We start from the raw sequence: 226309 nt of genomic DNA, 5'->3' as shown, positions 1-226309 counted from the left end.
GCCGCGGCCCTGCTGCGACTGCCCGACTTCCGCCGACTGCTGCGCACCCGGCTGCTCTCCCAGCTCACCGACGGCGTCTTCCAGGTGTCGTTGGCGTCCTATGTCGTCTTCTCCCCGGAACGCCAGCCCACCCCGGGCGCCATCGCCTCCGCCTTCGCGGTGATGCTGCTGCCGTTCTGCGTCGTCGGCCCCTTCGCCGGGCCGCTGCTGGACCGCTGGCGGCGGCGTCAGATCCTGCTCTACGGAAACCTGGTCCGGCTGCTGCTCTGCCTGGGCACCGCCCTGCTGGTGCTGCTGCGGGTCCCCACCCCGGTCTTCTTCGCCGCCGCCCTGCTGGTCACCGGTGCCAACCGGTTCGTCCTGGCCGGCCTCTCGGCCGCACTGCCCCAGGTCGTCCCGGCCGCGCTGCTCATCGGGGCCAATGCGATCGCACCCACCCTGGGCACCGTGGCCACCACCATCGGCGGCGGATCCGGATTCCTGGTGCGGCTGGTCCTGCCCGGCGGCCCCGAGGCCAACGCCGCCCTGCTGGTACTGGCGGCACTGGGCTACGGCAGCGCCGCCCTGGCCGCCGCCACCATGGCACCGGACCTGCTCGGCCCGCAGCAGCCGGACCCGGACCGGGCCCGGGAGCCGCTGGCGACGGTGGTGGCCGCCACCGGGCGCGGACTGCTCGCCGGGCTGCGCCACCTGGTGCGCGACTGCCGCCCGGCCGCCTGGGCCCTGGCCGCCGTCACGGTCTGCCGCTTCTGCTACGGACTGCTGCTGGTCCTGCTGCTGATGCTCTGCCGCAACACCTTCGCCTCCCCCGACGACCAGGCGGCCGGCATCCGCTGGCTGGGCCTGGCCCTGGCCGCCTCCGCCGTCGGGTTCTTCGCCGCCGCGGTGCTGACGCCCTGGGCGACCCGGCGGATCGGGGTGTCCCAGTGGCTGGTCGGCTGCGCGGCAGCGGCCGCGGTGCTCACCCCGGTGCTGGGGCTGTCCTTCGCCCCGGCCCCGATCATGACCGCCGCCTTCCTGCTGGGGCTGGTCTCCCAGGGCATCAAGATCAGTACCGACACCGTGGTGCAGACCGTGGTGGAGGACGACTACCGCGGCCGGGTCTTCGCCGTGTACGACGTGCTGTTCAACGCCTCGCTAGTGGCCGCCGCCACCGCGGCCGCCCTGGTGATGCCATCGAGCGGCCGCTCGGTGGCGGTGGTGCTGGGCTCCGCCGCGCTCTACGCCGCCACCGCCGTGGGGTACGGACTGACGCTGCGCCACAAACCGCCCGTTTCGCCATGTCTGGGGACACCGGTGGCTTCTGACAGATGACCAGGGACCCGACGGCGCTGTGGATTCGCACGCTCGTGTCCCATGGACCGCGCCGGACGGATAGCGTGCCAACGTTCCCTCCCGTACCTGTCAGCCCCCTCCTCAGAGGATCCCTATGTCCACCCCGCCTCCGCCCATGCCGGGCAACCCCTACGCGAAGCCGGGCAGCCCCTACGCCCCGCAGCCGCCACAGGCGCCCCAGCAGCCCAACCCCTACGGCGGCGGCCCCGGCGTCGTCCCCCCGCAGCAGGGCTACGCACCGCCGCCCCAGGGCTACGCACCGCCGCAGGGGTACGCACCGCCCCAGGGTTATGCGCCGCCTCAGGGCCAGGGCTACGCGCCGCCCCAGGGCTACGCGCCACCCGCGCAGGGCTACGCCGCACCACCCCAGCAACCGCAGCAGGGCTACCCGGCCGCGCCGCCGCAGGGCTATGCGCCGCCGCAGGGCTACGCACCGCCCCAGCAGTCCCCCTACGGCGGTCCGGGTCCGGGCCCGGGTCAGGTCCCGCAGCAGTACGACCCCAACGCGCCGACCTGCCGCTTCTGCGGCGGCTTCCCCGCCGCCGCGGTCACCTTCCACGGCCACCGGGGCATGATCATCTACATGCAGTTCCTGAAGAGCCGGGGTCCGTTCTGCCGCACCTGCGGCACCGCGGTGATGCGGGACATGTCCGCCAGGACCCTCGTCCGCGGCTGGTGGGGCTACAGCTCCTGGCTCTTCAGCTGCATCGTGCTGATCCGCAACGCCATCGGCTTCAACAAGATCAAGGCGCTGCCGGAGGCGGCCCCCGCGCCCGGCGCCCAGCAACTGGACCCGGGGCTGCCGCTGTTGAAGCGCCCGCAGGCGCTGGGCCTGCTGGTGCCGGCCGCCCTGGTGCTGCTGATCCTGGTGGTCCTGATCGGGAGCGCCGCCGGCGGCTGACGGCCGGCCGCGGACCGGGTCACGGCTGGTCCCCGTCGCCGGGATCCGCCGGTTCCACCCCGTGCACCAGGTGGAACCGGCGCGGCAGCGGTGCCGAGCCGTCCTCGTCCACGATCATCAGCTCCAACTGCTCCAGTCGGCAACGGACCTCACCCAGTGTCACCTCCTGCGTCCCGGCCTGCTCCAGCAGCGCGTTCAGCAGCGGCACCACGGTGCTGCCGATCACCGCCCGCAGCGCCGTCGAGGCGACCTCGACCGGGTCGGGATCAACGCCGCCCGGCTGCGGCCGCAGCGGGTTGTCGACCGGGAGGAAGCGCGCCCCGGCCTCCAGGTCCAGCAGCCGCGAGCGCACCTGCCGGGCGATGTCGCTCTCCCTGAGCAGCATCGCGGCGCAGAGCACCGTGCGCCGGTTGAACAGCGCCAGCTGCCGGGCCCTGGACTGGATTCCGCTGGCATTCTTGAACGCGGTCAGCCGGGGTCCGGTCAGCACCTGATATCCGTACGCCACCAATTCCTCGCGATGGTCCAGGACCAGCGAGTGGACGGCCCTGATCGGCACCGCGAAATAGTCGGCGACGGCCTCGGTGAGCAGGTGCAGGCCATTGGGCAGGGTGAGCCCGCTCAGCGGTTTGACCCGCTCCAGGGCTTCGATCCGTCCGGCGAGCGCGGCGCGCATGGTCCGTGATTCCAACAGGACGTCATCGCCCGTCATCGCATTCCCTCCGTTTCCGGGAGGTTCCGCGCCTCCCCGAAACGGAGTAACGAGAATGAGGCATGACAGTTACATCGCCCATGAATCCTGGATTATCGGCGACGCATTTGTTGTTGGTATCAATTCTGTTTTCCGGCGGGAAAGAAAACCGCTACTTCTCCCGGTCCGCCCACCAGGCGCGCAGCGCCGCCTCCGCCGCCTCCGGCCCCATCGGGCCGTTCTCCAGCCGCAGTTCCAGCAGGAAGTCGTAGGCCGCGCCGACGTCCCGGCCCTGCACGCCCAGGATCGCCATGATCTCGTGGCCGTTGAGGTCCGGTCGGATCGCGCCCAGCTCCTCCTTCTCCTGGAGCTCGGCGATGCGCTGCTCCAGTCCGTCGTAGGAGCGCGAGAGCGCCGCCGCCTTCTTCCTGTTGCGGGTGGTGCAGTCGGAGCGGGTCAGCTTGTGCAGCCGGGAGAGCAGCGGCCCGGCGTCCCGGACGTAGCGGCGCACCGCCGAGTCGGTCCACTCGCCGCTGCCGTAGCCGTGGAACCGCAGGTGCAGCTCCACCAGCCGGGAGACGTCGGCGATCAGCTCGTTGGAGTACTTGAGCTCGCGCAGCCGCTTCTTGGTCATCTTCGCGCCGACCAGCTCGTGGTGGTGGAAGGAGACCCCGCCGCCGTCCTCGAAGCGCCGGGTCCGCGGCTTGCCGATGTCGTGCAGCAGCGCGGCCAGACGCAGCGTCAGGTCCGGCCCCTCGTCCTCCAGCGCGATGGCCTGCTCCAGCACCGTCAGCGAGTGGTCGTAGACGTCCTTGTGGCGGTGGTGCTCGTCGCGCTCCAGCCGCAGCGCCGGCAGTTCCGGCAGCACCCGCTCGGCCAGCCCGGTGTCGACCAGCAGCAGCAGGCCCTTGCGCGGGTGCGCGGACAGCAGCAGCTTGTTGAGCTCGGCCTGGACCCGCTCCGCGGAGACGATGTCGATCCGCTCGGCCATCTCCGTCATCGCCGTGACCACCTCGGGGGCGACCTCGAAGTCCAGCTGCGCGGCGAAGCGGGCGGCCCGCAGCATCCGCAGCGGGTCGTCGGAGAAGGACGCCTCGGGGGTGCCCGGGGTGCGCAGCAGCTTCGCCGCCAGGTCGTCCAGGCCGTGGTGCGGATCGATGAAGGCGAGCTCCGGCAGCGCCACCGCCATGGCGTTCACCGTGAAGTCCCGGCGGACCAGGTCCTCCTCGATGGTGTCGCCGTAGGAGACCTCGGGCTTGCGCGAGTCCCGGTCGTAAGCCTCGGAGCGGTAGGTGGTGATCTCGATCTGGAAGTCGAACAGCTCCCCGTGCTCCGGGTCGGCGGTCGGCCGGGCCTTCTTGCGGGCGCCCACGGTGCCGAAGGCGATGCCGACGTCCCAGATCGCGTCCGCCCACGGCTTCAGCAGCGCCAGGATCTGCTCCGGGCGCGCGTCGGTGGTGAAGTCCAGATCGTTGCCGAGCCGGCCCAGCAGCGCGTCCCGCACCGATCCGCCGACCAGTGCCAGCCGGAAGCCGGCCCGCTGGAAACGGCGCCCCAGCTCCTCGGCCACCGGGTAGGCGCCCAGGACCTCGCTGACGGCGGAGAGCTGGACGGCGCTGAGCTGAACGGCGCTGAGCTCCGCGGCGGGAGCGCTCTGGGCAACACCGCCCTGAAGCTCGGCATCCGGGGGAGAATCGCTGGGATCATTGTCGTACGGCACGACAGACAAGGGTACGTGCCGTGACGCACCGGCCGCGCCTCGTTATAGCTCGTAGGACTCGTAGCAGGCGTCGGCCGTCCGGGCGCGCCCGGACGATCCTGCTGCACCCGTTGCCAGGCAACGTCGTTACGATGCCGGGGGCTGGATGGCGTCCCCGGAGCGGGCACCGGCGGCAGCGGCCGAGACACCGTAAGCGACGAGAACGGCGAGGGCGCGTGGACGTGGCGGCACGGCAGGCGGAGCGCGGCTACGGTCGGCGCAGGGGCACTGGCCACGGCGGGGCACGTCTGCGTCGGGCACGCCGGGCGGCCGCGGTGGCACTGGCCTCGGGGCTGGTGCTCGGCACCGGCACCACCCTGGCACCCGCCGCCGCCTTCGCGGTGCAGACCGGGTACACCGTCAGCGACGTCCACACCGTCGGGTCCGGAGCGGTCCGTACCGCAGCCACCAGCAGCGCCCCCGAGGCGACCGGAGGCAGCGCGGCCCAGGTCACGCTCGACTCGATCAACCCCCAGGTGCCCCAGGCCAACGGCTCGGTCACGCTGACCGGCACGGTCACCAACCGGGGCAGCACCACGATCAGCTCCCTGCACGTGGGGGTGTGGGCGGACACCCAGGCGTTGCTGAACCGCTCGGCGATCGCCGCGGTGGCCGCGCTCACCGGCCCCAGCGACCAGGACCCGGCGGAGCTGGACCAGAGCGGTCTGCAGCCCAAGCTGGGCACGCTGGCGCCGGGCGCCACCAGCGCCCCGTTCACCCTGACCGTGAAGATCAGCGACCTCGGGATCAGCCCCGGAGCCGTGTACGAGCTGGCGGTGGACGCCCAGGGCAGCACCTCGGGCTCCTCGGTGCACCCGCTCGGCGTCGCCCGTACCTACCTGCCGCTCTACGACTCGACCACCGCCGCCCAGCCCACGAAGATCGCCACGCTGTGGCCGATCGTGGCGACGCCCCGGGTGCAGCCGCAGACCTACAGCGACTCCAAGGCATCGGACCAGGCGGTGCTCAGCGACGACACCCTGGCCGACGACCTGGGCGCGGACGGGCGGCTGGGCCAGCTCCAGTCCCGCGGTGCCAGCATCTCCGCCCTCAAGCCGACCTGGGTGATCGACCCGGACCTGATCACCAGCGTGCTGGACATGGAGTCGGACTACCAGGTCGCCGGCTCGGACGGCGACGCCAAGGGCGCCACCGCGTCCTGCCACTGCACCACGGCCGGTACCGGCCAGGCCGCCGCCAAGAGCTGGCTCACCGCCCTGCAGGGGGACCTGTCCGGTCTCAGCAGCCAGCAGGTGCTCTCGCTACCCGCCGCCGACCCCGACCTGGCCTCCATCGCGCACAACGGCGGCAACTCCCAGTCGCTGAAGGACACCCTGAAGGTCGCCACCAGCGACCTCGGCCAGGTCGGTCTGAACCCGCTCCAGGTGAGCGCCTCCCACACGGTGGCCTGGCCCTACCAGGGCTACATCGACACCTCGGTGGTCTCGCTGGCCCGCAGCATCGGCAGCACCCAGATCATCGCGGACAGCAGCAGCCTGCCCGACTCCCGGAGCCTGACCTACACCCCCAACGCCGCGCGCTCGCTGGGCAACGGCACCACGGCCGTGGTCGCCGACTCCACCATCGACAGCATCTTCGCCGGCGACCTGTCCACGCAGAGCGCCCAGGCGCTCGCCGAACAGCGCTTCCTGGCCGAGACCCTGGCGATCACCCTGGAACAGCCGAACAACCAGCGCAGCATCCTGGTCATGCCGCCGCGCGACATGACGGCGAGCACCGCGCAGACCCTGGCGAACTCGCTGTCCGCGGCAGTGAGCGCCAAGTGGGCCAAGGCGGCCAGCTACGGCGAGGTCGCCTCGGCGACGCCGACCCCGCACGCGGGCAGCACCGTGCGTCCGGTCTCCGACTACCCGTCCGCCGCCAGGAAGAACGAGCTCAGCAATGACGAGCTGAACGCGGTGACGAACACTCAGGACCGGCTGACCGACCTCGGCAAGATCATGTCGAACCCGGCGCCGATCCGCACCGCCTTCAGCTCCGCGGTGCTGCGGTCGGTCTCCACCCAGTGGCGCGACCAGGCGGACAAGGGCACGGCCTACCGGCAGAACGCGACCGACTACCTCAACAACCTGTACGGCGCGGTCTCGATCCTGCCGAAGCCCAACAACTCGATCACCCTGTCCGGCAGCGGCTCGGCCACCATCCCCATCACGGTCCAGAACGACCTGCCACAACCGGTCCTCAATCTGGAGGTCGAGCTCACCTCCTCCAGTCCGACCCGGCTGAGCCTGGACAAGACGACGCCCGGCTTCAAGCTGATGGCCGTGCGCGCCAACGGCGACACCGTGGAGACCCTCAGGTTCTCGGTGAAGGCCACCGCCAACGGACCGGTCGAGATGACCGCCCAGCTCTTCACCACGGCCGACCAGAAGGCGTACGGCAGCCCGGTCGCGTTCACCGTCAACATCAAACAGCTCCGCAACGGCGTCATCGCCGTCGTGGCGGGCGGGGTGCTGCTGGTGCTGCTGGCGGGGGTCCGGCTGTACTCCAAGCGTAAGCACGCCCAGGTCGGGGCAGACACCGACGAGGACAGCGGTGCCGCGGACGAGGAGGCCGGCGCCGACCGGGACGGCGACGGCGCGCCCGAGAAAGGCGCACGTCAGGATCAGAAAAACACAACCTGAAACACTGGCTGTGAGCCACCGGATGAGAGGGTGGACCCCGTGGACGGCCGAGTGACCCCCGGCCGCCGTGTCCAAGGATCCGGAGAGGTGGCATGAGCGCGCCGCGTGACGGCAGAACCCAGCAGGGACGCGGTGGACGCGGCCCCAACCGAGGTACGCCCCCCGCCGCCCCCGGCCAGGACCCCCGGAGCCAGGGGGCCGCCGACGCGTACCTGGACGAGACCTACGCACGCGACCCCTACGCCCAGGATCCTTACGCCCAGGACCCCTACGGGCAGGATCCGTACGCCCAGGACCCGTACGGGCAGGACCCCTACCCGCAGAACCAGCAGGCCTATCCGCAGCAGCAGGCGTACCAGCAGGCCCCGCAGGGCCAGCAGCCCCAGCAGGCCGGGTACGACCAGCAGCAGTACGCCCAGCCCCCGTATCCGCAGCAGCCCTACCCCGAGCAGCCCCAGCAGGGACAGGGCTACCCGGTCCAGGCCCCGCCCGGCTACCAGCAGCAGGGATACGGCGCGCCGCAGTACGAGCAGCCGTACCAGCAGGAACAGCAGCCCCACCCGCAGCAGCAGCCGTACGGCGGCCCCGCCGCCCCCGACGGGGTGACCGTCCCGGGCTTCGGGCCGCCCCAGGGCTTCTCCCAGGCCTACGGCCAGTCCGTGCCTCAGCCCGCCCAGCCGCCCTCGGCCGAGGTCGGCGTCGACGAGCTGCTCACCCACGCCACCCGCAGCAAGCAGGACAGCAGCAATCAAGACGCCGACCCCTACGCCTATCTCTTCCGCGAGAGCGACCAGGCCTCCTACGCCCCCGGCTGGTACGGCGAGGCCGGCGGCGGCGACGCCGAGGCGACCGGCACCATCCCGCTGCTGCGCTTCAACCCCATGGCCCCGCCGCCGCCCAGCGCCGTCGCCGGCATGCCCGAAACCCCGCCCGACGGGAAGCAGGGCAAGAGCGGCGGCATCCTCGGCTCCAGCGCCATCATGGCTGCCGGCACCCTGGTCTCCCGCGGCACCGGCTTCGTCCGCACCATGATCATCACCTTCGCCATCGGCGTCGGTGCCATGGGCGACTCCTACAACGTCGCCAACACCCTCCCCACCCTGCTGTACATCCTGGTCGGCGGCGGCGCGCTGAACGCCGTGTTCGTCCCGCAGCTGGTCCGCAGCATGAAGAACGACGAGGACGGCGGCGAGGCCTACGCCAACCGGCTGCTCACCCTGATCGTGGTCGGACTCGGCGGGGTGGTCTTCGTCACCGTGCTGGCCGCACCGCTGCTGGTGCGGCTGGTCTCCGCGTCGATCATGAGGGATCCGCAGAGCGCCGAGGTGACGGTCGCCCTCGCCCGCTACTGCCTGCCCACCATCTTCTTCATGGGCGTCCATGTGGTGATGGGTCAGATCCTGAACGCCCGGGGCCGGTTCGGCGCGATGATGTGGACCCCGGTCCTCAACAACGTCGTGGTCATCTTCACCTTCGGCATGTACGCCTGGGTGTACGGCTCGTTCAACAAGACCGGCGTCACCCCGCACAGCATCTCACCCGAGGGCGTACGGCTGCTGGGCATCGGCACCCTGCTCGGCCTCGTGGTCCAGTCCCTGTCGATGATCCCCTACCTGCGGGCCGCGGGCTTCAAGTTCCGGCCCCGCTTCGACTGGCGCGGCCACGGACTGGGCCACGCCGCGAAGCTGGCCAAGTGGACCTTCCTGTTCGTGCTGGCCAACCAGGCGGGCTACCTGGTGGTCACCCAGCTGGCGACCGCGGCCGGCAACGCCTCGGGCCGCAACGGTGCGGGTCTGTCCGCCTACTCCAACGCCCTGCTGATCTGGCAGCTGCCGCAGGCCGTGATCACGGTCTCGGTGATGAGCGCGGTGCTGCCCAGGATCTCCCGGGCCGCCGCCGACGGCCAGGCAGCCTCCGTCCGTGACGACCTCTCCTACGGGCTGCGCACCTCGGCGGTGGCCATCGTGCCGGCCGCCTTCCTGTTCCTCGCCCTGGGCCCGGTCATCGGTTCGGTGCTCTACGGCTTCGGCAACTCCTCCCAGGGCACCTCCGTCGGCTGGATGCTCTCCGCCTTCGCACTCGGGCTGATCCCCTACTCGGCCCAGTACGTCCTGCTGCGCGGCTTCTACGCCTACGAGGACACCAGGACGCCCTTCTACAACACCGTCTGGGTCGCCGCGAGCAACGCCCTGCTCTCCGGCTTCTGCTACCTGGTGCTGCCCTCGGACTGGGCGGTGACCGGCATGGCCTTCGCCTACGGCTTCTCCTACCTGGTCGGGCTGCTGGTCGCACTGCCCCGGCTGAAGCGCCGCATCGGCGACCTGGACGGCCCCCGGTGCAAGCGCACCTACGGACGGCTGATCGGCGCCAGCATCATCCCGGCCGCGATCGGCTTCACCGTCTCCACGCTGATCGTCGACTCGCTCGGCGGGGGCCTGCTGCCGGACATCGCCGCCCTGGTGGTCGGCGCAGGCCTGCAGATCGGACTGTTCGTCGTGATCGCCCAGCGGATGCGCATCGAGGAACTGACCGCCCTCGTCGGCATGGTGCGCTCGAAACTGGGCCGCTGACACCGACTCGCCTTCTTTTGGCGAAGAGGGCACCTCCCCGGGGCAACCTCCGAGGGGGATCGTGGGTCGTAGTCGGGTAGCGGGCATTGGCACAATTGACCGCGGCCCGGGATGATCGAGGCCACAGCACAGGGGAGGCAGGACGACGGTGGCGGATCGCAGCAAGGCTCCGGTCGAGACGATCGCGGAGAGCAGCGCGGGCGCCTGTCCCGCAGAGCCCGCCGCGGAACTGACGGCCGAACTCACCGCGGAGGAGATCGCCGGCGAACTCCGCGCTGACGAGGAGTCACCCGCGCGGGAGCAGCAGGAGGCTGTCCCCGACACCCCGGTCGACGACGCCACCGTCGCGATCGCCCCGAAAGCCCCGCAGAGCCCGGAACGGCCGGCAGTCCCGGAGGACGGCGACAGCCCCACCGAGCCGGTCGAAACCACAGAATCCGCCAAACCTGCCGATGCCGTTGAACCGGTCGAGCCGGACGAACCCGCCGAGCCGGTCGAGCCCGCGGCGGCCCCGCTGCTGCCGGCCCCGGTCCGCCACAGCGGCGACCGCATCGCCGACCGCTACCGGCTGGAGGAATGCCTCACCCAGGCCGGGGTCTTCACCAGTTGGCGCGCCGTCGACGAGAAGCTGCGCCGCGCCGTGGGCATCCATCTGCTCGCCTCGGGCCACCAGCGCTCCAAGGACGCCGTCGCCGCCGCCCGGCAGGCCGCCCTGCTCGGCGACCCGCGATTCGTCCAGGTCCTCGACGCGGTCGAGGAGGGCGAACTGGTCTACATCATCCGCGAATGGCTCCCGGACGCCACCGACCTCGGCACCCTGCTCGCCGACGGCCCGCTGGAGGCCTACGAGGCCTACCAGATGGTCCGTCAGGTCACCGACGCGCTCGCAGCCGCGCACCGCAAGGGCCTGTCGCACCTCCGGCTCACCCCGTCCTGCGTGCTGCGCAGCGACAGCGGCCAGTACCGGATCAACGGTCTGGCCATGGACGCCGCACTGCACGGGCTCGCGTCCGAGGACCGTGCGGCGGCCGAACTCGACGACACCCGGGCCATCGGCGCACTGCTCTTCGCCTCACTCACGCACCGCTGGCCCTACCCGGAGGACCGCCACGGTCTGCAGGGCATTCCCAAGGCCGTCGGCGTCGTCCCGCCGGAACAGGTCAAGGCCGGCGTCCACCGGGGCCTCTCCGACCTGTGCTCCCGGATCCTGTGCGAGACCCCGGTCCGTCACCTGGAGCCGCTGACCTCGCCTCAGGAGCTCGCCAGGGCGATCGGCCAGCTCCCCAGGATCAAGCAGCCCGAGCCGGAACCGCTGGTGCTGCCCGAGTACCCCACCACCACCTATCCGCGTCGGGACCAGGGCACCACCGTGCCCCTGCCGCCGAGGCGTGCCCCGGCACCGCTGCCGCCCACCCCGCCGTCGGCGCTGCCCGGACGCACCGGGAAGGCGCTGAAGTGGGGCATCTCCCTGGTCCTGCTGGCCGCCGTCGGCCTCGGCAGCTGGGGGACGGCCCAGGCCCTGATGGACAAGCCCGACTCCGGCAGCAGCCAGCTCCCGGTCACCGCCGGGGTCGGCGGGGCCACCTCCGCCTCGCCGCAGACGTCTGCCTCGGCACAGCACCTGCTGAAGATCAGCGGTGCGTCCGAGTTCTCCCCGCTCGGCCCGCCGATACAGGCCGACCAGGTGCCACTGGCCATAGACGGCAAGACCAGCACGGCCTGGATCACCTCGGAGTACCAGAACTACGCGAACTTCGGGAACCTCAGCAGCCGCGCCGACGGCAGTGGCATCGTCGTGGACCTCGGCAGCGTCCAGAGCGTCTCCGGCGTCAAGCTCACCCTGCCCGTGGCGGGGCAGAACCTGGAGGTCCTGGCCGCGCCCGCGGACGCCACCAGTGCGCCCACCTCCGCCGGCGCCTTCAGCCAGCGGATCGCCAACCCGAAGGTCGTCGGCACCACCTTCGACAGCCCCCTGCTCGCCACCCCGGTCCGCACCCGCTATGTCCTCATCCACATCACCAGCCTCCCGGCCGAGACCAACAACCCCTCCGCCTACCGTGGCGGGATCTCGGAGATCCAGATCGTCGGATGACAGGACTCGGGCTGACACGATCGGTCCAGGCTGACACTCTGGTGCCCGGTGTCCGAGGGGAGAAGCACACACGTGGCCGGAACGCCGGAGCAGGACAGCGATGCCGAACTGCTGGCACGCCATGTCGAAGGTGATCGCGACGCCTTCGGCGAGTTGGTGCAGCGCCATCGCGACCGGCTCTGGGCGGTCGCGCTGCGCACGCTGGGCGACCGGGAGGAGGCCGCTGACGCCCTCCAGGACGCCCTGGTCTCCGCGTTCCGGTCGGCCCACACCTTCCAAGGGCGGTCGGCGGTCACCACCTGGCTGCACCGGATCGTGGTCAACGCCTGCCTGGACCGGGTGCGCCGCAACGCCAGCCGCCCCACCCGCCCGCTCGACGAGCAGTCCACCCTCGACGACCTGCTGAACCACGGCGAGGGCGCCGACATCGCGGCCGAGCGCAGCGAGCTCCGCCGCGAACTGGGCAGCGCCCTCGCCTCACTCCCGGCCGAGCAGCGTGCGGCCCTGATCCTGGTCGACGTCCAGGGCTACCCGGTCGCCGAGGCCGCCGCGATCCTCGACGTCCCCGTCGGTACGGTGAAGAGCCGCTGCGCCCGGGGCCGGGCCCGTCTCCTCCCACAGATCGCCCACCTCCGTAGCGGCAATCCGCCCGATGTTTCACGTGAAACAGAGGTCTCCAAGGAGACCGGCGGCACAGTGCTCCGGTACGCCCCTGACGACGGGGGTACCGCGCCACCGCCCCGGGAAGGGAACCCGAACCAGGGACCGGGCGTCCCACTACTGGCCGACCGACGACCCGACGCAGGAGGGGAGCAGCCGACATGAGCCAGACCACACCACCCTTCGGCCTCGACTCCTCCGGTCATCCTCCGGTGGAGGCCATCTCCGACTACCTGGAGGACCTGCTCCCCGCAGAGGCGGCAGCCGAGCTGGGGGAGCACCTCGCGGGCTGCCCCGAGTGCCTGGACACCCACGCGGCCATCGAGGAGATCCGGTCGCTGCTCGGACAGGCCGAACCGGTCCAGCTCCCCGCGGACATCGCCGTCCGCATCGACGCGGCCCTCGCCGCCGAGGCCCTGCTCAGCTCGACCGAGCCGGGCACCGCGGCCGCCGAGACGGCTGCAGCGCCCGTGGCGGCCCCGGCAGGTCCCCTCGGCAACCTCGGCAAGGAGGGCCGCTCCAACGGCTCCCACGGCCCGTCCGGGCCCTCCGGCAGCCGGGGTCCCGGCCGACGGCGGCGACGCGTCCTGACTCCGACCCTGCGCCGGGCGGCGCTGGGTCTGGCGGCGCTCGCCGTCGTCGGCGGTGTCACCGCCTCACTGCTGCAGCTGCACCCCCAGAGCACCTCCAAGGGCTCCGCCTCCTCCGCCGCGGTCCCCGGGGCTGAAGGGGGGAACGCCGTAGCGGGCGCCTCGGGCCCGGTGGCCTTCTCCGACACGGCCTTGACCGAGCAGGTGCAGCAGTTGCTGCTCGACTTCGGAACTACCGAAGCCGGCAACGGATCAGAGCCCACCAACGGATCAAATGCCAAGACACCGAATAGCTCTACCAGCCGCTACGTGCCGGCCTGCGTCGCCCAGGCAGCTCACCGCAGTGGGGAGCAGCCTCTGGTCGTCACCCAGGGCAGTTACCGGAACACTCCTGTCTTCGCCCTCGTCTACGCCGACGCTCAGGACCCCCAGCAGACCGTGGACGTCTACCTGATCGCATCGTCCTGCACCGCTACCGTCCCGCAGAGTTCTGCTCAGACCGGCCAGGTCCTGCTGCAGCGCACCGTGCCGCGCACCTGAACCCTCGGGAATGCGAGACACTGGGGAACCGTTGAGCGAGGTGGACAGCGACCCGTCCACTCGTCAGCCCAAGGCTTGCGAAGCGATTCAGGAGATGTGCAGTGAGCGACGTCCGCAACGTGATCATCATCGGCTCCGGCCCGGCCGGCTACACAGCCGCGCTCTACACGGCACGTGCCTCGCTGAAGCCTCTGGTGTTCGAGGGTGCGGTGTCCGCGGGCGGCGCACTGATGAACACCACCGAGGTGGAGAACTTCCCCGGTTTCCAGGACGGCATCATGGGCCCGGAGCTGATGGACAACATGCGCGGCCAGGCCGAGCGCTTCGGCGCCGAGCTGATCCCGGACGACATCATCGCGGTCAACCTCAGCGGTGAGATCAAGACCGTCACCGACTCCGAGGGCACGGTGCACCGGGCCAAGGCCGTCATCGTCACCACCGGGTCCCAGCACCGCAAGCTGGGCCTGCCCCGCGAGGACCAGCTGTCCGGTCGCGGCGTCTCCTGGTGCGCCACCTGTGACGGCTTCTTCTTCCGGGACCAGGACATCGTCGTGGTCGGCGGCGGGGACACCGCCATGGAGGAGGCGACCTTCCTGTCGCGCTTCGCCAAGTCGGTCACTGTGGTGCACCGTCGCAGCGAGCTGCGCGCCAGCAAGACCATGCAGGAGCGCGCCTTCGCGGACCCGAAGATCAGCTTCGCCTGGAACAGCGAGGTCGCCGAGATCCACGGCGACGCCAAGCTGAGCGGACTCACCCTGCGGGACACCGTCACCGGCGAACTGCGCGAGCTGCCCGTCACCGGACTGTTCATCGCCGTCGGCCACGACCCGCGCACCGAGCTCTTCAAGGGCCAGCTGGACCTGGACGACGAGGGCTACCTGCGGGTCCAGGCCCCTTCCACCCGCACCAACCTGGAGGGTGTCTTCGGCGCCGGTGACGTCGTCGACCACACCTACCGTCAGGCCATCACCGCGGCCGGTACCGGCTGTGCCGCCGCCCTGGACGCAGAGCGCTACCTGGCCGCCCTCGCCCACGCCGAGAGCAACGCCGCCGTCGCGGTCTGAGCCACCCGCAGGCCAGTCAGCCAGGCCAGTCAGCCAAGCCAATCAGTCATCCCCAGCACACCCAAGGAGCACCCGTGGCCGGCGCCACCATCACCGTGACCGACGAGACCTTCGAGACTGAGGTCCTCAAGAGCGACAAGCCCGTGCTCGTCGACTTCTGGGCCACCTGGTGCGGCCCGTGCCGCCAGGTCGCCCCCGCGCTCGAGGAGATCGCGGCCGAGTACGCGGACAAGATCACCATCGCCAAGCTGGACATCGACGCCAACCCCAATGTCCCCGCGACCTACGGCGTCCTCTCCATCCCGACCATGAACGTGTACCAGGGCGGCGAGGTCGTGAAGACCATCGTCGGCGCCAAGCCCAAGAGCGCCCTGGTTCGCGACCTCGCCGAGTTCCTCGCCTAGGCAGGGCTCCCGCAGATCTGGCAGCAGGTCCGCGAGCATCCGACGCCGGGACCGCCACCACCCCGTGGCAGTCCCGGCGTTCGCATGTTTCACGTGAAACAGTGCGGGTTTTGCAAGGGCCCGAAGGGACTCCCCCGGTAGGCGTGGAAGTACCCCGGACGGCGCGTACGATCATGGGAGCCGATGGGGAGGGGACCCTCACGTCATGACCCAGCAGCAACCAGCGCACACCTTCCAGTGGCGGCTCGGCGACACCGGGCCGGCAGTGGCGGAGATCCGGTTCAAGCTCGGCCTCTTGGGCCTGCTGCCGGCGGTGGACAGCACCGTGGGCGCCCAGCTCGCCTCCGCGGGCTCGCTGTTCGACCCCCTGGTCGACGCAGCCGTGCGCTACTTCCAGCAGCAGCGCGGACTCACCGCGGACGGCATCGTCGGACCTGAGACCTACCGGCACCTCAATGAGGCGCGCTGGCAGCTCGGTGACCGCGTCCTCAGCCATGTCGTCGGCAATTTGCAGGTCGGTGACGACGTCGCCCAGCTCCAGCAGCGACTGCTGGACATGGGCTTCACCCCGGGGCAGGTCGACGGCATCTTCGGCCCCACCACCGCACAGGCCCTCAGTGAGTTCCAGCGCAATATGGGTCTCTATGCCGACGGCACGCTGGGCCCGGCCACCTTCACCGTGCTGGCCCGGCTGGCCCGGACCGTGGTCGGCGGCGCCCCCCATGTGATGCGGGAGACCGAGATGCTGCTGCGGTCCGGCGCCTCCCTGCCGGGCAAGGTCATCGTCATCGACCCCGGCCACGGCGGCGAGGACCCCGGGGTCCTCGCGCACGGCCACAGCGAAGCCGCCATCGTCTGGGACATCGCCACCCGGCTGGAGGGCAGGCTCACCGCGCTGGGGGTCCGCACCTATCTCACCCGCAATGCCGAGCACGGCGGCGACGAGGTGCAGCGCGCCCAGTTCGCCAATGCCACCGACGCCAACCTGATGCTCTCGCTCCACCTGGACGGCCACCACAACCCTCAGGCCTCCGGTGCCTCCAGCTACTACTACGGGGACGAGAGCCGCGGCCGCTGGTCCCACACCGGCAAGCAGTTCGCCGGTCTGCTCCAACGCGAGCTGGTCGCCCGCTGCGGTGTCGGCGACAACCGCAGCCACGCCCGCACCTGGACCCTGCTGCGATCCACCCGGATGGCTGCGGTACGCCTGGAGCTCGGCTATCTGACCAACCCCGAGGACGCCATGCGCCTGCTCTCCCCGCAGATGCGCGCACAGGCCGTGGAGGCCATCGCGGTGGCCGTCCAGCGCCTGTACCTCCCCCCGGAGGAGGACGCCCCCACCGGCGTCCTGCACCTGCCGGCCGACATCCGCAGCAGCTGAGCCCCAGCGCCCGTTTCACGTGAAACAACGACGGGGGACCCGGATCGCAGTCCCCCGTCGCAGGGGTCAGAGCGGGCGCAGTGAGGGTTCCTTCTGGACCGCCCCCAGCAGCCGCTCCAGCGCCACCTCCATCTCCCCCTTCCAGGAGATGGCCGAGCGCAGCTCCAGCCGCAGCCGGGGATACCGCGGATGCGGACGCACCGTCTTGAAGCCGACCGCCAGCAGATGATCCGCCGGCAGGACGCAGCCCGGGCCGCTCCACCGGGCGTCACCGAACGCCTCTATCGCCTTGAAGCCACGCCGCACCAGATCCTTGGCGACGGCCTGGACCAGGGTCCGTCCGATCCCCTGGCCCTGGTAGTCCGGCAGGATCCGAGCCGTCATCAACTGCACCGCATCGGCCGCCACCGGACTGGTCGGAAAGGCCAGCGAGCGCGGGACATAGGCCGCCGGAGCGTAGAGCACAAAGCCCACCGGAGCGTCATCCACATAGGCGATCCGGCCGCAGGAGCCCCACTCCAGCAGCACCGCCGAGATCCAGGACTCCTTCTCCAGCTCCGCCTGGCCCGCCTTGATCGCGGCCTCCCCGTTCACCGGGTCCAATTCCCAGAAGACGCAGGACCGACAGCTGAGCGGGAGTTCAGCGAGAGAGTCGAGAGTCAGCGGTACCAGCCTGCGTCCCATGCACCACACCTTCGGGCTCGGCGGCTGTCAGCCGCGCCGCATCCTGCTTCCACGATAGGTCCGCCGCGCGCCCCGCAGCACCCCGTCGGGAACGGTCCAGGATCATCCCGGAGACAAAGCCGCAGAGTGCACCGACCACCAGTTCCACCGTCAGGAACGTCGCTCGTCTGTGCTCACGCATGACCCCTCCACGGGCGCGACAGCGGTGCCGAGAGCCTTCGTCGCCATCGTAGTCACCGGTCCGGGCAACAAGAAGGGCCCTTGTTTCACGTGAAACAAGGGCCCTTCCGAACTCCGAACTCCGAACCGCGCTGCCCCGATCAGCCCTCGGACCCGGCTGCCGCCTCGCCGTCCATCCCCTGCTTCAGCAGCTGCCCCTCCCCAGGGGCGAAGGAACCGAGGATCCGGTCGAGGTCCTCCACCGAGGCGAACTCGACCACGATCTTCCCGCGCTTCTGGCCCAGCTCGACCTTCACCCGGGTGTCGAAGCGGTCGGAGAGCCGGCTCGCCAGACTGGCCAGTGCGGGGGAGACCAACTTCCCGGCCCGAGGACCCCGCGACCGCCGCTCGGGGTGCTGCTCCTCCGACATCAGCTTGACGATCTGCTCCACCGCACGCACCGAGAGCTCCTCGGCGTTGATGCGATGCGCCAGCTTCTCCTGCTCGGCAGGATCGTCCAGAGCCAGCAGGGCCCGGGCATGCCCGGCGGACAGCACCCCCGCAGCGACCCTGCGCTGGACCTTGGGCGAGAGCTTCAGCAGCCGCAGGGTGTTGGACACCTGCGGACGGGAGCGCCCGATCCGATCGGCCAACTCCTCATGGCTGCAGGAGAAGTCACGCAGCAGCTGATCGTAGGCCGCCGCCTCTTCCAGCGGATTGAGCTGGGAGCGGTGCAGGTTCTCCAACAGGGCGTCAAGAAGGAGCTTCTCGTCCTCGGTGGCCCTGACGATCGCCGGAATGGCCTCCAGCCCGGCCTTTCGGGATGCCCGCCAACGGCGCTCACCCATGATCAGCTCATAGCGGTCCGGAGAGGTCTGCCGGACCACCACCGGCTGCAGCAGGCCCACCTCCTGGATCGAGTGGACCAGTTCGTCGAGGGCTTCCTCGTCGAAGACGTCACGCGGCTGACGCGGGTTGGGGGTGATCGCATCCAGCGGGATCTCGGCGAAGTACGCCCCGTCCACCGCCTGCAGTTCAGGCCCGGCCACCGCTGTTTCACGTGAAACGACACTCTCGGCGGTGCGCTCCAGAGTGCCGACCCCGCCACCACCCGATGCCGACTCCGTTCCGCCGTTCAGCGAGGGGACCTCGCCCGGCGACCGGGTACCCCCGATCGCGGCCGGGGCCGGCCTGCTCTCCGGACCGGTGGCCGCCGGGATCAGTGCCCCGAGGCCACGCCCCAGACCTCTACGACGCTCACTCACCGCTGCCCCTCCATCGTGCCGTGCTCTACTGCGGCGTGCTGTCCTGTGCTGTCCTGCTCCGCCATCCGACGGGGCTGCTGCTGATAGACGCCCGGGTTCCCGGGCGATGCAGCGAAGCGCTCGTCCGCGGCCCGCTGGTCCTTCTCCGCCCCGCGCAGCGCGATCTCCTTCGCGGCCTCCAGATAGGAGAGCGCCCCCGTCGATCCGGGGTCGTAGGTGAGGACTGTCTGACCGTAGCTGGGCGCCTCGGACACGCGCACCGAGCGGGGGATGCTGGTCCGCAGCACCTCGTCCTGGAAGTGACTGCGGACCTCGTCCGCGACCTGTGATGCCAGTCGGGTACGGGCGTCGTACATGGTCAGCAGGATCGTCGACACATGCAGATGGGGATTGAGGTGCGCGCGCACCAGGTCCACATTCCGCAGCAGCTGTCCCAGCCCCTCCAGCGCGTAGTACTCGCACTGGATCGGGATCAGCACCTCGCGTCCGGCCACCATCGCATTGACCGTCAGCAGGCCCAGCGAAGGCGGGCAGTCGATCAGTACGTAGTCCAGGGGCTGCTCATACGCCTCGATGGCGCGCTGCAGCCGGCTCTCCCTGGCCACCAGCGAGACCAACTCGATCTCTGCTCCGGCCAGGTCGATGGTGGCCGGGCAGCAGAAGAGCCCCTCCACATCCACCACCGGCTGGACCACATCGGCGAGCGGCTTGCCCTCGACCAGGACGTCGTAGATCGAAGGGACCTCGGCATGATGGTCGATACCCAGGGCGGTGGAGGCGTTCCCCTGGGGATCCAGGTCGATCACCAGCACCCGGGCCCCGTGCAGCGCCAGTGAGGCCGCGAGATTGACCGTCGTCGTGGTCTTGCCCACCCCGCCCTTCTGGTTGGCGACCACCATGACCCGGGTGGCCGCGGGGCGCGGTAGCGCCTCCCCGACCCGCCCCATCGCGTCGACAGCGGCCTGGGCTGCCCGTCCGATGGGTGTGTCGTCAATCAGCGGAACGGCTTCCGACTCCTGCATGGGATGCATGGGCGCCAGTGTTTCATGCGTCGCTGTTTCACGTGAAACAGCGGTCCCCATTCGTCCACTTCGGACCCGCGGCCCCGGCAGTGGCCCCTCTACGGTGTGAGTCTCGCTGGGCAAGGGATCGCCCCCCTCTCCGTCACGGCTGTCGATGAAATCATCGCGCAGGCCGGTGACACCCGGGGACGGTTGTGGTCCTTCTGGACCCGTTGATGGCCGATCTTCACCCAAACGACGACTGAACTGAGCGGCTCCACGACTGCGGCTCAGGATCCCGGGAAGCAGCGAGCGACGTTTCACGTGAAACACGATGCCCGTTATGGGGGATATATGACGGAACGACACTCCGGAGACCGGAAGGGCCCCTGTTTCACGTTTCACGTGAAACAGGGGCCCTTCCGGTCTGTCGAATGACGACCAACGACGACCAACGACGGCTAGCGACGCCGCCTGGAGCTGCCACGGCTGGCACCGCCGGCCGACTGCCCAGGAGCGCGGCCGCCCTTGCGGGCCGCCCGGGCCCGACGGGTCGCCGCCCGGACGCCACCCGGACTCTCCCCCACCTTGACCCGCACCACATGCGTCGGGGTCTCCACCACACCTTCGCCGGCCACCGCCACCGACCACTCGGTGGCGCCCAGTTTCACCAGCGCGCCCTTGTGGTCCACCAGCTCCTGGGCGGCCGAGTCGCCCTTGAGTGCCAGCATCTCCCCGAAGGGGCGCAGCAGCGGCAATCCCCATCCGGCGAGCCGGTCCAACGGAGCGACCGCCCGCGCGGTCACCACATCGACCGCCAGCTTGCCGACCATCTCCTCGGCCCGCCCCCGGAGCACCGTCACATTCTCCAGCCCCAGCTCCTTCACCACCTCCTCCAGGAAGGTGGTGCGTCGCAGCAGCGGCTCCAGCAGGGTGATCCGCACATCGGGGCGGGCCAGCGCCACCGGGATACCCGGCAGCCCGGCCCCCGAGCCCACATCGCACAGCGAGGCGTCCGGCGGCAGCAGCTCGCCCAGCACCGCGCAGTTCAGCACATGCCGCTCCCACAACCGCGGCACCTCGCGCGGACCGATGAGTCCGCGCCGCACCCCCGCGTCGGCCAGCAACTCGGCGTAGCGCACCGCCAGCCCGAAGCGGTCCCCGAACACCGCCCGTGCCGCCGCAGGGGCCTCCGGGAGCTCCTTCGAGAACTCCTCGGCCACCAACCGACCGTCCGCCTCCGACATGTGCCGAACCTTTCCCTCACCGCGGCAGTACGGCCCCGTCTGCACATCGCAGACGGGGCCGTCCATCGTTCACATCACCCTGTCCCAGTGTGGAACAGTCCGCCTAAGCCGGCAGCACCACGACGCGCCGCTGCGGCTCCTCGCCCTCCGACTCGCTCCGCAGCCCGGCCGCAGCGACGGCGTCATGGACCACCTTGCGCTCGAACGGCGTCATCGCCTTGAGCTTCACCGGCTCACCGCTCTCCTTGGCCTCCTTGGCCGCCTGGGCGCCCAGCTCGGCCAACTCGGCACGCTTGCGCGCCCGGAACCCGGCGATGTCCAGCATCAGCCTGCTGCGCTCCCCGGTCTCCCGGTGCACGGCGAGCCGGGTCAGCTCCTGCAGGGCCTCCAGCACCTCACCGTCCTGGCCGACCAGGCGCAGCAGACTCCGATCCGCCCCGGGCCCCTCGCCGATGATCGACACGGAGGCGCGGTCGCCCTCCACATCCATGTCGATGTCGCCGTCGAGGTCCGCGATGTCGAGAAGGGCCTCCAGGTAGTCCGCGGCGATCTCACCCTCCTGCTCGAGGTGGCCGAGCACGTCGGTGCCCGTCGCGGCACTCTTCGACTCGTCGCTGGGGACGGGTGCCACGGTTCCTTCCGTCACGGGTGGACTCCTTTGGATTCTGTGATGCTGACAGGGGAAATCGGTGCGGAAGTCGTCGCCAGGACGTGCCCGGGACTAGGACTTCTTCTTCGGCCGACCGGCCGGCTGCGGGTTGCGCTTGCCGGGCTGGTTGGTGCGCTTCTGGCCGCCGCTCTGTGCGGACCCGGCACCGCTGCCGGTGCCACCGCCCGCGGCGCTGCCACCGCCACCGGTCTTGGCCCGCCCGCGGGTCTGGTTCGGCGTCTGCTTGGGCGCAGCGGCCTTGCCGGCGGCCGTGCCCGCACCCTTCGGGGTGCCGTTCCGCGGCGTGCTGCTGCTCTTCGCCGTACCGCTCTTCGCCGTGTTCTCGGCCGCCTCGACCACGGCGTCCGCCGGAGCCGTCCCGGCGGAGCCCGCCGCACCGGCCGAGCCGCCGCTCTGGCGCTGGGCCTTGGTCTGCCGCTTGGGCTGCTGGCGGCGCACCGGCCCGGTGTCCTCCGGAGCTGCCTCCTCGGGGGCGCTGCCGCCCTTCACCAGCGAGGCCAGACCGGCCTTGACCGGGGTGCCGTCGGCGTTCAGCTTGCCCGCGGCCTTCAGCCGGTCCTGGCGCTGCTTGAAGGCCACCGAGCCGGGGGTCGGGTTCTGCCGGATGATCACCAGCTGCTGGCCCAGGGTCCACAGGTTGGAGGTGACCATGTAGATCAGCACACCGACCGGCATGTTGATGCCGAAGAAGATGTAGATGACCGGGAAGACGTACATCATCATCTTCTGCTGCTGCATGTACGGCGTCTTGACCGTGAGGTCGACGTTCTTCGTCATGAGCTGGCGCGTGGTCAGGAACTGCGTGAAGCACATCGTCAGGATCATGACCGCGGTGACGATCTTGACGCTGGTGAGCGTGGAGTGCACGAACGAGGCCGACAGCGGAGCGCCGAAGATGTGCGCCTTGGTGGCGCTGTTCAGCAGCGTCTGGTTGATCACACCGACGGTCTTGCCGTGGGCGACGTTGCTCAGCACGCCGTACAGCGACATGAAGAACGGCGACTGGATCAGCAGCGGAAGGCAGCTGGAGGCCGGGTTGGCGCCCGCCTCCTTGTACAGCTTCATCTGCTCTTCGGCGAGCTTCTGCCGGTCGCCCTTGTAGCGGTCCTGGATGACCTTCAGCCGGGGCTGCAGCGCCTGCATCGCCCGCATCGACTTGGTCTGCTTGATCGTCAGCGGGATCATGCAGGCGCGGACCAGGATCACCAGCGAGACGATCGCCAGACCCCAGGCCCAGCCGCCGTCAGGGTTGAAGACCTGGCTGTACAGCGAATGGAACTGGACGATGATCCACGAGACGGCTGTGTACAGCGGGCCGAGGATCGGGTCGAGAAACCCCACGGTCATGCTCCTTGGGCGTTGGTCGAGGGAGCCGGCACATCGGCCCGGCTAGAGGTGTGGGGTCCCAAGTCGTCGGTCTTAGGGGAGACGGGGAGGTCTCGGGACAGAACGTTGAGCATCCGCCGATGCCAGACAGGGTGCTTGCGCGCTGGAACATGGTCGACGCCGCCGGCACTCCACGGATTGCACCGCAGGATGCGCCAGGCGGTCAGGGCCGTGCCCTTGACGGCGCCGTGGACCCTGATCGCCTCGAACCCGTAGCGCGAGCACGAGGGGTGGTAGCGGCAGACCGGCCCCAGCAGCGGGCTGATCGTCCACTGATAGAGCCTGATCAGGGCCAGCAGGAGGTACCGGCCGAACAGCAGCCCGGCCAGGCAGACAACCGCCACCAGCAGGTACGTCACTGCCCTGCTCCCATCGGCGAGGATGCATCAGGAGGTGCGGTACCGGTCCCACGGGGCCGCCCGCCCCGGGGGGCCGACAGTTTCCGCAGTGCGGAATCCAGATCACGTTCCAGGTCCGCGAATTCCGCCGTCCCGGCAGGGGGCAGCGCGCGTACCACTATCAGGCTACCTGCGGGCAGCCCGGTGATACGCGCGGCCATCAGGTGACGCAGGCGACGCTTCACGCGGTTGCGGACCACAGCCGGTCCCACGGCCTTGCTGACGACAAAACCCGCACGCGCCGGAGAGGGTCTCTCCCCGGCGCTGTGCGGGTCCGTTGACGACAAGTCCGTGGTGGCCACGGGATCGCCCTCGCCGTACGGCGCTCCGGTCGTGACATCCCTGCTCTCGCTGAGATGCACGACCAGGAGCGGTCGTCCGGCGCGACGGCCCCGCCGCACCGCGGTCGCGAAGTCCTGGCGCCGCCTCAACCGATGTTCGGAAGGCAGCACGACATGACCTGGTGGATCAGGCGGACAGGCGAGCGCGGCCCTTTTCGCGGCGAGCCGCGAGGATCGCACGGCCGGCACGGGTGCGCATCCGCAGGCGGAAGCCATGGGTCTTCGCACGACGACGGTTGTTCGGCTGGAAAGTGCGCTTGCTCACGGGGGGACTCCAGGATGAATCGAAGGGTGGCGGGGCGTCGGTAGCCGTCACCGTGCGTCCGCGCGATCCCCATAACCGTTATGTACGGTGATCCACGACGCCCGTAGCTGCGCGCCGTGGTGTGCGGATATTCCGCGGGCATGCGGCAGCGGCCATCGACAACTCGACCTCGTTACGGTACGCGGAAGCCGGTCCACGGGTCAAACCAGCCCGTTCCGGAGACGGCGTCGCACGTGCCCACCCGCCACCCGCCACCACCCTGATGACGAAGCCCGTCGGGCGCCCGGACATTCGGCTGCCCGCCCCCGGTCTGCGACACTGCTGTACACAGCCTGTGGACAAGAACTTGAATGCGGGCCCCACGCTGACTACCGTTGGCAAACTCCGTCTGCCCGTCCTCCCCACCCCGGCCCCCACCACCTGCCCCGGTGGAACGAGAAAGCGTGCACCAGTGGCTGATAACAGCAGCGACCTTGCGACCGTGTGGGCGCGGGTCGTCGAGCGACTGGGCAACGACCAGGACGTCAAAACGATGGACGCCCAGTGGCTGCGGAGCACCCAGCCGATGGGCCTGATGCAGGACACCGCGCTGCTGGCCACCCCCAATGACTACGCCAAGGGGGTGCTTGAGGGCAGGCTGCTGCCGGCCATCACCGAGCAGCTGAGCCGCGAGTACGGGCGCCCGATGCGGATCGCCGTGATCGTGGACGCCAACGCCGCCCCGCTGGCCCCTGCGCCGCAGGCCCCGCCGCCGCGCGAGCCCGAGCAGCAGAACCCGCAGCCCGACGAGTACTCCTCCTACCCGCAGCAGCGCGACTTCGGCGCCGACTACGGCTACGACCGCCGCGGCGACCGGCCCGCCCCTCCCTACCAGGAGCGCGGCGGCTACTACGGCGTCCCGGCCGGCGGTCCCGGCGGCGGCTACCCGGGCGCCTTCCCCGGCCGGGCACCGCACGACCCCGAGGACGAGTGGCCGCCGGCCGCCCTCCAGCCGCCGCAGCAGCGCCCCTGGGAGCAGCACCGCGCCGCCGAGGAGCCCTTCCGCCCGCTGCCCGGCCACCAGGGCGAGGCCCAGGGCGGACGGGACGGACGCGACAGCCGGGACGAGCGCGACGGACGCGACCCCCGGCACGGCTCGCCCCGCCACGCCGACCCGCACCAGCTGGACCCCCGACAGGGCGACCACCGCCAGGGCGAGCAGGGCCGCGAGGACGGCGGCGGCGACCACCTGCCCTCGCTGCGCCCCGAGCCGACCCCGCCGGAGCACCCCAGGAACCGTCCCGGCGGCGGCTCCAGCGGCGCCCCAGCGCTCCCGCGCAAGGACGAGCCGGCGGCACGGCTCAACCCCAAGTACCTCTTCGAGACCTTCGTCATCGGTTCCAGCAACCGCTTCGCCCACGCGGCCGCGGTCGCCGTGGCCGAGGCCCCCGCGAAGGCCTACAACCCGCTGTTCATCTACGGGGAGTCGGGCCTGGGCAAGACCCATCTGCTGCACGCCATCGGGCACTACGCCCGGAGCCTCTACCCGGGTACCCGGGTGCGCTACGTGAGCTCGGAGGAGTTCACCAACGAGTTCATCAACTCGATCCGGGACGACAAGGGCGACGGGTTCCGGCAGCGCTACCGCGACATGGACATCCTGCTGGTCGACGACATCCAGTTCCTGCAGAGCAAGGAGTCGACCCAGGAGGAGTTCTTCCACACCTTCAACACCCTGCACAACGCCAACAAGCAGATCGTGATCTCCTCGGACCGGCCGCCCAAGCAGCTGGTCACCCTGGAGGACCGGCTCCGCAACCGCTTCGAGTGGGGGCTCACCACCGACGTCCAGCCGCCCGAGCTGGAGACCCGGATCGCGATCCTCCGCAAGAAGGCGATCCAGGAGCAACTCAACGCCCCGCCGGAGGTCCTGGAGTTCATCGCCTCCCGGATCTCGCGCAACATCCGGGAGTTGGAGGGCGCGCTGATCCGGGTGACGGCCTTCGCCAGCCTCAACCGGGCGCCGGTGGACCTGCAGTTGGCCGAGATCGTGCTCAAGGACCTGGTCCCCGGCGGCGAGGAGGCCGGCCCGGAGATCACCGCGCAGGTCATCATGCAGCAGACCGCCGCCTACTTCGGCCTGAGCGTGGACGACCTCTGCGGTTCCTCCCGGAGCCGGGTCCTGGTCACCGCCCGGCAGATCGCCATGTACCTGTGCCGGGAGCTCACCGACCTGTCCCTGCCCAAGATCGGGGCGCAGTTCGGCGGCCGGGACCACACCACGGTGATGCACGCCGACCGGAAGATCCGCACGATGATGGCCGAGCGGCGCTCCATCTACAACCAGGTCACCGAGCTGACCAACCGCATCAAGAGCTGACACCGCGTCGACAGACCCCCAGCACGTCGCAGAAGGGCCCCGGAGCACGCCTCCGGGGCCCTTCTGCCGTCCCCGGTGCCTCCAGTGCCTCCGGCGGGGCCCGCACGGACGTGCTGCTGGTTCGAACAGGAACAGTCGGGGCGGCGCGGGTCCACAGGACGGAGGGGTTTTCCCCGTCCACACCCTGGGGAGAGCGGAGTTATCCAGAATCCCTCCACAGGCTGGGCCATCATGGAGCTGTCCGTGCAGCTCACCTGCCTGTGGACTTGTGGGAAGAGACCGTCCACAGGGTGTGGACAACTGAAGGGCCGTCAACACGGCGCCAGGGTTATCCACCCGCCGTCCCCAGGACTAGGCCGGTTGTCCCCAGTTTTCGCCGGGTTCTCCACAGCAATGTCCACAGTTCGGCAACATCAATCCACATTTCACTTCTCCGAGTGAAAGACGACACACGATGTTGTCAGTGGGGCTGGGGAGAACCAGGCACAATCCTGGGGACGCAGCTGGGGAAAACCTGGGGACAACTCAACTGCCCTGTGGGGGAAGGGTGCTACGTCCACAGCCCGGGTAGTTTTTCCACCGGTTCCCCACAGGTCCAATGTGGACAGAAAAGCGGGTCTGAGCTGGGTGGAACAGGGTTATCCACGGTTTCCACAAGGCCTACTACTACTACCCCACGTATAGAGCTCGGGGATGATCGAAAAGCAGGTGGGCGCTTGATCTGTGGATGACGGCGACCCGACACGGGTTCGAGCCGTCTTCCCCCCATCTGCCTCCGCTGTCGGTGGAGTGCGTCAGACTGTCTCCAGCAACAGGGAGCGGCCGGGGCCACTCGCACCGGACTCCGCACCCACAGGGATGGTCCCCACCCTGGGGACGGGCTCAAACCGAGAGCCACCCGCAACACATGACGAAGAAGCGATGAACAGCAGCACACAGGAGGCGGTTACCGGTGAAGTTCCGGGTCGAGCGTGACGTCCTCGCGGAGGCCGTGGCCTGGGCCGCGCGCAGCCTCCCGGCACGGCCTCCGGTGCCTGTGCTCGCCGGGCTGCTGCTGGCGGCCGACGAGGGCAAGCTGAGCCTGTCCGGCTTCGACTACGAGGTCTCGGCGCGGGTCGAGACCGAGGCCGACGTCGAGGAGCCGGGCACGGTCCTGGTGTCCGGCCGGCTGCTGGCCGACATCTCGCGCTCACTTCCCAACAGGCCTGTGGAGATCTCCACCGACGGCGTGCGGGTGATCGTGGTCTGCGGCAGCTCGCGATTCACACTCCCCACCCTGCCTGTGGACGAGTACCCCGCGCTGCCGCAGATGCCCACCGTCTCCGGCACCGTGCCCGGCGACGCCTTCGCCGCCGCGGTCGCCCAGGTGGCCACCGCGGCCGGCCGCGACGACACCCTGCCGGTGCTGACCGGTGTCCGGGTGGAGATCGAGGGCGACCGGGTCACCCTGGCCGCCACCGACCGCTACCGCTTCGCCGTCCGCGACCTGATGTGGAAGCCGGAGCAGGAGGGCCTCTCCGCGGTCGCCCTGGTGCCCGCCAAGACGCTGCTGGACACCGCCAAGTCGCTGAGCGCCGGTGACGTCGTCAGCATCGCCCTGGCGAGCAGCGGCAAGGGCGAGGGGCTGATCGGCTTCGAGGGGGCCGGCCGGCGCACCACCACCCGGCTGCTGGAGGGCGAGTTCCCCAAGTTCCGGGCGCTGTTCCCGACCGAGTTCAACTCGGTGGCCACCGTGCCCACCCCGGCGTTCGTGGAGGCGGTCAAGCGCGTCTCGCTGGTCGCCGAGCGGAACACCCCGGTGCGCCTCAGCTTCGAGCAGGGCGTGCTCACCCTGGAGGCCGGCTCCGGCGACGACGCCCAGGCCACCGAGCGGGTCGAGGCGGACCTGGAGGGCGACGACATCTCGATCGCCTTCAACCCGGCCTACCTGCTGGACGGCCTGGCGGCCATCGACGCCGCCGTGGCCCAGCTGAGCTTCACCACCTCGACCAAGCCGGCCCTGCTCAGCGGGAAGCACGCGCCGGACGCCGAGGCGGACGAGGCGTACAAGTACCTCATCATGCCGGTGCGGTTGTCCGGCTGAGAGAGCTGGAGTATGCCGGTGCGGTTGTCGGGCTGAGGTCAGAGCCGGCTCACGCGTATGGGTCCCTGCGCCCGGGCGGCCCGACCCAGGACACCGTGGACGAACTGGGCGAGCTGCTGGAGCCCGGCGACATCGTCGTGGACGGCGGCAACTCCCGCTGGACCGACGACGAGAAGCACGGCGCCGAACTGCCAGCCTGTTCGCCCGCTTCGCCTCGCGCCAGGACGACTCCCCGCAGATGAAGATGATCGCCGCACTGCGCAACCAGTTCGGCGGCCACGCGGTCGAGAACAAGTAACACCCTTCACTGCCGGCAGAGTTGACGAGAAGAAGGCTGACGAGTCCAGAGCATGCACGTCGCGCATCTGTCGTTGGCCGACTTCCGTTCCTACGCCCGGGTCGAGGTTCCCCTCGATCCGGGCGTCACCGCGTTCACCGGGCCCAACGGCCAGGGGAAGACCAATCTGGTGGAGGCGGTCGGCTATGTCGCCACCCTGGCCAGCCACCGGGTCGCCGGTGACGCCCCGCTGGTGCGGCTGGGCGCCGAACGGGCGGTGATCCGGGCCAGCGTGGTCCGCGAGCAGCGGCCGACCCTGGTCGAGCTGGAGCTGAACCCGGGCCGGGCCAACCGGGCCAGGATCAACCGCTCCGACAACGTCCGCCCCCGGGACGTCCTCGGCCTGCTGCGGACCGTGCTGTTCGCCCCCGAGGACCTGAGCCTGGTGAAGGGCGACCCGGGGGAGCGCAGGCGCTTCCTGGACGAGTTGCTGGTCGCCCGCGCGCCCCGGCTCGCGGGCGTGCGCCAGGACTACGAGCGGGTGCTGAAGCAGCGCAACGCGCTGCTGAAGAGCGCCGCGATGGCGCGCCGGGCGGGCGCCAAGGCGCAGCTGTCCACCCTGGACGTCTGGGACGAGCACCTGGCCAGGGCCGGCGCCGAGCTGCTGGCGCAGCGGCTGGACCTGGTCATCGCGCTGCAGCCGCTGGTCCGCGGCGCCTACGAGGAGCTGGCGCCGGGCGGCGGTCCGACCCGGCTGGAGTACCGCAGCTCGATGGGGGAGGGCGTGCCGCTGGGCGGCGGCCGGGACCCCCTGTACGCGGCGATGCTGGGGGCACTGGGAGTGGCCCGCAAGCAGGAGCTGGAGCGCGGGGTGACCCTGGTCGGCCCGCACCGCGACGAGCTGGGGCTGCAGCTGGGCGAACTGCCCGCGAAGGGCTACGCCAGCCACGGTGAGTCCTGGTCGTACGCGCTGGCGCTGCGGCTGGCCTCGTACGAGCTGCTCCGGGCCGACGGCGGCGAACCCGTATTGATCCTGGACGACGTCTTCGCCGAGTTGGACACCCGGCGCCGGGAGCGGTTGGCGGAGCTGGTGGCCGGCGGTGAGCAGGTGCTGGTCACCGCGGCGGTGCCGGAGGACGTGCCGCAGGCGTTGGCGGGGAGCCGCTACTCGGTGGCGAGCGGTGAGGTCAACCGGATCCCCTGATGTCTGCTGATGTCCGTGGGGCCTCGTAGGCTTGCTTCCCCAAGCTGGGGAGAGTGAGTCCGCTGTGAGCGATTCGACCGGAGAAGGCAGTGGGGCGGGCGAGCCGCAGCTGTCCGGCGTGGATCTGGCCCGGGTGGCGCTGCGCAACGCCAAGGAGCAGGCGCGGCTGCGCGGCGACCATGTGCGGCAGAAGAAGGAGGCCCGGCGCACCGGCCTGCGCTCCGGCGCGCGTGCGGACGGCCGCGACCCGCAGCCGCTGGGCGCCGCGATCAGCCGGCTGGTGGCCGAGCGCGGCTGGGAGGCCCCGGCGGCGGTGGGCGGGGTGATGGGCCGCTGGCCGCAGATCGTCGGACGGGACCTGGCGGCGCACTGCGAGCCGGAGCACTACTCCGAGGACGACCGGGTGCTGTCGGTGCGCTGCAGCTCCACCGCCTGGGCCACCCAGATCCGGTTGCTGGCACCCCAGTTGGTGCGCAAGCTGAACGAGGAGCTGGGCCACGGCACGGTGAAGCTGATCAAAGTCCAGGGGCCCGCGGGACCCACGCGTTCCTACGGTCGGCTGAGGGCCCCGGGGAGCAAGGGTCCGGGTGACACCTGGGGGTGACCGGCGGGTGACCGGCCGGACCGGCTGAGTGCCCATGTGAGCGCATCTCGCCCCCCGGGCGTGTGGTGGAGACAATCCGCCCGGATTTCGTGCGGCACGGGGGAAGCCAGGGGCCGCCAAAGGCCCATGAGTGTCGGTCGCACCGGTACACTGGAGGAAGAATTCGCCGCTTGCGGTGACGTAGCAGTGACTGAGTCGAGTGCCGAGGCCGCTCCGGTCCCACCCACGGGGTACGGAGACGGCCCGAGCTGTGCCAGAAAGGGCGCTTCGTGGCCGATTCCGGCGACCCCAGCCAGACCCCCGAAAACCTGTCCGCCGAGGCCGCCGCTGCCGCAGCGCCCGTGACCGAAGAGGTCGCGGAGGTGTTGGAAGCCCTCGCACCATCCTCCGGCTCGCTCTCGGAGAACAACTCGTCCTACGACGCCAGCGCGATCACCGTGCTGGAGGGTCTGGACGCGGTCCGCAAGCGCCCCGGCATGTACATCGGCTCCACCGGCGAGCGCGGCCTGCACCACCTGGTCTACGAGGTCGTGGACAACGCGGTGGACGAGGCCCTCGCCGGGCACGCCGACACCATCGGGGTGACCATCCTCTCCGACGGTGCGGTCCGGGTCACCGACAACGGCCGCGGCATCCCGGTGGGCATCGTCCCCGGCCAGGGGAAGCCGGCCGTCGAGGTGGTGCTGACCGTGCTGCACGCGGGCGGCAAGTTCGGCGGCGGCGGCTACTCCGTCTCCGGCGGTCTGCACGGCGTCGGCGTGTCCGTGGTGAACGCGCTGTCGCAGCGCCTCGCGGTGGAGATCCGGACCGACGGCTACCGCTGGACCCAGGACTACAAGCTGGGTGCCCCCACGGCCGAGCTGGAGCGCCACGAGGAGACCGACGAGACCGGCACCACGGTCACCTTCTGGGCCGACGGCGACATCTTCGAGACCACCGAGTACTCCTTCGACACCCTGTCGCGGCGCTTCCAGGAGATGGCCTTCCTCAACAAGGGCCTCACCATCTCGCTGACCGACGAGCGTCCGGACCACGTCGACGACGACGGCAAGCCGTTCACCGTGACGTACCACTACGAGGGCGGCATCTCCGACTTCGTCACCTACCTCAACTCCCGCAAGGGAGACGTGATCCACCCCACCGTCATCGCCTTCGAGGCGGAGGACAAGGGCCGCACCATCTCGGCCGAGATCGCGATGCAGTGGAACACGGCGTACAGCGAGGGCGTGTACTCCTTCGCCAACACCATCCACACCCATGAGGGCGGTACCCACGAGGAGGGCTTCCGGGCCGCGCTGACCGGTCTGATCAACCGCTACGCGCGCGACAAGAAGCTGCTCCGGGAGAAGGACGAGAACCTCACCGGCGAGGACATCCGCGAGGGCCTGACCGCGATCATCAGCGTCAAGCTGGGCGAGCCGCAGTTCGAGGGCCAGACCAAGACCAAGCTGGGCAACACCGAGGCCAAGACCTTCGTGCAGAAGGTGGTCCACGAGCACCTCAACGACTGGCTGGACCGCAACCCGGTGGAGGCCGCGGACATCATCCGCAAGTCCATCACCGCGGCCACGGCCCGCGTCGCCGCCCGCAAGGTGCGCGACCTGACCCGTCGCAAGGGTCTGCTGGAGACCGCCTCGCTGCCCGGCAAGCTCTCGGACTGCCAGTCCAAGGACCCCTCCGAGTGCGAGATCTTCATCGTCGAGGGCGACTCGGCCGGCGGCTCCGCCAAGCAGGGCCGCGACCCGCGGGTGCAGGCGATCCTGCCGATCCGCGGCAAGATCCTCAACGTGGAGAAGGCCAGGATCGACAAGGTCCTGCAGAACACCGAGGTGCAGGCGCTGATCTCGGCCTTCGGCACCGGCGTCCACGACGACTTCGACGTCTCCAAGCTGCGCTATCACAAGATCGTGCTGATGGCCGACGCCGACGTCGACGGCCACCACATCAACACCCTGCTGCTCACCCTGCTGTTCCGGTTCATGCGGCCGCTGATCGAGGGCGGCTACGTCTTCCTGGCCCGGCCGCCGCTGTACAAGATCAAGTGGGGCAAGGACGACGTCCAGTACGTCTACTCGGACCCCGAGCGCGACGCGGTGATCGCCGCCGGCCGCGCGGCCGGCCGCAAGCTGCCCAAGGACGACGCGATCCAGCGCTTCAAGGGCCTCGGCGAGATGAACGCCGAGGAGCTCCGGGTCACCACCATGGACCGGGACCACCGGCTGCTCGGCCAGGTCACCCTGGAGGACGCGGCCCGCGCGGACGACCTGTTCTCCATCCTGATGGGCGAGGACGTCGAGGCCCGCCGCTCCTTCATCCAGCGCAACGCCAAGGACGTCCGCTTCCTGGACGTGTGACGGCCGCTCGGCAGTACGAGCACGTCAGACGGTCCCTGGCAGCACGCACGAGAGGAAACTGACCAGCAGTGGTCGACGACGACAACCCCACCACGCCCGAGGGCCCCGAGGGCGACGCAGCCGAGGGGCAGACCGCCCCGGTCGAGGGCAACCTGCGGATCGAGCAGGTCGAGCTCGAGAGCGAGATGCAGCGCTCCTACCTCGACTACGCCATGAGCGTCATCGTGAGCCGCGCCCTGCCCGAGGTCCGGGACGGCCTCAAGCCGGTCCACCGCCGGGTGCTCTACGCGATGTACGACGGCGGCTACCGCCCGGAGAAGGGCTACTACAAGTGCGCCCGCGTCGTCGGCGACGTCATGGGCAACTACCACCCGCACGGCGACACGTCGATCTACGACACCGTGGTGCGCCTGGCGCAGCCCTGGTCGCTGCGGATGCCGCTGGTGGACGGCAACGGCAACTTCGGTTCTCCGGGCAACGACCCGGCGGCGGCCATGCGCTACACCGAGTGCAAGATGATGCCGCTGGCCATGGAGATGATGCGGGACATCGACGAGGAGACCGTCGACTTCTCCGCCAACTACGACGGCCGCTCGCAGGAGCCGGACGTCCTGCCGGCCCGGTTCCCCAACCTGCTGGTCAACGGCGCCACCGGGATCGCGGTCGGCATGGCCACCAACATCCCGCCGCACAACCTGCGCGAGGTCGCCTCCGGCGCGCTGTGGTACCTGAACAACCCGACCGCCTCCAGCGAGGAACTGCTGGAGGCGCTGATCGAGCGGATCAAGGGCCCGGACTTCCCCACCGGCGCGCTGATCGTCGGCCGCCGCGGCATCGAGGACGCCTACCGCACCGGTCGCGGCTCGATCACCATGCGCGCGGTGGTCGAGGTCGAGGAGATCCAGGGCCGCCAGTGCCTGGTGATCACCGAGCTGCCCTACCAGGTCAACCCGGACAACCTGGCGCTGAAGATCGCCGACCTGGTGAAGGACGGCCGGGTCGGCGGCATCGCCGACGTCCGCGACGAGTCCTCGTCCCGGACCGGGCAGCGCCTGGTGATCGTGCTCAAGCGCGACGCGGTCGCCAAGGTGGTGCTGAACAACCTCTACAAGCACACCGACCTGCAGACCAACTTCGGCGCCAACATGCTGGCCCTGGTCGACGGGGTGCCGCGGACGCTGGCGATCGACGCCTTCATCCGGCACTGGGTCAACCACCAGGTCGAGGTCATCGTCCGGCGCACCACCTTCCGGCTGCGCAAGGCCGAGGAGCGGGCCCACATCCTGCGCGGGCTGCTCAAGGCGCTGGACGCGATCGACGAGGTCATCGCCACCATCCGGCGCTCGCAGACGGTCGAGGAGTCCCGCCGGGGCCTGATGGCGCTGCTGTCGATCGACGAGATCCAGGCCAACGCGATCCTGGAGATGCAGCTGCGCCGGCTGGCCGCGCTGGAGCACCAGAAGATCACGGCCGAGTACGACGAGCTGATGGCCAAGATCAACGAGTACAACGCGATCCTGGCCTCCCCGGACCGGCAGCGCGCGATCATCGCCGAGGAGCTGGCGGTCATCGTGGAGAAGTACGGGGACGACCGCCGCTCCACGCTGATCCCCTACGAGGGGGACATGTCGGTCGAGGACCTCATCGCCGAAGAGGACATCGTCGTCACCATCACCCGCGGCGGGTACGTCAAGCGCACCCGCAGCGACCTCTACCGCTCGCAGAAGCGCGGCGGCAAGGGCGTGCGCGGCGCCCAGCTGAAGCAGGACGACATCGTCGACCACTTCTTCGTGACCACCACGCACAACTGGATCCTGTTCTTCACCAACAAGGGCCGGGTCTACCGGGCCAAGGGCTACGAGCTGCCGGACGCCGGCCGCGACGCCCGCGGCCAGCACGTGGCCAACCTGCTGGCGTTCCAGCCGGGCGAGCACATCGCCCAGGTGATGGCGGTGCGCACCTACGAGGCCGCCCCGTACCTGATCCTGGCCACCCGCGAGGGCCTGGTGAAGAAGACTCCGCTGAAGGACTACGACTCGCCGCGCTCCGGCGGTCTGATCGCGATCAACCTGCGCACCGACGAGGAGGGCCGCGACGACGAGCTGATCGGCGCGGTGCTGGTGTCCGCCGAGGACGACCTGCTGCTGGTCAGCAAGAAGGCCCAGGCGATCCGGTTCACCCCGACCGACGAGGCGCTGCGGCCGATGAGCCGGGCCACCTCGGGTGTGAAGGGTATGAGTTTCCGTGAGGGCGACGAACTGCTCTCGCTGAACGTCATCCGTCCCGGTACCTATGTGTTCACCGCGACCGACGGCGGTTACGCCAAACGGACCAAGGTGGACGAGTACCGTGTTCAGGGACGTGGTGGGCTGGGGATCAAGGCAGCCAAGATCGTCGAGGACCGGGGCACCCTGGTCGGAGCGCTGGTTGTGGAGGAAACGGACGAAATCCTGGCAATCACCCTGGGCGGCGGAGTGATTCGCACCCGGGTTGCCGAAGTTCGTGAAACCAGTCGTGACACCATGGGCGTCCAACTGATCAACCTGGGTAAGCGGGACGCCGTCGTCGGCATCGCCCGCAACGCCGAGGGAGCCGGTGAGGACGACCTGGACGAGAACGGCGAGGACGGCACCGAGGACACCGCGGCAGCGGAGTCCGATGGTGCCGGCGCAGGGTCCGGGGCAGTCGACAACGGGGACGGCGAAGAGGCGGACGCTTCGTCCGACTAGTCGCCGCACCGGCTGCGAGTCGACTGACACAAGGACACGGACCAGCACCGACCGGTGCCGGCGGGGAATTGCGGGAGGACCAGGGTGAGTGGAGCCAACGGCGCGGCAGGTGGTGCCGGCGGCGCCGCCGCGGGGCGGCAGGGACCGGGTGCGCCCCCGGGCGGTGCGGCAGGCAATCCTGCCGACCGCACTCCGGGATTTGGACAGGCCGGCCCGAACGCTGCCGGGACGACGTCGATGATGCCGACGGTCACGGGGGGCACGCCGCCGCGCGCGCCCGCCGTGGGCGGCGGCAGCGGAGGTGGCGGTGGCGGCGGCAACCCGCGCCGCCGCCAGGGCGGGGCGCAGGGCCAGCAGGCCACCGCGACCCCGGCCGTGGCTCCGGCGGCCCCGGAGCGGTCCGGCTACTCGACGCCGACGACGTACCAGAAGGGCCAGGCGACGCCCGCGGCCGGTACCCGGGTGCCGCCGGCCGTGGCGTCCCCCGCCGCCGCTGCCGCGCCCGCGGCCACCAGGCGTTCCGGAGGGCCCGCCGCCGGGCCCGCGGCGCCGCCGTCCGGCCGGACCCGCAGGGCGCGGCTGCGGGTCTCCCGCACCGACCCCTGGTCGGTGATGAAGGTCAGCTTCCTGCTGTCCATCGCGATGGGCATCGTCACGGTGGTGGGCGTCTCGCTGCTGTGGATGGTGCTGGACACCGCCGGCGTGTTCAGCTCGATCGGCGGCACCCTGAAGCAGGCCACCGGGTCCGACACCACCGGCGGGTTCGACCTCCAGTCGTACCTGTCCTTCGGCAATGTGCTCACCTTCACCGCCCTGGTCGCGGTGATCGACGTGGTGCTGATGACGGCCCTGGCGACGCTGGGCTCCTTCATCTACAACACCGCCGCCGGCATCACCGGCGGTGTCGAGCTGACCCTCGCGGAGGAGGAGTAGCCCCTCCGCGGACCGTTCGCAGCCCGCCGCTACGGGGGCTGCGAACGGATTTGGGCAGATCGGCATAGGTGCGCTAATCTTTCAACGCAACGCAGCGCGGACCTATAGCTCAGACGGTTAGAGCGCTTCCCTGATAAGGAAGAGGCCGGAGGTTCAAGTCCTCCTAGGTCCACCGCACTCGGAGGCGGACATCGGAAACGGTGTCCGCCTCCGCTGCTTTCACCCGTCAGCTCACTGTCGGAGGATGCGATGCCCGCCCTGTTCGCGATGACGATCCCCGGTCTGGTCTGCCTGCTGGCGCTGCTCGCGCTGGTCGACCAGTTGGCGCTGCGGGCCGGGCGGGCCCGGTGGATCCCCTGGCGCGGGACGGGGCGGGAGGGGCAGATCTCCGCCACCGGCTTCGAGCAGCTGCACGCCACCTTCGCGGCCGGCAAGCAGCGCGAGCTGGACGAGCGGAAGAGCTCGCTGATGCTGCGGGACGACCAGGGCGACGGCGCCCCGCCGCGCACCCGGGTGGACCTGGACGGCGGCAGGGCGGTCGTCCGGCTGCCGGAGGACCGCCCGGCCCCGCGGAACAGCTGATACCACGTCAACCCGGTGCGGTGGGGCCCCGAGTGCAGCCCGTCCTGCCCCGCCTACCAGGTGTGTATCATCGGCCGGAAGGACGGCAGCCCCTCCCGGCTGCCGCCGTTCCAGTACCGGCACAGAAGGACGAGGTCGCGCGGTGAAGAAGCTTCTCCTGGTAGTCCTGGCTGCTCTTGGTGGGTACTTCGTGTACCGCCAGGTCCAGGCGGACCGCGCCGAGCAGGACCTGTGGACCGAGGCGACGGACGCGGTCCCGGTCGGCGCCCGCTGACGGTCCGGTCCGCTGACGGCCCGGCCGGTTCCGGGCCGGGGCCGGACCCGGAACAATCGAGGTCAGGATTGTCTCCGGGAACCGGTACCCTAGTGCGCGGCGGTTCCGACAGGTCCCGCTGAGGGGCCTTAGCTCAGTTGGTAGAGCGCCGTCTTTGCATGGCGGATGTCAGGGGTTCGACTCCCCTAGGCTCCACAACAGGAGACCCTCTCTGACCTGCGGAAACGTGGGGAGGTGGGGGTCTCCTTTCGTTCTTAGTGGTTACCGAGTGGTTACGGATGGGGCAACGGGTGTGGCGCGGGCCCATCCGTGCGGCAGGACTACGCCCGTCACGGTGCGGAAGAAGGCCACCCGCCCCTCATGCGGTTCGGCGTGTCGGCGAGCTGCGGAGGATACGGGTGCTCGGTTGCTCCCTACGGCTTCGGCTGTGTTGCCCGCCTCAGTCGAACTGTGATCGGTTCATCTCGCTACGTATATGAGAACCACCTGACCTGCGGTTGTAGCGACCGGCGAGGGCTCTTCTCGCTGAGGGTGGGTATCGGTGATCGCTTACGGTCGCCGGTATGGCATTCATCGAGCCCCGGTCCCGCAAGGGCGGAGAAGTCAGCTACGTCGTGCGGTGGTATGCCGGCGGTTCCCGCGACGGGGAGCGGCAGTGGGAGTTCTTCGACGCCGAGGACGCGGCGATCCGGTTCAAGGATCTGGTCAAGGGGTACGGCGAGCAGTGGCCTCCCGGGTGGATCAAGGGCCAGGGGTTCGTTGCGGACGTTCGCCCGCAGGACGAGATGTTCGAGGCGTTCGCCTTCAAGGTCATCGACAAGCGCGCGGCCGCCCAGGACGACACCAAGGCGAAGTACAAGAAGCTGGTCACCGACAACATGTCGCCCTGGTTCAAGCACCTCACCGTCCGCGAAGGCGAAGGCTCCATCACCAGCGGCATGGTGCAGGACTGGGTTAACGACCTCTCGTCCGGAGCTCTCGCGCCCCACGACCCGAAGGACCGGAAGCCGCGGACGAAGTTCAAGTCCAAGACCGTCCGCAACCAGCACGGCCTGTTGCACTCGATCCTGCAAGCAGCAGTCGATGCAGAGCCCTCGCTGCGGGAGACGAACCCTTGCGCGAACTCCAGCCTTCCGCGTCCGGACGCAGACCAGACCGAGGACGATACGACCTTCCTCGAACGGGAGGAGTTCGGCTGGATCTTCGAGTGCATAGCCGAGGACGCCAAGGATCTTGCGGAGGGCTTCGCCGAGACCGGAGCGCGTTGGGGCGAGCTCACTGCCCTGTGGCCCAAGGACCTGATCCGGCGCAACGGCCGGCCCGCCATCCGGATCTCCCGTGCTTGGAAGCACGACGGGGACGGTAAGCCGATCCTGGGCGCCCCCAAGACACGGCGGAGCCGGCGCACCATCGTCATCACAGAGCGGTACTGGCAGAAGCTGAAGCTGCGGGCGCGCGGTAAGAAGCAGAACGAGTTGCTCTTCACGGGCCCAGAGGGCGGCAGGTGGGACCCTGGGACCTTCCGCCGCCTCCGCTGGGTGCCTGCCATCGAGAAGGCTGCCGAGCTCTACGGCCTTTTCAAGCAGCCGCGCATTCACGACATCCGCCATTCCCACGCCTCTTGGCTCATCGCCGCGAAGGTGCCGCTGCCCGCCATCCAGGCCCGCCTTGGGCATGAGTCGATCACCACGACCGTCGATCGCTACGGCCATCTGCTCGACGCCCTGGACGGCGAGGTCATCGCCGCGATCGAGTGGGCCATGAACCCGAGCGCACCTCTGCCGGGCTTCCTCAGAGAAACCGGCCTGGCCGAGCTCGGAAACGACTTGCGCGGCCAGTACCAGGCCCTTATGGACGAAGGTTGGACAGACTCCAGCCCGGCTCTCCCCGCAGCCGAGGCGTCCGGACGCAACGTCTACGCACTCACGCTGCGCGGGCGTACCCACCTGTTCGCCGATCGCAACGTGGCCCAACAGGTGGCCTGGCAGTGGGATGACGATCACGCTGCGGAGATCGCAATGCTGCGTGCCGAAGGACGGTCCGACGAGGCGATCCGTGCCCGGGGTGCGGTCGGCCCGGTGGAGTGCCCCCGGCCTGCGGGAACTGGCACCGTCTGGACCCGCCTGCCCGACCGCCAGTTTGTCTACAGCGCCACGGCCGCCTACCACCCTGACGGCAGCCTCGCTTACGAGCCGCTGGCGATGGCCGGCCGTTGGGTGTGGGAGTTCGAGGCGGAACGTTTCACTATCCGGGGAGCGCAGTATCGACGCGAGGTGCGACCGCACGGTGGTACCGAGATTCAGGTGCGCGGAGTGATCAGGGCCGCCGTCGAGCACACCTTTGAACAGGTGTGCTTCGAGGGTGCAATGTCCTCCTGATCAGGGGAAGTGAAGCAGTCAGCGTCGGTGGGCCGCTCAGGCACCTGACGCTGACTGTTTTGCTACAGGGTGATGTACTCGCGGATCTTGCCCCGAGTCATCGGCCGTGCGTCCCCCAGGATGCACGAGCTGCTGGACCTGGACGCGGAGTGGGACCCGCGACCGAGCGCGTGGTGATCGGGCGCAAAGCGGGCGGTCCAGTCAGCGGCCTGACCCCGCCAGGAGGTATCGCGCGTGGTCTGCGTAGGGTGGGCCGCTCAAACCCACGGTCAGGGAGGCGACCATGACTGACTCTGTACCGCGTGCCGACGATGCCGATGCCATGACGAACGACGACCTGCGCACCCTGGTGTTCTACGGGCTGCCGGTCGCGGCCATCGCCGCCCGGTTCGACCTCTCGGAGCAACAGGTCCGCGACCGTGCTACGAGCATTGGCATCCTTCCGTCGCTCCTGTCCACGCTCACCGGCTCAAGGTAGGGACCTGCGGCGCGAGGCGTCACTTGGCTCGGTTATTCGTCGCGCGGACAGCCTTGAATGGCGCGCATTGCCGCCAGGTGATCGGCGGCGCTCTTATCGGGTGACGCTCGGTACGATCGTGCGTCGGACGGTGCTCGGGGAGACTACTGTGGCTCGGCGTGACGAGCTTTCTGTGGCACCGCTCCTGGCCGGCTCCCGAGGTTCTGCCGGTGCGTCAGGTGTACGCGTGGATCGTGGACGAGGACGCCCGGGTTCTGCTGCTGGAGATGCCCGGCGGCTGGAACCTGCCGGGCGGCACTCCGGAAGACGTCGACGTCGACTGGCAGGCGACGCTGGAGCGCGAGGTGCTGGAGGAGGCCGACGTGACGCTGTGCGATGTCGTTCCGCTCGGCTACCAGGAAGTGCGCCCCGACACTGGTGAGCCGTTCGCGCAGCTGCGGGTCGCGGCCCGGGTGGACCAGTGGCTCCCGGCGACCCCTGACCCGGACAACGGCCAGGTGTACCCGCGGGTGTGGGTGCCGCTGGGCGAGGCTGCTGACCTGCTGGGCTGGGCTGATCCGGGCCGCGCCCAGGCGGCTGCCGCCGCCCAGGTCGCGCTGACGCTCTACGGCTGCGCCGCCGCGGCCCCGGTCGCCCAGGGCGACAGGGCGGCCAGTACCCCGGTGATGCAACTCGTGTAGTTGCGCCCGGCGACCAGCTGTTCTCCGGCCTGGCGCAGTCGCGCGACCTCGGCCGCGGGCGCGGTCAGGGCGCGGCCGACGGCCCGAGCGAGGGAGTGCGGGTCGCCCGGGGCGGCGCTGTAGCCGGTGATGCCGTCGATGACGGTCTCGGCCAGGCCGCCGGCGGTGGTGGCCACGACCGGTCCGGCGCCGGCGGCGAAGGCTTCGAGCGGGATACGGCCCAGTGGTTCGCTGCGCGAGGGGACGACGACCGCCCGCAGCGCCGGGTGGTGGAGTAGTCCGGGCAGACCGGGGTCGAAGCGGGTCCACAGCGTCGCCGATAGTCCGAGCGTGCTCCCGCGTCGGCGAAGGTGCTGCTGGTAGGTAGTGGTGGGGCCGTCGGTGACCGCAGCCAGCATCAGGTGCGGCAGGCGCACGCCGGTGTCGGCGAGGTGGCCGAGGGCGTCCAGGAGGTCTTCGAAGCCCTTGTAGGGCTGGGCGCGGCCCATGCTGAGCAGGAATCCGCCCTCGGCTTGGTCGGGCAGGGGCGGGGCGGCGGTCAGCGGGATGTGGTCGGCGGCGGTCAGGCCGCCGGGAACGTCGATGATCTGCTCGGCCGGGACGCCTTTGCCGGTCAGCAGGGTGCGCATGTGGGTGCTGATCGCGCCGAACGCGGCCCCCAGAGCGGACCAGCTGTCGAGTCCGTGTTGTTCCCAGGCAGCGCGCTTAGGGTCGGCATGGTGGTCGGCGCTGGAGCGCGGCAGGTACAGCAGCCGCCATCCGGGCGGAGCGGCGAGCAGAGGGCCGAGTCCGGCGAAGGGCTGGTCGATGGCGATCAGCAGCCCTTGCGGGTGACGGCGCATCAGCGGGTTGATCACCTCGGCGGCGTGGTGGTCCAGGTGCTCGAAGGCGGTCAGGTCGCCGAAGCGCTGCTGTCCGGCGGTGCCGTTGTCCAGAGTGGTGACCTGGTGGGGGACGTCGGCGAGGCGGTTGAGGATGTCCCGGTGGGCGGTGGGCGCGTACTCGGGGCTGGTGGGGTGCAGGCCGACGGGCAGCAGGACCAGGTGGACGCCGGGGGTCAGGGCGTGGGCGACGGCGGTGATCAGGGCCTGGTTGCTGCGGCCGGCTCCGGTCGCAGCACTGAAGTAGCCGTCGTGCAGGGCAATGGCCACAACCGGGGCGTTCACCGTGCGCCCACCGCATCGACCGCGCTGGCCAGCTGGGCTGTCGACGCGATGGCGTCCACCCGCTGCCGCGGGATGGCGGCGACCAACTCGGTCAGCCCCGGATGCGCCGTGGCCAGGTGGGTGGGGGGATCGAGGTAGAAGGTGCGCAGCCGTTCCAGGACCGCGGGATCGGACCACGGGTGCCCAGGGTGGAGGCGCTGGGCCCGGCGCTGGAGGCTGATGTGCGGCGGCAAGTCCAGGATGATCCACCGGTGCGGTGGTATCAGCCGTCCGGTGGTGAGGTGGCGGTAGGCCCAGTCGGCACGCTCGGTCAGGCCGCTGGTGCTCGCCGCCCAGGCCAGGGCGGTGAGCCAGTCCCGGTCCACCCACACCGGCCCCGAGCGGCCGCGCAGGTGGTCGGCCTTGCGCAGCCAGTTCGCCAGATGGCTGTCCTCGTCGTCGTGACGGGGGTGCCGGTCGTGGTCAAGGAGGTCTCCTGCCGGGGTGGTGTACTCGGGCAGGACGGTGCGGCCGGCCCGGGCCAGGGCGGAGAGCACGGTGGTCTTGCCCGCCCCCGGCATCCCCTCGACCACGGTGACCAGTGCGGACGGGTCAGAAGAGCGCATCCTGTTCCTCCTGGTGGCTGGGCTGTGCGAGGGCGGCGAGGGCGGCGGTCGGCGCGGTGCCGGGTTCGGCCCGGGCCAGAGCCCATCCGGCCAGCAGCCGGGTATCCAAATGGACGACCCCCGGGGCGGTGTCCAGGTACAGATCGGTGCCGATCCGGCAGGCGATCCGCCCGCTGATCACCGCCCCGGGGGTGAGCGGCAGCATGACGGCATCCGGCTGCAGCCCGCCGCCGGGCAGGTTGTAGGCCGCTGCGTGGTCCACCACCTGCGGTGTGCACCGGTCCTGGCCCTGCGGCCATGTCAGTTGGGCGGCGCGTTCGGCGGTGGCGAGCAGCTCGGCGGCACGTTGGTCGGCGGTCCCGGGGCGGGTGCGGGCCTGCCACTTGCGTACCGCGCTCATCCTGTCGGGCAGGCCGAGGGCCGTGCTGAGGAGGTTCTCGGCCCGGCGGGCGGCGGTGAGTGTCCCGGTGGAGAGGATGGCGGAGGCCAGCGCTCCCTGCTCCAGCAGGCGGGCGTCGCCGCGCTCGCACGCGGTGATGCCGACCTTGACGGCACTGCCGTGGTGGGCCAGGTAGACCGCGAAGGGCCGCGGGTCGTGCAGGCGGGTGTCGGCCGCGATGGAGTCGGCGCGGTCCGCGGCCTGGCAGAGCGGACACAGCACGTAGCGCACGGCCGGGTCCAGTGCGGCCGACACCGGGCAGGGGCGGCGGCGTCCCGCGCGCCACACCCCGATGCAGCGCCGGTCGGTCCCCACGGCGAAGGCCAGGTCAGACCCGGTGTTCAGCGGGCTCGTCCTGGGGCTGCCCCCGCTGGGGGCCGACCACTCCAGCAGCGCCGCACCCTGGTCCCAGATGAGCCCGGTAGCCCGCCAGGCGGGCGGCGACCCCTCGCTGATCACTGCTTTCCCATCGTCGGTAGACCTCTTCCAGTACGTGCCAGCCCGCCAGTTGCGCGATGTCGGCCAGGGCCTCGGCCGGGTTGTCGGGCATGTGCAGGTGGTTGACCAGCGCTCCGGCCCCCAGGTCCGCGCGCACCATCCGTTTGAGGACCGCACCGGCCTGGACCGCGTCCGGTCCGCCGGCCAGTACCACGACCTGCACGCTACCGCTGGTGAGGTAGTCGGTGCGCTCGGCGACGAAGGAGGCGCCGTAGGCGTCGGGGTAGAGCCGGTCGCAGTCGGCGGCCGTGAGCTGCCGTGTCGTCACGTGGACCTCGCGCAGCACGGACCGCAGCCTTGAGCGGATCGCCCGCACCGGTGCCCCAGGCTTGAGCATCGCCAGCGTCAGCCGCTGCCGGGGGGCCGGGAGCCCGGTGTCGGTCAGGGGGGCGCGCATCGCCTGGGCCCAGACCTGGTGGCAGTCGCAGTCCCGCTCGCCGTGGCCCGGGTGTTCCGGCACTGCGGCCGCTGCGGCGGTAGCGGCCCGCTGGGCGCACTGCGGGCACGCTCCGGCGGTTCCTGCGGCGGGCCGGGCCAGGCCGCTGGAGCGCACCGCGGTCCACCACGCGTCCCAGGGGTGGTCCAGCACGGTCGGCGCGGCGGACGGCCCAGCGCTGAGGATGCCGTCCAGGGCCAGGCCGAGAACGGCGGCCAGGTGCCCGCGGCCGATGCCGGGGACGGCGGCGGTCACCGCAGCACCGCCTCGGCGGTGGCTGAGCACTCGGCCGACTCCGTCAACGTCAGTTCCAGCCGCTCGACGGCGGGGCAGGCGGCGCACAGTCGACGGGCGAGCTCGGCGACGAGGTAGCAGGCCAGGGCCTCGGTGCTGGTGCCCGCGATCGGCAGCAGGGCCGTCCAGGAGCGCGGGAGGCTGAAGCTGGCCCCGCCGCCGGTCACCCGCAGCTGGTCGCCGCCGGTCTCTTCGACCAGGACGTCGGGGGTGTTCACCGCGATCAGGGTGCGGCGCTTGAGCGGCGCGATGACTTCGCGCAGCTGCTGCTTGAGGACCCGGAAGTCGGCGACCATGCCCGAGGCGTCCGGCAGCCCCCACGCGGCAATCACGACCTGGTAGGTGTGCCCGTGCAGCGGCTCGAACACCCCTTCGTGCAGGCCGGTATGGGCGGCGTTGAAGTCCCACCCGGCACCGCCGACCCGAGCCTGCACCAGCGGTCGGGCACTGGTCTGGACCGCAGTCACGGCGCGCTCACCGCGAGCGACATGAATTCCGCGCGGGCGGCGGGGTCGTCCAGCAGCACGCCGCGCAGGGAGGAGGTGGTGGTGCGCGAGCCGGTCGCCCCGACTCCGCGCAGGGTCATGCAGGTGTGCTCGGCGCTCAGCAGCACCGCCACTCCGGCCGGGTCCAGGTGTTCGACCATCCAGTCCGCGATCTGGCCGGTCAGCCGTTCCTGGACTTGCAGGCGCCGCGCGCAGTGGTGCACCACCCGGGCGACCTTGCTCAGCCCCAGGATGCGCTTGCGGGGCACGTAGCCGATGTGGGCGATGCCGGTGAACGGCAGGACGTGGTGCTCGCACATGGACACGAAGCGGATGTCGCGCACCAGGACCAGCTGGCCGGGTTCGGCGGTGGTCTCGAAGTCGGTGGCGGTGAAGGTGGGCGGAGTGGTCATCTCCTTCAGCGCCCGCACCATCCGGCCAGGCGTCGCGGCCAGCTCCGAGCTGGTCAGGTCGAAGCCCAGGGCGGCCAGCAGGCGGGCAGCGAGGTCCGCAGCCTCGTCCAAGGGGGCGGGGGCGGGTGCGGCGGGGAGGGAGGTCATGGTCGACACGCTCACGTGGACTCCTGACGGGTACGGCCCCGCGAGCGGGGCCACCGGGATGCGCGGACGGAAGCCGTCCTTGCCGCGGGTCGCCCGGAGCAGGGGGGAGCTGTTGCCCCGGGCGGCCTCGGTTCCAGTGCACTGCCGACCGGGCCCGCGCGGGGGCGGACCGACCGGACGTTTCACCGGACGTTTCCGGTGACGGGGTGGGCGGTCGGTGGCATGGTGGGCTGACCGCACGTCACTTCACCGGGGAGCCGCCGTGGCACGGAGTAACCTGGCGCGTTTACGCAGGGCCGTCGGGCACACCCAGGAGTCGTTCCTGACCGACTTCGCCCAGTGGGCGCACCGGATCGGGGCGAACGCCGGTGCCAGCGTGCGCCAGCTGCGGCGTTGGGAGGGCGAGGACCCGCCGCCGCTGCCCCACCCCGGCCAGCAGGCCGTTCTGGAGGCGATCTTCGGCATCCCGCTGGCAGAGATGGGCTTCACCGTGCCCGAGCACCGGCGCCACCCCGTCGCCCGGCTGCGGCACGATGGATCGGTGCGCAGACGGGAGTTCATCGCGGATGTCGGCGGCCTGGCTGCCGCTGCGGCGCTGCCCACCTCCGGGTCCCGGGTCGGCATGGACCAGGTGCGCGGCCTGCGCGGCCGGGTCGACGGGCTGTACCGGCTCGACCACGCCAGCGGCGGCCTGACCGCCCGCCAGCAGGCACACGAGCTGCTGGAGCAGATCGGCGGCCGACTGACTGGAGGGCCGTGCACGGAGCGGGTCGCGGTACAACTGCACGCCATGCTCGGAGAGATCCACTGCCACCTCGGCTGGCTCTGCCACGACGCCGGCCGCGTCGCGGAGGCCCGCTCCTCGGCACTGGAGGCGATGGCGGCGGCGCGGATGACTGGCGACGCCCAGTTGGAGATGCGCGCGCTGTCCACCCTGTCGCTGCTGGCCGTCGACCGGCACCAGCCCTGGGAGGCAACCTCGGCCGTCGGCGCCGCCCAGGATCTGGCCAGCCGCCACGCCGGGCCCGGGGTAAAGCTGGTGCTGTCGCTGCGCGAGGCACGAGCGGCCCTGGCCGCAGGCGACCTCACCGGGTCGCGGCGCGCGCTGAGCGGGTCCATCGCCCTGCACGACCGCGCCGCCGAAGAGACCGACGCCCCGCGCTGGGTCCGCTTCGCTGGCCCCGTCGAGATCGACTACGCCACCGGCACCCACTACCTGCAAGCCGGAGTACCGAAAGCCGCGGTCCCGTTCCTGCGCGCCGCCGTCGAGGGCCTGGCCGCCGGGTACGCCCGCAACACCGCCCTCTACCGCGCACGGCTCGCCTCCGTGCTGCTACAGGCCGGGGAGGTCGAGGAGGCATGCGCCCAGATGGCCACCGTCGTCGCCGGCGCCGACGCGCTCACCTCCGCCCGCCTGGCCTCCCGCCTGGTGGACTTCCGTCAAGCAGCCGCCGGAATCGACACCGCGACCGCCCGCGATACGGTCGCCCTGCTGGAGTCGACCGCGGAGGCGGGATGAGGATCGAACGCTACGACGGTGAGGAAGCCACCTGGGTCGAGGACGAGCTGCGGACGGTTTACCGCGAGGCGTTCGCCGAACCCCCCTACGACAAGACCGAGAAGGACGTCGAGGCGAACTTCCGGCGCTTCCGCTCCCAGGTGAAGAAGGCCGGCTTCCGCGCGGTGCTGGTCCGCACCGACGACGGCGAGCCCGCAGCCATGGCCTACGGCTACCTGCTGCCCGCCTCCACCGGCTGGTGGGACACCCTGACCGCGCCCGTCCCGGCCGAGGTCAGCCGCGAGGACGGACGCCGCACCTTCGGCCTGTTCGAGCTCGCAGTCCGCCCCGCCTGGCGCCGCCAGCGCCTCGCCGCCGCGGTGCATCACGCGCTCTTGGACGGCCTCGGCCAAGAGCGCGTCCTGCTCAACACCCGCCCCGAAGCCGAAGCAGCCAGCCGCGCCTACCGCTCATGGGGATACGAGAAGGTCGGCGAGAACCACCCCTGGACCGGAGCCGCACTGCACGACGTCCTGGTCCTGGACTTGCCCGGGTGGGACCAGACTGCAGCGATGTGAACGGCAGCGGCTGGTAGCAGCGGTCGGCTGATTGGCCATACCAGCTGATAGGCGGGTGGGGAGCAGAATCACCGGGATCATCCGTACGGGGGCAGCCGAAGTGCTGAATAGGACAGGTCACCCGTGGGCGACCCCACGGCCGCTCTGGCGGCGCCCCTCCCCGAGGGCGCCGCCAGGGCTTCCCGTTCTGCGGGACAGCGCTCCGTTGTAAATCGAGCAGGCTCGCCCGCTTTTGGTACGGAGAGTTACCCAGGCGGCCCGATCGACCCGCGCTTGAAAGTTGTACGGTCTGCGGACCGTCAGCCGATCATCCATCATGCTTGCCCAGCTCACAGCTGCCACGATGGGTGCAACGGACAGAGCTTTGGGCTGGGAAGGGCAGGAGCACCTTGAGCAATGCCAGAATCTCGGGCCGGTTCTACTACTGGTCCGACCGCGCAGTCCAGTCGCTCGCAGAGGACAACGGCGTAGAGCTGGGGGGACACCTACGGCGGCAAGCAACTGTCGGCGCGACGGTGGCTCATTTCCCGATTTCAGCCCAGGTCCAAGGCGCATTTTCGAGTGGCGAGCAGAAGACCCGCAACCGGCTGGAGGAAGCCAAGCGGATCACAGAGGCCATGGGCTCGAAAGCGACCGAAGCCCTGGCCCGGCCACCGAAGGCCCAGTGGGTCTGGACCGTGGGCCGGGTGACCCTCTCGAAGATGATCCATTACGCGAAGAACGATGGGTTGCTCTTCCACCTCCAAACCACCAATCGTGCCGGCCAGCGGATCGACCTGTGCCTCTTCGGCAGCCTGGACAACCTCCACGGCAGCGGGCCGATCGACAGTTTCACCGGAGGCTGGTACTCCTCGGCGTACCACGCTGTCCAGGAACTCCTGGAGACGCAGGGCCAGGTCAACACATCCCAGTGGGATGACCCCGAGTCCCTGTCCGTCGAAGTGCTGAGGATCGCCCTTGAAGACGGCTGGTTGCCCAACTCGCAGCCAGCGCGACCGGAGACCCGAGGTCGTACCATCCTGCGCGCGGAAGCGTGCGAGCTGATGGCCGAGGTCTACTCGGACGTAGTGCTCACCGAGGCACGTTGGAGCCTCACCGGCGATCTGAAGGGCGCCCAGCGCATCATCGTGGGTCGCCCGCTCTGGGTCCGCACCACAACCGATGACGCCGTGGTCCGGTACGCCGAACTGCGCAATGGACCACGGTGGGCCCGCTGGTGGTGGCTGTTCCAGGCCCAACGGTATCTCCGCCGCCAGCTCAACCGACTTCCGCTCGTCCATCGCAGGCAACCGAGCCTCCCGATGCCCGCGGTGGAAGAACTCGACCCTCGGCCGGATCGGACTACCGCGCCGTCCAGCGGTGACGCATAGCCTGGTAAACGTGCAGCGTGCGGCTTAGCCAGGGAGTCGCCGCAGATGACGAAGTACGTCGACGCGATGGAGCTCGTTCACCTCGCAATGCTCATCAACGCTCGGTGCCGATGAGCACAGCTGAAGGCACTCCTGCCGCCCACAAGATCATCGCTCTGTGCCCAACGCATTCCGCGCGGCGACTTGAAAGGCTCGGTCATACGGGCGCTTGGCCTCGGCGGCGGTCTTGAATCGGACATCGAAGGCCGGGAGATGGCCCGTGCCTTGGCGGGCAGCTGCCTGCGTCCAAGTCGTGAGGATCATTGACCACTCGTACATGGAGTGACGGAACTGGTCAGTCGCATCGGCAACGGCGCGAGGGCCGGCGATATTCGCTCCTGCTGCCGCCGCACTGAACTGCGTCCAAGAGCCGTGCACTTCGATGAAGGACGCTTGCCAGTCGGCAGCGCTGGTGGCTGGTTCATTCAGTTGGTCAGCCGCTGCCCATAGGTGGTTCGACAGTTGCTTGGCAGCAACGAGCAGGTCCTTGTAAGCAACTCGCCGCATCTCCTGCTGCCACTGCTGACGCTCGGCAACGTGTTGCTGCCGCAACTGGCGAGACTGGCCGAAGGCTGAGAGGAAGCCGCCTCCCAAGCCGCCGATCGCACCAACTCCCGCACCAACCACCGCTGCAAGGCTTGCGTCCACCGGGGTATTGAATCCCGTCAGCGCTCAGTCCACCAGAGCGCCTAAGTCGATTCCGGAGGCGAGGTCGAGCTTGTTGGCGAGCTACCGGGGAGCATTGGGGGCGGCGCTCACGTCCTGGTCTCCGTCCCGAAGCTGAACAGGGTGCTGGCCGCGCGGTGGAGTAGCGCCGACCCCTCCTGGAGCGCCTCGCTGGCCGCACCGAGCTGCCGGACTACGGAGGCTGCTGCCTCTTCGGGGTCAGTGCCGTCGTCCATACGGATCAGGCCCGCAGCCTGGTGGCGCCGGACTGCGACGGCCAACTGCTCCAGCGTCTGTGGGAGGCGGTCCAACATGTTCACCAACGGCTGCACGATCTCGCTGATCATCGGGGGGAACGGCAGTGAGCGTTGGTCGAACGTCTCGTGGTTGATCTCGCGTATTGCCGAGGCAGCGGACTGGGCCTGCTTGGCGCTGGGGTTCGAGGTGCTCATGTTCTGCGTCCTATCGAGGCATGTTGGTGCCGCCCGTTCAGCCGTGTGACGTCGGCAGCTGGGGCTGCGAGGAAGAGGGGCGCTCTACCAGAGGCCCAGTGGCTGGCCGGCGTTGGCAGCCAGGTGGATGCGGCGGATGATCTCCGGCTCCGTCTCACCGTTGGCGAGGCCAGCCCGGATGGCTGTGCCGATGGCGCGGGAGCGTCCTGCCGGCCCACGAAGGTCAGCCAACGGGCTGCCGGGGGTGCGGCGCCGAGCAGCCCACTCGGCCCGGTTCTCCGCAGGGTTTCCCAACCGAAGGTGTGCGGGCTGCTGGCAGGAGTGGTTGTCGCAGGTGTGGCAGACAGTGGGGCTGTCGGAGCTCCACCCCAGCCGCGGTATCACGCCGTAGGCCGCCTGGTAGCCGAACAGGTGTGCAGGGACCGTCCCCCGCCGGGACCGGCCCGGCAGTGAGGCTGCTCGGAAACTTCCGTGGCCGGTGCTGCTGATCCCTGCGATCCAGAACCAGCAGCCGTGTTTCAGCGAAGTCCGATAGACCTTGGACCGATAGCGCTCTGCCGTCCGCGGATCGCTCAGCCAGGCTGCCCACTGCGTCGCCGGGATGCGCACCGGCGACGGCTCCCCAAGAAGCGCCAACTGCTCCGGTGCTTCGGGCCGTCCGGCTCCGGCAGGCCCGCCGACCGCGGTCAGGGGGAACAGGCCCTCCGAATGAAACTCATGCGACATCAGGACCGGCGGGCGGCGCGTCTGCGGTAGGCCCAACGGAAGGCTCCGTCGAGGACGGTTCCGCTGCGGCAGTCCGGCGAGTCAGGCGCGGACGTGCTGCCTTCGCTCGTAGTCCGTCGATCACCTCTTTCGCGCGAGCGGCAGAAATGATGCGAGCCTCTCGCTCCAGGTCATCAGCGGGCACATCCAGTAGTTCCGACAGCAGCTGCGCGTCGTTCTCGAACAGGCGTAGGGCAGCGGCCACCGCCTCCCGAGCAGCCACGGCCGCTGCTTCCGCCGCCCGTGTTGCTTCTGCAGCTGCCTCCCGGGCGCTGAGTGCCTCCGTGGCGGCGAGCTCCCTGGTCTTCGTCTGCAACGCCTGGCCGGCGCGCACCCGTCTGCGGATCTCGGCCGCAGTCACCCGGACGTCCGGAGTCGTGGTCATCGTCCCCTCCACCTCGATGTCATCGCAGCCCAGGCACAAGCCGTCCACTGGAACGGACCTTGCGCTGAGGGCCTCAGCACGCACGTTAAGCGCACCTGGATGGACATCTCGAACTGGCGGCAAGAGAGGTGAGACTGCTACCGACGGAGCGAGCTGAACAGCTTTATGGGGGAATAATCTCCCTAAAATACGGATATGGTCCGCATTTGATGCTGGGGAGAAAATGAGAACGCTCACCCTAGGTCGATCCGGGTGAATAGGATCAGCGCGAGGATGCCTGCCAGGCGGCACGTCTCCCACTCGTTTATCGGACCCGAGCGCACAACCGTGCGGTCGGTGCCTTTGTGGCGCCGATTTCCCATCCCGATACTCCGAGAAGGGGTGATGCCATGCCCAAGGGCAGGCACCGGGCCGAGAGGACCCGGTTAGCACTCGCGAAGGAGGTCTTGGCCGTGGTCGCGGCCAAGTTCGCCATTGACATGATCGTTGATTATGTCGCTCGCTACGTGTAACCGGTCCCCTCGGAAAGTCGCGGCCTAGAGCCGCTTACCGCGCTTGCGCGGCGTGGGTGGGTCGGCCGTGTCCCGGCCGGCCTCCCGCGGATCTAGCCGAACTCAACAGTTAAGCTACACGGGAATTGAAACTGCGGTACACCCTTCTATTAATTTACACAATCGGGGGATGCCAGGCCACGGCCCCGTGGGTGTTGGCCTTCATCCTGCTCTTCGCCGGCTTCGAGACCACGGCGAACCTCAGCGGCAACGGCATCTATGCCTCCGGCGGGTCCTCCCTCGGAGGGGCAGGGGGCGGTGCCTCGGCTCTCCCGCCGTTGTGGTTGGGGTAGAGGGGCGGGGGCTCCCTCCTCGATCGGCCGACCCAGCAGAGCGCACCGCGCCACAGGGGCAGAAGGTCGTACGTCCGGGTCCACGAAGTCCTACGTTCCTCCGGACTTCGCGGCTTCCGGGCGCTCCACCTTCCACCCCTGCACCACGGCACGCCAGGCAGAGCCGTCCGACCGAGGAGGGAACCCCCGCCGGGGTCCGCTGTGGCCGGGGGCCGCCGGTATCTGACCCTCCGTCATGCGAAAAAGGCCAGCTCAGGAGTTGCGCCGAGTCTAGAAACCTGGTTTAATTAGAGATGTCGGAAGGGGAGGGCAACCCCCGGAAGGCACCACCTCTCACCAACGGAAGGCACCACGTGAACGGCAATGAGAATCCCAAGCTGGCCACCATCCGAGCGCTTCTCGCCCGCGCAGAGCACCCGACCACCCCGGAGGCCGAGGCAGAGCAGTGCAGGCAGAAGGCGTTCGCGCTGATGGCCAAGTACGGGATCGAGCAGGCCATGGTGGAGGCCGAAGCGAAGACCAAGGATGAGCCGACCGACCGTCAGATCGTCATCGACGCGCCGTGGGCCATGGAGCGGGTCCAGCTGATCAACCGCATTTCCCTGGCGCTGGGGTGCAAGCTGATCCACCTTGGCCCGGCGGGGAACGGCCCCGCCCGCCGAGTCCACATCTTCGGCCACCGGTCCGACCTTGAGCGCGTGGAACTTCTTTACACCTCCCTCCTACTCCAGATGACTGGCAGCCTCGCGGCTCAGCACGTCCCCTACGGCCAGAGCCCCCGCGCGTGGCGTCGTAGCTGGCTGCTGGGGTTCGTCAGCCGCGTTGGTGGCCGGATGGACGAGGCGGAGAAGGGAGCCCAGGAGGAGGCCAAGAACGAGACCACGACCACCGGCCGCAGCTCCGCCCTGGTGCTCGCCGACCGCAGGACCGCTGTGGAGAACCGGTACACCGCCGCCTATCCGAACGCCCGTAAGGGTCGGAGGACGACCATGCGCGGCACCGGCTACGGCGACGGTTGGGCCGCTGGGGGCCGCGCCGACATCGGAGGCCGCCGCATCGGCCGCAGCAGTGCCGGAGCCATCGGCTCCTGATTCACCGCCAGCAGTACCGGGGGCGGCGGTCCGCCGCCCCCGGCCATCCCAGGAGGACACAAGCCATGATCCAGAACCCCGCCGCCCGTATGCTCGCCGCCGCCGCCGACCACATCCAGCGCGTTGGCCTTTACCAGGGGGAAGGGCACCTGTGGAGGCCGGAGCAGATGGGCGACGTCGCCCCCTGCACTCCGCTGCACGCGTTCGAGATCGGCGTGCGCACCGTGCGCCCCAACCGCTTCCGTCCGGAGCCTGACGAGTGGGACGCCTTCCAAGTCGCCATTGTCCGAGCTCTGACGACCGTCTCCGACCATGTCAACGGCGTCCCCATCAGGCCGGAGCGGTGGGAGCAGCTCCAAATGACCGAGTACGGACTCCGCCGCAGCGTGCTGTGGATCTGGGGGGACGAGCCCGGCAGGACCGCCGAGGACGCCGCCGCAGCGTTCCGACAGGCCGCTGAACTGGCTAAATGTGGCGTGGATCACGTCGAAGCGACTGTTCTGCGCACTGAAAACCTGGTTTAATTAAGCATGTCGGAAGGGGGAGGGCAACCCTCCGACCGACACTCCACCGCCGCCGGGTCAATCGGCCCGGCGGCCCCTCTCACCAGTAAGGAAGAGACCATGACCACCACCGTTGAGGCTGACGCCACCCAGGCCGGCTCGGAGGCCGTGCCCGCCGCGTGGCCGACCATCGCCGTGGACGACCTGCTGGCACACCCCGGCAACGACCGCACCACTGTGCCCTCTGCCGGGCTGCTGGCGGGGGTCGAGGCCGAGGGCGTCACCGAGCCGCTCTACATCGTCCGCAGCAGCGACGATGCCCCGCAGATCATCGACGGATTCCAGCGGCTGGCCGCCGCTGTGCTGCTGGGGCTGGAGTCGGTCCCCTTCACCCCGCGCCCGGTGATCCGGATCGAGGCGCTCACCCCCCACCCGAAGAACGTCCGCGAAGACCTTGACGTGGACGATCTTGTCCCGTCGCTCCAGGAGTTCGGGTGCCGCGACCTGATCAAGATTCAGCGGGTTGAGGGCGGCGGTATCCAGGTCAACGACGGCAACCGCCGTCTATTCGCCGCGCCGCTGGCCGGGCTCACCCACCTGCCCTACGAGTGGGATGAGGACCAGGACGAGGCCGGGCAGATCCTTGGCATGATCACCAGTGCCCAGCACCGGAAGGGGCTCACCCAGACCGAGACCATGGCCGCCATGTTCAGCGCAGCCGAGGCAGGGGCGACCGTGGGGAAGATCGCCACGGCCGCAGGCGTCCGACACAAGGACGTCAAGGCTGTCGTGAAGTCCCGTACGGACGAGTCCGTGAAGAAGACGCTGGAGTCCAGCATCTACGCATGGACGTTCGACCAGCTGGCCGCTCTGGGCGAGTTCGCCGACGACCCCGAGGCCCTTGAAGCGATCACCTCGGCCGCCGAAGGCTGGAACGCCGACGACGAGGACGTTGAATGGGCGATCACTGTTCAGCGAACCCGCCGCGACAAGCGTATGCAGGGCGAGGCGCACCGCGCTGAACTGGAGAGGTCCGGCCAGCAGATCCGAGTGATGGCCGAACTGTCCGACCGGGCAACCCCGGTATGGCGACTCAGGACGCCCGAGGGTGGCCGGATCACCGCCGAGGAGCACGCCGACTGCAAGGGTCAGGTCTGGGTTCTGGAGAGCCAGGACGACAAGGAGCTGAAGCCCTACTGCACCTCCCCCACGCTGTACGGCCACGCCGAGCCGGGAGCATCCAACGGTAAGGCCGCCAGCAGCGCCGACCAGGAAGCGGAGAAGGAGGCCCGCGCTGGCGTGAAGCTGGGAAACCTGCACTGGGACGCCGCCGAGACCCGCCGCAGGCAGTGGATCAGCGACATGGTCAAGCGGCGCACGCTGTCCAAGGAGACCGCCGCAGCGCTGGCCGCGCACGTCACCACAGCCCTTGTCGATGGGACGTGGGACGTCGGGGGCAGCCTGAACGCCCACAACACCGGTGAGATCCTCGCGGGACTGCTGGGGCTGACCAAGGCCCAAGCGGCGAGCCGGAGCGGCTACACGCAGCACCTGAGCAAGGACCCCAAGCGCGCTACGCAGCTCCAGTTCGCCGCTATCGCGGCCGTGCGCGAACGCGGCGCAGGCCGGTACGCGTGGCGCACCGACGGGATGCGCTGCAACGACATCCGCACGCCAACCGGCCGATGGATCGCAGTACTTGAGGGTCTGGGGTACACGCCCACCGCCATTGAACGGGCCGTCAAGGAGAACACGGACTACGACCCGAGCGCCCGCCCGGCCCTCTCCGCAGGCCAGCAGGCCGAGGACGCCGAGGGCGACCAGGGCGAAGACGACCAGGACGACCAGGGCGACGACGCCGAAGCCGCCGAGTAGCAATCACAGCCCGCGCCGGGGGCGGGAGCCCCGCCCGCCCCCGGCCACCCTCCGAGGAGCCCCAGTGCCCCGCAGTGCCCCGACCGAGACCGCAGAGCAGGTGTGCGGCTGCTTCCGAGCCGAAGCCCAGCCCGCCCCCGCCGTTGCCGCCGACACCATGCAGGCCCGCGCCATCGCGTCGGGACTGGCGGAGTTCGGCGTCACCCCCGCCCACTGGTCCACCGCCTACGACGCCGAAGCCGCCGCCGTGCTGCTGCGGGTGGACACCCCGCGCGGACTGTTCGCGCTGGCCATCCCTGCCCCCGGCCAGCCGTTCCCGGTCTACCACCGCCGCCAGCGCGTCGGGGCCCTCGACTGCCGCCGCACCTACGGCACCACCGACAGCTACGCCGCCGCCCTGTTCGCCGCCTTCCTGCGGGACCGCGCGGCACTGGAAATCCCCGGCAGGGATGTTTGCCTCTCCGCTAGAAACCTGGTTTAATTAGTGATGCCGGAAGGGGGAGGGCAACCCCCCGACCGACATCCCCACTGCCGGGCCGACCGGCCCGGCAGTCCCTCTCACCAGGAAAGACCCGCACCCATGAGCAGTGCCAACCTCTCGTTCACCGTCCCCGCCAGTGCAGCCGGCCGAGTCCGGCAACTGGTCGAGGCCACCAACACCCGCGCAGCCCTGCACGGGTTGGAGGCGTACGCGATGGAGGTCACCGCGCCCTTCCTCGCGGACTACCACGAGCCCCGCGACGGAAGGCTGATCGGGCAGCGCCCCACCATCACCGTGACCCTTCGGGGGACCATCCCCCGTCACCAGGGCTGGACCGTGCTGGCCCGGCTGGACCATGACGCCGAGGGGGAGACGATCACCAGCCTGTTCCCCGGACTGTCTGACCGGGACGCCGCCGCCGTCCACGAGTACCCGGCGGTTGAGAACCTCTGCCATGGGTGTCGGGTGGGCCGCCACCGCACCGCGACCTACCTTGCTCGGCACGACGGCGGGGAGTTCCGCCAGTTGGGCACCACGTGCGTGGAGCCGTACACCGGACTCCCGATCAAGGGGCTCACTGCGCTGTGGCGGCTCAGCGCGCTGAAGGACTCCGATTGGGACGAGAAGGACAGCGACGGCTTTCCGGCCGATCTCCGGGTCCCGGTTGACGAGGTGCTCAGGGTGACCGCCGCTGTTGTCGCGGCCGAGGGCCGCTACTGCAGCCGTAGCGAGGAGTGGAGGCGTGTCCTCCCCACGGCCACCGCCGTTGACCACTACTTCTTCGGCCGGAATGTCTCCGCTGAGTGGCGGGCGTCGATAGACGCCGACGCTGAGGCCCGCTCGACCGCCGCCGCCGTCAGGCAGTGGGCCGACCAGGGGTACGGCACCGCAAACGACTACCGACACAAGATCGGGCAGTTGGCCAAGGGGCAGACCGTCGATCCCCGCCACCTCCCGACGCTCGTGTCCGCCATCGCGGGATGGCACCGCGACCAGGAGAAGGCCAAGGCCGACCACGCCGCCCGCAACTCCACCGCCCAGGGCACCAAGGGAGAGCGCGTCACTGTCGCGGCCACGGTGACCGGTGTGGTGGAACTGGAGGAGCGCCACTACGGGTACCACGCCCAGCGCCGCCGACTGATCAAGTTCCAGGACGAGGCGGGCAACGTCTATGTCTGGTTCAGCAGCGCTGCTGCTGCCCCGGAGAAGGGCGAGACCATCGAACTGACCGGCACCGTGAAGGATCACAGCACCTACGGCGACGTCACGCAGACCGTGCTGACCCGTTGCCGACTCACCGAGCGCCAGTCCGCCACGGTCGGAACCAAGGAGTTGCACGCCGCTTAGAAACCTGGTTTAATTAGTGATGTCGGAAGGGGAGGGCAACGCCCCTTCCAATGCGGCGGGGCCACTCGGCCCCGCCCGCCTCTCACCAGAAGGAGACTGCAATGGCCCGCACGATGACCCCCGAGGAGCGCGCCGCCTACGGTGCCCAGATGCGCGCCGAGCTGGAGTCGATCATGGACCGCGCCTACGCCGCCATGACCACCGACCCGCAGTTCTGGACCGCCGTCATGCGCACCGCCGCCGCCCTGCCCGACCGCAGTACGGGCAACGCCATCGCCATCGCCGCCCAGTGCCCGCAGGCCACCTGCGTCAAGGCGGTGGCCGACTGGCGCAAGGTCGGCCGGGGGCCCGCCAAGGGTTCGCGCTCCATTCGGATCTGGACCCCCATCAAGCGCCGTACCGACGCCAGCACCGCCGAGGGCGGCACCACCGAGGCCCAGCCGGCCCCGGCCGACGCCCCTGCCGGGTCCGCTCCGCAGCGGGTGTCCGGCTTCAAGGCCGGACCCGTTTTCGACCTCTCCCAGACCGACGGCGACCCCTGGGCCCCGCCCGCCCGCGACCACTTCCCGGCCGAGGTGCTGCGCGATGTGCTGGTCACCCAGTACCGCCGGAAGTACGCGGAGGACCCCGAGACGTCCGGCGGCTTCAACTTCGCACAGGAGACGCCGGAGAATGCTGTTCTGATCATGCTCTACGGCCACGCGTGGAGGCGCATCCCCGCCGCCGAGTGCATCGCCCCCGGCCAGCACGAAGCCGAAGTGGCGTCCGCCGCCCATGTGGCAGCTCTCATGCTCGGCATCGCTCCCGGCCCCGCCGCCATGCCGCCGCTGGCGGGCATCATCACGGACGGCAAGAAGCCCCCGATCTACGACGCCGCCGTTCGCGCCGTCGAGGCCGGGCGGATCATCGAAGCCGCCGTGACGGCCGAGGCCCGCGAACTGATCGGGGCTCTTGCTTCATAGCGAGAAACCTGGTTTAATTATGTATGTCGGCGGAGGGAGGGCAACCCCTCCGCCGACACCTCCCGAAGGCCGCAGCGGGATCTCGCCGGCCCCGGAAGCGGACGCGCCCCGCGGGGGCGCGGCTGCCTATGCCGCCGCGCTGGCGCGCGTCGGCGCGCGGGCCACTCGTCCCTCGCGTCCCGCGCTGGGTGGCTGCCCGCCGTTGGCAAGCGGACCTCCGACCTACGGCCGGAAGAACAACACTCTCACCACGAAAGACACCACCAATGACCATCGAGATCATCCACACCCGCAGTGACGGGACCCTGATCCACGGCACGAGCAAGGGCGACGGCGCCGCAGAGGTACTCAAGACCCGCGACTACTCCAGTGGCTACACCCAGCCCGCGCGCCACTCCCGCACTCTCGGCTGCTGGTACCTCCCGAACAGCCGGGACAAGCGCGCCTTGAAGACCATGCTGGAGGCACTGGCCGAGCGGTTGCGCGCCGCAGGCTTCACCGTCACCGTGACTATTCGGGAGGCCGACCGCCGAACCTTCGCGGACGCCGAGCAGGAACGGGTGGAACGGGCCGAGGACCGAGCCGAGCGCTTCGCCGGATACGCGGACAACGCTTCCACTCGATCGGATGCTGCCTGGGCGCGGGTCGGGCGGATCGCGGAGGGCATCCCGTTCGGGCAGCCCATCCTGGTGGGCCACCACTCCGAGCGCCGCGCACGCCGCGACCAGGAGCGCATGGACACCGCTGCTCGGACCAGCTTCGCCGAGTCCAAGCGCGCCGGTTACTGGTCCGGCCGGCAGCAGGCAGCGGAAGCCTACGAGCGGCACCGCACCAACCCCGGCCGCACCCTCCGCCGTCTCGACAAGCTGCGGGCCGACCTGCGCGCCGTCGAGAAGTGGCAGCACGGGCAGTCCGCCAAGGGGTACCGCCTCGACCCCACCAACCCCGAGGTCTCCGCCGAGCTGACCATCCGGCACGACGAGCTGACCGAGGAAATCACCTACTGGGAGGAGGTCATCGCCCAGGCCGAGGCGAACGGCTTCAAGGTATGGGCGCCGCAGGACTTCAAGCGCGGTGAGTACGCCCGCTACGGGGGCACCTGGTACGAGGTGCTGCGGGTCAACCCGAAGTCGGTGACCATCCCTCACATCCACAACGGGGTCGGTCGAAAGGTCGTCCGTGCCACGGACGCCGCGAACGGCTGGACGTGGACCCTGCCGTACCACGAGGTCTCCGGCCGAATGACCGCCGACGAGCTGGCGCAGAAGTTCACCGCCGCCCCCTGACCAATCACCCCAGCGCCGGGGGCGGCGGTCGCACACCTTCGCCCCCGGCATCCCGGAACGGACACCGATCCACATGCACGACGACATCCAGCAGAACGCCCGCGCGGTGCTCGCCATCGTCCGCGAGGTCAACGCCTGGCGTGACGAGTACGACCCCGGCACCGCAGAATGGCTCACCCTGTGCGGACTGGCCGAGTCCGCCGAACAGCTCGCCCTGTGGGTGGCGGACCAGCCGCTGCGGCCTGAGCCCGCCATCCAGCACAAGTCGCCGAAGGACGGCACTCGCAGCCTCGACTCGCTGTTCACCGCCTTCAGTACCCGGAATCTGCGCATGGGCCGGATAACCTGCGCCAGTTGCGAGACCGGGACCTACCGCGCTCGGTCGAGGAACACCTTCACCTGCGGGACCTGCGGAAACACCCTCGACGCGCAGGAGCTGGACCTAGACAGCGACGAGACATGGGCCGTGGACACCGACGGGACCTTGGGCAAGGTCGCCAACCCGTTGCTGGCGCACCACACCATGACCGCCGCCCTCAGCACCTGGCTCATGAGCACGGAGCGGTACGTCGAGCGCCAAGCCCTGCTGGAATTCCACCGCTCGGCCCTCGACCTCCGCACTGCGCTCAGCGTCGGCATCCCCTTCCCCGCTCGCGGCTGAGGGGGAACCGCCATGCCCATCCGCTACAGCCCGGACAGCATCGTCGTCCCCAGCGACCCGGCCGAGATCCTCGAATGGGCCGCCTGCCACATCGAGCACGTCGGCATTCACCAGGGAAACCACCTCTTCAACGGCCCAGGCCGCACCGTCACCCTGGCGTGCTGGCCTCGCGGAGCCATCCGCGTTGCCGCCGGCGACGGCCGCTTCACCAGCCAGCGCCGCTACGACCACGCCGCCATCCGGCGCGGTGAAGCCGAGGCCCTCCGGCTGTTCGCCGAGCACCTGACCGGCCACCCGATCAACGCCGACGAAGACCCGTACGCGTACAGGCGAGCCATCGACACGTGGAGCGCTGCCCCCGGCCGCACGGCCCAGGAGACCGCCGAGCAGATGCGCGCCGCTGTCCGCCAGGCGCAGGCCGCAACAGCCCGCGCCGAGCGCCTGTTCTAACCCAGTTGCTGGGGGTGGCGGTCGCCGCCCTCAGCCCGTTCACGACCCCCAGGCAGTCAGACATGCAGATCACCGTCAACCGCACGCCCACCCGTCGTGGAGCCGCCCAGCCCAGCACCGACGGCACCGCTCGAATCACCATCCCTCTGCAACTGCGGCTCAGCGCCTCCGAACTCACCCGCGCGCTTCTCGCCGCACCGGCGACTCCCGACCTAGCGACGCTGACCCCCGTCCAGACCCGGGCCGCGCTCGCCGCGGTGCTCGCCCAGCACGGCTACGCCGTGCTGACGGGGACCACCTTTGACGGTTGCGAGGAACGCCACCAGGACGCCCGCCGCGCGATCCGCGACGCCTACGGCGCGCGATTCCAGGACCACCAGGACGAGCAGCAGTTCCTGGCCGAACCCCTCCTGCTGTCCATGAGGGACGAAAGCCTGTGCGGGCAACCGTGAGCGAAGACCCACAGCCGCAGGGCGCCCGCGCCCGCCACACCCACTACGAGCGCGCACGCAACGGCGTGCTGTCCCCGTTTGGGGACACCACCGGCACCGGGCTCTGGCACATCCGAGCAGGGCACCCCGGAGGCGCGTACTCCGATCTGGGACACGAGCTCGACCTACCGGCAGAGCACACCCCCACCGTTCTCACGCGCTACGACCGCAGCGGCCGTGACGACTCGTCCCTAGGTGCCTGCTTGCGGTGCACCTGGGAGGGGAGCCGGCGCAGCGGACCCGGTGCTCTGAACAGAGCCGTCGAAGACGCACACGACCACGCCTTTCCCGGCTGGAGGACGCTGCCAACGCTGCCACCGGCGGCGGACGGTCACGGCCGTCGCCGGGACTGGCATGCCGTCGCCGGTTGCTACCCCGCCGGATGGCTCGACCGAGGAGCCCCTGTTCTGCGACCGGCGGTCGGGCGAGGCGACCAGCACCGGCCACCACACGCGGCCCGTCCCCGCTACGAACTGCGCATCGTCCGGCCAGCCGGACCGAACACCGACACCCCCGACGGGCAGGAGCCACTGTTCTGACCACACCACCCGCCACCTGAGCAGGTGGTCTAATGCAAGACCGGTCAGCCGAACCTCGGTGGGCCGGGAAAATAGGTGATGGCCAGCGCACATGGGCAACGGCGCTGGCCATCGGGCGTCCTCTCACCAAGAGAAAGACAAGACCATGGTATTTCAAGCGCCGCACGGAAATCCTGAGCCAGGCGACTACGTCAAGCTGCGGCCAGGTAACAGCGTCGGTGCCACAGAGCATGAGACCTTCGTCGTCGTGGACGACATCGCACCCGTGGCCGGACACATCGTGCTCAACCTCCCGCCCGCGCACCCCGACCAGGTGGACTGGGCCGCGGCCGTCAGTCCGGACGACATCGCGCTCTGCTTCCGGATCACCGAAGAAGGCCAGTGCAGCTGGACCCCGAACCCCGGCCCCGCAGCTGACGAGTAACCCAGCAGACCCCCGCCGACACCGAGGACGAACAGGAGCACCCAGTGCACCGCGACAACGGCCGCACGCTCTACTCGCGCGCCGACCTGCACAAGACCCACGGCATCAGCGTGCCCACCTTGCAGAACCTGTGGACCGACCGAGAGAACAACGGCCACCCTCCGGCCGAGACGGTCAACGGCGTCATGCACTGGGACGGAGCCGTCTGGGTTCCGTGGCACCGGGAGTACCTCCGGACCCGCGCCGCCGCAGCCACCACCAACACGCCGGACCTGTCCGGTGACCCGGAAGACCTACTGGGGCCGGCCGAGGCCGCCAAGGTCTGTGGCTTCGCGAACTCCGACACCATCTCCGGCTACATCAAGAATCCACCGGAAGGCTGGCCGGCCCCGGACGACTGGGATCGCCTCCCCACTCGGGACCGCCCGAAGTGGAAACGCTGGAAGCTGTGGGCGTACGTCGCCGACCGCCCCGGCCGCGGCCACGCCGGGGGCCGGCCCAGAGGCCGGAAGGCAGTCGCCTTCCCCTACCAGGGAGACCCGCGCCTCGAACTCGCCCGCACGGCCATCGCGGACAACCCCGGCGCCAAGAACGCCGAGCTGATCCCCGCCCTGCTCCCGCTGACGGAACGCGCCTACTCCCGCGCTGTCTGGAACCTGATCCTCAACTCCGCCCGCGAGAACTCGGAGGGCTGACCATGACCGACGCGCGCTGCCCGCGCTGCACCGGCCCCCTTGGCGAGAACGCCGCCAGCTCCCGCGTCACGACGGACCGGAGCATCCGGATCTGCACCTTCTGCGGCACCGACGAGGCGGACCGCGACGTCCGGGGCAAGGCCCCGATCCCGCCTCGCGACTGGCCGTTGCCTCGCTGATCTGCTCGAACCTGAACGGCCCCTGCCTACTGGCAGGGGCCGTTCAGGTTTTCCCAGAGGTAATCGCCACCGGACCGAAACGGCCTGTGGCGCCCCGAGACGGACTGCCGCTTACGGCAGTCCGAGGTAACAGCGTCTTCGGCGAGCCGCAGCAGTCCCCGCTGCTCCGAGCCCACAGCCTCCGCAGCCAACGGATGCCTTTCCGGCCCCTGTTAGCTGATCTTGATTTGAAAGGACCAAGGTATCGTCACTCCGTGACGATACTCTGACCACAACAGACCGAATCTGATCGAAGGGAGGGCGGGCCGATGGCGTGGGTAACGATGATCGGCCCGTCCGACGAGCAGGTGGAGTACCGCCTCACCGGCGGCCATGGCTGCGGCACCAGCACGACCGTGGATGCCGCCGTCCTGGTCGCGGCCGTCGAAGCAGCAGCCGCCGAGGCCGGGACCAGCATCGGCAAGCTGCTCGGTGACGCTGAGGCGAAGAGGATCTTCTACAAGGCGCGCTCAGCCCTCCGGAACGGCAAGCCCCTCAAGATCAACAGCTTTGACGCCGTGGAAGTGGCCACTGCTGCCGGTCTCAATGCCAGCGAGCTGTACGGCGAAGACCTCATGCCCGCCGCAGCAGACGGCCAGCTCGACTACCACCTCGACGCCGCCGAACGTCCCCTCGTCTGGATTGGCGAGGGACTGCACGAGTTCGGCATAGCCCCCGGCAGCACCCTCGGACCGGCGGACTTCCCCGCCGCCCGCCGTCTGATGCGCGGCGAAGACCCCCGCACCGGCAAGACACTGGTCGAACCCAAGCTCGCCATCGCCCCCGCCGCCAAGCTGCCCGCCGCACCGCTGGTCCGGGCCATCCGCAGGGCCGCCGCCGAGCAGGGCCGCAAGCCGGAATCGCTGCTCGACTCCAAGCGCAAGACCACCATGTTCGGCACGATGCAGCGGCAGGTGAACCGCTTCGGCGAGGCCCACAAGGTGCCGGTGTCCCACCTGCTCAAGCTGGCCGCCGCCGTCGGCATCGAGCCCACCGACCTCTACACCGCCAAGGCACTGGAAGCAGCCATCACCGCCGAGGCCGGCGGTCGGTTGGATGCCCGCCCCCTGCTGCGCGCCGTCGATGCCAAAGCCCGCGAACGCGGCGCACAGGCCCCCGATCTGTTCACCGCCGCCTCTGTGCGGCACCGCTACCTCCAGATTCGCGGTGAAGCACAGAAGCACCTGCGCGACCTCCCCATAGCCGTCAACGAGGCCATATCCATGGCCAAGTCAGCCGGACTGGACCCGGAATCCGTATGGGACACCGAGGAGATCAAGGTGGCCCGGCGCGAGGGCCGGGTGGAGGTCGGCAATCGCGGCGCCGACATGACCTTGGACCTGTCGAAGTCCAAGTCGGTGCTACTGGCCTACGCCGACGACGACGTGGCCGCAGACGTGGAGGCGATCTACGTTGCGGCCGGGCGCGAGGGGATCAGCGCGCTGGAAGGGTGGACCGCCTACGCGATGCGCGGCCACCACGGCGACGGCGAAGAGGCCGGAACTGTCGCCACCAGTGGCTTCTCCGGCTGGGTGATGATCCACCGCGCGGCCAGGCCAGTGAACGACGCTCCCTACGGAGACCCTCACTTCCACCTGCACGTCACCCTGGCCAACATGGTCCGGGGCGAGGACGGGAAGTGGTCCACCGTCGCCGCCGGAGGCCGCGACCTGCACCGCCACGCCCGCGCGACCCAGTCCCTGGTGAACGCACGCATCCGCCGCGAGCTCACCGACCGCTACGGCATCTCCTTCCGCCAGGACGAGCGCACCGCAGCCTGGGAGATCGCCGCGATCCCCGCCGCCACCGTCCGCCTGTTCAGCAAGCGCGACAGCCAGGTGCGCCAACTGCTCGACAAGCTCGGACTCACCTACGAAACCGCCACCCTGCGCGAACGCACCGCCGCCTCTGCCGTCTCCAAGGCACCCAAGAACGGGGAGACCGGCGTCGCGGACGACGTCCTGCGTGCCTACTGGCAGGCCGAGGGCCGCGCCGCCGGAGACGACCCCGCCGCCATCGCGGCCGAGGTCCTCCAGCAAGCGGACTCGTCCGCGAACCCCGACCTGAACGAGCTGTGCGCCATCGTCTTCGACCCGAAGAACGGACTGACCAGCCACAGCAAGGAGTTCACCCACGCCGCTGCCATCGCCGCCGTCCTGGACGCCCTCCCGTACGGCATCGGCAGCGCGGACGAGGCTGAACAGCTGACCGCAGCCGTCCTCAAGCACGCTGGCCACGCCGTCAAGCTCATCCCCCGCGGCGCCCAACACTTCTCCCACCCCGACCGGTACACCACCGCCGATGTCATTGCCGCAGAGGCCCAGATCATCACCGAGGCGACCGGCCGCCTCAACGAGAACGCCGCCGTCGTCCGCCCGCTGACGGTGGAGATGACCCTCTCCACCGTCGAGGCCCAGCACGGTCCAGGGTTCTCGTTCTCGGCCCAGCAGCGCGAGGTACTGCACCGCCTGCTGACCGCCGGGCACGGCGTGGACGCTGTAGTCGGTGTCGCAGGCTCCGGCAAGACCACCCTCATGGACGCCGCCCGCCAGGCATGGGAGGCAGAGGGACTCGTCGTCGCCGGCACCAGCACCGCAGCGGTCGCTGCCGCCAACCTGAAGGCCGAAGCCGGTATCACTTCCCGCACCATGGCGTCCTGGCTGCTCGGCCTCAGCACCGGCACTGTCAGCCTCGCGGGTGTTGACGTCCTGGTCGTGGACGAGGCCGCCATGTGCGATGACCGCGGCGTTGCCCTGCTTCTGGCCTTCGCCCAGCAGACCGCCACAAAGGTCGTCGGCATCGGGGACCCCAAGCAACTCCACTCCCCGGGCATCGGCGGGTCCTTCGCCGCGGTCCACCATGTGGTCGGCGGCCTCGAACTGGACGAGAACTTCCGGCAGAAGGACACCATCGAGCGCCGCGCGCTGGAGCTGTGGCGCGACGACAACCGGGTGGACGCACTACGCACCTTCGTCAGCACCGGCCGAGTCCACGCCCTCACCGATAAGGACAGCACCCTTGCCGCGATGCTCACCCTCTGGGCCGACAAGCGCGGCACCTACACCGACGACCACACCGCCGTGCAGCAGCTCCTCATGCTCGCCGCGACCAACGAGACCGTCGAAGAACTCAACCTCGGTGCCCGCGCCATCCGCAAAGAGCAGGGCCACCTCCCCGGCCCGGAGCACACCTATGCCCTGGCCGGCGGCCGGGAACTCGCAATCTCGGTCGGCGACCAGGTGCTGCTGCGGACCAACGACTACCGCTCACGCCTGACCCGCGGCGAGCACGACGACGTCCTCAACGGCTTCCGGGGAATCATCCGCGCCGTGGATGCCGAACGCCGAGTGCTGGTCGAATGGCGGGAAAAGACCAAGGACGGCGAGCGCGACGTCACCGAATGGGTGGACGCCGACTACATCTCGGGCGGTGGCCTCAGCCTCGGCTACGCCATCACCGGTCACAAGAGCCAGGGACTCAGCGTCCAAGACACCCTCGTCTACGGCCCCGGCGCCCAGGCGAATGCGCTGTACACCATGATGTCGCGGGACAAGCAGGAGACGCACCTCTTCCTCCCCCTTGCCGCCTACGAGACCGACGCCGACCGCGCCCGCGCCGGAGCCCCCGCCTCTGACCAGGAGCGGGTGGACCGCGCCGTCGCCGGACTCATCCGCGAGGTCGAGACCGGCACCGAGGAGAAGATGATCCTCACCGAGCTTCCGAAGAAGGATGTCCCCGCCCACCTCCGGGACATCGTGGCGGCGCTGCCGACTCCCCGCGCTCCCGGCACCGGCCAGGACGAGCCCGAAGACCAGGAGCCTGCCGAGCTCAACGAACGCAGCCCGTACACGTCGAACAGCGGACCGGTCTACGTTCCAGCCGAGCCCTTCACTGGCCCGCCCGCGAGCCCCTACACCCGCTTGGACGCCGACGGCCTCCGCGCGGCGCTCCGCCGAGCAACTGCTGCCGTGCAGGCGACCCGGGTCGCAGCACAGGAAGCCGAGTTGCGCGCCGACCAGGCAGGGCAGCAGGCAGCCGCCAATCGCGGACCCCACGTTCAGTCCCTGATGCGCCGCCGAGACGACATCACCGAACGGGCCGGGGCCATCAGGGAGATTCAGGCCGTGACGGAAGCTCTCATCGAGAGCACCGCAGCTGAACAGGCCATCCGTCAGCAGATCGGCCGCCTGCGCGAGGACCTGGCCGCAGTCAGTCGATTCGGGCGACCTGTACTCCGGGGTGACCAGCGTGAGCACGCCGGGGCGCGCCAGGCGGAACTGCTCCAGGAACTCGGCGAGGTGGTACAGGGCGTTCAACAGCTTCAGAAGCGCGCTGATGGACTCGCGGCTTCGGCAGGTTCTGCTGCGCAGTACGGCGAGGTGCTGGCTGAAGAGTCAGTGCTCAGCGAAGGCTTCGGCCCCTTGCTCCACCGCGCTCAGCAGCAGGACGTCGAGGCAGCGGCTGCGCTGAGGCGAGGGGTTGCCGCTGCACGCGGCACAGCGGCCGGCGCCGAACACCGTGCAGTCGGCCTTCGTGCTGAACTCGCTCGGCGGACAACCGCACAGGGGCCGGTCCAGGCTGAGCAGGGCCGTGCGGCCGTCAACCGATATGCACCGGCCCATGATCCCTCGACACTCGGAGAGATCGAACTCCCGTCCGGTCCCACAATGTAGTGGGAGGGCTGGTCAGCAGCGGGAGGCGGAGACGACCTTGGCGGTCATGTCCACCAATTGCCGGGCAGTGGTGGTGATGTTGTACCGGCGGGAGTTGCTCTCACCGGCGCGGATCAGGGCGTTGCGCCAGCGCACGTCGCGGGCCAGTTCATCCAGAGCGGATGCCAGGCTCGCTGGGTTGCCAGCCGTGAACGCGTTACCAGCTTGGCCCAGGGTGTCTGCCATTCCAGCGACGTTCGAGAAGGCGACGGGGAGCCCATGGGCCTGCGCCTCGACGGCCACCAGGCCGAACGCCTCCGAGCCGGCGGTGGTGAACACGAAGGCGTCGAATTCCGGTAGTCGTTCCCACAGCTGCTGGCGGGGCATGAACGGCGTGAACACCACCCGGTCCTGGAGGCCGAGAGACCGGGCGCGCTCACGGAGTGATTCTTCCTCCGGGCCGTCGCCGATGATGGTCAGCCGGTGCGGCTGATCGGCCATCGAGAGTGCCTCGATGGCCGTGATCGTGGACTTGTTGGCGTCCAGGCGCCCGGCGTGCACCAACGACAGCGGTCCGGTACCGACCGACGGTTGATCGCGTCCCCGGACGCTGCCCAGGGGGATACCCCACGGGATGACGGTGAGTCGTTCGGTGAATCGGCGGCCGGTGAGACGGTCGATGCGGGCAGCCAAGGCGGGGGTCGGCGCGACGATGCTGGCGCTTGCTGCGGCTACTTGGTTCAGGCTCTGGCGCTCTGATGCGTTGCGCTCAGCGGTCATGACGTCGGGACCGTGGGCGATGGCGATGATCGGGATGTCGCCAGCGGTCCGGGTGAAGGCCAGGCTCAGAGCGAGCCCGGGGTACTGGGCGTGGATGACATCCGGGCGGATCTTCTCGATGAGTGCACCGACCTCACGGGTCAGCTCGTCAACATAGGCGCCGTAGCCGGGGCCCTGGGGGTGCTTCGACGTGGAGAGGAGCACCAGCTGATCGAACGCATCGCCCCAACCCTGATCGACTGGTGTTCTGCCCAGGAAGGTCGTGTGGGCCTCTGGCATCGCGCGGTAGAGGTCGTTGACGAGGATCATGCCGCCGGACGAGGGTGCGGCCGGGCGGTTGATGCCGGTCAGGACATTCAGCAGCTTGGTGGTCATGCGGAGGCTCCGTTTATTAATGAAAGGTGGCTGGACATAGAAGATCGGGATTCCAGTGCCGATTTCTCTCGGGGGTTGTTGGTGGTGTTCTGTATCTCGCGCAAGCGGGGAGGTGCCCACCACGACGCCAGGTGTGGTGCGAAATCGGCCGCGATCTCATCGGCGGGATGCAGATATCCCTTGTCGTCCAGTTCTGCCGTCCATGCCCTGACCGTCGATCGGGGGTAGACGGGATTGATCCCGATTTCCCCCTTCGGGAGAATTCCATTGAAGGGTGTTGGTATTCCCTCGCTGTTCCAGTAGTCCCATGCCTCCAGCGCTTTTGCCTTCTCGAAGCAGTGGTACAGCTGGGGGTAGCGGTCCATGTACCGGATCTCGCGGAAGGTGACCTGTCCGATGAGACCGGGCGCGGCGTTCTGGAGCGTGCTGAGTTCGACGTCCTGGAAGGTGACTGCTGCCGCGTCCTGGGAGGGGTCCAGTGCGGTCCGGGCGAATAGGTGGGACAGCCGTCCCCGGACGTACTCGGCCGCCCCCGAGGCGAGGGATGGTTCGATGCGCTCGATGAGCTGGACAAGCCGGTGATGGCGCGGGCTGAAGCGGGCCAGGTCGAACAGGGCGTCCATGGTGTCCACTGCAGCGAAGGCAAGTCGCTTGTAGAGCCAGTTGTTCAGCTCCCCCGCCTGGGCACAGGCCCTGGTCTCCGGAGATGTGGAGTGCAGCATCAGGTACTCCGACAGGACCTCGAAGTACAGGTAGCCGAGGAACGGCACATGAGCCACGGCGTCAGCCAGCTGGTCGATGAAGTCGCCTGCCGCAGTGGCGCGTCCGACGGCGTTGAGCAGGGCGAGGTCGAGGAAGGGCGCGGCGGCGCGCACCCGGGCCGGCACAGCGCGGGCGAGCTGGCGGTTCTCGGCAGGGGTAAGGAAGCTCTGGTAGCGCTGGTAGGTGCGCAGGTGGATGGTGCCGAGGTGCAGGTAGTCGATGCCCTTGGGCTGGACCGGGGCGTCCGGGGTGACCTCGAAGATCATGGGAGTGAAGGACGGCTTCGTCCGCAGCAGGTAGGCGCCGAGGTTGTGGGGGCGCAGTCGCCCGCGCTGGCTGGTCAGGGGCGAGCAGTACAGGGCTCCGACCAGGCACCCGGTGGAGACGTGCAACTGTCGGCTGGCTCGGATGGCGTCGATGCTCCTGGTGGTGTGCAGGAGGTGCATCGGCTTTCCGCTGACGAGCATTTCCGTCATGGCGTTGGACCGGATCAGCCAGCCGTTGGGGGTGGAGCATTCCAAGTAGTCGCGCCATTCGCCTTCGCTTTCGGCCAGCGAAGCAGGAATCCGGCGCTGCGCAGGCACGGTGTAGTCCGTGTGGGCGTGCTCCCATTCGTTGCGCAAGGCGACTCCCGGAGTTGGATAGAGGGCAGTAATTCGGGGGGGCCTAGGATTTAAAGGGTTTCCACGTTCGGTCCGGACAGGCGGTTTCGGCAGTCGAGGACGTAGGGTGCGTTCTTCTCGATCATCGGGAGGTCGAATCGTGCATGGTCCATGAGGAGCACGACGGCGTCTGCGGCGGCGATCTCCAATGGAGTCGCGTCCACCAGGGGCACGTTCACCCTCGTGGCATCGCCAGGCTGGACGTTGGGGTCGGCGCCGCGGACGTCGGCGCCGAGGCGTATCAGAAGCTCGGCGACACGTGCCGAGGGCGACTCGCGCAGGTCAGTGGCGTTGATCTTGTACGTCATGCCGAGCAGCAGGATTCGGGCGCCCTCGACAGGCAGGTGGCGCTGGTCGAGTGCTTCCGTGAGGCGCTGCACGACGTAGTCGGGCATGTGGCGGTTCACGTCGTCGGCGAGTTCCACGAACCGGAAGGGGACGCCGAGCTCCTGCTTGACCTTCCAGGCCAGGAACAGCGGGTCGATGGGCAGGCAGTGCCCGCCGACGCCCGGTCCCGGGGTGAACCTGGTGAAGCCGAAGGGCTTGGTCGCGGCGGCGTCGATCGCCTCCCAGATGTCCACGCCGAGCGGTTTGGCCAGCATTGCCAGCTCGTTGACCAGGGAGATGTTGACGAATCGGAAGACGTTCTCGATCAGCTTGGCCATCTCGGCGACCTTCGGTCCGGAGACCGGAACCGTGGTCTGGAAGATGGTGTCGTAGAACGCCTTGATCGTGTTGAGGGACTTGTCGTCGATTCCGGACACCAGTTTGGGCGTCCCCTCGAAAGACCAGCGCTTGTTGCCCGGGGCGATGCGTTCGGGGCTGAAGCCGGCACCGAAGTCCACCCCGCGTTTCAGGTCCGAAGCCTGCTCCAGGAGTGGCAGGAGGATCTCCTCGGTGGTGCCGGGGTAGGTCGTGGACTCCAGCACCACCGTCGCGCCGGGGCGGAGGCGGCTGCCCAGCGTCCGGGCGCACGACTCGACGTAGGACAGGTCGGGCACGCCGTCCCTGAGCGGCGTGGGAACGGTGATCGCCGCGAGGTCGAAGCCGTCCAGGTCGGCAGGGTCGGCGGTGGCGGTGTAGGCCCCGGACTCCAGTACTGCGCGGAGCCGCTCCGAGGCCACGTCCTGCACGTACGACTCGCCGGCGCTGAGCTGCTTGATACGGTTCAGGTCCACGTCGTAGCCGACGACGCGGTGGCCGACCTCGGCGGCGCGCACGGCGAGCGGCAGGCCCACATAGCCCTGACCGGCGACAACAACGTCCATGACGACTCCTATCCGGGTGAGGAGCACCGCTGTGCCCCTGGTTTCTGTGGTGATGCCGGTACACAATTCGGCCGCCACCCTCGGTGCGTCGGTGCGCTCCGTGCTGGCGCAGACCCATGCCGACGTGGAACTGCTGGTCACCGACGACGCGTCCACCGACGGCTCCTGGGACCTGTTGCAGGAGCTGGCCCGCCAGGACGAGCGCGTGCGGCCGCAGGCGGCACCCGAGCAGGGCGGCGCGGCCAAGGCCCGCAACCTCGCTATGGCGAGGGCGCAGGGGGAGTACGTGGCCTTCCTCGACAGCGACGACATGTGGCTTGCGCAGAAGCTGGAGCGGCAGCTCGCGTTCGCTGCCGAGGGCGATGCCCCACTGACGTTCACCTCCTACTACAAGGTCGCTGGCGACTACGAGGGCGAGGCGTGCGACTTCACGTCGAACGGACGGCTGATCGAGGCACGCGAGTTCGTGACGTACCGGGACATGCTGGTGCAGGACCACATCGGCGCGCTGACTGCCATGTACGACCGGAAGCTGCTGGGCACCAGGCTGATGCCGGACATGCCGAAGAGGCAGGACTACGCGCTGTGGCTGTCGATCATGCGGGACGGACACCCCGCCCGAGGTCTGCGGGAACCGCTGGCGGTCTACCGGTCCGGCCGGGCCGGGTCGCTCTCCTCCAACAAGCTCGCGCTGGTGGAGCACAACTGGCGGCTGTACCGGGAGCACGAACACCTGTCCGCGCTCCGATCGACGCGGGCGCTGGCCGGAGCGGCGTGGCACTCGGTGCGGAAGTCGCGCATCTAGGCGTTCACGATGCGAGGGACGCCGGTGTGCGCAGGAGCAACTGGAGGAGCAACCGCCGGTCGGCCACCGGGACGGCCTCCTGACCGCTGTGGAGCGCCTCCCGGCCGTGCAGGAAGCGGCGCTGGTTCACGATGAGGTAGTCCCCGCGCTGGAGCATGAACGTGACCTGCCCGCGGACGAGCTCCTCGGCAAGCTGCCTGGCGGCGTCGGCGTGCGCCGGGCTCAGCTCGGACCGCACCAGCATCTTGGCGGTGAACCGGACGAACCCGTCGTCCGGGGCGGAATCGTCCAGGATCGGGAACGGCTTGTACTCCTCGCCCACGCCGTGAAGGTCGAAGAACGTCCCGTAGTGGTAGGCCGGCTCAGCCAGCAGGACGCGGCTCTCCTCCGACAGGCGGCCCACCGCGGCGTGAGCGTCGGAGAGGATGCTCGGCCCGCTGCCGAGCGGGTCAGGGCGGATGCACAGGAGCGTGGTGAAGTCCGGGGGCACCGTGGCGTTCACCAGGTCCATGTGGTGGGCATTGTACCCGACCCCGCTGGATTTGCCGGGGTCCTTCTCGACCTTTACCCCGATGTCCTTCCACAGCGGCCACCGCGGGAACGGTGAGAAGGGGACGGCCACCTCCGCCGCGAGGGCCACCGCCAGCCGCCGGAACCGGTCGCCGGTGCCCAGTGCCTCGGCGAGGTTGCCCAGACGCAGCACGGCGTATCCGCCGCCCTCGCCGGACAGCGCGTGGCGCAGGGACTCAGCGGTTTCCTTGAGCAGCGGCACGGCCCCCATCTGCTCCTGGCACTGCGCGAGCGTGCTCTCCGTGGGAAAGCCCGCGACCATGTCCCAGTCGGGGAGCGTGGCGCTGATCTCGACCAGGGCCTCTTCGAGCTCCCTCGGCAGGTCGATGAGGGTGGGGGCGGTGGTGCCGGTCTGGGTCATGCTGGACTCCTTCAGTGCCAAGATGGGTGCCGCCTGACTGCGGCGTCCTGCGGAGAGATCAGGGGAGGAGGCGCCCGACGAGAGAACGAAGCGGTTCTTCAAGCTCCGGAAACATGTCTTCGGATACGCGTTCGAGCCAAATCGCGCATGCGGCGAGAAGTGCGAAACGGCCCTCCGGGGACTCGAAGAGCGTCTGGAACGCGGCCCACACCCGCCTGGCCACCTCCGGGTTGTCCAGCGCCGAGGTGTAGAGGACGGCCGCATCGAAGCCGACCGGAGCCAACCCCCAGTACTCCCAGTCGAAGAAGTACAGCCTGGGGCCTCCGATGTTGGACCACACCAGGTCGCCGTGCGCTGCCGCCCATCGGGTCTGAGTGCTGATACTCGTCCCCAGGTGCAGCGGCATGATGAAACGCAGGTAGTCGGGCCTGATGCGGTAGCGGTCGGTGCGAACCCGGGAGATGGCGTTCAGCGACGACCGCAGGCTGGTCCACCAATAGGTCGGCAGCTCCAGCCCGTCCGGCGGCCGTCGGCTCGTGGACAGGGAGCCATTGGCAGCCCGCTGGTAGACCTCGGCCCGGTAGTAGTAGCCGTCCTGCGTCCACTCTTCGGAGTCGAGCAGACGGGGGCGCGGAACACCTGCCGGCATTGCTGCGTCGGCGGTGGCAGGTCCGTCCCAAGTGGCTTGGAATCGGGCGTTCTTGCCACCGATGACACTACTCATCCGAAGCCATAGTCCTTCGCCAACAGGTAAGTTGGCGTTGCGGCACTGCCAGCCCCAGATCAACGAGTCCGGCTGCCAGGTCACCTCGAAGTGATCGCAGGCCCTGCCAACGGCCTCGCGCATTCGCTCGCGGTCCGCGCCAGCTGACCACCCTCCGGAGAAGGAGCTGCTGAGGAACTCTGGACCGGAGGGCAGGCCGCTGAACTGCTCTGCTGGGCTGAATGTGCTCGTGGAAACGCTCATGACCTGGCTTTCTGGTCGGGACTGCTTCCACGGTGTCCGCGAGCTGTTCGCCCCGGCGGGTGAACAACTGCACCAGTGCTTGGTGTCCGGCAGTGCCGTGGAAGGCAGAGAGAAGGAGCGATCGGGAGGTTCTGCTGCGTGAGGCGGAAGCGCCGATCGGTGGGGGCGGCGAGATCCATGGGAGCGGGAGGGCTCGCCGCCCCCTCATCCGCTGGCGACCCCTTGTGCAGGGTCCGCCGGCGGGGGCGTCCTTCCCGGCATCGGATGGAACCGGCAGGAAGGAGGACTGGGTTGGCTGTGGCGTGGCACTAGCTGGCCGACGCGGTCCGACGGGGGAGGTTCGACGTGTATCCCCGGAGCATCCCGCACGTCGAACCTCCCGTGGGCAGCTGAAACTTTCCCCTCATCAGCTGCACCGTCACCGCCCTGGTGATGGAGTTGGGCACCGAGGGCGGAGTCTGGAAGCGTCCCCGCCCCGTGGCCAGCTGGCTGGGGGAGCTGAGGGCGGGGACGCGGGCAGGACACCTGGAAGGGGTTGCCTGCCACCCGCCGCGGGATGCGGCGGGAGCCCGTGGCGAGCTGCAGAGGCGGCTCGGCGGCAGCGAGCGGGATGTGCCCCGCCTGGCAGGCGTTCACGGGGTGCCTACCAGGCGGGAGACCGAGGGGCCAACGCAGGACGGTTGGACTGAGAAGATCGGCAGGGCCTGAATCGGGGCGATGTCCCAGCGGAGGGCTCTGGCGGGGAAGTCGAGGCGGTAGTCGACGGGGAAGCCGTTGGTGAGGGTCCTCCTGGTCTCCCGCTGCTTCCGGAAGAGCCAGTCATCCATCCGGTCCTCTTCGGATTCCGGGAGCAAGGACCAGAGAATGCGCAGGTCACGGTTCATCCAGCGCATGGCCTGGTCGGCGGTGTCCTGCACGGCGAGAGACTGCTCCACAACGCGTGGGACTTCGTCAGTCGTCATCGCGGTCTTGATGCACCAGTAGCGGCGCTCAACGACTAGCTGTGTCGTCGGTATCAGGCGGTCGAGCACAGCACCCCCTGGTGAACCAGGTCGGCCAGCCAGATGGGCTGGCCGATCGTGGTGGGGCGGACGCTGAAAAGCTGGTCGATTCCGCCGGCCGAGAGCTCCAGCACGTAGGGGCACCCCTGCGCGAGGGCGTAGGCAATCTGGAAGAAGCCACCGAGGCTTCGGATTTCATGCCAAATGCTGCATAACGCCTCATCGCCGAGCTGCACGCCGGAGTCGAGCAGACGGGCGAGAACCCAGTAAGCGGCAGATACGGGATCGCGGGTCTCGAACCGGGAGAGGAGGTGCGACTGCCTGCCACCGCCCGTCACGGACGCTGTCTGCACGCAGGAGAGGATGACCGGTGCTTCAGGCATCGCGAACTCCCGCCTTCTGCAAGGCGAGGTAGGCCGTGACGACCTTCCCGTTTTCGAGCATCTCGATGTCGAGTCCCGCGGTATAGCTGGAGACGATCCCCAGCCCGCGACCCTCCTCTACTTGCGCCGCCTCGGACGGCTCGCGGCTGGAGAGGAAGCGCGGGTGCCTCAAGTCGTAGTCCCTGACGTGGAGGTGGAGCCCGAGGCTTCCGCCCAGGATCGTCACCCGGCACCTCTTGACGTTGGCGTGCCGAAGGACGTTGGTGATCAGCTCGGTCAGCACCACGACTGAGTCACCTGTCAGCTCCTCCATGTCCCATGCGATCAGGAGGGCCGTAAGGAGTCTGCGCAGCCTTCGAGGAGTCTGCTGGGTGACTATGTCGATGTCCTCGACATAGCGCCGCACAGGACCTGTCGCCCTTCCGGACGATTCGGTCGCATCAGTCACAGCTGCCTCCCCTCGGCATACGAGCGCGCAAAGGATCATGTAGCGCCCTGGACTTGCCGGGGCACTCTCGGTGACGCCCTTGAATCGTCCATCTTTTGCTGAGGCAGCGTCAAGTCAGATGCCTTGGCAATTGCCAAACTTCCTGCTTCGGCATATGCCAAGGCATCTGACGGTCAGGGGGACCTGCGGTACCCTCGGCTCACGACGACAGGAGGCCGGGGCAAATGGCCAGCACCAACACGCAGTTGATGGCGAGCGTTGCCCTCAGCCGCACCCTGCGCCGCCTGCGCGAGGCCCGCGAGCTGAAGATTGTCCAGGTCGCCGAGGCCCTGAACGTGGACGATTCCACGCTCAGCCGCATCGAGAATGCGAAGCGCGCCTGTACGAAGGAGATGTTCGACCAGCTCATGGAGCTGTACGGCATCGCCGGCGACGAGTTGGCTGAGCTGACGGATCTGCATGCTTCGACGCGCGAGCGTCAGCCCACGTGGTGGTCGAAGTATGACGACGTCATCTCTGCCAACTACTCACGGTTCCTCGGATTCGAGGCATCGGCCGCGGTGACCTACGAGTACCAAGTCGCGCTGGTCCCCGGACTTCTCCAGACGGAGCGGTACGCGAGGGCCGTGACCGGAGTCGGCTTCGCCTCGCTCGGACCCGACCAGGTGGACGGTCTCACCGAGGTTCGCGGCCACCGGCAGCGGCTGCGAATCCTGGAGACGAGCCAGCCCTTGGAGTGCCATTTCGTCCTCAGTGAGGCGGTCCTGCACTTCGAGGTGGGTGGTAAGGATGTGCACCAGGAGCAGTTGCAGCAGCTCCACGACCTCTCCCAGCGGGACTTCATCGACCTGCGCGTGATCCCTTGGGACCGCGGTGCCGAGGGTACGCAGACTGGTGCCTTCGTCGTCTTCGGATTCGCCAACACCGATGTGCCGGACGTGGGCTTCAGCGAGTCGGTGACGGGCATGACACTACTGGACGACCCGCGTGACCTGCGTCGTCTTCACCGGCTATTCCGAAACCTCTCCGACAGCGCGCTCTCTGCCGAAAAAACCCGCGACCTAATCGCGCGGGTCAGGGGAGACTGATTGCTGCACCGGCGGGGGCTGCCGCGTGCGACGGACGTCGGCGTTGCGGAAGCCCACGATTGTACGCTTTCCGCCACGTAGCAGGCATGTGACTTGTCCCCCTACTTCCTCGCGGCAGAAGATAGCCTTGAGGTGGCCATACGCAACGAGAAAGCACTGGTCTGATCATGAACACAGTAGGCGAGATCTACGCAGCGGACCTCTCCGGCGCGGAGTGGAAGACGAGTTCTTACACCGGCAACAACGGCAACTGTGTCGAGATTGCCCAGATTCCGGGCAGCACCGCCGTGGCTGTCCGTGACACCAAGAACCGTCAGATCGCTGCGGTGCGTGCCTCTGGAGCCGCGTTCCAGCTCTTCACGTGTGCCGCTGCCGATGGACTGTTGCAGGCGGCGTAGTGGAAGGCGATGCCGTCGAGAAGGCAGAGCTGTATGAGGGTGGTGTCGATACAGCCGCGCTCGTGTGGTTGAGCGCTCCCGGTAGCGACCCCGAGGACCGCATCGAGGTCGCTTTCCTGGAGGATGGTCATGTTGCTCTGCGCAACCCTGCCGACCCGAATGGAACGGTGCTGTACTACACGCCCGCCGAGTGGGAGGCGTTCACCCTCGGAGCGAAAGACGGCGAGTTCGACCATTAGCGACAGCGCCAGCAGCTCAGGCCCCCTGCCCGATGAGGGGGCCTGAGCTGTTCTCGGATTCATGGTCGAGAGCCAGTGCTTACAGCGGAATCGTGTGCCCCCCGGGGTCCACGTCGGGCTGCTGCGAGGCGGTGCCGTACCTCTGCGCGTAGGAGAGACCGCCTCCCCGGAGTTGGGCGGTTGGCTCCTCCGGCTCCGGGCTGCTGCTGGGCTGTCCGCGGACTTCGATCAGTTGCTGAAAGACCCGCTCAGCGTCCGAGCGAGGGGCTCCGCTGCTGGGTTCGAGGGCAGTTGGTATGCCCTGACCCTGTAGCTCTGCCACCGCGATCATCACCGTTGCCGCGAGGCTGGTGTCTGTTGGCGCCACAAGCAGTTGACGTTCCTGGTCCCAGCGCCATTCAAGGTCCTCCAGAACGACGCGAGCCTGATGTTGCTCGTGGGCGAGTCGGGCAATCAAGAGGGCCTGCTCGTCCAGGCTGATGAGCACACTCTCCTGCTGGCTGATGGTCATGGGGTCTCCATAGTGACTACCGGGGTGATGGGTTCGACGTTCTGCGAGGGCCAAGCCGCCAGCGCGTATCTGGCCGGCCTCTGTTCGTGCTTGCCCGCGCGGCACTGCTCGGCGGATGGGCCGAGGGCCTTGTTCATTCGGGTGATGAAGCGGTCGTACTGCTCGTGCCAGACGATCGTTGAACCGGCGTCCGCGTAGGCATCGAATCGGGCGAATGCGAAGGCGGCGATCCCGTATGGGATCTCGTCGTGCAAATCCCAGCACGGGGGGATCACCTGCTGGGGCTGCCAGGCATAGGTGGTGTTGAGCCAGCGGGCCACCTGGTCAAGCCATGGGTGCAACGGCGTGCGCATCTTCGAGGGGAGGGCACCGATGTCCCAGGGAGCAGGCCGCACCAGTGCCGCGTCTGCGCTGCGTTCGGCGTGGTAGTCGAGAAGGACTGCCGGAGGCGGTGGGAACGGAGCAAGGTGCCTGAAGGGGTCCGGGTTCATGCAGCTGCACCTGTCTGCCTCATGTCCGCCCAGGTGCGGGCATGGGCGTCAACGCGGGTTCGCCTCTCAGTAGATTGCCGAGCCCGTTCGACCTCGTTCAGCCGCCTGAACTCCGCTACCTGCTGCTGGATCTCCGGCCAGCTGTCCCATGTCCACATTCCATCCATACGGGAGATCACCGGCGGCAGGTTGTCCGCCAGCACCAGGGCGAAGCCCTCGCCGAGCGCCTTGATCTCGTCCGGGCGAAGGACTGCTTCGAGGACGGCTTGGGAGGCGACCGACTCACTACCGCTGGTGCCGCTGCTGGTGGTCCGGGTCTTGCGGATGCGTTCCACCTGGCCGCAGAGGTCGGACATGTCGCGGAGGAACTGAGGGTCCTTCGCGCCGCCGAAGACCACCACGTTGTTCGTGTAGCTGGCCAGCTCGGCAGCGACATCCGGGCCGAAGCGGCTTACGGCGGAGGCCCATCCTTGGACGCCGTAGATCACGGTGATACCCCGGCCGCGCCCGTCTGCGACTCGTTGTCGCAAGGACGGGATGGGGGCGATGTTGGGAGCCTCGTCCAGGGCGGCCAGTAGCGCCGGGTCCAACCGGCCAGCGGGAGAGGCGAGGGCGTGAACCTCGGCGAGGTCGAGAAGGTCTTCCACGAGCGCCGTGGTCAGCGGGGTGACCGAGTTGGCCTCGCTGTCCTTACCGAGGACGTACAGCGTGCCGCCCGCGTCGAGGAAGGCGCGGAAGTCGGTGAGCTCGCCCTGCCCGAGAAGCGAGTCCACCACCGCTTCGTGCATGAACGGCTCCAGTGCCGCTGCCAGCGTCACCGCCGTGTTGCCGACGGTTCGGCTGTCGCCGGAGACAGAGGTCTGGAGCATCTCCGCCCAGCCGGGGCCTGCTCCGGGATGGGCACGGAGGATACCCAACGGAGCCGGGTCGGTGATCTGCCCGGCCCAGCGCAGGAGGTGACGGAGGCCGGCCCCGTCGAGGGCAGCCGCGTGGAGTTGGGCGCCAAGAACCTTGGCAGCCTGGCCGCGGTAGAAGGAGGCACCCTCGGAGGACTGCGAGACGGAGCCCGGTGTCCGCGAGCCTGCGATGAGGGCTTTCGCCCTGATCATGGCAGTCTCGGTGTCCTCGGCCCCTGCGATGGGCGACCAACGGATGCGCGGCAGGGACGGAGCGAGGCCCTGGGGGTCGAAGGCGAGGACCGGCCGCCCCTCGCTTCGGCGGGCATCCACCGTGAGTTCCACCAAGTCCGGCTTGGTCGAGGTAGCCAGCACCGGCCCGCGCCACTGTCGGATTGTGGGGGCGAAGAAGCGCAGGGTCTTGCCGGCACCCATCGGGCCGATGACCCGGGTTGCCCGGTCGGCACGGGACCACAGAGGTACACCCTTGGGCCGCTGGGAGTTGCCCAGCCGGTAGCCGAAGTCCTGCGGGTCGAACTTGTTCTTGTGCATGTGCTGGTCCAAGGGGTTGCTCAGGAAGTACGTGTGGACTTCGCCAGGTTCACGGTGGAGGCCGAGGAGTCGCGGGACACGGCGGTGAGGGACGGTCGGATGTCCGTGGCTTGCAGCACGGCCTTGGCCGACAGCTGACGACGCAAGACGCTTTTGGGGGCGAAGCCGCTGTCACGCCGGGAACGGCTGCTGCTGATCAGCAGCCACAGCAGGGCAACCCCGAAGATGGCAGCGACTACCAGCAGCAGCGGTTGGTTGCCGCCGACCGGGATCATCGGGAGGCCCGTCGAGCAGAGCGGTTAACGAGGTAGCGCATCCGGCGCCCGCAGAGGCGGCTCAGGGGGGCATCCGGCCCGGCGCACCGGGGCGGAGCCGCGTGGAAGGCCGAGTGCAGTTCCTCGGCAGCCCTCCACACCGTGCCGACCGCCGCTCGTACGCGGCCGCCTGCCTTCGCGTAGTGGCCGTGGTCGAGTAGGACTGCTAGGCGGGCGGTGCGTTCCGCGAGCGCCAGATAGTCGGCATGCAACTGGTCTATGTCGTTGCGCAGGTCGCGCCCGTAGGTCGGGAGCGCCGGGTCGAGGGTCAGGACAGTCACGGGATCGACTCCTTCGTGGTCGTGGTGAGGGAGTCGGTCAGAGGCTGGGGGCGCTGGCCGTCGAGTCCGTCATGGAGCCGCTGGAGAAGCAGAGGTGCTGCTCGGCCTCGGTCAGGAGGTGCTGGACGCCGGGGTAGATGATGTCCCCTACTTTCCAGAGGGCGATGCCGCGGCGGAGACGGCTGATGTGCTCGGCTGTCCAGGCAGGCAGCCCCAGTCGCTTCACTGTGGCCGCGGCCTCAGCCACCTTCATCGAGTAGATGACGATCGTGTCGGCCATTTTCAGTGCCGCAGCGGTCTCGGCGGAGTCGTCCAGGTCGCTCAGGTGGTGGACGATGAACACGCAGGACAGTCCGTATCCGCGGGCGAACTTCAGGAACTTCTCCAGCAAGGCGGCCAGCTGAGGCGTCCCGAGGATGTGCCATGCCTCCTCGCAGACCATGATCCGCTTCCGCTGGGCGTACCGCGGGCAGCCGGATTCCTCGGATGCCCCCAGCTGCCACGCGCCGGAGCGGGTGTCTACGGTCAGCCGCTCGTGCTTGGCCGGCGGGGCGCCGCACTCGCAGACGGGCCGCAGCCATACCTCTTCGAGGAAGACGGCGATGACGGCCACGAGGATCGTCATCGCCACGCCGCCGGAGGGCACGCGGGTGAGGTCGAACACCACCATGTCGGCGTCCAGGTCGATGCCGAGGCTGGTCGGGCCGTCGAGCATGCCGACCAGGTCGCCGGAGGCATCCGCGTCAGTTCCGCAGAGCCGGTCGAGAACGTAGGAGGCTTCGAGTCCGTCGTTCAGCAGTTCCTCGCGGCTGCGCTTCTTGGCTGCTGCGTCCGTCTCCTGCGGCGAGCGCAGTGCGGTGGCTACGTCCGTGAGGACCGGGACTCGGTCAGCATCTGCGGCCCGCCGATTGGCCTGGCGGATCGCCAGCCGAAGTGCCGAGCCGGCGAACTCGTCCAGCTGCTTGCCGAGTCCGAGTTCCACGACCGTGCGGACCAGCTCGATCTGCCGCTTGCCCGAGATCGCCGGGTCCATCGGATTGATGCGGGTAGGAGTCTGGCCACCTCCGGGGATGAACCTCACCGGGGCCTTCCCGGTGATGGCCCGGCCGAGTGCCGCCCACTCCCCCTCTTCCCGCTCCGTCTGCTCCTTGGTGTCGAGCACGACGACCTGTCGGCCGAGCCGGATCTGTCGGCCGACGTAGGTCTTGGTGAGCGCGCTCTTGCCTCGGCCGGTGTCGCCCATGATCAACATATTTCCGCCGGGAAGGCCGTCGCCGAACGCCGAGAACGGGCAGTAGATGAATGCCTTCCCGGAGTACAGCTCGCGGCCGATGATCGCTCCAGCGGTGCCCAGGGTGGGCGGGGCAATGGGCAGGTAGAGAGCCTGACTGGTGGTGGTTTCGGTGTAGAGAGGGCGCCGCGCCGTCTGGTGCGTCGGCATCAGCTGATCGAGCAGGGGAGTCACTTGATGCCTCCAGCGAAGGGAAGGGTGTTGCCGAAGGCGCGGGCGTGTTCGAGGTCGAGCCACTCGATCCGCAGGTGAGCGCCCCGTGCGCGGCTGAAGGTGGTGCGCTTCGTCCGTGCCAGCTCCTCCGGGGAACGGGCCGAGATGGTGATGTAGCCGACGACGGCTGATCCAGCGGCACCGGACTGTGCGAGCGCCATGCCGCGGGCACCGGTGGCGTCTGCCGCGATCACGTCGCGCGGGTCCACGTTCCGCCCGCGCTGCTGGTTGCGGAGCATCTCGGCCCGGTTGTTGGTGTCCTCGGCGAGCATCCGTTCGACGGCTTTGTCGGTCGGCTCCAGGTTCTGCGTGATGGCCATCGTGCGGATCACGTCAGGCATCCCGATGAGCAAAGGAGCCAAGAAGTCCGGTCCGACCGGGGCCGTCGGCCAGGAGGTGACTGCGGCCGTGGCGTGGTACCAGCTGGTGGTAGAGCCTGCGGCGCGTGCTGCCAGGTACTCGCCGTTGCGCACATCGACGTTGCGCGGGAAGGCGTGGGCGCGCGGCAGCTCGGCATCCCACAAGGGGTGGTCGGGGTCGTAGCTGTTACGGATCAGTGCGGTCAGCCGGGCCTCGTCCAAGGGAGCGATCACCGGCATGTCCGCGTCCTCGCACCGAGCCCACAGCTCATCGAGGTAGCCGGCCATCACCGCGGCCAAGCCTTCGTCGCCGCTGCCGCGGGCATCGCTGTCGGCCGCCAGGTCGCGCGTGAACTTCGCGTGCATGGTGACGTAGTAGCGGTGCTCCTCCGCCGAGGTGGACACCGCATCGGCCAGCGCCGAGTACGAGTCCCGCAGCCACTGGGGAGCTCCGGCGGTTGCCGCGGATTCGTCGCGCTGCGCGAGGTACCGGCGGTGTGCCTGCGGGTCGGACTTGATCTGCCTGGCTAGGACTTGGATGCGCTTGACCGGGTGCTCCTCGCTGTTACCGAAGGCGTCCAGCAGCTCTCGCCAGCGCTCCAGTGCGATCACCTGTTGACTCGGTTCCTTGCCGCCGAGGCCCGGCGAGGCCACCTCCAGCGTTGCCGTCACGCACCCGGCGGCGGGTTGCAGCACCACCGCCGCCTTATGCCCGCGGACGGTCACCGGCACCCAGGTCATCCCGGGCAGCCCCTCGGGGGTGGTCAGCGCGCTGTCCGGCTGAGTGCCGTCAGCCCGGGTCCCAGCCTCGACGGCAGGAGACACCCACACGCCGCCGGACCTGGCCAGCGCCCTGCGGTGGTACCGCTTGATGCGCCACCACCGGTAGACGGTGCGCCGCTGCGAGGTGCCCTTGGGCCGGTACGGAACGAACACCACCGCGAGGGAGAACAGGATCGGCAGTGCCAGCCCCGCACCGGCGAGAACGGGCATCCCGCTGAACGCGAAGCCGAGCATGACCCCAGTCGCCGCGCCGAGCCCGACGACAACCTGCTCGCCCAGGTCGCGGCGGCCGACCAGGCCGGTCGGCCGAGTCTTGCCGAACTGGTAGGTACGAGTAGCCATCAGGTGTCTTCCTTGCTGGGATTCTGCTGGGGCCGAGCGCCAGTGACTGGCGGCTGTGGTGAGGGAGGCAGCACGGCCGGTCCGGAACCGGAGGCCGTGCCGGTGGAGACAGAGGGCGTGCCGGTGGAGACAGACGGCCACTGCGGTGCGCTCAGGGGGTGGGGCTGCTGCTGGGACGGCTGACCGCCAGCGATCACAGAGCCCTGTCCCGAGGTCGACTGACCTTGCCCTTGGGCGGAAGCCGGAGGCTGGTCAGAGGTGCTCTCGGCACCCACAGGACCGCTGTTGCTCGGACTGTCCATCCCCAAGGGGCTACCGCTCTGCGGGGCAGGCCCGCCGCCGGAACTGATGACCGAGGGTGAGGCCGGGCTGCTGGGCTGGGCAGTGCTGGGCACGCTGGCTGGGCTTCCGGACTGCTCAGAGCCGCTTCCGTCGCCTGTTCCCTGGGCACCCGGTGAGCTGGTTGCCTTGTTCTTCACAGCCTTGGCACCGGCTTTGGCCACCATCGCGGCAAAGCCGACCGGGCCGCCTGCGGCAGCCGTCCCTGCACCAGTAACCCCACCAGCAGCCGACTTGGAGGCGGCTCCAGCAGCTGCCTTGGCAGCGCCGGCCGTCTGGCCTCCGCCACCTCCGCCCACGATGGCGTCCTGCATGTACGACCCCATCGCCCGGTTGGCGTGCTGAGCCGGTCCGTCGACCGCCGCGGCCGGGCCGGCGTTCTGCAGCGCCTTTCGGTCGTGGTGCAACTGGCTCATCTCGTCACCGAACACGGGCAGCCATCGGTACAGGGTGGCGGAGCTGAACACCGCCAGCAGCAGGATCAGCGCACCGACCAGCGTCGTGGACACGGTGTCCGACGTGCTGCCCGAGTTGTTGGAGAGGATGGCCCCGCCGAGCCCGAGAAGGGCGAAGAGGACCGGTTTGGTGAGCGCCAACGCGAACAGGGCGCCGAACCACTTCTTGGACCTACCCCAGAGGTCACGGTCCACCAGGCCCGCGTTGATGATCGGGCCGAGCGCCACTGCTGTGTAGATCGCTGCTGCTCGGATCAGCAGCTCCACCCACATCAGCAGCGCGCCCAGCAGCATGATCAGCTGGACCACCATCAGCTGCCCGACTCCCTGATCTGGGGACGACGAAGCCAAGACCGTGAGCATGTTCGCCAGGAAGGGCTTGAAGTTGTCCACCGCGCCGGGGGCGAATACCGAGGTCATGTCGTCCACCGCTGCGAGCAGAAGCGCAATGGCACCAGGTGTCAGTGCGTTGACGACGAACTGGACCAGGAGGAAGCCCGCTGCCTCGCTGATGGCAGTCCCCAGGCCCACGCCGCGGATAGCCCGCTTTGCCACGGCGATGAACCAGAGAGCCACCGTGATCAACGAGCTGGCCGCAAAGATCATCCCGTACTGCTGGAGGAAGTTGGCCGAGGTCAGGTTGATGGTGGTGGTGGCCTGGATCAGGTCCAACATCTTCTGGAGGAACCAGATGTTCGCGTTGGTCAGCTGCTGGAGCAGAAAGCCCATGGGATCCGACACGAAGTCGATCGCGGCCTTCGCAGAGCAGACCAGCGGGATGTAGCAGAAACTGAACGCCGAGGCCGCCGGGACGAAGATGAAGCCGATGACGATGTTGACGGCGGCCAGGATTCCGAGTCGCCGGACCCACCTCGGAGCAGGTCCGGTCCTCTCGACTCGCAGGAGGCCGGGGGCGTCGTCACGCAGTCGCAGGCGCATTTGCCGCACCCCCGATCTGGCTGAAGTCCTGCCCGGAGGAGGCGGCGGAATTGGTCGGGGAGGGCACCAGCGGATCGCCAGGGGAAACCGCCAACACCTTCCAGGTTCCGCCGGACCAGCTGAGATCGACCGTCATGAGCAGGTAGGCGATCTGCGGACGCTCGCTGTTGTCCGACCCGGCGATGCCGCCGATGGAAGCCGTCCAGAGCTGGAGGCTCGCAGACTGGTTCGAGTACGCGACGACCCGGGAGGCCAGGACCGCTGTGCCGGTCACCAGAACGCCCCCGCCCGGGGTTGTGCCGTCTGCGGCGATGCCTTGCCCTTTCTGCACCTGCTGCGCGGTGGTGTTGCCGTCCGCCCGGAGAGCGCTGGCGGCCAACGGCGCGGCCACGGCCGCCAGCATCTGGTTCCGCCAGGCATCGTCGGCGAAGTACCGCGGATCTCCCCACAGCATCGCGGCGCTGGTGGCCGCCTCCTGGGCCCCCTCCTTGGAGCGCGCGTAGGGCGACGGGTAGCCGGTCGTGTCGAGCGCGCCGCTGACGAAGGCGTCCTGGGCCTGTCCTGCGGTGAAGCCGGTGAAGTCGCCGGTGTTACTGGTCCCCTGCTGGTACTCGGTCGGCGCGACCAGTCCACTGGCAGTCGAACTCGACTCCACCTTCCAGTCGTCGGCCTCCCACACCAAGCTGACCGTCACCGACTCGAAGGCGGAGCTGGGGGCGTGGCCTCCGCTGGCACTCCCTCGGACAGCGACTGTCCACAGGCGGACCATTGCCCTGTGGATATCGAACCCCAAGACGTGGACCGAGAGCACGCCGGTGCGCGCGACGGCGTCGGTGGGAACGATCTGAGCTGAGTCACCCTTCAACTCATCGGCCGCCGAGCGGACCTCACTATCGGCTTCTTCCGTCAGAGTCGAGATGGAAGAACCGCTGGCCGCCAGCGTTGCCACTGCTGTGTGCCGAGCCGACGAATCGGTGAGGAAGGCCGTGGTGCCGCTGACGATCACGAAGTTCTGAGCGGCGGCCTTCGCGCCGGCCTCCGTCCGCAGGTAGGCCACGGGGACGCCTCCCCGGAACTGCACGTGCGCCTGCGTGCTCACCGTCGCAGCAGCCGAGGTGTTGGCACGAGCGGCAGCCGGAGAGGAAGCAGGGGTAGACGAGACCGAAAGGGCCAGCCCGGTTGCGGTGACTGCGGCGACGACCGCCACCCCGACACCCCAAACGGCGGCTGGCGAGCGCTTGCGGCGCTGTTGGGGGGCGGCGCTCTCGCGCCGCGCTATGCGCTTCGGCATGGGTCAGACCCCCATGCCGTAGACGATCGTGACCAGGGTGCCGAAGCTGGCAATCAGGAAGATGCCGACCAAGCCGCCGACCATCATCCCCTTGCCGCGGGAGCTTTCCATGGTGGAGTGGCCGCCCTCGCCAAGCCAGCCCTTCGACTTGCCGAGGCCGACGAGGAAGACCCCGGCGAGCGTGACCAGCACGGCGGCGGCGATCACGCCGAGGATGATGGTCGCGGTGGAGCCGAGCTTGCTGAACGGTCCCCAGTTGGGCGTCACTCCCGAGATGGTGCTGATTCCCGCAGCGAGGTTGGTGTGCAGGTTGGGGGAGGAAGCCAGAAGCGTGTGCATGGGTAGTACCTCTTGCGTAGATAGTTCTAGTTAGATGGCATTTCAGGCGATATGACGCATGGAAACGATCAACGAGGTCCAGTCGCTGAGCGGAGTGATCCGGACCTGAGCCCCGGTGTGCGGCGCCTCAATCACCTCGGAGCCGCCGACGTACATCCCGACATGACCTGGCTGGGCGGCAGTGCCGTCTGATCCCGCCTCGAACAGCAGGTCGCCGGGCCGGAGTTGGGAGACGGAAGTGACGGCAGTCCCGGAGTTCACCTGGTCGTAGGTGGTCCGCGGCAAGTTCACCCCGGCTGTGGCCCACGCCATCTTCATCAGGGATGAGCAGTCGCATCCGTTCTGGCCGGTGTAGGGCGCGATGCAGTCGCCGCCCCACTGGTACCAGGTCCCCAGTGCGGTCTTCGCCGCTGCGATGGCCTTGGCCGCGCCGCCGCTCGCCGTGGTGGAGGCTGAGGCTGCCCACTTCGCGGCCAGGTCGCGGATCGAGGTCACGTAGTTGCGGGTCTCCGAGTACGGCGGGATGCCGTTGTACTTGATGACCGCCCCGCTACCCGCGTTGTAGGCCGCCAGCATGTTCTCGGTGGCGTCGCCTGGTACCCCCTTGACCTCTTCGGCAAGGGTGCAGTCGTAGCCGGCCTGGGCGGCGATGGCGTCGGCCGCGTCGAAGACGTCCTTCTTGCCGTCGCCGTCGCCGTCCTTGCCGAAAACGGACCAGGTGGCCGGCATGAACTGGGCGATGCCCTCGGCGCCGACAGGGCTCACGGCCTTGGTGTTGAACCCCGACTCCGTGTAGAGCTGAGCTGCGAGCAGGCTCGCGGTGACCTGAGGGCACTGCCCGGCGTACTTCGCCACCAGCGTTCGGACCCAGGTGGGCACGGGGGCGTCGGTGGTGATGCTGCCCCCTGGCCCCGTCTCCTTGGCGGAAGCGCTGTCCGCGCCGCCGAAGGTGAGCAGGAGAGCGACGAGGGACATGATGAAGGCCGGGCTCAACACGACCGCGGCTATGGCGAGTTTCTTCATCGTCTACGCCCAGGGCAGCGCATCGACGCGCCAGCCGTCAGCGGTGAGCACCAGGTGCAGAGCGATCTGCCCCTCGCTTTGGCGCTGGTTACCCGCGTTCGGCGCGGTGGTGAGCACGAAGGTGACCCGCACCACGGCCGCCGAGGGGGTGGGTGCCGGAGCACCGTCCGGCACGCTGACGGACGTGATCGCCGTCGTCTGCCGGTCCTGCTCGGCCCGGAGCGTCTCCCAGGCAGGTTCCTGCCCCGGTCGAATCTGGGTGAGGGACTGCGTCAGGTTGCCGGTGGCGTAGGCCGCTGCTCGGACGCCCGCTTCCGCGTAGGAAGTGTCTCCGCCGTTCACGGCGTTGTGCGAGGAGTAGGCGATGGTGAACTCCCGCGCCACTGTTGAGACCGCCAGAGGGACCGAAGCCTTGGTCGGAACCGACGTAGCCACAGCCGGAGAGGGGGTTCCAGTCTCGTTGTGCTGCGGGGGTACGGCCGTTGAAGCCGCGGGTTGCGCAGGACTGGCAGTCGCCGCAGCCGGGCGGGAGCAGCCAGCGGCGGCCACGATTACGCCCCCCGCGAGGAAGATTGCGGCGGTTCTATGGACAAATCTGCTGGAAAAAGGCATAGGGAACCACAGCCTTGACATCTGGAGAGGAGATACGGAGGCCGGTGAAGCGGCGTCCGTACGGCCCAGCATCTCTACGAGCGATGGCCGTGGAGAGAGCATCACAGCAGGTCAATGGACAATGCGAACTGATGCCGGAGAGTTGGAACTTGGTACTCGGAGAGGCCAGCCTGCTACGTCGTGAGCAACCTCGTACCCGAGGAGGACCCCGCATTGGCGCCGGAATCTTCAGTGCGGTTCGGCGGAGTACGATCTCCCTTTTCAAGTAAGGGAGTTGCTACGGTGAGTGATGCCGCCCTGCTAAGTAACTGGACGCTCCGGTTCATTTCCTATCCCGTCGCGCTGGAGCGCATCGTCCACGACCCCGACACGGTGAAGTCAGCCCGGCTCCCGCATGTGGCGGGCCTTCGGCTCATGTACGACCCCCTGGACGCTGGCAACCCCCAGGAGCCGGTCAACCAGCTCGGGGGCCTCGTAGCCGAGGCACTGGGTCATCCGCACAAGGAAGAATGGCGCGGACAGCTGGGCTTCTACGTGGCGGACGCCGCAGGAGGGCCTGCTGCGATGCCTGACTCCGTGTCCAAGCGGATCGAACACGAGACCGCCGAAGCGCGCAGGAGGCTCGGCCGGAAGTAAACACGTCAGCCCTGCCTCCGGCTTGGGGGCAGGGCTGCGTTGCCTCGGCCGGCGCGGCCGATTTGATCACCCGACCGTGCGCCGTCAGCCGCAGTTCACGCAAGAAGGGCTGTGCCTCCAAAGGAGGAGCTGCACCCACGTCATTCCGCTCAGCTCAGGAGACGGCGGATGGTGTCTGCGAGGAGGTCTGCCCATGGGCCTACCAGCAGCAGAGGCGGGCAAGAGCTGTAGCTCAGGACGACCTCCCCCGCTGTCGCTCCGTTTGTGATCCCCGTGAGGAGTGAGTGGTCGAACGGGAGCCACAGCGCCGTCCCGGACGGGCACAGCCTGAGCCCCACTGAGGTCAGGAGGACGCGCGCCGTGTCGTGGTCGCGCCACTGAAGCTGAGCTGCTGCCTCGGCTTCCCGATGCCGCCGGGCGTTGAGCCGCCGGTTGGGCATCCAGCGGCGGCCGAAGGCGGGGTGGACCTCGTAGTAGCCGGCCTCCGGCGGGACCACCGTGTGCGTGGCGTAGTAGCGGGCTGTGCCGCACATCACATCGGCGTGTGCTACCTCGTTCGGTGCCAAGTCCAGGCCCGGCACGCTGAGTGTGGGCAGGGCCGTTCCGTGCGTGATGGCCTGGTTCAGGTGCTCGGCCTGGTCCTCGATGGCCATGGTTCTTCTCCACAGGTTGGGTACAGCCCGGTGGACGGTACCGCAGTACCGTCCACCGGGCTGTAGGTGATCATCTCCGAGTTCAGGGGACGACTGCGTTCGCTGTCGCCTCCCTTGCCTCTTCCTCTTCACGCAGCACGGTCACCAGCTCGCCCAGCCTGTCGTTGCTGAGGGCGACGTGCGCCCGGACGTCTGCGCTGATCGCGTCCCGGGTGATTCGGCCTGCCTTGCGTGCCGCCTCACGGGCGATCGGCAGTAGATCCACCAGCCAGTCGTCTGCCGCCTCGCGTCCGTCCATCTCCTCGTCCTGGACGAGCGGATGGTCGGCTCCGGCAGGAGCAAGGGGTTCACGGGCATGGGAATCGTCGGGGTCGGTCGTCCCACGTGCTTCCACCGGAAGAGGCGGCTGCTCTGCTGCCTGCTCTGAGGACGGGCCGGGGAGCACTACCGCCTGCTCCCTGCCGGTCGGCGGCTCAACGAGCAGTGGGGCCATGGAGTCAGCCGCCTGATCCGCAGGCTCATCGACCTGTCCGGGGCGGCCTCCGGTGTCGTCCGGGACGGATTCCGCCGTCCGGGCCATGATGATGAAGAGGTGGACGGAGCCCGCCAGGGCCAGCGGAGCCAGCATCGACAGGACCCCTACAGCCCAGTCCCCGAGATGCAGGCCCCCTGCGGTGGCTCGGACCTCATTGTTCAGGGTCACGGCATGGAGGACGTTGGCCCACAGGCTGGCGCCGGTAGCGGCCAGGAACAGGAACCAGGTGTAGACCCGGGCTCCGCGGTTGCTGTGCCGCAGGAGCATCAGCGCCCGGATGCCGTAGGCAATGAAGCCGTCGATGAAGATCGGGAAAGCCCAGGAGAGGGCCTCGCGGGTGTGGATCGCCAGGGCCATCTGACGCAGGGCGTCGTAGGAGCTGGCAAAGCCGGTCGCTCCGAGGCCCACGATCGCCAAGCGATCCCACCAGGCCATCCGGAGCTGGGTCGGAGCAACCGGGATAGGTGCTGTCCGAGCGGCCGACGTACGAGGAGCTGACATCACGCTGCACCCTGCCCGCGCCGAAGGTCCCCGCCGATAACGGGCACCAACTCGGTCACCATCTCCGCTAGGCGGCTCGCAACCCGGGCACCCACGAAGTCCGTCAGGTCCGGTCCGTTGTCATTACGGGCCGGAAGGTTGCTGGTGATCACTGTCGGCAGGCAGTGGTTATAGCGGTAGTTGAACAACCGGTACGTGATCTCCTCTGTCCACTCCGAGACCTTGGAAGTTCCCAGGTCATCGAGCAGCAGAAATTGCACAGTGCTCAGCCGGCGCAGCTCTGCCTCCGCTGAGCCCATGGTCTGCGACGGACGCAGCCGCCCGTACATGTCCGCGGAGTTGATGGTGATCAGCTCGAACCGGCGGCGGGGGCCGCCCTGCGCGACGTGCCGCAGTGCCCCGAAAGCTTGGTACGTCTTCCCCGTGCCCGTGGGGCCGGTAAGGAGCATGGTGCCTGCCGCCGTCGGATCGGCAAGCGCAGCCTCTGCCCAGGCGACGGCGCGGGGGAGCGTCACCTCGGCCATGCGATACCGGGGCGGAGTTGCCGCCTTCCAGCGGCGGACCGCATCCGATACCCGCGCTCCATGGTGCCAGGTTGGATCTCCAGGACCTGGTGCCTCAGTGTGGCGCTGGTCATCGTTGGCGGGAGCGGCTCCGGCGAGGTCGAGCCCCTTGGCAGCGATGATCCGGCTGATCGTGCGCATGGCCCCGGTGTGGGCGGCGAGGTTCGGTGCGGACATGCTCAGAAGCCGTTCTGGTAGGCGTGGGCGGAAGAATCGCGGTAGGTGTTCCAGGACCGGGACGGACCGAGCGGAACGACGTTGCTGGGGACGGTGGCTGCGGGGAGCTCCGAAGGAAGGTCGTCCCAGATGCGCAGGAGGTAGCGGGCCGACTGCGGGGGACGCTTCGGGTCCCAGCGCCTGGAGACGACCTCAATCAGGCGAGATGCGCCCCAACGGGCCGACAAGGCTGTTACCCGCTGCCACTCCGGCGGGGTGAGTCGCCATCCGACGACGATTCCGGCCCTTTCGAGTTCCGAGACCAGCTGCTGGGCTCCGGCCGGGACGCTGATGGTGGAGCCAGCTGGAGGCGGGACGGTTGAGCTAGCAAGCTGGTTGTTGTTGGTAGTACTCCCGAAGGGAGTACTACCAACACCCGTAGGATTAGAAGCAGGTTCCGTCTTTGGCTGCACTGAGTTCCAACTTTCCTGCTCCGATGCTGGGTTGTTGGCACTCGGTTCCACCGACTTGGTTCCAGGAACTGAGTTCCGTGAACGTTTCCGCAGCGCCGCCCCTTCTTCATCGGTGGAGGAGCCTAGGACGATCGTGTATTTATTGGGATTTCGACTGCCGCCGCCGGTGGTGCGGGTCAGCTCCCCCAGCGATTGAAGTTCGGAAATGCACTTCGAGATGCCTCGGACGGTCAGCCGTGTCATCTGTGATATTTCCTCCAGGGACAGGCTGACCTGACCTTGGTCATCCGCCCTGCGGGCCATCGCCAGTAGGACTAGGCGAGATCCTCGGCACGATTTTGAAAGCTTCCAGACGGCATCAGTTGCTAGGTCGCTCATTGTTTCGCCTTGGCAGGATTGGGTGGGGATTAATGCCGGTGGTGCGTGGAGAGGAATACCGACCAGCGCTACGCGGCGGCGACCTCAGGAGAGCGTGTGGGACGCTGAATCCCCTTGGCTCGCTGCTGCTGCCGGTGGCGGTAGGTCAGCTTGGCCAGATACTCCCGAGTGACGCTCAGCCCCTGGGCTACGACCTCAGCGCGGTAAGCGCTGGATGCCGCATACCGGGCTATGACCTCGGCTCGCTCCTGGTCAGAGAGCCGTACGGCAACCCCGCGCAAGGCGGACTCGACCGCATCCTTCGTGTGGCGACGCCGCCAGCTGCTACGCAGTTGCAAGCGCTCGCAGGCCAGGAGGCCGCCACAGATGCCGTACTCGTCGTCGTGCTGGAGCGCCTCGACCAAACACCGAGCCGCAACGGCCAACGGGCAGTCTGCGCATGTGTTCAAGGCGAGATTCAGCTCTCGCCCGTGCACCTTTCGGACGTGGCCGGGATCTTTGAGAGGACCGTCTGCGTCGAGAATGAATAGCTCGGTGTCCATTTCAGAACACCGTGCATCCTCGGCCCAATGTTTTCCCGGGGCATTCCGTGCCGCATCAAGCAAAGGGGAAAAGTCGCCGTTTGCGGCAGACTTAATAATACCACGCATATTTCTTTTCATGCCGCCCTTAATTTCTGTGCGGAGGGGGGTTAAGAGCGGCGGCGAGCGCGCTGCGAAGGGCGAATGTCCATAGTAGAATCCTGGATGGAATTCGCGGTAGAAGGATGCACAAAGTGCATGTCGGATATCTTCCTGAGATCGTCCTCGGTAAACTGAACAAACTTGCCCATCTTGCGATGGGGGAGCGTGGCGATTCGCTCTCTCAGCCACTTCTCCGGAACATTCAGTCGCCTGGCAGCTTCCTCGTAGCCCAGGTGCAGGCAGCCGTCGTCCGCCCCCTGTGCTGGCCGGGGGAGGGAGGTCAGCTCGCCTATGCGGGAGAACAGCTGGGCTACTGCCGCAAGACTCTGGAGGTCGGCCCCGTCCCAGGGCGCATTGGCCGGAGAGGGGGTCAGCACTTTTCCTGCCCTGCAAGAAGTGCGGCGGCCTCCAGGTCGAAGACCTGGCCATGCATGGTGGGCAGGTGTCGAGCGAAAGCCGCGGCCGGCCTGCGCTCGGTGAGGGTGGCGAAGCTCTGCTTGCCACCTGTGGGTGTAGACATGCGACACTCCTGTGTGGTGGTCGCTCCCTCGAAGCCGTGCTAGGACCGGGGGCGACCGGCTGAGGATCACCGGACTGGCACAATGGAGGGGCGAGGCCCGTTCAACAGGTGCGATACAGAAACGTACGTTAATTGTGCGGATGTATCAAGCCTGGGATGCGGACGTCTCAAACCCAATCCCGACCAGCCCGATCGTCACGTCGCAGGAGTTCAAGTGCCCCCACGCCAGTTCGACGGCAGCCGCGTACGTGCCGTACGGCGGGGGCAGGAACTCGGCCAGAAGGAACTGGGCGAGGTGGTGGGCGTCAGCGCCCCCACTGTGGCGCGATGGGAGAGCGGGGAAGACTTCCCCAAGGGCGAGAAGTTGCCCGCGATTGCAGCAGCTCTCGGGAAGCCGCTCGATGTACTTTTCCCCCATGACGGGCCGCCGGACCTGCAGCTTCTGCGTTGTGACGCTGGCCTGAGCGTGGCACAAGCGGCGGCGATCATCGGTACGAGTCGCGTCCCAGTGAGTAACGCTGAATCCGGTCGGCGGAAGCTGGCCGACGCTTACGTGACTCCCCTGGCAGAGGCGTACGGGGTGACCGAGGCTGATCTGCTGACCGCCCAAGACTGCTCGTTCGGACTTCGCCCCAGGGCCTCGCGTGACGAGCAGGCGTCCGCACCTCGCACGGTCGGCGAAAAGGTCGCCTACATCCTGCGGCATGGGTACGCGGGCCAGAAGGCACCCTCTGATGAGGACATCGCGCGGGTCGTCAATGATCACGCAGGCGGGGCTGCTGTCACCGCTGGCGATATCGTCGCGCTTCGCACGGGTGCCGTCACCGAGGTATCCGACGTGGTGCGCGCCGGCCTGGCCGAGGCACTCCAGGTTGACGCCGCGCTCTTTGAGGACGATGCCGAGGTCAACCCCGTGGCCAGGGAGTTCCTGGAGGCCCTCCGCTTCCTTGGCTCCATCCACAGCGGTCAGGTACTCGGGCTGGCTGCCCGCGGTAACCACAGGGGCCTGTCGGCAGAGATGATGGCCAACATCAACGAACTCGTAGGCGAACTGAAGATCAAGTTGCCAGAGGTGTCGGACGGGGAGTGACGCTGTGGGCAAGCCACCTCGTGAGCTTGGGCGTCCGATACGTTGCGAACCAGTGCAAGGTGGGTCAATGCCGGACTGAGGCCGGCAACGCTAAGGGACTGCGGCGTCGCCCCAAGTTGGGGCGACGCCGCAGTCCCTTAGTGGTCTTGTCCTGGGCGCCCCGACGTCGAAGACGTACGACCGCACCTCGGACTAAGCCTTGGTGAGGTCCACGCCGAGGAGCTCGGAGAGAGCGGCTACCGTCTCCCTCGGGTCCTTGTTGTGCACGCCTGCGATACCCAGCTCCTCGGCTGCCTGAACGTACGCGGCGGTGTCGTCAACGAAGATGCACTGCTCAGCCGGCAGATCCATGAGCTTGAGCGTGATCTCGAAGAGTTCGGCGTCCGGCTTGCGCATCAGGTGCTGCTCAGAGATCACCACGACGTCGTACAACTTCTCAAGCTCATAGCCCTCGTACAGGTCCCACGGAGCCAGGCCCACCGAGTTGGACAGGATACCCACCTTGATCCCGGCTCGCCTCGCGGCGGCAGCGGCGTCGATCAGCAGGGGCTCAGGCCGAAGGTCGCCAAAGATTCGGCCCATCAATCCGTCGGGGGAGACGCCCAGCATCGCGCCGCCGAACTCGTTCCACTCGGTCTGGGACACCACTCCGCGCTCCAGGTCGCTGGTGATCCGGACGCCCTCCGAGTCCTTGTACAGGGCCGTGAGGCAGGCACCCTGCGGAAGGCCCTCGCGCTGCTCGAAGGCAAGGACGGCGGGCAGTAGCGGGGTCGTGAGCACGCCTCCGAAATCGAGGATGAGGCCGGTGCGGCGATTGGACATACGGGAACTCCATTGCTGAGATTAGACGCCCATCCAGATCGGACAGCGTCGCGGACCCGGCTGCATATCGCGAGGAAAGTCACTGTCCTTCGCCGGCCTGGGTGCACTACGGGGGCGGAGCAACACTCACTAGTCCGCTCTACCCACGGTACCAGACCAGTTCATGCACTAGATGGTGCTAAATCTCACCTGCTGGTTCGAATTCAACACTGCTGGAGTGCAGGAGAAGCTCTTGAACCTGGTCTGTGGTGATCTGTGAGTAGGCCGCGCTGACCCTCGCTAGCCACGCTGCTTCACCGTCGGTGTCAACAAACGGTTTCTCTCTCAGGGGAGCCGTGGCACTCAAACGAGCCGGTTCGGTGTCGGCAGCCTGTAGCGCGGCTTTAATCCAAGCCGCTTCAGCAGCAGGCTCAGGATCGAGGTGCGAGGCAGTGATGTCCTCTGCCGTGAACATCAAATTTAGCGGAGCGTAGTAGCGCAGCTTCTCGCAAGCGTCAGCAATGTCCTGAGTCCACCGGTCCAGGCGGACATCTATAGGGACACGCATTTGCATGAATTCTACGAGGCGTCGCCTAGGTGGATACAGGCTTGTTCCAGGGAAAGCTTCTACCAGATCAAACCAGAGTGGATAAATCCCGTAGAGGGTGCGCCACGTCTTCCATCTGGCTGCCGCTGCGCGGGTAGAGGGAATGCTTGCGCCGACAGCCACGATCAGGAAGAGCAGATCCATCCATATGGACGTGAAATCCACGAGGTCTTGCACTGTGGTGGGACTCATAGGGAAGGCCACCGCAGCCCAAAGAATGGTGATGCGGGCCGCTGTATGAACCAGCCCCATCCACATCGAAATCCCCATCAAGATCAGACCGACGCGCATGCTTTTACTCTCAGCGCGCCGCGCTGCTCGCGTCCACTGGTAGCCGCAGACCGCGGTTGTGACAAGTGGGAAGAAGTAGAAAGTGGTCATGTAGACCGCTACTCCCCATTGTCCGGCATGGTCGATGAGAAAGTTCTGACTCGGCTTGTCGCGCTTAACCACGGTGAAGAATAGGATCGTGAGCAGTACAACACCGATCGCCCCCGCCTTATAGGACGCGCGGGCGATCCAGCGGGAGACTGCCACGTGCCGGGGTACAGCTGCTTCCGTGGTCTTGCCGTAGCTGGTGGCCACGTAGGTCAGCGCTGCCATGATCGCTGCTGTACTGGCAAAGTGCCGGAGAAGGGCGCTCAGATCCACGATGGGAATGTGGTCTGCTGCATTCATGGCCGCTGGCGTGTAGAGCCAAAGGGCTACTGCGAAGCCCGCATAGCCACCCCAGAGCGCTCGGCGGTGAGCATCGGCGTACCGCACTGCGGGGAATCGCCATACGGCGATGACTGTCATCACTATCGCAGTCAGATATGTAAAGTAGGACACTTAACCAGTGGATATCTGTGTCGACCGCGCGTTTGCCAGCCTAGGAGGCCGGCGGCGGGCAGCCATATTTGCCAGTAGGGGGAATTGTGCGGCAGGGATATCGCGGGGTTGGTAAGAACCCTGGCGACTGATGCCAAATTTCCTCTAGAGGCGGCGCCGTGGGTGAGCGAGTGAAGACTCTAGGAGGCTGACCATGTCATCTCCGATGACTGGCTGACGGCGTGCCAATCGCTTTATCAGCGAAGCCGAAAGCTCGGCCTGCTTTTCCTCAAGGCTGTCGAAATCTACGCGCCCTTGGACCAGAGTTGACGGGAAGCGCCGGAAAACTTCCTCTCGAATGCGTTCAGGGACGTATCGCTTGATCTCCGCAGCCGTCAAGCAGGTCCCGTGATTCAGCCATTCATGCGCCAGCTCGTGAAGGATGATGTGCTCGGTCTGATTGCGGCTTGAACGGCGGCGATAGAGAATGAGTGTGAACTCCGGCGTTTTTACTCGCAGGCCACATGCCGTTCCCAGGCCGCCGTCGGGATCATCCATCGGCACTAGCCGAATCTGGCGCCCCAACGCCATCTCGATATTTCGTACCAGCGCCTCTACGCTGAAAGGCGTGGGTATGGGGAGGCCAATCAGAAGCCTCTCGCATTCCCTCACAAGGGCGCGCTGCGAACGGCCTCTGCGCCAGGGCATAGCCGCCACAAGGGCGCGCGGTGAACAACCCCGGCGCCAACGCATAGTCGCTCCCTTGAAATTCCATCGAGATGATCCGTGCCGAGCACATCCCGAAACTCGTACGCGATGCGCGAGTGGCCAGGGGCTCGTGCTTGAGGTGCGCTGCCGTCGGCAGCCGCGCCCGGTATGCCCCAATCGTACAAGGGGGTGTGCACGATCAGGACGTACGGGAATGTTGCGAAAGTCACGCGATCTGGTTCGTTCACGCTCTTGGCAGCAGATGTACTTGAGGGAGCGCGCCGACGCACTCGACCCGGCTGAGGCAGGAGACCTCAGTGGTGCGAAGGCTGAGCCTGAGGGAAGGGCCACTGACGCTGCGCGCGTCGTCCGGTCGGCCCACCCCTGGCCCCGCTGTCCACGCCCGGTCGCGGTTCCCCGCCGGTTCCCTCGCAGCTTCCCAGCCTCCGTGGCACCGTGTTCATCATGTGTGGTCGATATGTCTCTACTCGTAGCCCCCTGGACCTGGCCACGACCTACCGGGCGTCGCTGCTCGATCCGGGCCAGGAACTGGGTCCGTCGTGGAATATCGCGCCCACGGACCTGGTCTGGGGCGTGCTGGAGCGCGCCTTCGACGGCGATGGCGGCGTGCAACGGAACCTGCGCCCGCTGCGGTGGGGGCTGGTGCCGTCGTGGGCGAAGACCATGGAGGGGAGTGCGCGGATGATCAACGCGCGGATGGAGACCGTTCACGAGAAGCCCGCGTATAGGGCCGCCTTCACCCGTCGCCGGTGCCTGCTGCCCGCCGACGGCTACTTCGAGTGGGAGCCGGTTCCGGCGCGGGGCGGCGCGAAGGCTTACAAGCAGCCGTACCTGCTCTCGCCCGAAGACGGGAGCGGGATGTCGATGGCGGGCCTGTATGAGCTGTGGCGCGACCCGGCCCACCGCGATGACCCGGATGGATGGGTGGCGAGCTGCACGATCATCACTACCGAGGCGACCGACGCGGCCGGGCGGGTCCATCCGCGGATGCCGCTGACGGTCTCGGCGGAGCACTGGGACGACTGGCTGGACCCGCAGCACCAGGACGTGGCAGACCTTCGCGCCTTGCTGGAGAAGCCCGCCGCCGGGCACCTGTCTGTGCAGCCGGTGTCCACGGCGGTGAACTCGGTGCGGAACAACGGTCCGGAACTGGTCACGCCGGTCACCGCGCCGTAGCGGTCGACGGGGCGGGCGGCCAGCGGGCCGAACTACGGCCGGTCGGCCTCCCGCAGCCGCGCGGCGGCGGTGAGCATGAAGTGCGGAGAGGTCGGCATCGCCTCGGTGGTGACGAAGGCCGCGGCCGCGCTCACCTCGTCAGCAGCGACGCTCAGCTCGCCGGAATGGTCCGACAGCGTCACCCAGTCGCCGGCCTCAGCGGCGCGGGCACACAAGTCGACCAGGTCTTGTAGGCGCCCGTAGCGTTGGGCCAGGCGCTGGCCGCCCGGCGTCAGAACGTCCTCGGGCGGAGTAGTCGGTTGAGCGTTACTCATGGGGCCATCGTGATGGGTGCGCACCAGCGCTGCACCCTCCCGCGCCCTATTCTGGGAGTCCGATGAAACTCGGACGGTAGCCCCGGAGGGGCCTCCCGACGCCCCTCGGGAGGCGTGACCACCAGTGGTTACGCCAACCAGCGTCCCGACGCCCTCGGGAGGCGTGACCACCAGTGGTTACGCCAGCCGGATCGAGGCGGATCGAGCAGGGTTCAGGAGGATGGAAACAGGGGTGTTTGTCCCGGTTTTCCGGCAAAGCTGCAGGTCAGGGCTGTGCTCGGTATGGGTTCAATTCCCCTAGGCTCCACCCCATAAATGCCCTCTGACCTGCGGAAACGTGGAGTCGGAGGGCATTTCTCGTAACCACTGGTGGGCACGGCCGTGCCCACTGGGAGCTCGGGGAGGCAAGCTTGGATGCGGTCTGCTCTTGTTGACCTTACGGATTGCCTGGGATCACTATGCGCTTGACCTGCGGAAATGCGGGTCCGTGTGTCGCTATGGCGCACCCAGGTACGTACGAGACTTCCAGGGGACAGCGGGGAGCATCTCCCCTAGGACTGGAGAGCGGGCCGGGGTGCGGAGCGAGGGTGGTGCGGTCTGTCGGTGTGAAGTCCGGGGGAGGTGTCGGCCCGTACGATGGCGGTGTCCGTTGGCTGCTTGGGAGGCGCGCGATGAGCTCGATGTACCCGGAGTACGCGCAGTGGCTGCGGCAGGTGCGGCGGTCGATGCAGTTGCCGAAGGCGGTCAAGCTGCTGTTCGACCAGGGGCGTCTGTACATGTCGCCGGTGACGGAGGCTCACAGTGAGGCGGACGACTCGATCCGGCTGCAGCTGGCGGAGCAGCTCGCCGGTGAGGCGGGGCTGCACGTGACGCGGGACAAGGGGGTGCTGCCGGAGCTGGACGGCTACACGCCTGAGCCGGACGTGTTGGTGGTGGACGCGGGGGTGCTGGGTCCGGGGGACGCTTTCGTCGGTCAGGAGCATGTGCACTTCGTTGCCGAGAGCGTGTCGCGTTCCACGGTCGGTCAGGACTACGGGCGCAAGCTCAACCAGTACGCGGCGCGCGGTATCGCGGTGTACCTCATCGTGGACGTGCTGACCGGGGAGTGTGTTCTGTACCGGGAGCCGAAGGGGGACGAGTACACCTCGGCGGTGCCCTACCGCTTCGGCGAGGAGGTCGGCTTCACCCTCGCCGGGGTCGCCGTGACGGTGCGTACCGACTTCAAGAGGATCCGTTGAGTCCCGTCTATCTGGGAGCCGCTCTGACATATTGATCATGATCCAGTGCTGGGCTGTCGGCGTGTGGTTGGGATGGCCGTGGGGTCATGAACGGTGGAGTGCAGGGACGGACCCGATCGCGTGACTTCTGGTTGAGGAGCGGCCGTTGCGGGTGTCCTGGCGAACCCGGTGGTCCGGAACGGGATAAATTGGAGGTGCCGGGTCCTATTCGGCCGTATCCCTGACAGGTGCGGTCTGGGTGGGCCCGGTTCGATTGCTGGGGCAGTGCATTGCGGCGGCATCTGCCGACATGCGCCGATTCGCTGTGGGTTTGATGATGGGTGGGAGCGCGCGATCGGCGATATGGATCGCGCCCGTTCCGCTGACCCGTGGAGTGGTCGTGTTTCAGATCATCTGGATCGTTGTTGTCGGACTTGTCCTTGGCGTCCTCGCCAAACTGATCCTGCCGGGGAAGCAGTCCATTCCGTTGTGGTTGACCGTGCTGCTGGGGATCGGTGGGGCGTTGCTGGGCAATGCGGTGGCCAGCTGGATCGGGGTGGCGCACACCTCCGGAATCGACTGGATCCGCCATGCGCTGCAGGTCGGCTTTGCCGTTGCTCTGGTCGCTGTTGGCGCTCCGCTGTGGGAGCGCGTGGTGCGTGCCCGAGGAGACTCTTCGCCCGGGCAGGACACCCGCGTCTAGGAGCGCGGTCACCCGCCCGGGCGTACTTTCGCGATCGCGCGACTTGAGGAGAACAACGTGCACGAGATGCGTCCGGAACTCGCAGTGGATGCGGGCGACGTGGGGACCAGGGCCCTTGTGTGGCACATCGCGGCGGCGAAGGACTCGCGGATGCTGTGCGGGCTGGACGTCGCGGCCGCCCCCGATGTGCTGCCGCAGGAGGAGTTCGAGGTGTTCACCGAGCGTCAATGCGCGCCCTGCCTGCGCGCGTACCGACTGGTGCTGGCCGAAGTGCGCTGAGCTGCGGCCCCGCAGTCCCCCTTCCACCGCGTCCCGCAGACGCGCCGCTCACTCAGGAGTCGTCAATGGCCAAGCCGTCCACGCGCGGCCGCCGCGGTTCGCGCCCGCGCTCTTCCCCGCGGTCCGCCGGGCCCGAGGGGGTTGACCCGGCTCCCGGAACCGGATCCGCGCAGCCGCGGTCCTGCGCTTCAGTGCCGCCAGTGGATGTCGGTGTGCCGCCCATTGCGCAGGTCCCGGTCGATGGTCCCGTGCCCGTGGCGGCGGCGGTGCCCGGTGGCGCGGGGGCGCCATGGTCGCGTGGGTTGGGTCTGCCCGTGACGGCGTTGCTGGTCGCGTGCCTGGCCACCGCGCTGGCTGGGCTGCACTTGTCGCGGGCGCACGGCGCGGTGGTGGGTGCGCATGTCCTGGCCGGTGTGGTCGGGTTGGTGCTGCCGCTGGTCGCGACGTGGTGGGTGGTGCGGCCCGGGGCGCGGGTCGCGCGCCGTGGGGCGGCGAGCGCGGGATGCGTCCTGGCGTGCGTGGGCATCGCGGGAGTGGACCTGGCGATGCTGCTGTGGCTCGCCTTCGCCCACGGTGTCGCCGCGGCCTCCTAGGGCGCGTATCTCCCCTTCGGGGTTCATCGGCGGCGGCACATCGCCGACGTACGGGCCGCGTGGAGTTGGCCTGCGGTGATCCGGCCGCTTCGGGCGCTGGGGCCCGGGTCGGTGTCAGTCGCCGCGATCGGGCCGACCGGCTTACGCCGGCGGATCGTGGCGGGTCAGGGTGCAGCACCGGCTCCCCTTTCCGGGAGTGACGGCCAGGCCGGACCCTGACGGGATGGGTGGCGATGTTCGAGGTCTTGGACGCGGCGGCGGCCCGTGTGGCATTGGCTCGCCGGGCGCTGAGCTGCCCGGACTGCGTTGGTGCGCTGCGGCCGTGGGGCCGGGCAAGGCCCCGGACCGTGCGCGACGTCGGCGAGGGTATCCTGACGGTCCGTCCGGACCGTGCACGGTGCACCGCCTGCAAGGCCACGCACGTCGTGTTTGCGGCCTTGCTGCTGCCCCACCGGGTCTACACGGTCCGCTTCGTTGGCCACCACGCCCTGGTAGCAGCGGCGCGCGGGCAGGGCCGCCGGCAGATCGCGGCCGAGTTCGGAGCGCCGCCGGAAACCGTGCGCGGCTGGGTCCGCCTGGCCCGGTGCCGCGCCCAGGAGCTGCGCGCCCTCAGCATCCACGTCGTTGCCTCGGCCACGGAGGCGCTGCCCGCCCGGGTACTGGGTTGACGAGCTGGCCCACGCCGTCGAGGCCCTGGTCGCCGTCGTCGCCGCGATGCGGTTCCACGTCCGCGGCGCGGACCTGTGGTCGCAGATCGCCGTCCTGACCCGCGGCTGGCTGCTGGCAGCCAACCCCGCCTGTTGATTCACGACCGCCGTTCCGGGCTCCCGCCCGCCCAAACGCCGGAATCAGAGTCGGCACGGGCCTGCCTCGGCCCGCCAGCGCGCTGAGGGTACCCATCAGTGCGGCACGTTGCCGACGTAGACCGACACCTTGCCGACGATGCTGTCCGATCCACCGGCATCACCGTCGGCGCCGTGAGCTCCCACTTCGTCGGCATTTTCGGCGCTGCGCAACATCCAGATAGGCGATGACGACGGCGGTCCAGCTGGCCGCGTGGTGGACGCCGAGCAGTTCTGGGGCGGGCGCCCGGCAGCAGCGTCCACTCAATATCTTTATGACGTTCAGTCAAATAGGGCTTTGGTCCTTCGGTCTGCGACCTTCGTCCCCAATTTATGGCGGTACGTCCTGGCAGAGTGGAGGTCTGGTGCACCGTCACCGCAGATCAAGGCCATCCCTCCGACCCGCAGGAGTCCACGTGCAGAGCACGGCGGCGGCCCTTTCCGCCGAGGTCGCACCGAGAGTCGTCCAGATCCTTGTGCCGGCGCACAACGAGCAGGACCAGATAGGCCGGTGCCTGAAGGCGCTTCGTGAACAAACTGCATGTGCGCTTCCCGGCCTCCGCTTGACCGTCACGGTGGTGGCCGACAACTGCACGGACGCCACCGCCGCCATCGCCGCCGCCCACGGTGCCCAGGTGTTCGAGACCGAGGGGAACCGCCGCAAGAAGGCCGGTGCGCTGAACCAGGCCATCGCCCCACTGCTGCCCCGTCTCGGCGACGACGACGTCCTCCTGGTCACCGACGCCGACTGCGCACTGGACCCCGGATTCGTCGCCACCGCGCTGGAGCACGTCGACCGCGGCTACGGCGGGGTCGGCGGCATCTTCCGCGGCGACGCCGGCGGCGGCTTCGTCGGGCACCTGCAGCGCAACGAGTACGCCCGCTACGCCCGCGACGTCGAACGCCTGGGCGGGAAGTGCCTGGTGCTCACCGGCACGGCGGCGATGTTCCCGGCCGCAACCCTGCGCGAGGTCACCGCTGCCAGACACGACGGGCGGCTGCCCGCCGGGGACGGCGCGGGCGGGATCTACGACACCACGGTCCTGACCGAGGACAACGAGCTGACGTTCGCGATCCTGCACCTCGGCCACAAGGTGATCTCGCCGCCCGAGTGCACCCTCGCCACCGAGGTCATGCCGACCTGGCGGGCACTGTGGAACCAGCGCCTGCGCTGGAAGCGCGGCGCGGTGGAGAACTGCTTCCAGTACGGGATGACCCGCATCACCTGGCGCTACTGGGGCCGTCAACTCCTGACCTTCGTCGGTGTGCTGGTCACCGCCGTGTACCTGGGCACGATCGTCTGGGCCGTGGGCTTCGGCGGCGGTCTGAACCTCCACCCGTTCTGGCTCGGCGTCACCGCCGTCTTCGTCGTCGAACGGGTGGTCACCGTCAGAAAGCGCGGCTGGCGCTACATGGTTCCGGCCGCTCTGATGTACGAGCTCAGCATCGACTTCTTCCTGCAGGCCTGCCATGGAAAGGCCTACTGCGACGCCCTCGCGCGCCGCAAGAAGAACTGGTGACAACCCCGATAGGAGCAAAGGAACGTGTACAACAAAGTCGCATCCGGCGTAGGCGCGAGCTCCGCGGGCGGAGCCACGCTCGCGACAACCGGAACCAATCTGATGTGGCTGTTCCTCGCGGCGTTCGCGCTGCTCGCGGTCGGTACCGCGGTGCTGCGCATCGTGCCCCGCCGCCGCAGGCGGCGCTGAGCCGCATACCCCACCTCCCACCACGACGGCACGCCGATCCCCCGGCGGGCCGTCGCCCTTCGTCCCACGCCGATCCAGACCAGTTCTCCACCGGCGGCGTGTCCATGATGATCACACCGGGCGGCCTGCATTCCCCCGGTGGCCCTGGCCGGGCGGGGCTGACGTGGCGGGTCCGGGGGGGTGCATTGTGGGGGTGGGTGCCCGGGGGTCCGGCGCCTACGGCCCCGGCCCCGGGTAGGGGCGACGGGCCGGGGCCGAAGGGGCGTTGATGTCCGATTCCGAGACGGCGCTGCTGATCGAGGTCCTGGTGGCCGGCAGCCTGGGCGGGTTGCCGCCGTGGTGGGCGAGGCGGTGCGCGGACGCGCTGGGCGTGGACGGGCTGGGCGTGGACGGGCTCGCGGTGTCGCTGGGCCCGGACGCCGGGGCCGCGGAACTGATGTTGTTCAGTGACTAGCGCACGGCGGGGCTGGAGGACCTGCGGTTCACCGTCGGGGAGGGAACCGGGCGGGACAGTGCCCGGGGAGGGGTCGTGTGCCTGAAGCCGGACCTGCTGGCCGCGCAGCGTCGCTGGCCGGTGTTCGCCCCCGGCAGCGCTGCAGATTGGGGCGCGGGCGCTGTTCGCGTTCCCACTGGTCGGGATCGGAGTCGGCACGCTGGACTACCACCGGCACACATGCGGGGAACCGGGTGCGGGTGCGCACCGCGACGCGCTGGCGCTGGCGGATGCGTTGGCGCAGCACATCCGCACGGCCCGCCTGGACAGTGGCCGGCCCCCGGGGCAGGGCCGGGCGGGTGGACCTGCACCGCGCCCATGTGCACCATGCCGCCGGATGGTGGTGGAACAACTGACCGTGCCGCTCGGCGAGGCCCTGGTCCGCTTGCGGGCCCACGCGTTCGCCGCCGACCTGCCGTGGGCCAGGTCGCCCGCGACATCCTGGACCGCGCACTGCGCCTCGCGGCCGACCCCCGGCCCCGCTGAACCGGGGACATGGGCGGGTCCGGGGGGCCGGCCCTGGCCTCCGGCAGCGATTGGTCGGCGGTTGTGCCCACGACCCGCCGGCCGGGTCGGTCCCGGCGGATGGCTGCCACGGGAGCCGGTGCGCCGGGGTGGTCCGGACAGGGCCGGCCCTCGGCCCTCGGCCGCGATCAGGGGCACCGGCACGGGGAGTCGCGCCGGGTGTGCGGGTCGTGCCGGTCAGCTGACGCGGACCGCGAGGATCGCGACATCGTCCTCGGTCTCGACGGCGTTGCCAACGCAGCCGTCCAGAAGGTGCGCGCACAGTTCGCCGAGGTCGCCCGGTGCGGTGAGCGCGCACTGGCGCAGGCGTTCCAGGCCGGTGTCCAGGTCCTCGCCGCGGCGCTCGACCAGGCCGTCGGTGTACAGGATCAGCAGCGATCCCGGTTCCAGTCGGATGGTGCCGTTGTCGGCGTGCCAGGCGTCCTGGACGCCGAGCGGCGGGCCCTGGCCGGATTCCAGGTAGCGGGCACCGTTGTGGTCCAGCAGCAGCGGCGGGCAGTGCCCGGCGGAGGCGAGGTGGAGCTGGTGGCGCAGCGGGTCCAGGACCAGGTAGGCGGCGGTGGCCAGGTCGCTGAGTTCCATGTCGCCGATCAGGGCGTTGAGGTCTCCCAGGACGGCGGCGGGGTTCTCGCCGTCGATCAGCGCGTAGCTGTGCAGGGCGGTGCGCAGCTGGCCCATGGCGGTGGCTGCGGGCAGGCCTTTGCCCATGACGTCGCCGATCGCCAGTCCGGCCCGTCCGCGGCCCAGGGCGAGGACGTCGTACCAGTCTCCGCCGGCTTCCATGCCCCGGGCGCCGGGGACGCTGTGGGCGGTGATCTCCAGTCCGGGCACGTGCGGGAGGTGTTGGGGCAGCATGCTCTGCTGGAGGGTGGTCGCGATGGTGTGCTCGCGTTCGTACAGGCGCTGGTTCTCGATGATCTGCTCGGCGAACCGGCAGTAGGTCTCGGCCAGTCCTCGCTGGCGACCGGTGGGCCGACCGGGAACGGACCGGGCCCAGACACAGGTGCCGACCCGGTTACCGTCGCGGTCATTCAGCGCGATGGCGTAGACGCTCCGAAAGCCGACGGCCTCGCCCAGTTCGCGCAGGTAGGGCCCGGCGACCGGGTCCAGCCGGACGTCCTCGATCACCAGGGAATGGGTGGTGCGCAGTTGGGCGTCAGTGGCGTAGTCCTTCTGCGAGACGTCCTCGATCAGACGGATCTCTTCCTCGGTGACGCCGAAGAACGCCCGGTTCGCCATGGTCTGCTCGTCGTCCAGGACCCGGGCGATGCCCATCTGGGCGTCCAGCAGGTGCGCGCCCGAGCGCAGCACCTCGAAGAGGGTCTCGTCCACGCTCGCGCCGGACGCCAGCCGGTCGGTGAGCGCCCGAAGTCGCGTCATGTCCTCTAGCTGCACGCCCAGAGTGCGGTTGGCCTCGTCGAGGTCTGCCTCGACCTGGCGGCGGTGGGTCATGTCGTGCAGGTAGGCGACGGCGAGGGGCCCGTGCTCGTCGGTCCACTGCGGCTCCTCCAGCGGGAGGGCCATGATGTCGAACCACAGCGGCTGCCCGGCGGCGGGGCGGTACTGGACTTCGCTGTGGGCGGGTATCCGGTCGTAGAGGGCGATGCCCAGCGGGGAGCGGCGGAAGTCCAATGATTCCCCGTTGCGGTCGAACAGGTCACGCGTGGATTCCGTCATGGACGCTGCCTCCGGCCCGTTGCGGTCGCTGAACATCCCCACGACGCGCGTGTTGAGGTAGACGATCGACCCGCCGTCGTCCGGCGATGCGACGATCACGCCGAACGGCGCGTGCTCCATCAGGTGCCGCGCGGGAACGTTGCCGCCGTTGGCCGCAACCGCAGCCTGGGCCGAAGACAGGGGGACAGGCATCACAGGCTCCTCGCTTCTGGGGGCTTCACCTTCCATTTTACGGACATATATGGACATTTCAAAAGTGTCGAAGGTCCCCACTCGGGCCTGCCTGCGATCCGATAGGGTGATCGTTTGGATAGAGATCGCAAGAGCGCGGGCGAACGATAGGGAAGGCCAGTGACGCTTCCTCAAGGTCCGACGGCGCCTGTAGCGGCCGTCGGACCTTCGTAGGAGTGTCTCCGTCTTCGAACGTGCTGTTCAGAGGAGACGAGGTGCGGGCGACACCCGCGCTGACCGAGGCCGCCACCCGCATCCAGGACGGCGCCCTGGCGCGCCCGGCTCAGCCAGCAGGGCGACACCCTGTTCCTGGTCGACATCGTCTCCGGCTCCGTCGCCCAGTCACCCCCGTCGCCGGGGGGCTGGACCGTGCGCGAGGGCGGCCCCCGGCGCATGTGGGGGAAGATCGAGACCGTCCTGGACGCCTACGACCACGCCGAATGCCCACCGCCGGAGACCTTCCGTGTGGAGGTCGACCCGGTCGGGCAGTACCTGCGGCACCCCCGGATGCCCGAACTCCACCTGGCCCGCGGCTGACCTCACCACACGGCCCCGGCAAACGCCCTTCCCCTGAGGGCGACGTCGGGGCTGAATACCGCCCCTGACCTGCCGCCCCAGGGCCCGTCCCGCTGCAGGCAGCGGCGGGGCGGGTATTGGGCCGACGCTCGCCCCGCCCGGGTCCCCGATCCTCCGTGGACTCTCAATCCGCCAACTGAGTGAACTTCGGTGGCCCTATGGGCTGTCCGGGTGAACTGGGAAGATTAGCGTTCGAGCCTCGACCCATGCTGCCTTTCGTAATGATCGATATGTTCTTCCGCGTGGCGATTTAAGGTCTCGTCACCTGCATCCCGGGTTGTGGCACGGAGGGTTTGTCTATGCGTGGCCTGAGTGAATACCAACCGTGCTCAACTGGTGGCGATGTACGCACCATCGGGTCCGCAGCCGTTGGCGCTGTTTCGACCGATCCGTTGGCCGGCACCCTGTCCTCGGATAAGGTCTCGGCTGTCCGAGCCCCTGATGGGCAGCGGCTTCCGCCCTTCTTTCGCGCGTTGCGGGACTACAGCTTTCGCGACGCGGACTCCTGGCACACACCGGCGCACTCCGGCGGCCTCGGCTTTTCGAAGTCGCCCGTCGGTACTGCCTTCGCTGACTTCTACGGCAGGAACCTGCTGGGTACCGACGTGTCCGTCTCCCTGCCCGAGTTCGGCTCGCTGCTGGAGCACACCGGTCTTATCGGCGAGGCCGAGCGCCGGGCCGCCGAGGTCTACGGTGCCGAACTGACCTACTTCGTCCTCAACGGGACGTCGACGGCGGACCGAATCGTCGGTCACTTCGCCCTGGCTCCGGGGCAGAGCGCACTGGTGGACCGCAACTGTCACAAGGCCGTGCTGCACGCGCTGGTGCTGAGCGGAGCACGGCCCACCTACCTCATCCCGACCCGCAACGGATTCGGCCTGATCGGCCCGGTCGCCCCGGCCGAGCTGGACCACAATCCGATGCCGATCGGCCCCCATGAAGCCGGACCGTCACTCGCGGTGATTACCAACTCGACCTATGACGGTCTGTGCTACGACGCTGTCCGCGCCGCACAGCTCCTGTCACGCAGTGTGCCGCGCGTCCACTTCGACGAGGCGTGGTTCGGATATGCCCGCTTCCATCCCCTCTATGCCCGCAGATACGGTATGTCCGTCACGCCCGAGGCCATGCCGGGCCCGGACCGCCCCACCGTATTTAGTACCCAGTCCACGCACAAGATGCTCACCGCGTTCTCCCAGGCGGCGATGCTGCATGTCCGTGCTGCGGCCCGGGCACCCGTTGATGTCGAACTCCTCGCCGAGACCTACATGATGCACGCGAGCACCTCTCCCTTCTACCCCATGATCGCCTCACTGGAAGTGTCCACCGCCATGATGGACGGGGCCCAGGGGGAACTGCTGATCGACACCGCCGTCAGGCAGGCCATCGCCTTCCGGCAGGCCATGGCTGCCACCGCCCGCCGCTTCCGCTCCCAGCAGGGCGGCGGGCAGCACAGGTGGTTCTTCGGTGTCTGGCAGCCGCCGCAGGTCACCGACCCGACCACTGGCAGGACCATCGCCTTCGAGACGGCCCCGGTCGAACTTCTCAGCGGTGACCACCGCTGCTGGGAGCTGGCCCCCGAGGCCGACTGGCACGGATTCACCGGACTGGAACACGGCTTCTGCCTGCTGGACCCGCTCAAAGTGACCATCACCTGTCCCGGCATCACCGTCAGCGGAACCATGGAGCCCTGGGGAATCCCGGCACGCATCCTCGCGGCGTACCTGGAGAGCCGGGGCATCCACATGGAGAAGACCAGCGACTACACCACGCTCGCACTCTTCTCCATGGGCAGCAGCCCCACGAAGTCCGCCCAACTGCACGCCTCCCTTGTCGACTTCAAGGAGCACTACGACCATGACCGCAGCCTTCAGGACGTTCTGCCCGCTCTGGTCGCCGACCATCCGGGCAGCTACCGTGGGCTGACGCTGCGGGAACTGTGCGACGAAATGCACGACCACCTGTGCTCCAGCGGGCACACCCGGCTGCTGGACCTCGCCTACACGGACCTCCCGCTCGCCGACACCACACCCCAGGACGCCTACTACCGCGCCATGCGGCAGGGTACCCAGCGCAAGGCGCTCAAGGAGTCCGCACACCGGACCGCCGCCGCGATGATCGCGGTCACCCCACCCGGCATCCCTGTCCTCATGCCGGGCGAGAACTGCGGCCCGGCCGACGGGCCCCTGCTCCACTACCTCACCGCCCTGCAGGAGTACGACCGCGCCTTCCCCGGATTCCCCAGCGAGATCCACGGCGTCCACCGCGACAGCAGCGGCGACTACTACCTCAACGTCCTGCCCGAGCCAGGATGACACCACAGAGCCGGCCGCCCTCCATCGTACGGAACCACAGCTGAACCGGCCAGTGGATTGAGTTCGCCCGGCGTCGGGTCGGGCGAGTGGGGGTCGGGCCGGCCGCGCCGCGGAGGCAGCGCCACCACACCACTGCGGGCGGAGACGTTGGCGTGACGCTGGAAGCGGCCGGACAGCGCTGTTCCCGCGCGGGTCCACGTGCAGCTGCGGCAGTGGTGCGGGTGGTGGCGTGAACTGCAGGGCCGTCGTGCCGGCCCCGGGGGCCCGGCTGTTCGGTCGGCTCGGGTCAGCCGGTGGCGGGGGGTGGGGCTGGGCGGCGTTCGTGCCAGAGGCCCTGGGCGGCGGTGAGGGGCAGGGTCAGTGCCACGAGCAGTTCCGCCCAGAAGAACGCCAGGTAGTCCATCAGCGCGCCGGTCGGGGGCTGCCGGGGGCCGCGTTGCGCATTCCCACCAGGGCGAAGAGTGTGGCCGCCATCCATCCCAGTGCGGGCCACACGAGCCCGTGGCGCTGGCTGACCACGATCCACCCGGCGCCCAGGACCGACAGCGCCAGCGCCCACATCGCCGCCATCATGAACCAGGCGAGGATGCGGCTGGCGCGCGAACGGGTGATCCGTTCCTGCAGCGCGACGCCCTCCTCGCTCTCGTCGCCCGAGCGGGCGGTGAGGGTGAAGAAGGGGTCCACGTCGACCAGGGTGAGTGTCAGCGGCACGGAACGGTCCGCGGCCACGGCGGCGAAGCCCACGTCGGCGCTGTAGTGGTCGAAGGGGTAGTCCGAGACGGTGCCCCCGTAGAGGCTGACCGTCATGTCCCGGGCCGCGACGGGCTCGCCCGCCGCGAGGGTCATGGTCGGGGTGGTCGGTGACAGGGTCCGCACGACGAGCTCTTTCGAGGGCAGATCGCTGTCGCCCTGCGCGTAGGCGCCGCGCGGGAGCAGGACGACGCGCAGCACGGCCTGCTGGTCCACGGCGTCGACCTTCTGCACGGTCACCTCCACGTCCACCCGGTCGGTCACTGACCGGTCCCCGACGGTGGAGCCCGTCCGGCGGCCGTCGCGTTCGTTCAGGTACAACAGCAGACCCGCCGTGCACAGTGCGGGTACCAGCAGTACGCACAGCAGCCGCCGAAGCGCGGACCTGCGCCGGAGCCCCCCGCCGCTGCCTCGACTGTTCACGATGCGGCTCCTCGCCTCTGCTCCTGATGGACCCGCCGGACTGAACCAGATGCGCACGGAATGCGAGCGGATGCCGGGCGGAGATCCGGTCGCGGTGCGCTTCGCCGGAGGGCGTCTACTGATGTGTGCCGCGCCGGCTGCGCCGCAGCCGCACGAGCACAGCTCCCGCGGCGACCAGGAGGAGCCCGGCCGTGCCGATGACCGTGGCCCGGGTGGCGGAGGAGCCGGTGCTGGCCAGGCGGGGCCGCTCATTGCGGCTGGGTGACGCGGCCGCCGTGGACGCTGTCCGCGAGGGCCGGACCGTCGCGGGGGCGGTAGCTGTCGGCGTGGCGCTGTGCGAGGGGGACGGCGACGGCGGGGCTGTCGGGGTCACCGGCGTGGTGCCGCTCACCTGGGCCGAGACGGTGTAGGGAGGGTTGGGGTCCTCGTCGGCGGTCAGCGACACCGTGCCCGTGTACGGGCCCTCGGCGGTCGGAGTCCAGGTCAGCTCGATCGTGCAGGAATCGCCTGCCACCAGGGCTGCCTCCAGGTCGCACGTACCACCGGTACGCGTCACGCCGGGAGGAAGCGTCAACGGGATCCCGTCGAAGCCGGCGGAACCGGAGGCGGAGTGGTTGGCGAGGATCAGCACGACGGTCCCGCTCTGGCCGACCGCCACCTCCCCGAAGCTCCCCCCGGTGAGCGTCACGTCGCCCACCGCCCGCAGCCGCACCGCACCGGGACCGGGATATGGCGAACTGTCGGCATGCGCGGGCGGCGCGACGGCCAAAGCCGCGACACACAAGACGAGAGCCGACACGGCATGGCGCACCTGGCGTCGCTGAGATGACATGGGGACTCCCCGGGGAAGACATCGACGGAAGCCCCAGTCTCATATGGTCCTTACGCTGAAGGTCGCTTTGGGCTAAATGTGGGCGTGGATCACACGTGGACAGGGTGTGCCACCGACTCGGCCCCCCAGGGAGCCCGGAATCGGTTGTTGGCACTCGCGCCGACGCCGGGGTTCGCCGAAGTACGCGCCTGGGCGGCCGGCGCGGCTCTTCGCGGGCCGATGGACCAGCGGTCCGGCCCGCCGCCGTCTGCGAGACCGCGCCGGACCGCCCAGGCGCGACACCTGAACCGAGGGCCCCGACATTTCCGGTATCCTCTTCGGGCCGTACGGGGCACGGAGTTGTGGGGTTCGCGGTCAGTCGATGTGCTTCACCACGTCTCCGGGGTAGTCCTCCACGAACCCGTAACCGAGATCGACCGGCAGGTGGAACCTCTCCTTGCCCCGTTCGACCCATACCTCGCTCTTGAACTCGGCGGACTTCTCAGGGACGCATGGGACTGTGCTCTGGGTGCAGTACCACGGGTAGCTCGCCGTGTTGTGGTCCCGCTTGCTGCTCATGACGTAGTCGTAGTCGATCATGACGACGGCCGGGTGTCCCTGCGAGATCGTGAACTGCTCCGAGGGAGGCAGCGTGCACAGGGCCGAGATGCCCGCGGTCCAGACGTCTTTCGGTTGGTCGATCCTGCAGTCCGCTTTGCGCTCCACGCCGTCCTGGACGGATTTGAAGACCACCTCGTCGTGGATTCCCTGAAGGCCGTAGAGGTTGATGTTCGTGACGGTGTAGGGCTTGGGGACCTTGCCCGCCGCTGCGGCCTTCGACCAGTTGGAGTCCATCAGCAGTTTGGCGTGCGCCCAGCGAACGGGTTCGCCGTGGTCGTTTCCAGGCGTGAACTGGCTCAGCAGCACGGCGAAGTTCCTGCTCTCCCCCTGGCGACCGTTCACGAGTCCGGTCCGCGCGTCCCAGGCCAGGTCGGCACCCTCCTTGAAGAGGTCCTCGGGGTTGCCCGGCGGGTCGAGCCGCCAGTCGCGGGTCCTGCCGCACAGCCAGCCCCAGATCTTCTTCGCGACCGTGTAGACCAGCGCGGCCACGGCGATCACCACCCCGGCCGGCGGACAGACCGTGGCGACCATGGTGCCCGCCAGCGAGACCACGGCGACGATGCCCGATTCGAGGTCGCCACTGCTGACCGCGGAGGCCAGCGAGAACGCATCCCCCAGCCCTGGCAGTGCGCCGACCACTGTCTTGGCCACGTCCTCGGCGGTCTTGTCGGTCAGGCCGTCGTGGACGGTGTTCGCGGTGGCGACCTTCTCCGCGAAGCCGCCGATGGCATCGGCGTACTTCGTCGCCCCCAGGGCGTGCACCGCCGCGTTCTTGCTCCTCTCCGCGATCTTGGTGGTGACCTGGGACCACACCGTGGCGACGCCGCGCGTCTGCGGCGCCGGCTTGGTCGGATGCAGCGCGGCGACCAGGCTCGGGTCATCCCTGATTTCCTGGTCCAGGGCAGCGGTCAGATTCTTGATGTCGGGCAGTACCGCGTCGACCTGGCTCTTGCTCATCTCGCAGTGGCGGGTGCCGTGTTCGACGCAGTCCTCTTCGAGCGCCTGCTCCCACTCGGCGGGTGGAAGGTTCTCCCACAGCGACATCTGCTCCGCGCCGAGGTTCCCCCCGGTCGTGGCACGCGCCTGGGTGCGGGTGGAGTCGGCCAGCGACGGCGTGCCCTGGACCACCAGGGCGAGAGCCAGCATCGAACCGACCACCGCAATGATCGTCTTCTTCATGAGGGCAACCGTAATGACACCTTATGGGCTCATTCATGGAGAAACGCCGCCGCCCCTCTCAGGACCGCGTCGGCGGTGCCTCTTAGATCGCTCCTAATGGGAGGGGGTTCCGCTGCCATTCCGAGCGCCGCAAGGCCGCCCTGGGGCGGTTGCGGGGCTGGTCGATGGCCACGATCGCAGCCCGGCCCCTTCGGCGCAGGACGGTGACCGCGCCCGGCCTGCTGGAAGTCGCCGAAGAGTTGGTCGTTGTGTAGGCATGCCTGGTGAACGCGGTCGTGGCTGGTGAGCCAGTCCACCTGCGGTACCGCGCGCAGCAGTGCGCCCAGCGGAATGGCGGCCCCGGGCTGGTCGCCCCGCCGGGCGTGGATCAGGGCGCGTGCCAGGGCGGGCAATCCGCCGTGGGCGACCTGGGCCAACAGCATGCTCCGCGCCCGATGCCCCGCCTCGGGGCCTGGGTGGTCGGCGCCGGTGCTCTCATGGCGCGACTCCCTTGACCCGTGGGGCGCACGGCCCGCGCGCTGTGTGCCCTTATGCTCCCCCAACTCTACCTCTCGGCAACAATTGCCTTATGCAATACTTTCGTCATGGCAATCACTGCAGGTCAAGACCCGGGGCCCAGCGAAGAGGAGATACAGGCGTTCCAGCGTGCGACGCGGGACCTGATCGGCGTCGCCCTGCACAGCCTGGACGCGGCCGGTCAGGGCGTGTCGCTGGCGCAGATGCGGGTTCTGCTTGCTCTGCGCGACCTGGGCCGCTGCCCGTCCTCGAAGGTCGCCGGCGCCCTTGGCCTGGGCCCCTCCTCTGTCACGCGCCTGGCGGAGCGACTGGTGGTCTCGGGCCATGTGGTGCGCGGCGCCGACGCGCACCATCGCAGCGTGGTCACCCTGGAACTCAGCGATCGGGGCGCCGCCCTGGTGGAGGGGGTGTTGGCCTGGCGGCACGAGGAGTTCAAACGGATCCTGTCGCGAATCGACCCGGTGCTTCGCGTACACGCCACGCAGGCGCTCGGGGAGTTCCACGCGGTGGTCGGTGAGGCGTACGCCTCCGAGTTGCCCGGGCCGATGCCGCTGTGAGCGGGAAGGCGGCGCACAGCGTCGCGCACCTGGGGGACTTCACCGTCAGCCCTCGGATGCTGAAGATCACCGCGTGGGCGCTGCCGGTCGGCGCGGCCGGCGCGCTCGCGGCCCTGGGGCTGCTGCGGCTGATCGGGCTGGTCACCAACCTGGTCTTCTACCAGCGCTGGGACGCGTCCCTGGTCGCGCCGGGGCTGGTGCACCACCCGTGGTGGCTGGTGCTGTCCGCGCCGGTCCTGGGCGGTCTGGTGATCGGATTGATGGCCCGCTACGGGTCGGAGAAGATCCGCGGCCACGGCATGCCCGAGGCCATCGAGGCGATCCTGACCGGCGGCAGCAAGGTCGCCCCCAAGGTCGCCGTCCTGAAACCGATATCCGCGGCGATCAGCATCGGCACCGGTGGACCGTTCGGCGCCGAGGGGCCGATCATTATGACCGGCGGCGCGATCGGTTCCATGCTCGCCCAACTCCTGCACCTGACCGCGGATGAACGCAAGACCCTGCTGGTGGCCGGCGCCTCCGCCGGCATGGCCGCCACCTTCAATTCGCCCCTGGCCGCCGTGCTGCTCGCGGTCGAGCTGCTGCTGTTCGAGTGGCGCCCGCGCAGCTTCGTGCCCGTCGCCGCCTCCGTCGCGGTGGCCACCGTGTGCCGCGGTTTCCTGCTCGGCACCGCTCCCGTGTTCCCCGTGCTCACGACCGGCCTTCATCTGACCGCCCCGGTCGAGGTCCTGGCCGCGGTGGTCGGGCTGACCGGCGGGGCACTGGCGGTCGGTGCGACCTGGCTGGTCTACCGGGCCGAGGACGCCTTCGCCAAGCTGCCCTTCCACTGGATGTGGTGGCCCGCCATCGGCGGCGCGATCATCGGCGCCGGCGGCCTGGTCGAACCCCGCGCACTGGGGGTTGGCTACGACGTCATCGACCAGCTCCTGACCGGCCGCGCAACCCTCTCGCTGATCATCGGGATCCTCGTGGTGAAGACCCTGATCTGGTCCCTGTCCCTGGGCTCGGGCACCTCCGGCGGCGTCCTCGCCCCCGTGTTCATGATCGGCGGCGCGCTCGGCGCCTGGGAGGGCATGCTTTTCCCCACCGTGGTCCCCGGGTTCTGGGCCATGTGCGGGCTGGCCGCGGTCGTCGGCGGCGTCATGCGCTCACCGCTGACCGGGGTGGTCTTCACCCTGGAACTCACCCACGCCTGGCCGGCGATGCTGCCCCTGCTGATCGCCTCCACCGCCGCGTACGCCCTGTCCGCGCTGGTCCTCAAACGCTCCGTGCTGACCGAGAAGATTGCCCGCCGCGGCCTGCACCTGACCCGCGAGTACTCCACCGACCCCCTGGAGACCTTCTTCGCCCACGAGGTCATGCAACCCGCCCCGTTCACCCTGCGAGTCGACCAGGTCGTCGATGCCGAACTCCTCGAACTGCTCACCGAGGACCCGGCCGCTCGCCGACAGGCCCACATTCCGGTCCTTGGCCCCGACGGCCCGGTCGGGGTGACCACGCTGCGCCGCCTGCACCGGCACGCCGACAGCGCCCTGGTGGCGGTGGCCGGGCACACCGCTCGCCCGCTGCAGGCCACCGTCCGTCCCCACGACACCCTGCGCCAGGTCGCCTACCTGTTCGCCGAACACCACCTCAGCAGCGCCCCCGTCGTCGACACAGAGGGGCAGGTCGTTGGTCTGATCACCCTGACCGACCTGCTCCACGCCCGCCGGCACGACCTTACCGAGGAACACCACCGCCAGCGCCTCCTGCCCAACCCCACCGCCTCCCCCGAATCCGCCCCCACCACAACCAACGCGTCCGGCACCACCCGCGTGGCATAACCCGCCGGGGGCCGGTTCATCCCAGACCGGCCCCCACCTCTGCACCCGGGCCCGGCTCCTTGCCGGCCCGCCCCTTCTGACCTGTCCCAGGAGTCCGCCCATGCTCCCGCGTCCCGTCCCTGCCATTGCCGCCGAGCTGCGCGAGGCCCTGCACACCGCCGACATACGCCAACTGCGGGCCCTGTTCCACCCCCAGGTCCACTGGGCCTCCACCGGACCGGGCGACCCCGCCCGCTACGGCCGCGCCGCCGCCCTGACCTGGTACCAAGTCCGCTACGACCTCGGCGTGCGCACCCAAACCCAGGAGACCCTCAGCCTGCCCGCCGCCATCATCCTGGCCCTGCACATCACCGACCCCACCACCCCAGACACCACACCAACCCTGTACTACCGCGTCTTCCACCTGCGCGGCGGACAGATCACCCACATTCGTGACCACACCGACCGTGCCCACGCCCTCGAAGCCGCCACCCGGACCCTGCCCACCGCCATCCCCCGCTCCACCAACCCCCAGGCGACCACCGCCCAACTCCCGGACCCGGACCCCACCCGGTGAGCTCCTACGCCGGGCCGCCCGCCTTCACGCTGCACCGGGCGCTCACCGGCTGGCACATCGCACCCGCGGTCCTGGTCCTGGCCACGGCCGGCGCCGCCGCCTACCTGATCGCCCTGATCCGGCTGCACCGACACGGCACACCCTGGGCGCCCTCGCGCACTGCGGCGTTCGCGCTGGGCACTGCTGTGTGGGTGTTCACCTGCTGCGGCGGTCCCGGGGTCTACGAGCGCGTCCTGTTCACCGACCGCGCCGTCCAGTGCGTGGTCCTGCTCATGGTCGTGCCCCTGCTCCTGGCACTCGGCGCACCGGTCACTCTGGCCGCCCAAACCCTGCCGACCCGCGCGGCACAACGACTGCGCGCGGCACTGGCTGGGCGCTGCTCGCGGGCACTGATGTTCCCACTGGTGTCCACGGTGCTGCTGATCATGCCGCCCTGGCTGCTGTACTACACCTCCTGGTACCAGAACAGCCTCACCCACCCCGGCTGGAACGCCCTGTTCCACACCGGGTTCGTCGCGTTCGGCCTGGCCTACTACTGGCCCCGCCTGCAGATCGACCCCGTCGCCCACCACTACCACCCGCTGATCGGCATCGTCATCACCATCGCCGAAGTCATCTTCGACGCCGCCCTCGGATTCACCCTCGTCTACGGCCACCACCAGTTCGCCACCACCTACTGGCAGCACCTTCACCGCCCCTGGGGCATGGACCCCCACACCGACCAGCAATGGGGCGGTGCCGTCCTGTGGGGACTGGGCGACATCGCCGGCATCCCGTTCCTGGTCGCCCTCATCGCCCGCTTCATCAAGGACGAACACCAGCGCACCCGCGACACCGACACCGCCCTGGACCGCCTCGACACCCAGCACCCCACCCCCGCCAACCCGGGGACCGAGTCGGGCCCCAGGCCCGAAAACGGCGAACGCCCCTGGTGGCTGACCGACCCCCAACTCGCCCACCGCTACCGCGACCCCTCGCCCTGACCCCGGCTTCCCGCCAGGTCATAACGGCAGCTTATGCCCCCATCGACGAGCGGGGGGTACAGCAGTACAAGCCGAACGGCCACAGTCAGCAGCATGGACAACGACGTTCACGCCCCCCAGCGCGCCCACCCGGTCAAGGAACGCGCCAGCCCCCCACAGACCCCGCCCCGCAACCATCGCTTGTCGCGCCCGAGCCCGGCACTTCCCGGGCTCGCCCTCACGCTGCTGGTGGGCGCGGCCGCCACCGGGCTGGGGAACACTCTGCCGCTGGTCGGCGCACCGGTGTGCGGCATCGCGCTCGGCGCGCTCCTGGCAGTCCTGCACCGCCCCGGCCCCAGACTCTCCCCAGGGATTACCTTCGCCAGCCGCAGAGTCCTGCAGGCCGCCATCGTCGTCCTGGGCTGCCAACTGTCCCTGGCCCAGGTCCTGCACGTCGGCACCGCCTCACTTCCCGTCATGCTCGGCACCCTGGGCACCTGCCTCCTGGCCGCCTGCTGGCTAGGCCGTGCCCTTCGCATCACCGGCGACCTGCGCACCCTGATCGGGGTCGGCACCGGTGTCTGCGGAGCCTCCGCCATCGCCGCGATCACCCCGGTCATCACCGCCGCGAGCAGCGACGTCGCCTACGCCGTATCTACCATCTTCCTGTTCAACATCGCCGCCGTCCTGACCTTCCCCCTCCTGGGCCACCTGCTCGCGATGGGCCCGCACGCCTTCGGGCTGTTCGCCGGGACCGCGGTCAACGACATGTCCTCGGTCGTGGCCACCGCCACCGCGTACGGCCCCGCCGCCACCGGGTATGCCGTCGTCGTCAAACTCACCCGCACCCTGCTGATCATCCCCATCTGCCTGGCACTCGCCGCCCGCGCACGCCGCCACCGGCATCCAGTCACCCACCGCGCACCGGTCGCGGACCCGGCCCGGCTGCGCGTGTCCCGGCTGGTTCCCTGGTTCCTGACCGGATTCCTGCTCACCGCCACAGCCAACACCGCCCACGTGATCCCGGCCCCATGCCAACCCGTCCTGAACCAGGTCGCTCACTTCCTGATCACGATCGCCCTGTCCGCGGTGGGCCTGTCCACCGACCTCACCTCCCTGCGACGAGCCGGCCCCCCGCCCACTCATCCTCGGCGCCAGCCTGTGGATCATCGCCACCACCACCAGCATCACCCTGCAATCGCTGACCTGACCAGAATCGGCGGGCACTGCTGAGTGCCAGTTTCTGATCAGTTTTGGTGACCCGAAGCGTGCGAGTTGCCTCATCGGCGCGCTTGCGGTCACCAAGGTCGAGAGCGCTGCCTGGGATCACTTTCAGCAAATGATTGCTCTAAGTGAGGAGCTGGGATGCCGCACTACAGTCCGCTGCTGGTCAAGCCGATGAGGGAGGAACTGACCTCGATCGGGTTTAGGGAGTTGCTCACCTCCCAGGAGGTGGACGCCGCGATGGAGGACGTCAAGACAGACCTGACTCTGGTGGCCGTCAACGCCGTCACCGCAGCCGCGGCCGGCATGGCCCGCCCCGGGGTCCGCCTCGCCCTGGCGAACAGCTCCGGAGCCAAGGTCCCCGACAGGCTGCTGACCGTACTTCCCGGCGACGACGTGGAAGCGGTCCAGACGTTCTTCCGTCACCTCCCGGACTTCCCGCCGTCTGATCCGTCGTTCTTCCTGTTCAAGGACGGTGAAGTCGTCTACTACATGCCTCAGTACCGGATTGAGGGACGCGACCACATGGCGGTGGCCGCTGACCTCAGCGCCGCGTTCGCCGAATTCGATGAGTAGTCACGCCTGGCCATGGCCACCGGATGCGGTCCGCACAGTCTGGAATGACGCGGATGAGCCGACGAGCTCACTCGCTCCGTAGTTGAGGGCCCGGTCGCAACCGGGCCCTCAACTACGGCAATGAAGATGTCCTCGGTCCGCCGGCGGGGCCCGGTGTATGCGGGCCGTACGTCAATGGACGACCCGCTGGCGGAGGGTGACTTCTTCGAGCGCGACCTGCGATCCGCTGTGATCAGCCAGACACCGTCAACCGGCAGGCTACGGCCGGCGCTGCGCCGACCAGTTTGAGAGTGTCACCGAGTGTCTGGGTGAGGCGCCGGGGCCGACTGCTGTCCGTTCGGCTGCTACAGGCCGCCCCACTTGCAGTCGAAGACCGTGATGCGGGCGGCGATGATGTCCGGTTTTCCAAGGTCGATCAGCTCGACTGGGGCTTCGAGCCGGTAGGTCTCGCCCTTGGGCGGGAACAGGGTGAGCTGCGCGATGAGGACCATCGGTTCCTTGGTGCTCAGGATGGTCGGCTCTCCCCCTGCGTCCATTTCGAAGACGGCGGTGAACGTGAGGACGTCGCGCTGCTCGTACTTGGCTGCTGCCCGCAGCCATCGCCGCGCTGCTCGCCCTCGCTGCGCCCACCGCGCCAACCAGACTGAGCCGACCAGCCCCGACCGGTCCCCCCGATGCCGCGCTGCCTCCCGATCCCACTCGACACCGCGGTCACACGGGACTAGGCGGCGTCTTCCCCTGCTGCTCCAGAGCCTCCAGCACCTGGGGCAGGTCCAGTTCCGCGCGGGCACTGTCCGGTCCGTGTGCCGTCGCGAAACGGAACCCGCCGTCGTGCCAGAACCGCACCGCCAGGACCCGGTCCAGCAAGGTGAACTGCATGTCACCGCCGGACTCCACGTCGACCGCCCACCCGTGGAAGCGGGCCGTGGCTGACAGGTAGTGCGCGTCATTGCTCAACGGGGGTTCGGGACCGGTCATGCCTCCATGCTTGCCCCGCGACCGGCCTCGTGCCATCCGAAGCAGCTGCCAGGTACGCGTGTGCAGCAAGGGTGAACGGCGCGGCGCGGCAGCGAACAGCGCCTCGCGGTGGCCAGGACGGCACCTTGACCGTCGAGAGGCATCGCAGGACCGCCTCGGACTCCGCACTGCCCCAACGCCGGCCTGCCACCGGTCACCTTGGGACGGTGATCCACCCTGTCTGGTCGCGGCGGCGGATCGCGGTGATCAGGAGCCGACCGCCGCTGCGCCGTTCCATCTCGTCCGCGCTTGCCCTGGCCGCCACGTCGCACGAGGGATGCTCGCCGATCCGTTGCACAGCGACGAGTCCGTTCGGGTCGAAGAACTCGTACGTGCCCAGCACGTCATGATCGGGTGGCTGGCTGTTCTTGCCGAACGCGCCTGGCATGTCGTCTCCCGGACCGATGCGATGGAACCTGCCGCACCCAACCCCAACCCTGCGCGATGGAACCCCTCAAGCACGAGAGGCCATCGGTTCCCGGTAGTGCTCTGACCGGGATGGTTCACCGGTTGCCGACACGCCCGGCTGGTGGGTCGATGGGCGGAAGGTCTTGAGGTCCTCACCGGGTGGGGCAGGGGCCTCGATCGAGGTCCTCAGTGGTGGAAGAGTCTGAGTCCGGTGTGGGTGAGGGCGATCTGATGCTGGCGGCAGGCGTCCTCGACTTCGGTGGAGCGGATGGATCCGCCCGGTTCGGCGATGTAGGCGACGCCGTGCCGGTGGGCGTGGTCGACGTTGTCGCGGAACGGCAAGGCGCCGTCCGAGACGAATGCCACCTCTGCCAGGCCTGCGAGCCACTGCGTGCGCTGCTCGTCCGTCAGCTCGGGTGCAGGTGCGGACAGGGCTGTCGACAGGCGGGTGCTCTCGTCCGGGGTGAGGTCGCCCTCGATGAAGCGGATCTGCCAGTTGATCCGGTCCTGGCGCCGGGTGTCCGGCTGGAAGGCGAGTGCACGGACAGCCGGGTGGCGGCGCAGCCACCAGATATCTGTCTTCGCGCCGGCCAGGCGGGTGCAGTCAACGCGGGACTGTTGGCCGGCACCGATCCCCAGGGTCGCCCCGCCGCGCAGGTAGCACACGGAGTTAGACTGCGTGTAGCGCAGGACCGCCAGGCCCAGGAGGAGATCCTCGGCTGCCCTGGTCGGCAGCGTGCCGCATACGACGTTGTCCAGCAGAGCGGTGGACAGCGTCATCTCGTCGCGCTGCTGGGAGAGCCTCAGGCCGAACACCTCCCGTGCCTCGTGCCGCGGGGGTGTGAACGCCTGGTCCGCTTCCATGACCAGGAAGCGGCCGTTCTTCTTCTTGCTGAGCGTCGCGACTGTGCCGGGAGCGTAACCGGGGGCGATGACGCCGTCGCAGACCACGCGGGACAGCAGTTCGGCGAGCTCGGCGTCGACCGGGTGCGACACGGCGGCGAAGTCGCCGTAGGAGGACTTCGGATCGGCGTCGCGGGCACGCAGGTATGCGCTGGTGAGCGCGCCGACACTGTCGCGGTCGATGCCGTAGAGCTCGGCGGTGACGTCATCGACGGGGCCGGCCACGGCCGCACCGGCGGGCGAGACGTGCTTGAAGGAGGCAGCGGCTGGCCGGTTCAGGACCCGGCTCGCCTCCAGCACCAGTTGCCAGCTGTTGAGCGCGTCCAGCATGTTGATGTAGGACGGGCTGCCTTGCAGAACCCGGACCGGCCATCGGCCGAGCTGCACCGGCGCGATAGTCGCCGCCTCCTGCTGCGGGTTGATCCCATAGCGCAGATCCACGTCATAGCCTCCTGTGTCAGCGGGACATCACTGACGCAGGCGCCCAGGCGGTCGACGCTCACGCGGGAGAACGGCCGCTCCCCGGTGGTTCCCCACCTTCGCCAGTTGCGACCGGACACGATGCTACCCGCAGGAGCGCGCACATAGTTTCTCCGATCATGCCGCCAGCGCCAGCGGGCGTCCGCCCCACCGGATGCCCATCCGGGGGCCAGGCCACGTTCTTCCGTGATCCGGGCGCCATCAGCGGCCCTCGAAGCGGCGCAGCCCGACCCGCCGGGACAGCCAGACCAGCAGTTCGAAGAGTGCCAGTACTCCCGGCAGTGCCCACGCGGCGATGTCGACCCCGCTGTTGTCCGTGTCGGTCAGTTCCGGCGCCGTCCAGCCGTGCGGGTCGACCAGCACGTTCTCGGTCTGCCCGACTTGCGTCGGCCCGTCACAGGAGTCGTTGCCCAGTTCGGCGTGCTTGAGCGGCTTGCCGTCCACCCGCTCCAGCAGGCAGGTGTACTGCGGCCCGTGATTGCCCTGGTACGTCTTGACCGAGGGGACCCGCACCTCCACCCGCTGACCTTGGTGCGCCATCACCTCCGCCTGCAGCATCGGCCCCGGCACGGACAGTACGGCGATCCCCAGGATCACCCCGCCGACGATCAACCACCCGTTCGGCGCGGCGATGACCATCAACGTGAGGGTCGCGCCCAGCGCGACGGTCCCGAGTACCAGCCCGGGCCCACTCCAGTCGGGATTGGCGGACAGCAATGACAGCCCGAGGATCATCGGCGGACCGAAGAACGCGATCGTGGTGAGGCGACGGACCTGCCGGGACGAGGTGGCGGTGACTATTCGAGGCACGGCGTCAGTGTGACGAACGGGGGGCGCAAGGCGTAAGAGCTGGGTCTGAAACATTGGCAGATCGTCGATCTCAATGAGCACGAAGCCCGATTCCATCGTCGGCGCCGCCTCTATCGCGGATGCCATTCGCGCCACCCACGGCGGATCGGCCGCCGTAGGGAGCCGTTTGGCACGGTAGGTCAGGAAGCGCCCATCGATCCCAGGCCCTGCTGATCCAGCAGGACGGAGGTGATCATCTACGGTCGACGCTCACAGCCCTGTTCCGCCGGAGGTCGCCGACTCGTCGGCCAGGTACCTGCTGAGCAGCCCTTCTCGGTGCCAGAAAACGTCGCCGCTGACTCGGGTGCCCGGCTCGGCGGCACGAATGCGGTCGCGCGCCAGGGCCGCGACCGCAGTCGCGATCCGGTCCCGGTCGGCGAACGCAGCCACCGCGCACAGCACCAGCATGTCGTCCGCCGGCACGGCGGCCATCGATCCGAATGGCGCGGACCAGCCTTCGAGGTCCGCCTGCAGTAGCAGCCGCGCGGCGCTGCCGCGGCCGCCCGTCACGACCGTCGCCACGACCGGACAGCCAGCGGAGTCCAAGACGCCGGTCGGCTCCGCGAGCCGCTCCACGACGCCGGGCTCCAGTTGGAGGTTCGCCAGCGCGGCCGCCACGAGCGCCTGGGGTGACGCCTCCCAGGCTAGGGCGGCCGCGTTGTGGACCGGGGTGTCCAGGTCCGGCTCGCCGTCGTGTGCCGCCGGGACGGCGGGCACCACCAGCCCGGCCCACAGGCCGTCTGCCACGGGCAGACGGAACAGCTCCTGCGGGTCGTCGGGGCCCGTGCCCTGATACCGCAGGCGGCCGTCGAGCAGCCGGATCCGCAGACTCGCCCGGACCCGGTCCAGCGGGACCTGCTCCAACCACTCCTCCTGCGCATCAGTTGAACTCCACGCGCAGACCTGGTCGAAGCAGAGATCCCCCCACTGCTCCTGCGGGGCTTCCCGGCACGCGCGGGCGAGCCTGTCGAGGCGGAAGGTTCGGAGCTCCAGGTACGCGCCGGCGGCCAGCACCACACGGCCGCCGTCGAACTCCTGACCGTCGGCGCCGAAAGACGCGCATGCCTCGTCGAACTCCTCGCAGAACGCTTCGAACTCCCCTGCGTCGAAGAACCCGCACCAATGCGGAACCTCGCCGCCGCCTACGCCGACATCCGTGTCCGTCATGCCCGAGACGCTAGCGAACCGGCCCCGATCCTGTCCGCAAAGATTCCATGGCCGGGTGCGGACGCATTCCAAGCCCCATCACCGCGGAGCCGGTTTCGGCCCTCCTACCGATCCAAGGGCCCGCCGGACGGGTGAAGATCGGCCGGACGGGGTGCGCGGCGGAAGGCGGCTGCCGGATGATCGGCCCGTTCGGTGCGCGGTCCGCGCGCACCTGGAGGAAGGCACCGCCATGACCGACGTCGCATTCGTCTACGAGGCACCGGACATCTCCGAGGAGGGAGATGTCGTCACCTGGCGCTGGAGCGTGGTCAACAACACCGGCGCTCCCGTCAACCAGGTCGTGCTGACCCACAATCTGAGCCCGTGGCTGCCGGTCACCAGTGTGACCGGGCCCTCCGAGGTCGTGGGCGAGCGCATCAAGAGCCGGTGGGCGACCCTGGCCGCCGGGGAGAAGGCCACAGGCGAGATCGTCGCCACCATGCCCGAAGACCTACTGGGCGCAGTGCAGATCAATGCCCGGGTCACCTGGCAGCAGGCCTGACCCGGCGCCGGTGCCGCATTGGGGCGGGTCCGGCGCGGCACCGGGTGTGCGTCTCGGCACGTCGCTCAGAGGTCGAGCTCGTCATCCCCGGGCAGTGGGGGCGACCGGTTGCCCTTCCGCTCGGTGTGGCGGGTGAACACCCCCGGATCGTCCGTCGGACGCGCCGCCACTGCGCCGCCGGGCAACTGGGAGTCGTCGGCGTCGTCCGCCACGCCCGGGGGCCACCAAGATCCCCGCTTGTCGAGCTCACCAGTTCAGCAGCATCACCGCGGCGCTGGCGCCGCTGGCCAGGCCGAAGAGGGCGACAGTGCTGCCCCGGGCGAGGCGGCCCTGGTGGACGGCGTGAGCGAGTTGGAGGGGCAGGGTTGCCGCCGCGGCGTTCCCGATGTGCGGGAAAGTGGAGATGATCTGGGCGGCGTTGATGCGCAGACGGCGGCAGAAGGTGTCCACGAAGGGTACGGACGGCTGGTGGACACACACGAGGTCGAGTGAGGCGACGGCGACGTGCTGCTCTTTGAGCCATTGGGCGGCCTGTTCGTCCAGGCCGATGAAGGAGCCCAGGAGCGCGTCGGAGTCGACGTGGAGGCCCTGCGGGCGGGTGGGGGCGTGGTGGGGGTCGTAGAGGGTGGCGGCGGGCCACCCGGCGGAGTTGGCCATGAAGGCCGAGCCGGTGATGCCGGGGACGGGCGAGGCCTCCACCAGCAGGGCAACGCCCAGGTCGGCTCCAGTGAGTGAGGTCAGGCCGGTACGGAGCTGCTCGCGGGTCAGTTCCCAGCGGGAGAGACGGGACAGTGTCTCTCCGCAGGCGATCATCACACGGCGGTGCTGTCCGGTACGGATGAGGGCGTCGGCTACCTGGATGGCGTTGATGACGCCGTTGCAGGCGTTGCCTATGTCGAAGGCGGGACAGGACATGCCCGTCTTGGCCGCCACGATGTGGGCGTTGGCGGGTTCGCGGACGTCGGCGCTGACGGCCGCGAACAGCAGCAGGTCCACGTCGGCCGGCTTCAGGCGGGCCGCGTGCAGGACGCGGCTCGTGGCGCGGGCGGCGAGGTCGCAGGGCAGGTCCGCGGGGTCGGCGAGAGTGCGCTCGCGCAGGCCGAAGGTGCGTTGCAGCAGGCCGTCGGGCAGCCTGAGTGAGGGGCTGTGGCGGCGCAGGCGCTGTTCGATCTCGGCGGCGCCCTGGCGACCGGTGGGCAGGTGGACCGCGGCGTGGGTGATGCGGCTGTGGGCATTCATGCGCGCTCCTTCGCCTCAGCGGCCGGGCGACGGTATGCGGGCTCGGGTGGCTGCGGCCCGGTGCGGCCTTCTCGTGCGGGGGTGCGGGGCAGGCCGGTGACGGCGTGTTTGAGCCGGTCGGTCCAGGCCAGCGGCAGCAGGGCGTGGAGGGGGACGAGGAGACGGGCGTCACGGCCGACGACGTAGCGCGGGCGCGGGTGGCGGGCCGTCAGACATCTTTCGACGGTGCGCGCCACCGGTTCGGGGCCGGGCACGCGGCGGTCCACCGAGGAGAACAGCCGCGCGGTGCCCTTGTAGCCGGGGCTTTCAGGGCGACCGACGGCATCGAGGTCGCTCAGGGCCCGCCCCAGCATGGGGGTGGCGAACGCGCCGGGCTCCACCAGGCAGACCCGCACCCCCAGGTGCGCGGCCTCCACCCGCAGACAGTGGGTGAGCGCCGACAGGGCGTGCTTGCCCGCGCTGTACCAGGCGCCCATCGGCCAGGGGACGCGGCCCAGGCCGGAGGAGATGTTCACGATCCGGCCTGTGCCGCGGGCGGCCATGCCCGGCAGGACCAGTCGGCACAGCCGGGCCGGGCCCAGCAGGTTCACCTCCAGCAGGTAGCGGGCCCGCTCGTCATCGACGTCCGCCACCGGCCCCGCCTGCGGGATGCCGGCGATGTTCACCAGAGCCCACAGGCCGCCACCGGTCATCTCCGCAACCTCGGCCAGCGCCTGGCGGCACGACTGCTCAGAGGCCACGTCCAGCAGCACCGTACGCAGGGACAGGCCCCGCTCAGCGGCATCGCGCTCCAGCGCCCGGGCCTTGTCCTCGCCGCGGACCCCCGCGATCACGTCCCAGCCGGCACCGGCGAGCCGGAACACCGTCACCCGCCCGATCCCGCCCGTCGCCCCGGTCACCAGCACACTGCGCCCGCCCGCCGGCACACCCATCTCCCCACACCCTTCCGAATCCCGCATGTAGTTCGTATCGACGTACGGATCGACAAGCCGCACGGGGGCCAGCCGCGCCAAGGTCGCAGCCGGCTGCTCACAGCGCGTTCCGTGCCTGGGCACCGCGGGGGTTCAGATGGTGGTGCCTCGGATGACGCTGCCGCACTGGGGGTCGAAGTCCAGGACGCGGGCGATCTGGCTGTCGTTGTTGTAGGGGTATGCCTCGCCCTTGAAGTCCTCCTCGGTGTAGAAGGTCCAGGCTGCGCCCGCCGGTACGTAGCCCGATCGTGCTGCGAGCAGGGCGGAGGCGGGGCCGCTCACGTGTGTTTCGTCGCCGATCTCGGACTGCAGCCCTGTCTCCGGGTAGAAGGTCAGCTCGGTTGGGTCGGAGGGCCGGCGCTGGTACGGGGGCGGCCCGATCTCCTCGCCGTCCTCCCCGTAGACAGGCTGGTTGGCGGGGTCGTCGTCGGCGAGGGGGTAGTTGGCGGGGTCGTAGTCGGTGATCGTGACGTTGAAGGCCATGGGTGTCCTTGTCTCGGAGGGGAACGCGGCACACGCTGCGGTTTCCATGCTCATGCTGAGTTCCTGTCGGTGGACACGATCACCGATTTTCGTCCGCCCCGGCAGTCCGATGTGAAAAGATCTGCCCTCCGGCAGGCCTGCCCACAGCCAAGGCCCATGCAAGCCCCGTCCCCGGCACTGCGCCCAGCGCATACCCAGCCCGGTCAGCCGCGCCGCCCGCTGGGGGGATGCCGGCCTTCCTGCGGCGGCTCTGACTTCACAGTCCGCTGCCGGGCCCGCGGTCGGGCAGTACGGTGATGCGGTTCGCAGCCAAGACCCCGGCCTTGGCCTGCTCCAGTTCCAGGGACAGCTCGACAGAGACGCTGCGCAGGATCTTGGTTCTGGCCCGTTCCTCCGCGAGGTCCCTCTTCACCTTCGCCAATGCCTCCTTGAGTTCGCGGTGGGTGTCGGCAAGGTCCTGCATCGCGGTCGGCGTGGAGTTCTGGGCCTTCGCCCGGGCCTGGAAGTCCTGCACCAGATCGGTGTGCTCGTACACGATGTCGCGCCGCAGGGCGCTCTGAGTGATGAGCTCGGAGGCGGTGGGCTTGCCCGAGGGGGAGTGCAGCGGGGTGCCGGCGAGGGGACGTTCGGCGGCGGCCTTGATCGCGGCGCGGTCGTTGTCCCGGTCGCGGGGGCGGCGTCCCATCAGAGGTCCTTCCGGCCCGCGTCGCTTGCGGTGCTCTCGTGAGCGGTGATGGTGGACTGCAGCTCGGCCGCCAGGGCCCCGGCGCGGTCGCGCATGGGGCGGGGCGAGCGCCGGTCGTGAGCGGCGGCCTCCCAACTACGCAGTTCCGCCCGCCTGTCGTCGATGTTGCGGTGGGTGCAGGCGAGGTTGGCGCACGCCGAGCGGCACTCCGATTCGTCCGGGCCGTCGTCTGCCGGCAGCCCCATCGCGAGTTTCGCCAGTCGGCACGCAGCGGTCTCGACCCTGTCCGTGCCGAGAACTACGTCCGTGCAGGTCAGGCGGCGTGGTGGTACTCGTGGAGTGTTTCGCCGAGTCGGCCCCGCCGGCGTATGTCGAGGTGGCTGATTTGTCCGGATTCACTGGGGTCGATCAACGAGACCTTCAAGGTCCAGCTCGACCTCGAACGGCATCGCGGCCGAACCTCCGGCGGCGTGATCGTCCGAGTGCTTCAGCGGGTCCTCGCGCTAACCACCGCCATCTGGCACAACGAGCACACCGGCCAGCCCGTCATGCGGTCGCTGACCGCGTATGACCACTGACGCCTTGGAATCGATCATCTAGGTCCTGAAGACGGCCGTAGCACTGGGCCAGGCGCTGGCCGCCCGGCGTCAGGACGTCTTCTGGCGGAGTAGTCGGTTAAGCGTTACTCATGGGGCCATCGTGATGGGTGCGCACCAGCGCTGCTCCCTCCCGCGCCCTATTCTGGGAGCCCGATGCAACTCGGGCGGTAGCCCCGGAGGGGCCTCCCGCCGCTCCTCAGGAGGCGTGACCACCAGTGGTTACGCCAGCCGGATCGAGGCGGATCGAGCAGGGTTCAGGAGGATGGAAACAGGGGTGTTTGTCCCGGTTCTTCGGCAAAGCCGCAGGTCAGGGCGGTGCTCGGTATGGGTTCGACTCCCCTAGGCTCCACAGAGACCACACGAGATCACAGCAGGCAGCAGCACCGGAGCCCCCACCCGCAGCGCGGGTGGGGGCTCCGTCGTTCCCCGGCGTCGTTCCCCGGCTCAGGACTTCTTCCTGCGTCCCGGCTTGTCGGCGTCGGCCGGGTCGTCGGTCGCGGCGGCGTCCACCGGATCGGCGAAACCCTCGGCGTCGGCCTCGGCGGCCGCCTTGGCCTCGACGTCGGGGGACAGCGGCATCGCGTCGGCGGCGGACGCGGTGGCGCCGGTGTCGGCCGTGGCCGGGGTCGAGCGCAGCGGCAGCGGGCTGGCCGGGGGCTCCACCAGCCAGTCGGGGTTGCTCTGCTTCTGCCACCACTTCCAGGCCATCAGGCCGCCGCCGGCCACCGCGCCCAGGCCGACCAGGACCAGGAACCGCCGGGCCCGGCGGGTGCGCCGGCGGCTGTGCCGGGCGGCCAGCGCCTCGACCTCGGCCAGGGACACCTGGCCGCGCAGCACCGGCAGCGCCGCCGCCCCGCGGTCATGGGCCACCTGGGCGGCCTGGGCCGCGGCCTGCGCGGCCTCGTCCCAGGCGTGCGAGACGGCCGGCAGGGCCGTCTCCCGGGCCTGGAGCGCGGCCACGGCGGCCGACCTGCGGGCCGACCCGGCGGCCCGGCGGGTGCGCCGGGCGGCCTTGCCCACCGCGTCCTCGACCGTCGGCGGGACGTGCTCCCGCGCCTGCTCCAGCAGCGGGGTCACCCGGGGCGCCACCTTGCCGTCCACGGTGCTCTGGGCGGCCTGCTGCGCCGCGGAGGCCGCCGCCCGGGCCTGCTCCACGGCGGCCTCGATGCGCGGGGCCAGCCGCTGCCATGCCTCGTCGGTGTAGTGCGCTGCCGCGTCCCGTGCGCTCACGGCATAGGGGGCGAGCTGCTCCCGGGTCTTCCCGGCAGCCTCGCGCGCTGCGTCGATGCGGGTCACCAGTACCTCCTCCTCGATGGCGTCCGATTTCTCACCTGTCCACCCAGTTAAGGTTCATGCGCCCGGGAACGATCCAAGGCGCGCCGGTGCGGCCTCGGGGCGGACCGGCGGTACCGGACGTCTCCTCGCATCCTGCTCCTCTGCGCCGCTTTGTGCAGGGCATGGGAGGATTCCGGTGTCAGCGCAGGACTGCAGGAAGGCACATCGTGGCCGAGGAACTGTTCGCCACTCTCAGGACCAACCACGGGGACATCGAGGTCAAGCTCTTCCCGAACCACACCCCCAAGACGGTCGCCAACTTCGTGGAGCTCGCCGAGGGCACCCGGGAGTGGACCGACCCGCGTACCGGCGCCAAGTCGCAGTCGCCGCTCTACGACGGCACGGTCTTCCACCGGGTGATCGCCGACTTCATGATCCAGGGCGGTGACCCGCTGGGCACCGGCACCGGCGGCCCGGGCTACCAGTTCGCCGACGAGTTCCACCCCGACCTGGCCTTCGACCGCCCGTACCTGCTGGCGATGGCCAACGCGGGCCCGGGCACCAACGGCTCCCAGTTCTTCATCACGGTCGCGCCGACCACCTGGCTGAACCGCAAGCACACCATCTTCGGCGAGGTCAGCGGAGAGGCCGGCCGCAAGGTCGTGGACTCCATCGTGGGCACCAAGGTGACGCCGTTCAACGACCGCCCGGTCGAGGACGTGGTGATCGAGTCGGTGCGGATCTCCCGGCGGTAGCAGCCTTCTCCCGGCCCGGTCGCCCGTAGGCTTGTTCTGCGGGGGGCCGGGCCGGGAGCATGTGGTGAGAAGCTGCTGCCTGCGAAGGCACCGAGAAGGCAGGATGAGATGCTCTCCGACCAGCCCGCACCCTCCGACCGGCCGCAGGCGCACACCCTGCCCGACTGCTACCGCCATCCGGGGCGGGAGACCGGGGTGTCCTGCACCCGGTGCGGGCGTCCGGTGTGCCCGGAGTGCCGGGTCGAGGCCGCGGTGGGCTTCCAGTGCCGGGAGTGCGTGCACGGCGGCAACACGGCGGTGCGGGAGGCGCGCACCGAGTTCGGCGGGCGGCTGGTCGGCGACCGGGCGCTGGTCACCAAGATCCTGATCGGGATCAACGTGGTGGTGTGGGTGCTGGGCTGGAAGGTGCTGGACGCCAACCAGCTGGACCACCTGTACATGTGGGGCAACGGGGTGGCCGACGGCCAGTGGTACCGGATGATCACCTCGGTGTTCTTCCACACCGCGATCCTGCACATCGCCATGAACATGTGGTCGCTGTGGGTGCTGGGGCCGCCGCTGGAGCAGCTGCTGGGCCGCTGGCGCTTCCTGGCGCTGTACCTGGTGTCGGGGCTGGCCGGTTCGGCGCTGCAGCTGATCGCGGCGCCGGACACGGCGGCGCTGGGGGCCTCCGGGGCGATCTTCGGGCTGCTGGGCGCGCTGCTGGTGATCCAGCGCCGGCGCGGCTTCTCGCTGGGGCCGATCGTGGCGATCGTGGTGGTGAACCTGGTGGCGACGTTCTCGATCCCGGGCATCAGCTGGGAGGCGCATGTCGGCGGCCTGGTCGGCGGTCTGCTGATCGGGTTCGGCCTGGCGCACGCCCCGGCGTCCCCGCCCCGCAGGAGGGCGCTGGTCCAGGCCGGATCGGTGCTGGTGGTGTTCGTCCTGGTGCTGGTGGCGACCCTGGTCGGGGTGGCCGCGATCAGCTGAGCCCCGACGGTCCCGCCGGTTGTCCACAGGAGGCCCGCACGGATGTGCGGGCCTCCTGTGTGCATCCGGGTCTACCCGCGTTCACCAGCCGATTCGTACGCCCGTCTGACTCTGCGCCGGTGGATTTATGCGGCGGGGGAATCAAGTTATCCACAGATAGTCATGGTTTTCCCCACTGTGGATAACCATGTGGACAACGCTGCCGGACCGGCTCGGACCGCTTGGGCGCCCGGACGTCCTGGTCCGCGCTACTTCCACTGCGTGGATACGCCGAACCCGCCCGCGATGAATGCGAAGCCGATGACGATGTTCCAGTTGCCGATGGCCGAGATCGGCCAGGCCGCGCTGGACACGTAGTAGATGACGATCCACACGAGTCCGAGCAGGAACAGCCCCAGCATCAGTGGCGCGATCCAACTGCGTCCCGAACTCAGCCGCACCGCGGTGGCCGTGGCCGGCGGCGGGGTGTAGTCCGACTTCTTGCGGATCCGGGACTTCGGCACGAGGAGCACTCCTGTCGATGCGCTGCACTGCATGGCCCCTAGGGCGCCTGCTGAGCTGTGGGGTTGTGTGGGCAGGCGATGGCGCGGGGCCCGGGGGCACCGCATACCTCTCCAGCGTCCGTTAGCGTAGTGGCTTGCGGAGTCAGAAGGAGATAAGGGTACGTGGCAGATTCGCAAGAAGTTCCGCCCGTGACCGAAGCCGGGACCGAACCGTCACCCAGGAGCACCCGAATTGTCGGGCGTATCGCGACATGTATGGTCTTCGCACTCGCAGGATTTCTGTTCTATGTGAGTTCTCAGACCGCGCACGGAACGTCGCTCCGCAATGACGACACCCTGCTCCGGCTCTCCGATCTGATACAGCAGCGGAGCCAGGAGAACGCCCAGGCGGAGAAGGCCGTCGCCGGGCTGCGGGCGCAGATCGACGCGCTCGCCGCGCAGCACGCCCAGAACCCGGCGGACGCCGGGCGGCTGGCCGCGCTCGAACAGCAGGCCGGGCTCGACCCGCTGAAGGGGGCCGGGGTGACGGTCACCCTGGACGACGCGCCCAGCGGGGCCACCGCCAAGATCCCCGGGGTGCCCCAGCCTCAGCCCGACGACCTGGTGGTGCACCAGCAGGACCTGCAGGCCGTGGTCAACGCGCTGTGGCAGGGCGGCGCCACCGGGGTCCAGGTCCAGGACCAGCGGCTGATCTCCACCAGCGCGGTCCGCTGCGTCGGCAACCAGCTGATCCTGCAGGGGCGGGTCTACTCCCCTCCCTATGTGATCCGGGCCGTCGGCGACCAGCAGCGGCTGCTCGCGGCCATCGACGCCAACAGCTACATCCAGAACTACCTGCAGTACGTGGCCGCCTACGGCCTGGGCTGGAAACTCGACCGGTCCGGGGCGATGACCCTGCCCGCCTACTCGGGCACGGTGGACCTGCAGTACGCCCAGGCCGGGCAGTAGCCCGGGAGTACTCAGCGGGCGCACAGGAAAAACGGACAAAACCGGTCGGTCCCGGTAGGAACGGTAAAGGCTGGCCGGGTGGCGCACCCTGTTCCGCGATCGCCCCGTACGCTGGTGCGGCAGTGACAGTCGGAGAAGGACGGCGGAGGGAGCGCGGTGTACGCCTGGATCTGGAACCGGCTGCCCGGCAACGCCCTGGTGCGCGCCTTCCTCTCGCTGGTCCTGTTCGTGGCCGTGGTGGCGGTGCTCTTCAAATGGATCTTCCCCTGGGCGGAACCGCTGCTCCCCTTCGGTGACGTCACAGTGGACAACGGCGGCACCAGCAGCGTGCAGCCGGTCGCGCCCGGGGCCACCCCGTCAGCGGGCGCATCTGCCAAGTCGTCCGCCAAGCCGTCCACCGCGCCCTCGCTCAACGGGGCCGCCCTGCCCACCTATGTGCCCCTCGTACCGACCGGAGTCGCTGCCTGATGGGTTCCCGCATCCTCGTCGTGGACAACTACGACAGCTTCGTCTTCAACCTGGTCCAGTACCTCTACCAGCTCGGCGCGGTCTGCGAGGTGGTGCGCAACGACGAGGTGACGGTGGACTCCGTCACCGCCGCGGCCTACGACGGCGTGCTGCTGTCGCCGGGCCCGGGCACGCCGGAGGACGCCGGGGTGTGCGTGGAGATGGTGCACCACTGCGCCGCGGCGGGCATCCCGCTGTTCGGCGTCTGCCTGGGGCTGCAGTCCATCGCGGTCGCCCACGGCGCCGTGGTCGGGCGGGCCCCGGAACTGCTGCACGGCAAGACCTCGGCGGTCACCCACGAGGACGGCGGCGTCTTCGCCGGACTGCACTCGCCGCTCACCGCCACCCGCTACCACTCGCTGGCGGTGGAGCGCGACACCGTGCCGCCGGAGCTGGCGGTCACCGCGTGGACCGACTCCGGCATCGTGATGGGCCTGCGCCACCGGGACCTGCCCGTCGAGGGCGTGCAGTTCCACCCCGAGTCGGTACTCACCGAGGGCGGCCACCGGATGCTGGCGAACTGGCTCGCCGAGTGCGGCGACCCGGACGCCGTGGCCCGCTCGGCCGGCCTGGCTCCGGTGATCGGGCGGGCGGTCGCATGACGGCGCTGCGCCCGGAGCGCGGCGACAGTGCCGACGCCGATCCGGAGCCCTGGCAGGAGCCGAGCGTCTACTGGCCCGAGCAGGACGGCTACGACGGCTCCGAGACGCTGAAGCTGCGGGTCCCCGACGGGGTGCTGCCGCCGGAGCCGGGTACGGCAGCGGACCTGGCCGCGGACCCGGCCGGGGCCTCCCCGGCCGGCGGGCGGGCCGAACGCCGCCGGGCCCAGCAGCGGTCCAGGCGGCGCGGCGGCTGGGCCGGGGCGGTGCTGTCGGCGCAGCCCCAGCGGCCGCCGCGGCCCAAGGTCAAGGAGAGCGTCGGCATCATCGTGGTGCGGCTGATGGGCGAGTTGTTCATCACCCTGGGCGTGGTGATGTTCCTGTTCGTCGCCTACCAGCTGTGGTGGACCAACGTCGCCGCCGACAACTACGCGCACGGCTCCGCCAAGACGCTGGAGCAGCAGTGGCAGCCGAACGGCTCGGCCGGCAGCGCGTCCAAGAGCCACCCCGCCTATCCGACCTCCATAGCCGCCGGCACCAAGTTCGCCATCATCTACATCCCCAAGCTGGATGTGATGACGCCGATCGCCGAGGGCGTGGACAAGGAGTCCATCCTCGACAACGGCCTGGTCGGGCACTACACGGGTGACCTGGAGACGGCCTTCCCGTGGGCCAAGACCGGCAACTTCGCGCTGGCCGGGCACCGCAACACGCACGGCGAGCCGTTCCGCTACATCAACAAGCTGGTCCCCGGCGACAAGATCGTCGTGGAGACCGCCTACGACTACTACACCTACACGGTGACCAGCACGCTCGGGCAGACCTCGCCGACCAACGTCAGCGTGATCCAGCCGGTGCCGCCGCAGTCCGGCTTCACCAAGCCGGGCCGCTACATCACCCTGACGACCTGTACGCCGGAGTTCACCTCCAAGTACCGGATGGCCGTCTGGGGCACGATGACCGAGGACCTGCCGAAGAGTTCCGGGAAGAAGCCCGCGGCGCTGCAGCAGGGATGACGGGACGTCGGGCGGGGCGTGCGGTCACCGACCGCAGGCCCCGCGCCCGAGGAGAACCGTTCCCATGCCGCTGTCGCCGTCCTCCCCCGGTCCCCGCCGTCCCCGCCCGCTGCTCGCCGCCGCCGGGGTGCTGGGCGAGCTGCTGATCACCCTGGGGGTGCTGCTGGGCCTCTTCGTCGTCTACTCGCTCTGGTGGACCGACGTGGTCGCCGACCGGAGCGCGGACGGCGACGCGGCCAGGGTCCGGCAGTCCTGGGCCGCTCCCCCGGCCGAGGCGGCCGGCCCGGGCGGCGCGGCGGACGCCCGTCCGCCGGCGCCGCGGGTGTACCGGGCCGGGGACGGGGTGGGCTTCCTGCACATCCCCAAGCTGGGGAAGGACTACGAGGTGCTGATCAAGATGGGCACCCGCACCGACGTCCTGAACGAGGGCGTGGCCGGGGTCTACCAGCAGCCCTACGCCGCCGCGATGCCCTGGGCGGGCTCCGGCAACTTCGCCATGGCGGCGCACCGGGACGGCCACGGCGCCAAGTTCCACGACCTGCCGGAACTGCGGCCCGGCGACAAGGTCGTCGTGGAGACCCGCTACACCTGGTACGTCTACACGGTCGACCGCACCCTGCAGCAGACCAGCAAGTACGACGTCGGCGTCACCGCACCGGTCCCCGCGGAGTCCGGCTACCGCAGGCCGGGCCGGTACCTCACGCTGACCACCTGCACCCCGGCCTACACCTCCCGCTACCGCATGGCCGTCTGGGCCTCGCTCACCCGCACCCAACGCGTCGACAAGGCCCGCGACCTCCCTGCGGAGCTGCGCTGACGGTCAGTCGGCGATGCCGGCGAAGGCGACGATCTTCTCGATGCGGACCCGCACCAGCAGTTCGCCCGGGACGCCGTTGCGCGCGCCGTAGGCCTCGGCCCGGTCCTCGCCCATGTAGCGGGCGGCGATCCTGGTCGCCCAGTGCCTGACCTCCGCGAGGTCCTCGCTGAGCACCGCGCGGCCCTCGGCGACGGCGAAGGAGAACGGCGGGCGGTCGTCGTCCACGCACAGCGCGACCCGGCCGTCCCGGGCCAGCGTGCGGCCCTTGACGGTGGCCTTGTTGGTGTTGAAGACCAGGTCGTCCCCGTCCAGCAGGAACCAGATCGGCGCGAGGTGCGGCCTGCCGTCGGCGCGGGTGGTGGCGAGCTTGCCGGTGCGGGTGCCCTCACTGAGGAAGGCCCGCCACTGCGGTTCGGTCATCGGGGTAGCCATGCGCCCATGATCGGACAGCCGAACGGATCACGCAGGAGGAAGGCCGAACAGGCCCGAGGGGCCGTGGACGCCTGGTTCGGCGTCCACAGCCCCTCGGGGTGGTGCGGTGTCCCTGCGGCTGGGTCAGGGGGCACACAGGCTCGGATCGGATCCGACGGGGCCAGAGGTCACGGGTTGTTGCCGCCGTTCTGGCCGCCCCCGTTAACCCCCCCGAGAATGCCTGTGGCCCCCGACTGAGGGCTTGACGACGCCGAGGCACTGTCGCTGGGGGCGGAAGAGCTCGGCTGGGCCGGGTTGATCACCAGGTTCACGTTGGCGCCCTTGTCGACCTGGGTTCCCGACTGGGGCACGTCCTGGCCGTTGACCTGCTCGGAGATCACCGCACCGGCTTCGTAGTTGGTGTTGAAAGTGGGGCTCACCGTGGTCAGCGGGTTGAGCCCGGCGTTGGTCAGGGTCGTCTGCGCCGAAGTCCCCTGGCTGCCGACCAGGTACTGCACCGTCACCTGCGCCTTGCCGGTGGAGACGATCAGGTTGATCGTCGAGCCGAGCGGCTGCTGCGAGTTGGCGGCGGGGTTGGTGCCGATGACCTTGTTGTTGTCGATCGTGTCGCTGGACTGCGAGGTCTGGGTGCCCAGCTGGAAGCCGGCGGCCTCCAGCGCCGAGGTGGCGTCCTGGACCGTCTTGTTGGAGACGTCCGGGACGGCCTTGGCGGCTGCGCCGGTGCTCAGGTGGACGGTGATGGTGGCGCCCGACTTCAGTTGGGTGCCGGCCACCGGGTCCTGGGTGCAGATCTTGCCCTTGTCGGCGGTGTTGGGGTCGCAGGAGATGGAGTTGCCCTGGACCACCGTGATGTTGCCGCCGGCGTTGGTCACCGACGTCTTCGCGGAGGCCAGGTCCTGGCCGACCAGCTGGGGCGCCGCCACGGTGCTGCTGCCGCTGCCCTTGAACATGGACGTGGCCACGAAGTAGGCACCGACCAGGACCAGCACCGCGGCGACCGCGAGGATGATCCACGAGGTGTTGCGGTTCCCGCCGCCGCTGCCGCCGGCCTTGCGGCGGTCGCTGCGGCCGCCGTAGCCGTCGTCGTAGCCCGAGCCGCTGTCGTAGCCGTCGCCGCCCACGTCGTAGCCCTGGCCGACGCCGGGCAGCAGGCTGGTCTGCCCGGCTGCGCCCGCCGTCTGCGGCATGGCCGTGGTGCGGCCGTACGGGTCGGCCTGCTGGCCGTAGCCGGCCATCTGGCCGGCGCCGTAGGCGACGGTCTGGGCGGCGGCGACCGGGAGGCCGTCGAGGGCGCGCTCGATGTCCGCGCGCATCTCGTCGGCGCTCTGGTAGCGGTAGTCGCGGTCCTTGGCGAGCGCCTTCATCACGATGGCGTCGTACTCGGGCCGGATCTCCGGGTCGTAGACCGAGGGCGGCTGGGCCTCCTCGCGGACGTGCTGGTACGCGACCGCCACCGGGGACTCGCCGACGAACGGCGGGCGCATGGTGAACAGCTCGTAGAGCAGGCAGCCGGTGGAGTACAGGTCGGAGCGCGCGTCGACCTGCTCGCCCTTGGCCTGCTCGGGGGAGAGGTACTGCGCGGTGCCGATGACCGCCGCGGTCTGCGTCATGGTCATCCCGGCGTCGCCCATGGCGCGGGCGATGCCGAAGTCCATCACCTTGACGGTGCCGTTGCGCGTCAGCATGACGTTCGCGGGCTTGATGTCGCGGTGGACGATGCCGTTGCGGTGCGAGTACTCCAGCGCCTGCAGCACGCCGGTGGTCATCTCCAGGGCGCGCTCGGGCAGCAGCCGCCGCCCGGAGTGCAGGAGCTCGCGCAGCGTGGACCCGTCGACGTACTCCATCACGATGTACGGGATGGAGATCCCGTCGATGTAGTCCTCGCCGGTGTCGTACACGGCGACGATCGAGGGGTGGTTCAGCGACGCGGCCGACTGTGCCTCGCGGCGGAAACGGGCCTGGTACGACGGATCGCGGGCCATGTCGGCCCGCAGCGTCTTCACAGCGACGGCGCGTCCGAGCCGGATGTCGTGGCCGAGGTAGACCTCTGCCATGCCGCCGCGTCCCAGGACGCCGCCCAGCTCGTACCGGCCGCCGAGGCGACGCGGTTCTTCCATGGTTCCAACCCTCTCCCTCGCCAGTGCCGAGGTTGATCTGTCGGTCCTGCTGCGGTCTGCGGTCATGGCACCGGTAGGGCACACCGCTGCTTGCGGATACGCTACCGGGCCCGGAGCCGGTTCCGACGCGGGAGGGGCAGCTTGATATGAGACCGGTATCGAGTGTCGGCGGTTCCCGGAGGGGCTGAACCGGGCCGGCGGCAGCCGGGTGACCGGTCACTTGCCGAGCGCGGCCTCCATCATCTTCTTGGCGATCGGCGCGGCCAGGCCGGAGCCGGAGATCTCGTCACGCTGGGCGTTGCTGTCCTCGACGACCACGGCGACCGCGACCTGCTTGTCGCCCATCTTGGCGTAGGAGACGAACCAGGCGTAGGGGTTGTCGGAGTTGTTCTCGCCGTGCTGGGCGGTGCCGGTCTTGCCGCCGACGGTGGCGCCGGAGATCTGCGCCGGGGTGCCGGTGCCGTTCTGCACCACGTTGACCATCATGGTCTGGATCTCCTGGGCGACCTGCGGCGTGGTCGCCTGGGAGAGCACGGTCGGCTTGGTGGTGTCGATCACATCCAGGTTGGCCGAGCGCTCCTGGGCCACCAGGTAGGGCTTCATCAGGGTGCCGTTGTTGGCGATCGCGGCGGCGACCATGGCCATCTGCAGCGGGGTGGCCCGGGTGTCGAACTGGCCGATCGAGGACAGCGCGTTGGACGGCCGGTTGATCGCGGTGTCGTAGTTGCTCTTGGTGACGCCCACCGGGATGGTCAGCGAGGAGCTGTTGAAGCCGAACTTCGCCGCCTCGGCGGCCATCTTGTCGTTGCCGACCTCGTCGCCGATCTTGGCGAAGACCGTGTTGCAGGACACCTTCAGCGCGTCGTTCATGGACACGTTGAGACAGTTGTCGCCGGCCTCGTTGACCAGCTTGGTGGAGGTCTGCGGCAGGGTGTAGGGGTCGGGCGAGTCGGTCTTGGCGTTGATGTCGGTGATCACGCCGTTCTCCAGCGCTGCCGCCGAGGTGACCAGCTTGAAGGTCGAGCCGGGCGGGTAGGTCTGCCGCAGCGCCCGGTTCAGCATCGGCTGCGACTTGTCCGCGTTGAGGCTGGTCCAGGCGGCCTGGTTGTCGCTGCCGGCGATGGACGACGGGTCGTAGGACGGCACGCTGACCAGGCCGAGGATCGCGCCGGTGGTCGGGTCCAGGGCGACCGCCGCGCCCTTCTTGCCGGCGCTGGTGAAGGCGTTGTACGCGGCCGTCTGCACCTTGGGGTCGATGGTGGTCACCACGTCGCCGCCCTGCTTGGGCTTGCCGGTGATCAGGTCCAGGGTGTTGCGGATGAACAGCCGCGAGTCGTTGCCGCTGAGGATCGGGTTCTCGACGTTCTCCAGCAGGTTGCTGCCGTAGACCTGCGAGGAGAAGCCGGTCACCGGGGCGTAGACGGGCCCGTCGGTGTAGCCGCGCTTGTACTTGTAGGTGTTGCCGTCGACCTCGATGTCCTTGGTGACCGGCTTGCCCCCGACGATGATCTGGCCGCGGGGGTAGCTGTACGCCTCGATCAGGCCGCGCTTGTTGTTGGTGTTCTTGTCGAGCGAACTCGCCTGGACGCCCTGGACGTAGTTCACCCTGATCATCAGCGCGAGCACCAGGACCAGGCAGAACACCGAAACCCGGCGGATGGGTTTGTTCACTTGCCTGCTCCTCCTGGTACCGGTCAGTCAACTACTGTCTACACGCCCATCATGACGGTCCCAGCACCTGGGTCGGTTCTGTCGCGGTCTCCGGCGCCGGGGCCGGGCGCCGGGCCACGTCGCTGATCTTCAGCAGGATGGCGATCAGCGCCCAGTTGGTGATGACCGAGGACCCCCCCTGGGCCATGAACGGCAGAGTCATACCGGTCAGTGGGATGGTACCGGTCACGCCTCCGGCGACGATGAAGACCTGCAGTGCGAAGGCCCCGGACAGGCCGACCGCCAGCAGTTTCCCGAAGGGGTCGCGGGCGGCCAGGGCGGTCCGCAGTCCTCGTTCGAACAGCAGCGCGTAGAGCAGGAAGAGGGCCATCAGCCCGGCCAGGCCCAGCTCCTCGCCGATGGTGCCGAGGATGAAGTCGCTCTTGGCGGCGAAGCCGATCAGCCAGGAGTGGCCCTGGCCGAGTCCGGTGCCGAGGACGCCGCCGGCGCCCAGCGCGAACAGCGACTGACCGATCTGGCCCACCCCGCCGCCGTTCGGGGCCGCGGTCAGCGGGTGCAGCCAGTCGGTGATCCTGGACTGCACATGGGACTCGGTGGTGGCCACCGCCCAGAAGCCGAGACCGGCCATCAGCAGGCCGAAGAGGATCCAGCTGGTGCGCTCGGTGGCCACATAGAGCATGATCACGAACACCCCGAAGAACAGCAGCGAGGTGCCCAGGTCGGTCTCGAAGACCAGGATCAGCAGGCTGAGCAGCCACACCGCGATGATCGGCCCCAGGTCCCGTCCGCGCGGCAGATACAGGCCGAGGAAGCGGCGGCTGGCCAGCGCCAGTGCGTCCCGCTTGGCCATCAGGTAGCCGGCGAAGAACACCGGAAGCACGATCTTGACGAACTCGCCGGGCTGGATCGAGAAGCTGCCCACGTGGATCCAGATCTTCGCGCCGAAGTCCGAGGCCCGGGCCGGCATGAAGGCCGGGATCGCCAGCAGCACCAGCGCGACCAGGCCGGCGATGTAGGTGTAGCGCTGCAGTAAGCGGTGGTCCTTGAGCAGCACCATCACCCCGATGAACAGGGCGATGCCGAGGCCGGTCCAGATCAGCTGGTTCTGCGCGGCCGGGTAGTTGCGGGCGAGCTGGCGGGCCTTGTCCAGGCGCCAGATGAAGACCAGGCCCAGGCCGTTCAGCAGGGCGGCGATCGGCAGCATCAGCGGGTCGGCGTAGGGGGCGAAGCGGCGTACCGCCAGGTGCGCCAGCAGCGCGAACAGGCCCATGCCCAGGCCGTACTCCAACGTCCCGGCCGGGATCCTGCCGTCCATGGCCAGGCCGGTGTCGGCGTAGGCGAACAGCGGGATCAGCACCGCGAAGACCAGCAGTACCAGTTCGGTGTTGCGGCGGTTGGGGGCGCCCTGCGGCATGATCGTCGCGGTGCCGGTACCGGTACCGCGCGGGACGCGGCCCCGGGCGGCGGGGGCGGTCATGTTCCGACCGCCCGGGGCGTCGCCGCCCCGGGCCCGGAGATCCTGCGGTTGCTCAGGCGGCGACGCACTGGGCAGCCAGCTGTTGCTGCTGTTGGGTGCTCAGGGAGGAGGAGGCCGACGGGGAGGGGGTGGTGGCCGCGGCGGTCGCGGAGGCCGAGGCGGAGGGCTTGGCGGAGGCGCCGGCGCTCGGGCTAGCACTGGCGGTGCTGCCCGGCAGGGTGCCGGCCTTGACGGACTTGCAGACGTCCGCCTGGGTCTGCAGCGCTGCCAGCTGGGTCTGCGCGTCCTTGAGGTTGGCGGTGGTGATGGTGTTCTTCACATGGGTCTGGTCGATCTGCGGCAGATCGGTCAGCTGGACCGTGGAGGGCTGGTAGACCTTGGACAGCTTGAGGCCGGCCAGGTTCTGGTTGACGCCCTTGTAGATCGCCACGGTGCTGCCGTCGGCGCCGATGAAGTACTGGGTCTGGGTCCAGCGGTAGCCCAGGTAGCCGGCGCTGCCGATCAGCGCCAGCACCACCAGCAGCACCACGGTCGGTACGGCCCAGCGCCTGCGGCCGGTGCGCTCCCGGCGGCGGCTGCGCCGGCCGCCCTCCTCGGGGAGGTAGTCCTCCTCGTCCTGGGCGTAGCCGTCGGTCTGCTCGCCGTACCCGGCGTCCTGGTAGCCGGCCTCCTGGTATCCGCCGTCCTGGTGCGCGCCGTCGGTGGAGCTGTCGTAGCCGGCCTCGGCCACGGCCACGCCGCCGGGCTGCTGCCGGCGTCCGAGCGAGGCGGCTCGGGCCGCCGGGGTGTTCGCCATGGTGTGGTGGCTGATCGTGGGCGGCCCGTCGGCGACCGCGCCCACCACCACCGGGGTGTCGGTGAAGTGGCCGGCCATGGTGTCGCCGTCGGTGACGTCCAGGACGTCCGCGACCACGCAGGTGATGTTGTCCGGGCCGCCGCCGCGCAGCGCCAGCTGGATCAGCTCGGCGACGGTCTGCTCGGGGGCGTAGTAGCTGCCGAGGGTCTCTTCCAGGGTCTGGTGGCTCACCACGCCGGAGAGGCCGTCGGAACAGATCAGATAGCGGTCCCCGGCCCGCACCTCACGGATCGACAGGTCGGACTCGACCTCGCCGGTGCCCATCAGCGCGCGCATGATCAGCGAACGCTGCGGGTGGGTGCTGGCCTCCTCCTCGGTGATCCGGCCCTCGTCGACCAGCCGCTGCACCCAGGTGTGGTCCTGGGTGATCTGCGACAGCGAGCCGTCGCGGAGCAGGTAGGCGCGGGAGTCGCCGATGTGGATCAGCCCGGCGCGCTGGCCGTCCCAGAGCAGCGCGGTGAGCGTGGTGCCCATGCCCTCCAGCGCGGGATCGCCCTCGACGAGCAGCCGCAGCCGCTCGTTGGCGCGGTCGGCCGCCTGGCTCAGTGCGGTCAGCGGGTCGGTGCCCGGCACGTCCTCGTCCAGCTCGACCATGGTGGAGAGGACCTCGGAGGAGGCCACCTCGCCGGCCGCCTGGCCGCCCATGCCGTCGGCCACGGCGAGCAGCCGCGGACCGGCGTAGCCGGAGTCCTCGTTGCCCTCCCGGATCATGCCCTTGTGCGACCCGGCGGCGAAGCGCAGCACGAGGCTCATGTGCCGTCCGCCCCCTTCCCTCGGTCCCCTGCGCGATGCCCCGGTGCAGCGTGCGTTGATGCATCGTACGGTGCCCGGCGCCGGCTGTCCGGGCGCGGGTGCGCGGAACCGCTGCCGTCGCCGTGCGGGTCGGGGACGGGGGGCTGCTGCCCATGCCTCATGCGTGACTACTTCCGCAGCTCGATGACGGTCCTGCCGATGCGGATGGCCGCGCCCGGCTGGAGCGGGGTGGGGCTGGTCAGCCGGGTCCGGTCCAGGTAGGTGCCGTTGGTGGACTGCAGGTCCTCGACGATCCACTGGCCGGTCTGGTCGGGGTAGATCCGGGCGTGCCGCGAGGACGCGTAGTCGTCGTCCAGGACGATGGTCGAGTCGTGGGCCCGGCCGAGGGTGATGGTCTGGCCCTGGAGCGCGACGGTGGTGCCGGCCAGCGACCCCTGGACCACCACGAGCTGGGTGGGGGCGCCGCGCCGCGGCCGGCCGCCGCCCTGGGTCTGCTGCCCGCGGGCCTCGCGCTGCGGCGGGGGCTGCTGACGGCCCGTCGGTGCGGCGGCGGCGCCGTTGCGGCGGCCGGCCGCCGCGGTGCGCTGCACGACCTTGGTGCCGAACAGGTCGCTGCGGATGACCTGCACCGCGACGATGACGAACAGCCACAGGACTGCGAGGAATCCCAGTCTCATGACGGTGAGGGTCAGTTCTGACATGTGCCCCGCGTCACCCTTCGGCTTGCCGGTAGACGATGGTGGTGCTGCCCATGACGATCCGTGAGCCGTCGCGCAGCGTAGCGCGCTGGGTGTGCTGTCCGTCGACCACGATGCCGTTGGTGGAGCCGAGGTCCAGGACCATCGAGGGCGAACCGATCCGGATCTCGGCGTGCTTGCGGGAGACCCCGGGGTCGTCCACCCGGATGTCGGCCTCGGTGCTGCGGCCCAGGACCACCACCGGCGTGCTCACCTGGTGGCGGTCGCCGTTGATCTCCAGCCAGCGCCGGGTCGTGGTGCCGGCGCCGTAGCCGCTGCCGGGCAGCGGCCTGACGTTGTTGTGGTCGGCCCCGGCGGCGTCGGGGCGGACGGCCGGCGGGGGCGGGGAGCCGGGCTGCACCGCGGGGAAGGCCGGCGCGGTCGGCGGCAGCGGGGGCACCTGCGGCTGCCAGGCCTCGGCCTGCCGGCCGCCGTAGGGCTGGCCGGCGCCGGGCTGGCCGCCGTAGGCGGGCTGCGCGGGCCGGGCCGGGGGCTGCTGGTACTGCTGCGCGTAGGGGTCGGCGGCCGGGGGCTGGGCCTCGGGGGCCGACTCGATCCGGCTGCGGACCCGGTACAGGCCGGTGTCCAGGTCCGCGGCCTGCTCCAGGGCGACCTTGAGCGGGCCCATGAAGGAGTAGCGCTGCGCCTGGGCGTATTCGCGGACCATCCCGGCCAGTTCCCCGCCGAGCTGAGCGGCGTAGGGGCTGAGCCGCTCGTAGTCGTGGGTGCTGAGCTCCACGATGAAGTCGTTGGGGACAACGGTGCGGTCGCGGTTCCAGATGCTGGCGTTGTTGTCGCACTCGCGCTGCAGCGCTCCGGCGATCTCCACGGGCTGCACTTCGGACTTGAACACCTTGGCGAAGGCGCCGTTGACGAATCCCTCGAGTCGCTGCTCGAACTTCTTCAGGGCTCCCACGGGGCACCCCCTTCCATCGGGCGTTCTGTCTCCGCCGCGCGGGCGCGCGGCGGCAGCATGCTTGTCGTCCTACTGATCGTATCTACGCCCGGGACCGACGTGCGGTTCCTCCGGGTAAGGAGGCGGCCACGTGGGGTCGGTCACGGCAGGACGGCGGTCTTGCAGCGGGTCACTGTATGAAGAATGCCATTGCGAGGGGCCCGACCGGTACGAGTCGGGGCGTGCAGGCTGAGACGTACCCGCAGTCGGGGGTGGTCATCCGTTGATCACCCGTTCGGCTTGGGCCCGACCGCCCCGCGGGCCGTCCCCGGCACGGTAATGGGTGGGCAGGAGCACCCCTCCGACGTGCTAATGTTCTTCTTGTCGAAAGGCGCTGCCGCAGAAAGCAGAGGCGGTGGAGCCGACGACAACACTCACTGCGCGAGTGGCGGAATGGCAGACGCGCTGGCTTCAGGTGCCAGTGTCCGAAAGGGCGTGGGGGTTCAAATCCCCCCTCGCGCACAACGGTCCCGCAGACCTCAGGGTCTGCGGGACTTCTTGTTTCCCGGCAGTGTCTGTTCCCCGGCACTGTGTTCCTCGACACCGCGGGAACGGACGACGGCCCCCGGCGGTGCGCCGGGGGCCGTCGTTCCTGTCCGGTTCGGACGGATGTCAGCGGCGGGTGCCGCAGTCGGGGCAGAAGGCGGCGCCCTGGGGGACCTCGGCGTTGCAGGAGCTGCAGTGGTCGGCCTGGGCCAGGCGGTGGCCGCAGCCGGGGCAGAAGCGGGCGCCGTGGGTCTCGGTGCTGCACTGGGGGCAGACCAGTTGGCGGCGCTGGCCGGTGTCGAAGGAGGCGGCCTGGGCGCTGCCGGTCTCGTAGGCGCGCTGCGAGACCGCGTCGTTGAGACCGCGCTGCTGGGCGGCGAGGGCCTCGGCGGCGGTGTCCGGGGCGCAGTTGAGGCACAGGCCCTGGGCGGCGTTCCAGCAGCGGCCGCAGACGTAGTTGGTGCAGCGGCCGCAGCGGTTGAAGTGGACCTTGGCGTCCTCGATGGACTTCTGGAAGGCGGCGTCCTTGGCCGGGCCCCAGTTGGCGCCGACCAGCCCGCCCAGCGCGCTGGTGGCCTCGCTGCCGGTGCGGCCGAACGCGCCCCAGGCGCTGCCCACCACGCGGTCGGCCCAGCCCGCCACCCGCCCGCTGGTGTAGGGCTCGAACGCGGAGCGCCAGGTGTCGTGGCAGCGCCAGCAGGAGAACTCGAACTGGAACCCGGCCCCGGTGCCGTGCTGTTCGCACAGGTCACGGTAGTTGTTTGCGAAGTAGATCTCGTTGCTCATGGCGCTGCTTCCCCCACACCCTGCTGTACCCGGTCGGATCCCCGCAGGCACAGATTGGCACAACGGCACGGCGGAGGGCACGGGTCGACGGATGTTCCGTTCCGAACCGTTATGTCCGCCGTGCCGTTGCGGGGTTGACGCTGTGCCAGGTGGTGCCGCCGGTGCTCGGGACCGCGGCTAGCGGTCGGAGAGCAGGGTGCCGCCGGTGGCCCAGTTCTCGGCGGGCAGTTCGTCGATGGTGACCCAGACCGACTCCGGCTTGTTCCCCATCACCCGCACGTAGGCGTCGGTGAGTTCGCGCACCAGGGCGCGCTTCTGCTCGTCGGTGCGGCCGGTCAGCTGCTTGACCTGGATGAGCGGCACGGTGCTGGCTCCTGGGGGGAGAGGGGGGACGGGACGGGTCGGTCAGCGGGCCGCTTCACCGGCGAGCGCCTGGAGGTCGTCGGCCCGGGCGCCATCCTCGCCGATGGAGCGGGCCACCGGCGCGGCGGGTGCGCTGTCGCGCCGTCCGGGCAGGAAGGCGGCGAGCAGCAGGCCGATCAGCACCGCGCCGACGGCGATGGCGAAGGAGAGCCGGAAGCCCGCCATGTCGGGCACCGCGCGGCCGGCGAAGGGGGTGGTCAGATGGGCCAGCACCATGCCGATGACGGCACTGGAGACGGAGGTGCCGATGGAGCGCATCAGGGTGTTGAGGCCGTTGGCGGCGCCGGTCTCGGACGGGTCGACCGCGCCGATGATCAGGGCGGGCAGCGCGGAGTAGGCGAAGCCGATGCCGGCCCCGATGACGGTGGTGATGATCAGCACCTGCCAGACCGCGCCCATCAGGCCGAGCCCGGCCGCGTACCCGGCGGCGATCACGGCCATGCCGAGCAGCAGCGAGACCTTGGGGCCGCGGGCGGCGGTGATCCGGGCCGAGAGCGGCGAGACCAGCATCATCGCCACGCCCATCGGGGCCATGCACAGACCGGCGACGACCATGGACTGGCCGAGTCCGTAGCCGCTGGCGGTGGGCAGTTCCAGCAGCTGGGGCAGGACCAGCGACATCGCGTAGAAGGAGACGCCGATGGTGATGGAGGCGAGGTTGGTCAGCAGCACCTGGCGGCGCGCGGTGGTGCGCAGGTCGACCAGCGGGTCGGCGATGCGCAGTTCCATCACGCCCCAGAGCAGCAGGATGGCGACGGCGGCGGCGAACAGGCCGAGGGTGGTGCCGCTGCTCCAGCCCCAGTCGCTGCCCTTGGTGATCGGGAGCAGCAGGGCGACCAGGCCGGCCGAGAGGCCGACGGCGCCGATGGTGTCGAAGCCGCCGGGGGTGCGCAGCTTGGACTCGGGGACGGTGGCCAGCACCAGGCCCATGGCGACGACGCCGAGTCCGGCGGCGCTGAAGAACAGCACATGCCAGTCGAAGTGCTCGGCGACCAGTGCGGCGCCCGGCAGGCCGAGTGCGCCGCCGATGCCGATGGAGGAGCTCATCAGGCCCATCGCGGAGCCGAGGCGCTCGCGGGGGAGTTCGTCGCGCATGATGCTGATGCCCAGCGGGATCGCGCCCATGGCGAAGCCCTGCAGGGCGCGGCCGACCACCATCGGGATCAGGCTGGAGGTGAATCCGGCGATCAGCGAGCCGAGCACCATCAGGGCCAGGCTGACCAGCAGCATCTTCCGCTTGCCGTAGAGGTCGCCGAGGCGGCCCATGATCGGGGTGGCCACGGCTCCGGCGAGCAGGGTGGCGGTCATCACCCAGGTCGCGTTGGAGGTGCTGGTGTGCAGCAGCGCCGGGAGCTGGGCGATGACCGGGACCAGCAGGGTCTGCATGACGGCGACCACGATGCCCGCGAAGGCGAGGACGGCGACGATGCGGCCGGTGGGGGCCGCCGTGGCGGGCTGTTCGGGTATCGCGGGCGTCATGCAGGGGCCTCCGGGGGTGCGGGGATCAGGGATACATGCATGGTGAATGCAACTTGCACTCTGCATATTCCCGAACCATGCAACCCGAAAGGGGCGCGGGGAACTGCGCTGCCAACCATGCACCTCCGTAGAGGGCTGGCAGTGCAGTTCCCCGCGCCCCCAAAAAACTCAGACGGTGCGCTCCGATGTCGGGTCGAGCGCCGCGGCCCCGCCCCGTGCGGCCGGGACCGAGCCCGGGGCCGTGACACGGCCCAGCGCGCTGGGCCACCACAGGCGGCGGTCCAGGTCCATGGTCAGTGCGGTGACCAGGATCGAGCGGACCACCAGGGTGTCCAGCAGCACGCCCAGGCAGACCGCGAAGCCGATCTCGGCGAAGCCGACCACCGGCAGCGTCCCCAGCACCCCGAAGGTGCTGGCCAGGATCAGTCCGGCCGAGGTGATCACACCGCCGGTCGCGGCCAGCCCGGCGAGCGCGCCGCCGCGGGTGCCCCGGTTGAAGGACTCCTCCCTGACCCGGGTCATCAGGAAGATGTTGTAGTCGATGCCCAGCGCCACCAGGAAGACGAACACGAACAGCGGGAAGGAGCTGTCCTCGCCCTGGAAGTGGAACAGGTGGGCGAAGGTGAAGGAGCTGACGCCCAGGGCCGTGGCGAAGGAGAGCACCACCGTCGCGATCAGCAGCAGCGGAGCCACCACCGCGCGCAGCAGCAGCGCCAGGATCAGCAGCACCACCACCAGCACGATCGGGATGATCAGGTAGTCGTCGTGCCGCGAGGCCCGCTTGGTGTCCAGCTGCACCGCGGTGTTCCCGCCCACCTTGGCCTGCGCCCCGGGGACGGCGTGCTCGGCGGCCCTGACCCGGTCCACGGTGTCCTGGGCGGCCTTGCTGTCGGGTGCGGAGGACAGCGTGCCGGTGAGGTAGGCGAGATCGCCCTTGACCACCGGCGGGTTGGTCGAGGCGATGCCCTGGACCCCGCCCAGCACCGACTGGGCCTGGGCCGCTCCGCCGGCGGTGGTGATCACGATCACCGGTGATCCCGAGCCGGCCGGGAAGTGCTCGGCCAGGACGGTCTGGCCGACCACCGAGTCCGGCTTGCCGGTGAAGGAGCCGGCCGTGGACAGACCGTCGGCCTTCAGGCTGAACAGGCCGAGCGCCAGTGCCCCCAGCGCCAGCGTGGTCCCGATCCAGACCAGCCGCGGGCGGCGGGAGATGCCGCCGCCGACCCTGGCCCAGACGCCGCTCTCGGTGGGCTCGGCGGTGCCGAAGGCCGGCTTGACCGGCCAGAAGATCCAGCGTCCGCAGATCACCAGCAGGGCCGGCAGCAGGGTCACCATGGCGGCCAGCGCGACCGCGATGCCGATGGCGCAGACCGGGCCCAGGCCGCTGGTGGAGTTCATCCGGGCGAACAGCAGGCAGAGCATGCTGACCGCGACGGTCGCGGCGCTGGCGATGATCGCGGGCCCGGCCCGGTGCATGGCCTCGGCCATGGCCTCGTGCCGGTCCTCGTGCCGGCGCAGCTCCTCGCGGTAGCGGGCGACCAGCAGCAGGGCGTAGTCGGTGCCCGCGCCGATGACCAGGACCACCAGGATCCCGCCGCTCTGCGCGTTGACGGTCAGTCCGGCGTGCTTGACCAGCAGGTAGATGACGGCCTCGGCGGCGGTCAGGGCCAGCCCGGAGGACAGCAGCGGCAGCAGCCACAGGGTCGGGCTGCGGTAGGTGAGCAGCAGCAGCACGACGACCACGCCGAGGGTGGCGTAGAGCAGGGTGCCGTCGATCCCGGCGAAGGCCTTGCTCTGGTCGGCGCCGACCCCGCCGGGCCCGGTGACGTGCACGGTCAGGCCGGGGTCGCCCTGGGACGCGGTGGCCCGGAGCTTGTCGACCGCCGGGGTGAGGTTGTTCCAGCCGCCGCTGGCCATGTCGATGGGCACCACGGTCTGCAGGGCCTTGCCGTCCTGGGACACCAGTGGTCCGGTGATCTGCCCCTGGACGTGCGGTGCCGAGGCGAACGAGGCGGCGTCGGCGGTGGCCTTGGCCTTGTCGGCGGCGGTGATCCCGGAGTCGCGGACGTAGAGCACGACGGCCGGGGCGCTCTGGGTGCTGGTGAACCGTCCCTCCAGGTTCAGCACCTTGGTCGACTCGGCGCTACCGGGCAGCCAGCTCGACGCCTGGTTGTCCTCGGCGTTGGTGAGCTTGCCCGCCAGCGGCGCGAGCACGAGCAGCAGGACGATCCAGGCGGCGAGGACGACCCACTTGCTCCGTCTTCCGCAGGGCAGGGCGGCGAGCCGCCGGGCGAGGTTCATTTGTGTGTATCCCCCAATTAAACGCGATACATCGCGAGTCGTGTCTCAACGATGTGGCGTCGGCGCGGACGGTGTCAAGCACCGCAGGTCCGCGCGGTGGGATCGCACGATGCGTCACCCGGCGCTTCAGGTACGGGCGTTGTAGAGCGCGAGATAGGACGCGAAGCGCTCCAGGTCGTCGTCCGGCCAGTCGACGAGGCGGTCCAGGAAGGCCTGGTGCCGCCGCTCGCGGACGTCGGCGAGCAGTTGCTCGCCGGCTGCCGAGGGGCGGATGATCTGGCCGCGCAGGTCCTCCGGGTCGGCGGTGCGCTCGACCAGGCCGAGCTTCTCCAGAGCGGCGATCTGCCGGCTGACGGTGGACTTGTCCAGCAGGAAGTGGGCCGCCAGGTCGGTGCCCCGGCAGCCGCCGCGCTCGTGCAGGTGGTCCAGCAGGGTGTAGGTGACCAGGGTCAGCCCGGGGTGGATCTGCGCGGTCACCGAGCGCGCGCGGCGGGCCACGGCGGTCAGCTCGCGCTGGATCGAGTCGATCGACTCGGAGCGGGCGGAGGCGGTGCGGGCGGGGGTGGGCGTCGGCATCAGGACTCCTTCTTTGGTTGCATAGTACAACCAAAGAGGGAATTGTGCAGTCCGACCCGTCAGCCGCGGTGCGGCAGCGGCAACTCGAACCAGACCACCTTGCCGACCGCCTTGCGGCTGGTCCCCCAGCGCGCCGACAGATGGCTGACCAGGCTCAGTCCCCGGCCGTCCTCGTCCAGCGCCTCGGAGGGCTCCAGCGACGGCAGGTTGTGGTCGTCGTCGCTGACCTCCACCAGCAGTTTGCCGACCCGCATCAGCTGCAGTTCGACCCGGTCCTTGGCGACCCGGAGCGCATTGGTCACCAGCTCGCTGACCAGCAGCTCGGTCGTCTCGCTCAGCTCCTGCAGGCCCCACAGCGCCAGCTGCTCACGCACCATCAGCCGGGCCCGGCGCACCTCGGTGGAGTCGAGCTGCAGCGACCAGGAGATCACGTCCTGCGGCGGGATGCCGTCGAAGCGGGCGATCAGCAGGGCCAGGTCGTCGCTGCGGTCGTCGGTGTGCAGCCGCTCCAGCACGGTGTCGCAGACCTCGTCCGGGCTGCGCCGCGGATCGACGATGTCGCCGCAGAGCGCGGCCAGCCCATCGCCTATGTCGCCGCCGCGCATCTCCACCAGGCCATCGGTGCACAGCACCAGCATGCTGCCGTCGGCGACCTTGATCTCGCGGGAGGCGAACGGCACCCCGCCCACGCCGATCGGCGCGCCGGAGGGGATCTCCAGCAACTCGCCGCGCCCGTCCGGATGGACCAGCACCGGCGGGACGTGCCCGGCGCTGGCCAGGGTGCAGGTCCGGGCGATCGGGTCGTAGACCGCGTAGAGGCAGGTCGCCAGGTGGTCGTCGCCGAGCCGCTGGGAGAGGTTGTCCAGGTGCCGCAGGATCTGGCCAGGAGGCAGGTCCAGCGCGGCCAGGGTCTGCATCGCGGTGCGGAACCGGCCCATCGCCACCGCCGAGTGCAGGCCGTGGCCCATCACGTCGCCGACCACCAGCGCCACCCGGCTGCCCGGCAGCTGCACCGCGTCGAACCAGTCCCCGCCGACCTCGGCCCGGCGGTCGCCCGGGATGTAGCGGTGCGCGATCAGCACGCCGGGGATCTTCGGCGGACGGCTCGGCAGCATGCTGCGCTGCAGCGTCAGCGCCGTCTTGGCCTCCATCCGGTGCAGCCGGGCGTTGTCGATGGACAGCGCGGCGCGGGCGGCCAGCTCGCGCAGGTACGCGGCGTCGGTCTCGTCGAACGGCGGCTGGTCGGCGTTGCGCAGCAGCGTCAGGATGCCCAGCACGGTGCCGCGGGCCGCCAGCGGCAGCACCAGCATCGAGCGGCCCTCGAACAGCGGCGCCAGCAGGCCCGAGCCGCGTCCGGCGGCGCACTCCTCGGCGACGGCGGCCTCGACCACCGGAACCAGCACCGGCTGGTTGCTCTGCAGGGCGAGCCCGGAGGGGGTGGTCCTGGACAGCGAGAACAGGGTGCCCTCGTGGACCTGGTGCTCCCAGCCCGCCAGCGACTCGCTGAAGGCGCGGGCCACCCGGCGCAGCTGGGTCTCGTCGTCGGGGCGGTCGCGCGGCAGCTCGGTGTCGACGATCAACCGGTCGCGCAGGTCCACGCAGGCGAAGTCGGCGATACCGGGGACGACGACCTGGCACAGCTCATGGACCGTCACATCCAGGTCCAGGGTGGTGCCGATCCGCGCGCCGGCGTGGCTCAGCAGCCGCAGCTGCTCATTGGCGGGGTCGGCGGCGGGCAGCGGCACCGGGGTGCTGCCGTCGGCGAGGCCGGGCGGGAGCAGCAGTGTGGGGACGGTCGGAGGGCCGCTGAAGGGACCCTCCTCGGTGCCGGGCCGGCGCAGCCTGACACCGACCGGACGCTCGGCGCGGGCCGGCTCGCTGTAGCCCTGCTCGCTGTAGCCCGGCTCGGCAAGGCCCTGGTCCCCGTAGTCCTGCCGGCTGTGGCCCTGGTCGCTGCGGGGCTGGTCGCTGCGGGGCTGCGGGAACTCCTTTAGCCGTCCGGTGCGCGGGTCCTCGCCCTGCCAGCCGAGCGGGGCGTAGGTCGACGAGGGGTGGTCGTCCGGGAACTCCTGCGGCAGCACCGGCAGGCGCAGGGTGCCGTCGATCAGCAGCGCGGGCGCGCCCCCGGCGACGATCTGCCCGATCAGCCGCAGCCGCCGGTCCTCCGAGGTCCGGGGCAGCACCGTGGTCAGCCGCTCGGCGCTGCGGGACGAGTCGGCGGAGCCGGTGGAGGTGCAGCGGGCCGGCGCCACCTGGATACCGCCCGCCCCACTGGCGGCCGTGGCCGCGTAGGGCAGCAGCTGGTCGCCGAGGGCGATCCGCGGCCCGGAGGCCCGCAGCGGTCGGGCGTCCGCGGCCAGCACCAGCAGGCTGCGCCCGACCGGCTCGATCAACCGGTAGGCCCAGCACAGGATGTCGACGGCCCGGCCGTCGCGGTCGGTCACCAGCAGGTCGCCGGACCAGGCCGGGGTGTAGGAGGTGAGGTCGTCCAGCCGGTCCAGGGCGTTGCCGAGGCGGCCGCTGGAGGAGCCGCTGGAGGAGGCGCCGGAGCCGGTGGCTGCTGCCGGGGCGGTCCTGGCCAGCGGGAGCAGTCCCGAGGCGGGGCGGTCGAAGACGTCGTCGCGGCGGTGGCCGAAGACCTCCTCCGCGGCGCGGTTCCAGTGGCACACCCGTCCGTCGGGATCGATCATCAGCGCGGCCAGCCGGACCACGGCGACCACGCCGGGCGGCGCGGGGCGTGCCGGGTCGGCCGGCGGCGGGGTGACCGGATTCGCCGGATGCTTGGCCCCGTACGGGGCAGGAGAGCCAAGGGCGGAGTCGTTCAGGGCAGCCTTGCGCCGCCCTCGCTCAGGAGCCGCGAAGGTCTCTTCCGCCATACTCACCCTCTCTCGCGCACCTGCCGCTCCGAGCGCCGGCACCTACTGGAATACCCCAGGCAAGCATGAAACCTGCCTCCGCTGCCTGACATCGGGGAACATTTGGCTCGGCCAGTGGTGCACGCGGGCTCGCACGCCCTAGTGTGCGCCCTCAAGCACAACCCGGGGACAGTAGGGTGACGGGGCTGGCACGCGGGACAAACAACAAGCAGTGAGGTTGCGAGATGGCTGCCGACAGTCCGGTCCGCTGGATCGATCCGGAGGAGCAGCGGCTCGAGGAGCAGATCGCGCAGACGGAGGCCCGCTGGGTCGACGCCGAGGTCGAGGTCGAGACCCTGCGGGTGGAGCTGGACAACTTCGCGCTGGTGCACCACCAGCGCCTGGGCCCGATGTACGTGCGGCTGGACGAGCTGGACGCGTTGATCGCCGAGGCCACGGCGGCCAGGACCGGCGACCCCGAGGACATCAGGCGGGCCTTCGAGGCCCGCAACGTGGTCGAGCCGATGCCGGACCTGGAGGCGTTCTTCGCCGAGGCGGACGCGGCGGCCAGGGGCGAGTCCGACGGCGGGGCCGAGGGGGGCGGGACCGAACAGCCCGTCATCCCGCAGGCGCCGCAGCGGATCCGGCCGGACAAGGAGGCCCAGCGGCTCTACCGGGACCTGGCCCGCAGGGCCCACCCGGACCTGGCCCAGGACCCGGCCGAGCAGGAGCTCCGCGGAGCCTTCATCGCCAGGGTCAACGAGGCCTACGCGCGCGGCGACGTGCTGGCCCTGGCCGCGCTCGCCGAGGAGTGGGCCGGCGAGACCGGCGACAACGGCGCCCCGGCCGAGGGCACCCCGGAGCGGCTGGCCTGGCTGCGGCAGCGGCTGGACTGGCTGACCGCGCGGCTGCGCCGGATCGAGGAGACCCGCGCCGAGCTGGTGGACAGCCCGATGGGGCAGCTGCTGATGCTGCTGCCGGACGACCCCGACGCGCTGCTGGAGGTGCTGGCCGAGCAGCTGCTGGAGTCGGTCTCGACCCGGCAGGCCGAGCTGGACCGGCTGGTCGGCACGGTCTGACCGCCGTCGGCGACAATCGACGTACACCACTACCTAACCGAACTGCCGACGTGCGCGACCGCGACACCCGACCTCTGGAGAGTCAGATGTTCCACGCCTCCGTCCCCACTGTGGACGCCGCTTCCGTGCCCGCCGAGGGCGCGCTGCTCGACGTCCGGGAGCAGGACGAGTGGGAGGCGGGCCATGTCGATGGGGCGCTGCACATCCCCATGGGTCAGCTGATGGCGCGGATCGAGGAGCTCCCGGAGCAGAAGCTCTACGTGCTGTGCCGGGTCGGCGGCCGCTCCGCCCAGGTGGTGCAGTACCTGGTGGCCCAGGGCCGGGACGCGGTCAACGTCGACGGCGGGATGTACGCCTGGGAGGCGGCCGGGCGGCCGATGACGAGCGCGGACGGCAACCCCTTCGTGCTGTAGTCCCGGTCGGCCTCTTGCAGGGAATCGCCTGTGCGGGACATGTCCGGTCCGTCATGCTGGCCTGAGTGGACAACCAGCGCAAAGGGGCCAGATGAACTACGCACGACCGGTACTCCGCACCGACCGGATCGAGCTGCGCGCGATCGGTCCCGACGCCGCCGAGGAACTGGCGAGCGGCGGGGGCGGCGGGTTCAGCTGGGTCCCCGACGGCCCGTTCCAGGGCACCAGGGACGCCTGCAGCAGTGTGGTGCGCGCCGCCGAGGGCGGCGTGTTCGAGCCGGAGTGGGGCGTCTTCGCGATCGTCCGGCTGGAGGACGGCGCGGCCGTCGGCGGGGTCGGCTTCCACGGGCCGCCCAGCCGGGGCAGCGTCGAGATCGGCTACGACCTGGCCGCCTCGGCGCGCGGCAACGGCTACGTCACCGAGGCGGTACGGCTGCTGACGGCCTATGCGCTGGCCGGCGCCGGGGTCGGCCGGGTGGTCGCACACACCGAGCCGGACAACAAGGCCTCGCAGGCCGTGCTGCTCCGGTCCGGCTTCCAGCGGGACGGGGTCGCCGACGACGGGCTGCCCCGCTTCGTGCTGTTCCCGGAGGGGCAGTCGACGACCCGTCACATTGGCAAGCAGGCGGAGCGGCCGGTCAACCGGTCAGAGGTTCCGCAGTAGCGTCACCGGGGACTCCACCGCGTCGGCGACGAAGCGCAGGAAGGCTCCGGCGACCGCTCCGTCGCAGACCCGGTGGTCGAAGCTGAAGGACAGCTGCACCACCTGGCGGACGGCCAGTTCACCCTGGTGCACCCAGGGTTTGGCGGCGATCCGGCCCACCCCGAGCATCGCCGCCTCGGGGTGGTTGATGATCGGCGTCGAGCCGTCGACGCCGAAGACGCCGTAGTTGTTCAGGGTGAAGGTGCCGCCGGTGAGCTCGGCCGGCCCGAGCCGGCCCTCGCGGGCGGACGCGGTGAGCCGGGCCAGCTCGGCGGCCAGCTGTCCGGTGCTGAGCAGGTGCGCGTCCCTGACTACGGGGACGGCCAGCCCGCGCGGGGTCTGCGCGGCGAAGCCCAGATGGACCGCGGAGTGGCGGCGGACACCGGTGGCGGCCCCGTCCGGGCCGGTCACCACGCTGGAGTTGAGCTCCGGGTACCTGGCCAGGGCCGCGGTGCAGATCCGGCCGAGCAGGGCGAGCAGTCCGAGGTCCAGGGTCCGCCGGGCGGCCAGGAGTTCGGTGGCGTCGGCGTCCACCCAGCAGGTGGCGTCCGGGATCTCGCGCCGGCTGCGGGAGAAGGTCTCGGCAGCGATCCGGGCCACGCCGCGCAGCGGGACGACCTCCTCGGTCGGAGCAGCGGTCGGAGCACCGGTCGGAGCGGGGGCCGCTGCGGGGGCGGCCTGAGGGAGCGTCACGTCGGCGCGCATGATCAGGCCGTCCGGGCCGCTGCCGGTGACGGTGGCGAGGTCGATGCCGTTCTCCCGGGCCAACCGGCGCACCAGCGGGGAGATGACCGCGGGGACGGGGGCCGGAACGGGGGCAGCTGTGCTGACGGCGGTGGTGACCCGGCGGCGCCGGGTGCCGGACGACTCGGTGGTGCCATAGCCGACCAGGACGTTGCCGGAGCCCTCGGCCGGGGCGTCCGTCGGCTCGTCCGGTGCCGCCGCCACCGCGACGGTGACCAGCGGTGCGCCTACCGGCACCTCGGCGCCGGCCTCGCCGAAGCGGGAGGTGACCACGCCCGCGTAGGGGCAGGGCACCTCGACCACGGCCTTGGCCGTCTCCACCTCGGCGACCGGCTGGTCGACCTGGATCACGTCGCCGACCTCGACCAGCCAGCGGACGATCTCCGCCGAGGTCAGGCCCTCGCCCAGATCGGGCAGCGGGAACTCGCGCACGGAAGGCATCGGGGCGATCACTGCTCCCACTGGAGTCTCGTTCATCATTGCTCCCACTGGAGCCGGCCTACGGCGTCGAGGATGCGGTCCACCCCGGGCAGGTGGTGCTGTTCGAGCATCGGCGGCGGGTAGGGGATGTCGAAGCCGGTGACCCGCAGGACCGGGGCGGCCAGATGGTGGAAGCAGCGTTCGGAGACCCGGGCGGCGATCTCCGCGCCCACCCCGGCGAAGCCCGAGGACTCGTGCACCACCACCGCGCGGCCGGTGGCCCGCACCGCCGCGGCGACGGTCTCGTCGTCGAACGGCGCCAGGCTGCGCAGGTCCACCACGGCCAGGTCCCAGCCCTCGGCCTTGGCGGCCTCGGCGGCCTCCAGGCAGACCGGAAGTGACGGACCGTAGGTGATCAGGGTGGCCGAGGTGCCCCGGCGGCGGACCACCGCGCGCCCGATCGGCTCGACCGGGGCCGGGGCCTCGGCCGACCAGTCCTCCTTGGACCAGTAGAGCCGCTTGGGCTCCAGGAACACCACCGGGTCGTCGGAGGCGATGGCGGCCCGCAGCAGGCCGTAGCCGTCGGCGACGGTGGCCGGGGTGACCACGTGCAGTCCGGGGGTGTGCGCGTAGTAGGCCTCGGAGGAGTCGCTGTGGTGCTCCACGCCGCCGATCCCACCGCCGTAGGGGATCCGCACCGTGATCGGCAGCGGCATCCGGCCCGCGGTGCGGTTGCGCATCCGGGCGACGTGCGAGACCAACTGCTCGAAGGCCGGGTAGGCGAAGGCGTCGAACTGCATCTCCACCACCGGGCGCAGCCCGTACATGGCCATGCCGACAGCGGTGCCGAGGATGCCGGCCTCGGCCAGCGGGGTGTCCAGGCAGCGGTCGGCGCCGAACTCTGCGGCCAGGCCGTCGGTGATCCGGAAGACCCCGCCCAGGGTGCCGACGTCCTCGCCGAGGATGTGCACGGACGGGTCCTCGCGCAGCGAGTCGCGCAGGGCGCGGTTGAGGGCCGAGGCCAGGGTGGTGGCGCCGGCCGCCCGGGTTCGGGACGGGGTGGCGGTGGTCATCGCTGGTCCTCCGTCGCGGCCTCGGCGGCCAGTTCGGCGGCGAGCTGGGCCGCCTGCTCCCGCAGCTGCGGGGTGGGCTCGGCGTAGACGTGTTCGAACAGCGACATCGGGTCCAGATCAGGTTTCACGTGAAACAACGTCCGCATACGATCGGCCAGCTGTTCGGCCTCGTCGGTGGCCGCGGCGACCTCGGCGTCGCCGATCACTCCGGCCTCGCGCAGATGGCGCTCCATCAGCGTCAGCGGGTCGCGTGCCTGCCAGTCGGCGACCTCCTCGGCGCTGCGGTAGCGCCCGGCGTCGTCGGCGTTGGTGTGCGCCTCCAGACGGTAGGTGACCGCCTCGACCAGCACCGGGCCCTCCCCCGAGCGGGCGTGCTGCACCGCCTCGCTGAGCACGGTGTGCACAGCGACCGCGTCATTGCCGTCCACCAACCGGCCCTGGATGCCGTAGCCGACCGCCTTGTGGGCCAGGGTCGGCGCCGCGGACTGCTTGGCGAGCGGGACCGAGATGGCGTAGCCGTTGTTCTGGACCAGGAAGACCACCGGGGCGTTGAGCACCCCGGCGAAGTTCAGCGCCTCGTGGAAGTCGCCCTCGCTGGTGCCGCCGTCGCCGACCAGGGCCAGCGCCACGGTGGAGTCCCCGCGCATCCGGGCGGCGTGGGCCAGGCCCACCGCGTGCGGCGCCTGGGTGGCCAGCGGGGTGGACAGCGGTGCGACCTGGTGCTGGTAGGGGTCGTAGCCGCAGTGGGCGTTGCCGCGCAGCAGCGTCAGCGTCTCCAGCGGGTCCACGCCCCGGGAGACCACCGCGAGGGTGTCGCGGTAGCTGGGGAACAGCCAGTCGCCCGGGCGCAGCGCGCCGGCCACGGCGATCTGGCAGGCCTCCTGGCCGGTCGAGGCGGGGTAGACGGCCAGCCGGCCCTGCTTGGTGAGGGTGGTCGCCTGCTGGTTGAAGCGCCGTCCGACGACCAGGCGCCGGTGCAGGTCGCGCAGCAGTTCGCGGCCGCCGGGGGAGTCCACCGTACGGCGCAGGGCGGGTGTGCCCAGGACGCGTACCGGCTCGCGGTCGGGCAGCAGCGGTGCGGGGTCACGGCGCGGGCCGTGCGCATCCGGCGTCCAGGCAGCCGCCAGGTCATGATCGAGAACGGTCATCGGGCTCCTCCGGTACGGGCCACTGCTCCCTACCGATTGTTCGGTCGATTGATCGAATCGGCTACTGTCACGAGCAAGTGGTGGACAAACGGCTGCTCCCGCGCTGTGCTGGAATCAGGGTGTCCACCTGGGGAGGCGAAAGAACCGTGCCCGCTGAACAGATGGCCGGATCGGGTGAGCCCCGCCGGACCCGGCATGCGCCGCTGCCCCCGATCCGGTCGGGCTCGGCCGCCGAATGGATAGCCGAACGGGCGCGCCAGCGCTCCGCGTCCCCCGCCGTGCCCGGATCGGTCGGCGGCCGGGCGGCGCATCCACCGGTGCCCACCGCGCGGCCCTCGGCGGGCCGGGGGGACTCCGACCGGCGCGGCAGGAAGCCGGCCGCTCCGCCGCAGCCCGCCGCTCCCGCTCCGGGTGACGGGCGGGGCGCCGGCGCGGGCTCGGGTTCGGGTTCGGGGGAGGCGGCCGGAGGGTCGGGCGCCGGTGGCGGCTCCGACCAGCGCCAGCTGGACCGGATCGACCGGGCCATCCTGCGGCTGCTGCAGCAGGACGGGCGGGCCTCGATCCGCTCGGTCGCCGAGCGGGTCCATGTGTCCAGGGCCAATGCCTACGCGCGGATCGCGCGGATGGTGGAGTCCGGCGTGATCAGGGGGTTCACCGCGCGGGTGGACCACGAGCGGGCCGGGCAGGGGGCCTCGGCGTACATCACCCTGAAGATCGTGCAGAACTCCTGGCGCACCGTCAGGGGGCAGCTGCTGGAGCTGCCCGGGGTCGAGCACATGGCCCTGGTCAGCGGGGAGTTCGACGTGCTGATGCTGGTGCACACGGTGGACAACCGGGCCCTGCGGGAGCTGGTGCTGAACCGGATCCAGGCGATCCCCGAGGTGCTGGGCACCCACACCCTGCTGGTCTTCGACGAGACCGACCGGACGCCGGTGCTGCCGGACTGACCGTCCGGTGCCCGGTGCCCGGTGCCGTCCGCAGCTCGCCGCCTGCCGCTCAGGGCGCGCGCAGACCGCCGAAGGCGAGCAGGGTGACCGCGTCGGCGATGTGCTGGACGGACTTCTCGTCCGGGCCCGGCCGGTACCACTCGATCAGTGAGTTGATCATGCCGTAGAGCAGCCGGGTGGCCAGCCTGGGCTCGATGTCGGAGCGCAGGTCGCCGTCGCGCACGGCCTCGGCCAGCAGCTCCGCGACCCGGTGGTCGTAGGCGCGGCGCTGCTGCAGCGCCCACTGCTCGGTGGCGGTGTTGCCGCGCACCCGCAGCAGCAGGGTGACGTACGGCAGTTCGGCGGCCAGCACCTCGGTGGTGCGGCGCACCACGTGCTCCAGCCGGTCGACCGCGCGGCCGGTGGTGGCGGCGGGCTCGTCCAGGATGCCGAAGAGCCCGTCCAGGGCCCGGCCCACGGCCAGCCGCAGCAGTTCCTCCTTGCCGCGGACGTGGTGGTAGATCGACGACTTGCTGATCCCGGCGGCCCGGGAGAGGTCCTCCATGGAGGTGCCGTCGTAGCCGCGCTCGTTGAAGACCCGGACCGTCACCGCGAGCAGCGTTTCCACGGTGTACGCGTCACGGCGCTGCACGCGCGAGTTGTCGACCATGGTGCGCAGCCTAGCGGCAGCCATCGGAGTGGCACCCCGGGAGAGATAGTTGTACAGTCATAACGGTTATAGAAGTCAAACTGATGAAGTGGGTCGCCATGCCGGAAGCCGACACCTCGGTGGACACCGGATCACTGCTGAGCGCCCGAAGGCGCTTCCTGGTCCTCGCCATCTGTTGCATGAGCCTGTTCATCGTCGGGCTCGACAACACCATCGTGAACGTGGCGCTGCCCTCCATCCAGCGCGATCTGCACGCCTCGGTCTCCGGGCTGCAGTGGACCATCGACGCCTACACCCTGGTGCTGGCCAGCCTGCTGATGCTGTCCGGCTCCACCGGCGACCGGATCGGCCGGCGCCGGACCTTCCAGGCCGGTCTCGCCCTGTTCACCCTGGGCTCGCTGCTCTGCAGCCTCTCCCCCAGCCTGGGCTGGCTGATCACGGCGCGCATGATCCAGGCCGTCGGCGGCTCGATGCTCAACCCGGTGGCGATGTCGATCATCACCAACACCTTCACCGACCCGCGCGAGCGCGCCCGCGCCATCGGCGTCTGGGGCGGCACCGTCGGTGTCAGCATGGCGCTCGGCCCGGTCCTCGGCGGGCTGCTGGTCGGGTCGGTCGGCTGGCAGTCGATCTTCTGGATCAACATCCCGGTCGGCATCGCCGCGCTGGTCCTGGCCGGCCGCTTCGTGCCCGAGTCCAAGGCCGCCAAGGCGCGCCGGGTGGACCCGGTCGGCCAGCTGCTGGTGATCACCCTGCTGGCCTCGATCACCTACGGCATCATCGAGGCCCCCACCGCCGGCTGGACCTCCGCACAGACCATCGGCTGCTTCGCCCTCGGCGTGGCCGCCCTGGCCGGGCTGCTGGCCTACGAGCCGCGCCGCGACGAGCCGTTGATCGACCTGCGCTTCTTCCGCAGCGTCCCGTTCTCCGGGGCCACCGTGATAGCGGTCTGCGGCTTCGCCGCGCTGGCCGGCTTCCTCTTCCTGAACACCCTGTACCTGCAGAACGCGCTCGGCTACAGCGCGCTCAGGGCCGGTCTCTACACCCTGCCGATGGCGGCCATGACGGTGGTCTTCGCACCGCTGTCCGGACGGATCGTCGGTGCCCGCGGTCCGCGGATCCCGCTGATCGTCGCCGGGATCACCATGTCCGCGAGCGGGCTGATGCTGACCGGGCTCAGCCTGACCACCCCGGTGGCCCAGCTGATGGCCGCCTACCTGCTGTTCGGCCTCGGCTTCGGCATGATCAACGCGCCGATCACCAACACCGCGGTCTCCGGGATGCCGCGCAGCCAGGCCGGGGTGGCGGCGGCCGTCGCCTCCACCAGCCGTCAGGTCGGACAGTCGCTGGGGGTCGCGGTCATCGTCTCGGTGGTCACCTCCTCGGTGCACGGCTCCGCGGGCGCGGCGGCCTTCACCTCGGCCAGCCACATCGGCTGGTGGATCACCGTGGGCTGCGGGCTCGCGGTGCTGGTCCTGGGCGTGCTCACCACCGGGGCCTGGGCCCGGGGGACCGCCGCCCGCAATGCCGCCAGGCTCAGCGAGCCGGCGGCCGTCAGGACGGAGGTCGCCGCATGACCACTGCCGCAGAGGACGGGCAGCAGGGGGTCGACGCTGCCACCCGGGCCTACCGGGTGATGCGCGAACTCGTGCTGGAGGAGGACGAGCGCATGGTGCAGCTGGCCGAGGTGACCGGCATGAGTTTCATCCGCAGCAAGGTGCTGCGGCGGCTGGCCGCCGGGCCGATGCGGATGAGCGAGCTCACCGCGCGGCTGCGCACCGACAAGCCGTACACCACGCTGGTGGTGGACGACCTGGAGCGGCGCGGTCTGGTCGTCCGCAGCGTCCATCCCGACGACCGCCGCTGCAAGATCGTGACGAACACGCCGGCCGGGCAGGAGATGGCGGAGCTGGCCGAGTCGATCCTGGCCCGGCCGCCGCAGCGGCTGCTGGCGCTGGACCAGGAGGAGCTGGCGCTGCTGGAACGGGTGCTGGGGAAAGTCGTGGGGGCGTCCTCGTCCACCCCTTGAACCGACCGATCATTCGGTTAGTCTGAGTTCCGGCAGTGCAGCCAGGACTCACTGAGGAGTGCCCCCATGTCCCAAGAGATTCCCCACGAGCTGATCGACCGGCACCAGGCCACCCTGGACGCCGCGCTCGCCGCGCTCGCCGCCCGCGACTACTGGTCGGCCTACCCCGAGTCGCCCCGGGCGTACGGGGAGCCGGTCGGGCTCGACACCCTGCAGGGGCGGGAGCTGCTGCTGGACCAGCCCGGGACGGACGGGCTGGTCGGGCCGGGCCCGGAGCAGGGCGGCGAGCAGTCGCCGTTCGGCCCCGCGCTGGGGGTGAGCTATCCGCACGCCGGCGATCCGGAGGCGCTGTTCGCGGCCGCCCGGGCCGCGCGCCCCGGCTGGGCCGCGGCCGGACCGCTGCTGCGGGCCGCGGTCTGCATCGAGATCCTGGCCCGGATCAACGCCCGCTCCCCCGAGTTCGGCACCGCCGTGATGCACACCACCGGGCAGGCGGCCGGAATGGCCTTCCAGGCCGGCGGCCCGCACGCCCAGGACCGCGGCCTCGAAGCGGTGGTCTGCGCCTACGCCGAGCAGACCCGGCTGCCGGCCCGCGCCGAGTGGACCAAGCCGCAGGGCAAGCGCGACCCGCTGCGGCTGGTGAAGGAGTTCACCGCGGTGCCGCGCGGCACCGCGCTGCTGATCGGCTGCAACACCTTCCCAACCTGGAACGGCTACCCGGGCCTGTTCGCCTCGCTGGCCGCGGGCAACCCGGTGCTGGTGAAGCCGCACCCGCGGGCCGTGCTGCCGCTGGCGCTGACCGTCGCGGTGGCCCGCGAGGTGCTCGCCGAGGCCGGCTTCAGCCCCGACGTGGTGCTGCTGGCCGCCGAGCAGCCCGGGGAGGGCCTGGCGAAGACCCTGGCGCTGCACCCGGACGTGCGGATCGTCGACTACACCGGGTCCAGCGAGTTCGGGAACTGGCTGGAGGACAACGCCCGCCAGGCGCTGGTCTACACCGAGAAGGCCGGCGTCAACACGATCGTGGTCGACTCCACCGCGGACTACGCCGGGATGCTCGGCAACCTGGCCTTCTCGCTGGCGCTGTACAGCGGGCAGATGTGCACCACCCCGCAGAACCTGCTGCTGCCCAGGGCCGGTCTGGAGACCGACCAGGGGCACAAGACCTTCGCCGAGGTCGTCGCCGACCTCGGCCGCTCGCTGGACCGGCTGCTCGGCGACGACGCCCGCGCGGCCGGGCTGCTCGGCGCGATCGTCAACCCGGGCGTGCTGCAGCGGCTGGAGCAGGCGGAGAAGGGCGAGTACGGCGAGCTGCTGCTGGCCCCGCGCGCCGTCGCGGTGCCGGACTTCCCGGACGCGGTGGTCCGCACCCCGGCGCTGGTCGGTCTGGACATCGCCAGGGACGCGCTGCCCGGGGAGTGCTTCGGGCCGATCTCCTTCGTGGTCGCGGTGGACTCCACCGCCCAGGCCGTGGAGCAGCTGCGGGACACCGTGCGCGAGCGCGGGGCGATGACCGCCGCCGCGTACACCACCTCCGCGGAGGTGGAGGCCGCCGTGGTGGACGCCTGCCTGGACGCGGGGGTGTCGCTGTCGCTGAACCTCACCGGCCAGGTCTACGTCAACCAGACCGCCGCCTTCTCCGACCTGCACGGCACCGGCGCCAACCCGGCCGCCAACTCCGCCTACTGCGACGCGGCCTTCGTGGCCTCCCGCTTCCGGGTCGTCGAGGTCCGGCGCGAGCTGAGGTAGTCCGCTCGGGAGGGTTGGGAAGCAGCAACCTGTCAAGGACGCGTACGGACGACTGACGCAGTGCCTGCTGATGTACGGCGACACCAGGGCTCAGACTCTAGGGAAACTGGTGAACGCCCCTCCGCTTCCGAGTTCGGGCGACCGACTCCGGAGCAGGGATACCAACCATGACGCTCACGCCGCAGGGGCCGCACGGGGATTCTCCCGTGCGGCCCCTGCCGTCTGCGGCTGTCAGATGTGCAGGGCTTCTGTTGCGCCTTTTACATCCTGTACCTGGATTTCGGGACGCCGCGTGACTCAGGGTGAGCGGTGATGCGGATCACGTTGCCAAATGACGTGAACGATAACGATTCCGCTGTCGAAGCCGCCTAGAAGCCTGGAAACCGCAGCTTTTCGTCCTAGCCTCTGTCCCCATCCCCCTTCCGTGCCGCCTGAAGAAAGGCCACATCACTCCCATGAAGGGCCTCAGCCTCGAAGACCTGGCGCGGTTCACCAACCGCACCCGCGCCCGTTCCACCGCCGCCGCGATGAGCCGCCGCTCCCTGCTCCGGGGCGCCGCCGCGGGCGGCCTCGCCGTGGCGGGCGCCGGAGCGCTGTCGGCCTGCGGCGTCCAGGGGCATGTCGTCCCCGCCGGCGCCAAGGCGACCGGACAGGCGGGGAAGGACTACTCGGCCACCGAGAAGAAGGTCGTCTGGGCGACCTGGCCGGCGTACATCGACATCCAGGACGACAAGCACCCCAGCGTCCACCCGACGCTGAACGCCTTCACCAAGCAGACCGGCATCCAGGTCGACTACCTGGAGATCATCAACGACAACAACGACTTCTACACCAAGGTCGACCCGTACCTGGTCAAGGGCATCGACACCGGGTACGACGTGATGGTCGTCAGCGACTACATGGTGGCCAAGTACATGACGTACGACTACCTGCAGGAACTGGACCTGGCCAACATCCCCAACCACGCCAACCTGCTGCCGAGCGTGCTCAAGGACCCGGTCGACCCGGGCCGCCGCTTCTCCATCCCCTGGGCCTACGGCTTCACCACCATCGCGTACAACACCAAGCTGGTGAAGACGCCGATCACCTCCATCGCCGAGGTCTTCACCCGGGCCGACCTGCACGGGAAGGTCTCGCTGTTCAGCGAGATGGAGGACACCGTGGCGATGGCGCTGCTCGCCCTCGGGCACAACCCGGAGCAGTTCACCGACCAGCAGTTCAACGAGGCGCTGGAGTACGTGCGCAAGGCGCTGAGCTCGGGCCAGGTGCGGGCCTTCACCGGCAACGACTACCTGAGCGACTTCCAGAACGGCAACACCGCGGTGACCATGGCCTACTCCGGCGACGTGGCCCAGCTCGGGGTGGACTACCTGGTCACCCTGAACCTCCCCAAGGAGGGCCTGCTGTCCTGGTCGGACAACTGCGTGATCCCCAACTTCGCCCGGCACAAGACCAACGCCGAGAAGATGCTCAACTACTACCTCCAGCCGGAGGTGGCCGCCGAGCTGGACGACTACATCGACTACGTCCCCTCGGTCGAGGGCGCGGTGGCGGCGCTGCAGAAGCTGGACCCGGAGACCGCCTCCTCGCCGCTGATCGTCCCCACCAAGCAGATGGAAGCCAACGCGCACGGCTTCATGAAGCTCACCATCGCCCAGCTCGACGACTACACCAGCCGTTTCCAGCAGGCCATCGGCCAGTAGGCCGCCCGCCCCCGTTCGACGGACACCTCACCGACGCCGACGCGAAAGAAGAATCTCGATGGGCTCCACTGACGTACTGGGCCGGACCGAGGGCGGCGACCTCCGCCTGGTCGGCCTCACCAAGCGCTTCGGCGCTTTCACGGCGGTCGACAATCTCGACCTGACCATTCCTCAGGGCTCCTTCTTCGCCCTGCTCGGCGCGTCCGGCTGCGGCAAGACGACGACACTGCGGATGGTCTCCGGCCTGGAGGACCCGACGGCGGGTCAGATCTTCCTGGGCGACCAGGACGTCACCGACGCCAAGCCCTACCGGCGGCCGGTCAACACCGTGTTCCAGAACTACGCGCTCTTCCCGCACCTGGACATCTTCGAGAACGTCGCCTTCGGCCTCCGCCGCCGCGGCTTCAAGAGCGTCAAGCCGCAGGTCGAGGCGATGCTGGAGCTGGTCGAGCTGGGCCACCTGGCCAAGCGCAAGCCCACCCAGCTCTCCGGCGGCCAGCAGCAGCGCATCGCGCTGGCCCGGGCGCTGATCAACGAGCCCCAGGTGCTGCTGCTGGACGAGCCGCTGGGCGCGCTGGACCTCAAGCTGCGCCGGCAGATGCAGATCGAGCTCAAGCGGATCCAGACCGAGGTCGGCCTCACCTTCGTGCATGTCACCCACGACCAGGAGGAGGCCATGACCATGGCCGACACCATCGCGGTGATGAACCACGGCCGGATCGAGCAGTTGGGCTCCCCCGCCGAGCTCTACGAGAACCCGGCGACGACCTTCGTCGCCAACTTCCTCGGCCAGTCCAACCTGATCCCCGGGACGGTCGAGACCTCCACCGACGACGTGGTGACCGTCTCCGCGCACGGCCGCAAGCTCACCCTGGACGCCAAGCGCTGTCGCTCGGTGTCGGGCAAGGTGATCCTGGGTGTCCGTCCGGAGAAGGTTCAGCTCGCGGTGAGCGAGGCGGACGTCCCCAGCGGGTTCAACGCACTCGGCGGCACCGTGTCCGACGCCTCCTTCATCGGCGTCTCCACCCAGTACCTGGTCAAGCTGCCCTCGGGCCAGGAGATCTCGGTGTTCGAGCAGAACACCGGCCGCGCGATCCAGCGCCCCGGCACCGAGGTCTTCGTCTACTGGGATCCCAGCCAGGGCTTCGGCCTCGACGGCAGCCAGGACATCGGGGCGGGCGCGGCCCTGGACGAGGAGGGCGCCGCGTGAGCAGCACCGCACTGCTGGACAAGTCCGACCCCCCGGCGGCCGGGGCGCCGCCTGAGGACCGCAAGCCGCGGCGCAACTTCACCCCCTGGGTGCTGCTGCTGCCGGGTCTGCTGTGGCTGATCCTGTTCTTCCTGGTCCCGATCCTCACCTCGGTGTCGGCCTCGGTGCAGACCGGCAACTTCGACGACGGCTTCAAGCTGACCTGGCACTGGGCCAACTACGTCGACGCGGTCAAGCCGTACTGGCGGCAGTACCTGCACTCCGGGATCTTCTCGGTGGCGACCACGGTGCTCTGCCTGGCGCTGGGCTACCCGGTGGCGTACTTCATCGCCTTCAAGGGCGGCAAGTGGAAGTCGCTGCTGATGGCCCTGGTGATCGTGCCCTCCTTCACCAGCTTCCTGATCCGCACCATCGCCTGGAAGACCATCCTGGCCGACAACGGCTTCGTGGTCCGGATCCTGAACGACCTGTACATCCTCAAGATCACCAGCAAGCTCGGGATCACCGTCGGCACGCATGTGCTGGCCAGCCCCGGTGCGGTGGTCTGCGGCATGGTCTACAACTTCCTGCCGTTCATGATCCTCCCGCTGTACACCTCGCTGGAGAAGATCGACCCGCGGCTGCTGGAGGCCGGCAACGACCTCTACTGCGGCACCTTCCAGACCTGGCGCCGGATCACCCTGCCGCTGTCCATGCCCGGCGTGATCGGCGGCACCCTGCTGACCTTCATCCCGGCGATCGGCGACTACATCAACGCCCAGCTGCTCGGCAACGCCAACACCGGCGTGGTCGGCCAGAGCATCGAGAACCTGTTCCTGCGCAAGACCGACGGCTACCCGGTCGGCTCGGCCATGTCGGTCATCATGATGGTCGGCACGCTGGTGCTGGTCATGATGTACATCCGCAAGGCCGGTACGGAGGACCTGATCTGATGGCGACTCAAACCGCAGTCCCGGCCCCGATCGCGCCGGCCCCGCTGAAGATCCGCCGCCGCAGCCCGCTCGCCTGGATCGGCGACCACGTGCTGCTCGCCGCCACCGTGGTGATCTTCATCTTCATGCTGCTGCCGAACGCGGTCATCCTGGTGATGTCGTTCAACCAGCCGATCGGCAAGTACGACTACACCTGGAACCAGTTCTCCACCGAGGCCTGGGCCCACCCCTGCGCCAACCAGGCGCTGTGCAGCAGCATGGGCCTGTCCCTGGAGATCGGCCTGATCGCGACCGTGGTCTCCACCGCGCTGGGCACGATGATCGCCTTCGCGATGGTCCGGCACCGCTTCAAGGCCCGCTCCGGCATCAACGCCCTGCTGTTCCTGCCGATGGCCGCCCCCGAGGTGGTCATGGGCGCCACCCTGACGGCGCTGTTCTTCAACACCATCGGCCCCGGCTCGCTGGGCTTCTGGACCATCACCATCGCGCATGTGATGTTCTGTCTCAGCTATGTGGTGGTGACGGTCAAGTCCCGGCTCGCGGGCATGGACCCGACCCTGGAGCGGGCGGCGCAGGACCTCTACGCCACCCCGACCCAGACCTTCATGAAGGTGACCCTGCCGCTGGTGGCCCCGGGCATCGCCGCCGCCGCGCTGCTGGCGTTCGCGCTGTCGATCGACGACTACATCATCACCGCGTTCACGGCCGGCCAGCGCACCACCTTCCCGATGTACATCTTCGGCTCGGTGCAGCGGTCGTACCCGGCGCAGATCAATGTGATCGGCTCGATCATGCTGATCGGGACCATGGCGATCATCGCCGTGTCCACGATCCTGGGACGGATGCGGGCGACGCGTCGGTAGTTCCGCAGGTCGACAACGTGCCCTGTCCCGCCGGATGTTCAGCGGGACGGGGCACGTCGTGCGTTGGCCGCCGCGGTGCCGAGTTCGGTGCGGCGGTAGCGGATCTCGTGGCGGTGGCGTTCGCCGACCACGAAGCCGGCGTCACGCAGGACGGTCAGGTGCTCGGAGACGGTGCCGGGGGCCAGCGCGTAGCGGTGCGCCAGGAGTTGGGTGCTGGCCGGGGTGTCCAGGCCGGTGAGCAGGGTGGCGCGGGTACGGCCGATGAGGCGGGCCAGGGCGGCGGTGCCGTCGGGACTGCCGTCCGGGGTGCCGTCCTTGGACGCGGACGGGCGGGACGGCCAGAGGGTGCCCAGGCCCCGGACCGGATAGACCACGGTGGGCTGCCAGGGCGGGTCCACGATGACCACCACCTCCTGCCACTTGAAGGCGCTGGGCATCAGCACCAGCCCCTCGCCGTCCAGGTCGCGGTGGTCGTCGTCGCCGCGGACCCGGGTGAGCACGTTGTCCTGCCAGCGCAGCATCGGGTGCAGCTCGGCGAACAGCCGGTCCAGGCCGCCCTCGGCCAGGCGTCGGGTCTGGAACGCCACATCGGCGTCCAGCAGTGCCCGCACCCGCGGCCACACCGGTTCGACCAGGGTCGTCCAGGCGGTGCGGATCAGCCCGGTGAGCATCGGCAGGACCAGTTCGGGATCGCCCAGCAACAGCCGCCCGGTGGCGGTTCCGGCCGCGCCGGGGGTCTCCCGGAGCGAGCGCGCGATCTCGGCGTGGACCTGCCCGGGCGGGGTCGCGGCGATCCGGGTGAGCTCGTCCTCGAACCTGGCCTGCGGACCGGTGGGCGGCGGGGAGAGGAAGTCGGGGGTGTAGCCGCGGCGCGGCTGCAGCAGGGTGAGCGGGCGCAGGTCCAGGCCGTCGGGGCCGTCCAGGCGGGGGCGGACCGAGTCCAGCCAGGGCCGGTGGTGGTCCGGTGGCTGCTGGCCGCTGGTGACCCGCACGGCGGACAGCGTCTCGAAGGCGGGCGAGACGGCGAATCGGCACCGCCGCAGGTCAGCCGGGCTGAAGCGGAGGGTGACGGCGATGGCGGGCTCCGGGGTCGGCGCTGAGTGATTCGGTCTGAACCTAATCACTGGCGCGCGGACCGGCAAGGTCGCCAAGCTCTCCCCATGACCACCACGGAGACAGGCACCACGACCAGCGCCACCGCCGCCATCAGCACCGAATGGGACCGGCGCAGCATCGCGCTCTGGCTGGAGTTCCCGGATCTGCCGGAGGAGGAGTTCCGGGTCCGGCACGAGAAACTGATCGGCGAGCTCCCGGAGGGCCACCCGGTGCTGCTGTTCGAGCGCGGCGCCTTGCAGGACTCCACCGGCCACTCCGACCTGGCCGTGCCGCTCTACCAGCAGGCGCTGGCGGCCGGACTCGACGGCGAGCGGCGGCGCCGGGTGGTGATCCAGATGTCCAGCTCGCTGCGGAACATGGGGCGCCCGGCGGAGGGCGTGGCGCTGCTCCGGGCCGAGCGCGAACGCGGCTCGGACCACCTGGACGACGCCATCAGCGCGACCCTGGCGCTCTGCCTGGTCGACACCGGGCACGAGCGCGAGGCCGTCGCGGAGGCGGTGGCGGCGCTCGCCCCGCACCTGCCCCGCTACCAGCGGTCGATGGCGAACTACGCCCGGCTGCTGATGGAGCCGGAGGAGGAGTAGCCGCAGGGGGAGTAGCCGGACGGACGTAGTGTTGGCCGGGTGACGGACGAGACGCAGGTGACCCGGGCAGCGGCGCGGTGGCGCACCGAGGAGGCCGGGGGCGGTGTGCTGCTGGACGGCTTCCACGCGGTCAAGCACGCACTGCGGTTCGGCGCCGAGGTGACGTCGGTGCTCACCAGCGACCGGGCCGGGGTGGCCCGGCTGGCGGCGGAGCTGGCCCCCGACGTGGCGGCCCGGGTCGACGCGCTGGCGGTGGAGGTTCCGGGGGCGGTGCTGCGCGAGCTCGTCCCCCGGCTCCACCCGACCGGCATCGCCGCCCTGGCGGTACGGCCGGCACGCGCCGCCAACCTGGCCGCACTCGCCCGGCGCCCGCGGCAGGCGCCCGTCGTCGTCCTCGACAACCCCCGCAACCTCGGCAACATCGGCGCCGTGGTCCGCCTCGCGGCGGGTTTCGGTGCGACCGGCGTGGTGACGACGGGCGACGTCGACCCCTGGCACCCGACCGTGGTCCGGGCCGGCGCCGGACTCCACTTCGCCACCGCGGTCGAGCAGATGACCCTGGATCAGCTACCGCACGGCCCCCTCTACGTCCTCGACCCGGAGGGCGAGGACATCCGTACCGTCCCCTTCCCGGACGATGCCCTGATCGCCTTCGGCTCGGAACGGCACGGCATCTCCGACGAGTTGCGGGCCATGGCCACCCGCGTGGTGTCGGTACCGATGCGCCCGCAGGTCTCCAGCTTCAACCTGGCGACGAGCGTGGGGATGGGACTGTTCCACTGGATGTCGGGCGGGGGTCAGGGGCTGGGGGCGTAGTAGCCCTCCAGGTCGGCGATGACGTCCACGGTGCCGTTGTAGTTGTAGACGGTGATGTAGCCGCTGCTGTCGACGGGAACGGTGGCCAGGACGGGTCGGGTCTGTCCCGGGACCAGATTGAGGTTGGAGGACCTGGGCGTCTTCCCTCCGCCGTAGGCGATCACGTAGGTCGACTTGCTGCTGCCGGTTCCGGTCAGGTTGACGTTGACGGCGGTGGTCCCGACCGGGATCCCATGGGTACCGACGACCTTGATCCGAAGGGTGGATCCGGTACCGAGGTGGTGGTTGCCGATCCTGGTGTCGGCGACGCGGGTGGGTGTGAGCGGTACGTAGTCCGCGCCGGTCACCGCGTTGGCTGATCCGTAGTCACGGATGAAGTAGCCCTGGGCGTCCACGATCAGGCCGACATGCCCGGAGCTGTTGTAGAGCGTGTACGCGTCGTCGCCGGGGACCACCGCCAGATTGGACGTCGTGCGTCCCGGCGCGTAGTTCAGGTTGGAGACAGCGGGACGCGTTCCGTCGGCGGGCATGGCCGCCACCCATCCGCTGGAGTCGGCGTTGAGGGATGTGAGATTCAGTACCATCGCGGTCCCGGAGTCCGATCCGCCGGCCAGCCCCATCGCGGTGACCGACCACCCGGCACCGAACGGCTTCACGATCAGTCCGTCTTCGCCGGGACCGTTGCGGATGTCCAGATCCCGCACAGGAGCGGCGAACGGTACGTACTGACCGGCCGAGCTCATGGTCCAGGCGGTCGAGTAGTAGCCCTGGACGTCCGCGATCAGATCGACGGTGCCGAAGGCGTTGTAGAGGTCGACGTAGCCGTCCTTGCCGACCGGGACGGTGACGAGGTTGGGATTGGTCTCCCCGGCCTTGAAGTTGAGATTGGAGCCGACGGCGGGGCGGGTGGTGCCGTCGGCGTAGGCGACGACCCAGCCACCGGTGCTGGAGTTGGTGTCGGTCACGTTCATGGTGACGGCGCCCACGTCACTGATGGGGACGCCGGCCACGCCCGCGACCTTCAGCCGCAGCACACCGCCGGGACCGACCTTGTGCTTGGCCGCTCCCGTGCCGTTGCGGGTGTCCAGGATGCGCGTGGCGGGGACGGTGACGTACTGGCCGCCGACAGTGATCTTCCTGGTGAACGGTACGGTCCGGCCGCCTTCGTCGCTCACCGTTCCGGTGACGGTGTAGCTGCCGGGTGCGGCGTAGGTGTGCACGATGCCATCTGGGTTGTACGCCGGGATCGTCACCGGCGCGCTGCCGTCACCGAAGTTCGCCGTACCGCCGCTGAACAGCCAGGGGCTGGTGATCCTCCCCTTGACGGTGGCGCTGAGGCCGTTGGTCGTGAGCGCGACGGCCTCGACGAGCGGCCCGGGGGCGTTGACGGTGACTGACGGGTTGGCGTAACTGCGTTGCTCACCGCTGGGGAGGGTCGCGGTGACGGTCGGTCGGAAGGGGCCGCCCACCGTCGGGTAGGTGTGGGTGGCGGTGGGAGTGGACGAGGTGCCGGCGGGGGAGCCGTCGCCGAAGTCGATGCTGTACCGGGCCGTCGTCCCCCAGGGGTTGTAGACCGTCGCGGAGACCGTCACCGACAACGGGGCCGGTCCGGCGGCCGGCGACACCCGCGGAATCAGTCGGAAGGGGTCCTGGTACTCCATCGCGCCACGGTCGACGTAGCCGTCGGCGGAGCCGGTGTTCGCCACCTCGGGGTCGTCGACCCGGGACAGACCGCGGTAGTCGGTCGGGGACTGGCCGGGCGCGTCGGCGGCGCCCGAGTCCACGATCGGGGACCCCTCGGCGATGAGCCCGCTGTCGCCGGTCCGGCCGGGCAGGCCGTCGATGTCGTGCTGTCCCTGGTCGGCGGCTGCACGGAAGGCGGCGACCGAGGTGTACGAAGTGCCTCCCCAGTCGTACTCGACGCCCGACCGGTCCGCGGTGACGGCGTTGTAGTCGGCGGTGAAGCCGCCCGTCGACCCGGCCGAGACGCTGATGGCGGGCTGCGTCGCGGAGGTGGTCATGTCGTGGGGGATGACGACGGTGTTCTCTATCGATCCGGTCGACGTTCCGGTGACCGCGACCCCGCCACCCATGCTCGTCAGCGTGTTGCCCGCGACCTCCAGGTCGCTCACCCCTGACGCCTGGATGGCGGACCCCACCGAGTCGATCACCTCACTCGCCACGACCACGTGCGAGGCCCCCGACTGCACAGCGATCCCGCTGCCGGAGACGTACTGGGCCACGGCGTGGGAGATGCTCACGTCGGAGGAGGATCCGTCGACGGTGATTGCGTCCACGGGGGCGGAAGACGGTGCGTAGATGCTGTCGGAGCCGGACACATCGGTGCGGTCGAGGGTGATGTGCTCTGAGCTGATCACGCTCACCGCAGTCCCGGCCGAGGACAGCGACAGATGGTCCAGCACCACGTACTGGACGTCCTTGAGGGTGAACAGGCCGGTGCTGGAGGCAGTGCCGGCAGCGGTGCTGACGGTGGTGTCCGCACTGCCCGGTACCCCGCCGGTGAAGGTGATGGGCGCGCCGGCGGTACCGGAACGGCTGATGACGACGGGCGACGTCGGCTGTGCGGAGTTAATGATGTGGACCGTCTGCCCCGGGCCCACGACGTCGGCGGCATCCTGGATCGCGCAGAAGGGGATCGTCTGTGTTCCCGGGCCGGAGTGGCTGCAGTTGCCGGCGAAGCTGTTGACGTACAGATCGGTGGCCGGACCGTCGGCGGACGCAGTGCCTGCGCCGAGAGCCCCGAGGAGCAAGGCCGTCACGGGCATGGCGATGAGCGCGGGCCGGCGAAGCATACGGAGGTCCCCCCAGGAACCGAACGTGTGCACCAGTACTGCCTGTGTGCACGATAGTTCGGATGACGTATCTACGATCGTGGATCGTAGCAACACCGCGGGGCTCTCGGACAGCAATTTCACATGTCCGCAGGGCTAGCCGGCTTCCACTCCCATCTCCTTGAGCAGGGCGGCGATCTCCTTCGCCGTTCCCAGGACCCGAGCCTGACCGATCTTCAGGGAGAGCAGCCCAGCCGACACCGGGGCCTGCGGCGGGGTCGGGCCCTGCGGCGGGGCGGCCGGGGTCTCCGGCTCGCGGGGTGCGGCGAGGCGGCGGACCACGTCGACGAAGCGGATGGTGCCGCAGCTGCGTACGCTCCTGCTGCCCCTGATGCCGACGCGCTTCACCTCCGGGCAGCGGAAGTACGGTCCGTAGGGCGGCCCGCTGTCCTCGCTGCGCTTGGGCACGCAGACTTCCGTACGCCCGTGCGGGCAGTGAACGGAGCCGTCGGTGAGGACGCGGAAGTCACTGTCCTGGATTCCGTCGATCCGGGCCACCAGGTCCACCGGCTGATGCCCGATGGCCTCGGCAAGGGTCTCGGCCATACGTCGGCGTTCAGCGGCGAGATCGGTGTCCCCGCGGCGGAGGGAGGGGAGGAGCTGGGTGGTGACCCACGTCTGGAAGGGCTGGGCGGAGGGTTTGCGGGAGCGCATGATCAGCGTGTACAGCCCGCTCTCGCTGACCACGCCGAGCAGCGGATTTCCGCGCTCGTAGCTTTTCCGACCTGCGCTTTTGTCCTTACCCTCACTTGAAGTGAGGGTTACCTCGCGCAGATCCACGGTCTGGGTCTCGTGCTGCTGGACGATCTGGTTGGCCCAGCTCGGATTGGACCGGCCCAGGATCCGACACACGTCCGCCGTGACGAACCAGGGCTCGCCGTCGATCATGATGACGCGGATCGGCTGCCCGGTGGCCGGGAAGGCGGAGTGCTGCAGGGTCGGCTGTTCGGTGTGTTGCATGACGTCCCTCTCAGGTGAGTGGTGCTGACGTCATGAGCAACGCGATTGTCAGACCGTGGTCACTCCTTCGGCGGAGTGCGGTCGTTCGGTACCGCGCGTGAACGCATGTTTCACGAGGGTGGCGAGGGGGGTGGCGAAGCGGGAGATCCGGTTGCCGGTCCGGACCAGGAACCAGGTGGGCAGGAAGACCGCGTCCGCGCTGATCATCGCCAGCGAGAAGAAGGGCAGTCCCAGGGTCACCGCGATGGCGGCGTGCTCGGTCATCATCAGTACCAGCAGGACGTTCTTGATCCGGCGGTTGAAGACCAGGAACGGGAAGGCGACCTGCACGATGACGGTGCCGTAGCTGATCAGGAAGACCGGGATCGGGTGCGCCGAGAGCTGCTGCGACAGTCCCGGCCAGGGGTTGAAGTAGTCGAGGTGCAGCGGGAAGTAGAGCGCGGTGCCGCCCTGCCAGAGCGAACCCTGGATCTTGTACCAGCCGGCGGTGGCGTAGATGAAGCAGACCTCCACCATCACCACCAGCATCGCGCAGTTGTGCAGCATGGTCGCCATCGCGTCCAGCACGGCCCGGGGTTCGCCGTCCGGCGCACGCCGGTCCAGCAGCCACCATGCTCCGCTGAGCAGCCAGAACGCCCAGAGGACGGTGCTCCACGTGTACAGCCCCGGGCTCAGTGTCCCCATCCCGCCGGGGTCGGTGAGCTGGGTGAACAGCAGGGCGAGGCCGAGTACCGACCAGAGCGCCACGCCGGTGCGGTCCACCCGGTCCGGGTGCAGCCGCCGGCGTCGGGCGTCCAGGGACCAGACCGTGCCGCAGCGGGTGAAGGCCAGGTAGATCGCCATCAGGTGGATCACGTTGTCGCCGCCGTCGCCGATCAGGACGCTGCGGTTCTGGATCGACAGCACGCACACCAGGAACAGCACCGACATGGCGCGGGTGCGCCAGCCGAGCATCAGCAGCAGGCTCACCACGATCGCGGCCGCGTAGACGGTCTCGAACCACCAGCGGCCGCCGGACCAGGCCAGCACCGTGAAGGCGTGGTTGCCGGCGAGCATCTGCCGGGCCAGGTCGAGGCTCCAGGCCGAGCGGTCGCCGTACAGGACCCGGCGGTGCGGCCACTCGCGGAGCAGGAAGCCGCCGAAGCACAGGGCGAAGCCGATCCGGACGACGGCGGCCTGGTAGGGCGCGAGGACCCGTCCGGTGAAGGCCGTCCAGCCGGTGAGGCTGCTGCTGCGCACGGTGGCGAGCACGCCGGTCGATGCGTTCATCCGTGGATCCCGAGGCCGGTGTAGTCGTCGTCGGAGACCGCCCACCACTGCAGGGTGACGTAGCTGGTCTGCTTCTTCTGCGCGGCGGCGGTCCAGGACGGTCCGGTGACCGGGGTAGTGGCCGAGCGGAACTCGATCTGGATGATCTGGTTCCCCTGCCAGTCGCGGCTGCCGATCCGCTGCAGGGCGATGCGCTTCAGGTACTCCTTGGACAGCGGGCCGCCGGTGCCGAGGGAGGTCTCGCCCGGGAGGTTATGCCAGGAGGTGTAGTAGTCCCAGGCCCGGCGCAGCTGGTTCTGGTTCAGGTGGCTGGGTGCCGGGTTGCCCCTGACGGCTGAGATGTCCTGGGCGGTGAGGTCGTACCAGCCGGACTCGGCCCGGCTGCCGTCGGGCGCGAGGGTCTGCACCCTGGCCTCGACGGCGATGTTGTTCTGCAGCGGATTGGGGGCGAAGAGCTGCCAGTTCTGCTCGAACTCCGGCAGCACATGGGAGTTGATCGCCGACTGGTAGCGCTGCGAGGCGGGGTTGGAGGGGGCTATGGAGAGGAAGACGGTGCCCAGGTGCCAGGCGGTGGCGACGATCAGGGCGGTGGCGGTGAGGGCGAGGGTGATCAGGGCGGGCAGGGACCAGAGGCGGGGGGTGCTGCCGTCCGCGGCGAGCGCAGGCACAGGCGTGGACGCGGTTGCCGGTACGGGCTCCGGCGTCCGGTCGGCGGCCTGCTCCGGGGTCCGGTCCGGGGCCGGCCGTTGCGGAGGCACTCGGGGGCCCGGCGGGGCGAGGCCGGGTATGGGGTCCCGGTCCTGCGGCGTCGCCGCCGCCTCGTCCGGCGCGGCACCGTCCCGCGCGGCCTGGTTCGGATGGTCTGGCACGCTTGTCCGCTCGCTCGCTGAGGCTCTGTCCGTCCCGAACGGTACTGACCCTGTGGTGCCTGTGACAGGGAGAGTGGACCATTGACCGGTTTAGTGGGTATGCCGGAATCGGCAGGTTGCCGCCGCGGCGCCGTGGCCCTTCCCATCCACTAGAACCCGTTCTAATCTGACGGTCCGTCATGGGGTCGGGCAGCAGGGGCTGCAAAGGCAGCAAAGGGGAGAGAGCCGTGGACTTCACCTTCACCGAGGAGCAGCAGGCCGCAGTCGAAGCCGCCCGCGCGGCCTTCGCCGATGTCGCTCCGGACGGTGTGCCCAGCCCCGCTGTCAATGCCGATCCCGTGGCCGCGGACATCGACCGGGAGCTGTGGCAGCGCCTGGCCAAGTCCGACCTGCTGGGCATCGCACTCGCCGAGGAGTACGGCGGTTCGGGCCTGGACCCGGTGGCCTGGTGCCTGGTGCTGCGCGAGTCGGCGCGGGTGCTGGCCCGGGTCCCGCTGCTGGAGACCGGCGCCGCCGCGCTCGCCGTGCAGCGCTACGGCAGCGAGGCCCAGCGCCGGCAACTGCTGCCGGAGGTCGCCGCGGGACGGCTGCTGCTCGGCGTCGCCCCGCACGGCCGCACCGGGCACGAACCGGCCGACCAGGGCGTACGCGCCGTGGCGGCGGACGGGCCGACGGGGTCCCCGGGCGGCTGGATCCTGGACGGGGTGCAGACCGGGGTGAGCGCCGCCCAGGTGCTGGACCGGATCGTGGTGCCGGCCCGCTCCGACCGGGGCACACTGCTGCTGCTGGTGGATCCGCACGCCCCGGGGGTGGAGCTGCGCCGCCAGGTCACCGCGCACGGGGAACTCGCCGCGGAGATGGTCTTCGACGGCGCCAGGGTCGACGCCTCGGCGCAGCTGGGGGAGCCGGCGCCGGACGCCGCCAACTGGCTCCACCTGCGCGGACTGCTGATCGTCGGCACGGCGGCGCTGTGCCTGGGCCTGGGGGAGCAGATCCTGCGGATGACCGCCGACTACACCGGCAAGCGCCAGCAGTTCGGGCACCCCATCGCCACCTTCCAGGCGGTGTCGATGCAGGTCGCCGACCGCTACATCGACCTGCGGGCGATGGAGGTCACGCTCTGGCAGGCGGCCTGGCGGATCGGCCTCGTCGCCGCGGCGGACGGCACGGACGACCCGGAGCGCATCCCGCTGGCCGCGGACCTGGCCACCGCCAAGGTCTGGTCGGCCGAGGGCGTCCGCTCGGTCGCGGCCTCCGCCCAGCACCTGCACGGCGGGATGGGTGCGGACCTCGACTACCCGCTGCACCGCTACCACGCCTGGGCCAAGCACTTCGAGCTGTTCCTCGGCCCGGCGGCCGCCTTCGAGGACGAGGTCGCGACGGTGCTGGCGGAGCACCGGCTCTGATCCGGGGCCTCGGAGTGGATCCATACTGGTCGGATGGACGACGGGCTCGGTGCGTACGACGCGGTGGTGCTCGCCGGCGGTGCGGCCCGGCGGTTCGGCGGTGCGACGGACAAGGTGGCGCTGGAGGTCGACGGCACCGCGCTGCTGGACCGGGTGCTGGCCGGCTGCGCCGGTGCCCGGAGCACGGTCGTGGTGGGTCCCCGGCGGCCGACCGGCCGGCCCGTCGGTTGGGTGCGCGAGCAGCCGCCGGGCGGCGGACCGGTGGCGGCGGTGGCGGCGGCACTGCCGTCGGTGACCGCGGACCGGATCCTGCTACTCGCCGCGGACCTGCCGTTCTTCGAGCCGGCGACCGCCGCGGTGCTGCTCCGCGGGCTGGACGGAGCCACGGACGGATCGGCTGACGGAGCGGTGGACGCCGCGGTCCTGGTCGACGCCGGCGGTCGCGACCAGCCGCTCGCCGCCGCCTACCGCACCGCCCCGCTGCTGGCGGCCCTGACGGCGCTGGGCGAGCCGGCCGGCCTTCCGCTGCGGCGCCTCGTCGGCGGCCTGACCACCCGTCGGATCGCCGATCCGGACGGCGCCTCGCTGGACTGCGACACCTGGGACGACCTCGCCCGAGCCCGTGCTCACGCCCGCGCCCGGGTACCGCGAGGGAAGTGACACGACAGCGAAACGTTACCTTGCACGCTCCTGACCCTGGGATCGGCGACGATGGGACGGTGCTGAATGACTGGATCGCCGAAGCCAAGACCGCACTGGGGATCGACCTGGAGGTCGACGTACCCGGTCTGCTGGACATGACCAAGGACGTGGCCCATGGCGTGGCCCGCCCCGCCGCCCCGCTGACGGCGTTCCTGGTCGGCTATGCGGCGGCGCAGGCCGGCGGCGGCGCCGGGGCGGTGGCGGAGGCCAACAGCAAGGTTGTGGCGCTGGTCGGGCGCTGGGTCGCCGAACAGTCGAGCGCCGAACAGTCGAACGGCGGGGCGTCGAACGGCGGGGAGTCGGGCTGATGGGTGGTGAGGAGAGCACCGATGGGGACCTGCTCGACGCCTATCCGTTCCTGGTCCGTACGGCCGTGGTGAGCGGCGCGGGTGCGGCGGAGGGTGCGCCGTTCGACTACACCGCGCCCATTCCGGAGCCGGGCCGACCGTCAGGGACCGGTCGGCACCCCGGAGCCGGGCCGGCGACCCCCGCGCCCTACGACTACGCCGCCGACGAGGCCGCCGGTGCCGGGGCCAAGAGCAGTCCTTCCGGGCCGCTCGGCTGGGCACAGGCGCGTGGACGGGCTCTGCGCGCCGTGGTCCGGCCGCTCCCGCCGGTGCGACTGCCCTTCGCCGACGCGCTCGGCGCGGCTCTGGCCGCCCCCCTGGAAGCCCTCACCGACCTGCCCGCCTTCGACACCTCCGCCATGGACGGCTGGGCGGTCTCCGGCCCCGGCCCGTGGCGGATCGGTCCGGCCCGGCCCGACAACAGCGACCAGTTGCTCGCCGGTCGCGGCAGCACCGTGCCGCTGCCCGACGGCACCGCCGTGCGGATCGCCACCGGGGCGCAGCTGCCGCCGGGCGCCACCGCCGTGCTCCGGCGCGAGGACGGCGGTGTGCGCCGCGACCGCAGCGGCGCCGAGCTGCTGCACGACCGCGGCGGCAACCCGCTGGAGCAGGGCCGGGACATCCGGCCGCGCGGCCAGGAGTGCCGTACCGGAGAGCCGCTGCTGCCGCAGGGCACCACGGTCACCCCCGCCGTCCTCGGCCTGGCCGCGGCGGCCGGCTGCGACCTGCTCACCGTGCACCGCCGTCCCACCGTCGAACTGCTGGTGCTGGGCGACGAACTGCTGGACTCGGGGCTGCCCGGCGCGGGGCGCACCAGGGACGCGCTCAGCCCGCTGCTGCCGCCCTGGCTGCGCGCCCACGGCGCGCGGATCAGCGCCGTGCGCAGGGTCGGTGACGACCTCGGCCTGCTCCGTGACGCGCTGCGGCGCAGCCCCGCCGACGTGGTGGTCACCACCGGGGGCACGGCGGCCGGACCGGTGGACTACCTGCACCGCGCCCTCGCCGAGGTCGGTGCGGAACTGCTGGTCGACGGTGTGCGGGTGCGCCCGGGCCACCCCATGCTGCTGGCCGCGCTGCCGCCGGTGGAGGGCCGGGACAGGCCCCGCCACCTGGTCGGGCTGCCCGGCAATCCGCTGGCGGCGGTGGCCGGGGTGGTCACCCTCGCCGAACCGCTGCTGCGCGCCCTGGCCGGCTTCCCCCGTACCGCGACCTATCTGGTCGAGGCCGCGGTACCGCTGCCGGGGCATCCCACCGACACCCGGCTGCTGCCGGTGGTCCTCCCCGAGCGGGGTGCGGTGCCGCTGGCCTTCGACGGTCCGGCGATGCTGCGCGGGCTGGCCCTGGCCGAGGGCCTGGCGGTGGTGCCGCCCGGCGGGGTCGCCGCGGGCACCCGGGTGGAGGTACTGGAGGTCCCCGCGGGATGAGCCCTGTGAGCCGGACCGGGCGCGCGGGCGGTGACCGGCGCAGGGGCCGCGGTCGCGGCACGGGTCGGACCGGCCGGGACCCCGGCGAACTGCAGCTCCGTCAGATCCTGCTGCCGGAACCGGCGGCGTCGCCCTCGCAGCAGGTGCGCCGCCGCTTCGTGCTCGCGCTGCTGGTCATGGTGGTCACCATCGTCGTCGTCTGGGTCGGCCGGGACGGCTACCACGACAACGCCCACGGTCACCTGGACCTGCTCGGCGCCGCCTACTACGCCACGGTCACCCTCTCCACCACCGGGTACGGCGACATCACCCCGGTCAGCGACAGCGCCCGGCTGGTCAACATCCTGGTGATCACCCCGCTGCGGGTGGTCTTCCTGATCATCTTGGTCGGCACCACGCTGGAGGTCCTGACCACCCGCACCCGCCAGCTCTGGCGGATCAAGCGCTGGAAGGCCGCCATGAGCCAGATGAGCCAAGGGACCGCCGAGGGACACGTGGTGGTCGTCGGATACGGCACCAAGGGCAGCAACGCCGTGGAGACGCTGCTGCTCCAGGGCGTCGCCAAGGAGCGGATCGTGGTCGTCGACCCCCAGCACAAGGCGGTCGAGGCCGCCAACGAGGACGGCCTGGTCGGCATCCTCGGCGACGCCACCCGCACCGAGGTGCTGCGCCGCGCGCAGGTCGAGCGGGCCGACCGGATCATCGTGGGCACCCAGCGCGACGACACCGCGGTCCTGGTCACCCTGACGATCCGGCAGCTCAACAAGCACGCCACGGTCGTGGTCGCGGTACGGGAGGACGAGAACGCGCCGCTGCTGCGGCAGAGCGGCGCGACCGTGGTGGTCACCAGCTCCAGCTCGGCCGGTCGCCTGCTCGGGGTCTCCACCCTCAGCCCCAACGCCGGCGCCGTGCTGCACGACCTGCTGACGGTCGGCAACGGACTGGACGTCATCGACCGCCCGGTCGGTCCCACCGAGGTCGGCGGCCATCCCCACGACTGCGGGGACCTGGTCATCTGCGTGGTCCGCGGCAACCGCAGGCTGCCCTACGACGACCCGGAGGCCGCCACGCTCCGCTCGACCGACCGGATCATCGCCGTCAGGCGGGCCGAACCCCAGCCGGTCTGACCCGGCGCGGCCGGCCTACTTCCCCGACTCGGGGTCGACGATGTCCTGGGCGAACACCATCCCCAGCGGCTCCGGTCCGATGTACTGCTGGCAGTTGCAGGGCCGGGCCTCGTACTGCAGCGGTTTGCGCTTGGCGTCCCAGGCGGTCGGCGCCTCGACCGTCTCATGGCACTTGCCGCTCCGGTCGTGCTTGGCCAGGTGGTGGGTGCAGCCGCAGATCGGCTCGGGCGGGCGGTTGGCCGCGTCGATGGCGAGCTGGCGCTGCTCGCTCGCCTTCAGCAGCTCCAGCTTGCGCTCGTGCCGGGTGCGCAGGCTGCTCTGCATCAGCTCGCCGAGCCGCCCGCCACCGACGATCACGGCGGGGATCAACAACCACAGCCAACCGCCCATGCCGGACCTCCCGATGAGAGCGCTCCTGGCATCCCAGCTTATCCAGCGTCAGCTTCCGTCCGGCAGTGCTGTGTGACGCCTGCGTCAGGGGGCGTCCAGAGTGCTCTCGCCCAGACCGTCGAGCCGGGTGCTGAGCAGGACCCGGCCGTCCTTGTCGCGGACGACGACGGTTCGGTGGGTCCCGCCGGCCCCGGTCGGGGTGATCACGGCATGGCCCCGGCCGTCCAGGGACGCCGTCACCGGGGCACCGCCGTCGAAGCTGACCGAGGCCGATGCGCCGCCCTGGTAGAGGATCTCGACCGGGGACCGAGCGGTGTCCGAGACTTGGTAGTTGTCGCGCACGCCCAGGTAGCTGGCCAGCCCGGAACGCGATGCCGGGACCAGCCGGGCGCCGCCTCCGGTGGGTGCGTCCTGTCGTTGGCCGTCGGCTCCGGCGAACAACTGCAGGGTGCCGCCGCGTGCCTGGATCTGGACGAGTACCGAGTCCGGGCCGATGGAGGCGGAGGCTCCGGTCCACAGCAGCTGCGGATGCAGCGCGGTGGCGTCGTGGACGCCGAGGTCGGACTCGCTCTGCAGGATGAACTGGATCATCTGCCTGGCCCGCTCGGTGACCGGGTGACCGTAGGCCCTGACCATGGAGTCGATCAGCCCGACGGGAATGTTGAGGTCCTGACCGGCGCCGGGCCCGACCACCTCGTCGTCGACGAGCTTCGATCCCGCGTAGGCTCGCAGCCGAGGCCTGGTCCCGTCGTCGACGACCGACACCACCCCCATGCCGCCGGTCAGCGGCAGCGGGCGGTACGGCTCGCGGACCGCGGTGCCCCGGGCCGTCCAGTCGACGTCGGGCGAGAGCTCGACCCGGTCCACCCCGGGGGGCGGGAGCACCAGCTCCACGGTCCTGGTGCCGATTTGGAACTGGCCTTCGAGCAGGGTGTTCGGTGCGACCCCGCCCCAGCGGGACGCCGTCCCGTTCGTGCTGAACCAGTACTGGGCGTCGGTCGCGCTGACCGGGGCCACCACGACAGCCACCGGGACCCCCTGCACGTGTCCGGCGTACACCACGTAGGTGTCGGCCACCGGCACCTTGAGGTCGACGGCCGCAGCCGTGCGGGCCCGGGAGGTGACGGAGGAGTCGTCGACCTGGTCGCCGAGGACCGGCCAGGACTGCATCCAGGTGCGGATCGCGGGGGACCAGTGCGCCGGATCGGCGGGCACCCCGCTGCCCCCGTGGCCGACGCCGGGGACCCCGAAGGCGGCCATGCCGGTCGCCGCGAGGACGGCGGCGCCGAGTGCGGCCCCCTGGGCCAGGCGACGACGCCGGACCCGCCGGCGGAACCGCTCGTACGGAGCCGGGGCGGTGTCCAGCGGTCCGGCCTGCCGGGCCAGCGCCGCGCGCAGCTCGGTCTCCATGTCGTGGTGTGAGGGCAGACTGGTCACGGCGTGCTCCTTCCGGTGGCGGGCTGGCGGGGGATCAGGGTGCTGACGGGGTCGGTGCCTTCCGCACCTCCGGGGACTTCGGGGCCGAGCAGGGTCCGCAGGTGCCTGATCGCCGCATGGGACTGGCTCTTGACGGTCCCCACCGAGCAGCCGAGCGCATGGGCGGTGTCGGCCTCGCTGAGGTCCTCGAAGTAGCGCAGCACCAGCACGGCGCGCATCCGTGGCGGGAGCTTCCTGACGGCCCGTGCGAGTTCGTCCCGTTGGGCGTGCGCGGCCTGTCCGTCGGCGCCGCCGTACTCGGGCACGGAACCGGTGAGCACCTCCGGGACCCGGCGCCGGCGCCACCAGGTGATGCTCAGGTTCACCATGATCCGGCGGACGTAGACCTCCGGTGCGTCGGTCCGCTCGATCCGGCGCCAGTGCCGGTAGGCCCGCATCATCGCGCTCTGCAGCAGTTCCTCGGCCCTGCCGTGATCACCTGTCAGCAGGTAGGCGGTGCGGAGCAGACGGTGCCAGCGGTTGCTGTAGAACTCGCGGAACTCCGCCTCTGACTGTGCATTCACGCGTCCCCCATCTTCGTCGTCACCCCATCAGACTTCTGCTGACCCACCGCGCGTTGGGTGCCCGGGGAAGTATTTCTGCGGGGCCGCATCGGGTAGCGTCCGAAGCATGCGAGCGATCACGATTTCAGAGCCGGGCGGTCCCGAGGCGCTGGTCCTGGCGGAGGTGCCGGATCCGGAGCCCGCTGCGGGCGAGGTGCTGGTCGAGGTGGCCGCCTCGGCGGTGAACCGGGCCGATGTGCTGCAGCGCCAGGGCTTCTACGATCCGCCGCCGGGGGCCTCGCGCTACCCCGGCCTGGAGTGCTCGGGGCGCATCGCCGCGCTGGGCGCGGGGGTGTCCGGCTGGGCGGTCGGCGACGAGGTGTGCGCGCTGCTGGCCGGCGGCGGCTACGCGGAGAAGGTCGCGGTACCGGTCGGCCAGCTGCTGCCGCTCCCTAAGGGAGTCGACCCGGTCAGCGCGGCCGCCCTCCCGGAGGTGGTCTGCACGGTCTGGTCCAACGTCTTCCAGGTGGCGCACCTGCGGACGGCCGAGACGCTGCTGGTGCACGGCGGGAGCAGCGGGATCGGGACGATGGCGATCCAGTTGGGCAAGGCGATCGGCGCCAGGGTCGCGGTCACCGCTGGCAGTGCGGAGAAGCTGGAGGCGTGCCGCGCGCTGGGCGCGGACGTGCTGGTCAACTACCGCGAGCAGGACTTCGTCGAGGCCGTGGGCCCCGACGGTGCGGACGTGATCCTGGATGTCATCGGCGCCAAGTACCTGGACCGCAATCTGGACGCCCTGGCGGTCAACGGCCGTCTGGTCGTGATCGGTATGCAGGGCGGTGTCAAGGCCGAGCTGAACCTGGGCAAGCTGATGGCCAAGCGCGCCGCCGTCGCCGCCACCGGCCTGCGCGCCCGGCCGCTGGCGGAGAAGGCCGCGATCGTCGCCTCGGTCCGCGAGCACGTCTGGCCACTGCTCGAGTCCGGCACCGTCCACCCGGTCATCGACCGCATCCTGCCCCTGGCCGATGCGCCCGAGGCCCACCGCCTGATGGAGAGCAGCACCCACATCGGCAAGATCCTGCTCCAGGTCTGACCGCGCGCGTCCGACGCTCCGCATCCTCCAGTCGGCCCTGGTAATAGCCGTCCGAAATGCCGTATATGGCCGTATATGTAATGGTCACAGTGACAGCGGTGGTCGGGTGCGGGTCGGCTGGGCTCCTTTGCGAGGGGTGGGTCGGCGGCGGTCTGGAGGGTGCGGCGTATGCGTGTGTCCTCGCCCTCCGCTGTCGTTCGGGCCACCGCGCTGGTGCTGGGGGTGGGGGTGGCGCTGGCCGTCGGTCCCGCTCCTGCGGCCGTCGCCGTCGGGGTCGCGACGCGGGACCGTGCGCCGGCGCCGTACTGGCCCGACACTGTGGTGGTGCGGTTGCCGGGCGGCGGGGAGATCCGGCTGGTGTGGCCGGGGGAGATGGTCTGGACGGAGCCGGCGCTGTCGGGCAGTGGTGACCCGGTTGCGACGCCCTCCGCCGGCCCGACGCCGACCGCCACGGCTTCTGCCGCCGCTTCCCCGACACCGTCCACCACGCCCTCGGCGAAGCCCTCCGCAACGCCATCCGCCAAGCCGTCCGTAAAGCCGTCGGCCAAGCCCTCCCCGTCCCCCTCCCCCGCGAAGCCCGCTGCGCACCCCAGCGCTGTGGCGCGTCCTTCGGCGAGCCCGTCGGTCCTCCCGGAGCCGGTGCTCAGCGCGCTGTTCCCGGTGGTCGTCCCCGGGCCGTACCAGGCTCCGGTCGCTGCCGCCGCGGACGCCCCGGGCGCCGTCCACGCGCCGGCCGGGGCCTGGTCGCGCCACTCCCGGCCGTCCGACGACCAGAACCCGGGCCGGACGGCTCCGAGCCCGGGCCCGCCGCCGCTCGGGCCCGGCGCGCTGGCGGCGAAGCCGCTCCCCGGCGGGCCGGTCGCGGCGCGCCCCTCGCCCGCGCGGGACCTGCTGAACCGCAGGCTGCTGCCGCTCGGGGTGGGTCTGTCGCTGATCGGCTGCGGGGCCGCGCTGTTCGGCTGGAGGCTGCGCCGGATGTAGGTCCGGACGCAGTGGCGGTTCCGCTGCCCCCGCATCCCGACCCGCACAGGTGTTCTTGGCGCTGCCGCACCAAAGTCGGCTCGTTGGGGCAGAATGACGGCTATGAACAGCCCGAACCCGCGGCCCGAAGACGGCCCCCATGGCCCCCAGGTCCTGATCGTCGGCCCCGACGGGATGCCCGTCGGGGCGCTCCCGGGCGGAGCCCGCCGCCCGGCATCGGAGGAGGGGGCGGCCGAGGGCGAGTCCCGCGAGCTGCCGATCACCGAGATGGTCGAGCAGCCGGCGAAGGTCATGCGCATCGGCAGCATGATCAAGCAGCTGCTGGAGGAGGTCCGCCAGGCGCCGCTGGACGAGGCCAGCCGGGTCAGGCTCAAGGAGATCCACGCCAGTTCGGTCAAGGAGCTGGAGGCGGGCCTCGCGCCGGAGCTGGTGGAGGAGCTGGAGCGGCTGTCGCTGCCCTTCACCGAGGAGGCCATCCCCAGCGAGGCCGAGCTCAGGATCGCCCAGGCGCAGCTGGTGGGCTGGCTGGAGGGCCTGTTCCACGGCATCCAGACCGCGCTCTTCGCCCAACAGATGGCCGCCAGGGCGCAGTTGGAGCAGATGCGGCGGGCGCTGCCGCCCGGCCAGGGCGGCCTGGAGGACGGCGACGACGGCCAGGGCCACCTCCGCTCCGGTCCCTACCTCTAGCCGGACCGCAAGCCGGGCCTCCGGCCGGACCCACGCCCGGACCGGTCACGGACCGGATTCGGTCCGATGGCGCTGCGCCGCATGTCCGTACGGCCCGCTAGCCTGATCCCCTGACGCCGTGGGGGAGAAGAGAAGACAGATGAGCGAGCAGGGCACCACCGGGCAGAGCGGCGCAGCGGGACGAACGGTCGGTCACGGCCGCTATCTGCTGCGGGAGTTGCTCGGGCAGGGCGGGATGGCGACGGTCCACCTCGCGGACGACACGGTTCTGGACCGTCCGGTGGCGGTGAAGAGCATGCTCGGCAACATGAGCGCCGAGCCCTCGTTCCGCGAGCGCTTCCGGCGCGAGGCGCAGGCCGTCGCCCGGCTCAACCACCCCAATATCGTCTCGGTGTTCGACAGCGGCGAGGACGTCAACGAGGACGGGGTGCATGCCCCCTTCATCGTCATGGAGTACATCGAGGGCGGTTCGCTCAGCTCGGTGCTCAGGGACGACATCGCCACGCACGGCGCCATGCCCACCGACAAGGCGCTGAAGATCACCGGCGATGTGCTGGCGGCCCTCGGGGCCTCGCACGAGCAGGGGTTGGTGCACCGCGACATCAAGCCCGCCAACGTCATGCTGACCAGGCGCAACACGGTCAAGGTGATGGACTTCGGCATCGCCAGGGCGATGCAGTCCGGGGTGACCTCGATGACGCAGACCGGCATGGTCGTCGGCACCCCGCAGTACCTCTCGCCGGAGCAGGCCCTCGGCAAGGCCGTGGACGCCCGCTCCGACCTCTACTCGGTCGGCTGCCTGCTCTTCGAACTGCTCACCGGGCGGCTGCCGTTCGAGTCGGACACCGCGCTGGGCATGGCCTACCAGCACGTCCAGGACACTCCCCCGGCGCCGTCGTCCTTCAACGCGGCGGTCACCCCGGCGGTGGACGCGCTGGTGGCGCGGGCGCTGCGGAAGGACCCCGGGCACCGCTTCCAGTCCGCCGACGAGATGCGCGGGGAGTGCGAGCGGCTGGCCGGGGCCGGCGGCGCCAACACCCCGCTGATCATCGGCGAGGGGCCGCGGGTCACCAACATCGGCGGCTCCGGCGCCAACGCGGTCTTCCCGCCCGCGCAGGGCCAGCTGGGCACCATGCCCCCGCAGCAGCAGCCGTACCAGCAGCAGCCGATGCCGTCGATGCCGATGCCGCAGCCCTCGATGCCGGGCACCCCGCCGCCGCAGAACTACGTCCCGGGCCCGACCCCGCCGCCGTACGCCCGTCCCGGTGTACCGACGCCGCCGCCCACCCCGTATCCACAGGTAGGTATGCATCAGGGCGCACAGACACCGCCGCCCTACCGGCCGACGCCCGCGCCCACTCCGCGGCCGACCCCGATGCCGCAGCCGCCGCGCCCGGGGACACCGATCCCGCGTCCGACGGGTCGTCCGATCAACCCGGGCCAGCAGGCGAACACCCCCATCCCCAAGGGCGGTCGGGGCTGCGGCGCCGCCGCGGCGGTGGTCGGCGTGATCGTGGGCGTGCTGGTGCTGCTGGTCCTGATCCTGGTGCTGGCCCTGCAGAACAACGGGTCCAACTCGAGCACCAACGGCTCGGGCCGGCCGGGACCGGTCGCTGTGGCCCAGGCGGGGGACGGTTCACCCGTACTGGGCTGAACCGGGCCCGGGCCGGGGCCACACGATGATCGGTGGACACGTGAGCGGCGAAAAACCAGTAGCGTGCACCTGATGGGTCCTACCGGTCGGCGCATCGTGTGCGGAGTGTGAGCGGCCGGCCGGGCACGGGTGATCCTCCGGCCCCGAGCGGAATGCGGGAGCGGTGCACAGGCGAACGACCGACGGCGGAGAGTAATGGCAGACAACGAGCAGGCCGACGGCGGGGCAGGCACCGGACCCGGTGACCCCGAGAGCGGCGGCCCGGGCGAGACCCCCACGGTCGGCCATCCGATGATCGGCGGCGCCGGCACCCCCGGCGGCTACGGTGCCCCCGGCTACGGCGGCGGCTACGGCGACCCCGCGCAGACCCCGGTCCAGGGCAGCCCGTTCCCCGGTGCCCCCGGCCAGGGTCCCGGTGCCGAGGAGCCCTCGGTCAGTTCCACCAGCGGTCTGTCCGTCTTCGGCGAGGGCCGCTACCGGCTGACGCACCGTCTGGGCCGGGGCGGCATGGCCGAGGTGTTCGCGGCCAGGGACGTACGGCTGGGCCGTACCGTCGCCATCAAGGTGCTCCGCCCGGAGCTCGCCGAGGACACCACGGCGCGGATCCGCTTCACCCGGGAGGCGCACTCGGTCGCCTCGCTCAACCACCACGCCGTCGTCGCGGTCTACGACACCGGCGAGGAGGCGCAGCGCGGGGAGACCGTCCCCTACATCGTGATGGAGCTGGTCGAGGGCCACACGGTCCGCGAACTGCTGCAGGGCGACGAGCCGCCGCCGGTCAGCCAGGCCCTGATCATCACCGCCGGGATCCTGGAGGCGCTGGCCTACAGCCACCGCCACGGCATCGTGCACCGGGACATCAAGCCGGCCAACGTCATCATCACCAACACCGGTGCGGTCAAGGTGATGGACTTCGGCATCGCCCGTGCGCTGACCGGTGCCACCAGCACCATGACCCAGACCGGCATGGTCATGGGCACCCCGCAGTACCTGTCCCCGGAGCAGGCCCTCGGCAAGTCCGTGGACCACCGCTCCGACCTCTACGCGACCGGCTGCATGCTCTACGAGCTGCTGACGCTGCGTCCGCCGTTCACCGGCGACACCCCGCTGTCGGTGGTGTACCAGCACGTCCAGGACCCGCCGGTGCCGCCGTCGCAGGCCAACTCCCGGGTGCCGGCCTCGCTGGACGCACTGGTGCTGCGCTCGCTGGCCAAGGAGCCGGACGACCGCTTCCAGAGCGCCGACGAGTTCCGGGCCCATGTGCAGCACGCCCTGCGCACCCTGGGCTCGGCCACCGGTCCGACCGAACTGCTGCCCAGCGCCGCGGCCGCCGCGATGGCGCCGACCGTCGTCGGCCGCACCGTGGGCACCCCGCCGATGGGCACCCGGGCCATGCCGGCCGACCCCGGCAGCCCGGTCCCGCCCCGCTACCAGGACCCCAACGACGGGGCCGACGAGGGGGACGGCAACCGCCGGGCCCTGTTCGCGGTGGTCGCGGTGCTGGTCGCGATCGCGGCGATCACCATCGGGGTGGTGCTGGCGATGCAGAACGGCAGCAACAACTCCCCCGGGGCCTCCACCAGTTCGTCGGCCCCGGCGACGCCCTCGGACACGGTGTCCTCGCAGGCGCCGACCGAGTCGACGAGCCCCTCGGACAGTCCCACTCCGAGCACCGAGCCGCCGAGCACCTCGTCGTTCACCGGCAACCCGACCCCGACCGGCAGCAGTTCGGCCTCGGCGTCGAGTTCCGCCAGTGCGAGCGCCAGTGCCTCGGCGAGCGCCTCGGCCTCCGCTTCCAGCAGCCCGAGCGCGCCGGCCAGCCAGACGCCCACCGGCGGTGCCAGCAGCACGCCGACCGGGAGCACCACCCACCAGGCCGGCGGCGACCCGTCCGGCTCCAACACCCCGCCGACCTCCTGAGCGGCCGGCGTCAGTTCACGCAGGCGTCGAGTACCTGCTCGTACTCCTGGCACCACCACACCAGCTGCGCCGCCGCCGCCGGGAACAGCGGGTCCGCCCGCTCGTCCCGGCGCTGGTAGCGCCAGCGCAGTATCCAGAAGTCGTTCAGCCGCTCCCACCAGACCCGGTGCACCGCCGCGGCCAGGTGCTCCGGGCTGCTGCCGGAGGCCTCGCGGTAGCCGCGGGCGTAGTGCCGCACCCGGGACAGGTCCAGCACCCCGGTCTCGGGGTGGTTGAAGAACAGCGTCGAGGCCCGGACCGCCTCCTCGGCGCAGGGCTTGATGCCGAGCCGGTCCCAGTCCAGCACGGCAACCGGGGCGGCGTCCCGGTAGAGCAGGTTCAGGTGGTGGAAGTCGCCGTGCACCCAGCCGGAGGGCGGTGCCGCGTCCGGCTGCGGCCTGCGGTGCCGGTAGCCGGCCAGCAGCTCGCGGCGTTCCCGCAGCCGCTCCCTGGCGAGGGCGTCGAAGGGCTCCTGCGGGGTCCGCAGCTGGGAGCGTTCCAGCAGGTCGGCGATGGTGCGCTCGGTCTGGGCCGGGTCCGCGCACGGCAGCGAGCGGGGCTGCGGCACCGGCGGGTGCAGCTCGGCGAGGGTGGCGTGGATCCGGCCGAGCAGGGTGCCCAGGGCGGTGCACTCCTCCCGGTCCAGCGAGCGGCCGGTGCGGTGGCCCCCCTCGACCCAGGGGAACAGGGCGTAGCGGCGCCCCCGCAGCAGCACGCTGCTGCGGCCGTCCCTGGCGGTGAGCGGGGGAGCGGTCGGCAGCCCGCGGTCGCGCAGCGCCGCTATGGCCCGGTGCTGGGCGGCGATCGCGGCGCCCGAGGCGTGCCCGGCGTCGTCCAGGTACTGCTTGAGGAAGTAGCCGCCGTGCGGCCCACTGATCCTCACCCCTCGGTTGAGCAGGCCCTGGCTGACCCGCTCCACCGTCAGCTCCGGGTAGGCGTCGGGGAGGTCGTAGCGCTGCAGCACCCCGGCGACCGGGATCCCGTGCACCCGGTCCAGCAGCCCCGCCCGTGTCTGAGCCTGCGTCACGGTGCTGATGGTACTGCTGATGCGGCTGGGAACAGTGGCCGCTTGACAGCAGCGGGCCCGGGCTGATCCGGCGTCCGGTGACGCGGCGTCCCGGGTGCGGTCAGCGCTCCTCGGCGTGCATCTTCGCCACGTACGCCGCGGCCTGGGTGCGGCGCTCCATGCCGAGCTTGGCGAGCAGGCTGGAGACGTAGTTCTTCACGGTCTTCTCGGCGAGGTGCAGCTCGTTGCCGATCTGCCGGTTGGTCATCCCCTCGCCGATCAGGTCGAGGATCCTGCGCTCCTGCTTGGTGAGCCCGCTCAGCCGCTCGTCCTCCTGGGAGCCCTCGCGCAGCCGGGCCAGCACCTGGCCGGTGGCGACCGGGTCCAGCAGCGACTTGCCGGCGGCGACGTCGCGGACCGCCGAGAGCAGGTCGGTGCCGCGGATCGCCTTGAGGACGTAGCCCGAGGCCCCGGCCATGATCGCGTCGAACAGCGCCTCGTCGTCGGAGAACGAGGTGAGCATCAGGCACTTGATCTCCGGCTGCTGCGAGCGGACCTCGCGGCAGACCTCCACCCCGCTGCCGTCCGGCAGCCGCACGTCCAGCACGGCCACGTCGGGACGGGTCGCCGGGATGCGGACCAGCGCCTCGGCGGCGGTACCGGCCTCGCCGACGATCTCGATGTCGTCCTCCAGCGAGAGCAGCTCATGGACGCCACGGCGGACGACCTCATGGTCATCGAGGAGAAAAACCCTGATATGCCCGGATTGTGTCATGGCACAAGATTCGCACAGCGCCCCTCGGCCCATGCGGGAGGAATGCCGGAAAATAGCCTGATTTGCCACGGGCCGGGGTACCTGGAGGTTACGAGGACGTCCTACCAGCGGAGCAGTGGGCTCTTCCGCTGGGTAACGTTCTCCTGCAGGATCAGGGCACACCTACCGCCGATCCGCACCCAGCGCACACCCCGCGCGAGTACGGAGACGGCGACCGGACCGGTGGCCGGTACTGGCCCTAACCCAGGGACACAGGCGGAGACCGGAGAGACCGAGGAGTGAACGTGACCGTCGACAGCACGGCCGGGGCGCCCACCACCGCCCCCGCCGCAAACGATGGCCCCGCCGACGCGGGCCCACCGGAGCTGGTGCAGCTGCTCACCCCCGAGGGGGAACGGGTCGAACACCCTGACTACTCCCTGGAGACCACTCCGGAGGAGCTGCGCTCCATCTACCGGGACCTGGTCCTGGTCCGCCGCTTCGACGCGGAGGCGACCTCGCTGCAGCGCCAGGGCGAGCTGGGCCTGTGGGCCTCGCTGCTGGGCCAGGAGGCCGCCCAGGTCGGCTCGGGACGGGCGATGCGCCCCACCGACTACGCCTTCCCGACCTACCGCGAACACGGTGTGGCCTGGTGCAAGGGCGTGGACCCGCTGAACCTGCTGGGCATGTTCCGGGGGGTGAACCACGGAGGCTGGGACCCGGACGAGAAGAACTTCCACCTCTACACCATCGTCATCGGCTCGCAGACGCTGCACGCCACCGGCTACGCGATGGGCATCACCAAGGACGGCGCGGACGACGCGGTGATCGCCTACTTCGGCGACGGCGCCTCCAGCCAGGGCGACGTCTCCGAGGCCTTCACCTTCGCCTCGGTGTACCAGGCCCCGGTGGTGTTCTTCTGCCAGAACAACCAGTGGGCCATCTCCGAGCCCACCGAGAAGCAGACCCGGGTGCCGCTCTACCAGCGCGCCTCCGGCTTCGGCTTCCCGGGCGTGCGGGTGGACGGCAACGACGTGCTGGCCTGCCTGGCGGTCACCCGCTGGGCGCTGGACCACGCCAGGACCGGGCAGGGCCCGGTGCTGATCGAGGCCTTCACCTACCGGATGGGCGCCCACACCACCTCGGACGACCCGACCCGCTACCGGATCGCCGAGGAGCTGGAGTCCTGGAAGCTCAAGGACCCCATCGAGCGGCTGAAGGCCCACCTGGTCCGCGAGGGCTGGGCGGACAGCGCCTTCCTGGAGTCGGTGGAGGCCGAGAGCGAGCAGCTGGCCCGCCGGGTCCGCGAGGGCGTGCGCACCATGCCGGACCCCGACCCGTCCTCGATCTTCGAGCATGTGTACGCGGAGGGGCACGCCCTGGTCGACGAGGAGCGCGAGGGCTACCTCGCCTACGCGTCCTCGTTCGCGAGCGCGGCGGCTGAACTGACGGACGGGGAGGACGACTGATGGCGGTCGAGACCGGCACGAAGAAGTCCTGGACCATGGTGCAGGCGCTCAACGAGGCGCTGCGCCGCTCCCTGGACGAGAACCCGAAGACGCTGGTCATGGGCGAGGACGTGGGCCGCCTCGGGGGCGTGTTCCGGGTCACCGACGGACTGCACAAGGACTTCGGCGAGGAGCGGGTGATCGACACCCCGCTGGCCGAGTCCGGCATCGTCGGCACCGCGATCGGCCTGGCCCTGCGCGGCTACCGCCCGGTGGTGGAGATCCAGTTCGACGGGTTCGTGTACCCGGCGTTCGACCAGATCGTCACCCAGCTGGCCAAGATGCACGCCCGCGCGCTGGGCCACATCAAGCTCCCGGTGACCATCCGGATCCCGTTCGCCGGTGGCATCGGCGCGGTGGAGCACCACAGCGAGTCCCACGAGGCGTACTTCGCCCACACCGCGGGCCTCAAGGTGGTCGCCCCGTCCAACCCGGCGGACGCGCACTGGATGCTGCGCCAGGCCATCGCCTCGGACGACCCGGTGATCTTCCTGGAGCCCAAGCGGCGCTACTGGGACAAGGGCCAGCTGGACCCGAACGGCGCCCCGGAGCTGGAGCTGCACCGGGCCAGGGTCGCCCGTACCGGCACCGACCTGACCCTGATCGCCTACGGGCCGATGGTCAAGGTCTGCCTGGAGGCGGCCGAGGCCGCCGCCGAGGACGGGCTGAAGCTGGAGGTCGTGGACCTGCGCTCGCTGTCCCCGGTCGACTTCGACACCCTGGAGCAGTCGGTCAGGCGGACCGGCCGCGCCGTGGTGGTGCACGAGGCCCCGGTGTTCCTGGGGATGGGTGCCGAGCTGGCGGCGCGGATCACCGAGCGCTGCTTCTACTCGCTGGAGGCCCCGGTGCTGCGCGTCGGCGGCTACTTCGCCCCCTACCCGCCGTCGCGGGTCGAGGACGCCTTCCTGCCGGACCTGGACCGGGTGCTCGACGCCGTCGACCGCGCCATGGCCTTCTGAGGGGTTGAGGAGACGTCATGACGACAGCAGTCGAGTCGGTACGTCAGTTCAAGATGCCCGACGTGGGCGAGGGACTGACCGAGGCCGAGATCCTGAAGTGGTACGTCCAGCCCGGTGACACCGTCACCGACGGACAGGTGGTCTGCGAGGTCGAGACCGCCAAGGCGGCCGTGGAACTGCCGATCCCCTTCGACGGGGTGGTCCGCGAGCTGTTCTTCGACGAGGGCACCACGGTCGACGTCGGCCAGGTGATCATCACTGTGGCCGTCGAGGGCGGCGCCGCCGGACCTGTCCCCGAAACGGGGACAACCGCGGCAGCGCCCGTCGAGGCCGAGCCGGAGCCCGAGCGCCGCGAGGTGCTGGTCGGTTACGGACCGCGCTCCGGCGCCTCCCGCCGCCGCCCCCGCAAGGTGGCGCTGACCCCGCCGGCCTCCGTCCCCGCGACGGCGCCCGTCACGGCACCCGTCGCGGCTCCGGCCCCGGTGGCCGCCCCGGCGCCCGCCCCGGTCGCCGAGGAGCGTCCGCTGGCGAAGCCGCCGGTGCGCAAGCTGGCCAAGGACCTGGGCATCGACCTGCGCACGGTCACCCCCACCGGCCCGCACGGCACCATCACCCGCGAGGACGTCCACGCCGTCGCGGCCCCGGCAGCCGTCCCGGCGCCGGCGGTCGCCGCCGCGCCCGTCCCGGCCCCGCCGGTCCTGGCCGTGACCAGCGGCGACGGCGACCTGCGGGTCCCGATCAAGGGCGTCCGCAAGGCCACCGCGCAGGCCATGGTGGCCTCGGCGTTCACCGCGCCGCACGTCACCGAGTGGGTGCAGGTCGACGTCACCCGCACCATGAAGCTGGTGCGCAGCCTCAAGGCCAGCGGCGAGCTGGGCCCGAACGTCAGGGTCAGCCCGCTGCTCCTGGTCGCCAGGGCACTGCTGACCGCGATCCGCAGGCACCCGGAGGTCAACTCCGCCTGGGACGAGGCCAACCAGGAGATCGTGGTGAAGCGCCGGATCAACCTCGGCATCGCCGCGGCCACCCCGCGCGGGCTGATCGTCCCCAACATCAAGGACGCGGGCTCGCAGAGCCTGGCCGAGCTGGCGCAGTCGCTGACCGCGCTGATCGAGACCGCCCGCGAGGGCCGCACCTCCCCGGCGGACATGCAGGGCGGCACGGTCACCATCACCAACGTCGGCGTCTTCGGCGTCGACTCGGGCACCCCGATCCTCAACCCGGGCGAGGCCGCCATCCTGGCCTTCGGCCAGGTCAGGGAGCTGCCCTGGGTGCACAAGGGCCGGGTGGTGCCGCGCCTGGTGACCACCCTTGCGCTCTCCTTCGACCACCGCATGGTCGACGGCGAGCTCGGCTCCCGGGTGCTCGCCGACACGGCGGCCATCCTGGAGCAGCCCAAACGCCTCATCAGCTGGGGTTGAGCGGCTCAGCCACGTACGAGTGAAGGCCTAACGGGTGACGCGTGGTCGCCCGGGGCCGCTGGGTACTCCTTCGCGGACTGCGTTGTCCACAGGCGGAGGAGTACCCCATGCGACCCAGGGCCCGTGCCTTGGTCCTGTCCGTTTCGGTGCTGCTGATGGTGCTCGCACTGCTGGCCCGGGGGCCGGTGCGGGCCGAGGCGGCCGGCAGCGGATCACTGGTGGTGAACAACGGGGATCCGGCGAAGCGGATCACCCTGGTCCTGTTGGGCGACGGCTACACGGCCGCCGACCTGCCCCGCTACCGGGCGCAGGCGGCGGCCGTGTGGCAGGCGCTGACCGCGGTGGAGCCGTTCCGCACCTACCAGCACTTCTTCGACGTCCGCCGGGTCGATGTGGTCTCCCAGCAGTCTGGGCTGCGCCAGGGCTCGCCGCTGGGCATGCACTTCGGCTGCGACGGCATCACCCGGCTGCTGTGCGCCGACGACGCCGCGGTGGCGTCCAGGGCCGGCGAACCGGCCGGACCGCAGTACCTGCTGGCGCTCGCCGACTCGGACCGGTACGGCGGCGAGGGCGGCGGGGCGACCACCACCCTGGCGGCCGGGTCCCCGGACGCCCCGAAGATCATCCAGCATGAGATGGGCCACACCGTCGGCGGCCTGGGCGACGAGTACGACTCCGCGCCCGCCGACAGCTCCTACCCCAACCTCTCCGCCGCGGACGCCGGGGCGATGCGCGCCGACCGGGTCAAGTGGTGGCGCTGGCTGGGCGCGGCCGACCCCAGCGGCGGCACGGTGGGGGCCTACCGCAGCGGCAACGGCCTGTACCGGCCGACCAGGGACTCGATCATGCGCACCCTCGGCGGGGTCTACAACCTGCCGTCCCGGGAGGCGGTCATCGAGTCGATCTACCGTCAGGTGTCGCCGGTCGACCGGGCCACGCCGGCCGCGGGCGCGGTGGCGGGGCTGCCGAAGCTCCAGGTCTTCCCGCTGCCGCTGGCCGGCGGGCGGCGGCTCCAGGTGACCTGGCGGCTGGACGGCCGTCCGGCGCCGGCCGCCGCCGTGGCCGGCGACACCCTGGACGCGGGCCGCCTCGGGCTGGCCCCGGGACAGAGCGCCGTGGTCACCGTGACGGTCCGGGACACCACCCCCTGGGTTCGGGACGAGGCGTTCCGGGCGACCGGGATGACCAGGACGGTCACCTGGAACCTGCACGGCTGAGGGCCCCGGCGCTCGGGGAGAATTCATCCCACCATAGGATGCCAGCACTAACAGGGCTCAGTCTCGGGCGGTCGCCCCCGGAAAGTTGGAGCATGTCTGCCGACCCAGCCGTCGCCGCCAACGAGCCCGCCACAGCAACCGCCACCGCTTCCGCGTCCGTCCAGGCGCTCCGGACCACCGTCCCGGTCCCCGGCGCCTGGGCGGCCTGGGGCATCGGCGTCGCCGTCTACGTCCTCGCCGTGGTGCACCGCACCAGCCTGGGCGTGGCCGGGCTGGACGCGGCGGCCCGCTTCGGCATCGGTGCCTCCGCACTGTCGACCTTCTCCATCCTCCAGGTGCTGGTCTACGCCGGGATGCAGATACCCGTCGGCCTGCTGGTGGACCGGCTGGGGCCGCGCCGGGTCCTGAGCACCGGACTGCTGCTGCTCACCGCCGGGCAGCTGGGCTTCGCCTTCTCCACCGCCTTCACCCCGGCGCTGGTGTCCCGGGCGGTCCTCGGCTGCGGGGACGCGATGACCTTCGTCAGCGTGCTGCGACTCGGCTCGCGCTGGTTCCCGCCCCGCCGCAACCCCTTCATCGCCCAGCTCACCGGGCTGGTCGGGACCCTGGGCAACCTGGTCAGCACGCTGCTGCTGTCCCAGGTCCTGCACAGCGCGGGCTGGACGCCGACCTTCGCCACCACCGCGCTGCTGGGCCTCGCCGTCCTCGCGCTGGTGCTGCTCTTCCTCCGGGACACCCCCGAGAGCGCACGCCGGGCCCCGTTGTTCCGGTCACCGGTGGTGGCCGCACCGGACGGGCTGACCGAGGCGGCCCCGGCCGTCGCGGCGGTCCGGCTGCCGCTGCGCGAGCAGATCGCGGCGGCCTGGCGCGAGCCCGGGACCCGGCTCGGCCTGTGGGTCCACTTCACCACCGCCTTCCCCGCCTCGGCCTTCCTGCTGCTCTGGGGAATGCCGTTCCTGATGTCGGGTCAGGGGCTGTCCAGGGCGATGGCGGGATCGCTGCTCAGCCTGGTCATCGTCAGCGGTATCGGCTTCGCGCTGCTGTTCGGCCAGCTGGTGTCGCGGCGGCCCGGGGTGCGCACCCCGCTGGTGTTCACGGTCGTGCTCGGCACCGGCGCGCTCTGGGGCGTGGTGCTCGGCTGGCCCGGCGACCACATCCCGATGGGGCTGCTGGTGCTGCTCACCGTGGTGATGGGCAGCAACGGCCCGGCCTCCCTGGTCGGCCTCGACTACGCGCGCCCGGTGAACCCGCCGGAACGGATCGGGACGGCCTCCGGGATCGTCAACATGGGCGGCTTCATCGCCGCCGTGCTGGCGCTGTTCGGCATCGGCCTGGTGCTGGACCTGCTCACCCCCGGCGGCGGCGACGGCTACACCCCGCACGCCTTCCGGATGGCCTTCTGCATGCTCTACCTGCCGATGGTGCTGGGCCTGACCCAGATCCTGCGGCTGCGCCCGCAGGCGGCCCGCCGCGAGGCCGAGCTCAGGGCGGAGCGGTTCGAGGCGGAGCGGATCGGGGCGGAGCGGCTCAGGGCCTGAGCCGCCGCAGGCGGGTTCAGGGGGTGACCGCGAAGTTGTCCAGGATCCGCCGCCCGAGCGCCTCGTCCCCCTCGACCTTGACGTTGGCCGACTCCCACGCCACCCGACCATTGCCCAGCCGTCCGCAGGCCAGCCGGGCGAAGGTCTCCCAGTCGGTGGTCAGCTGCACCGCAGGGGCCAGCGGCACGGTGGTGTCCACGCTGCCGAGCCCGTTCTCGTCCACCCGCACCGTCCGCATGAACTCCAGCGGGCCGTGCACGTCGAAGACCACGGCGGTGCCGGCCGGGGCGCCGGCCAGCTTGGCGACGGCCTTCGGCAGCATCTCGATCAGGTTGTCCCGGCTCACCACGGCGGCCGGGGAGTCCAGGTTGCCGGGCTTGCGCAGGGCGCGGCGCAGATCCTGCTCATGGGTCCAGACGTCGAAGGCCCGGTTGCGGAGCAGGTGGTAGTAGGGGATCTCCCGGCTGTAGGGGCCCATCGGCCAGCGGACCTCGTCGGTGGGCTGGTAGCGGGTGTTGTCGCGGAGCGCACGCGAGCGCCGGATGATCGTGTACTCCAGCTCCGCCGTCATCTCCGGAGCGGTGTGGCAGCGCCGCTTGTCGACCGGGACCTCGCAGTAGCGGGTGAACTCGTCGACGACGTGCCGCAGGTCGCGCGGCAGGGTGTGGATCGGACGCGGGTCGCCCAGCAGCTCCGTCTCCATGGCGATGACGTGCGAGACCACGTCCCGCACCGACCAGCCAGGGCATTCTGTCGGACGGTTCCACTCACCCTCGGTGAGGGGCGCCACCAGCTCGGAGACGGCCTCGATGGACTGGGTCCAGGCATCGGCGTAGGCCTGGACTATCTGCGTGTCGGTCACGTCTCTTCTCCGGTTCGCCGAGGGCGGCGGTGTGGATTGGTGTGCGGCGTTGACGATCTGACGCGGCCCGCTCCCCGTGCTCCGGTCGCTGAGCGGTGGTGCCGTGCAGTGACCAGGGCCGATCGGACCGACGAAAGCGCTAGTGGCACGTTACGCTCACCAGTGTTACCGGGTCAGCGCTTTCACATGTTGATCGCACCGATCGTAGTCCGCTCACCTGGGAGGGTGACAACGTGCGCGCCTCGCTCATCCAGCTCGACATCGATCCCGCGGAGTCCCCCGAGGACCGGCGGACCCGTACCGCGGCCCTGGTCCGCGGGCTGCACGACTCCGATCTGGTCCTGCTCCCGGAGCTGTGGCCGCTCGGCGGCTTCGCCTATGACGCCTGGTCAGCGGGGGCGGAGACGCTGGACGGGCCGACCGCCGAGGCCATGTCGGCGGCCGCGGCGGACGCCGGGGTGTGGCTGCACGCCGGTTCGATCGTGGAACGCGACCCCGACGGGCCCATCTTCAACACCTCGCTGCTGTTCTCGCCCAGCGGAGAACTGGTGCACACCTACCGCAAGATCCACCGCTTCGGCTTCGACAGCGGGGAGGCCGTCGCCATGGGCGCCGGCACCGAGATCGTCACCGCGGCCACCCCCTTCGGCACGCTCGGCCTCGCCACCTGCTACGACCTCCGCTTCCCGGAACTCTTCCGGGCCCTGCTGGACGCCGGCACCGAGATCCTCACCATCCCCGCCGCCTGGCCCGCCCGCAGGGTCGAGCACTGGACCCTGCTGGCCCGCGCCCGCGCGGTCGAGGAGCAGGCCTACGTCCTCGCCTGCAACAACACCGGCACCCACGGGGGTGTACCGCAGGGCGGCCACAGCCTGGTGGTCGACCCCTGGGGCAAGGTCCTCGCCGAGGCTGGCGAGGCCGAGGAGATCCTCACCGTCGACCTGGACCCCGGCCTCGTCGCCAAGTCCCGCGCGGACTTCCCGGTCCTGCGGGACCGCCTGATGGGGATCCCGGCACCGGTCGAACGGGGCTGACCAAAGCGGGCCGCGCCCCTAGGGCTCTGCAACTGGCTCAGTTGCACATGCTTTTAGGGGCGCGGGGAACTGCGCGAACACCAACCAGGCACCTCCCGCACCTTGTCAGCCGACCGCATCCGCCAACGCACGGAACAACAACACCGTCGACGCCGCCCCCGGATCCAGATGCCCCACACTCCGGGGCCCGAGATACGACGCCCTCCCCTTCCGCGCCTCCATCGGCACGGTCTCCTCCGCCCCGCCCTCCGCCGCCCCCGCGGCGAACTGCGCCGCCGCATCCAGCGACCCGCCTCCCGCGACGGCGAACTCGAACCCCGCCACGGCAGGGATCCACGCGTCCAGCATGGTCTTGTCACCACCCCGCGCCCCGCCGAGCGCAGCGATCGCATCGCGCCCGGCGCCCAGCGCAGCGCCCACCTGCTTGCCGTCCGCGCCCCCCGCATCACCCAGCGCCTTGCCCACGGCCCGCAACGCACTGCCGTACAGCGGACCTGACGCCCCGCCCACGCTGGACACCAGCGTCCTCCCGGCCAGCAGCAGCACCGCCCCCGGCAGCGACAGCTCCCCCGCGGCCGCCAGCGCAGCGCTCACCGCGGTGAAGCCCCGCACCATGCTCACCCCGTGGTCGCCGTCGCCGATGGCCGCGTCCAGCTCGGTCAGCCGGTCGCGCTCGTCGAGCACCGCCGCCGCCGTCCGCGCCATCCAGTCCCGCGCGGCGTCCGCGTCCAGGAGTTCCAGCCCGACCATCGCCTCACACCCCCCAGCGCAGTGCGGGGGTGTTCACCGGGGCGTCCCAGAGCGTCAGCAGCTCCTCGTCGGCCCGGCACAGGGTGATCGACACCCCGGCCATGTCCAGGCTGGTGACGTAGTTGCCGACCAGGCTCCGGGCGATCCGCACGCCCCTTGCGGCCAGCACCGAGGCCACCTCGCCGAAGACGATGTACAGCTCCAGCAGCGGTGTCCCGCCCAGGCCGTTGACCAGCGCGATCACCTCCTCGCCGGGGTCCAGCGGCTGGTCGTCGAGGATCGCGGCCATCGCGTCGGCGACGATCTGCCGGGCCGGACGGATCTTCTCCCGGCTGCGGCCGGGTTCGCCGTGGATGCCGACGCCGACCTCGATCTCGTCCTCCGGCAGGTCGAAGCCGGGACGGCCGGCGGCCGGGGTGGTGCAGGAGGTGAGCGCCACCGCGAAGGACCGCGAGGCGGCGTTGACGCGCCGTCCGGTCGCCGCGACCTCGGCCAGGCTGCCGCCGAACTCCGCGGCGGCGCCGGCCATCTTCTCCACCAGCAGGGTGGCCCCGGTGCCGCGCCGACCCGCCGTCCAGGTGGAGTCCTGGACCGCGACGTCGTCGTCCACCAGCACCGTCTGCACCGAGATGCCCTCCTCCTCGGCGAACTCGGCCGCCATCCGGAAGTTGAGCACGTCGCCGGTGTAGTTCTTCACGACGAACACGACTCCGGCGCCGCCGTCCACGGCCTTCGCCGCGGCGAGCATCTGGTCCGGCACCGGGGAGGTGAAGACCTCGCCGGGGCAGGCGGCGTCGAGCATCCCGGTGCCCACGAACCCCCCGTGCAGCGGTTCGTGTCCCGACCCGCCGCCGGACACCAGGGCGACCTTGCCGATCCTGGTCTGCGCCGCCCGGGTGATCACCCGGGCCTTGGTGTCCACGCTCAGCCCGGGATGCGCGGCGGCGATCCCGGCCAGCGCATCGGTCACGACCTCGTCCGGCGAGTTGATCAGCTTCTTCACGGCGGCTCCTCAACAGCGGCAGGGCCTAGCATCAGCGCACATGAGCGCAATTGATGGTGGTTCAGGTGGTTCAATCACGCCGGTCGGCATCGTACTCGTGTCGCACAGCCCTGAGCTGGCATCCGGTCTGCGTGATCTGCTGGCGCAGCTCTGTGCCGGCCTGGTTCCGGTCGCCGTGGCGGGCGGCACCGACGACGGCCGCCTGGGTACCAGCTATGCGCTGATCGCCGGGGCCGTCGCCGAGGCGGACCGGGGCGCCGGCGTGCTGGTCCTGCCCGACCTGGGCAGTTCGGTGCTGACGGCGCGTATGGTCCTGGAGGACCTGGAGCGGCAGGACGTGGTGCTGGCGGACGCCCCGTTCGTGGAGGGCGCGGTGGCCGCCGCGGTGCTGGCCTCGACCGGTGCGGCCCTGGCGGAGGTGCTGGCCACGGCGCTGGACGCCCGGCTGATGCCCAAGTTCTGAGCCGACGGACCGTCACTTCCCCCGGGTCAGCGACAGCAGTTCCCGGGCCGGTCCCGCCGGGCGTGTCCCGGTGGGCCAGACGGCCCGGAGCGGGCGGCTCAGGTCCAGGCCGGTCAGCGGGACCGGGACCAGGCGGCCCCGGGCCACCTCGTCCGCCACCGCCAGCTCGCTGAGGACGGCCGGTCCCGCGCCGCTCACCGCCGCGGCCTTCAGCGCCGTGGTGGAGGCCAGCACCAGCAGCGGTGCGGCGGTCCCCCCGTACGGCGCGAGGGCCCGGTCCAGCACCTCCCTGGTGCCGGACCCCTCCTCGCGCAGGACCAGCGGCGTCGCCGCCAGCTCCGCCCCGTCGACCGGTCGGCGCCGGCGCGCCCAGGGATGGCTCGGGCCGACCACCAGGTGCAGCCGGTCGGCGGCGATCCTGACCTCGTCCAGCCCGGCCGGGGTGCGCAGCCCCTCCACGAATCCCAGGTCCGCCTCCCCCGCCAGGACCTGCGCGGCGACATCGGCGGAGTTGGCGGCGCGCAGCGTCACCGCGGTGTCCGGGAGGGCGGTGTGCAGGGCCATCAGCCAACCGGGCATCAGGTACTCGGCCACGGTCATGCTGGCGGAGACCCGCAGCCGGGTGTCGCGGCGCTCGCGCAGCGCGCCGATGCCGGCGTCCAGCGCCTGCGCGGCGGCCAGCACCGGGGCGGCCCACTCGGCGACCAGCGAGCCGGCCTCGGTGGGGCGCGAACCGCGGGGCGAGCGCTCCAGCAGCGCCACCCCGATCTGCCGCTCCATCCCGGCGATCCGCGCGGACGCCGCCGGCTGGGTGACCCCCAGCTCGGCCGCGGCCCGACCCAGGCTGCCCAGGCGGATGACGGCGAGCAGCAGCTCCAGCGCGCCCAGGTCGGGGACGCGGTGCGAGAGGTGCGTGTGGGGCAGGGGAGGGGAGCCGCTCATGGGTCCAGGGTAGGCCCCGCTCATAGAGGGCGCTTATGGGCTCATAGCGACGGAGCCGCTACCGCACGGCCGCCCGCGGCGCGACGGTGGAACCATGTCCACCACCGCCACAGCCCACGCCTTCCCCACCCCCGCCTCCGGGACCCTGCTCACCCTGCCGGGACGCTTCGGGCCGAACTGGTACGCGGCGGTGATGGGCACGGCGATCGTCGCCAACGGCGCCCATGCACTGCCCGGGACGGCCCGCAGCGGCGCGCTCGCCGACGCGGCCGCCGGGGTGTGGCTGCTGTCGCTGCTGCTGCTCGTCGCGCTCGCGGCGGTCCGCCTCGCCGCGCGCCGGCTGCCGCGGCGGATCCGGGCCCTGGACGACCCGGCCACCGCGGTGTTCCTGGGCTGCCCGCCGATGGCGATGCTGGCCGTCGGCGCCGGAGCACTGGGCGCGGGCGCGCCGCTGCTCGGGCCCGGTACCGCGGTCGCGCTGGACGCGGTGCTGTGGACCGGCGGAACGCTGTACGGACTCGGGGTCGCGGCCCGGGTGATGTACCTGCTGCTGGACCGCTACCGGGTGGAGCGGGCGGCGGCCGCGCCGACCTGGCTGCTGCCGGTGGTCGCCCCGATGGTCTCGGCCGCGCTCGGCCCGGCGCTGATCCCGCATCTGCCCGCGGGCCAGGCCAGGGACACCCTGCTGGCCGTCTGCGTCGCCCTCTTCGGTGCCAGCCTGCTGGCGGTGCTGACACTGCTGCCCGGGATCTGGAGCCGTCTGGTCCACGACGGACCGCTGCCGATCGCCCTGGTGCCGACCCTGTTCCTGGTCCTCGGCCCGCTGGGCCAGTCGGTCACGGCCGTCACCCAGTTCGCCGTGGCCGACCCCGCGATGCGCGGGTTCGCGCTGGTCTACGGCACGGCGGTGATCGGCTTCGCGCTGCTCTGGCTCACCGTCGCCGGAGCGGTCACCCTGCGGGCGCTGCGGTCCGGCATGCCCTTCGCCATGACCTGGTGGGCCTACACCTTCCCGGTCGGCACCTGCGTCACCGGCACGGCCGGCCTCTGGCACCTCACCGGTCTCGACCTCTTCGCCGCACTCTCGCTGGCCCTGTACGCCCTACTCCTCACGGCCTGGACCGTGGTGGCCTTCCGCACGGTACGGGGCCTCACCGCGGGGGCACTGCTGCCGGCCGTCTGACCCACCGTAGATGGCTGTTCGCGCAGTTCCCCGCGCCCCTAGCAAGTGCAACTGGGCCAGTTGCAGCACCTAAGGGGCGCGGGGAACTGCGCGAACAGCAACCACCTACCGCGTGCACCTACCGCTTAGGCCGCCAGACGACGAGCGCACTGCTCTGCTGCACCTGCTGATAAGGCACCAGATCCCGCCGATACGAAGCATGCACAGCCGCCTCGCGCTGCGAAGCCGCCACGCCGGCCGAGGCGACCTCGCCCTGGAGCTCGGCGACCCGCGCCTGCAGCGCGGCCACCTGGTTCTCCAGCTCGATGATCCGCTTGATCCCGGCCAGGTTGATGCCCTCCTCCTGGGACAGCCGCTGCACCTCGCGCAGCTGCTCGATGTCCCGTGCGGAGTACCGCCGGCCGCGCCCGGCCGTACGGTCGGGGCTGACCAGGCCGAGCCGGTCGTACTGCCGCAGCGTCTGCGGATGCAGCCCGCTGAGCTGCGCGGCGACGGAGATGACGTACACCGGCGTGAGTTCGGTCAGCTGGTAGGCGACGCCGCCGCCCCGCGGGGCCCCGCGCCCCCGGCCGGAGCCCGGCAGGCCGCCGCCCAGCCCCACACCGATCGACTGGGACTGCCCGGCCGAGCCGGTTCTCTTGCCGTCCATCACCTCAGGCCTCCTCTGCCGCCTTGAACAGTGCTGCTCTCGGGTCGTCCTCGGCCGTGGCCTCGCGGTACTTCTCCAGGGCCGACAGGGCCTCGCCCTCGGTCTCCGGCGGAACCGCGACCTCCACGGTCACCAGCAGGTCGCCGCGGGTGCCGTCCTTGCGGACCGCGCCCTTGCCGCGGGCCCGCATCGTACGGCCGTTGCCCGTACCCGCGGGGATCTTGAGGCTGACCGCAGGACCGCCCAGGGTCGGTACCCGGATGGTCCCGCCCAGCGCCGCCTCGGGGAAGCTCACCGGGACGGTGACGGTCAGGTTGTCGCCCTTGCGGCCGAACACCGGGTGGTCCTGGACGTGCACGGTGACGTACAGGTCGCCCGGCTGGCCGCCGCGCTCGCCCTGGGCGCCCTTGGCCTTGAGCCGGATCCGCTGGTTGTCGGCGACGCCGGCCGGGATCCGCACCTGCATGGTGCGGGCCGAGGTGGCGCGGCCGCTGCCGTGGCAGACCTCGCAGGGATCGTCGACGATCAGCCCGCGGCCCTTGCAGTCCCGGCACGGGTCGGACAGTGCGAAGCTGCCCTGGCCGCGCTGGACGTGGCCGGTGCCGACGCAGGTCGGGCAGACCCGGGGGGTGGTGCCGGCCTTGGCGCCGGTCCCCGCGCAGGTCTTGCAGGCGGCCTGACTGGTCATCCGGAGCGGGACCGTGGTCCCCTCGACGGCCTCCATGAAGCTCAGCGTGACCTCGGACTCCACGTCCGCGCCGCGCCGCGGCTGGGCCGTACGGGTGCCGCCGCGGTTGAAGATGCCGCCGAAGACGTCACCCAGCCCGCCGCCGCCCCCGGAGCCGCCGAAGGTGCCGGACTGGCCGCCCTGGCCACCGTTGAAGAGGTCGCCGAAGTCGAAGCCGAAGCCGCCGGTCCCGCCGCCGCCGGTACGGAAGCCGCCGTTCGCGAACAGCGCCCGGGCCTCGTCGTACTCCTTGCGCCGCTTGGGGTCCGACAGCACGTCGTTGGCCTCGGAGATCTCCTTGAAGCGCTCCTCGGCAGTGCGGTCGCCCTTGTTGGCGTCGGGGTGGAACTCCCGTGCCAGCTTGCGGTAGGCCTTCTTGATCTCCGCGAGGGTGGCGTCCTTGGGCACGCCGAGGACCTTGTAGTAGTCCTTCTCCACGAAGTCCTTGCTGCTCAACGGAATCGCCTCCTTCCCTCACAGATTGCACTCATGGAAAATCCGCTGTCGGGGATGGTGCCGTGGGACCGCACCCCGGAGCATGAAGCTCCGGCATACGGTCCCACGGGCGCCACCGGTTCAGTCCTCGTCGCCACCGTCGCCCTTGGCGCCGGCCGACTCGGCCTCCGTGCTGCCGCCCTCGGCCTCGCCCGAGCCGCCCGGCTCGGGCTCCGCCACGGCGACGCGCGCCGGCCGGATGATCCGTTCACCGATCTTGTACCCGGGCTGCAGGATCTGCACGCACGTGGTCTCGGTGACGTCGGACGAGTAACTGTGCATCAGGGCCTCGTGCAGCTGCGGGTCGAAGGGCTCGCCCTGCTTCCCGAACTGCTGCAGCCCGAGCTTGGAGACCACGGTCTCCAGCGACTCGCCCACGGACTTGAAGCCGCCCGTCAACTCCTCGTGCTCGCGCGCCCGGCCGATGTCGTCCAGCACCGGGAGCAGGTTCTCCAGGAGCGCGGCGACGGCGATCTCACGCACCGTCACCCGGTCCCGCTCGACCCGCTTGCGGTAGTTCTGGTACTCGGCCTGGAGCCGCTGCAGGTCCGCGGTGCGCTCGGCGAGCGCCTTGCGTGCCTCGGCCAGCTCCTCAGCGCCCGACGCTGCGGCCTCGGGGGCTCCGTCGTTCCCGGAGCCCTCCTCGGCCTTGGCGGCGGAGTCGGCGCCGGGCTCCTTCTCGTCGCCCTGCGTCTTCTCCTCGGTCACTGCGCACCGCCCTCGCGCTTCTCGTCGTCGACGATCTCGGCGTCCACGACGTCGTCGTCACCGGCGGCGGCGTCCTGCGGGGCGTCGGTCGGACCGCCGGCGGCGGCCGCACCCTCGCCGGCCTGGGCGTAGAGGGCCTGGCCGAGCTTCTGCGAGGTGGCCGAGAGCTTCTCGGTGGCCTCGCGGATCACGGCGCTGTCCTCGCCCTTGAGGGCTTCCTTCAGCTCGGCGACCGCGGCCGCGACCTCGTCCTTGACCTCGCCGGGGACCTTGTCCTCGTTGTCCTTGACGAACTTCTCGGTCGTGTAGACGAGCTGCTCGGCGGTGTTGCGGGTCTCGGCGGCCTCGCGGCGCTTGTGGTCGTCCTCGGCGAACTCCTCGGCCTCGCGCATCATCCGCGCGATGTCCTCCTTGGGGAGGGCCGAGCCGCCGGTGACGGCCATGCGCTGCTCCTTGCCGGTACCGAGGTCCTTGGCGGAGACGTGCATGATGCCGTTGGCGTCGATGTCGAAGGTGACCTCGATCTGCGGCAGGCCGCGGGGGGCCGGCGGCAGGCCGGTCAGCTCGAACATGCCGAGCTTCTTGTTGTACGCCGCGATCTCGCGCTCGCCCTGGTAGACCTGGATCTGCACGGACGGCTGGTTGTCCTCGGCCGTGGTGAAGATCTCGGAGCGCTTGGTCGGGATCGTGGTGTTGCGCTCGATCAGCTTGGTCATGATGCCGCCCTTGGTCTCGATGCCGAGGGACAGCGGGGTGACGTCGAGCAGCAGGACGTCCTTGACCTCGCCCTTGAGCACGCCGGCCTGGAGGGTAGCGCCGATGGCGACGACCTCGTCCGGGTTGACGCCCTTGTTGGGCTCCTTGCCGCCGGTCAGGTCGCGGACCAGCTCGGCGACGGCGGGCATCCGGGTGGAACCGCCGACCAGGACCACGTGGTCGATCTCGGACAGCTGGATGCCGGCGTCCTTGATGACGTTGTGGAACGGGGTCTTGCAGCGGTCCAGCAGGTCCGAGGTCAGCTGCTGGAACTGGGAGCGCGAGAGCTTCTCGTCCAGGTGCAGCGGGCCCTCGGCGGAGGCGGTGATGTAGGGCAGGTTGATCGTGGTCTCGGTCGAGGACGAGAGCTCGATCTTGGCCTTCTCGGCAGCCTCACGCAGACGCTGCAGGGCCATCTTGTCCTTGGACAGGTCGACGCCGTGGCCGTTCTGGAACTGCTTGACCAGGTGGTCCATCACCCGCTGGTCCCAGTCGTCACCACCGAGGTGGTTGTCGCCGTTGGTGGCCTTGACCTCGACGACGCCGTCGCCGATCTCCAGCAGCGACACGTCGAAGGTGCCACCACCGAGGTCAAACACCAGGATCGTCTGGTCGTCCTTGTCCAGGCCGTAGGCCAGGGCGGCGGCGGTCGGCTCGTTGACGATGCGCAGGACGTTCAGGCCCGCGATCTCACCGGCCTCCTTGGTCGCCTGCCGCTCCGAGTCGTTGAAGTAGGCCGGGACGGTGATGACCGCGTCCGCGACCTTCTCGCCCAGGTACGCCTCGGCGTCGCGCTTGAGCTTCTGCAGGATGAAGGCGGACATCTGCTGCGGCGTGAAGTCCTTGCCGTCGATGTTCACCTTCCAGTCGGTGCCCATGTGACGCTTCACGGACCTGATGGTCCGGTCGACGTTGGTCACCGCCTGGCGCTTGGCCACCTCGCCTACGAGGACCTCGCCGTTCTTGGCGAAGGCGACGACGGACGGTGTGGTCCGGGCGCCCTCGGCGTTGGTGATGACGGTGGGCTCACCGCCTTCGAGGACGCTGACGACAGAGTTCGTCGTTCCGAGGTCGATTCCGACCGCACGAGCCATCGTGGAACCCTCCAGAGGGGAAGTTGAGCTTGACGGACTCAAGCATGCCTTGCGGATCTCGCTTCGTCAACAGAGCTGAGTGGAGCGGACTCAACTTTATATAGCCCATACACCGAATGGCCTCATGTGACCGGCGGCATATGAACGGGGACTCGCCGTGCGGGGTAGGGTCCCGCTGACCGTGCCCGCCGGTCCCCGCCGGTTCCCGGCTAAGTTACCGACCGGTACACTCAGTGGAACTGTCATGGCCGCCAGGCCGACCCACCGGCCCACGCAGCCTCACGCCAGCCCTAGGAGACGGAGCGATGCAGCTCGCCGCGATCGTGATCTCACTGGTCACGACACTGGTCGGTACCGCGCTGGCCGCGCGAGCCGCCCTTTACATCTACACCTTCGTCAGGCTCGGCGCAGATGTGCCGGCCGGGATGCGCACCGGCAACCCGGCGCAGCGCGTGAAGACGGTGGCCAAGGAGTTCCTCGGCCACACCCGGATGACCACCTGGGGCGTGGTCGGGGTGGCCCACTGGTTCGTGGCCACCGGCTTCTTCTGCCTGGTGCTGACCCTGGTGACCGCGTTCGGCCAGCTGTTCAAGGCCGACTTCGCGCTGCCGGTCATCGGCAACTGGTGGCCGTACGAGCTGTTCGAGGAGGTCGTCGGGCTGTTCACCACGCTCGGCATCCTCACCCTGATCGTGATCCGGCTGCTGTCGCTGCCCGGCCGGGCCGGCCGCAAGAGCCGCTTCGCCGGGTCGATCGCCTGGCAGGCGTTCTTCGTCGAGTACGTGATCCTCGGCATCGGCATCTGCATCCTGATGCTGCGCGGCCTGGAGGGCGCGCTCGGCGGCGTCGGCCACTACGAGGCGGCCTACGCGGTCAGCTACCCGATCGTGCTGGCGTTCAAGGGGCTCAGCGCCGGGACGCTGCAGAACCTGATCTACCTCTTCGCGATGCTGAAGATCACGATCTCCTTCACCTGGGCGATCACCATCGGCCTCAACCCCTCGATGGGCGTGGCCTGGCACCGCTTCCTGGCCTTCTTCAACATCTACTTCAAGCGCGAGGAGAGCGGCGAGGTCGCCCTCGGCGAGCTGCTGCCGATGACCTCCGGCGGCACCCCGATCGACTTCGAGGACCCGGCCGACGACGCCGTCTTCGGCGTCTCCCAGGTCGAGCAGTTCTCCTGGAAGGGCCTGTTGGACTTCTCCACCTGCACCGAGTGCGGCCGCTGCCAGTCGCAGTGCCCGGCCTGGAACACCGGCAAGCCGCTGTCGCCCAAGCTGCTGATCATGAACCTGCGGGAGCACGCCTACGCCAAGGCCCCGTACCTGCTCGCTGGCGGCGGCAAGGACGCCGAGGGCAACGAGACCGCCACGGCGGAGCAGCTGGCGAACGTCCCGGCGGCGGCGCTGGCCGAGGCCGAGCGCCCGCTGATCGGAACTGCGGAGGAGAACGGGGTCATCGACCCCGATGTGCTGTGGTCCTGCACCACCTGCGGCGCCTGCGTGGAGCAGTGCCCGGTGGACATCGAGCACATCGACCACATCGTCGACATGCGCCGCTACCAGGTGATGATCGAGAGCTCCTTCCCGACCGAGGCCGGGACCATGCTCAAGAACCTGGAGAACAAGGGCAACCCGTGGGGCATGGCCACCAAGGCCCGGCTGGACTGGGTGAAGGAGCTGAAGAAGGAGACCGGCATCGAGGTCCCGGTCATCGGCGAGGACATCGATCCGGCCGAGGTCGAGTACCTCTACTGGGTCGGCTGCGCCGGCGCCCTGGAGGACCGGGCCAAGAAGACCACCAAGGCCTTCGCCGAGCTGCTGCACACCGCGGGCGTGAAGTTCGCGATCCTCGGCAAGGAGGAGTCCTGCACCGGTGACTCGGCCCGCCGTCTGGGCAACGAGTTCCTGTTCCAGATGCTCGGCGCCCAGAACGTGGAGACGCTGAGCACGGTCCTCGAAGACGCGCCGGTCAAGCGCATCGTGGCCACCTGCCCGCACTGCTTCAACACCATCGCCAACGAGTACCCGCAGCTGGGCGGCCACTTCGAGGTCATCCACCACACCCAGCTGCTGCAGCACCTGATCGACGAGGGCAAGCTGGTCCCGGTCAACCCGGTCGAGGGTCTGATCACCTATCACGACCCCTGCTACCTGGGCCGGCACAACAAGGTCTACACCCCGCCGCGCGAGATCATCGCGGCCGTCCCCGGACTGCGCAACGAGGAGATGCACCGTCACAAGGAGCGCGGCTTCTGCTGCGGCGCCGGCGGCGCGCGGATGTGGATGGAGGAGCGGATCGGCAAGCGCATCAACACCGAACGGGTGGACGAGGCGCTGTCGCTCAACCCCGACATCATCTCCACCGCCTGCCCGTTCTGCCTGGTGATGCTGTCCGACAGCGCCAACGGCAAGAAGAGCGAGGGCCAGGCCAAGGAGAACCTGCGGGTGGTGGACGTGGCCCAGCTGCTGCTGGACTCGGTCAAGGCCGTCCCGGAGGCCCCCGCGGCCCCGGCGGACGACCAGGAGCCGGTGCCGTCCGCCTGACCCGTGGCCGGGTGCCGGGCGGTCCGTCTGCCGGGCCGCCCGGGCCTGCCGGGCCTGCCGGGCCGCGTGACCCGTACCCGGGTGCGCGTCTGTGCGCCGGTGCGTGTCACCCGGGTGTGACGGTGTCACAACTGCGCTGCAAGCGGCCGCTGTCGATCACTGCGATGGGGACAGCGGCCGTTGTGCGGGTACCGTCCATACGTGCGCAGCAACAGATTCAGCTTCGGCAGGGGCGGCGGCCGGCAGATGCCGGCGGCGCCGCCCCCCACTCCTGAGCCGGACCGCTACGACGACCAGCCGGGGCACACCAGGGCGTTCACCGTCCAGGTCCCGGACGGGGGGCCGGGGCAGCCGTCCTACTACGGTGCCGGCGACGCTGCCGGTGCCGGTGCCGGCATGGCCGACACGAACGGGTCCGGCGGCGGCACCACGCATGTCACCACCTACCGGGCCGGCACCGCTCACCCGCAGGTCAGCGCCGCGCGGCTGGCCTGGCGCCCGCTGCTGGCCGGAATCTTCCGGCATCCGCACCGCACCTTCGCGCAGATGCGCGGGCACCAGGTGTGGGCGGTGGCGCTGATCGTCTCGGCCGTCTACGGGGCGCTCGCGGTCTTCGGCTTCGGGGACACCCGGGACTCGGTGCTGAACTCGACCTTCTCGCTGGCGCTGACCTATGTGCTGTCCAGCGCGGTCGGCATGATCATCGCCGGACTGATGTTCGGCGGGGTCACCCATGTGCTCGGCCGCAGGCTGGGCGGGGACGGCGCCTGGGCGCCCACCATCGGCTTCGCCATGATCATCTCCTTTGCCACCGACGCGCCCAGGCTGCTGTTCTCGCTGTTCCTGCCGTCGGACAACGGGTTCGTCCAGCTGCTGGGCTGGTTGACCTGGCTGTACTGCGTCTGGCTGCTGACGGCGATGGTGCGGCAGCTGCACGACCTGCCGTGGGCGAAGGCGGCGGGGGCGGCGTCGATCCAGCTGATCCTGCTGCTGGTCGTGATCAAGCTGCCGACACTGAGCTGACCGGCGCCGGGATCAGGCAGGATGGGGCGGGTACGCCCCATCGACCTGTGCCTCATTAACCTCTGCGCTGTTGCCCCGCGCCTCGTTGCCCTGTCCCAGGAGAACCGCGATGTCCCACCCCGTCACCACGTCCACCCAGGTGAGCTTTCCGGCCGGGGCGGTCGAAGGCCGCTCGACCGTCCTCTCCGTCGAGCCGCTGCCGGCCGGCGGCTACGCCGTGGTCACCGCGGAGACCCCGTTCCACCCGCTGGATCACAGCTGGCCCGACCAGCCGGCCGACACCGGCACCCTCGGCGGGGTCGCCGTCCGCGACTGCGTGACCGGTGCGGTGGGCCCGGAGGGGACCCTGCTGCTGGGCACGGACATCCCGGTGCGGCGCGGCGAGGAGGGCTGGGCCTGGCTGGTCGTGCACATCACCGACGAGCCGGTGGCCGTCGGCGCCGAGGTCGAGTTGCGGGTCGACGCCGAGCGCCGGGCCGCGCTCAGCGCCGCGCACACCGGCTGCCACCTGCTGGCGCTGGCCCTCAACGAGGCCCTCGCCCCGCGCTGGCGCAAGGACCCGGGCCGCACCGACGCCCTGGGCCACCCGGACTTCGACAGCCTGGCGATGGACAGCTCGCGGATGGACGTGAACGCCAGCACCGACACCTACCGCATCGGCAAGTCACTGCGGAAGAAGGGCTTCACCGCGGACGACCTCGCCGCCGAGCTCCCGGCGCTCACCGAGGCCGTGAACGCCCGGCTGGCCGCCTGGGTCGCCGCCGACGCCCCGGTCCGCGTCGAGGCCCCGGGCCCTGAGCTCACCGCCCGCCGCCGCTGGGCCTGCGACCTGCCCGAGGGCAACGCCTCGATCTTCTGCGGCGGCACCCATCTGCACCACCTGGGAGAGCTGGCCGCGCTCAGCACCGAGCTGCGCCTGAACGAGGACGGCAGCGAACTGGTCGCCGTCACCACGCCGAAGCGCCGCTGAGGCCTGGCCCTGGGGGCTGCTCGCTCAGATCTTCGACTGGTGAAAGTTGAGGTACGAGCGTGACGGCGTCGGCCCGCGCTGCCCCTGGTAGCGCGAGCCGTACTTCTCCGAGCCGTACGGGTGCTCGGCGGGGGAGCTGAGCCGGAACAGGCACAGCTGCCCGATCTTCATCCCGGGGTAGAGCTTGATCGGCAGCGTGGCGACATTGGAGAGCTCCAGGGTCACATGCCCGCTGAAGCCGGGGTCGATGAAGCCCGCGGTCGAGTGCGTGAGCAGCCCCAGCCGTCCCAGCGAACTCTTGCCCTCCAGCCGCGAGGCGACGTCGTCGGGCAGCGTGATCACCTCGTAGGTCGAGGCCAGCACGAACTCACCCGGGTGCAGGATGAAGGCGTCGTCGCCGTCCGGCTCCACCAGCCTGGTGAGGTCCGGCTGTTCGACCGAGGGGTCGATGTGCGGGTACTTGTGGTTCTCGAACACCCGGAAGAACCGGTCGAGCCGTACGTCGATACTGGACGGCTGGATCATGGCCGGGTCGTACGGGTCGATGACCACGCGACCGGACTCGATCTCGTTCCGGATGTCCTTGTCTGAGAGCAGCACGCCACGAGGTTACGTGCACGGACGGGCCCCCGCCCAATCCGGCGGGGGCCCGCTTGACGTATCGCGCTCCCTCGGGGCGCTCAGGCCAGGAACTCGGCGGCCTCCCGCCGCAGCGCCTGCTGGATCTGCTCACCCGTGAGGGTGCCGAGATCGGCCGGTACGGAGCTGCGCAGTCTGGCGCAGAGGGGACACCGGATGAGCCGGCCTGGGCCGAGTCTCCCGGGCCCGAGATTCTGCAGCGGGAACGTGGCGGTGCTGAACAGGTGCCCCTCGGCACAACGGACGACTGTGCGCTCCATTGCTTCCTTTCCCCATCGGACGACGTGCCGTGCCCAACCGCGCGGGCGGTGGCCGACCAGGGCCAACTCGCTCTGCTGCGCTGGTGGTCCGGGGTGTTCGACCGACTGCGTCGCCCGGGGACGGCGTTGTCACATTAGGGGATGTTCCGGACATCCAAGCCCATGGCACGCCGACCGGAAACCACCTCGATACCCACCCCGGAACCCGCCCGCCACAGTACGCCGCAGCGCCCCTCCCCCACCACCCGCCGCACCCACGCCGCGTCCGCGAAAACATCACCCGTCCGAGGGCTTGCGGGAGACCCGGTGCGGACACCCGCACGAGACCGTCTCCGAGAGATTCCACCCCGCCCACACGGTCGGTGCGACCGACCGGGGCCATGGGGTAGAGTAAAGCTGTCGGCCCTACCTGACGGCCGATCACGCGGGTGTAGTTTAATGGTAGAACATGAGCTTCCCAAGCTCAGAGCGCGAGTTCGATTCTCGTCACCCGCTCCAGACAAGCCCCCTGGCCGACGGCCCGGGGGTTCTTTGTTGTCCGTGTTCGGCGCCTGGCTGTCAGGTGGCGGGCAGTTGGTAGGCCAGGACGTAGGCGTCTGAGGCCATGAGGGTGTCGCAGACCTCCACCGGGCGACCCTCGGTGTCGTAGGCCGTGCGGATCAGGTGGATCACGGGCACCCCGGCGGCCAGGCGCAGCGTCTTCGCCTCGTCGGGGGTGGGCATGCGGGCCCGGATCTCCTCGTCGAAGTGGTCCAGGCGGTGCCCGAGTTCTTCGAGGCGGGCGTAAATCCCCCCGGGGCCGGGGTTGGGCTCGGCAATGGGTGTGTTCCGCGCCAGGTCGAGCGGGAGGTAGGAGATGGCGAACTCGACCGGCCGCCCGTCCAGCAGGTATCGACGCCGGCGGGTCAGGACTTTCCGCACACCGCCCAGGCGTGTGGCGATGTCCGGTGAGGGCTTCTCCTCCCGCACCACCAGGCCATCGACCTCCGGACGGCTCCCCGCGGCTTCCGCTTCTGCGGTGAAGGCCGCCTTGCCCTGCTCACGGTGCCGGCGCGCGAAGCGGTCCGAGGCAAGTCGCCGGACCGGGGGACGCGGACGCACGAACACGCCCTTTCCGTGCTCGGCGACGACCAGCCCCTCTCCCTGGAGGATGGAGATCGCGCTGCGGACGGTCATCCGCGATGCGCCGTAGTGCCCGACCAACTCGGTCTCCGAGGGAAGCTTGTCGCCCTCGGCGAAGCGTCCCGTGTCGATTGCCTCGCGGAGCTGGTCGGCGATCTGCCGGAACACGGCGCGGTCGCTGGTTGGGTCCAGCGCACCGAGCAGGCCGGAGGAGAGCGGCGGCATGGGATCTCCTACAGATATCTAGACGAGTGGCTGAGCATAGTTGCTACGGTGGGGGAGCCCAGCAATTCGAGGGGACCAAGCAACGTGACGGCTGAAGCTGATCGCCCGCACTCCGTGAGTGTCGCCGGGGTCATCGTCGATGACCGGGGCCACGCGCTTCTGGTTCAGCGACGGGACAACGGTCACTGGGAGCCGCCGGGCGGTGTGTTGGAGCCGGGCGAGACCATCCCCGATGCCCTGCAGCGCGAGGTGCTCGAAGAGACCGGCATCAAGATCGCACTCCCGGCGACCCTCACCGGCGTGTACAAGAACATGACCCGCTTGATCATTGCCATGGTCTTCCGCTGCGAAGCGATCGACGGCGATCTGACCACCGGCGACGAGACCCGAGCCCTCCGCTGGGCCACCCGCGACGAGGTCACCGACCTTGTCGACGAGGCATACGCGATCCGTGTCCTGGATGCCCTGGACGCAGCATCGCCGCCCGCAGTCCGAGCACACGACGGCGTCAAACTCATCTAGCCCGAACCCACTACCCATGGTGGCCTACCAGCATAAAGGAACTTGTATGGACGAGTATATGAGTTGTCTGCGGGTCTGGGGGCTCAGTTGCCCAGGATTTCCAGAGGAAATCGGCCGGGCCCGCCGCTGGGTACGCGAAATCCTGGGCGAGCAGCCGTACGTCGACGAGGCTGTACTGATCGTCAGCGAGCTCGGCACCAACGCCCTCCGCCACACCGCCAGCGGGGAGCCCAGCGGCGCCTTCCACGTGGTTCTCGCCCTGTCGAAGCACGCACTCGCGATCTCGGTGACTGACGACGGGAAGTCCGACACCAGCCCGGAGATCAAGCACCCCGGTTCCGAGGCGACGCAGGGCCGAGGGCTGGACATGGTCTCCCTCCTGGCCACGCACTTCGACGTCCGCCCAAGTTCGCATGGCCAGACCGTCACAGCAGAGCTTGTTATGCCGCGATCCGCCCCGGGGAGTCTGCCGTGCTCCTGACGCTGGACCGACTCCACTGGTTACGCGAATCGCCCCTCAGCACCGGCTATTGGTGCGAAGCGCTCGCCTACTCGCTCCACGACAGTCGAAGCTTCTGGCTCGGCTCGACCAGCACGCCACCGAACCCAGCACGTCCTTGAACAGCCCGACGCCGCAGCCACCAGGCCGGCGCATGCATGGCTCCGCGACAGCGCCGAGCACGAGCGGGCGCTATTCGCCCTGGCCCGCGGCGAGATGTACACCCTCTCGATCTGCGAGGACACCACCCGCTACATCCTGTCGGCCCGCCCCACCAGGAGTACCCAGTGAACTCACCCGACGTACTGACCCTCCACCCTGGCTACTTGTGCGAGTGCTGGACACAAAGCCCAGCCACCGGAGGGCGCCCCGCCGTTGTCGCCGGGTTCCCGTTCAGAGCAGCCACCGCCAGTGAGGCCGTCCGCTGGATCCGGGGAGTGGTCAGGACGGTAGCCCTATCGCTTGACCCCGATGAAGTCGAAGGCGCATTGAGCTGGATCCGCTCGGGCTACATCGACGACATCGAAGCCTTGAACCGCAACCAGCCATGTGCTGTAGACATCAGCTATGCAGACACCCGCATCAGATGGACAGTGCGGCCCGTAGTCTTCCTGCCGATGGTGGACCTGGTGATCGCGTAGGTTCGCCAGGTTGGTGATCGAGCCCAGGCGCGGTGACTTCCGACCTCAGAGATCCGCCCCATGGGATCATCAGCTGGAGACACAGATGCCGAAGGATGACGATGAAGACACCGCGGATACGCCTCGGCAACGATGACGCGTGGGTGGAGCTGATTCAGACCGGCGGGGACAATCAGACCGGCGAGGAGAACTGGCGGGTCACTGCCGATTGGTGCTCCTGGATGACGGCCGACTTCCCCGCGTACCTCAGCGTCCAAGAGGCCACTGACTTCGCCGCCCGGATGCTGTCCCACCTACGTCAACCATCGGGCCAGCGCTTCTCGGCAGCCGTTACCTCCGGCCGTAACAACCCGCTGACGCTCACCGCCGAGCCCGTCGAGGATGGCTATGCCTTCTTCGTGCATCTGACGCCCCACGGCGACGACAACGTGTGTCACCTGCAGATGGAAATCAATCCGATCGACACCACTGAACTTCGCAACATGTTCGATGCGCTGCAGGCTTCATTGATGGTCACCTCATAGATCGGCAGTCCAGGCCGTGACCTTGAGGAAACATCAGCTGGAGCGGATGGCCGATCAGTGCGCGACCCAGAGCATCGATGGAGCAGACGGCAGCCGGGCATGCTTGACGGCGTGAGTGCCTACAGCAGTGACCAGAATCTGAACGTCACCGACGTCACTGGAAACGGTGTCGAGGTGGACGTCGCTACGAACCTACTGAATGGCACTGTCCGCCTGTCGGTGCTGTGGACCGATGAGATCCACCTGAGCCCGGACGATGCCGAGCATGTGGCTCAGGCCCTGTTCCGCGCCGCCGAGCGAGGACGCCGACTGGCCGAGGCCCGCACACGAAGAGCCGGGCCCCCGTCCAGGGCGCCAGCGAGCGGTATCGGCTGACGCCGACCTGTGGCATCAGCCGAAGTAGGACAAGCACGTTGAGGCTCGTGAGTAACAACATTCTCTACGGGTTCAAGGCACCCGGCGTCGCACGCTCCGCCGGGCGCGCGGCGCGGCGCGCTCGCGCCTGCGCTCCTAATGGGGCCGTAAGTCGTCTCGCTGGTGGACTTCGTAGGACTCGTCGGCGTGACGTTGCTGGGGATGGTCGCCGCCATGAGGTGATCCGTATTCGCTCCGGAGGCGTTGACCTCTCAAGACAGAGCCGGCCCCTCATGCGTGCGGGCTGTCCTCAGCGTCCTTGGGGGCGCGCGGCCCGGCCCCGCCGTTCCGCGCGCCCCATCCACAGCACAGCCGTTAGCGTCGTGGTCCAAGCCACCTGCAGGGGTCACCTCTCAACTGATCCGGGAACCGGGAGTTCCCGCAACTGACCGAGGGCCCTGCGGGTCGCTTGGATTGCGAACGGCTAATCGGATGACGGGCCCCTCAGTCCTTCCATTAGGGAGACGCGCATCCCACACGGCTGTGACCAGAACAGATATCAGCGCGACCAGGAGGAGGAATCGATGCCCCGAGTGTTCTGCGGGATCGACTGGGCCAGCGATCACCACGACGTGGCCCTGATCGACCAGGACGCAGTCCTCTTAGCCAAGCTCCGCATCGATGACACCGCAGCCGGACTGGCCCGCCTGCTGGAGCTGCTGGCCGAACACGGCGACAGCCCGGAGTCCCGGATGCCGGTGGCCATCGAGACCTCCCACGGCCTGCTGGTGGCCTGCCTGCGCGCGACCGGCAGACCTGTCCACGCGATCAACCCGCTGACCGCGGCCCGCTACCGGTCCCGCTACACCCTGGCGGGGAAGAAGTCCGACCACCTGGACGCCAAGGTCCTGGCCAACATCTTGCGCACCGACATCGCGGAGCACCGGCCGCTGCTCGCGGACAGCGAACTCGCCCAGGCCATCACGGTCCTGGCCCGCGCCCAACAGGACGCCGTCTGGGACCGCACCCAGGCCGGCAACAGGCTCCGCTCTCACCTGCCCCAGTACTACCCCGGCTTTCTGCCCGTCTTCGCCCACTTCCGCGAGGGCATCGCCTCACCCGTCGCCCACACTGTGCTGGCCGCCGCCCCCACCCCTGCCGAGGCCGCCCGCCTGACCCGGACGCAGCTGCGCTCCCAGCCTAAGAAGGCCGGCCGCCAGCGCGAGATCGAGCCCGAGGTCGAACGCCTCCACACGCTCCTGCGTGAACCCCAGATGCAGCAACCACCCCTGGTCGAACAGGCCATGGGCACCAAGACCCGCGCCTTGCTGCGACAGTTCGACGCCGCCTGCACCAGCGCCGACGAGCTGGAAGCCGCGACTGTCGCGTCCTTCGAGACCCATCCGGACGCCGAGATCATCACCAGCTTTCCTGGACTCGGATCACTCACCGGCGCCCGGGTCCTGGCCGAGCTGGGCGACGACCGCTCCCGCTTCGCCGACGCTCGCGCCGTCAAGGCCTACGCTGGCGCCGCCCCCATCACCCGGGCGCCTCGGGCAAGAGGACGACCGTGCTGGCCAGGCACATCAAGAATCAGCGCCTGGCTGCCGTCGGCTACCTCTGGGCCTTCGCCGCCCTGACCGCCTCCTCAGGCGCCCGAGCCCACTACGACCGCCGCCGAGCAGGCGAGGAGCGACACACCGCCGCCCAACGCAACCTGTTCAACCGCGTGCTCGGCTGCCTGCACCACTGCCTGACCCAGCGGATCCTCTACGACGAGCAGACCGCCTTCCCCAACCCGCGATCGACCCCTGTCGCAGTATGACCCCATCGGAGTGGCGCCAGAACTCACTGCGGGTTGCTCTGCTCCTTCTCCGCCAGTTCGTGCCGGTTGCCTAGGAAAGCGGGGCCGCAAACGGCCGGAAGGTGCTCAACCACAATCGCGGCCGCCGTCTCGGCGCTCTCGGCAGGACCGACGCTCTGCTCGCGTGAGGGTCCCGCCACGAGAAAGCCCCCGCCCTTCAGCGGGGCAATGTATGGAATGTCCCACGTCGGAGGATGTTCCGTGCACCGGCTGAAGTGCAGCTCCCACATGCCGACCCAGGGAAAGAGCTGCCGCAACCGAGGCTCCGCATAGGCCGCCTGCACCAGTGCGCTGTCCACCCGGTCACTGCGGAGCAACTTCTGCCACGCTGCCTCGGTGACATCCCCGCCCGCATCGTCCGTCGTCATGACCTGCAGTGTGCCAAGTCCCAAAGGCATCGTCACCGCTCTTGACTGATCAACCGCATCGGATGTCTGTCTTCGCCCCGCGCCGGCACGGCTCGCCACCCCGCGCGCCCGCAGGAAATAGGCCCAAGGGCATGCCAGAGAGACGCCCACCAGTGCCCAGGCAGCACGAGGGTCCACGTCCAGGACGATGCCTCCGGCGGGGGTGCTCCGGCTTCGGGATGGCCACGGTCCGACCGGCGGCCACCGTGGGTTCATGGCTGAGGTGGGGGGATGGCAGCAGGCGGGAGTATGGTTCCTGCGGAGTTCTTCGCGGCCCTCGGCTTGCCGACTGCTACGAGCCCGACTCAGGGAAACGGCTCGCTGGATTCTCGCTCCAGTGAGGCGGCTTCCAGGTGCCAGCCGTTGCCTGCACCAGCCACTCTGCCAGGGTCTGGTTTTGTAGCCAGGCCTCACCATCCTCGTTCCACCACATCGGTGCAGCCGGGTCGCGGAAGTCCACCATCGACCAACCGGTGCCGCCCCAGTCGTAGATCGGTACTACTCCGGCGGGTATGCGGCCCTCAGGGTCGGGACCGGCTTCGTACAGTTCCGCGAGGTCGATGAGGTCGCCTTGGTAGGTGCGTCCACCTCGTACACCGACGATGCCGTCATTGGGACCGAATCCGCCGTTGGCGAGTTCGGTGTGCAGGTGACGAAGCAAGGGCGGTAGCGGGTAGCCGATGATCGCCTCAGCATCTGCCATGGCTTGCTCCGTCGCAGGGGCGGGCAAATCCTTCCCCTGCGCGGCCTGACGCACCGCATCCACAACCTCGTCGTCCGTCACTGGCGTGTGGTCGTTTGCCAAGGTGGATCCTGTCCAGGATGTGCAACTCTGCCAAGGACTCTCGGGCCGTCACTGGGCCGTGCGAGGGTGGCCAAAGGTGCACAACGACGACAACCGCCGATCACTCCCCGGCAGGTCAGGGGATTGATCGGCGGTTCCATCCCAGGTCAGAGATCCGGGGTGTCACTTCCTCGGCATCTACTCCTCTGGCAGGTCTTCGATCACCATCAGAGAGCCGTCAGGCTCAAAGCGCAGTACACGAGAGCGGTCTTCGGATACTCGATTGGGCGGCTCGGGCCGAAGCACCTGGCATCGCTCTTGGAGGAGATCAAGGGCCTCATGAAGGGAACACCCCTGCGACTCACGAATCGTCCTGAGCGCGTGGATCATGTGACTGTCCAAGATGTCGCGATCTACACTTTCGGGCAGCTCTGTCATCGCTCCTCCGGATGGGTTCATTGCAGTAGAGCTAACCGACTCCGTCCCAGTCAACTGAGTTGAGGGGCCTGCCTTGTGCTCGCACCAGATGCGCACCAGAAGCGGCGGTGATCCACGGTGAGTTCCGGCCCTTCGTTGGCGGATGGCCGCAGTCCGTCTACCCCATCACAGCAGGTCAGGAGTCATATGGGCTCGTGACCTGCTGTGATTCCCAAGCTCAGGGTGTCATCGGTCGAGCATCCGCAGCACCCCGTACAGTCGACGGCCTGCAGGAGGCGATGACAACCACGGTCCACGCGACAGGCTCTGGCGCTTCCTCCGGCGGCCGAGCTTCCATCCATTCAAGGACCCGAGCTGCGCTCTCGTAGCTTTCGAACAGGCCGCCAGCGTCGAGACGCAGGCCCAATTCCTCCCACGCGCGCGCCTCGTAGCTGTGGCACATCCATGAATGCATCATTGAGACGCCATACTCGACCCCCACGACGTCGAAGCCCAACGGCTCGGAGTCCGCGGGCATGGACGCTCTCGCGGCCACCAGGTCGAAAGGCGTGGGGGAAGAAGTTCTCCCCGTTACTGAAGGGGGTCGACCCCAGGGGGCTCCGTGTTCCTCCAAGAAGACACGAGCGTCGTCGCCCACCAGACCTACAGCCAGCAGTCCCTCCGAGGATGGGCACTGCGCGTGGGCCCGATCAGCGTCAGTTCGGTTGATGTACCAATCCCAAAATTCGGGTCGCGGCAGATCCCTTACGAGGCACCTGCTGATCGCTAGGAACTCGGCCGGCACGAAGACAGGGTCCTGCCAGGGCGCGCGTTTGGTGCGCATGGCAGGCAGATATCCGCAGCGGACGATGTCATCGGCGCGTTCGAAGGCCATGAAGCCATCCAAGCCCAGGCACCTCGCTGACACCAGGCGTCGATCATCAGCGGACCGCCGTTTGGCCGTGCGGGGTAGCCAACATCGCTCAGTAACGACAGCCGTCGACAGGTGCCGGTTGGTAGCCCAGACTCCGTTCACGTCCGTCGATAGGATCGGGCCCTCCACTCTCTCTGGCGGCGGGTGCGTGAGAAACAGATCTTGGAGTCGGCGATCGCAGGGGGGGATGATGACGCGCGAACTGCAACTGGTGTGGGAGCTGAATGGCCACGGGTGGGCAACGGGTCACGTCTGCTGGCGTGGTGTATTGACGGCCAGTCGGTGATCTGGTTGTGAGGTTAGGCGGTGAGGGCGGTCGGGTCGGTGGTGTCGGTGGGTTG

217 protein-coding genes, 4 tRNA genes, 4 pseudogenes and 1 riboswitch (1 of these 226 cut by a window edge) are annotated in these 226309 nt (G+C 70.0%); of the genes and pseudogenes, 118 read left to right on the top strand and 107 right to left on the bottom strand.

The window, feature by feature from the left end; genetic code table 11:
* Together IF29_RS0115810 and IF29_RS44940 are read left to right on the top strand one after the other, a co-directional pair.
* Positions 1 to 1314, top strand: partial view of an MFS transporter gene (locus tag IF29_RS0115810; RefSeq protein WP_232242165.1) — the 3' portion only. The gene continues 39 nt to the left of window position 1, outside the view; 1314 of the gene's 1353 nt are visible here — the last part of the coding sequence; its start codon lies off the left edge, out of view; its stop codon occupies positions 1312 to 1314.
* A gap of 115 nt (positions 1315 to 1429) precedes the next feature.
* Complete coding sequence (locus tag IF29_RS44940) at positions 1430 to 2236, top strand: toxin-antitoxin system, toxin component (RefSeq protein WP_157623769.1); 807 nt, start codon at positions 1430 to 1432, stop codon at positions 2234 to 2236.
* A gap of 19 nt (positions 2237 to 2255) precedes the next feature.
* On the opposite strand, the gene IF29_RS0115800 is transcribed toward IF29_RS44940, so the two are convergent.
* Positions 2256 to 2948, bottom strand: coding sequence for a hypothetical protein (locus IF29_RS0115800; RefSeq protein ID WP_051725372.1), 693 nt, complete (start codon positions 2946 to 2948; stop codon positions 2256 to 2258).
* A 151-nt stretch (positions 2949 to 3099) separates the two neighbouring features.
* Positions 3100 to 4512: a CCA tRNA nucleotidyltransferase gene (locus IF29_RS0115795; RefSeq protein ID WP_030254716.1), complete on the bottom strand. Its 1413-nt coding sequence runs from the start codon at positions 4510 to 4512 to the stop codon at positions 3100 to 3102.
* A gap of 356 nt (positions 4513 to 4868) precedes the next feature.
* Between IF29_RS0115795 and IF29_RS0115790 the strand changes: the two genes are divergently transcribed.
* The 8 genes from IF29_RS0115790 to IF29_RS0115755 all read left to right on the top strand — a co-directional run bounded on the left by IF29_RS0115790 (position 4869) and on the right by IF29_RS0115755 (position 16632).
* Complete coding sequence (locus tag IF29_RS0115790; RefSeq protein WP_157623768.1) at positions 4869 to 7331, top strand: DUF6049 family protein; 2463 nt, start codon at positions 4869 to 4871, stop codon at positions 7329 to 7331.
* A 92-nt stretch (positions 7332 to 7423) separates the two neighbouring features.
* A complete protein-coding gene (gene murJ, locus IF29_RS0115785; RefSeq protein ID WP_030254711.1) occupies positions 7424 to 9901 on the top strand; it encodes a murein biosynthesis integral membrane protein MurJ in 2478 nt (825 codons plus the stop codon).
* Positions 9902 to 10250: 349 nt separating this feature from the next.
* On the top strand, positions 10251 to 11993 hold the full coding sequence (locus IF29_RS0115780) for a protein kinase family protein (protein WP_380522939.1): 1743 nt from the start codon (positions 10251 to 10253) through the stop codon (positions 11991 to 11993).
* 72 nt (positions 11994 to 12065) lie between these two features.
* Positions 12066 to 12818, top strand: a complete 753-nt coding sequence (gene sigM, locus IF29_RS0115775; protein WP_084714306.1) for an RNA polymerase sigma factor SigM — start codon at positions 12066 to 12068, stop codon at positions 12816 to 12818.
* Complete coding sequence (locus tag IF29_RS0115770; RefSeq protein WP_030254703.1) at positions 12815 to 13783, top strand: anti-sigma factor family protein; 969 nt, start codon at positions 12815 to 12817, stop codon at positions 13781 to 13783. Before sigM ends, IF29_RS0115770 begins: the two co-directional genes overlap by 4 nt.
* 101 nt (positions 13784 to 13884) lie before the next feature.
* Positions 13885 to 14847, top strand: coding sequence for a thioredoxin-disulfide reductase (gene trxB / locus IF29_RS0115765; RefSeq protein ID WP_030254700.1), 963 nt, complete (start codon positions 13885 to 13887; stop codon positions 14845 to 14847).
* A gap of 74 nt (positions 14848 to 14921) precedes the next feature.
* Positions 14922 to 15251, top strand: coding sequence for a thioredoxin (gene trxA / locus IF29_RS0115760; protein ID WP_030254698.1), 330 nt, complete (start codon positions 14922 to 14924; stop codon positions 15249 to 15251).
* Positions 15252 to 15456: 205 nt separating this feature from the next.
* Positions 15457 to 16632, top strand: a complete 1176-nt coding sequence (locus tag IF29_RS0115755) for an N-acetylmuramoyl-L-alanine amidase (protein ID WP_030254695.1) — start codon at positions 15457 to 15459, stop codon at positions 16630 to 16632.
* Between the two features lie 66 nt (positions 16633 to 16698).
* Here IF29_RS0115755 and IF29_RS0115750 read toward each other — a convergent pair whose 3' ends face one another.
* From IF29_RS0115750 to rpmH, 9 genes are all read right to left on the bottom strand, one after another.
* Positions 16699 to 17316, bottom strand: a complete 618-nt coding sequence (locus tag IF29_RS0115750) for a GNAT family N-acetyltransferase (RefSeq protein ID WP_030254693.1) — start codon at positions 17314 to 17316, stop codon at positions 16699 to 16701.
* Positions 17317 to 17636: 320 nt separating this feature from the next.
* Positions 17637 to 18740, bottom strand: coding sequence for a ParB/RepB/Spo0J family partition protein (locus IF29_RS0115745; RefSeq protein ID WP_030254691.1), 1104 nt, complete (start codon positions 18738 to 18740; stop codon positions 17637 to 17639).
* The gene (locus tag IF29_RS0115740; RefSeq protein ID WP_037595447.1) at positions 18737 to 19735 is read right to left on the bottom strand and encodes a ParA family protein; all 999 of its coding nucleotides are present in this window, start codon (positions 19733 to 19735) and stop codon (positions 18737 to 18739) included. The genes IF29_RS0115745 and IF29_RS0115740 overlap by 4 nt, the downstream gene beginning before the upstream one ends.
* A gap of 467 nt (positions 19736 to 20202) precedes the next feature.
* Positions 20203 to 20988 (bottom strand): 16S rRNA (guanine(527)-N(7))-methyltransferase RsmG, encoded by a 786-nt coding sequence (gene rsmG, locus IF29_RS0115735; protein ID WP_030254687.1) that lies wholly within the window; start codon positions 20986 to 20988, stop codon positions 20203 to 20205.
* Between the two features lie 103 nt (positions 20989 to 21091).
* Positions 21092 to 21634 (bottom strand): Jag family protein, encoded by a 543-nt coding sequence (locus tag IF29_RS0115730; protein WP_380522868.1) that lies wholly within the window; start codon positions 21632 to 21634, stop codon positions 21092 to 21094.
* Positions 21635 to 21709: 75 nt separating this feature from the next.
* Positions 21710 to 23005 (bottom strand): membrane protein insertase YidC, encoded by a 1296-nt coding sequence (yidC, locus tag IF29_RS0115725; protein WP_030254682.1) that lies wholly within the window; start codon positions 23003 to 23005, stop codon positions 21710 to 21712.
* Positions 23002 to 23361 carry a membrane protein insertion efficiency factor YidD gene (yidD, locus tag IF29_RS0115720; protein WP_030254680.1) on the bottom strand — a complete coding sequence of 120 codons (360 nt, stop codon included), beginning with the start codon at positions 23359 to 23361 and terminating at the stop codon, positions 23002 to 23004. Before yidD ends, yidC begins: the two co-directional genes overlap by 4 nt.
* 38 nt (positions 23362 to 23399) lie before the next feature.
* Positions 23400 to 23894, bottom strand: a complete 495-nt coding sequence (gene rnpA / locus IF29_RS44935) for a ribonuclease P protein component (RefSeq protein ID WP_084714303.1) — start codon at positions 23892 to 23894, stop codon at positions 23400 to 23402.
* A 16-nt stretch (positions 23895 to 23910) separates the two neighbouring features.
* Positions 23911 to 24048 carry a 50S ribosomal protein L34 gene (gene rpmH / locus IF29_RS44930; RefSeq protein ID WP_034089364.1) on the bottom strand — a complete coding sequence of 46 codons (138 nt, stop codon included), beginning with the start codon at positions 24046 to 24048 and terminating at the stop codon, positions 23911 to 23913.
* Between the two features lie 451 nt (positions 24049 to 24499).
* On the opposite strand from rpmH, the gene dnaA reads away from it, so the two are divergent.
* The 16 genes and pseudogenes from dnaA to IF29_RS0115640 all read left to right on the top strand — a co-directional run bounded on the left by dnaA (position 24500) and on the right by IF29_RS0115640 (position 40983).
* Entirely contained in the window at positions 24500 to 26407 is a 1908-nt protein-coding gene (gene dnaA, locus IF29_RS0115715) for a chromosomal replication initiator protein DnaA (RefSeq protein ID WP_030254678.1), read from the top strand.
* 952 nt (positions 26408 to 27359) lie between these two features.
* On the top strand, positions 27360 to 28490 hold the full coding sequence (gene dnaN, locus IF29_RS0115710; RefSeq protein ID WP_030254675.1) for a DNA polymerase III subunit beta: 1131 nt from the start codon (positions 27360 to 27362) through the stop codon (positions 28488 to 28490).
* A 95-nt stretch (positions 28491 to 28585) separates the two neighbouring features.
* Positions 28586 to 28732 carry a hypothetical protein gene (locus tag IF29_RS48995; protein ID WP_408640812.1) on the top strand — a complete coding sequence of 49 codons (147 nt, stop codon included), beginning with the start codon at positions 28586 to 28588 and terminating at the stop codon, positions 28730 to 28732.
* Positions 28678 to 28788: pseudogene (locus IF29_RS48990) on the top strand (6-phosphogluconate dehydrogenase); the annotation flags it as partial. The gene IF29_RS48995 and the pseudogene IF29_RS48990, both read left to right, overlap by 55 nt.
* A gap of 52 nt (positions 28789 to 28840) precedes the next feature.
* Entirely contained in the window at positions 28841 to 29971 is a 1131-nt protein-coding gene (gene recF, locus IF29_RS0115700; RefSeq protein WP_030254671.1) for a DNA replication/repair protein RecF, read from the top strand.
* A 64-nt stretch (positions 29972 to 30035) separates the two neighbouring features.
* Complete coding sequence (locus IF29_RS0115695) at positions 30036 to 30575, top strand: DciA family protein (protein ID WP_030254669.1); 540 nt, start codon at positions 30036 to 30038, stop codon at positions 30573 to 30575.
* Between the two features lie 269 nt (positions 30576 to 30844).
* A complete protein-coding gene (gyrB, locus tag IF29_RS0115690; RefSeq protein WP_269665005.1) occupies positions 30845 to 32929 on the top strand; it encodes a DNA topoisomerase (ATP-hydrolyzing) subunit B in 2085 nt (694 codons plus the stop codon).
* A 68-nt stretch (positions 32930 to 32997) separates the two neighbouring features.
* Positions 32998 to 35658, top strand: a complete 2661-nt coding sequence (gyrA, locus tag IF29_RS0115685; RefSeq protein WP_051725368.1) for a DNA gyrase subunit A — start codon at positions 32998 to 33000, stop codon at positions 35656 to 35658.
* A gap of 240 nt (positions 35659 to 35898) precedes the next feature.
* Positions 35899 to 36591, top strand: coding sequence for a DUF3566 domain-containing protein (locus IF29_RS44920; protein ID WP_232242164.1), 693 nt, complete (start codon positions 35899 to 35901; stop codon positions 36589 to 36591).
* Positions 36592 to 36689: 98 nt separating this feature from the next.
* Positions 36690 to 36763: transfer RNA gene (locus IF29_RS0115670), tRNA-Ile, on the top strand.
* 77 nt (positions 36764 to 36840) lie between these two features.
* Positions 36841 to 37173 carry a DUF6191 domain-containing protein gene (locus IF29_RS0115665; RefSeq protein ID WP_030254659.1) on the top strand — a complete coding sequence of 111 codons (333 nt, stop codon included), beginning with the start codon at positions 36841 to 36843 and terminating at the stop codon, positions 37171 to 37173.
* 142 nt (positions 37174 to 37315) lie between these two features.
* Entirely contained in the window at positions 37316 to 37447 is a 132-nt protein-coding gene (locus IF29_RS47645) for a DLW-39 family protein (protein WP_221201912.1), read from the top strand.
* A 122-nt stretch (positions 37448 to 37569) separates the two neighbouring features.
* A tRNA-Ala gene (locus IF29_RS0115655) sits at positions 37570 to 37642 on the top strand.
* A gap of 368 nt (positions 37643 to 38010) precedes the next feature.
* Positions 38011 to 39825, top strand: coding sequence for a tyrosine-type recombinase/integrase (locus tag IF29_RS42015; RefSeq protein ID WP_051725367.1), 1815 nt, complete (start codon positions 38011 to 38013; stop codon positions 39823 to 39825).
* A gap of 283 nt (positions 39826 to 40108) precedes the next feature.
* Entirely contained in the window at positions 40109 to 40303 is a 195-nt protein-coding gene (locus IF29_RS0115645; RefSeq protein WP_030254655.1) for a hypothetical protein, read from the top strand.
* A 158-nt stretch (positions 40304 to 40461) separates the two neighbouring features.
* A complete protein-coding gene (locus IF29_RS0115640; RefSeq protein WP_157623765.1) occupies positions 40462 to 40983 on the top strand; it encodes an NUDIX hydrolase in 522 nt (173 codons plus the stop codon).
* Here the strand turns inward: IF29_RS0115640 and IF29_RS0115635 are convergent.
* Genes IF29_RS0115635 through folE form a run of 6 tightly spaced genes read right to left on the bottom strand, consistent with a single transcriptional unit; the run spans position 40908 to position 45481 of the window.
* Positions 40908 to 42149, bottom strand: coding sequence for a glycosyltransferase family 4 protein (locus IF29_RS0115635; protein ID WP_051725365.1), 1242 nt, complete (start codon positions 42147 to 42149; stop codon positions 40908 to 40910). The two genes, IF29_RS0115640 and IF29_RS0115635, sit on opposite strands and share 76 nt — an antisense overlap.
* Positions 42146 to 42754: an AAA family ATPase gene (locus IF29_RS0115630; RefSeq protein WP_030254649.1), complete on the bottom strand. Its 609-nt coding sequence runs from the start codon at positions 42752 to 42754 to the stop codon at positions 42146 to 42148. Before IF29_RS0115630 ends, IF29_RS0115635 begins: the two co-directional genes overlap by 4 nt.
* Positions 42741 to 43508 carry a DUF2797 domain-containing protein gene (locus IF29_RS0115625; RefSeq protein WP_232242163.1) on the bottom strand — a complete coding sequence of 256 codons (768 nt, stop codon included), beginning with the start codon at positions 43506 to 43508 and terminating at the stop codon, positions 42741 to 42743. The genes IF29_RS0115630 and IF29_RS0115625 overlap by 14 nt, the downstream gene beginning before the upstream one ends.
* 13 nt (positions 43509 to 43521) lie before the next feature.
* Positions 43522 to 44382, bottom strand: a complete 861-nt coding sequence (locus IF29_RS46875) for a nucleoside-diphosphate kinase (RefSeq protein ID WP_198037459.1) — start codon at positions 44380 to 44382, stop codon at positions 43522 to 43524.
* A complete protein-coding gene (locus IF29_RS46870; RefSeq protein WP_051725364.1) occupies positions 44379 to 44888 on the bottom strand; it encodes a 6-pyruvoyl trahydropterin synthase family protein in 510 nt (169 codons plus the stop codon). Before IF29_RS46870 ends, IF29_RS46875 begins: the two co-directional genes overlap by 4 nt.
* Positions 44885 to 45481 (bottom strand): GTP cyclohydrolase I, encoded by a 597-nt coding sequence (folE, locus tag IF29_RS0115610; protein ID WP_232242162.1) that lies wholly within the window; start codon positions 45479 to 45481, stop codon positions 44885 to 44887. Before folE ends, IF29_RS46870 begins: the two co-directional genes overlap by 4 nt.
* A gap of 247 nt (positions 45482 to 45728) precedes the next feature.
* Here folE and IF29_RS0115605 point away from each other — a divergent pair, with 247 nt between their 5' ends.
* From IF29_RS0115605 to IF29_RS0115595, 3 genes are all read left to right on the top strand, one after another.
* Positions 45729 to 46985: an NsdA family TPR-like regulatory protein gene (locus tag IF29_RS0115605; RefSeq protein ID WP_030254638.1), complete on the top strand. Its 1257-nt coding sequence runs from the start codon at positions 45729 to 45731 to the stop codon at positions 46983 to 46985.
* Complete coding sequence (locus IF29_RS0115600; protein WP_030254635.1) at positions 46982 to 47542, top strand: GNAT family N-acetyltransferase; 561 nt, start codon at positions 46982 to 46984, stop codon at positions 47540 to 47542. Before IF29_RS0115605 ends, IF29_RS0115600 begins: the two co-directional genes overlap by 4 nt.
* Before the next feature lie 389 nt (positions 47543 to 47931).
* Entirely contained in the window at positions 47932 to 48912 is a 981-nt protein-coding gene (locus IF29_RS0115595) for a hypothetical protein (protein WP_030254632.1), read from the top strand.
* 147 nt (positions 48913 to 49059) lie between these two features.
* Here IF29_RS0115595 and IF29_RS46045 read toward each other — a convergent pair whose 3' ends face one another.
* The 3 genes from IF29_RS46045 to IF29_RS46040 form a co-directional block, all read right to left on the bottom strand.
* Positions 49060 to 49599, bottom strand: coding sequence for a hypothetical protein (locus IF29_RS46045; protein WP_157623763.1), 540 nt, complete (start codon positions 49597 to 49599; stop codon positions 49060 to 49062).
* A 107-nt stretch (positions 49600 to 49706) separates the two neighbouring features.
* A complete protein-coding gene (locus IF29_RS0115590) occupies positions 49707 to 50069 on the bottom strand; it encodes a hypothetical protein (RefSeq protein ID WP_030254629.1) in 363 nt (120 codons plus the stop codon).
* Between the two features lie 715 nt (positions 50070 to 50784).
* Positions 50785 to 51219: a hypothetical protein gene (locus tag IF29_RS46040; RefSeq protein ID WP_157623762.1), complete on the bottom strand. Its 435-nt coding sequence runs from the start codon at positions 51217 to 51219 to the stop codon at positions 50785 to 50787.
* A gap of 1197 nt (positions 51220 to 52416) precedes the next feature.
* On the opposite strand from IF29_RS46040, the gene IF29_RS0115570 reads away from it, so the two are divergent.
* From IF29_RS0115570 to mobF, 14 genes are all read left to right on the top strand, one after another.
* On the top strand, positions 52417 to 53154 hold the full coding sequence (locus IF29_RS0115570; protein ID WP_030254622.1) for a DUF2786 domain-containing protein: 738 nt from the start codon (positions 52417 to 52419) through the stop codon (positions 53152 to 53154).
* 65 nt (positions 53155 to 53219) lie between these two features.
* Positions 53220 to 53678, top strand: a complete 459-nt coding sequence (locus IF29_RS0115565; RefSeq protein ID WP_030254619.1) for a DUF6197 family protein — start codon at positions 53220 to 53222, stop codon at positions 53676 to 53678.
* 99 nt (positions 53679 to 53777) lie between these two features.
* Positions 53778 to 55532 carry a ParB N-terminal domain-containing protein gene (locus IF29_RS0115560; RefSeq protein WP_030254617.1) on the top strand — a complete coding sequence of 585 codons (1755 nt, stop codon included), beginning with the start codon at positions 53778 to 53780 and terminating at the stop codon, positions 55530 to 55532.
* Between the two features lie 64 nt (positions 55533 to 55596).
* Positions 55597 to 56013 (top strand): hypothetical protein, encoded by a 417-nt coding sequence (locus IF29_RS0115555; protein ID WP_030254615.1) that lies wholly within the window; start codon positions 55597 to 55599, stop codon positions 56011 to 56013.
* 99 nt (positions 56014 to 56112) lie between these two features.
* Positions 56113 to 57360: a hypothetical protein gene (locus IF29_RS0115550; RefSeq protein ID WP_051725363.1), complete on the top strand. Its 1248-nt coding sequence runs from the start codon at positions 56113 to 56115 to the stop codon at positions 57358 to 57360.
* 101 nt (positions 57361 to 57461) lie between these two features.
* A complete protein-coding gene (locus IF29_RS0115545; protein WP_030254609.1) occupies positions 57462 to 58322 on the top strand; it encodes a hypothetical protein in 861 nt (286 codons plus the stop codon).
* Between the two features lie 266 nt (positions 58323 to 58588).
* The gene (locus tag IF29_RS0115540; protein ID WP_051725362.1) at positions 58589 to 59608 is read left to right on the top strand and encodes a DUF3560 domain-containing protein; all 1020 of its coding nucleotides are present in this window, start codon (positions 58589 to 58591) and stop codon (positions 59606 to 59608) included.
* 73 nt (positions 59609 to 59681) lie between these two features.
* The gene (locus IF29_RS0115535) at positions 59682 to 60269 is read left to right on the top strand and encodes a hypothetical protein (protein ID WP_030254604.1); all 588 of its coding nucleotides are present in this window, start codon (positions 59682 to 59684) and stop codon (positions 60267 to 60269) included.
* Positions 60270 to 60281: 12 nt separating this feature from the next.
* Positions 60282 to 60719 (top strand): DUF6197 family protein, encoded by a 438-nt coding sequence (locus tag IF29_RS0115530; RefSeq protein ID WP_030254602.1) that lies wholly within the window; start codon positions 60282 to 60284, stop codon positions 60717 to 60719.
* Between the two features lie 62 nt (positions 60720 to 60781).
* Positions 60782 to 61171 (top strand): DUF6181 family protein, encoded by a 390-nt coding sequence (locus tag IF29_RS0115525; RefSeq protein ID WP_157623761.1) that lies wholly within the window; start codon positions 60782 to 60784, stop codon positions 61169 to 61171.
* Positions 61156 to 61749 carry a DUF6349 family protein gene (locus IF29_RS48985; RefSeq protein WP_408640811.1) on the top strand — a complete coding sequence of 198 codons (594 nt, stop codon included), beginning with the start codon at positions 61156 to 61158 and terminating at the stop codon, positions 61747 to 61749. Before IF29_RS0115525 ends, IF29_RS48985 begins: the two co-directional genes overlap by 16 nt.
* A 91-nt stretch (positions 61750 to 61840) precedes the next feature.
* A complete protein-coding gene (locus tag IF29_RS47640) occupies positions 61841 to 62173 on the top strand; it encodes a DUF6211 family protein (protein ID WP_332262542.1) in 333 nt (110 codons plus the stop codon).
* A gap of 44 nt (positions 62174 to 62217) precedes the next feature.
* Entirely contained in the window at positions 62218 to 62868 is a 651-nt protein-coding gene (locus tag IF29_RS0115515) for a hypothetical protein (RefSeq protein ID WP_051725361.1), read from the top strand.
* A 487-nt stretch (positions 62869 to 63355) separates the two neighbouring features.
* Positions 63356 to 67759: a MobF family relaxase gene (gene mobF / locus IF29_RS0115505; protein WP_084714294.1), complete on the top strand. Its 4404-nt coding sequence runs from the start codon at positions 63356 to 63358 to the stop codon at positions 67757 to 67759.
* A gap of 12 nt (positions 67760 to 67771) precedes the next feature.
* Here the strand turns inward: mobF and IF29_RS0115500 are convergent, their stop codons facing one another.
* Genes IF29_RS0115500 through IF29_RS0115490 form a run of 3 tightly spaced genes read right to left on the bottom strand, consistent with a single transcriptional unit; the run spans position 67772 to position 71585 of the window.
* Positions 67772 to 68893 carry a glycosyltransferase family 4 protein gene (locus tag IF29_RS0115500; protein WP_030254593.1) on the bottom strand — a complete coding sequence of 374 codons (1122 nt, stop codon included), beginning with the start codon at positions 68891 to 68893 and terminating at the stop codon, positions 67772 to 67774.
* Positions 68890 to 70278: a hypothetical protein gene (locus IF29_RS0115495; protein WP_051725359.1), complete on the bottom strand. Its 1389-nt coding sequence runs from the start codon at positions 70276 to 70278 to the stop codon at positions 68890 to 68892. The genes IF29_RS0115500 and IF29_RS0115495 overlap by 4 nt, the downstream gene beginning before the upstream one ends.
* 50 nt (positions 70279 to 70328) lie before the next feature.
* On the bottom strand, positions 70329 to 71585 hold the full coding sequence (locus tag IF29_RS0115490; RefSeq protein ID WP_030254588.1) for a nucleotide sugar dehydrogenase: 1257 nt from the start codon (positions 71583 to 71585) through the stop codon (positions 70329 to 70331).
* A 31-nt stretch (positions 71586 to 71616) separates the two neighbouring features.
* Between IF29_RS0115490 and IF29_RS0115485 the strand changes: the two genes are divergently transcribed.
* Positions 71617 to 72390, top strand: coding sequence for a glycosyltransferase family 2 protein (locus IF29_RS0115485; RefSeq protein WP_030254585.1), 774 nt, complete (start codon positions 71617 to 71619; stop codon positions 72388 to 72390).
* 4 nt (positions 72391 to 72394) lie between these two features.
* On the opposite strand, the gene IF29_RS0115480 is transcribed toward IF29_RS0115485, so the two are convergent.
* From IF29_RS0115480 to IF29_RS0115460, 5 genes are all read right to left on the bottom strand, one after another.
* On the bottom strand, positions 72395 to 73321 hold the full coding sequence (locus tag IF29_RS0115480; protein ID WP_030254583.1) for a TauD/TfdA family dioxygenase: 927 nt from the start codon (positions 73319 to 73321) through the stop codon (positions 72395 to 72397).
* Between the two features lie 58 nt (positions 73322 to 73379).
* Positions 73380 to 74288, bottom strand: a complete 909-nt coding sequence (locus IF29_RS0115475; RefSeq protein WP_157623759.1) for a hypothetical protein — start codon at positions 74286 to 74288, stop codon at positions 73380 to 73382.
* Between the two features lie 632 nt (positions 74289 to 74920).
* The gene (locus IF29_RS0115470) at positions 74921 to 75319 is read right to left on the bottom strand and encodes a hypothetical protein (RefSeq protein ID WP_030254577.1); all 399 of its coding nucleotides are present in this window, start codon (positions 75317 to 75319) and stop codon (positions 74921 to 74923) included.
* Positions 75304 to 75672, bottom strand: coding sequence for a hypothetical protein (locus IF29_RS0115465; RefSeq protein ID WP_030254574.1), 369 nt, complete (start codon positions 75670 to 75672; stop codon positions 75304 to 75306). The genes IF29_RS0115470 and IF29_RS0115465 overlap by 16 nt, the downstream gene beginning before the upstream one ends.
* Complete coding sequence (locus IF29_RS0115460) at positions 75665 to 76120, bottom strand: ATP-binding protein (protein WP_157623758.1); 456 nt, start codon at positions 76118 to 76120, stop codon at positions 75665 to 75667. Before IF29_RS0115460 ends, IF29_RS0115465 begins: the two co-directional genes overlap by 8 nt.
* 224 nt (positions 76121 to 76344) lie before the next feature.
* On the opposite strand from IF29_RS0115460, the gene IF29_RS0115455 reads away from it, so the two are divergent.
* The 3 genes from IF29_RS0115455 (at position 76345) to IF29_RS0115445 (ending at position 77845) form a co-directional block, all read left to right on the top strand.
* Positions 76345 to 77208, top strand: coding sequence for a helix-turn-helix domain-containing protein (locus tag IF29_RS0115455; protein WP_084714291.1), 864 nt, complete (start codon positions 76345 to 76347; stop codon positions 77206 to 77208).
* Positions 77209 to 77375: 167 nt separating this feature from the next.
* Positions 77376 to 77606, top strand: a complete 231-nt coding sequence (locus IF29_RS0115450; RefSeq protein WP_030254566.1) for a DUF397 domain-containing protein — start codon at positions 77376 to 77378, stop codon at positions 77604 to 77606.
* Positions 77606 to 77845, top strand: a complete 240-nt coding sequence (locus IF29_RS0115445) for a DUF397 domain-containing protein (RefSeq protein ID WP_030254563.1) — start codon at positions 77606 to 77608, stop codon at positions 77843 to 77845. The genes IF29_RS0115450 and IF29_RS0115445 overlap by 1 nt, the downstream gene beginning before the upstream one ends.
* Before the next feature lie 79 nt (positions 77846 to 77924).
* Here the strand turns inward: IF29_RS0115445 and IF29_RS0115440 are convergent, their stop codons facing one another.
* The 12 genes from IF29_RS0115440 to IF29_RS0115385 all read right to left on the bottom strand — a co-directional run bounded on the left by IF29_RS0115440 (position 77925) and on the right by IF29_RS0115385 (position 88648).
* Entirely contained in the window at positions 77925 to 78356 is a 432-nt protein-coding gene (locus IF29_RS0115440; protein ID WP_030254560.1) for a hypothetical protein, read from the bottom strand.
* Complete coding sequence (locus tag IF29_RS0115435) at positions 78353 to 78847, bottom strand: hypothetical protein (RefSeq protein ID WP_051725357.1); 495 nt, start codon at positions 78845 to 78847, stop codon at positions 78353 to 78355. Before IF29_RS0115435 ends, IF29_RS0115440 begins: the two co-directional genes overlap by 4 nt.
* Positions 78844 to 80307 carry a type IV secretory system conjugative DNA transfer family protein gene (locus tag IF29_RS0115430; protein WP_232242160.1) on the bottom strand — a complete coding sequence of 488 codons (1464 nt, stop codon included), beginning with the start codon at positions 80305 to 80307 and terminating at the stop codon, positions 78844 to 78846. Before IF29_RS0115430 ends, IF29_RS0115435 begins: the two co-directional genes overlap by 4 nt.
* 8 nt (positions 80308 to 80315) lie before the next feature.
* Positions 80316 to 80570: a hypothetical protein gene (locus tag IF29_RS0115425; protein WP_030254553.1), complete on the bottom strand. Its 255-nt coding sequence runs from the start codon at positions 80568 to 80570 to the stop codon at positions 80316 to 80318.
* Positions 80567 to 80890, bottom strand: a complete 324-nt coding sequence (locus tag IF29_RS42010) for a DUF6238 family protein (RefSeq protein WP_232242159.1) — start codon at positions 80888 to 80890, stop codon at positions 80567 to 80569. The genes IF29_RS0115425 and IF29_RS42010 overlap by 4 nt, the downstream gene beginning before the upstream one ends.
* A gap of 37 nt (positions 80891 to 80927) precedes the next feature.
* Positions 80928 to 82331 carry an ATP-binding protein gene (locus IF29_RS0115415; protein WP_232242158.1) on the bottom strand — a complete coding sequence of 468 codons (1404 nt, stop codon included), beginning with the start codon at positions 82329 to 82331 and terminating at the stop codon, positions 80928 to 80930.
* 20 nt (positions 82332 to 82351) lie between these two features.
* Positions 82352 to 83878: an SCO6880 family protein gene (locus tag IF29_RS0115410; RefSeq protein ID WP_030254545.1), complete on the bottom strand. Its 1527-nt coding sequence runs from the start codon at positions 83876 to 83878 to the stop codon at positions 82352 to 82354.
* A complete protein-coding gene (locus IF29_RS42005) occupies positions 83878 to 85611 on the bottom strand; it encodes a hypothetical protein (RefSeq protein WP_232242157.1) in 1734 nt (577 codons plus the stop codon). Before IF29_RS42005 ends, IF29_RS0115410 begins: the two co-directional genes overlap by 1 nt.
* Positions 85592 to 86668: a hypothetical protein gene (locus IF29_RS0115400; protein WP_051725356.1), complete on the bottom strand. Its 1077-nt coding sequence runs from the start codon at positions 86666 to 86668 to the stop codon at positions 85592 to 85594. The genes IF29_RS42005 and IF29_RS0115400 overlap by 20 nt, the downstream gene beginning before the upstream one ends.
* Before the next feature lie 237 nt (positions 86669 to 86905).
* Positions 86906 to 87241, bottom strand: a complete 336-nt coding sequence (locus tag IF29_RS0115395; RefSeq protein ID WP_051725355.1) for a hypothetical protein — start codon at positions 87239 to 87241, stop codon at positions 86906 to 86908.
* A 42-nt stretch (positions 87242 to 87283) separates the two neighbouring features.
* Positions 87284 to 88264: a C40 family peptidase gene (locus IF29_RS0115390; protein WP_030254535.1), complete on the bottom strand. Its 981-nt coding sequence runs from the start codon at positions 88262 to 88264 to the stop codon at positions 87284 to 87286.
* A 3-nt stretch (positions 88265 to 88267) separates the two neighbouring features.
* The gene (locus IF29_RS0115385) at positions 88268 to 88648 is read right to left on the bottom strand and encodes a hypothetical protein (RefSeq protein WP_051725354.1); all 381 of its coding nucleotides are present in this window, start codon (positions 88646 to 88648) and stop codon (positions 88268 to 88270) included.
* Positions 88649 to 89158: 510 nt separating this feature from the next.
* Here IF29_RS0115385 and IF29_RS0115380 point away from each other — a divergent pair.
* Positions 89159 to 89512 carry a hypothetical protein gene (locus tag IF29_RS0115380; RefSeq protein ID WP_030254529.1) on the top strand — a complete coding sequence of 118 codons (354 nt, stop codon included), beginning with the start codon at positions 89159 to 89161 and terminating at the stop codon, positions 89510 to 89512.
* Positions 89513 to 89661: 149 nt separating this feature from the next.
* Here IF29_RS0115380 and IF29_RS0115375 read toward each other — a convergent pair whose 3' ends face one another.
* The 6 genes from IF29_RS0115375 to IF29_RS46025 all read right to left on the bottom strand — a co-directional run bounded on the left by IF29_RS0115375 (position 89662) and on the right by IF29_RS46025 (position 93974).
* On the bottom strand, positions 89662 to 90165 hold the full coding sequence (locus IF29_RS0115375; RefSeq protein ID WP_051725353.1) for a hypothetical protein: 504 nt from the start codon (positions 90163 to 90165) through the stop codon (positions 89662 to 89664).
* 82 nt (positions 90166 to 90247) lie between these two features.
* On the bottom strand, positions 90248 to 91135 hold the full coding sequence (locus IF29_RS0115370; RefSeq protein ID WP_037595362.1) for a DUF2637 domain-containing protein: 888 nt from the start codon (positions 91133 to 91135) through the stop codon (positions 90248 to 90250).
* A 65-nt stretch (positions 91136 to 91200) separates the two neighbouring features.
* Positions 91201 to 91905, bottom strand: a complete 705-nt coding sequence (locus IF29_RS0115365; protein WP_030254522.1) for an ATP-binding protein — start codon at positions 91903 to 91905, stop codon at positions 91201 to 91203.
* A 38-nt stretch (positions 91906 to 91943) separates the two neighbouring features.
* Positions 91944 to 92636 (bottom strand): hypothetical protein, encoded by a 693-nt coding sequence (locus IF29_RS46030; RefSeq protein ID WP_157623757.1) that lies wholly within the window; start codon positions 92634 to 92636, stop codon positions 91944 to 91946.
* 203 nt (positions 92637 to 92839) lie between these two features.
* On the bottom strand, positions 92840 to 93421 hold the full coding sequence (locus IF29_RS0115355; protein WP_269665007.1) for a WhiB family transcriptional regulator: 582 nt from the start codon (positions 93419 to 93421) through the stop codon (positions 92840 to 92842).
* A gap of 403 nt (positions 93422 to 93824) precedes the next feature.
* Entirely contained in the window at positions 93825 to 93974 is a 150-nt protein-coding gene (locus IF29_RS46025; protein WP_157623756.1) for a hypothetical protein, read from the bottom strand.
* A 214-nt stretch (positions 93975 to 94188) separates the two neighbouring features.
* Between IF29_RS46025 and IF29_RS0115340 the strand changes: the two genes are divergently transcribed.
* The gene (locus tag IF29_RS0115340) at positions 94189 to 95064 is read left to right on the top strand and encodes a helix-turn-helix domain-containing protein (protein WP_030254503.1); all 876 of its coding nucleotides are present in this window, start codon (positions 94189 to 94191) and stop codon (positions 95062 to 95064) included.
* A gap of 192 nt (positions 95065 to 95256) precedes the next feature.
* On the opposite strand, the gene IF29_RS0115335 is transcribed toward IF29_RS0115340, so the two are convergent.
* From IF29_RS0115335 to IF29_RS44910, 3 genes are all read right to left on the bottom strand, one after another.
* Positions 95257 to 95886: an HAD-IA family hydrolase gene (locus tag IF29_RS0115335; RefSeq protein ID WP_030254500.1), complete on the bottom strand. Its 630-nt coding sequence runs from the start codon at positions 95884 to 95886 to the stop codon at positions 95257 to 95259.
* A 178-nt stretch (positions 95887 to 96064) separates the two neighbouring features.
* Positions 96065 to 97273 (bottom strand): MAB_1171c family putative transporter, encoded by a 1209-nt coding sequence (locus IF29_RS0115330; protein WP_332262543.1) that lies wholly within the window; start codon positions 97271 to 97273, stop codon positions 96065 to 96067.
* A 174-nt stretch (positions 97274 to 97447) separates the two neighbouring features.
* Positions 97448 to 97840 (bottom strand): hypothetical protein, encoded by a 393-nt coding sequence (locus tag IF29_RS44910; RefSeq protein ID WP_232242155.1) that lies wholly within the window; start codon positions 97838 to 97840, stop codon positions 97448 to 97450.
* A gap of 615 nt (positions 97841 to 98455) precedes the next feature.
* Here IF29_RS44910 and IF29_RS0115325 point away from each other — a divergent pair.
* Positions 98456 to 99187: an SOS response-associated peptidase gene (locus IF29_RS0115325; protein WP_030254494.1), complete on the top strand. Its 732-nt coding sequence runs from the start codon at positions 98456 to 98458 to the stop codon at positions 99185 to 99187.
* Positions 99188 to 99219: 32 nt separating this feature from the next.
* On the opposite strand, the gene IF29_RS0115320 is transcribed toward IF29_RS0115325, so the two are convergent.
* A complete protein-coding gene (locus IF29_RS0115320) occupies positions 99220 to 99501 on the bottom strand; it encodes a hypothetical protein (RefSeq protein ID WP_030254492.1) in 282 nt (93 codons plus the stop codon).
* Between the two features lie 671 nt (positions 99502 to 100172).
* Here IF29_RS0115320 and IF29_RS0115315 point away from each other — a divergent pair.
* From IF29_RS0115315 to IF29_RS47635, 10 genes are all read left to right on the top strand, one after another.
* Positions 100173 to 100739, top strand: a complete 567-nt coding sequence (locus tag IF29_RS0115315; protein WP_030254489.1) for a Uma2 family endonuclease — start codon at positions 100173 to 100175, stop codon at positions 100737 to 100739.
* Positions 100740 to 101118: 379 nt separating this feature from the next.
* Positions 101119 to 101421, top strand: coding sequence for a hypothetical protein (locus IF29_RS0115310; RefSeq protein WP_030254486.1), 303 nt, complete (start codon positions 101119 to 101121; stop codon positions 101419 to 101421).
* A gap of 57 nt (positions 101422 to 101478) precedes the next feature.
* Positions 101479 to 101700 (top strand): hypothetical protein, encoded by a 222-nt coding sequence (locus IF29_RS0115305; RefSeq protein ID WP_030254484.1) that lies wholly within the window; start codon positions 101479 to 101481, stop codon positions 101698 to 101700.
* Between the two features lie 314 nt (positions 101701 to 102014).
* Positions 102015 to 102293 (top strand): hypothetical protein, encoded by a 279-nt coding sequence (locus IF29_RS0115300; RefSeq protein WP_157623755.1) that lies wholly within the window; start codon positions 102015 to 102017, stop codon positions 102291 to 102293.
* Between the two features lie 233 nt (positions 102294 to 102526).
* The gene (locus tag IF29_RS0115295) at positions 102527 to 102961 is read left to right on the top strand and encodes a DUF6431 domain-containing protein (RefSeq protein ID WP_232242169.1); all 435 of its coding nucleotides are present in this window, start codon (positions 102527 to 102529) and stop codon (positions 102959 to 102961) included.
* Entirely contained in the window at positions 102918 to 103097 is a 180-nt protein-coding gene (locus tag IF29_RS0115290; RefSeq protein WP_030254475.1) for a hypothetical protein, read from the top strand. The genes IF29_RS0115295 and IF29_RS0115290 overlap by 44 nt, the downstream gene beginning before the upstream one ends.
* A gap of 226 nt (positions 103098 to 103323) precedes the next feature.
* Entirely contained in the window at positions 103324 to 104655 is a 1332-nt protein-coding gene (locus IF29_RS0115280) for a glycosyltransferase family 2 protein (protein WP_332262541.1), read from the top strand.
* Positions 104656 to 104679: 24 nt separating this feature from the next.
* Positions 104680 to 104844 (top strand): hypothetical protein, encoded by a 165-nt coding sequence (locus IF29_RS46865; RefSeq protein WP_198037458.1) that lies wholly within the window; start codon positions 104680 to 104682, stop codon positions 104842 to 104844.
* Between the two features lie 268 nt (positions 104845 to 105112).
* Entirely contained in the window at positions 105113 to 105298 is a 186-nt protein-coding gene (locus tag IF29_RS0115270) for a hypothetical protein (protein ID WP_030254470.1), read from the top strand.
* Between the two features lie 239 nt (positions 105299 to 105537).
* Positions 105538 to 105693: a hypothetical protein gene (locus tag IF29_RS47635; RefSeq protein ID WP_232242154.1), complete on the top strand. Its 156-nt coding sequence runs from the start codon at positions 105538 to 105540 to the stop codon at positions 105691 to 105693.
* A gap of 346 nt (positions 105694 to 106039) precedes the next feature.
* Here IF29_RS47635 and IF29_RS0115265 read toward each other — a convergent pair whose 3' ends face one another.
* Positions 106040 to 107731 (bottom strand): GAF domain-containing SpoIIE family protein phosphatase, encoded by a 1692-nt coding sequence (locus IF29_RS0115265; protein WP_030254467.1) that lies wholly within the window; start codon positions 107729 to 107731, stop codon positions 106040 to 106042.
* Positions 107732 to 108163: 432 nt separating this feature from the next.
* Between IF29_RS0115265 and IF29_RS46020 the strand changes: the two genes are divergently transcribed.
* Together IF29_RS46020 and IF29_RS0115255 are read left to right on the top strand one after the other, a co-directional pair.
* A complete protein-coding gene (locus tag IF29_RS46020; RefSeq protein ID WP_157623753.1) occupies positions 108164 to 108307 on the top strand; it encodes a hypothetical protein in 144 nt (47 codons plus the stop codon).
* Between the two features lie 338 nt (positions 108308 to 108645).
* Positions 108646 to 110661, top strand: a complete 2016-nt coding sequence (locus IF29_RS0115255; protein WP_084714279.1) for an Orn/Lys/Arg family decarboxylase — start codon at positions 108646 to 108648, stop codon at positions 110659 to 110661.
* Between the two features lie 402 nt (positions 110662 to 111063).
* Here IF29_RS0115255 and IF29_RS42000 read toward each other — a convergent pair whose 3' ends face one another.
* From IF29_RS42000 to IF29_RS0115240, 3 genes are all read right to left on the bottom strand, one after another.
* Positions 111064 to 111834 carry a DUF4436 family protein gene (locus IF29_RS42000; RefSeq protein WP_051725348.1) on the bottom strand — a complete coding sequence of 257 codons (771 nt, stop codon included), beginning with the start codon at positions 111832 to 111834 and terminating at the stop codon, positions 111064 to 111066.
* 115 nt (positions 111835 to 111949) lie between these two features.
* Entirely contained in the window at positions 111950 to 112666 is a 717-nt protein-coding gene (locus IF29_RS43575) for a choice-of-anchor D domain-containing protein (protein WP_084714273.1), read from the bottom strand.
* A 354-nt stretch (positions 112667 to 113020) separates the two neighbouring features.
* A complete protein-coding gene (locus tag IF29_RS0115240; protein WP_030254460.1) occupies positions 113021 to 114445 on the bottom strand; it encodes a hypothetical protein in 1425 nt (474 codons plus the stop codon).
* Positions 114446 to 115029: 584 nt separating this feature from the next.
* Between IF29_RS0115240 and IF29_RS0115235 the strand changes: the two genes are divergently transcribed.
* The 6 genes from IF29_RS0115235 (at position 115030) to IF29_RS0115210 (ending at position 120659) form a co-directional block, all read left to right on the top strand.
* Entirely contained in the window at positions 115030 to 115518 is a 489-nt protein-coding gene (locus IF29_RS0115235; RefSeq protein WP_030254457.1) for a MarR family winged helix-turn-helix transcriptional regulator, read from the top strand.
* A 56-nt stretch (positions 115519 to 115574) separates the two neighbouring features.
* A complete protein-coding gene (locus IF29_RS0115230) occupies positions 115575 to 117341 on the top strand; it encodes a chloride channel protein (RefSeq protein ID WP_084714343.1) in 1767 nt (588 codons plus the stop codon).
* Positions 117342 to 117441: 100 nt separating this feature from the next.
* Positions 117442 to 117897: a nuclear transport factor 2 family protein gene (locus IF29_RS0115225; RefSeq protein ID WP_030254451.1), complete on the top strand. Its 456-nt coding sequence runs from the start codon at positions 117442 to 117444 to the stop codon at positions 117895 to 117897.
* Positions 117894 to 118880, top strand: coding sequence for a cytochrome c oxidase assembly protein (locus IF29_RS43570; RefSeq protein ID WP_051725346.1), 987 nt, complete (start codon positions 117894 to 117896; stop codon positions 118878 to 118880). The genes IF29_RS0115225 and IF29_RS43570 overlap by 4 nt, the downstream gene beginning before the upstream one ends.
* Positions 118881 to 118973: 93 nt before the next feature.
* Positions 118974 to 120092, top strand: coding sequence for a YeiH family protein (locus IF29_RS41985; RefSeq protein ID WP_232242153.1), 1119 nt, complete (start codon positions 118974 to 118976; stop codon positions 120090 to 120092).
* Between the two features lie 132 nt (positions 120093 to 120224).
* On the top strand, positions 120225 to 120659 hold the full coding sequence (locus IF29_RS0115210) for a BrxA/BrxB family bacilliredoxin (protein ID WP_030254445.1): 435 nt from the start codon (positions 120225 to 120227) through the stop codon (positions 120657 to 120659).
* Between the two features lie 344 nt (positions 120660 to 121003).
* Here the strand turns inward: IF29_RS0115210 and IF29_RS0115205 are convergent, their stop codons facing one another.
* From IF29_RS0115205 to IF29_RS0115180, 6 genes are all read right to left on the bottom strand, one after another.
* Positions 121004 to 121195 carry a hypothetical protein gene (locus tag IF29_RS0115205; protein WP_030254442.1) on the bottom strand — a complete coding sequence of 64 codons (192 nt, stop codon included), beginning with the start codon at positions 121193 to 121195 and terminating at the stop codon, positions 121004 to 121006.
* A 175-nt stretch (positions 121196 to 121370) separates the two neighbouring features.
* Positions 121371 to 121637, bottom strand: a complete 267-nt coding sequence (locus IF29_RS0115200; protein ID WP_030254439.1) for a hypothetical protein — start codon at positions 121635 to 121637, stop codon at positions 121371 to 121373.
* 193 nt (positions 121638 to 121830) lie between these two features.
* Positions 121831 to 122064, bottom strand: a complete 234-nt coding sequence (locus IF29_RS0115195; RefSeq protein ID WP_030254436.1) for a hypothetical protein — start codon at positions 122062 to 122064, stop codon at positions 121831 to 121833.
* Positions 122065 to 122270: 206 nt separating this feature from the next.
* The gene (locus tag IF29_RS0115190; protein WP_030254432.1) at positions 122271 to 123428 is read right to left on the bottom strand and encodes a phosphoribosylaminoimidazolecarboxamide formyltransferase; all 1158 of its coding nucleotides are present in this window, start codon (positions 123426 to 123428) and stop codon (positions 122271 to 122273) included.
* Positions 123429 to 123462: 34 nt separating this feature from the next.
* Positions 123463 to 123547, bottom strand: a riboswitch (ZMP/ZTP riboswitch).
* Between the two features lie 121 nt (positions 123548 to 123668).
* Positions 123669 to 124277: a hypothetical protein gene (locus tag IF29_RS0115185; protein WP_157623752.1), complete on the bottom strand. Its 609-nt coding sequence runs from the start codon at positions 124275 to 124277 to the stop codon at positions 123669 to 123671.
* 249 nt (positions 124278 to 124526) lie between these two features.
* Positions 124527 to 125483 (bottom strand): hypothetical protein, encoded by a 957-nt coding sequence (locus IF29_RS0115180; protein WP_030254418.1) that lies wholly within the window; start codon positions 125481 to 125483, stop codon positions 124527 to 124529.
* A 229-nt stretch (positions 125484 to 125712) separates the two neighbouring features.
* Between IF29_RS0115180 and IF29_RS0115175 the strand changes: the two genes are divergently transcribed.
* Entirely contained in the window at positions 125713 to 126024 is a 312-nt protein-coding gene (locus IF29_RS0115175) for a hypothetical protein (RefSeq protein WP_030254415.1), read from the top strand.
* 246 nt (positions 126025 to 126270) lie between these two features.
* On the opposite strand, the gene IF29_RS0115165 is transcribed toward IF29_RS0115175, so the two are convergent.
* From IF29_RS0115165 to IF29_RS0115145, 5 genes are all read right to left on the bottom strand, one after another.
* On the bottom strand, positions 126271 to 127263 hold the full coding sequence (locus tag IF29_RS0115165) for a 3-oxoacyl-ACP synthase III family protein (RefSeq protein ID WP_030254412.1): 993 nt from the start codon (positions 127261 to 127263) through the stop codon (positions 126271 to 126273).
* The gene (locus IF29_RS0115160) at positions 127260 to 128195 is read right to left on the bottom strand and encodes an SDR family oxidoreductase (protein WP_084714270.1); all 936 of its coding nucleotides are present in this window, start codon (positions 128193 to 128195) and stop codon (positions 127260 to 127262) included. Before IF29_RS0115160 ends, IF29_RS0115165 begins: the two co-directional genes overlap by 4 nt.
* Before the next feature lie 132 nt (positions 128196 to 128327).
* On the bottom strand, positions 128328 to 128717 hold the full coding sequence (locus IF29_RS0115155; RefSeq protein ID WP_030254407.1) for a hypothetical protein: 390 nt from the start codon (positions 128715 to 128717) through the stop codon (positions 128328 to 128330).
* 256 nt (positions 128718 to 128973) lie between these two features.
* On the bottom strand, positions 128974 to 129402 hold the full coding sequence (locus tag IF29_RS0115150; RefSeq protein WP_030254404.1) for a hypothetical protein: 429 nt from the start codon (positions 129400 to 129402) through the stop codon (positions 128974 to 128976).
* The gene (locus tag IF29_RS0115145) at positions 129402 to 129647 is read right to left on the bottom strand and encodes a hypothetical protein (RefSeq protein ID WP_030254401.1); all 246 of its coding nucleotides are present in this window, start codon (positions 129645 to 129647) and stop codon (positions 129402 to 129404) included. The genes IF29_RS0115150 and IF29_RS0115145 overlap by 1 nt, the downstream gene beginning before the upstream one ends.
* Positions 129648 to 129806: 159 nt before the next feature.
* Here IF29_RS0115145 and IF29_RS47630 point away from each other — a divergent pair.
* Positions 129807 to 129980 (top strand): annotated as a pseudogene (locus IF29_RS47630) (IS982 family transposase); the annotation flags it as partial.
* A gap of 465 nt (positions 129981 to 130445) precedes the next feature.
* Here IF29_RS47630 and IF29_RS0115135 read toward each other — a convergent pair.
* Complete coding sequence (locus tag IF29_RS0115135; RefSeq protein WP_051725345.1) at positions 130446 to 131297, bottom strand: DUF5324 family protein; 852 nt, start codon at positions 131295 to 131297, stop codon at positions 130446 to 130448.
* Positions 131298 to 131503: 206 nt separating this feature from the next.
* On the opposite strand from IF29_RS0115135, the gene IF29_RS0115130 reads away from it, so the two are divergent.
* Both IF29_RS0115130 and IF29_RS0115125 read left to right on the top strand, forming a co-directional pair.
* Positions 131504 to 132031: a peptidylprolyl isomerase gene (locus tag IF29_RS0115130; protein WP_030254392.1), complete on the top strand. Its 528-nt coding sequence runs from the start codon at positions 131504 to 131506 to the stop codon at positions 132029 to 132031.
* A gap of 108 nt (positions 132032 to 132139) precedes the next feature.
* On the top strand, positions 132140 to 133000 hold the full coding sequence (locus tag IF29_RS0115125; RefSeq protein WP_030254389.1) for a rhomboid family intramembrane serine protease: 861 nt from the start codon (positions 132140 to 132142) through the stop codon (positions 132998 to 133000).
* 248 nt (positions 133001 to 133248) lie between these two features.
* Here the strand turns inward: IF29_RS0115125 and crgA are convergent, their stop codons facing one another.
* Entirely contained in the window at positions 133249 to 133503 is a 255-nt protein-coding gene (gene crgA / locus IF29_RS0115120) for a cell division protein CrgA (RefSeq protein ID WP_030254386.1), read from the bottom strand.
* A 255-nt stretch (positions 133504 to 133758) separates the two neighbouring features.
* Here crgA and IF29_RS0115115 point away from each other — a divergent pair, with 255 nt between their 5' ends.
* From IF29_RS0115115 to IF29_RS0115095, 5 genes are all read left to right on the top strand, one after another.
* On the top strand, positions 133759 to 134451 hold the full coding sequence (locus IF29_RS0115115) for a DUF881 domain-containing protein (RefSeq protein WP_084714267.1): 693 nt from the start codon (positions 133759 to 133761) through the stop codon (positions 134449 to 134451).
* A 156-nt stretch (positions 134452 to 134607) separates the two neighbouring features.
* The gene (locus IF29_RS43565; protein ID WP_051725344.1) at positions 134608 to 134919 is read left to right on the top strand and encodes a hypothetical protein; all 312 of its coding nucleotides are present in this window, start codon (positions 134608 to 134610) and stop codon (positions 134917 to 134919) included.
* On the top strand, positions 134919 to 135560 hold the full coding sequence (locus IF29_RS0115105; protein ID WP_030254377.1) for an aminodeoxychorismate/anthranilate synthase component II: 642 nt from the start codon (positions 134919 to 134921) through the stop codon (positions 135558 to 135560). The genes IF29_RS43565 and IF29_RS0115105 overlap by 1 nt, the downstream gene beginning before the upstream one ends.
* Positions 135557 to 136573, top strand: coding sequence for a class E sortase (locus tag IF29_RS0115100; RefSeq protein WP_030254375.1), 1017 nt, complete (start codon positions 135557 to 135559; stop codon positions 136571 to 136573). Before IF29_RS0115105 ends, IF29_RS0115100 begins: the two co-directional genes overlap by 4 nt.
* Before the next feature lie 64 nt (positions 136574 to 136637).
* Positions 136638 to 137390, top strand: coding sequence for a class E sortase (locus IF29_RS0115095; protein ID WP_030254372.1), 753 nt, complete (start codon positions 136638 to 136640; stop codon positions 137388 to 137390).
* A 3-nt stretch (positions 137391 to 137393) separates the two neighbouring features.
* Here the strand turns inward: IF29_RS0115095 and IF29_RS0115090 are convergent, their stop codons facing one another.
* The 7 genes from IF29_RS0115090 to IF29_RS0115060 form a co-directional block, all read right to left on the bottom strand.
* Positions 137394 to 137822 (bottom strand): PPOX class F420-dependent oxidoreductase, encoded by a 429-nt coding sequence (locus IF29_RS0115090; protein WP_030254369.1) that lies wholly within the window; start codon positions 137820 to 137822, stop codon positions 137394 to 137396.
* Positions 137823 to 137989: 167 nt separating this feature from the next.
* Positions 137990 to 139939 (bottom strand): Stk1 family PASTA domain-containing Ser/Thr kinase, encoded by a 1950-nt coding sequence (pknB, locus tag IF29_RS0115085; RefSeq protein WP_030254367.1) that lies wholly within the window; start codon positions 139937 to 139939, stop codon positions 137990 to 137992.
* 216 nt (positions 139940 to 140155) lie between these two features.
* Positions 140156 to 141610 (bottom strand): peptidoglycan D,D-transpeptidase FtsI family protein, encoded by a 1455-nt coding sequence (locus IF29_RS0115080; protein ID WP_030254364.1) that lies wholly within the window; start codon positions 141608 to 141610, stop codon positions 140156 to 140158.
* 49 nt (positions 141611 to 141659) lie between these two features.
* Positions 141660 to 143087, bottom strand: a complete 1428-nt coding sequence (locus IF29_RS0115075; protein ID WP_051725343.1) for an FtsW/RodA/SpoVE family cell cycle protein — start codon at positions 143085 to 143087, stop codon at positions 141660 to 141662.
* Positions 143088 to 143139: 52 nt separating this feature from the next.
* Positions 143140 to 144696 (bottom strand): PP2C family protein-serine/threonine phosphatase, encoded by a 1557-nt coding sequence (locus IF29_RS0115070; protein ID WP_030254359.1) that lies wholly within the window; start codon positions 144694 to 144696, stop codon positions 143140 to 143142.
* Between the two features lie 167 nt (positions 144697 to 144863).
* Positions 144864 to 145397, bottom strand: a complete 534-nt coding sequence (locus IF29_RS0115065) for an FHA domain-containing protein FhaB/FipA (RefSeq protein WP_030254357.1) — start codon at positions 145395 to 145397, stop codon at positions 144864 to 144866.
* Positions 145398 to 145407: 10 nt separating this feature from the next.
* Positions 145408 to 146349: an FhaA domain-containing protein gene (locus IF29_RS0115060; RefSeq protein WP_030254355.1), complete on the bottom strand. Its 942-nt coding sequence runs from the start codon at positions 146347 to 146349 to the stop codon at positions 145408 to 145410.
* A 418-nt stretch (positions 146350 to 146767) separates the two neighbouring features.
* Between IF29_RS0115060 and IF29_RS0115055 the strand changes: the two genes are divergently transcribed.
* Positions 146768 to 146850: transfer RNA gene (locus IF29_RS0115055), tRNA-Leu, on the top strand.
* A gap of 150 nt (positions 146851 to 147000) precedes the next feature.
* On the opposite strand, the gene IF29_RS0115050 is transcribed toward IF29_RS0115055, so the two are convergent.
* The 6 genes from IF29_RS0115050 to IF29_RS0115025 form a co-directional block, all read right to left on the bottom strand.
* Positions 147001 to 147660, bottom strand: coding sequence for a double zinc ribbon domain-containing protein (locus IF29_RS0115050; protein ID WP_030254353.1), 660 nt, complete (start codon positions 147658 to 147660; stop codon positions 147001 to 147003).
* Positions 147661 to 147837: 177 nt separating this feature from the next.
* A complete protein-coding gene (locus IF29_RS0115045) occupies positions 147838 to 148023 on the bottom strand; it encodes a 2-hydroxymuconate tautomerase (RefSeq protein WP_030254350.1) in 186 nt (61 codons plus the stop codon).
* A gap of 42 nt (positions 148024 to 148065) precedes the next feature.
* Positions 148066 to 149562 carry an MFS transporter gene (locus IF29_RS0115040; protein ID WP_084714264.1) on the bottom strand — a complete coding sequence of 499 codons (1497 nt, stop codon included), beginning with the start codon at positions 149560 to 149562 and terminating at the stop codon, positions 148066 to 148068.
* Between the two features lie 168 nt (positions 149563 to 149730).
* Positions 149731 to 151863: an MMPL family transporter gene (locus IF29_RS0115035; protein WP_030254343.1), complete on the bottom strand. Its 2133-nt coding sequence runs from the start codon at positions 151861 to 151863 to the stop codon at positions 149731 to 149733.
* A gap of 126 nt (positions 151864 to 151989) precedes the next feature.
* Positions 151990 to 152439, bottom strand: coding sequence for a MarR family winged helix-turn-helix transcriptional regulator (locus IF29_RS0115030; protein WP_030254340.1), 450 nt, complete (start codon positions 152437 to 152439; stop codon positions 151990 to 151992).
* Between the two features lie 59 nt (positions 152440 to 152498).
* On the bottom strand, positions 152499 to 155315 hold the full coding sequence (locus tag IF29_RS0115025; protein WP_232242152.1) for an ATP-binding SpoIIE family protein phosphatase: 2817 nt from the start codon (positions 155313 to 155315) through the stop codon (positions 152499 to 152501).
* A 224-nt stretch (positions 155316 to 155539) separates the two neighbouring features.
* Between IF29_RS0115025 and IF29_RS0115020 the strand changes: the two genes are divergently transcribed.
* From IF29_RS0115020 to IF29_RS0115010, 3 genes are all read left to right on the top strand, one after another.
* Positions 155540 to 156373, top strand: coding sequence for a J domain-containing protein (locus tag IF29_RS0115020; protein ID WP_030254335.1), 834 nt, complete (start codon positions 155540 to 155542; stop codon positions 156371 to 156373).
* 86 nt (positions 156374 to 156459) lie between these two features.
* Complete coding sequence (locus IF29_RS0115015) at positions 156460 to 156786, top strand: rhodanese-like domain-containing protein (RefSeq protein WP_030254332.1); 327 nt, start codon at positions 156460 to 156462, stop codon at positions 156784 to 156786.
* A gap of 91 nt (positions 156787 to 156877) precedes the next feature.
* A complete protein-coding gene (locus IF29_RS0115010; RefSeq protein ID WP_051725341.1) occupies positions 156878 to 157450 on the top strand; it encodes a GNAT family N-acetyltransferase in 573 nt (190 codons plus the stop codon).
* On the opposite strand, the gene IF29_RS0115005 is transcribed toward IF29_RS0115010, so the two are convergent.
* The 3 genes from IF29_RS0115005 to pdhA (IF29_RS0114995) are packed head-to-tail and all read right to left on the bottom strand — an operon-like array spanning position 157433 to position 160874.
* Positions 157433 to 158674, bottom strand: a complete 1242-nt coding sequence (locus tag IF29_RS0115005; RefSeq protein WP_030254326.1) for a dihydrolipoamide acetyltransferase family protein — start codon at positions 158672 to 158674, stop codon at positions 157433 to 157435. The two genes, IF29_RS0115010 and IF29_RS0115005, sit on opposite strands and share 18 nt — an antisense overlap.
* Before the next feature lie 35 nt (positions 158675 to 158709).
* Entirely contained in the window at positions 158710 to 159726 is a 1017-nt protein-coding gene (locus IF29_RS0115000) for an alpha-ketoacid dehydrogenase subunit beta (RefSeq protein ID WP_051725340.1), read from the bottom strand.
* On the bottom strand, positions 159723 to 160874 hold the full coding sequence (pdhA, locus tag IF29_RS0114995) for a pyruvate dehydrogenase (acetyl-transferring) E1 component subunit alpha (RefSeq protein WP_030254320.1): 1152 nt from the start codon (positions 160872 to 160874) through the stop codon (positions 159723 to 159725). The genes IF29_RS0115000 and pdhA (IF29_RS0114995) overlap by 4 nt, the downstream gene beginning before the upstream one ends.
* Before the next feature lie 503 nt (positions 160875 to 161377).
* On the opposite strand from pdhA (IF29_RS0114995), the gene IF29_RS41980 reads away from it, so the two are divergent.
* Positions 161378 to 161821: an Lrp/AsnC family transcriptional regulator gene (locus IF29_RS41980; protein ID WP_037595396.1), complete on the top strand. Its 444-nt coding sequence runs from the start codon at positions 161378 to 161380 to the stop codon at positions 161819 to 161821.
* Between the two features lie 49 nt (positions 161822 to 161870).
* On the opposite strand, the gene IF29_RS0114985 is transcribed toward IF29_RS41980, so the two are convergent.
* On the bottom strand, positions 161871 to 162470 hold the full coding sequence (locus tag IF29_RS0114985; protein ID WP_030254314.1) for a TetR/AcrR family transcriptional regulator: 600 nt from the start codon (positions 162468 to 162470) through the stop codon (positions 161871 to 161873).
* Between the two features lie 83 nt (positions 162471 to 162553).
* Here IF29_RS0114985 and IF29_RS0114980 point away from each other — a divergent pair, with 83 nt between their 5' ends.
* The 7 genes from IF29_RS0114980 to IF29_RS0114950 all read left to right on the top strand — a co-directional run bounded on the left by IF29_RS0114980 (position 162554) and on the right by IF29_RS0114950 (position 170953).
* Positions 162554 to 164047 (top strand): DHA2 family efflux MFS transporter permease subunit, encoded by a 1494-nt coding sequence (locus IF29_RS0114980; RefSeq protein ID WP_475630827.1) that lies wholly within the window; start codon positions 162554 to 162556, stop codon positions 164045 to 164047.
* Positions 164044 to 164499 carry a MarR family winged helix-turn-helix transcriptional regulator gene (locus tag IF29_RS0114975; protein ID WP_051725339.1) on the top strand — a complete coding sequence of 152 codons (456 nt, stop codon included), beginning with the start codon at positions 164044 to 164046 and terminating at the stop codon, positions 164497 to 164499. Before IF29_RS0114980 ends, IF29_RS0114975 begins: the two co-directional genes overlap by 4 nt.
* Before the next feature lie 66 nt (positions 164500 to 164565).
* Positions 164566 to 166245, top strand: coding sequence for a phenylacetic acid degradation protein PaaN (paaN, locus tag IF29_RS0114970; protein ID WP_030254306.1), 1680 nt, complete (start codon positions 164566 to 164568; stop codon positions 166243 to 166245).
* Between the two features lie 455 nt (positions 166246 to 166700).
* Positions 166701 to 167948 carry a polyamine ABC transporter substrate-binding protein gene (locus tag IF29_RS0114965; RefSeq protein ID WP_051725338.1) on the top strand — a complete coding sequence of 416 codons (1248 nt, stop codon included), beginning with the start codon at positions 166701 to 166703 and terminating at the stop codon, positions 167946 to 167948.
* Between the two features lie 58 nt (positions 167949 to 168006).
* On the top strand, positions 168007 to 169158 hold the full coding sequence (locus tag IF29_RS0114960) for an ABC transporter ATP-binding protein (protein WP_030254300.1): 1152 nt from the start codon (positions 168007 to 168009) through the stop codon (positions 169156 to 169158).
* Positions 169155 to 170090, top strand: a complete 936-nt coding sequence (locus tag IF29_RS0114955; RefSeq protein WP_051725337.1) for an ABC transporter permease — start codon at positions 169155 to 169157, stop codon at positions 170088 to 170090. Before IF29_RS0114960 ends, IF29_RS0114955 begins: the two co-directional genes overlap by 4 nt.
* Positions 170090 to 170953, top strand: a complete 864-nt coding sequence (locus IF29_RS0114950) for an ABC transporter permease (protein WP_037595355.1) — start codon at positions 170090 to 170092, stop codon at positions 170951 to 170953. The genes IF29_RS0114955 and IF29_RS0114950 overlap by 1 nt, the downstream gene beginning before the upstream one ends.
* 38 nt (positions 170954 to 170991) lie before the next feature.
* Here IF29_RS0114950 and IF29_RS0114945 read toward each other — a convergent pair whose 3' ends face one another.
* Complete coding sequence (locus IF29_RS0114945) at positions 170992 to 171945, bottom strand: ArsR/SmtB family transcription factor (protein WP_232242151.1); 954 nt, start codon at positions 171943 to 171945, stop codon at positions 170992 to 170994.
* 168 nt (positions 171946 to 172113) lie between these two features.
* Between IF29_RS0114945 and IF29_RS0114940 the strand changes: the two genes are divergently transcribed.
* Both IF29_RS0114940 and IF29_RS0114935 read left to right on the top strand, forming a co-directional pair.
* A complete protein-coding gene (locus tag IF29_RS0114940) occupies positions 172114 to 172653 on the top strand; it encodes a tetratricopeptide repeat protein (RefSeq protein ID WP_051725336.1) in 540 nt (179 codons plus the stop codon).
* Between the two features lie 39 nt (positions 172654 to 172692).
* Entirely contained in the window at positions 172693 to 173469 is a 777-nt protein-coding gene (locus tag IF29_RS0114935; RefSeq protein ID WP_030254286.1) for a TrmH family RNA methyltransferase, read from the top strand.
* Here the strand turns inward: IF29_RS0114935 and IF29_RS0114930 are convergent.
* The 4 genes from IF29_RS0114930 to IF29_RS0114915 form a co-directional block, all read right to left on the bottom strand.
* Entirely contained in the window at positions 173451 to 176249 is a 2799-nt protein-coding gene (locus IF29_RS0114930; protein WP_198037455.1) for a right-handed parallel beta-helix repeat-containing protein, read from the bottom strand. The genes IF29_RS0114935 and IF29_RS0114930 overlap by 19 nt on opposite strands.
* Before the next feature lie 168 nt (positions 176250 to 176417).
* A complete protein-coding gene (locus tag IF29_RS43560) occupies positions 176418 to 177209 on the bottom strand; it encodes a BRO-N domain-containing protein (protein WP_198037454.1) in 792 nt (263 codons plus the stop codon).
* Positions 177210 to 177329: 120 nt separating this feature from the next.
* A complete protein-coding gene (locus tag IF29_RS0114920) occupies positions 177330 to 178550 on the bottom strand; it encodes an HTTM domain-containing protein (protein ID WP_051725334.1) in 1221 nt (406 codons plus the stop codon).
* On the bottom strand, positions 178547 to 179419 hold the full coding sequence (locus IF29_RS0114915; protein ID WP_157623750.1) for a DUF5819 family protein: 873 nt from the start codon (positions 179417 to 179419) through the stop codon (positions 178547 to 178549). The genes IF29_RS0114920 and IF29_RS0114915 overlap by 4 nt, the downstream gene beginning before the upstream one ends.
* Positions 179420 to 179646: 227 nt before the next feature.
* On the opposite strand from IF29_RS0114915, the gene IF29_RS0114910 reads away from it, so the two are divergent.
* The 4 genes and pseudogenes from IF29_RS0114910 (at position 179647) to IF29_RS0114895 (ending at position 184425) form a co-directional block, all read left to right on the top strand.
* Entirely contained in the window at positions 179647 to 180825 is a 1179-nt protein-coding gene (locus tag IF29_RS0114910; protein ID WP_030254272.1) for an acyl-CoA dehydrogenase family protein, read from the top strand.
* Between the two features lie 33 nt (positions 180826 to 180858).
* Positions 180859 to 181835, top strand: a pseudogene (locus IF29_RS41975) (NTP transferase domain-containing protein).
* Entirely contained in the window at positions 181835 to 183298 is a 1464-nt protein-coding gene (locus IF29_RS0114900) for a molybdopterin molybdotransferase MoeA (protein WP_084714261.1), read from the top strand. The pseudogene IF29_RS41975 and the gene IF29_RS0114900 overlap by 1 nt, the downstream one beginning before the upstream one ends.
* Positions 183295 to 184425, top strand: a complete 1131-nt coding sequence (locus IF29_RS0114895; RefSeq protein WP_084714258.1) for a potassium channel family protein — start codon at positions 183295 to 183297, stop codon at positions 184423 to 184425. The genes IF29_RS0114900 and IF29_RS0114895 overlap by 4 nt, the downstream gene beginning before the upstream one ends.
* A gap of 15 nt (positions 184426 to 184440) precedes the next feature.
* Here IF29_RS0114895 and IF29_RS0114890 read toward each other — a convergent pair whose 3' ends face one another.
* The 3 genes from IF29_RS0114890 to IF29_RS0114880 form a co-directional block, all read right to left on the bottom strand.
* Positions 184441 to 184815: a hypothetical protein gene (locus tag IF29_RS0114890; protein WP_030254266.1), complete on the bottom strand. Its 375-nt coding sequence runs from the start codon at positions 184813 to 184815 to the stop codon at positions 184441 to 184443.
* Positions 184816 to 184899: 84 nt separating this feature from the next.
* The gene (locus tag IF29_RS0114885; protein WP_030254263.1) at positions 184900 to 186252 is read right to left on the bottom strand and encodes a hypothetical protein; all 1353 of its coding nucleotides are present in this window, start codon (positions 186250 to 186252) and stop codon (positions 184900 to 184902) included.
* A complete protein-coding gene (locus IF29_RS0114880; RefSeq protein ID WP_037595352.1) occupies positions 186249 to 186815 on the bottom strand; it encodes a SigE family RNA polymerase sigma factor in 567 nt (188 codons plus the stop codon). Before IF29_RS0114880 ends, IF29_RS0114885 begins: the two co-directional genes overlap by 4 nt.
* A gap of 106 nt (positions 186816 to 186921) precedes the next feature.
* Between IF29_RS0114880 and IF29_RS0114875 the strand changes: the two genes are divergently transcribed.
* The 5 genes from IF29_RS0114875 (at position 186922) to IF29_RS0114850 (ending at position 193129) form a co-directional block, all read left to right on the top strand.
* A complete protein-coding gene (locus IF29_RS0114875; RefSeq protein ID WP_030254258.1) occupies positions 186922 to 187887 on the top strand; it encodes an NAD(P)H-quinone oxidoreductase in 966 nt (321 codons plus the stop codon).
* A 168-nt stretch (positions 187888 to 188055) separates the two neighbouring features.
* Positions 188056 to 188868, top strand: a complete 813-nt coding sequence (locus tag IF29_RS46015; RefSeq protein ID WP_037595350.1) for a hypothetical protein — start codon at positions 188056 to 188058, stop codon at positions 188866 to 188868.
* A 102-nt stretch (positions 188869 to 188970) separates the two neighbouring features.
* Positions 188971 to 189555: a bacterial proteasome activator family protein gene (locus IF29_RS0114865; protein ID WP_030254256.1), complete on the top strand. Its 585-nt coding sequence runs from the start codon at positions 188971 to 188973 to the stop codon at positions 189553 to 189555.
* A 139-nt stretch (positions 189556 to 189694) separates the two neighbouring features.
* Positions 189695 to 191209, top strand: a complete 1515-nt coding sequence (locus IF29_RS0114860) for a protein kinase domain-containing protein (protein ID WP_063757508.1) — start codon at positions 189695 to 189697, stop codon at positions 191207 to 191209.
* Between the two features lie 195 nt (positions 191210 to 191404).
* Positions 191405 to 193129, top strand: coding sequence for a protein kinase domain-containing protein (locus IF29_RS0114850; protein WP_232242150.1), 1725 nt, complete (start codon positions 191405 to 191407; stop codon positions 193127 to 193129).
* 10 nt (positions 193130 to 193139) lie between these two features.
* Here the strand turns inward: IF29_RS0114850 and IF29_RS0114845 are convergent, their stop codons facing one another.
* Complete coding sequence (locus IF29_RS0114845; RefSeq protein WP_084714254.1) at positions 193140 to 194195, bottom strand: phosphotransferase enzyme family protein; 1056 nt, start codon at positions 194193 to 194195, stop codon at positions 193140 to 193142.
* Between the two features lie 100 nt (positions 194196 to 194295).
* On the bottom strand, positions 194296 to 194949 hold the full coding sequence (locus tag IF29_RS0114840; RefSeq protein WP_030254249.1) for a response regulator: 654 nt from the start codon (positions 194947 to 194949) through the stop codon (positions 194296 to 194298).
* Between the two features lie 284 nt (positions 194950 to 195233).
* Between IF29_RS0114840 and pdhA (IF29_RS0114835) the strand changes: the two genes are divergently transcribed.
* From pdhA (IF29_RS0114835) to IF29_RS0114815, 5 genes are all read left to right on the top strand, one after another.
* Complete coding sequence (gene pdhA / locus IF29_RS0114835; RefSeq protein ID WP_030254247.1) at positions 195234 to 196397, top strand: pyruvate dehydrogenase (acetyl-transferring) E1 component subunit alpha; 1164 nt, start codon at positions 195234 to 195236, stop codon at positions 196395 to 196397.
* 35 nt (positions 196398 to 196432) lie between these two features.
* On the top strand, positions 196433 to 197395 hold the full coding sequence (locus IF29_RS0114830; protein ID WP_157623770.1) for an alpha-ketoacid dehydrogenase subunit beta: 963 nt from the start codon (positions 196433 to 196435) through the stop codon (positions 197393 to 197395).
* A 17-nt stretch (positions 197396 to 197412) separates the two neighbouring features.
* On the top strand, positions 197413 to 198816 hold the full coding sequence (locus IF29_RS48510; RefSeq protein WP_030254243.1) for a dihydrolipoamide acetyltransferase family protein: 1404 nt from the start codon (positions 197413 to 197415) through the stop codon (positions 198814 to 198816).
* 107 nt (positions 198817 to 198923) lie between these two features.
* Positions 198924 to 200033, top strand: coding sequence for a M64 family metallopeptidase (locus tag IF29_RS0114820; protein ID WP_051725331.1), 1110 nt, complete (start codon positions 198924 to 198926; stop codon positions 200031 to 200033).
* 92 nt (positions 200034 to 200125) lie between these two features.
* Positions 200126 to 201571 (top strand): MFS transporter, encoded by a 1446-nt coding sequence (locus tag IF29_RS0114815; protein ID WP_157623749.1) that lies wholly within the window; start codon positions 200126 to 200128, stop codon positions 201569 to 201571.
* Between the two features lie 16 nt (positions 201572 to 201587).
* Here the strand turns inward: IF29_RS0114815 and IF29_RS0114810 are convergent, their stop codons facing one another.
* A complete protein-coding gene (locus tag IF29_RS0114810) occupies positions 201588 to 202433 on the bottom strand; it encodes a maleylpyruvate isomerase family mycothiol-dependent enzyme (protein WP_030254238.1) in 846 nt (281 codons plus the stop codon).
* A 233-nt stretch (positions 202434 to 202666) separates the two neighbouring features.
* Between IF29_RS0114810 and IF29_RS0114805 the strand changes: the two genes are divergently transcribed.
* Positions 202667 to 203467 carry a carbon-nitrogen family hydrolase gene (locus tag IF29_RS0114805; RefSeq protein WP_030254236.1) on the top strand — a complete coding sequence of 267 codons (801 nt, stop codon included), beginning with the start codon at positions 202667 to 202669 and terminating at the stop codon, positions 203465 to 203467.
* A gap of 105 nt (positions 203468 to 203572) precedes the next feature.
* Here the strand turns inward: IF29_RS0114805 and dhaL are convergent, their stop codons facing one another.
* Together dhaL and dhaK are read right to left on the bottom strand one after the other, a co-directional pair.
* Positions 203573 to 204217, bottom strand: a complete 645-nt coding sequence (gene dhaL, locus IF29_RS0114800) for a dihydroxyacetone kinase subunit DhaL (RefSeq protein WP_030254234.1) — start codon at positions 204215 to 204217, stop codon at positions 203573 to 203575.
* A gap of 4 nt (positions 204218 to 204221) precedes the next feature.
* Complete coding sequence (dhaK, locus tag IF29_RS0114795; protein ID WP_030254233.1) at positions 204222 to 205220, bottom strand: dihydroxyacetone kinase subunit DhaK; 999 nt, start codon at positions 205218 to 205220, stop codon at positions 204222 to 204224.
* Between the two features lie 40 nt (positions 205221 to 205260).
* On the opposite strand from dhaK, the gene dhaM reads away from it, so the two are divergent.
* The gene (dhaM, locus tag IF29_RS0114790; protein ID WP_051725330.1) at positions 205261 to 205683 is read left to right on the top strand and encodes a dihydroxyacetone kinase phosphoryl donor subunit DhaM; all 423 of its coding nucleotides are present in this window, start codon (positions 205261 to 205263) and stop codon (positions 205681 to 205683) included.
* A 12-nt stretch (positions 205684 to 205695) separates the two neighbouring features.
* On the opposite strand, the gene IF29_RS0114785 is transcribed toward dhaM, so the two are convergent.
* The gene (locus IF29_RS0114785) at positions 205696 to 206625 is read right to left on the bottom strand and encodes a LysR family transcriptional regulator (RefSeq protein ID WP_030254229.1); all 930 of its coding nucleotides are present in this window, start codon (positions 206623 to 206625) and stop codon (positions 205696 to 205698) included.
* A gap of 94 nt (positions 206626 to 206719) precedes the next feature.
* Between IF29_RS0114785 and IF29_RS0114780 the strand changes: the two genes are divergently transcribed.
* On the top strand, positions 206720 to 207808 hold the full coding sequence (locus IF29_RS0114780) for an SLAC1 family transporter (RefSeq protein ID WP_030254227.1): 1089 nt from the start codon (positions 206720 to 206722) through the stop codon (positions 207806 to 207808).
* 118 nt (positions 207809 to 207926) lie between these two features.
* On the opposite strand, the gene IF29_RS0114775 is transcribed toward IF29_RS0114780, so the two are convergent.
* The 4 genes from IF29_RS0114775 to dnaK all read right to left on the bottom strand — a co-directional run bounded on the left by IF29_RS0114775 (position 207927) and on the right by dnaK (position 212237).
* Positions 207927 to 208457 carry a heat shock protein transcriptional repressor HspR gene (locus IF29_RS0114775; RefSeq protein WP_084714337.1) on the bottom strand — a complete coding sequence of 177 codons (531 nt, stop codon included), beginning with the start codon at positions 208455 to 208457 and terminating at the stop codon, positions 207927 to 207929.
* Between the two features lie 4 nt (positions 208458 to 208461).
* On the bottom strand, positions 208462 to 209640 hold the full coding sequence (gene dnaJ, locus IF29_RS0114770; RefSeq protein WP_030254224.1) for a molecular chaperone DnaJ: 1179 nt from the start codon (positions 209638 to 209640) through the stop codon (positions 208462 to 208464).
* A gap of 120 nt (positions 209641 to 209760) precedes the next feature.
* Positions 209761 to 210387, bottom strand: a complete 627-nt coding sequence (gene grpE / locus IF29_RS0114765; protein WP_030254222.1) for a nucleotide exchange factor GrpE — start codon at positions 210385 to 210387, stop codon at positions 209761 to 209763.
* Positions 210384 to 212237: a molecular chaperone DnaK gene (gene dnaK, locus IF29_RS0114760; RefSeq protein WP_030254221.1), complete on the bottom strand. Its 1854-nt coding sequence runs from the start codon at positions 212235 to 212237 to the stop codon at positions 210384 to 210386. The genes grpE and dnaK overlap by 4 nt, the downstream gene beginning before the upstream one ends.
* 305 nt (positions 212238 to 212542) lie before the next feature.
* Here dnaK and IF29_RS0114755 point away from each other — a divergent pair, with 305 nt between their 5' ends.
* The 3 genes from IF29_RS0114755 to IF29_RS0114745 all read left to right on the top strand — a co-directional run bounded on the left by IF29_RS0114755 (position 212543) and on the right by IF29_RS0114745 (position 216776).
* Complete coding sequence (locus IF29_RS0114755) at positions 212543 to 214783, top strand: (Fe-S)-binding protein (RefSeq protein WP_030254219.1); 2241 nt, start codon at positions 212543 to 212545, stop codon at positions 214781 to 214783.
* A 201-nt stretch (positions 214784 to 214984) separates the two neighbouring features.
* The gene (locus IF29_RS41965; protein ID WP_051725329.1) at positions 214985 to 215806 is read left to right on the top strand and encodes a Yip1 family protein; all 822 of its coding nucleotides are present in this window, start codon (positions 214985 to 214987) and stop codon (positions 215804 to 215806) included.
* A gap of 109 nt (positions 215807 to 215915) precedes the next feature.
* A complete protein-coding gene (locus IF29_RS0114745; RefSeq protein WP_030254215.1) occupies positions 215916 to 216776 on the top strand; it encodes an alanyl-tRNA editing protein in 861 nt (286 codons plus the stop codon).
* A 24-nt stretch (positions 216777 to 216800) separates the two neighbouring features.
* Here the strand turns inward: IF29_RS0114745 and dcd are convergent, their stop codons facing one another.
* Complete coding sequence (gene dcd / locus IF29_RS0114740) at positions 216801 to 217376, bottom strand: dCTP deaminase (RefSeq protein WP_030254213.1); 576 nt, start codon at positions 217374 to 217376, stop codon at positions 216801 to 216803.
* An 80-nt stretch (positions 217377 to 217456) separates the two neighbouring features.
* A complete protein-coding gene (locus IF29_RS41960; protein ID WP_037595346.1) occupies positions 217457 to 217675 on the bottom strand; it encodes a hypothetical protein in 219 nt (72 codons plus the stop codon).
* A 424-nt stretch (positions 217676 to 218099) separates the two neighbouring features.
* On the opposite strand from IF29_RS41960, the gene IF29_RS0114730 reads away from it, so the two are divergent.
* Positions 218100 to 218173, top strand: a tRNA-Gly gene (locus IF29_RS0114730).
* A 60-nt stretch (positions 218174 to 218233) separates the two neighbouring features.
* Here IF29_RS0114730 and IF29_RS0114725 read toward each other — a convergent pair.
* Positions 218234 to 219022, bottom strand: a complete 789-nt coding sequence (locus IF29_RS0114725; protein WP_030254211.1) for a GntR family transcriptional regulator — start codon at positions 219020 to 219022, stop codon at positions 218234 to 218236.
* Positions 219023 to 219136: 114 nt separating this feature from the next.
* Between IF29_RS0114725 and IF29_RS0114720 the strand changes: the two genes are divergently transcribed.
* The 6 genes and pseudogenes from IF29_RS0114720 to IF29_RS0114695 all read left to right on the top strand — a co-directional run bounded on the left by IF29_RS0114720 (position 219137) and on the right by IF29_RS0114695 (position 223387).
* Entirely contained in the window at positions 219137 to 219544 is a 408-nt protein-coding gene (locus IF29_RS0114720) for an NUDIX hydrolase (RefSeq protein WP_030254210.1), read from the top strand.
* Between the two features lie 46 nt (positions 219545 to 219590).
* Entirely contained in the window at positions 219591 to 220025 is a 435-nt protein-coding gene (locus IF29_RS0114715; protein WP_030254208.1) for an ATP-binding protein, read from the top strand.
* A gap of 455 nt (positions 220026 to 220480) precedes the next feature.
* A complete protein-coding gene (locus IF29_RS43550; protein WP_051725328.1) occupies positions 220481 to 220684 on the top strand; it encodes a hypothetical protein in 204 nt (67 codons plus the stop codon).
* A gap of 101 nt (positions 220685 to 220785) precedes the next feature.
* On the top strand, positions 220786 to 221208 hold the full coding sequence (locus IF29_RS0114705; RefSeq protein ID WP_157623748.1) for a hypothetical protein: 423 nt from the start codon (positions 220786 to 220788) through the stop codon (positions 221206 to 221208).
* Positions 221209 to 221319: 111 nt separating this feature from the next.
* Positions 221320 to 221583 carry a hypothetical protein gene (locus IF29_RS0114700; protein ID WP_030254202.1) on the top strand — a complete coding sequence of 88 codons (264 nt, stop codon included), beginning with the start codon at positions 221320 to 221322 and terminating at the stop codon, positions 221581 to 221583.
* A gap of 563 nt (positions 221584 to 222146) precedes the next feature.
* Positions 222147 to 223387, top strand: a pseudogene (locus IF29_RS0114695) (IS110 family RNA-guided transposase).
* A 23-nt stretch (positions 223388 to 223410) separates the two neighbouring features.
* Here the strand turns inward: IF29_RS0114695 and IF29_RS0114685 are convergent.
* Complete coding sequence (locus IF29_RS0114685) at positions 223411 to 223794, bottom strand: DUF6193 family natural product biosynthesis protein (protein ID WP_232242149.1); 384 nt, start codon at positions 223792 to 223794, stop codon at positions 223411 to 223413.
* Between the two features lie 331 nt (positions 223795 to 224125).
* Complete coding sequence (locus IF29_RS0114680) at positions 224126 to 224638, bottom strand: SMI1/KNR4 family protein (RefSeq protein ID WP_157623747.1); 513 nt, start codon at positions 224636 to 224638, stop codon at positions 224126 to 224128.
* Between the last annotated feature and the right edge of the window lie 1671 nt (positions 224639 to 226309).

It is taken from the genome of Streptacidiphilus jeojiense (assembly GCF_000719095.1).
Taxonomy (GTDB): Bacteria; Actinomycetota; Actinomycetes; order Streptomycetales; family Streptomycetaceae; genus Streptacidiphilus; species Streptacidiphilus jeojiensis.
The sequence above is the reverse complement of the archived record's forward strand: the minus strand, read 5'-3'. Positions and strand labels throughout refer to the sequence as shown.

Excerpts from the sequence above, each read along its gene's own strand:
- IF29_RS44940 (WP_157623769.1), top strand. The coding sequence starts at position 1,430 with ATGTCCACCCCGCCTCCGCCCATGCCGGGCAACCCCTACGCGAAGCCG.
- IF29_RS0115800 (WP_051725372.1), bottom strand. The coding sequence starts at position 2,948 with ATGACGGGCGATGACGTCCTGTTGGAATCACGGACCATGCGCGCCGCG.
- murJ (WP_030254711.1), top strand. The coding sequence starts at position 7,424 with ATGAGCGCGCCGCGTGACGGCAGAACCCAGCAGGGACGCGGTGGACGC.
- IF29_RS0115770 (WP_030254703.1), top strand. The coding sequence starts at position 12,815 with ATGAGCCAGACCACACCACCCTTCGGCCTCGACTCCTCCGGTCATCCT.
- IF29_RS0115755 (WP_030254695.1), top strand. The coding sequence starts at position 15,457 with ATGACCCAGCAGCAACCAGCGCACACCTTCCAGTGGCGGCTCGGCGAC.
- IF29_RS0115750 (WP_030254693.1), bottom strand. The coding sequence starts at position 17,316 with ATGGGACGCAGGCTGGTACCGCTGACTCTCGACTCTCTCGCTGAACTC.
- rsmG (WP_030254687.1), bottom strand. The coding sequence starts at position 20,988 with ATGTCGGAGGCGGACGGTCGGTTGGTGGCCGAGGAGTTCTCGAAGGAG.
- yidC (WP_030254682.1), bottom strand. The coding sequence starts at position 23,005 with ATGACCGTGGGGTTTCTCGACCCGATCCTCGGCCCGCTGTACACAGCC.
- recF (WP_030254671.1), top strand. The coding sequence starts at position 28,841 with ATGCACGTCGCGCATCTGTCGTTGGCCGACTTCCGTTCCTACGCCCGG.
- IF29_RS44920 (WP_232242164.1), top strand. The coding sequence starts at position 35,899 with ATGCCGACGGTCACGGGGGGCACGCCGCCGCGCGCGCCCGCCGTGGGC.
- IF29_RS0115665 (WP_030254659.1), top strand. The coding sequence starts at position 36,841 with ATGCCCGCCCTGTTCGCGATGACGATCCCCGGTCTGGTCTGCCTGCTG.
- IF29_RS42015 (WP_051725367.1), top strand. The coding sequence starts at position 38,011 with ATGGCATTCATCGAGCCCCGGTCCCGCAAGGGCGGAGAAGTCAGCTAC.
- IF29_RS0115645 (WP_030254655.1), top strand. The coding sequence starts at position 40,109 with ATGACTGACTCTGTACCGCGTGCCGACGATGCCGATGCCATGACGAAC.
- IF29_RS0115630 (WP_030254649.1), bottom strand. The coding sequence starts at position 42,754 with ATGCGCTCTTCTGACCCGTCCGCACTGGTCACCGTGGTCGAGGGGATG.
- IF29_RS0115600 (WP_030254635.1), top strand. The coding sequence starts at position 46,982 with ATGAGGATCGAACGCTACGACGGTGAGGAAGCCACCTGGGTCGAGGAC.
- IF29_RS0115590 (WP_030254629.1), bottom strand. The coding sequence starts at position 50,069 with ATGAGCACCTCGAACCCCAGCGCCAAGCAGGCCCAGTCCGCTGCCTCG.
- IF29_RS46040 (WP_157623762.1), bottom strand. The coding sequence starts at position 51,219 with ATGACCACGACTCCGGACGTCCGGGTGACTGCGGCCGAGATCCGCAGA.
- IF29_RS0115565 (WP_030254619.1), top strand. The coding sequence starts at position 53,220 with ATGATCCAGAACCCCGCCGCCCGTATGCTCGCCGCCGCCGCCGACCAC.
- IF29_RS0115560 (WP_030254617.1), top strand. The coding sequence starts at position 53,778 with ATGACCACCACCGTTGAGGCTGACGCCACCCAGGCCGGCTCGGAGGCC.
- IF29_RS0115550 (WP_051725363.1), top strand. The coding sequence starts at position 56,113 with ATGAGCAGTGCCAACCTCTCGTTCACCGTCCCCGCCAGTGCAGCCGGC.
- IF29_RS0115545 (WP_030254609.1), top strand. The coding sequence starts at position 57,462 with ATGGCCCGCACGATGACCCCCGAGGAGCGCGCCGCCTACGGTGCCCAG.
- IF29_RS0115540 (WP_051725362.1), top strand. The coding sequence starts at position 58,589 with ATGACCATCGAGATCATCCACACCCGCAGTGACGGGACCCTGATCCAC.
- IF29_RS0115535 (WP_030254604.1), top strand. The coding sequence starts at position 59,682 with ATGCACGACGACATCCAGCAGAACGCCCGCGCGGTGCTCGCCATCGTC.
- IF29_RS0115530 (WP_030254602.1), top strand. The coding sequence starts at position 60,282 with ATGCCCATCCGCTACAGCCCGGACAGCATCGTCGTCCCCAGCGACCCG.
- IF29_RS0115525 (WP_157623761.1), top strand. The coding sequence starts at position 60,782 with ATGCAGATCACCGTCAACCGCACGCCCACCCGTCGTGGAGCCGCCCAG.
- IF29_RS47640 (WP_332262542.1), top strand. The coding sequence starts at position 61,841 with ATGGGCAACGGCGCTGGCCATCGGGCGTCCTCTCACCAAGAGAAAGAC.
- mobF (WP_084714294.1), top strand. The coding sequence starts at position 63,356 with ATGGCGTGGGTAACGATGATCGGCCCGTCCGACGAGCAGGTGGAGTAC.
- IF29_RS0115500 (WP_030254593.1), bottom strand. The coding sequence starts at position 68,893 with ATGACCACCAAGCTGCTGAATGTCCTGACCGGCATCAACCGCCCGGCC.
- IF29_RS0115490 (WP_030254588.1), bottom strand. The coding sequence starts at position 71,585 with ATGGACGTTGTTGTCGCCGGTCAGGGCTATGTGGGCCTGCCGCTCGCC.
- IF29_RS0115480 (WP_030254583.1), bottom strand. The coding sequence starts at position 73,321 with ATGACCCAGACCGGCACCACCGCCCCCACCCTCATCGACCTGCCGAGG.
- IF29_RS0115475 (WP_157623759.1), bottom strand. The coding sequence starts at position 74,288 with ATGAGCGTTTCCACGAGCACATTCAGCCCAGCAGAGCAGTTCAGCGGC.
- IF29_RS0115465 (WP_030254574.1), bottom strand. The coding sequence starts at position 75,672 with ATGCCTGAAGCACCGGTCATCCTCTCCTGCGTGCAGACAGCGTCCGTG.
- IF29_RS0115455 (WP_084714291.1), top strand. The coding sequence starts at position 76,345 with ATGGCCAGCACCAACACGCAGTTGATGGCGAGCGTTGCCCTCAGCCGC.
- IF29_RS0115450 (WP_030254566.1), top strand. The coding sequence starts at position 77,376 with ATGAACACAGTAGGCGAGATCTACGCAGCGGACCTCTCCGGCGCGGAG.
- IF29_RS0115440 (WP_030254560.1), bottom strand. The coding sequence starts at position 78,356 with ATGACCATCAGCCAGCAGGAGAGTGTGCTCATCAGCCTGGACGAGCAG.
- IF29_RS0115435 (WP_051725357.1), bottom strand. The coding sequence starts at position 78,847 with ATGAACCCGGACCCCTTCAGGCACCTTGCTCCGTTCCCACCGCCTCCG.
- IF29_RS0115425 (WP_030254553.1), bottom strand. The coding sequence starts at position 80,570 with ATGATCCCGGTCGGCGGCAACCAACCGCTGCTGCTGGTAGTCGCTGCC.
- IF29_RS0115415 (WP_232242158.1), bottom strand. The coding sequence starts at position 82,331 with ATGCCGACGCACCAGACGGCGCGGCGCCCTCTCTACACCGAAACCACC.
- IF29_RS0115410 (WP_030254545.1), bottom strand. The coding sequence starts at position 83,878 with ATGGCTACTCGTACCTACCAGTTCGGCAAGACTCGGCCGACCGGCCTG.
- IF29_RS42005 (WP_232242157.1), bottom strand. The coding sequence starts at position 85,611 with ATGCGCCTGCGACTGCGTGACGACGCCCCCGGCCTCCTGCGAGTCGAG.
- IF29_RS0115395 (WP_051725355.1), bottom strand. The coding sequence starts at position 87,241 with ATGCACACGCTTCTGGCTTCCTCCCCCAACCTGCACACCAACCTCGCT.
- IF29_RS0115390 (WP_030254535.1), bottom strand. The coding sequence starts at position 88,264 with ATGAAGAAACTCGCCATAGCCGCGGTCGTGTTGAGCCCGGCCTTCATC.
- IF29_RS0115375 (WP_051725353.1), bottom strand. The coding sequence starts at position 90,165 with ATGGCCATCGAGGACCAGGCCGAGCACCTGAACCAGGCCATCACGCAC.
- IF29_RS0115370 (WP_037595362.1), bottom strand. The coding sequence starts at position 91,135 with ATGGCCTGGTGGGATCGCTTGGCGATCGTGGGCCTCGGAGCGACCGGC.
- IF29_RS0115365 (WP_030254522.1), bottom strand. The coding sequence starts at position 91,905 with ATGCGCACGATCAGCCGGATCATCGCTGCCAAGGGGCTCGACCTCGCC.
- IF29_RS46030 (WP_157623757.1), bottom strand. The coding sequence starts at position 92,636 with ATGACACGGCTGACCGTCCGAGGCATCTCGAAGTGCATTTCCGAACTT.
- IF29_RS0115355 (WP_269665007.1), bottom strand. The coding sequence starts at position 93,421 with ATGCGTGGTATTATTAAGTCTGCCGCAAACGGCGACTTTTCCCCTTTG.
- IF29_RS46025 (WP_157623756.1), bottom strand. The coding sequence starts at position 93,974 with ATGTCTACACCCACAGGTGGCAAGCAGAGCTTCGCCACCCTCACCGAG.
- IF29_RS0115335 (WP_030254500.1), bottom strand. The coding sequence starts at position 95,886 with ATGTCCAATCGCCGCACCGGCCTCATCCTCGATTTCGGAGGCGTGCTC.
- IF29_RS44910 (WP_232242155.1), bottom strand. The coding sequence starts at position 97,840 with ATGGATGATCCCGACGGCGGCCTGGGAACGGCATGTGGCCTGCGAGTA.
- IF29_RS0115325 (WP_030254494.1), top strand. The coding sequence starts at position 98,456 with ATGTGTGGTCGATATGTCTCTACTCGTAGCCCCCTGGACCTGGCCACG.
- IF29_RS0115320 (WP_030254492.1), bottom strand. The coding sequence starts at position 99,501 with ATGAGTAACGCTCAACCGACTACTCCGCCCGAGGACGTTCTGACGCCG.
- IF29_RS0115315 (WP_030254489.1), top strand. The coding sequence starts at position 100,173 with ATGAGCTCGATGTACCCGGAGTACGCGCAGTGGCTGCGGCAGGTGCGG.
- IF29_RS0115295 (WP_232242169.1), top strand. The coding sequence starts at position 102,527 with ATGTTCGAGGTCTTGGACGCGGCGGCGGCCCGTGTGGCATTGGCTCGC.
- IF29_RS0115280 (WP_332262541.1), top strand. The coding sequence starts at position 103,324 with ATGACGACGGCGGTCCAGCTGGCCGCGTGGTGGACGCCGAGCAGTTCT.
- IF29_RS0115270 (WP_030254470.1), top strand. The coding sequence starts at position 105,113 with ATGTCCGATTCCGAGACGGCGCTGCTGATCGAGGTCCTGGTGGCCGGC.
- IF29_RS0115265 (WP_030254467.1), bottom strand. The coding sequence starts at position 107,731 with ATGCCTGTCCCCCTGTCTTCGGCCCAGGCTGCGGTTGCGGCCAACGGC.
- IF29_RS46020 (WP_157623753.1), top strand. The coding sequence starts at position 108,164 with ATGTGGGGGAAGATCGAGACCGTCCTGGACGCCTACGACCACGCCGAA.
- IF29_RS0115255 (WP_084714279.1), top strand. The coding sequence starts at position 108,646 with ATGCGTGGCCTGAGTGAATACCAACCGTGCTCAACTGGTGGCGATGTA.
- IF29_RS43575 (WP_084714273.1), bottom strand. The coding sequence starts at position 112,666 with ATGTCATCTCAGCGACGCCAGGTGCGCCATGCCGTGTCGGCTCTCGTC.
- IF29_RS0115240 (WP_030254460.1), bottom strand. The coding sequence starts at position 114,445 with ATGAAGAAGACGATCATTGCGGTGGTCGGTTCGATGCTGGCTCTCGCC.
- IF29_RS0115235 (WP_030254457.1), top strand. The coding sequence starts at position 115,030 with ATGGCAATCACTGCAGGTCAAGACCCGGGGCCCAGCGAAGAGGAGATA.
- IF29_RS0115230 (WP_084714343.1), top strand. The coding sequence starts at position 115,575 with ATGCTGAAGATCACCGCGTGGGCGCTGCCGGTCGGCGCGGCCGGCGCG.
- IF29_RS0115225 (WP_030254451.1), top strand. The coding sequence starts at position 117,442 with ATGCTCCCGCGTCCCGTCCCTGCCATTGCCGCCGAGCTGCGCGAGGCC.
- IF29_RS41985 (WP_232242153.1), top strand. The coding sequence starts at position 118,974 with ATGGACAACGACGTTCACGCCCCCCAGCGCGCCCACCCGGTCAAGGAA.
- IF29_RS0115210 (WP_030254445.1), top strand. The coding sequence starts at position 120,225 with ATGCCGCACTACAGTCCGCTGCTGGTCAAGCCGATGAGGGAGGAACTG.
- IF29_RS0115205 (WP_030254442.1), bottom strand. The coding sequence starts at position 121,195 with ATGGACGCAGGGGGAGAGCCGACCATCCTGAGCACCAAGGAACCGATG.
- IF29_RS0115200 (WP_030254439.1), bottom strand. The coding sequence starts at position 121,637 with ATGACCGGTCCCGAACCCCCGTTGAGCAATGACGCGCACTACCTGTCA.
- IF29_RS0115195 (WP_030254436.1), bottom strand. The coding sequence starts at position 122,064 with ATGCCAGGCGCGTTCGGCAAGAACAGCCAGCCACCCGATCATGACGTG.
- IF29_RS0115180 (WP_030254418.1), bottom strand. The coding sequence starts at position 125,483 with ATGACGGACACGGATGTCGGCGTAGGCGGCGGCGAGGTTCCGCATTGG.
- IF29_RS0115175 (WP_030254415.1), top strand. The coding sequence starts at position 125,713 with ATGACCGACGTCGCATTCGTCTACGAGGCACCGGACATCTCCGAGGAG.
- IF29_RS0115165 (WP_030254412.1), bottom strand. The coding sequence starts at position 127,263 with ATGAATGCCCACAGCCGCATCACCCACGCCGCGGTCCACCTGCCCACC.
- IF29_RS0115160 (WP_084714270.1), bottom strand. The coding sequence starts at position 128,195 with ATGGGTGTGCCGGCGGGCGGGCGCAGTGTGCTGGTGACCGGGGCGACG.
- IF29_RS0115155 (WP_030254407.1), bottom strand. The coding sequence starts at position 128,717 with ATGGCCTTCAACGTCACGATCACCGACTACGACCCCGCCAACTACCCC.
- IF29_RS0115150 (WP_030254404.1), bottom strand. The coding sequence starts at position 129,402 with ATGGGACGCCGCCCCCGCGACCGGGACAACGACCGCGCCGCGATCAAG.
- IF29_RS0115145 (WP_030254401.1), bottom strand. The coding sequence starts at position 129,647 with ATGGGGCTGCCGGCAGACGACGGCCCGGACGAATCGGAGTGCCGCTCG.
- IF29_RS0115125 (WP_030254389.1), top strand. The coding sequence starts at position 132,140 with ATGCTCTCCGACCAGCCCGCACCCTCCGACCGGCCGCAGGCGCACACC.
- IF29_RS0115115 (WP_084714267.1), top strand. The coding sequence starts at position 133,759 with ATGGTCTTCGCACTCGCAGGATTTCTGTTCTATGTGAGTTCTCAGACC.
- IF29_RS0115105 (WP_030254377.1), top strand. The coding sequence starts at position 134,919 with ATGGGTTCCCGCATCCTCGTCGTGGACAACTACGACAGCTTCGTCTTC.
- IF29_RS0115100 (WP_030254375.1), top strand. The coding sequence starts at position 135,557 with ATGACGGCGCTGCGCCCGGAGCGCGGCGACAGTGCCGACGCCGATCCG.
- IF29_RS0115095 (WP_030254372.1), top strand. The coding sequence starts at position 136,638 with ATGCCGCTGTCGCCGTCCTCCCCCGGTCCCCGCCGTCCCCGCCCGCTG.
- IF29_RS0115090 (WP_030254369.1), bottom strand. The coding sequence starts at position 137,822 with ATGGCTACCCCGATGACCGAACCGCAGTGGCGGGCCTTCCTCAGTGAG.
- pknB (WP_030254367.1), bottom strand. The coding sequence starts at position 139,939 with ATGGAAGAACCGCGTCGCCTCGGCGGCCGGTACGAGCTGGGCGGCGTC.
- IF29_RS0115075 (WP_051725343.1), bottom strand. The coding sequence starts at position 143,087 with ATGACCGCCCCCGCCGCCCGGGGCCGCGTCCCGCGCGGTACCGGTACC.
- IF29_RS0115070 (WP_030254359.1), bottom strand. The coding sequence starts at position 144,696 with ATGAGCCTCGTGCTGCGCTTCGCCGCCGGGTCGCACAAGGGCATGATC.
- IF29_RS0115065 (WP_030254357.1), bottom strand. The coding sequence starts at position 145,397 with ATGTCAGAACTGACCCTCACCGTCATGAGACTGGGATTCCTCGCAGTC.
- IF29_RS0115050 (WP_030254353.1), bottom strand. The coding sequence starts at position 147,660 with ATGAGCAACGAGATCTACTTCGCAAACAACTACCGTGACCTGTGCGAA.
- IF29_RS0115040 (WP_084714264.1), bottom strand. The coding sequence starts at position 149,562 with ATGACGCCCGCGATACCCGAACAGCCCGCCACGGCGGCCCCCACCGGC.
- IF29_RS0115035 (WP_030254343.1), bottom strand. The coding sequence starts at position 151,863 with ATGAACCTCGCCCGGCGGCTCGCCGCCCTGCCCTGCGGAAGACGGAGC.
- IF29_RS0115030 (WP_030254340.1), bottom strand. The coding sequence starts at position 152,439 with ATGCCGACGCCCACCCCCGCCCGCACCGCCTCCGCCCGCTCCGAGTCG.
- IF29_RS0115025 (WP_232242152.1), bottom strand. The coding sequence starts at position 155,315 with ATGGCGGAAGAGACCTTCGCGGCTCCTGAGCGAGGGCGGCGCAAGGCT.
- IF29_RS0115020 (WP_030254335.1), top strand. The coding sequence starts at position 155,540 with ATGGCTGCCGACAGTCCGGTCCGCTGGATCGATCCGGAGGAGCAGCGG.
- IF29_RS0115015 (WP_030254332.1), top strand. The coding sequence starts at position 156,460 with ATGTTCCACGCCTCCGTCCCCACTGTGGACGCCGCTTCCGTGCCCGCC.
- IF29_RS0115010 (WP_051725341.1), top strand. The coding sequence starts at position 156,878 with ATGAACTACGCACGACCGGTACTCCGCACCGACCGGATCGAGCTGCGC.
- IF29_RS0115005 (WP_030254326.1), bottom strand. The coding sequence starts at position 158,674 with ATGCCTTCCGTGCGCGAGTTCCCGCTGCCCGATCTGGGCGAGGGCCTG.
- IF29_RS0115000 (WP_051725340.1), bottom strand. The coding sequence starts at position 159,726 with ATGACCACCGCCACCCCGTCCCGAACCCGGGCGGCCGGCGCCACCACC.
- pdhA (WP_030254320.1), bottom strand. The coding sequence starts at position 160,874 with ATGACCGTTCTCGATCATGACCTGGCGGCTGCCTGGACGCCGGATGCG.
- IF29_RS0114985 (WP_030254314.1), bottom strand. The coding sequence starts at position 162,470 with ATGGTCGACAACTCGCGCGTGCAGCGCCGTGACGCGTACACCGTGGAA.
- IF29_RS0114980 (WP_475630827.1), top strand. The coding sequence starts at position 162,554 with ATGAAGTGGGTCGCCATGCCGGAAGCCGACACCTCGGTGGACACCGGA.
- IF29_RS0114975 (WP_051725339.1), top strand. The coding sequence starts at position 164,044 with ATGACCACTGCCGCAGAGGACGGGCAGCAGGGGGTCGACGCTGCCACC.
- paaN (WP_030254306.1), top strand. The coding sequence starts at position 164,566 with ATGTCCCAAGAGATTCCCCACGAGCTGATCGACCGGCACCAGGCCACC.
- IF29_RS0114965 (WP_051725338.1), top strand. The coding sequence starts at position 166,701 with ATGAAGGGCCTCAGCCTCGAAGACCTGGCGCGGTTCACCAACCGCACC.
- IF29_RS0114960 (WP_030254300.1), top strand. The coding sequence starts at position 168,007 with ATGGGCTCCACTGACGTACTGGGCCGGACCGAGGGCGGCGACCTCCGC.
- IF29_RS0114950 (WP_037595355.1), top strand. The coding sequence starts at position 170,090 with ATGGCGACTCAAACCGCAGTCCCGGCCCCGATCGCGCCGGCCCCGCTG.
- IF29_RS0114940 (WP_051725336.1), top strand. The coding sequence starts at position 172,114 with ATGACCACCACGGAGACAGGCACCACGACCAGCGCCACCGCCGCCATC.
- IF29_RS43560 (WP_198037454.1), bottom strand. The coding sequence starts at position 177,209 with ATGATCGACGGCGAGCCCTGGTTCGTCACGGCGGACGTGTGTCGGATC.
- IF29_RS0114920 (WP_051725334.1), bottom strand. The coding sequence starts at position 178,550 with ATGAACGCATCGACCGGCGTGCTCGCCACCGTGCGCAGCAGCAGCCTC.
- IF29_RS0114900 (WP_084714261.1), top strand. The coding sequence starts at position 181,835 with ATGGGTGGTGAGGAGAGCACCGATGGGGACCTGCTCGACGCCTATCCG.
- IF29_RS0114895 (WP_084714258.1), top strand. The coding sequence starts at position 183,295 with ATGAGCCCTGTGAGCCGGACCGGGCGCGCGGGCGGTGACCGGCGCAGG.
- IF29_RS0114890 (WP_030254266.1), bottom strand. The coding sequence starts at position 184,815 with ATGGGCGGTTGGCTGTGGTTGTTGATCCCCGCCGTGATCGTCGGTGGC.
- IF29_RS0114875 (WP_030254258.1), top strand. The coding sequence starts at position 186,922 with ATGCGAGCGATCACGATTTCAGAGCCGGGCGGTCCCGAGGCGCTGGTC.
- IF29_RS46015 (WP_037595350.1), top strand. The coding sequence starts at position 188,056 with ATGCGTGTGTCCTCGCCCTCCGCTGTCGTTCGGGCCACCGCGCTGGTG.
- IF29_RS0114865 (WP_030254256.1), top strand. The coding sequence starts at position 188,971 with ATGAACAGCCCGAACCCGCGGCCCGAAGACGGCCCCCATGGCCCCCAG.
- IF29_RS0114860 (WP_063757508.1), top strand. The coding sequence starts at position 189,695 with ATGAGCGAGCAGGGCACCACCGGGCAGAGCGGCGCAGCGGGACGAACG.
- IF29_RS0114850 (WP_232242150.1), top strand. The coding sequence starts at position 191,405 with ATGGCAGACAACGAGCAGGCCGACGGCGGGGCAGGCACCGGACCCGGT.
- IF29_RS0114840 (WP_030254249.1), bottom strand. The coding sequence starts at position 194,949 with ATGACACAATCCGGGCATATCAGGGTTTTTCTCCTCGATGACCATGAG.
- IF29_RS0114830 (WP_157623770.1), top strand. The coding sequence starts at position 196,433 with ATGGTGCAGGCGCTCAACGAGGCGCTGCGCCGCTCCCTGGACGAGAAC.
- IF29_RS48510 (WP_030254243.1), top strand. The coding sequence starts at position 197,413 with ATGACGACAGCAGTCGAGTCGGTACGTCAGTTCAAGATGCCCGACGTG.
- IF29_RS0114820 (WP_051725331.1), top strand. The coding sequence starts at position 198,924 with ATGCGACCCAGGGCCCGTGCCTTGGTCCTGTCCGTTTCGGTGCTGCTG.
- IF29_RS0114815 (WP_157623749.1), top strand. The coding sequence starts at position 200,126 with ATGTCTGCCGACCCAGCCGTCGCCGCCAACGAGCCCGCCACAGCAACC.
- dhaL (WP_030254234.1), bottom strand. The coding sequence starts at position 204,217 with ATGGTCGGGCTGGAACTCCTGGACGCGGACGCCGCGCGGGACTGGATG.
- dhaM (WP_051725330.1), top strand. The coding sequence starts at position 205,261 with ATGAGCGCAATTGATGGTGGTTCAGGTGGTTCAATCACGCCGGTCGGC.
- IF29_RS0114785 (WP_030254229.1), bottom strand. The coding sequence starts at position 206,625 with ATGAGCGGCTCCCCTCCCCTGCCCCACACGCACCTCTCGCACCGCGTC.
- IF29_RS0114780 (WP_030254227.1), top strand. The coding sequence starts at position 206,720 with ATGTCCACCACCGCCACAGCCCACGCCTTCCCCACCCCCGCCTCCGGG.
- IF29_RS0114775 (WP_084714337.1), bottom strand. The coding sequence starts at position 208,457 with ATGGACGGCAAGAGAACCGGCTCGGCCGGGCAGTCCCAGTCGATCGGT.
- dnaK (WP_030254221.1), bottom strand. The coding sequence starts at position 212,237 with ATGGCTCGTGCGGTCGGAATCGACCTCGGAACGACGAACTCTGTCGTC.
- IF29_RS0114755 (WP_030254219.1), top strand. The coding sequence starts at position 212,543 with ATGCAGCTCGCCGCGATCGTGATCTCACTGGTCACGACACTGGTCGGT.
- IF29_RS0114745 (WP_030254215.1), top strand. The coding sequence starts at position 215,916 with ATGTCCCACCCCGTCACCACGTCCACCCAGGTGAGCTTTCCGGCCGGG.
- IF29_RS41960 (WP_037595346.1), bottom strand. The coding sequence starts at position 217,675 with ATGGAGCGCACAGTCGTCCGTTGTGCCGAGGGGCACCTGTTCAGCACC.
- IF29_RS0114725 (WP_030254211.1), bottom strand. The coding sequence starts at position 219,022 with ATGCCGCCGCTCTCCTCCGGCCTGCTCGGTGCGCTGGACCCAACCAGC.
- IF29_RS0114715 (WP_030254208.1), top strand. The coding sequence starts at position 219,591 with ATGGACGAGTATATGAGTTGTCTGCGGGTCTGGGGGCTCAGTTGCCCA.
- IF29_RS0114705 (WP_157623748.1), top strand. The coding sequence starts at position 220,786 with ATGAAGACACCGCGGATACGCCTCGGCAACGATGACGCGTGGGTGGAG.
- IF29_RS0114685 (WP_232242149.1), bottom strand. The coding sequence starts at position 223,794 with ATGACGACGGACGATGCGGGCGGGGATGTCACCGAGGCAGCGTGGCAG.